At 41.6% G+C, this 230,686-nt stretch carries 194 protein-coding genes, 4 tRNA genes, 8 pseudogenes, 1 riboswitch and 1 other annotated feature; of the genes and pseudogenes, 104 read left to right on the top strand and 102 right to left on the bottom strand.

The window, feature by feature from the left end; all coding sequences use genetic code 11:
* Positions 1 to 35 precede the first annotated feature (35 nt).
* Positions 36 to 1,022, top strand: coding sequence for a choloylglycine hydrolase (gene bsh, locus AC1EKL_RS06215; RefSeq protein ID WP_480188914.1), 987 nt, complete (start codon positions 36 to 38; stop codon positions 1,020 to 1,022).
* 75 nt (positions 1,023 to 1,097) lie between these two features.
* Here the strand turns inward: bsh and cls (AC1EKL_RS06210) are convergent.
* From cls (AC1EKL_RS06210) to AC1EKL_RS06130, 17 genes and pseudogenes are all read right to left on the bottom strand, one after another.
* Positions 1,098 to 2,596 (bottom strand): annotated as a pseudogene (cls, locus tag AC1EKL_RS06210) (cardiolipin synthase).
* Between the two features lie 85 nt (positions 2,597 to 2,681).
* Positions 2,682 to 3,377 (bottom strand): 2,3-diphosphoglycerate-dependent phosphoglycerate mutase, encoded by a 696-nt coding sequence (locus tag AC1EKL_RS06205; protein ID WP_006917583.1) that lies wholly within the window; start codon positions 3,375 to 3,377, stop codon positions 2,682 to 2,684.
* Between the two features lie 126 nt (positions 3,378 to 3,503).
* A pseudogene (purD, locus tag AC1EKL_RS06200) lies at positions 3,504 to 4,759 on the bottom strand (phosphoribosylamine--glycine ligase).
* 22 nt (positions 4,760 to 4,781) lie between these two features.
* A complete protein-coding gene (purH, locus tag AC1EKL_RS06195; RefSeq protein WP_480190243.1) occupies positions 4,782 to 6,320 on the bottom strand; it encodes a bifunctional phosphoribosylaminoimidazolecarboxamide formyltransferase/IMP cyclohydrolase in 1,539 nt (512 codons plus the stop codon).
* 7 nt (positions 6,321 to 6,327) lie between these two features.
* Positions 6,328 to 6,906, bottom strand: a complete 579-nt coding sequence (gene purN / locus AC1EKL_RS06190; RefSeq protein WP_480188911.1) for a phosphoribosylglycinamide formyltransferase — start codon at positions 6,904 to 6,906, stop codon at positions 6,328 to 6,330.
* Positions 6,907 to 6,915: 9 nt separating this feature from the next.
* A complete protein-coding gene (gene purM, locus AC1EKL_RS06185) occupies positions 6,916 to 7,953 on the bottom strand; it encodes a phosphoribosylformylglycinamidine cyclo-ligase (RefSeq protein WP_480188910.1) in 1,038 nt (345 codons plus the stop codon).
* Positions 7,950 to 9,413: an amidophosphoribosyltransferase gene (gene purF / locus AC1EKL_RS06180; RefSeq protein ID WP_480188909.1), complete on the bottom strand. Its 1,464-nt coding sequence runs from the start codon at positions 9,411 to 9,413 to the stop codon at positions 7,950 to 7,952. Before purF ends, purM begins: the two co-directional genes overlap by 4 nt.
* Entirely contained in the window at positions 9,389 to 11,617 is a 2,229-nt protein-coding gene (purL, locus tag AC1EKL_RS06175; RefSeq protein ID WP_480188908.1) for a phosphoribosylformylglycinamidine synthase subunit PurL, read from the bottom strand. The genes purF and purL overlap by 25 nt, the downstream gene beginning before the upstream one ends.
* A 12-nt stretch (positions 11,618 to 11,629) precedes the next feature.
* Positions 11,630 to 12,304 carry a phosphoribosylformylglycinamidine synthase subunit PurQ gene (gene purQ, locus AC1EKL_RS06170; protein WP_480188907.1) on the bottom strand — a complete coding sequence of 225 codons (675 nt, stop codon included), beginning with the start codon at positions 12,302 to 12,304 and terminating at the stop codon, positions 11,630 to 11,632.
* Between the two features lie 2 nt (positions 12,305 to 12,306).
* Complete coding sequence (purS, locus tag AC1EKL_RS06165; RefSeq protein ID WP_480188929.1) at positions 12,307 to 12,552, bottom strand: phosphoribosylformylglycinamidine synthase subunit PurS; 246 nt, start codon at positions 12,550 to 12,552, stop codon at positions 12,307 to 12,309.
* The gene (gene purC, locus AC1EKL_RS06160) at positions 12,545 to 13,270 is read right to left on the bottom strand and encodes a phosphoribosylaminoimidazolesuccinocarboxamide synthase (RefSeq protein ID WP_480188906.1); all 726 of its coding nucleotides are present in this window, start codon (positions 13,268 to 13,270) and stop codon (positions 12,545 to 12,547) included. Before purC ends, purS begins: the two co-directional genes overlap by 8 nt.
* A 218-nt stretch (positions 13,271 to 13,488) precedes the next feature.
* Positions 13,489 to 14,883 (bottom strand): heavy metal translocating P-type ATPase, encoded by a 1,395-nt coding sequence (locus tag AC1EKL_RS06155; RefSeq protein ID WP_480188928.1) that lies wholly within the window; start codon positions 14,881 to 14,883, stop codon positions 13,489 to 13,491.
* Between the two features lie 115 nt (positions 14,884 to 14,998).
* Complete coding sequence (gene purB / locus AC1EKL_RS06150) at positions 14,999 to 16,294, bottom strand: adenylosuccinate lyase (protein ID WP_480188905.1); 1,296 nt, start codon at positions 16,292 to 16,294, stop codon at positions 14,999 to 15,001.
* A 65-nt stretch (positions 16,295 to 16,359) separates the two neighbouring features.
* Positions 16,360 to 17,514 (bottom strand): 5-(carboxyamino)imidazole ribonucleotide synthase, encoded by a 1,155-nt coding sequence (gene purK, locus AC1EKL_RS06145; RefSeq protein ID WP_480188904.1) that lies wholly within the window; start codon positions 17,512 to 17,514, stop codon positions 16,360 to 16,362.
* Positions 17,477 to 17,962, bottom strand: a complete 486-nt coding sequence (gene purE, locus AC1EKL_RS06140; RefSeq protein WP_480188903.1) for a 5-(carboxyamino)imidazole ribonucleotide mutase — start codon at positions 17,960 to 17,962, stop codon at positions 17,477 to 17,479. The genes purK and purE overlap by 38 nt, the downstream gene beginning before the upstream one ends.
* A gap of 159 nt (positions 17,963 to 18,121) precedes the next feature.
* A complete protein-coding gene (locus AC1EKL_RS06135; RefSeq protein ID WP_480188902.1) occupies positions 18,122 to 19,783 on the bottom strand; it encodes a formate--tetrahydrofolate ligase in 1,662 nt (553 codons plus the stop codon).
* A gap of 115 nt (positions 19,784 to 19,898) precedes the next feature.
* The gene (locus AC1EKL_RS06130; RefSeq protein ID WP_480188901.1) at positions 19,899 to 20,939 is read right to left on the bottom strand and encodes an AI-2E family transporter; all 1,041 of its coding nucleotides are present in this window, start codon (positions 20,937 to 20,939) and stop codon (positions 19,899 to 19,901) included.
* 127 nt (positions 20,940 to 21,066) lie between these two features.
* On the opposite strand from AC1EKL_RS06130, the pseudogene AC1EKL_RS06125 reads away from it, so the two are divergent.
* Both AC1EKL_RS06125 and AC1EKL_RS06120 read left to right on the top strand, forming a co-directional pair.
* Positions 21,067 to 22,168, top strand: a pseudogene (locus tag AC1EKL_RS06125) (AI-2E family transporter).
* Positions 22,169 to 22,246: 78 nt separating this feature from the next.
* The gene (locus tag AC1EKL_RS06120; protein WP_480188900.1) at positions 22,247 to 23,428 is read left to right on the top strand and encodes a class I SAM-dependent methyltransferase; all 1,182 of its coding nucleotides are present in this window, start codon (positions 22,247 to 22,249) and stop codon (positions 23,426 to 23,428) included.
* Positions 23,429 to 23,625: 197 nt separating this feature from the next.
* On the opposite strand, the gene AC1EKL_RS06115 is transcribed toward AC1EKL_RS06120, so the two are convergent.
* The 17 genes from AC1EKL_RS06115 to AC1EKL_RS06035 all read right to left on the bottom strand — a co-directional run bounded on the left by AC1EKL_RS06115 (position 23,626) and on the right by AC1EKL_RS06035 (position 39,713).
* On the bottom strand, positions 23,626 to 24,168 hold the full coding sequence (locus tag AC1EKL_RS06115; protein ID WP_480190242.1) for an RBBP9/YdeN family alpha/beta hydrolase: 543 nt from the start codon (positions 24,166 to 24,168) through the stop codon (positions 23,626 to 23,628).
* Between the two features lie 58 nt (positions 24,169 to 24,226).
* Positions 24,227 to 24,646 (bottom strand): AzlD domain-containing protein, encoded by a 420-nt coding sequence (locus tag AC1EKL_RS06110; protein ID WP_480188898.1) that lies wholly within the window; start codon positions 24,644 to 24,646, stop codon positions 24,227 to 24,229.
* Complete coding sequence (locus AC1EKL_RS06105; RefSeq protein ID WP_480190246.1) at positions 24,646 to 25,434, bottom strand: AzlC family ABC transporter permease; 789 nt, start codon at positions 25,432 to 25,434, stop codon at positions 24,646 to 24,648. The genes AC1EKL_RS06110 and AC1EKL_RS06105 overlap by 1 nt, the downstream gene beginning before the upstream one ends.
* A 215-nt stretch (positions 25,435 to 25,649) precedes the next feature.
* Positions 25,650 to 26,855, bottom strand: coding sequence for a D-alanyl-D-alanine carboxypeptidase family protein (locus AC1EKL_RS06100; RefSeq protein ID WP_480188897.1), 1,206 nt, complete (start codon positions 26,853 to 26,855; stop codon positions 25,650 to 25,652).
* Positions 26,839 to 27,993 (bottom strand): sensor histidine kinase, encoded by a 1,155-nt coding sequence (locus tag AC1EKL_RS06095; RefSeq protein ID WP_480188896.1) that lies wholly within the window; start codon positions 27,991 to 27,993, stop codon positions 26,839 to 26,841. The genes AC1EKL_RS06100 and AC1EKL_RS06095 overlap by 17 nt, the downstream gene beginning before the upstream one ends.
* Positions 27,994 to 28,091: 98 nt before the next feature.
* Complete coding sequence (gene croR, locus AC1EKL_RS06090) at positions 28,092 to 28,781, bottom strand: response regulator transcription factor CroR (RefSeq protein WP_040456265.1); 690 nt, start codon at positions 28,779 to 28,781, stop codon at positions 28,092 to 28,094.
* 157 nt (positions 28,782 to 28,938) lie between these two features.
* Complete coding sequence (gene guaB / locus AC1EKL_RS06085) at positions 28,939 to 30,081, bottom strand: IMP dehydrogenase (RefSeq protein ID WP_006917559.1); 1,143 nt, start codon at positions 30,079 to 30,081, stop codon at positions 28,939 to 28,941.
* An 88-nt stretch (positions 30,082 to 30,169) separates the two neighbouring features.
* On the bottom strand, positions 30,170 to 30,946 hold the full coding sequence (locus AC1EKL_RS06080) for a DUF1129 domain-containing protein (RefSeq protein ID WP_480190241.1): 777 nt from the start codon (positions 30,944 to 30,946) through the stop codon (positions 30,170 to 30,172).
* Positions 30,947 to 30,981: 35 nt separating this feature from the next.
* A complete protein-coding gene (ychF, locus tag AC1EKL_RS06075; RefSeq protein WP_480189981.1) occupies positions 30,982 to 32,079 on the bottom strand; it encodes a redox-regulated ATPase YchF in 1,098 nt (365 codons plus the stop codon).
* Positions 32,080 to 32,099: 20 nt separating this feature from the next.
* Complete coding sequence (locus AC1EKL_RS06070; protein ID WP_006917556.1) at positions 32,100 to 32,297, bottom strand: DUF951 domain-containing protein; 198 nt, start codon at positions 32,295 to 32,297, stop codon at positions 32,100 to 32,102.
* A gap of 16 nt (positions 32,298 to 32,313) precedes the next feature.
* A complete protein-coding gene (locus AC1EKL_RS06065) occupies positions 32,314 to 33,207 on the bottom strand; it encodes a ParB/RepB/Spo0J family partition protein (protein ID WP_480188892.1) in 894 nt (297 codons plus the stop codon).
* Complete coding sequence (locus AC1EKL_RS06060; protein WP_480188891.1) at positions 33,194 to 33,964, bottom strand: ParA family protein; 771 nt, start codon at positions 33,962 to 33,964, stop codon at positions 33,194 to 33,196. Before AC1EKL_RS06060 ends, AC1EKL_RS06065 begins: the two co-directional genes overlap by 14 nt.
* A 20-nt stretch (positions 33,965 to 33,984) precedes the next feature.
* A complete protein-coding gene (locus AC1EKL_RS06055) occupies positions 33,985 to 34,905 on the bottom strand; it encodes a nucleoid occlusion protein (RefSeq protein ID WP_480188890.1) in 921 nt (306 codons plus the stop codon).
* A 24-nt stretch (positions 34,906 to 34,929) separates the two neighbouring features.
* Positions 34,930 to 35,658: a 16S rRNA (guanine(527)-N(7))-methyltransferase RsmG gene (gene rsmG / locus AC1EKL_RS06050; RefSeq protein ID WP_480188889.1), complete on the bottom strand. Its 729-nt coding sequence runs from the start codon at positions 35,656 to 35,658 to the stop codon at positions 34,930 to 34,932.
* A 113-nt stretch (positions 35,659 to 35,771) separates the two neighbouring features.
* Positions 35,772 to 36,692: a ribonucleoside hydrolase RihC gene (rihC, locus tag AC1EKL_RS06045; RefSeq protein ID WP_480188888.1), complete on the bottom strand. Its 921-nt coding sequence runs from the start codon at positions 36,690 to 36,692 to the stop codon at positions 35,772 to 35,774.
* 74 nt (positions 36,693 to 36,766) lie between these two features.
* A complete protein-coding gene (locus AC1EKL_RS06040) occupies positions 36,767 to 37,966 on the bottom strand; it encodes a NupC/NupG family nucleoside CNT transporter (RefSeq protein WP_006917549.1) in 1,200 nt (399 codons plus the stop codon).
* A gap of 391 nt (positions 37,967 to 38,357) precedes the next feature.
* Entirely contained in the window at positions 38,358 to 39,713 is a 1,356-nt protein-coding gene (locus AC1EKL_RS06035) for an amino acid permease (protein ID WP_480188887.1), read from the bottom strand.
* A 576-nt stretch (positions 39,714 to 40,289) separates the two neighbouring features.
* On the opposite strand from AC1EKL_RS06035, the gene tyrS reads away from it, so the two are divergent.
* Both tyrS and trpS read left to right on the top strand, forming a co-directional pair.
* Positions 40,290 to 41,543, top strand: a complete 1,254-nt coding sequence (gene tyrS, locus AC1EKL_RS06030) for a tyrosine--tRNA ligase (RefSeq protein ID WP_480188886.1) — start codon at positions 40,290 to 40,292, stop codon at positions 41,541 to 41,543.
* Between the two features lie 268 nt (positions 41,544 to 41,811).
* Positions 41,812 to 42,828, top strand: coding sequence for a tryptophan--tRNA ligase (gene trpS / locus AC1EKL_RS06025; protein WP_480188885.1), 1,017 nt, complete (start codon positions 41,812 to 41,814; stop codon positions 42,826 to 42,828).
* A 125-nt stretch (positions 42,829 to 42,953) separates the two neighbouring features.
* On the opposite strand, the gene gltX is transcribed toward trpS, so the two are convergent.
* Together gltX and gad (AC1EKL_RS06015) are read right to left on the bottom strand one after the other, a co-directional pair.
* Positions 42,954 to 44,462 (bottom strand): glutamate--tRNA ligase, encoded by a 1,509-nt coding sequence (gene gltX / locus AC1EKL_RS06020; protein ID WP_480189980.1) that lies wholly within the window; start codon positions 44,460 to 44,462, stop codon positions 42,954 to 42,956.
* Between the two features lie 144 nt (positions 44,463 to 44,606).
* A complete protein-coding gene (gad, locus tag AC1EKL_RS06015) occupies positions 44,607 to 45,977 on the bottom strand; it encodes a glutamate decarboxylase (RefSeq protein ID WP_480188883.1) in 1,371 nt (456 codons plus the stop codon).
* A 286-nt stretch (positions 45,978 to 46,263) separates the two neighbouring features.
* On the opposite strand from gad (AC1EKL_RS06015), the pseudogene gadC reads away from it, so the two are divergent.
* Positions 46,264 to 47,719 (top strand): annotated as a pseudogene (gene gadC / locus AC1EKL_RS06010) (glutamate/gamma-aminobutyrate antiporter).
* A 145-nt stretch (positions 47,720 to 47,864) separates the two neighbouring features.
* Here the strand turns inward: gadC and AC1EKL_RS06005 are convergent.
* The 9 genes from AC1EKL_RS06005 to AC1EKL_RS05965 form a co-directional block, all read right to left on the bottom strand.
* Positions 47,865 to 48,272, bottom strand: a complete 408-nt coding sequence (locus tag AC1EKL_RS06005; RefSeq protein WP_480190240.1) for a Spx/MgsR family RNA polymerase-binding regulatory protein — start codon at positions 48,270 to 48,272, stop codon at positions 47,865 to 47,867.
* 292 nt (positions 48,273 to 48,564) lie between these two features.
* On the bottom strand, positions 48,565 to 49,941 hold the full coding sequence (gene gad, locus AC1EKL_RS06000) for a glutamate decarboxylase (RefSeq protein WP_006917538.1): 1,377 nt from the start codon (positions 49,939 to 49,941) through the stop codon (positions 48,565 to 48,567).
* A gap of 171 nt (positions 49,942 to 50,112) precedes the next feature.
* The gene (locus AC1EKL_RS05995) at positions 50,113 to 51,579 is read right to left on the bottom strand and encodes an amino acid permease (RefSeq protein ID WP_464465616.1); all 1,467 of its coding nucleotides are present in this window, start codon (positions 51,577 to 51,579) and stop codon (positions 50,113 to 50,115) included.
* 157 nt (positions 51,580 to 51,736) lie between these two features.
* The gene (locus tag AC1EKL_RS05990) at positions 51,737 to 52,264 is read right to left on the bottom strand and encodes a TetR-like C-terminal domain-containing protein (RefSeq protein WP_480188881.1); all 528 of its coding nucleotides are present in this window, start codon (positions 52,262 to 52,264) and stop codon (positions 51,737 to 51,739) included.
* An 86-nt stretch (positions 52,265 to 52,350) separates the two neighbouring features.
* Positions 52,351 to 52,423, bottom strand: a tRNA-Glu gene (locus AC1EKL_RS05985).
* 72 nt (positions 52,424 to 52,495) lie between these two features.
* The gene (locus AC1EKL_RS05980) at positions 52,496 to 53,650 is read right to left on the bottom strand and encodes an MDR family MFS transporter (protein WP_480188880.1); all 1,155 of its coding nucleotides are present in this window, start codon (positions 53,648 to 53,650) and stop codon (positions 52,496 to 52,498) included.
* Between the two features lie 112 nt (positions 53,651 to 53,762).
* On the bottom strand, positions 53,763 to 55,070 hold the full coding sequence (gene serS, locus AC1EKL_RS05975; protein WP_480172397.1) for a serine--tRNA ligase: 1,308 nt from the start codon (positions 55,068 to 55,070) through the stop codon (positions 53,763 to 53,765).
* Between the two features lie 270 nt (positions 55,071 to 55,340).
* A complete protein-coding gene (locus AC1EKL_RS05970) occupies positions 55,341 to 58,463 on the bottom strand; it encodes an AAA family ATPase (protein ID WP_480189979.1) in 3,123 nt (1,040 codons plus the stop codon).
* A gap of 1 nt (position 58,464) precedes the next feature.
* Positions 58,465 to 59,589, bottom strand: coding sequence for an exonuclease SbcCD subunit D (locus tag AC1EKL_RS05965; RefSeq protein WP_480188878.1), 1,125 nt, complete (start codon positions 59,587 to 59,589; stop codon positions 58,465 to 58,467).
* 274 nt (positions 59,590 to 59,863) lie between these two features.
* Between AC1EKL_RS05965 and AC1EKL_RS05960 the strand changes: the two genes are divergently transcribed.
* The 5 genes from AC1EKL_RS05960 to dltD are packed head-to-tail and all read left to right on the top strand — an operon-like array spanning position 59,864 to position 64,339.
* Entirely contained in the window at positions 59,864 to 60,004 is a 141-nt protein-coding gene (locus tag AC1EKL_RS05960; protein ID WP_006917531.1) for a teichoic acid D-Ala incorporation-associated protein DltX, read from the top strand.
* A gap of 14 nt (positions 60,005 to 60,018) precedes the next feature.
* Entirely contained in the window at positions 60,019 to 61,548 is a 1,530-nt protein-coding gene (gene dltA, locus AC1EKL_RS05955) for a D-alanine--poly(phosphoribitol) ligase subunit DltA (RefSeq protein ID WP_480188877.1), read from the top strand.
* A complete protein-coding gene (gene dltB / locus AC1EKL_RS05950; RefSeq protein ID WP_480188876.1) occupies positions 61,548 to 62,780 on the top strand; it encodes a D-alanyl-lipoteichoic acid biosynthesis protein DltB in 1,233 nt (410 codons plus the stop codon). The genes dltA and dltB overlap by 1 nt, the downstream gene beginning before the upstream one ends.
* Positions 62,781 to 62,811: 31 nt before the next feature.
* Positions 62,812 to 63,051, top strand: a complete 240-nt coding sequence (gene dltC, locus AC1EKL_RS05945; protein ID WP_464465620.1) for a D-alanine--poly(phosphoribitol) ligase subunit DltC — start codon at positions 62,812 to 62,814, stop codon at positions 63,049 to 63,051.
* Entirely contained in the window at positions 63,044 to 64,339 is a 1,296-nt protein-coding gene (gene dltD, locus AC1EKL_RS05940) for a D-alanyl-lipoteichoic acid biosynthesis protein DltD (RefSeq protein ID WP_480188875.1), read from the top strand. The genes dltC and dltD overlap by 8 nt, the downstream gene beginning before the upstream one ends.
* Before the next feature lie 58 nt (positions 64,340 to 64,397).
* Here dltD and AC1EKL_RS05935 read toward each other — a convergent pair whose 3' ends face one another.
* Positions 64,398 to 65,117 (bottom strand): winged helix-turn-helix domain-containing protein, encoded by a 720-nt coding sequence (locus AC1EKL_RS05935; protein ID WP_480188874.1) that lies wholly within the window; start codon positions 65,115 to 65,117, stop codon positions 64,398 to 64,400.
* Positions 65,118 to 65,251: 134 nt separating this feature from the next.
* Here AC1EKL_RS05935 and AC1EKL_RS05930 point away from each other — a divergent pair, with 134 nt between their 5' ends.
* Genes AC1EKL_RS05930 through phoU form a run of 5 tightly spaced genes read left to right on the top strand, consistent with a single transcriptional unit; the run spans position 65,252 to position 69,414 of the window.
* Complete coding sequence (locus AC1EKL_RS05930; protein ID WP_480190239.1) at positions 65,252 to 66,100, top strand: phosphate ABC transporter substrate-binding protein; 849 nt, start codon at positions 65,252 to 65,254, stop codon at positions 66,098 to 66,100.
* 27 nt (positions 66,101 to 66,127) lie between these two features.
* Positions 66,128 to 67,033: a phosphate ABC transporter permease subunit PstC gene (pstC, locus tag AC1EKL_RS05925; RefSeq protein ID WP_480188872.1), complete on the top strand. Its 906-nt coding sequence runs from the start codon at positions 66,128 to 66,130 to the stop codon at positions 67,031 to 67,033.
* Entirely contained in the window at positions 67,030 to 67,917 is an 888-nt protein-coding gene (pstA, locus tag AC1EKL_RS05920) for a phosphate ABC transporter permease PstA (protein ID WP_480188871.1), read from the top strand. The genes pstC and pstA overlap by 4 nt, the downstream gene beginning before the upstream one ends.
* Before the next feature lie 13 nt (positions 67,918 to 67,930).
* On the top strand, positions 67,931 to 68,692 hold the full coding sequence (gene pstB, locus AC1EKL_RS05915) for a phosphate ABC transporter ATP-binding protein PstB (protein ID WP_480188870.1): 762 nt from the start codon (positions 67,931 to 67,933) through the stop codon (positions 68,690 to 68,692).
* A gap of 11 nt (positions 68,693 to 68,703) precedes the next feature.
* Positions 68,704 to 69,414, top strand: coding sequence for a phosphate signaling complex protein PhoU (gene phoU / locus AC1EKL_RS05910; protein WP_480188869.1), 711 nt, complete (start codon positions 68,704 to 68,706; stop codon positions 69,412 to 69,414).
* A 76-nt stretch (positions 69,415 to 69,490) separates the two neighbouring features.
* On the opposite strand, the gene brnQ is transcribed toward phoU, so the two are convergent.
* Entirely contained in the window at positions 69,491 to 70,867 is a 1,377-nt protein-coding gene (gene brnQ / locus AC1EKL_RS05905) for a branched-chain amino acid transport system II carrier protein (RefSeq protein ID WP_480188868.1), read from the bottom strand.
* 475 nt (positions 70,868 to 71,342) lie between these two features.
* On the opposite strand from brnQ, the gene rlmD reads away from it, so the two are divergent.
* On the top strand, positions 71,343 to 72,740 hold the full coding sequence (rlmD, locus tag AC1EKL_RS05900) for a 23S rRNA (uracil(1939)-C(5))-methyltransferase RlmD (protein WP_480188867.1): 1,398 nt from the start codon (positions 71,343 to 71,345) through the stop codon (positions 72,738 to 72,740).
* 49 nt (positions 72,741 to 72,789) lie between these two features.
* On the opposite strand, the gene AC1EKL_RS05895 is transcribed toward rlmD, so the two are convergent.
* From AC1EKL_RS05895 to AC1EKL_RS05880, 4 genes are read right to left on the bottom strand one after another with little or no spacing between them, the layout of a single operon-like run.
* The gene (locus AC1EKL_RS05895) at positions 72,790 to 73,941 is read right to left on the bottom strand and encodes an ArgE/DapE family deacylase (protein ID WP_480188866.1); all 1,152 of its coding nucleotides are present in this window, start codon (positions 73,939 to 73,941) and stop codon (positions 72,790 to 72,792) included.
* Positions 73,942 to 73,958: 17 nt separating this feature from the next.
* Positions 73,959 to 74,660 carry a methionine ABC transporter permease gene (locus tag AC1EKL_RS05890; protein WP_480188865.1) on the bottom strand — a complete coding sequence of 234 codons (702 nt, stop codon included), beginning with the start codon at positions 74,658 to 74,660 and terminating at the stop codon, positions 73,959 to 73,961.
* The gene (locus AC1EKL_RS05885; protein ID WP_480188864.1) at positions 74,653 to 75,717 is read right to left on the bottom strand and encodes a methionine ABC transporter ATP-binding protein; all 1,065 of its coding nucleotides are present in this window, start codon (positions 75,715 to 75,717) and stop codon (positions 74,653 to 74,655) included. The genes AC1EKL_RS05890 and AC1EKL_RS05885 overlap by 8 nt, the downstream gene beginning before the upstream one ends.
* 20 nt (positions 75,718 to 75,737) lie before the next feature.
* Positions 75,738 to 76,592 carry a MetQ/NlpA family ABC transporter substrate-binding protein gene (locus AC1EKL_RS05880; protein ID WP_480188926.1) on the bottom strand — a complete coding sequence of 285 codons (855 nt, stop codon included), beginning with the start codon at positions 76,590 to 76,592 and terminating at the stop codon, positions 75,738 to 75,740.
* A gap of 90 nt (positions 76,593 to 76,682) precedes the next feature.
* Positions 76,683 to 76,927, bottom strand: a binding site (T-box leader).
* Positions 76,928 to 77,096: 169 nt separating this feature from the next.
* Here AC1EKL_RS05880 and AC1EKL_RS05875 point away from each other — a divergent pair.
* A complete protein-coding gene (locus AC1EKL_RS05875; protein WP_006917514.1) occupies positions 77,097 to 77,501 on the top strand; it encodes a hypothetical protein in 405 nt (134 codons plus the stop codon).
* Between the two features lie 107 nt (positions 77,502 to 77,608).
* On the opposite strand, the gene pyrE is transcribed toward AC1EKL_RS05875, so the two are convergent.
* The 3 genes from pyrE to pyrR all read right to left on the bottom strand — a co-directional run bounded on the left by pyrE (position 77,609) and on the right by pyrR (position 79,637).
* Entirely contained in the window at positions 77,609 to 78,253 is a 645-nt protein-coding gene (gene pyrE, locus AC1EKL_RS05870; RefSeq protein ID WP_480188863.1) for an orotate phosphoribosyltransferase, read from the bottom strand.
* A complete protein-coding gene (pyrF, locus tag AC1EKL_RS05865; protein ID WP_480188862.1) occupies positions 78,253 to 78,984 on the bottom strand; it encodes an orotidine-5'-phosphate decarboxylase in 732 nt (243 codons plus the stop codon). The genes pyrE and pyrF overlap by 1 nt, the downstream gene beginning before the upstream one ends.
* Positions 78,985 to 79,100: 116 nt before the next feature.
* Complete coding sequence (pyrR, locus tag AC1EKL_RS05860) at positions 79,101 to 79,637, bottom strand: bifunctional pyr operon transcriptional regulator/uracil phosphoribosyltransferase PyrR (protein WP_480188861.1); 537 nt, start codon at positions 79,635 to 79,637, stop codon at positions 79,101 to 79,103.
* 210 nt (positions 79,638 to 79,847) lie between these two features.
* On the opposite strand from pyrR, the gene AC1EKL_RS05855 reads away from it, so the two are divergent.
* The 3 genes from AC1EKL_RS05855 to AC1EKL_RS05845 all read left to right on the top strand — a co-directional run bounded on the left by AC1EKL_RS05855 (position 79,848) and on the right by AC1EKL_RS05845 (position 82,423).
* A complete protein-coding gene (locus AC1EKL_RS05855; protein WP_480188860.1) occupies positions 79,848 to 80,483 on the top strand; it encodes an HAD family hydrolase in 636 nt (211 codons plus the stop codon).
* Positions 80,484 to 80,627: 144 nt separating this feature from the next.
* Entirely contained in the window at positions 80,628 to 81,332 is a 705-nt protein-coding gene (locus tag AC1EKL_RS05850) for a B3/B4 domain-containing protein (protein WP_480188859.1), read from the top strand.
* Between the two features lie 227 nt (positions 81,333 to 81,559).
* The gene (locus AC1EKL_RS05845) at positions 81,560 to 82,423 is read left to right on the top strand and encodes a hypothetical protein (protein WP_480188858.1); all 864 of its coding nucleotides are present in this window, start codon (positions 81,560 to 81,562) and stop codon (positions 82,421 to 82,423) included.
* A 196-nt stretch (positions 82,424 to 82,619) separates the two neighbouring features.
* On the opposite strand, the gene recQ is transcribed toward AC1EKL_RS05845, so the two are convergent.
* The 3 genes from recQ to AC1EKL_RS05830 form a co-directional block, all read right to left on the bottom strand.
* Positions 82,620 to 84,395: a DNA helicase RecQ gene (recQ, locus tag AC1EKL_RS05840; RefSeq protein WP_480188857.1), complete on the bottom strand. Its 1,776-nt coding sequence runs from the start codon at positions 84,393 to 84,395 to the stop codon at positions 82,620 to 82,622.
* A 134-nt stretch (positions 84,396 to 84,529) separates the two neighbouring features.
* Positions 84,530 to 85,903, bottom strand: a complete 1,374-nt coding sequence (locus AC1EKL_RS05835; protein ID WP_480188856.1) for an NAD-dependent succinate-semialdehyde dehydrogenase — start codon at positions 85,901 to 85,903, stop codon at positions 84,530 to 84,532.
* Positions 85,904 to 86,119: 216 nt separating this feature from the next.
* Positions 86,120 to 87,409, bottom strand: a complete 1,290-nt coding sequence (locus tag AC1EKL_RS05830; RefSeq protein ID WP_480190238.1) for an adenylosuccinate synthase — start codon at positions 87,407 to 87,409, stop codon at positions 86,120 to 86,122.
* 216 nt (positions 87,410 to 87,625) lie between these two features.
* On the opposite strand from AC1EKL_RS05830, the gene AC1EKL_RS05825 reads away from it, so the two are divergent.
* The 3 genes from AC1EKL_RS05825 (at position 87,626) to AC1EKL_RS05815 (ending at position 89,989) form a co-directional block, all read left to right on the top strand.
* Positions 87,626 to 88,600 carry a GMP reductase gene (locus AC1EKL_RS05825; RefSeq protein ID WP_480188854.1) on the top strand — a complete coding sequence of 325 codons (975 nt, stop codon included), beginning with the start codon at positions 87,626 to 87,628 and terminating at the stop codon, positions 88,598 to 88,600.
* Positions 88,601 to 88,682: 82 nt separating this feature from the next.
* The gene (locus AC1EKL_RS05820) at positions 88,683 to 89,000 is read left to right on the top strand and encodes a SemiSWEET family transporter (RefSeq protein WP_480188853.1); all 318 of its coding nucleotides are present in this window, start codon (positions 88,683 to 88,685) and stop codon (positions 88,998 to 89,000) included.
* A 77-nt stretch (positions 89,001 to 89,077) separates the two neighbouring features.
* On the top strand, positions 89,078 to 89,989 hold the full coding sequence (locus AC1EKL_RS05815) for a DMT family transporter (RefSeq protein WP_480188852.1): 912 nt from the start codon (positions 89,078 to 89,080) through the stop codon (positions 89,987 to 89,989).
* 69 nt (positions 89,990 to 90,058) lie between these two features.
* On the opposite strand, the gene AC1EKL_RS05810 is transcribed toward AC1EKL_RS05815, so the two are convergent.
* The 4 genes from AC1EKL_RS05810 to AC1EKL_RS05795 are packed head-to-tail and all read right to left on the bottom strand — an operon-like array spanning position 90,059 to position 100,215.
* On the bottom strand, positions 90,059 to 91,735 hold the full coding sequence (locus AC1EKL_RS05810; protein WP_480189978.1) for a glycerophosphodiester phosphodiesterase family protein: 1,677 nt from the start codon (positions 91,733 to 91,735) through the stop codon (positions 90,059 to 90,061).
* Positions 91,735 to 92,598 (bottom strand): aldo/keto reductase, encoded by an 864-nt coding sequence (locus tag AC1EKL_RS05805; RefSeq protein ID WP_480188849.1) that lies wholly within the window; start codon positions 92,596 to 92,598, stop codon positions 91,735 to 91,737. Before AC1EKL_RS05805 ends, AC1EKL_RS05810 begins: the two co-directional genes overlap by 1 nt.
* Before the next feature lie 19 nt (positions 92,599 to 92,617).
* Positions 92,618 to 96,463 (bottom strand): helicase-exonuclease AddAB subunit AddA, encoded by a 3,846-nt coding sequence (gene addA / locus AC1EKL_RS05800; protein WP_480188848.1) that lies wholly within the window; start codon positions 96,461 to 96,463, stop codon positions 92,618 to 92,620.
* Entirely contained in the window at positions 96,460 to 100,215 is a 3,756-nt protein-coding gene (locus AC1EKL_RS05795) for a PD-(D/E)XK nuclease family protein (RefSeq protein ID WP_480188847.1), read from the bottom strand. The genes addA and AC1EKL_RS05795 overlap by 4 nt, the downstream gene beginning before the upstream one ends.
* 471 nt (positions 100,216 to 100,686) lie before the next feature.
* Here AC1EKL_RS05795 and AC1EKL_RS05790 point away from each other — a divergent pair, with 471 nt between their 5' ends.
* Entirely contained in the window at positions 100,687 to 101,829 is a 1,143-nt protein-coding gene (locus AC1EKL_RS05790; RefSeq protein WP_480188846.1) for a 5-methyltetrahydropteroyltriglutamate--homocysteine S-methyltransferase, read from the top strand.
* Between the two features lie 12 nt (positions 101,830 to 101,841).
* On the top strand, positions 101,842 to 102,606 hold the full coding sequence (locus AC1EKL_RS05785; protein WP_480188845.1) for a cyclase family protein: 765 nt from the start codon (positions 101,842 to 101,844) through the stop codon (positions 102,604 to 102,606).
* 78 nt (positions 102,607 to 102,684) lie between these two features.
* Here the strand turns inward: AC1EKL_RS05785 and lepB are convergent, their stop codons facing one another.
* From lepB to rpmH, 7 genes are all read right to left on the bottom strand, one after another.
* Positions 102,685 to 103,290, bottom strand: coding sequence for a signal peptidase I (gene lepB, locus AC1EKL_RS05780; protein ID WP_480188844.1), 606 nt, complete (start codon positions 103,288 to 103,290; stop codon positions 102,685 to 102,687).
* Positions 103,291 to 103,375: 85 nt separating this feature from the next.
* Positions 103,376 to 105,313, bottom strand: coding sequence for a tRNA uridine-5-carboxymethylaminomethyl(34) synthesis enzyme MnmG (gene mnmG / locus AC1EKL_RS05775; RefSeq protein WP_480188843.1), 1,938 nt, complete (start codon positions 105,311 to 105,313; stop codon positions 103,376 to 103,378).
* Positions 105,314 to 105,327: 14 nt separating this feature from the next.
* Positions 105,328 to 106,716 carry a tRNA uridine-5-carboxymethylaminomethyl(34) synthesis GTPase MnmE gene (gene mnmE / locus AC1EKL_RS05770; RefSeq protein ID WP_480188842.1) on the bottom strand — a complete coding sequence of 463 codons (1,389 nt, stop codon included), beginning with the start codon at positions 106,714 to 106,716 and terminating at the stop codon, positions 105,328 to 105,330.
* Between the two features lie 154 nt (positions 106,717 to 106,870).
* Positions 106,871 to 107,644 carry an RNA-binding cell elongation regulator Jag/EloR gene (jag, locus tag AC1EKL_RS05765; protein ID WP_480188841.1) on the bottom strand — a complete coding sequence of 258 codons (774 nt, stop codon included), beginning with the start codon at positions 107,642 to 107,644 and terminating at the stop codon, positions 106,871 to 106,873.
* A gap of 68 nt (positions 107,645 to 107,712) precedes the next feature.
* Entirely contained in the window at positions 107,713 to 108,546 is an 834-nt protein-coding gene (yidC, locus tag AC1EKL_RS05760) for a membrane protein insertase YidC (protein ID WP_006917490.1), read from the bottom strand.
* A 3-nt stretch (positions 108,547 to 108,549) separates the two neighbouring features.
* Complete coding sequence (rnpA, locus tag AC1EKL_RS05755) at positions 108,550 to 108,894, bottom strand: ribonuclease P protein component (RefSeq protein WP_040456218.1); 345 nt, start codon at positions 108,892 to 108,894, stop codon at positions 108,550 to 108,552.
* 121 nt (positions 108,895 to 109,015) lie between these two features.
* Entirely contained in the window at positions 109,016 to 109,150 is a 135-nt protein-coding gene (gene rpmH, locus AC1EKL_RS05750; RefSeq protein ID WP_006917488.1) for a 50S ribosomal protein L34, read from the bottom strand.
* 515 nt (positions 109,151 to 109,665) lie between these two features.
* On the opposite strand from rpmH, the gene dnaA reads away from it, so the two are divergent.
* The 13 genes from dnaA to AC1EKL_RS05685 all read left to right on the top strand — a co-directional run bounded on the left by dnaA (position 109,666) and on the right by AC1EKL_RS05685 (position 125,114).
* On the top strand, positions 109,666 to 110,985 hold the full coding sequence (gene dnaA, locus AC1EKL_RS05745) for a chromosomal replication initiator protein DnaA (protein ID WP_480188840.1): 1,320 nt from the start codon (positions 109,666 to 109,668) through the stop codon (positions 110,983 to 110,985).
* A 172-nt stretch (positions 110,986 to 111,157) separates the two neighbouring features.
* The gene (gene dnaN, locus AC1EKL_RS05740; RefSeq protein WP_480188839.1) at positions 111,158 to 112,294 is read left to right on the top strand and encodes a DNA polymerase III subunit beta; all 1,137 of its coding nucleotides are present in this window, start codon (positions 111,158 to 111,160) and stop codon (positions 112,292 to 112,294) included.
* Positions 112,295 to 112,530: 236 nt separating this feature from the next.
* The gene (yaaA, locus tag AC1EKL_RS05735; RefSeq protein WP_480188838.1) at positions 112,531 to 112,758 is read left to right on the top strand and encodes a S4 domain-containing protein YaaA; all 228 of its coding nucleotides are present in this window, start codon (positions 112,531 to 112,533) and stop codon (positions 112,756 to 112,758) included.
* Positions 112,759 to 112,764: 6 nt separating this feature from the next.
* Complete coding sequence (recF, locus tag AC1EKL_RS05730) at positions 112,765 to 113,889, top strand: DNA replication/repair protein RecF (protein WP_480188837.1); 1,125 nt, start codon at positions 112,765 to 112,767, stop codon at positions 113,887 to 113,889.
* The gene (gene gyrB / locus AC1EKL_RS05725; protein ID WP_480188836.1) at positions 113,886 to 115,856 is read left to right on the top strand and encodes a DNA topoisomerase (ATP-hydrolyzing) subunit B; all 1,971 of its coding nucleotides are present in this window, start codon (positions 113,886 to 113,888) and stop codon (positions 115,854 to 115,856) included. Before recF ends, gyrB begins: the two co-directional genes overlap by 4 nt.
* 20 nt (positions 115,857 to 115,876) lie before the next feature.
* Positions 115,877 to 118,390: a DNA gyrase subunit A gene (gene gyrA, locus AC1EKL_RS05720; RefSeq protein ID WP_480188835.1), complete on the top strand. Its 2,514-nt coding sequence runs from the start codon at positions 115,877 to 115,879 to the stop codon at positions 118,388 to 118,390.
* Positions 118,391 to 118,581: 191 nt separating this feature from the next.
* Positions 118,582 to 118,875, top strand: coding sequence for a 30S ribosomal protein S6 (gene rpsF / locus AC1EKL_RS05715; RefSeq protein WP_006917481.1), 294 nt, complete (start codon positions 118,582 to 118,584; stop codon positions 118,873 to 118,875).
* Positions 118,876 to 118,909: 34 nt separating this feature from the next.
* Complete coding sequence (gene ssb, locus AC1EKL_RS05710) at positions 118,910 to 119,578, top strand: single-stranded DNA-binding protein (protein WP_480188834.1); 669 nt, start codon at positions 118,910 to 118,912, stop codon at positions 119,576 to 119,578.
* Positions 119,579 to 119,602: 24 nt separating this feature from the next.
* The gene (gene rpsR / locus AC1EKL_RS05705) at positions 119,603 to 119,839 is read left to right on the top strand and encodes a 30S ribosomal protein S18 (RefSeq protein ID WP_003682305.1); all 237 of its coding nucleotides are present in this window, start codon (positions 119,603 to 119,605) and stop codon (positions 119,837 to 119,839) included.
* A gap of 110 nt (positions 119,840 to 119,949) precedes the next feature.
* Positions 119,950 to 121,968: a DHH family phosphoesterase gene (locus tag AC1EKL_RS05700; RefSeq protein WP_480188833.1), complete on the top strand. Its 2,019-nt coding sequence runs from the start codon at positions 119,950 to 119,952 to the stop codon at positions 121,966 to 121,968.
* A 6-nt stretch (positions 121,969 to 121,974) separates the two neighbouring features.
* A complete protein-coding gene (rplI, locus tag AC1EKL_RS05695; protein ID WP_006917478.1) occupies positions 121,975 to 122,427 on the top strand; it encodes a 50S ribosomal protein L9 in 453 nt (150 codons plus the stop codon).
* A gap of 34 nt (positions 122,428 to 122,461) precedes the next feature.
* Positions 122,462 to 123,862 (top strand): replicative DNA helicase, encoded by a 1,401-nt coding sequence (gene dnaB, locus AC1EKL_RS05690; protein WP_480188832.1) that lies wholly within the window; start codon positions 122,462 to 122,464, stop codon positions 123,860 to 123,862.
* Between the two features lie 52 nt (positions 123,863 to 123,914).
* Positions 123,915 to 125,114: an MDR family MFS transporter gene (locus AC1EKL_RS05685; RefSeq protein WP_480188831.1), complete on the top strand. Its 1,200-nt coding sequence runs from the start codon at positions 123,915 to 123,917 to the stop codon at positions 125,112 to 125,114.
* Positions 125,115 to 125,183: 69 nt separating this feature from the next.
* Here the strand turns inward: AC1EKL_RS05685 and AC1EKL_RS05680 are convergent.
* Both AC1EKL_RS05680 and AC1EKL_RS05675 read right to left on the bottom strand, forming a co-directional pair.
* Positions 125,184 to 125,256: transfer RNA gene (locus tag AC1EKL_RS05680), tRNA-Lys, on the bottom strand.
* Between the two features lie 138 nt (positions 125,257 to 125,394).
* Positions 125,395 to 125,467 (bottom strand) — tRNA-Lys (locus AC1EKL_RS05675).
* A 182-nt stretch (positions 125,468 to 125,649) separates the two neighbouring features.
* Between AC1EKL_RS05675 and yycF the strand changes: the two genes are divergently transcribed.
* From yycF to AC1EKL_RS05635, 8 genes are all read left to right on the top strand, one after another.
* Positions 125,650 to 126,357 carry a response regulator YycF gene (gene yycF, locus AC1EKL_RS05670; protein ID WP_480188830.1) on the top strand — a complete coding sequence of 236 codons (708 nt, stop codon included), beginning with the start codon at positions 125,650 to 125,652 and terminating at the stop codon, positions 126,355 to 126,357.
* A gap of 13 nt (positions 126,358 to 126,370) precedes the next feature.
* The gene (walK, locus tag AC1EKL_RS05665) at positions 126,371 to 128,233 is read left to right on the top strand and encodes a cell wall metabolism sensor histidine kinase WalK (protein WP_480188829.1); all 1,863 of its coding nucleotides are present in this window, start codon (positions 126,371 to 126,373) and stop codon (positions 128,231 to 128,233) included.
* A complete protein-coding gene (yycH, locus tag AC1EKL_RS05660; RefSeq protein ID WP_480188828.1) occupies positions 128,217 to 129,527 on the top strand; it encodes a two-component system activity regulator YycH in 1,311 nt (436 codons plus the stop codon). Before walK ends, yycH begins: the two co-directional genes overlap by 17 nt.
* An 11-nt stretch (positions 129,528 to 129,538) precedes the next feature.
* Positions 129,539 to 130,345: a two-component system regulatory protein YycI gene (locus tag AC1EKL_RS05655; RefSeq protein ID WP_480188827.1), complete on the top strand. Its 807-nt coding sequence runs from the start codon at positions 129,539 to 129,541 to the stop codon at positions 130,343 to 130,345.
* Between the two features lie 11 nt (positions 130,346 to 130,356).
* Positions 130,357 to 131,172: an MBL fold metallo-hydrolase gene (locus AC1EKL_RS05650; RefSeq protein WP_480188925.1), complete on the top strand. Its 816-nt coding sequence runs from the start codon at positions 130,357 to 130,359 to the stop codon at positions 131,170 to 131,172.
* A gap of 115 nt (positions 131,173 to 131,287) precedes the next feature.
* Complete coding sequence (locus AC1EKL_RS05645) at positions 131,288 to 132,547, top strand: S1C family serine protease (RefSeq protein ID WP_480189977.1); 1,260 nt, start codon at positions 131,288 to 131,290, stop codon at positions 132,545 to 132,547.
* 537 nt (positions 132,548 to 133,084) lie between these two features.
* Positions 133,085 to 133,564 (top strand): 23S rRNA (pseudouridine(1915)-N(3))-methyltransferase RlmH, encoded by a 480-nt coding sequence (gene rlmH, locus AC1EKL_RS05640; RefSeq protein WP_006917466.1) that lies wholly within the window; start codon positions 133,085 to 133,087, stop codon positions 133,562 to 133,564.
* A 151-nt stretch (positions 133,565 to 133,715) separates the two neighbouring features.
* On the top strand, positions 133,716 to 134,888 hold the full coding sequence (locus AC1EKL_RS05635; RefSeq protein ID WP_480188825.1) for an iron-containing alcohol dehydrogenase: 1,173 nt from the start codon (positions 133,716 to 133,718) through the stop codon (positions 134,886 to 134,888).
* Positions 134,889 to 134,960: 72 nt separating this feature from the next.
* Here AC1EKL_RS05635 and AC1EKL_RS05630 read toward each other — a convergent pair whose 3' ends face one another.
* From AC1EKL_RS05630 to AC1EKL_RS05620, 3 genes are read right to left on the bottom strand one after another with little or no spacing between them, the layout of a single operon-like run.
* Entirely contained in the window at positions 134,961 to 135,992 is a 1,032-nt protein-coding gene (locus AC1EKL_RS05630) for a PTS sugar transporter subunit IIC (protein ID WP_480188824.1), read from the bottom strand.
* A 20-nt stretch (positions 135,993 to 136,012) separates the two neighbouring features.
* Positions 136,013 to 137,008, bottom strand: coding sequence for a D-2-hydroxyacid dehydrogenase (locus tag AC1EKL_RS05625; RefSeq protein ID WP_480188823.1), 996 nt, complete (start codon positions 137,006 to 137,008; stop codon positions 136,013 to 136,015).
* 13 nt (positions 137,009 to 137,021) lie between these two features.
* Positions 137,022 to 138,203 carry an aminotransferase class I/II-fold pyridoxal phosphate-dependent enzyme gene (locus AC1EKL_RS05620; RefSeq protein ID WP_480188822.1) on the bottom strand — a complete coding sequence of 394 codons (1,182 nt, stop codon included), beginning with the start codon at positions 138,201 to 138,203 and terminating at the stop codon, positions 137,022 to 137,024.
* Positions 138,204 to 138,615: 412 nt separating this feature from the next.
* Here AC1EKL_RS05620 and AC1EKL_RS05615 point away from each other — a divergent pair, with 412 nt between their 5' ends.
* The 4 genes and pseudogenes from AC1EKL_RS05615 (at position 138,616) to AC1EKL_RS05600 (ending at position 142,668) form a co-directional block, all read left to right on the top strand.
* On the top strand, positions 138,616 to 138,843 hold the full coding sequence (locus AC1EKL_RS05615) for a hypothetical protein (RefSeq protein ID WP_006917460.1): 228 nt from the start codon (positions 138,616 to 138,618) through the stop codon (positions 138,841 to 138,843).
* Positions 138,844 to 138,919: 76 nt separating this feature from the next.
* Positions 138,920 to 141,102 (top strand): annotated as a pseudogene (locus AC1EKL_RS05610) (ATP-dependent Clp protease ATP-binding subunit).
* A 101-nt stretch (positions 141,103 to 141,203) separates the two neighbouring features.
* Positions 141,204 to 141,296: riboswitch (TPP riboswitch) on the top strand.
* Between the two features lie 83 nt (positions 141,297 to 141,379).
* Positions 141,380 to 141,958 carry an ECF transporter S component gene (locus AC1EKL_RS05605; RefSeq protein WP_480188821.1) on the top strand — a complete coding sequence of 193 codons (579 nt, stop codon included), beginning with the start codon at positions 141,380 to 141,382 and terminating at the stop codon, positions 141,956 to 141,958.
* A complete protein-coding gene (locus AC1EKL_RS05600; RefSeq protein ID WP_480188820.1) occupies positions 141,958 to 142,668 on the top strand; it encodes a TatD family hydrolase in 711 nt (236 codons plus the stop codon). The genes AC1EKL_RS05605 and AC1EKL_RS05600 overlap by 1 nt, the downstream gene beginning before the upstream one ends.
* A gap of 55 nt (positions 142,669 to 142,723) precedes the next feature.
* Here the strand turns inward: AC1EKL_RS05600 and AC1EKL_RS05595 are convergent, their stop codons facing one another.
* Positions 142,724 to 142,849 (bottom strand): hypothetical protein, encoded by a 126-nt coding sequence (locus AC1EKL_RS05595; protein ID WP_480188819.1) that lies wholly within the window; start codon positions 142,847 to 142,849, stop codon positions 142,724 to 142,726.
* A gap of 117 nt (positions 142,850 to 142,966) precedes the next feature.
* On the opposite strand from AC1EKL_RS05595, the gene cls (AC1EKL_RS05590) reads away from it, so the two are divergent.
* From cls (AC1EKL_RS05590) to AC1EKL_RS05565, 6 genes are all read left to right on the top strand, one after another.
* Positions 142,967 to 144,433 carry a cardiolipin synthase gene (gene cls / locus AC1EKL_RS05590; RefSeq protein ID WP_480189975.1) on the top strand — a complete coding sequence of 489 codons (1,467 nt, stop codon included), beginning with the start codon at positions 142,967 to 142,969 and terminating at the stop codon, positions 144,431 to 144,433.
* 44 nt (positions 144,434 to 144,477) lie between these two features.
* Positions 144,478 to 145,770, top strand: a complete 1,293-nt coding sequence (locus tag AC1EKL_RS05585) for a C1 family peptidase (protein WP_480188924.1) — start codon at positions 144,478 to 144,480, stop codon at positions 145,768 to 145,770.
* Positions 145,771 to 145,953: 183 nt separating this feature from the next.
* A complete protein-coding gene (locus AC1EKL_RS05580) occupies positions 145,954 to 147,957 on the top strand; it encodes a mucin-binding protein (protein ID WP_480188817.1) in 2,004 nt (667 codons plus the stop codon).
* A 293-nt stretch (positions 147,958 to 148,250) separates the two neighbouring features.
* Positions 148,251 to 149,852 (top strand): tagaturonate epimerase family protein, encoded by a 1,602-nt coding sequence (locus AC1EKL_RS05575; RefSeq protein ID WP_480188816.1) that lies wholly within the window; start codon positions 148,251 to 148,253, stop codon positions 149,850 to 149,852.
* Positions 149,853 to 149,875: 23 nt separating this feature from the next.
* Entirely contained in the window at positions 149,876 to 151,297 is a 1,422-nt protein-coding gene (gene uxaC, locus AC1EKL_RS05570) for a glucuronate isomerase (protein WP_480188815.1), read from the top strand.
* A 215-nt stretch (positions 151,298 to 151,512) separates the two neighbouring features.
* Positions 151,513 to 152,526 carry a LacI family DNA-binding transcriptional regulator gene (locus tag AC1EKL_RS05565; protein WP_480189974.1) on the top strand — a complete coding sequence of 338 codons (1,014 nt, stop codon included), beginning with the start codon at positions 151,513 to 151,515 and terminating at the stop codon, positions 152,524 to 152,526.
* Between the two features lie 138 nt (positions 152,527 to 152,664).
* Here the strand turns inward: AC1EKL_RS05565 and AC1EKL_RS05560 are convergent, their stop codons facing one another.
* The gene (locus AC1EKL_RS05560) at positions 152,665 to 153,531 is read right to left on the bottom strand and encodes a helix-turn-helix domain-containing protein (protein ID WP_480188813.1); all 867 of its coding nucleotides are present in this window, start codon (positions 153,529 to 153,531) and stop codon (positions 152,665 to 152,667) included.
* A gap of 227 nt (positions 153,532 to 153,758) precedes the next feature.
* Between AC1EKL_RS05560 and AC1EKL_RS05555 the strand changes: the two genes are divergently transcribed.
* The 12 genes and pseudogenes from AC1EKL_RS05555 (at position 153,759) to AC1EKL_RS05500 (ending at position 166,496) form a co-directional block, all read left to right on the top strand.
* Complete coding sequence (locus tag AC1EKL_RS05555) at positions 153,759 to 154,922, top strand: glycoside hydrolase family 28 protein (RefSeq protein WP_480188812.1); 1,164 nt, start codon at positions 153,759 to 153,761, stop codon at positions 154,920 to 154,922.
* Positions 154,912 to 157,227, top strand: a pseudogene (locus AC1EKL_RS05550) (family 78 glycoside hydrolase catalytic domain); the annotation flags it as partial. The gene AC1EKL_RS05555 and the pseudogene AC1EKL_RS05550, both read left to right, overlap by 11 nt.
* Positions 157,228 to 157,272: 45 nt before the next feature.
* Positions 157,273 to 157,587 carry an alpha-L-rhamnosidase C-terminal domain-containing protein gene (locus AC1EKL_RS05545; protein WP_480188923.1) on the top strand — a complete coding sequence of 105 codons (315 nt, stop codon included), beginning with the start codon at positions 157,273 to 157,275 and terminating at the stop codon, positions 157,585 to 157,587.
* 20 nt (positions 157,588 to 157,607) lie between these two features.
* Positions 157,608 to 159,191 (top strand): MFS transporter, encoded by a 1,584-nt coding sequence (locus AC1EKL_RS05540; RefSeq protein WP_480188811.1) that lies wholly within the window; start codon positions 157,608 to 157,610, stop codon positions 159,189 to 159,191.
* A gap of 1 nt (position 159,192) precedes the next feature.
* Positions 159,193 to 159,774, top strand: a complete 582-nt coding sequence (locus AC1EKL_RS05535) for a hypothetical protein (protein WP_480188810.1) — start codon at positions 159,193 to 159,195, stop codon at positions 159,772 to 159,774.
* Positions 159,775 to 159,792: 18 nt separating this feature from the next.
* Positions 159,793 to 161,538: an alpha-L-rhamnosidase-related protein gene (locus AC1EKL_RS05530; RefSeq protein WP_480188809.1), complete on the top strand. Its 1,746-nt coding sequence runs from the start codon at positions 159,793 to 159,795 to the stop codon at positions 161,536 to 161,538.
* An 11-nt stretch (positions 161,539 to 161,549) separates the two neighbouring features.
* Positions 161,550 to 162,533: a glycoside hydrolase family protein gene (locus tag AC1EKL_RS05525; RefSeq protein ID WP_480188808.1), complete on the top strand. Its 984-nt coding sequence runs from the start codon at positions 161,550 to 161,552 to the stop codon at positions 162,531 to 162,533.
* Positions 162,534 to 163,601, top strand: a complete 1,068-nt coding sequence (locus tag AC1EKL_RS05520) for a glycosyl hydrolase family 28 protein (RefSeq protein ID WP_480188922.1) — start codon at positions 162,534 to 162,536, stop codon at positions 163,599 to 163,601.
* Positions 163,594 to 163,893 carry a hypothetical protein gene (locus AC1EKL_RS05515; RefSeq protein WP_480188807.1) on the top strand — a complete coding sequence of 100 codons (300 nt, stop codon included), beginning with the start codon at positions 163,594 to 163,596 and terminating at the stop codon, positions 163,891 to 163,893. Before AC1EKL_RS05520 ends, AC1EKL_RS05515 begins: the two co-directional genes overlap by 8 nt.
* A 314-nt stretch (positions 163,894 to 164,207) precedes the next feature.
* On the top strand, positions 164,208 to 165,788 hold the full coding sequence (locus AC1EKL_RS05510; RefSeq protein WP_480188806.1) for an MFS transporter: 1,581 nt from the start codon (positions 164,208 to 164,210) through the stop codon (positions 165,786 to 165,788).
* Positions 165,789 to 165,828: 40 nt separating this feature from the next.
* Positions 165,829 to 166,152, top strand: a complete 324-nt coding sequence (locus AC1EKL_RS05505; protein ID WP_480188805.1) for a hypothetical protein — start codon at positions 165,829 to 165,831, stop codon at positions 166,150 to 166,152.
* Positions 166,128 to 166,496 carry a hypothetical protein gene (locus AC1EKL_RS05500; RefSeq protein WP_480188804.1) on the top strand — a complete coding sequence of 123 codons (369 nt, stop codon included), beginning with the start codon at positions 166,128 to 166,130 and terminating at the stop codon, positions 166,494 to 166,496. The genes AC1EKL_RS05505 and AC1EKL_RS05500 overlap by 25 nt, the downstream gene beginning before the upstream one ends.
* Positions 166,497 to 166,557: 61 nt before the next feature.
* Here the strand turns inward: AC1EKL_RS05500 and AC1EKL_RS05495 are convergent, their stop codons facing one another.
* The 4 genes from AC1EKL_RS05495 to AC1EKL_RS05480 are packed head-to-tail and all read right to left on the bottom strand — an operon-like array spanning position 166,558 to position 172,672.
* Entirely contained in the window at positions 166,558 to 168,510 is a 1,953-nt protein-coding gene (locus tag AC1EKL_RS05495) for an alpha-L-rhamnosidase-related protein (protein ID WP_480188803.1), read from the bottom strand.
* Positions 168,511 to 168,540: 30 nt separating this feature from the next.
* Positions 168,541 to 169,794, bottom strand: coding sequence for an MFS transporter (locus tag AC1EKL_RS05490; RefSeq protein ID WP_480190237.1), 1,254 nt, complete (start codon positions 169,792 to 169,794; stop codon positions 168,541 to 168,543).
* A 10-nt stretch (positions 169,795 to 169,804) separates the two neighbouring features.
* Complete coding sequence (locus tag AC1EKL_RS05485) at positions 169,805 to 171,379, bottom strand: alpha-L-rhamnosidase-related protein (RefSeq protein WP_480188801.1); 1,575 nt, start codon at positions 171,377 to 171,379, stop codon at positions 169,805 to 169,807.
* Between the two features lie 6 nt (positions 171,380 to 171,385).
* Positions 171,386 to 172,672 (bottom strand): MFS transporter, encoded by a 1,287-nt coding sequence (locus AC1EKL_RS05480; protein ID WP_480188800.1) that lies wholly within the window; start codon positions 172,670 to 172,672, stop codon positions 171,386 to 171,388.
* A gap of 363 nt (positions 172,673 to 173,035) precedes the next feature.
* Here AC1EKL_RS05480 and AC1EKL_RS05475 point away from each other — a divergent pair.
* Positions 173,036 to 173,170: pseudogene (locus AC1EKL_RS05475) on the top strand (AraC family ligand binding domain-containing protein); the annotation flags it as partial.
* Entirely contained in the window at positions 173,150 to 173,827 is a 678-nt protein-coding gene (locus tag AC1EKL_RS05470) for a helix-turn-helix domain-containing protein (protein WP_480190245.1), read from the top strand. The pseudogene AC1EKL_RS05475 and the gene AC1EKL_RS05470, both read left to right, overlap by 21 nt.
* A gap of 50 nt (positions 173,828 to 173,877) precedes the next feature.
* On the opposite strand, the gene AC1EKL_RS05465 is transcribed toward AC1EKL_RS05470, so the two are convergent.
* From AC1EKL_RS05465 to AC1EKL_RS05440, 6 genes are all read right to left on the bottom strand, one after another.
* A complete protein-coding gene (locus AC1EKL_RS05465) occupies positions 173,878 to 174,621 on the bottom strand; it encodes a hydrolase (RefSeq protein ID WP_480188798.1) in 744 nt (247 codons plus the stop codon).
* Positions 174,622 to 174,696: 75 nt separating this feature from the next.
* A tRNA-Ala gene (locus AC1EKL_RS05460) sits at positions 174,697 to 174,769 on the bottom strand.
* 93 nt (positions 174,770 to 174,862) lie between these two features.
* Entirely contained in the window at positions 174,863 to 175,537 is a 675-nt protein-coding gene (locus AC1EKL_RS05455; RefSeq protein ID WP_480188797.1) for a hypothetical protein, read from the bottom strand.
* Between the two features lies 1 nt (position 175,538).
* Positions 175,539 to 176,402, bottom strand: coding sequence for an ATP-binding cassette domain-containing protein (locus tag AC1EKL_RS05450; RefSeq protein ID WP_480188796.1), 864 nt, complete (start codon positions 176,400 to 176,402; stop codon positions 175,539 to 175,541).
* On the bottom strand, positions 176,383 to 176,766 hold the full coding sequence (locus AC1EKL_RS05445; RefSeq protein WP_480188795.1) for a GntR family transcriptional regulator: 384 nt from the start codon (positions 176,764 to 176,766) through the stop codon (positions 176,383 to 176,385). The genes AC1EKL_RS05450 and AC1EKL_RS05445 overlap by 20 nt, the downstream gene beginning before the upstream one ends.
* 118 nt (positions 176,767 to 176,884) lie before the next feature.
* The gene (locus AC1EKL_RS05440) at positions 176,885 to 178,306 is read right to left on the bottom strand and encodes a C69 family dipeptidase (protein WP_480188794.1); all 1,422 of its coding nucleotides are present in this window, start codon (positions 178,304 to 178,306) and stop codon (positions 176,885 to 176,887) included.
* Positions 178,307 to 178,412: 106 nt separating this feature from the next.
* Here AC1EKL_RS05440 and AC1EKL_RS05435 point away from each other — a divergent pair, with 106 nt between their 5' ends.
* Positions 178,413 to 179,024 carry a LysE/ArgO family amino acid transporter gene (locus tag AC1EKL_RS05435; protein ID WP_480188793.1) on the top strand — a complete coding sequence of 204 codons (612 nt, stop codon included), beginning with the start codon at positions 178,413 to 178,415 and terminating at the stop codon, positions 179,022 to 179,024.
* 70 nt (positions 179,025 to 179,094) lie between these two features.
* On the opposite strand, the gene thrS is transcribed toward AC1EKL_RS05435, so the two are convergent.
* The 4 genes from thrS to AC1EKL_RS05415 form a co-directional block, all read right to left on the bottom strand.
* A complete protein-coding gene (thrS, locus tag AC1EKL_RS05430; protein ID WP_480188792.1) occupies positions 179,095 to 180,900 on the bottom strand; it encodes a threonine--tRNA ligase in 1,806 nt (601 codons plus the stop codon).
* Between the two features lie 325 nt (positions 180,901 to 181,225).
* Positions 181,226 to 181,885: a hypothetical protein gene (locus AC1EKL_RS05425; RefSeq protein WP_480188791.1), complete on the bottom strand. Its 660-nt coding sequence runs from the start codon at positions 181,883 to 181,885 to the stop codon at positions 181,226 to 181,228.
* Positions 181,886 to 182,041: 156 nt separating this feature from the next.
* Positions 182,042 to 182,605, bottom strand: a complete 564-nt coding sequence (locus tag AC1EKL_RS05420; RefSeq protein ID WP_480188790.1) for a redoxin domain-containing protein — start codon at positions 182,603 to 182,605, stop codon at positions 182,042 to 182,044.
* A gap of 168 nt (positions 182,606 to 182,773) precedes the next feature.
* Positions 182,774 to 184,354 carry an Nramp family divalent metal transporter gene (locus tag AC1EKL_RS05415; RefSeq protein WP_480188789.1) on the bottom strand — a complete coding sequence of 527 codons (1,581 nt, stop codon included), beginning with the start codon at positions 184,352 to 184,354 and terminating at the stop codon, positions 182,774 to 182,776.
* Positions 184,355 to 184,653: 299 nt separating this feature from the next.
* On the opposite strand from AC1EKL_RS05415, the gene AC1EKL_RS05410 reads away from it, so the two are divergent.
* The 7 genes from AC1EKL_RS05410 (at position 184,654) to AC1EKL_RS05380 (ending at position 192,257) form a co-directional block, all read left to right on the top strand.
* Positions 184,654 to 185,664: a zinc-dependent alcohol dehydrogenase family protein gene (locus tag AC1EKL_RS05410; RefSeq protein ID WP_480188788.1), complete on the top strand. Its 1,011-nt coding sequence runs from the start codon at positions 184,654 to 184,656 to the stop codon at positions 185,662 to 185,664.
* Positions 185,665 to 185,817: 153 nt separating this feature from the next.
* A complete protein-coding gene (locus tag AC1EKL_RS05405) occupies positions 185,818 to 186,333 on the top strand; it encodes a TetR/AcrR family transcriptional regulator (RefSeq protein ID WP_480188787.1) in 516 nt (171 codons plus the stop codon).
* A 2-nt stretch (positions 186,334 to 186,335) separates the two neighbouring features.
* A complete protein-coding gene (locus tag AC1EKL_RS05400) occupies positions 186,336 to 187,397 on the top strand; it encodes an ABC transporter permease (protein ID WP_480188786.1) in 1,062 nt (353 codons plus the stop codon).
* A gap of 11 nt (positions 187,398 to 187,408) precedes the next feature.
* Positions 187,409 to 188,083 carry an ABC transporter ATP-binding protein gene (locus AC1EKL_RS05395; RefSeq protein WP_480188921.1) on the top strand — a complete coding sequence of 225 codons (675 nt, stop codon included), beginning with the start codon at positions 187,409 to 187,411 and terminating at the stop codon, positions 188,081 to 188,083.
* A gap of 27 nt (positions 188,084 to 188,110) precedes the next feature.
* Positions 188,111 to 190,096 (top strand): ABC transporter ATP-binding protein/permease, encoded by a 1,986-nt coding sequence (locus tag AC1EKL_RS05390; protein ID WP_480190236.1) that lies wholly within the window; start codon positions 188,111 to 188,113, stop codon positions 190,094 to 190,096.
* Between the two features lie 148 nt (positions 190,097 to 190,244).
* On the top strand, positions 190,245 to 191,678 hold the full coding sequence (locus AC1EKL_RS05385; protein ID WP_480188784.1) for an APC family permease: 1,434 nt from the start codon (positions 190,245 to 190,247) through the stop codon (positions 191,676 to 191,678).
* Positions 191,679 to 191,792: 114 nt separating this feature from the next.
* Entirely contained in the window at positions 191,793 to 192,257 is a 465-nt protein-coding gene (locus tag AC1EKL_RS05380; RefSeq protein WP_480188783.1) for an arginine repressor, read from the top strand.
* A gap of 4 nt (positions 192,258 to 192,261) precedes the next feature.
* Here AC1EKL_RS05380 and AC1EKL_RS05375 read toward each other — a convergent pair whose 3' ends face one another.
* A complete protein-coding gene (locus AC1EKL_RS05375) occupies positions 192,262 to 192,564 on the bottom strand; it encodes an ArsR/SmtB family transcription factor (RefSeq protein ID WP_480172485.1) in 303 nt (100 codons plus the stop codon).
* A gap of 148 nt (positions 192,565 to 192,712) precedes the next feature.
* Positions 192,713 to 194,635, bottom strand: coding sequence for a LysM peptidoglycan-binding domain-containing protein (locus AC1EKL_RS05370; protein ID WP_480188781.1), 1,923 nt, complete (start codon positions 194,633 to 194,635; stop codon positions 192,713 to 192,715).
* A gap of 358 nt (positions 194,636 to 194,993) precedes the next feature.
* Here AC1EKL_RS05370 and AC1EKL_RS05365 point away from each other — a divergent pair, with 358 nt between their 5' ends.
* The 3 genes from AC1EKL_RS05365 to AC1EKL_RS05355 all read left to right on the top strand — a co-directional run bounded on the left by AC1EKL_RS05365 (position 194,994) and on the right by AC1EKL_RS05355 (position 198,749).
* A complete protein-coding gene (locus AC1EKL_RS05365; protein WP_480188780.1) occupies positions 194,994 to 196,217 on the top strand; it encodes an MFS transporter in 1,224 nt (407 codons plus the stop codon).
* Positions 196,218 to 196,247: 30 nt separating this feature from the next.
* Positions 196,248 to 197,705 (top strand): sucrose phosphorylase, encoded by a 1,458-nt coding sequence (gene gtfA, locus AC1EKL_RS05360; protein ID WP_480188779.1) that lies wholly within the window; start codon positions 196,248 to 196,250, stop codon positions 197,703 to 197,705.
* Positions 197,706 to 197,804: 99 nt separating this feature from the next.
* Positions 197,805 to 198,749, top strand: coding sequence for a LacI family DNA-binding transcriptional regulator (locus AC1EKL_RS05355; RefSeq protein WP_480188778.1), 945 nt, complete (start codon positions 197,805 to 197,807; stop codon positions 198,747 to 198,749).
* A 43-nt stretch (positions 198,750 to 198,792) separates the two neighbouring features.
* Here AC1EKL_RS05355 and AC1EKL_RS05350 read toward each other — a convergent pair whose 3' ends face one another.
* Positions 198,793 to 198,981: an LBP_cg2779 family protein gene (locus tag AC1EKL_RS05350; protein WP_006917425.1), complete on the bottom strand. Its 189-nt coding sequence runs from the start codon at positions 198,979 to 198,981 to the stop codon at positions 198,793 to 198,795.
* A 159-nt stretch (positions 198,982 to 199,140) separates the two neighbouring features.
* Between AC1EKL_RS05350 and AC1EKL_RS05345 the strand changes: the two genes are divergently transcribed.
* Together AC1EKL_RS05345 and efp are read left to right on the top strand one after the other, a co-directional pair.
* Positions 199,141 to 199,761 carry an LVIS_2131 family protein gene (locus tag AC1EKL_RS05345; RefSeq protein ID WP_480188777.1) on the top strand — a complete coding sequence of 207 codons (621 nt, stop codon included), beginning with the start codon at positions 199,141 to 199,143 and terminating at the stop codon, positions 199,759 to 199,761.
* Between the two features lie 107 nt (positions 199,762 to 199,868).
* Positions 199,869 to 200,426, top strand: coding sequence for an elongation factor P (gene efp, locus AC1EKL_RS05340; protein ID WP_006917423.1), 558 nt, complete (start codon positions 199,869 to 199,871; stop codon positions 200,424 to 200,426).
* A 46-nt stretch (positions 200,427 to 200,472) separates the two neighbouring features.
* Here efp and AC1EKL_RS05335 read toward each other — a convergent pair whose 3' ends face one another.
* Positions 200,473 to 201,099: an NAD(P)H-hydrate epimerase gene (locus tag AC1EKL_RS05335; RefSeq protein WP_480188776.1), complete on the bottom strand. Its 627-nt coding sequence runs from the start codon at positions 201,097 to 201,099 to the stop codon at positions 200,473 to 200,475.
* 115 nt (positions 201,100 to 201,214) lie between these two features.
* Between AC1EKL_RS05335 and AC1EKL_RS05330 the strand changes: the two genes are divergently transcribed.
* Positions 201,215 to 201,589: a hypothetical protein gene (locus AC1EKL_RS05330; RefSeq protein ID WP_480188775.1), complete on the top strand. Its 375-nt coding sequence runs from the start codon at positions 201,215 to 201,217 to the stop codon at positions 201,587 to 201,589.
* Positions 201,586 to 201,918, top strand: a complete 333-nt coding sequence (locus AC1EKL_RS05325) for a DUF7671 family protein (protein ID WP_480188774.1) — start codon at positions 201,586 to 201,588, stop codon at positions 201,916 to 201,918. The genes AC1EKL_RS05330 and AC1EKL_RS05325 overlap by 4 nt, the downstream gene beginning before the upstream one ends.
* A gap of 58 nt (positions 201,919 to 201,976) precedes the next feature.
* On the opposite strand, the gene AC1EKL_RS05320 is transcribed toward AC1EKL_RS05325, so the two are convergent.
* Positions 201,977 to 202,336 carry a DUF488 domain-containing protein gene (locus AC1EKL_RS05320; RefSeq protein ID WP_480188773.1) on the bottom strand — a complete coding sequence of 120 codons (360 nt, stop codon included), beginning with the start codon at positions 202,334 to 202,336 and terminating at the stop codon, positions 201,977 to 201,979.
* Positions 202,337 to 202,390: 54 nt separating this feature from the next.
* On the opposite strand from AC1EKL_RS05320, the gene AC1EKL_RS05315 reads away from it, so the two are divergent.
* The 7 genes and pseudogenes from AC1EKL_RS05315 (at position 202,391) to AC1EKL_RS05285 (ending at position 208,953) form a co-directional block, all read left to right on the top strand.
* Positions 202,391 to 203,020 carry a DNA-3-methyladenine glycosylase gene (locus AC1EKL_RS05315; RefSeq protein WP_480190235.1) on the top strand — a complete coding sequence of 210 codons (630 nt, stop codon included), beginning with the start codon at positions 202,391 to 202,393 and terminating at the stop codon, positions 203,018 to 203,020.
* Positions 203,021 to 203,023: 3 nt separating this feature from the next.
* A pseudogene (locus AC1EKL_RS05310) lies at positions 203,024 to 204,181 on the top strand (ATP-binding protein).
* A gap of 1 nt (position 204,182) precedes the next feature.
* Complete coding sequence (locus AC1EKL_RS05305; RefSeq protein WP_480188771.1) at positions 204,183 to 205,376, top strand: vWA domain-containing protein; 1,194 nt, start codon at positions 204,183 to 204,185, stop codon at positions 205,374 to 205,376.
* On the top strand, positions 205,377 to 205,667 hold the full coding sequence (locus tag AC1EKL_RS05300; RefSeq protein ID WP_480188770.1) for a hypothetical protein: 291 nt from the start codon (positions 205,377 to 205,379) through the stop codon (positions 205,665 to 205,667). It abuts the gene before it with no gap.
* 41 nt (positions 205,668 to 205,708) lie between these two features.
* Positions 205,709 to 207,607: a M13 family metallopeptidase gene (locus AC1EKL_RS05295; RefSeq protein WP_480188769.1), complete on the top strand. Its 1,899-nt coding sequence runs from the start codon at positions 205,709 to 205,711 to the stop codon at positions 207,605 to 207,607.
* Positions 207,608 to 207,655: 48 nt separating this feature from the next.
* Positions 207,656 to 208,171 carry an O-acetyl-ADP-ribose deacetylase gene (locus AC1EKL_RS05290; protein ID WP_480188768.1) on the top strand — a complete coding sequence of 172 codons (516 nt, stop codon included), beginning with the start codon at positions 207,656 to 207,658 and terminating at the stop codon, positions 208,169 to 208,171.
* A gap of 143 nt (positions 208,172 to 208,314) precedes the next feature.
* Positions 208,315 to 208,953, top strand: a complete 639-nt coding sequence (locus AC1EKL_RS05285; protein ID WP_480188767.1) for a helix-turn-helix domain-containing protein — start codon at positions 208,315 to 208,317, stop codon at positions 208,951 to 208,953.
* Positions 208,954 to 209,015: 62 nt separating this feature from the next.
* Here the strand turns inward: AC1EKL_RS05285 and AC1EKL_RS05280 are convergent, their stop codons facing one another.
* The 3 genes from AC1EKL_RS05280 to AC1EKL_RS05270 form a co-directional block, all read right to left on the bottom strand.
* Positions 209,016 to 210,194, bottom strand: a complete 1,179-nt coding sequence (locus AC1EKL_RS05280; protein ID WP_480188920.1) for an L-lactate MFS transporter — start codon at positions 210,192 to 210,194, stop codon at positions 209,016 to 209,018.
* Positions 210,195 to 210,410: 216 nt separating this feature from the next.
* Positions 210,411 to 210,878, bottom strand: coding sequence for a transcription elongation factor GreA (gene greA, locus AC1EKL_RS05275; RefSeq protein ID WP_480188766.1), 468 nt, complete (start codon positions 210,876 to 210,878; stop codon positions 210,411 to 210,413).
* Between the two features lie 12 nt (positions 210,879 to 210,890).
* Positions 210,891 to 211,832 carry a phosphoglycerate dehydrogenase gene (locus AC1EKL_RS05270; RefSeq protein ID WP_480188765.1) on the bottom strand — a complete coding sequence of 314 codons (942 nt, stop codon included), beginning with the start codon at positions 211,830 to 211,832 and terminating at the stop codon, positions 210,891 to 210,893.
* 82 nt (positions 211,833 to 211,914) lie between these two features.
* Here AC1EKL_RS05270 and AC1EKL_RS05265 point away from each other — a divergent pair, with 82 nt between their 5' ends.
* From AC1EKL_RS05265 to AC1EKL_RS05250, 4 genes are all read left to right on the top strand, one after another.
* On the top strand, positions 211,915 to 212,244 hold the full coding sequence (locus tag AC1EKL_RS05265) for a hypothetical protein (RefSeq protein ID WP_480188764.1): 330 nt from the start codon (positions 211,915 to 211,917) through the stop codon (positions 212,242 to 212,244).
* Between the two features lie 91 nt (positions 212,245 to 212,335).
* Complete coding sequence (locus tag AC1EKL_RS05260) at positions 212,336 to 213,133, top strand: transporter substrate-binding domain-containing protein (protein ID WP_480188763.1); 798 nt, start codon at positions 212,336 to 212,338, stop codon at positions 213,131 to 213,133.
* 60 nt (positions 213,134 to 213,193) lie between these two features.
* Positions 213,194 to 213,889 carry an amino acid ABC transporter permease gene (locus AC1EKL_RS05255; protein ID WP_480188762.1) on the top strand — a complete coding sequence of 232 codons (696 nt, stop codon included), beginning with the start codon at positions 213,194 to 213,196 and terminating at the stop codon, positions 213,887 to 213,889.
* Positions 213,890 to 213,892: 3 nt separating this feature from the next.
* The gene (locus AC1EKL_RS05250) at positions 213,893 to 214,627 is read left to right on the top strand and encodes an amino acid ABC transporter ATP-binding protein (protein WP_480188761.1); all 735 of its coding nucleotides are present in this window, start codon (positions 213,893 to 213,895) and stop codon (positions 214,625 to 214,627) included.
* 86 nt (positions 214,628 to 214,713) lie between these two features.
* Here AC1EKL_RS05250 and AC1EKL_RS05245 read toward each other — a convergent pair whose 3' ends face one another.
* From AC1EKL_RS05245 to AC1EKL_RS05225, 5 genes are read right to left on the bottom strand one after another with little or no spacing between them, the layout of a single operon-like run.
* Positions 214,714 to 214,938 carry a hypothetical protein gene (locus AC1EKL_RS05245; RefSeq protein ID WP_480188760.1) on the bottom strand — a complete coding sequence of 75 codons (225 nt, stop codon included), beginning with the start codon at positions 214,936 to 214,938 and terminating at the stop codon, positions 214,714 to 214,716.
* Between the two features lie 16 nt (positions 214,939 to 214,954).
* Entirely contained in the window at positions 214,955 to 215,458 is a 504-nt protein-coding gene (locus tag AC1EKL_RS05240; RefSeq protein WP_480188759.1) for a YbhB/YbcL family Raf kinase inhibitor-like protein, read from the bottom strand.
* A 17-nt stretch (positions 215,459 to 215,475) separates the two neighbouring features.
* A complete protein-coding gene (locus AC1EKL_RS05235) occupies positions 215,476 to 216,177 on the bottom strand; it encodes a tyrosine-protein phosphatase (RefSeq protein ID WP_480190234.1) in 702 nt (233 codons plus the stop codon).
* On the bottom strand, positions 216,102 to 216,266 hold the full coding sequence (locus AC1EKL_RS05230; RefSeq protein WP_480190233.1) for a tyrosine-protein phosphatase: 165 nt from the start codon (positions 216,264 to 216,266) through the stop codon (positions 216,102 to 216,104). Before AC1EKL_RS05230 ends, AC1EKL_RS05235 begins: the two co-directional genes overlap by 76 nt.
* Positions 216,267 to 216,290: 24 nt before the next feature.
* Positions 216,291 to 217,232: an SGNH/GDSL hydrolase family protein gene (locus tag AC1EKL_RS05225; RefSeq protein WP_480188757.1), complete on the bottom strand. Its 942-nt coding sequence runs from the start codon at positions 217,230 to 217,232 to the stop codon at positions 216,291 to 216,293.
* 159 nt (positions 217,233 to 217,391) lie between these two features.
* Here AC1EKL_RS05225 and AC1EKL_RS05220 point away from each other — a divergent pair, with 159 nt between their 5' ends.
* The 7 genes from AC1EKL_RS05220 (at position 217,392) to AC1EKL_RS05190 (ending at position 230,507) form a co-directional block, all read left to right on the top strand.
* A complete protein-coding gene (locus tag AC1EKL_RS05220; RefSeq protein ID WP_464465758.1) occupies positions 217,392 to 218,561 on the top strand; it encodes a galactokinase in 1,170 nt (389 codons plus the stop codon).
* 15 nt (positions 218,562 to 218,576) lie between these two features.
* Positions 218,577 to 220,022: a UDP-glucose--hexose-1-phosphate uridylyltransferase gene (locus AC1EKL_RS05215; protein ID WP_480188756.1), complete on the top strand. Its 1,446-nt coding sequence runs from the start codon at positions 218,577 to 218,579 to the stop codon at positions 220,020 to 220,022.
* 18 nt (positions 220,023 to 220,040) lie between these two features.
* Positions 220,041 to 221,030, top strand: a complete 990-nt coding sequence (locus AC1EKL_RS05210) for a LacI family DNA-binding transcriptional regulator (RefSeq protein WP_480188755.1) — start codon at positions 220,041 to 220,043, stop codon at positions 221,028 to 221,030.
* Positions 221,031 to 221,099: 69 nt separating this feature from the next.
* Positions 221,100 to 222,983 (top strand): glycoside hydrolase family 2 protein, encoded by a 1,884-nt coding sequence (locus tag AC1EKL_RS05205; RefSeq protein WP_480190232.1) that lies wholly within the window; start codon positions 221,100 to 221,102, stop codon positions 222,981 to 222,983.
* Positions 222,967 to 223,929 carry a beta-galactosidase small subunit gene (locus AC1EKL_RS05200; RefSeq protein WP_480188753.1) on the top strand — a complete coding sequence of 321 codons (963 nt, stop codon included), beginning with the start codon at positions 222,967 to 222,969 and terminating at the stop codon, positions 223,927 to 223,929. The genes AC1EKL_RS05205 and AC1EKL_RS05200 overlap by 17 nt, the downstream gene beginning before the upstream one ends.
* Positions 223,930 to 224,438: 509 nt before the next feature.
* The gene (locus AC1EKL_RS05195; protein WP_480188752.1) at positions 224,439 to 226,514 is read left to right on the top strand and encodes a pectate lyase-like adhesive domain-containing protein; all 2,076 of its coding nucleotides are present in this window, start codon (positions 224,439 to 224,441) and stop codon (positions 226,512 to 226,514) included.
* Positions 226,515 to 226,535: 21 nt separating this feature from the next.
* Entirely contained in the window at positions 226,536 to 230,507 is a 3,972-nt protein-coding gene (locus AC1EKL_RS05190; protein WP_480190231.1) for a Rib/alpha-like domain-containing protein, read from the top strand.
* The last annotated feature ends 179 nt before the right edge of the window (positions 230,508 to 230,686 follow it).

Genomic DNA, 230,686 nt, shown 5'->3' with positions numbered 1-230,686 from the left:
TTTATAAGTACTCTATCAGGAAAGGATGTCTTATTATGTGTACTGCAATGAGTTTTACTGTGGCTAATCATCATTATTTTGGCCGCAATCTGGATTTAGAATTATCATACGGCCAACAGGTGGTGATTACACCACGTAACAAGCCGTTCAATTTTCACGAAGTTGATGATCTTAATCAACATTATGCCTTAATCGGGGTTGCTGCTGTGATGAATGACTATCCCTTATACTTCGACGCTGCCAATGAGCACGGACTAGCAATGGGTGGCCTTAATTATCCTGACAATGCTTTCTACGCTGACAGCAAAGCTGGGGCCAAAAATGTGGCCTCCTTTGAATTAATCCCATGGGTTTTAGGTCAATGTGCAACTGTTGATGAAGCTAAAAAATTATTAACGAATGTCAACGTTACTAACCGGCAATTCAGTCCTGACTTGCCGGCTTCTCCATTACACTGGTTAATTGCTGATCAAACATCCGCCATTGTCGTTGAAAGCGATCGCGATGGTGTCCATGTTTATGACGATCCCGTTGGTGTATTAACTAATAACCCTTCATTCCCCAAGCAACTCTTCAACCTCAATAATTACCGTACTTTATCAGCTAACACCCTTGCAAACACCTTTTCTGACCAAGTCAACTTAACTGATTACAGTCGTGGATTAGGTACTCGTAACCTCCCTGGTGGAATGGATGCTGAAAGTCGTTTTGTTCGGGCTACCTTTAATAAATACAATGCCAACTGGCCAGAGCATGATGAAATTGCCAACATTACTCAATTATTCCACGTAATGCATTCGGTCGAACAGCAAAGCGGTCTTGACCAAGTTGCAACTAACCCCGCTAAGTTTGAATACACAATTTACACGGTCGGCTATGATCTAGATGAGGGAAGCCTTTACTACACAACCTACACCAACAATCAAATCAACTGTGTGGATATGAATAAGGTCGACTTAGCTGGTGAGCAATTAACTTCTTACCCATTTATTAATCAACAAGCAATCAATCATGTGAACTAAAATCTAAAACACCTGATCCACAAATAGGGTTCCAACGCTCGGTAAGACCGAACTTCTGGAACCCTATTTTGTTTTTTATAAGATGGGCGACAATAACCGTGAGAAGTACTCTTTAAATTGGTGCCATCTGGTTTGTTGATCAAAGTATTCCGGCGTCAGTCGTGTGGATTGTTGTAAATCTTGTTCAAATGCGTCCCGCAAGCGTTCCGCTAACTCATGACTATAAGTAAAGGCATTCACTTCAAAATTCAAACTAAAGCTTCGATAATCCATATTGGCTGAACCGACCGATGCTAACGTGCCATCAGCCACCATGGTCTTGGCGTGAATAAAGCCATGATCATACTTATAAACTTTAACCCCGTTATTAACCAGGTACTTAGCATAATACTCCGTGGCCCGGTAAACAAATGGATGATCAGGTTTACATGGAATCATCACGCGCACGTCCACTCCACTGTGGGCCGCAATGATTAACGCTTCTAGAACTGCAGGTTCCGGGATTAAGTACGGCGTTTGAATATAAACATACTGCGTTGCTCGACTAATGAGGTTTTCATACCCTCGCCGAATCGCAAATCGTTGATTATCCGGCCCTGATGAAACAATCTGCATTGGAACAAATTCATGACGTTGCATGTCTTCACTCGTTGGGCGCTTAATTGTAAAACTTCCTAAAGTATGATCTAGATTCATTTTAGGGAGTCGAGAACGTCGGCAACTAGTATTCCAGTCCATTGCGAACCGCACTTCCATAATCTGAGCTGCCTGACCAGCTACCCGCAGATGAGTATCCCGCCAATACCCGAACTTGGGGGCCAGACCGAGGTATTGATCACCAATATTAAAACCACCAATATAACCGACTTGATGATCAATAATTACTAACTTACGGTGTAAATGATAGTTCATCCGCGGGGTCATAAACCAATGTGCTGGAGCTGAAACGAATGGTTGGGCATCACCGCCCAGTTCCCGTAAGTGTGCAAAAAAGCTTGGCTTGGTCCCACGCGAACCACTTGTATCATAGAGAACACGGACTTTAACCCCACGACTCGCAGCCTTTTCTAAAGCCTGTAAAACCCGGTTTCCTAAACCATCATCATAAAAAGTATAGTATTCCAGGCTAATCATGGATTGAGCATGATTAAGATCATCAATTAGGTGGGCAAACTTAACGTGCCCGTCAGTAAATAATTCCACTTGATTATCAAACGTAATTAAAGATTCACTATTATTTAATAGTGCCTGGACCATCATCCGGTCCTTAGTATGTTTGACGGCCGCTGGTAGGAGACGATGCTTATTAATTAACCGATGCTGTTTTTTTTAAAATGTTCTTGAACCTTTTGGTCTTCTGCACGCATCGTAAAAATATCGTCCTGGGAAAGCTGACGACCAAAGATCAAATAAATAATAAAGCCAACTACCGGAAAGACCGTCAATACTAGCAACCATGCCCAGGTGGAAGCAATATCCCGGCGACTACGGAAAACCGTCCAAATCGCAAACCCAATATTAATCAGCCATAATACTTCGATTACTCGTCTAATGACATCCCATGTCCAAACCATTTTTCTGCTCCCTTCGGCTCGATTGAACCATTTGCAAAATAAAAGGCTGAGTTAAGACCCAGCCTTTTATTATTACTCATCAACATTAGTCGATGTCGTACTTTTCCTTATCCAACACATTTAACTTGTCGTCGAAGGTGTAAACAACTGGTTGGCCAGTTGCCATTTCCAAGTTCATGATGTCTTCATCAGAGATTTGTTCAATGTACTTGGAGAGCGCACGTAATGAGTTACCGTGTGCTGCAATAATAACGTTCTTGTTATCCAAAAGCTTTGGCGCAATTTCATCTTGCCACAATGGAATAACCCGTTCCAAAGTAACCTTTAAGTTTTCACCACCCGGAATTGCCCGTGGGTCTAAGTTAGCGTAACGACGATCCTTAGCAGCAGAACCTTCGTCATCTGCCCCCAGTAATGGTGGTAAAACATCGTATGAACGACGCCAAATGTGGACTTGTTCGTCACCGTACTTTTCAGCAGCCTTCTTCTTATTGTGGCCTTGAAGTGCACCGTAGTGACGTTCGTTTAAACGCCACGTCTTAAATTCTGGGATCCAAAGTTGATCACATTCTTCAAGAGCGTAGTGCAGAGTCTTGATTGCCCGCTTCAAAACTGAAGTATAGGCGTAATCAAATTGCAAGCCATGTTCAGCAATCGCCTTACCAGCAGCCTTGGCTTGTTCAACACCCTTTTCACTTAAATCAACATCAACCCAACCAGTAAATTGGTTTGAAAGGTTCCATTCACTTTGACCGTGACGAATCAATACTAATTTAGCCATGTCCAATTGACCTCTTTCTTCTTAAATCTCGCAATAAAAATGCATTACCCCAATATTTTAATCCATTCGGAAATAAATTCCAATAGGTAGCAAGTGGTTGACCCAATTTTTATTTACACCTGCTTACTAGAGTCCAGCTTTAGTCCCAATATCATGGCGGTAATAACATTGTTGTAAATGGCGTTGGTCAAGGTACTGGTAGACCTGATCATGTGCCGCTTGCAAAGAGTCGGCCATCGAAAGAACCATCAATAGACGACCACCCGCACCTCGCAAATGATTAAGATCACCCTTCACATTAGCATAGTCAATTACTATCCCGTTCATAGCCGGTAATTTTGCTAGTGGTTGTCCATGAACAGGCTTTTGCGGATAGCCTTCCGCAGCAACTACAACCCCAAAGGTCGCTTGTTCACTAACCTGAATCTCAGGTAATGGCTCATCTTTTAATGCAGCATCAACTAATTCATATAAATCCGTTGTTAAGCGGGGTAAAATAACTTGGGTTTCCGGATCCCCTAATCGAACGTTATACTCAATGACTTTCGGCCCTGCAGCGGTCATGATTAAACCAATGTAAAGAATCCCATGGTAGTGATAGTCCCCAGCAACCAATCCCTGGACCGTGGGTTTTACTACTTCGTCAATCATCCGTTGATAATCAGCCTTTGCTAATTGGGGAAGCGGGCTATAAGCGCCCATTCCACCAGTATTTGGTCCCCGATCACCATCATAAGCTCGTTTATGATCTTGAGCCATTGGTAAAATCCGATAATGACCATTACTCAAGGCAAAAAAAGTGAGTATTCAGGTCCCACCAAACATTCTTCGAGTACCAGTCGTGATTGACCATTGGCAAACATTTCTTCAACCGTTCTCACTGCTTCTGCACGATCCCGAGCAATTACTACTCCTTTACCGCCTGCTAAACCATTTTCTTTGATGACTAATGGAAAGCCAAATTCATCTAGCCCCTTTAGTGCCGCTGTTTGGTCACGATAACTATGGTGTTTTGCCGTTGGAACCCCATAGTGATCCATAAAATTCAAGGCATAATCTTTCGATCCTTCTAACTGGGCAGCGCGTGCGGTGGGACCAAAAATCTTGAGACCAGCCGCATGAAATTCATCAACAATCCCTTCCACAAGACTATCCTCAGGTCCCACAAAGGTCCAAGCAATCTCATGGGTCTTAGCAAAGTCAATCAATTGAGGGAAATCATTTTCTGCAATGTCAACCCGTTGGACACCTACAGATTCCATCCCGACATTGCCTGGAGCACAGTAAACCTGTTGCACATGGGTACTCTCTTGCAATTTCTTGGCAATGGCAAATTCACGGCCACCTTCACCCACTACTAATACATTTTGTTGTTGCGTCATCCGGTTCTCCTTTTAACAAATCCTAGTGACGGAAATGGCGAACACCGGTTGTAACCATTGCGATGCCATACTTATTCGCCATATCAATTGATTCTTGATCCCGAATAGACCCACCAGGTTGAACAACCGCTTTAATCCCATGTTGACCAGCAAATTCAATACAATCTCCAAACGGGAAGAAGGCGTCCGAAGCCATCACCGTTCGGTCATCAATGGCATCTCCAGCATGTTTAACCGCAATCTTTAATGAATCAATTCGATTTGGCTGTCCCTCACCAACCCCTAACGTACGTTCGTCGTTAGCAACTACAATAGCGTTGGATTTAGCATGTTTAACCGCCTTCCAAGCAAACATCAACGATTGTAATTGGCTTTCCGTTGGTTTTGCCTCAGTTACGCATTGCCAATCATGTGCGTCTTCTTCTAAAACATCCTGATCCTGCATTAGTAAGCCACCCATGACAGACACGACTTCACGTTTAGTTGATTCATCTTTCTTAGTAAAATCAACCGTCAGCAGACGAATGTTTTTCTTTTTCGCTAATAATTGATAAGCATCATCGTCAAAACTTGGCGCAATCACGATTTCTAAGAAAATTTTATGCATGTGTTCCGCCGTTGCTAAATCAACTGGTCGGTTTAAGGCAATCACACCACCAAAAATTGATACTGAATCTGCTTGATAAGCACGCTGCCAAGCCTGTTCAATTGTCTGACCACGTCCAATTCCACATGGATTCATGTGTTTCATTGCAACAACGGTTGGTTGATCGAATTCGCGAATGCACCGTAACGCTTCATCTGCATCTTTGATGTTGTTATATGATAGCTTTTTTCCATGAAGTTGGTGGGCCGCCAAGACCGAGTAAGCCTTGGGCAGAACATCTTCATACAACCAGGCCTGTTGATGTGAATTTTCTCCGTAACGCATTGTTTCTTTAAGGCCGTACGTTAACGTCAGCTTTTCCGGATCTGCTAATTCTTCCCGTTTGGTCAGGTATTGGGCAATCAAGGAATCATAGGCTGCTGTAGTTCGAAAGGCCTTGGCCGCTAATTGTGCGCGGGTTGCTAAAGTAGTTTCCCCATTTTGCTTAATTTCTGCTAGCACCTGATCGTAATCATTAATATCGGTGACTACGGTAACGTCACGGTAGTTCTTAGCAGCTGACCGCACCATCGATGGACCGCCAATATCGATATTTTCGATTGCTTCCGCTAAACTGACCCCCGCTTTTTCAATTGTTTGTTTGAATGGGTACAGGTTTACACATACCAAATCACTTGGGGTAATATGGTGTTCTTTCAGTGTCGCCATATGGTCAGGAACTTCACGCCGGGCCAATAGGCCACCATGAACGTACGGATTCAGAGTCTTCACCCGACCATCCAAGATTTCAGGAAAATGGGTCACCTCTTCAATACTAATGGTTTTGATACCAGCATCGTCTAAAACTCGCTTGGTGCCGCCGGTCGAAACAATTTCAAAGCCATTCTCTGCTAATCCTTGAACAAATGGTACTAAATTTATCTTGTCAGAAACACTTACTAAGGCACGCTTCATTGGTAATCTACTCCTTTGTTGTTAATTGACTTACAACCTGCTTAACTGCTTGGGGATACAGACGATGTTCCACTTCGTGCACCCGTTTTTCGAGTTCGGCTAGTGAATCATCTGAATGGATTGGCACCCGCTCTTGCATGATAATCGGTCCCGTATCCAAGCCGCGGTCAATAAAGTGGACGGTCACGCCAGTTGCAGATACTTGATCGCGGTACGCCCGTTCAATCGAATGTAAGCCAGGATACTCCGGTAACCATGCGGGGTGTAAATTAATGATGCGTCCCTCATACTGATCCAAAATCGTCGCACCCACCATTCGCAAGTAACCAGCTAATAAAATTAAATCAATTTTTTGCGTCTGTAATAACTTTAAAAGCCGCTTTTCATAGGCTTCTTTTCCACCAGCTTCTTTAACCGTCCAACTAAATGCTGGGACATTCAAACGTTGTGCCCTTTTCATCACATAAGCGTCAGGATGATCACAAAATAGCAACACAACATTGCCGGCCAACTGGTGGTTTTGAAATTGTTTGGTTAATACTTCAAAATTAGTTCCGTTTCCGGAAGCAAAAATTGCCACTCTCATCGTCCAACCTCACTTAATCTCAATCTTGGTACTGCCTTGGGGCCGCTTTATCAAACGACCGATTTGATAACTGCGTTCGCCAGCTTCAGCAAGGCGGTTCTGAACTAATTCAACATTTTCAGGAGCAACCGCTAGTACCATCCCAATTCCCATATTGAAGGTCTTCCAGCAATCGTCATCCGCCAACTGCCCCAGTTGCTTTAAATAGTTAAAAATAGGTAATCGCGGCCAACATTGCGGATCAATCCGCGCTTGTAAAGCATCACCAATCATTCGTGGCACATTTTCGGGAAGACCGCCACCGGTAATATGGCTGATTCCACGAATTAAATGGTCTTTGAGTAATGGTAAAACTGCTTGAACATAGATTTTGGTTGGAGTCAGTAACGTCGTTCCCACCGTTTCACCACCCAGAATTTCTGGTTGATCATTCAATTGAACCTGATGGTCTTTAAAGAGAATCTGACGCACGAGTGAAAAACCGTTTGAATGAAGCCCGCTGGAAGGTAACCCAACCAAAATGTCGCCTGCTTCTGGATTGGCACTAGTTAGTAGGGCATCCTTTTCCACCACACCAGTAACCGTTCCTGCTAAATCATACTCATCTTCAGAATACATATCCGGCATTTCTGCAGTTTCCCCGCTAACCAATGCTGCGTTTGCTTGCTGACAACCGGTCGCTACTCCTTCAACAATTTGCGCCATTTTAGCAGGATCATTATGGCCAGTTGCAATGTAATCCAAAAAGTACAAGGGTTCAGCCCCCTGAGCCAAAACATCATTTACGCACATGGCAACTACGTCAATACCAATCGTATGATGTCGATTCATTTGCTGGGCAATCAGTAACTTAGTGCCGACCCCGTCGGTGCCAGAAATCAAAATCGGGTGGCGAAATTTTAGTTCACCTAAATCAAACATTCCGCCAAAACTTCCAATTCCAGTCATCATTCCCTGGCGATGGGTGCTATTAACCGTTTCTTTAATCCGGTTCACTAATTCGTAACCCGCTTCAATATTCACACCAGCTTCTTCGTAACGACTCACGCTTCTCTCTCCCTTCGTTCACGGCGTTCCTGCTTATTCAACGAAGCTAGGTATTTAGCTTCATAATCGTAAAGTGGCGTTGGATAGTCACCATTGAAATAGGCAACGGTCAGTCCGCCATAAGGTGCCGTCCCTGCATCTGGTACATTGATTGCTTGAATTAAATTGGGCACCGATAAGAAACTCAGTGAATCAGCACCAATTTGTCGACGCATTTCTTCGACACTAAAGTGGGCAGCGATTAATTCTGCCCGCGTGGAGACATCAATCCCGTAAAAGCACGGAAATTTAAATGGTGGGGAAGCAATCAGCATATGAACTTCCTTGGCACCAGCGGCTCGTAACATCTGCACAATTTGTCGCGATGTGGTTCCACGAACGATGGAATCGTCCACAACCGCAATGCGCCGTCCTTGGACCACGCCCCGTACCGCCGACAGTTTCATATGGACCCCGCGTTCCCGCAACGCCTGAGTGGGTTGGATAAAAGTGCGCGCAACATACTGACTTTTAATTAGTCCCATTTCATATGGAAGGCCAATCTCTTCAGCATAGCCACTCGCCGCAGAAAGGGATGAATTTGGCACCCCAATTACCATATCTGCTTTAACAGGATGTTCACGTGCCAACAACTTACCCATTCGTTTACGAGCGTTATGCACCGTCACCCCATGAATAATTGAGTCGGGACGCGCAAAGTAGATGTATTCCATTGAACAGATCGCTAATTGCGTGTTATCCGTATACCGGTCTTCGTGTAAACCATCACGATCAATAATCAATAGTTCACCCGGTTGAACATCCCGTACAAATTGGGCGTTTACGATATCCAGTGCACAAGATTCACTTGCCACCACGTAAGCACCGTTCGCGAGCTGGCCAATGCATAATGGACGAATCCCATTCGGATCTAAAGCAGCAATTAAGCGATCCTTTTGTAACAGCAAAAATGCAAAACCACCTTTGACTTCGTTCAAGCTTTGCTTCAGGGCCGGGATAAAACCATCCTTAATGTGCTTACGCACCAAGTGAATGAGAATTTCCGTATCCGAGTCTGATTGAAAAACAGCCCCTTCATCTTCGAGCTGGCGACGTAATGTGACTGCATTCGTTAAGTTACCATTATGGGCTAGCGCCACATCGCCATCATGAAAGCGAAAGAGAAATGGCTGAACATTTTGGATGGCATCGCGTCCGGCCGTTCCGTAACGCACATGACCAATTGCAGTATCGCCAAGCAATCCTTCCAGATCCGCTTGATTTTTAAAAACCTGGGCCAAAAGTCCGCGGTCACGATGCTGATACATTTCCTCATGATCAGTTGTCACAATGCCCGCACCTTCCTGTCCACGATGCTGCAAAGTATGTAGACCCAGGTAGGTTAGTTGATTCGCATGTGGTGCGCCAAAAACGCCAAAGACACCACACTCTTCATTTAATCCTTTAACTTCAGCTGGCACGGGAGCGCCTCCTTATATTCTCTCTTTAGTTCCACCAAGTCTTCGTTGAAATCCGCGTCCTGCAGGTGTCCTTCTAACCAATGGGTGTTAGTAACCGTTCCAACCCAACGGGCATCATTCCCCATTGCGTTTTCAAATTCCGTTTTAAAAGTTGATGGTACCGTCACTATCATTCGTCCCGCGGTTTCGCTGAACAATTGCGTAGCGGTGAGATCACGTAAATCTAAATTCATTCCGGTCTCATCAGCAAATAACATTTCAGCAAATGCGACGCCAAGACCACCTTCACTAACATCATGTGCAGCAGTTACGTGACCGGTCACCATTTCAGAATGCAGGCGCCCACAATATTCCTGGATTCTTTGTAAGTTGACTTTTGATAGTGTGCCGGATATTTGCCCCGTCATTAATTTTTGCAGTTCTGACCCAGCATAATCATTACCAGTTTGACCAATGAGGTAAACATCATCTCCGGCATGGGTAGCAAATGACGAAATCACGTGATCAAGATTTTTAATTAAACCCACCATGCCCACCATCGGGGTTGGATAAATTGCTCGACCATTGTTCTCGTTATAAAGAGAAACATTTCCTGAAATGACCGGAGTATCAAAAATGCGGCACGCAGTCGCCATCCCTTCAATCGAATGATGCAATTCCCAGAAGATCTCCGGATCATTAGGGTCACCATAATTAAGGCAGTCGGTAATTGCCAATGGTTCCGCACCACTCGCCACAATATTGAGATATGCCTCAGTAACTGCCATTTGTCCACCGATTTCAGGGTCCAAGTAAACAAAACGGCCATTCCCATCAGTCGTCATTGCTAAACCTTTATGGTAGCCACGAATCCGAATCACACCAGCATCACTACCCGGGCCAGCCACTGTTGACGTTCGAACCTGAGTATCATACTGTTGCGTTAAAGCTTCATCACTGGCAATCGTTGCTTGTTGCAGCAGTTGGCGAAGCACTCGTCCCGGTTCATTCACAATTGGCTGCCAAGCTGGTACTTCTCGAGCTGTTTGCAAACGTTGCGGTTCCCGTTCAGTACTTGGTTCTTCTAAAACATCATCCGTTAACGTTGATACCGGAATGTGACAAACCTCTTCACCGTCATGTTCGAGAATGTAATCGTGGCCTTCGATAATCCGTCCAATCGTGACCGCATCCAGATCATACCGGTGAAAAATTTCTCGAACATCTTTTTCATGGCCTTTCACTACACAAAGCAGCATCCGTTCTTGAGATTCGCTCAGCATAATTTCATACGCGGACATTCCCGTTTCTCGTTGTGGTACTAAATCCAGATTCAATTTCATACCACTTTGACCTTCACTTGCCATTTCAGCACTGGAGGAGACAATTCCGGCAGCTCCCATATCTTGGATTCCAACTAGCCAATCAGCATGCTTTTGAATTAATTCCAGACACGCCTCCATCAGCAGTTTTTCCATAAACGGATCACCGACTTGAACGGCGGAACGTTGCGTCGCGTTCTCATCAGAAAAGTCTGCAGAAGCAAAGGTGGCTCCGTGAATCCCATCACGTCCGGTTTTGGCACCAACATACATCACCGCGTTGCCAATTCCGGCGGCCTTCCCTTGCTGGAGATCTTTTTGATTCATCAAACCAACACTCATAGCGTTACATAAAATATTACCTTGATAGCATGGATCAAACGTTGTTTCACCGGCCACTGTGGGAATTCCCATACAATTTCCATAGTCACCAATGCCTTTAACTGTCTGTGCCACTTTCATCCGCATTTGAGGATCTGTTAATTCACCAAAATGTAGCGAATCCAGCGACGCGATTGGTCGAGCCCCCATGCTAAAAATATCCCGGAGAATTCCGCCCACCCCGGTTGCGGCACCCTGATAAGGTTCGACAGTCGTCGGGTGGTTATGGCTTTCCGCCTTAAAAACGACTGCCTGTCCATCATCAATATCGACTACTCCCGCACCTTCACCCGGGCCTTGCAAAACCCGTGCGTTTTTATTCGGCAGAAGTCGTAAAACCGGCTTTGATTTTTTATAAGAACAATGTTCACTCCACATCGCCGCAAACAATCCAGTTTCCGTATAGTTTGGTAAACGGCCTAATAGTCGATCGGCAATATAGTTATATTCCTTTTCCGTCAAACTCCAATCAAGGTAAGGCTTTTGCTTTTTAATTTCTTCTGGTGTCATTGCTTGCTTCATCGTTTTCCCTCACTATGCTTTTACGGTGCCATTTGTTAACAGTGATTCAAAGAGACGCCGCCCAGCTGTATTTCCTAGCAGGGCTTCCACCGCCCGTTCTGGATGTGGCATCATCCCTAAGACATTTCCTCGCTGATTTGTAATCCCAGCAATATTTCTCAAAGAGCCGTTCGGATTCTCAGCTGCGTACCGAAAGACCACTTGGTGATTTTGTTCTAACTGGTCGAGTGTATCCTTGCTGGCAACATAACATCCATCAGCATGGGCAATCGGTAACGCAATTCGTTCATGCGCCTGATATTCAGTGGTAAACAATGTCTGATTATTTACCACCTCTAACGGAACCGTTTTGCAAATAAATTGCTGACTATTGTTGTGTTTTAAAGCTCCTGGCAATAGTCCAGCTTCAGTTAAGATTTGAAATCCATTGCAAGTCCCAAAGACTGGTTTCCCTTCGTTGGCCATCTGAATAATTGCCGGCATAATGTTTGTAAACCGTGCTAGCGCTCCCGCCCGCAGGTAGTCACCATATGAAAAGCCCCCTGGCAGCATCACCGCATCAAAACCGGCCAGACTTTTTTCACGATGGGAAACGTATTGGACATCAGCGTGGCAAACGGTCGCCAGCGCTTCATAAATATCAACATCACAGTTAGAACCAGGAAAGACAATGACCGCAATCTTCATAACTAGCCCTCCAGCACTTGGTAAGTGTAAGTTTCCATATTGAAATTCACCAATAAGTTCGTCGCAATGTCTTTAATGACCGTTGCCACTTGGTCTGGGGTGGTTTTTAAGCTCAAGTCAAAAAACTTACCAACCTGAACATATTCAACTTCAGAATGACCAATGGCATGAACGGTCTTAGCAATCGTATCCCCTTGGGGATCAAAAACTGATTGTTTATAGGTGACGAAAACTCGAACTTTAATCATCATTTTCCTCCATGACTGCCTTTTGCAAACGTCCATATACTTCATCATAAGTTGTCGTAATATCTCCCAGATTCTTCCGGAAAACATCCTTATCCAGGTGGACATTCGTTTCACGATCCCACAGTCGACAATTATCTGGTGAAAATTCATCTGCGAGAACCAAAGTGCCGTCTGCCAACTTGCCAAACTCAAGCTTAAAATCAACTAATTTCATCCCTGCCTTTGCAAAAAGCGCAGTCAATAGCACATTACACCGCCGCGCTAACTCCCAACATTGTTGATATTCCTTCGCCGTGCATACTTGAATGGCAATCGCATCTGATTCGTTAGCAAAGGGATCATCTAGTTCATCACTCTTATAAAATGTTTCTTCAACTGGTTGGGCTAATGGCGTTCCTTCTTTTAACCCGAAACGTGAGGCAAAATGCCCTGCAACAATATTTCTGGTAACAAATTCTAATCGAATCATTTCACACTTTTTTACTAATTCTTCCGTTGGCGAAAGCCGTTTTACAAAGTGCGTTGGAATTCCTTTGCGGATCAGATATTCAAAAACTAGCGTTGAAATATCATTGGCAGCTGTACCTTTACCAACAAAATGGTCTTTTCGTTTGCCATTCAACATAGTTGCTTGGTCAAGGTAGACAACGCGTAATAAATTCGGATCCTCCGTCGTCCACATTTGTTTTGCTTTTCCAGAATATAACAGTTCACCCATGGATAAAATCGCTCCTTTTTGAATAAAACACGAACTTTATAAAACTAATAACTATCTAAGTTCGTTATTAAACATCATGAGCATATCAATTGATTGTAAATCTGTCAACAAATATCCAAACTTTTAATTTTATTTGTTTGTTATTGTTCGTTATTTACCAAAATGCCAAAATTAAAAACCAACTAGCCAATCATTGTTCAGCTAGTTGGTTATTTTATTTACATTAGATTTTTAAAATCATGACGTGCCCGAAGACCCCATAAGATGCAAACTGTATCAACAACTTCTTGCAAAAAGGCCCCAATAATCGTTGGTACCACCCCAGTGCTACAAATTAGCATCAGAATCACACACACCGCAATTCCAATCCAAACGGCATGTTTAGCAATCCGTAATGTGTCTTGAGCAATCACAACGGCATTCGCCACTTTGCGTAAATCATCCGCTAGAATCACCACGTCGGCTGATTCACTAGCAGCGGTCGAACCACGTGCACCCATGGCAACCCCAACATCAGCCACTTTCAATACTGGCGCATCATTCACACCATCACCAACCATCATGCTTGGCCGTTTCTGATCAGGAAGCTGTTGCAGATGCATGACCTTTTGTTCTGGCAATAATCCCGCAAAGACTTGCGTAATACCAATTTTGCTTGCAATACGTTGGGCGATTCGCTCTTGATCGCCAGTCAACATCATAATCGTTTGAACACCACAGTCCCGTAGTTTGCTAATTACCTGCGGTGTTTCATTGCGAAGCTGGTCTTGAAATTCAATATGACCCCAATAGTGGCCATCCACCATCACGTAAATAGCAGTTACTTCAGCGGCTGTAATTTGATTACCAGGATCGACAAAGGTCCTGCGTCCGACCTTGACTTTCTGCTGATTAATCGTTGCTTCAATTCCCTGAGCCGTAGTTTCGTGCATTATAGTTGGTTGTAATAAAGAAATTGATTGCTGACGAGCGGCTTGCACTACGGATTGCGCTAATACGTGGTTAGAATCTTGTTCCGCACTTGCGGTAATCTGGAGCAACTGCTGGGCAGAAGTTTCGCCATGCGGGACCACTGCACTGACCATTAAGTTCCCGTGCGTTAATGTACCGGTCTTATCAAAGGCAGCCGAACGAATCGTTGCCAATTTTTCGATCACGTCCCCTGTCTTCACTACAATCCCATTCGTGGAACTCCGACTCATTCCGGAAACAAAAGCCACCGGTGCCGCTAAAATTAACGGGCACGGTGATGCCACAACTAAAACTTGAGCAAATCGAATTGGATCTTTTGCCACCCACCATGCGATGCCCGCAATAAGATACGAAATAAGCGTAAAGGGGAGCGCATAACGATCAGCTAAACGCACAAAATGGGCCGGTTGTTGATCGGATTGTTCAATCAATGCAACTAATTGTTGATACTGACTATCGGCCGCGCGACGCTGAACCTTCATCACTAACCGACCATCACCATTCAATGAACCAGACAGCAATTCTTCGCCACAACGTTTATTAACCGGTAGGGATTCTCCAGTGAGCGTAGACTCATCAACTGAGCTAATTCCTTCCACTACGACCCCGTCAACCGGAACCTGCTCACCTGTCCTTTTAATAATTAAATTATTAAACAGATTATGAGAAGCTGCAAATTTTCATCACAAAAAAACCCTCGAAGTTGCTAGGTTACTCCTAACAGTTTCGAAGAGGTATTACAAAACACTACGTTTTTTAATCTAACCCAACCCGTTTGTAGATATCATCAACATGGCGTAGGTGCCAATGATAGTCAAATGCATCATCCAAGTCTTCCTTGGTTAATTGCTTTTGGATTGTTGGATCAGCTTCTAGCAATGGCCGGAACGGAATTTGTTCAGCCCAGCACTTAGCGGTGTATGGTTGAATCAAATCATATGCCGCTTCCCGGGTCATTCCTGAATTAACTAACTTTAACAAAACCCGTCCAGAATAAATCAAGCCGAGCGTCTTATCCATATTCTTCTTCATTGTTTCTGGAAAGACATCTAAATTCTTTAAAATCCGACCAAAGCGCTTCAGCATATAATCCAATAACGAGGTCGCATCGGGCAAAATCATTCGTTCAGCACTTGAGTGTGAAATATCTCGTTCGTGCCATAATGAAACGTCTTCATAGGCTGGCACCATGTATCCCCGCAGCATCCGTGCACAACCGCAAATATTTTCTGAGCCAATCGGGTTCCGCTTATGCGGCATTGCAGAAGAACCCTTTTGCCCCTTGGCAAAGTGTTCTTCAACTTCATGGATTTCCGTCCGTTGCAAAGAACGAATTTCGGTAGCCATCTCTTCCAGACTGGTCCCAACGAGCGCAATCGCGGCAACATAAGCAGCATGTAAATCCCGTGGTAAGACTTGGGTTGAAATTTCCTGCGGACGAATACCTAGTTTTTTGCAAACGTATTCTTCCACAAATGGATCAATTTCCGCAAAAGTGCCGACTGCTCCAGAAATTTTACCAGCTTCCACCCCTTTAGCAGCTTCATCAAACCGCTGTCGATTACGCTTCATTTCTGAATACCAACGGGCAGCCTTCAAACCGAACGTGGTTGGTTCAGCATGGACCCCGTGAGTTCGACCCATGCAGACCGTGTACTTATATTTTTTCGTCATCTCTTTTAAGACTTGCATAAAGTCTTCAATATCTTGGCGTAATAAATCATTCGCCTTTTTTAAACGGTAACCCTGCGCAGTATCAACAACGTCGGTACTCGTCATTCCATAATGAACCCATTTCCGTTCAGGTCCCAACGACTTAGAAACATCCCGCGTAAAGGCAATCACGTCGTGGTGAGTTACTGCTTCAATCTCGTTAATCCCCTCAACCGTAAACTTCGCATTTTGCTTAATTTTTTCTACATCTTCAGCTGGAATGTGGCCCAGTTTACTCCAGGCTTCATCTGCAGCAATTTCAACTTCCAACCAGCATTGGTATTTAGTCTGGTCACTCCAAATATGCTTCATTTCTGGACTAGTATAACGATCAATCATGGGTTTAAAATCCTTTCTTTTTCTCAATAGTTCTATTCTATAATGATTTGAATTAATTTGGAAAACTATTTCTGCCAAATTTCACTGGCATCCACTTCATGGAGGGTTTGTTCAACGTCATCTGTCAAAATCGTTACGTGACCCATTTTTCGGTTATGACGAATTTCTGCTTTTCCATAATCATGAAAATGCCAAGTAGGGTGTTGAGTGATTTGCTGACGGACTTTTGCAACGTGTTGTCCCAGTACATTCACCATTACTACAGGCTGCAAAAGTCTAATTTGTGGTAGCGGCCAATTGCAAATCGCTCGATTATGAATGGCAAACTGGGAGAAGTTACATGCCTCGATCGAATAGTGACCAGAATTATGCGGGCGTGGTGCTAATTCATTGATGTAAATCTGGTCGTCCTGCCCAACAAACATCTCCACTCCTAAAATTCCCCGTAAATTAATTGCCTTCGCAATTTGTTCTGACATCTGTTGCGCTTGTCTTTGCAATGCTGGTGAAATCCGAGCCGGAACGATACTGATGTGCAGAATTTCATTATGATGAATGTTTTCGGCTACCGGAAACGTGGTGATCTCTCCCAATTCATTACGAGCCACCATTACAGAACATTCCATTCTAAAAGGAACCCAGCCTTCTAAAATACAATTTTGGGTCTTTAAGATATCCGCACATTTTGTTATGTCGGCTGCTTGATGCAAAACTACTTGTCCATGACCATCATAACCGCCTTCACACGTTTTCAAGACACTTGGGTAACCAATGTTTGCCACTGCATTTTCCAGTTCTTGAGAATTATGAACAGACTGAAAAGGCGCCGTTTTCAACCCTGCTTGATGCAAAAAGGTCTTTTCCCGAATACGATCCTTAGTAATGGATAGCAAATTTGTTCCCTGTGGAACATACGAATGATTTGCCACATCTTCTAAGGCCTTTAAATCAACGTTTTCAAATTCATAGGTTAAAACATCCGCCCGTTGGGCAAGTTCTTGAATTGCTGCGACGTCTTCATAAGGGGCAATAATTTGTTCATCAGCGACTTGGCCAGCTGGACAGTGTGGCGTTGGGTCCAAAATAATGACTTTCATTCCTGTTTGTTTTGCATCTAAAGCCAGCATTTGGCCCAATTGACCACCGCCAATAACCCCAGTGGTTGATCCCGGTTGAATAAAGTTAGTCAAGATAATTCCCGCTTTCTTTTGCTTCATCATGCATCCGTTGCCCATACTGAACGATCTGTTGTTGAATCTTTGAATTAGTAATTCCTAAAATTTGGAGCGCTAATAAAGCTGCGTTCTTGGCTCCCGCATCTCCAATTGCCGTGGTCGCCACCGGAATTCCTGCCGGCATCTGGACAATCGAAAGTAGTGAGTCCACCCCGCCCAAAGCCTTTGTTTGGCCAGGAATGCCAATCACGGGCAATGGTGTATTAGCCGCAATCATCCCCGGAAGGTGAGCGGCCCCTCCTGCACAAGCAATAATAACCGCGGTGTCATTTTTTACTGCGTTTTGCGCAAAAGCGAACATTTCATTTGGCATCCGGTGTGCAGAAATCACTTGTTTGTCATAGTCAACCCCAAATTGATCTAAAATCAAGCAGGCTTTCTTAACCGTTGGCCAGTCAGATTTACTGCCCATCACAACACTAACTTTACTCATTAGTTATTCCCTCCTTAGATTTCCTTTAGGGTACCAAACTTATCGAAATAAAACAAGAACAATATAGTTAATTGTTAAATTATAGTTCGTATATAAATAAAAAGCATAGAATATCATTACGACATTCTATGCTTTTTTACAATTATCGAATTATTCACCTTAGAATAACCCAGTAATTGTCCCATTTTCATCAATTGTCATGTTGACGGCTGCTGGAGTCTTTGCTAGTCCCGGCATTGTCATCATGTTGCCGGATAAGGCCACAATGAACCCTGCTCCCAGTTTTGGAACCAGTTCTCGAATATGGAACGTAAAGTTCGTTGGTGCCCCCAATTGTGTTTGATCATCAGTAAATGAGTATTGCGTTTTCGCAATGCAGACAGGAAGCTTGTTCCAGCCCAAATCAGTAAATTGTTTGAGTTGCTTTTGAGCCTTCTTGCTGAACACGACGTTCTTAGCGCCATATACCTGCGTAGCAATCGTCCGAATCTTTTCTTCCGGAGTTTGATCTAAGTCATAAAGTTCATGGAACGTACTTGGTTGATCGGCCAGCTTAACCACTTCCTTAGCTAGGTCGAGGGCACCATCCCCGCCCTTAGCCCATGCATCAGTAACCACCACGTTCACACCAAGTTGCTTACAGTTGTCTTCAATCGCCTTAATTTCAGCATCTGTATCAGTTACAAAATGATTAATTGCGACTACCAGTGGAATCCCAAACCGTTGCATATTCTTGATATGCCGATTTAAGTTTGCCATTCCCTTCTTTAGTTCTGGAAGATTTTCATCCTTCAAACTAGCCAGTTGGGCACCACCATTATATTCCAGCGCCCGTACGGTAGCTACAATCACCATTGCATCTGGCGTCTTGCCTAAGACCCGCCGTTTAATATCAAGAAACTTTTCTGCACCAAGGTCGGCACCAAATCCTGATTCAGTAACTGTGTAGTCCGCTAGGTTCATTGCCGCTTGAGTAGCCAAAACTGAGTTGCATCCGTGTGCAATATTGGCAAACGGTCCTCCATGGATAATGGTTGGTGTATGAGCCAACGTTTGGACAAGGTTCGGCTTAATCGCATCCTTCAGCAAGATTGTAATTGCATCTTCAAAGCCCAGCTGACTGACGGTTACTGGTTCCTTATCCCGAGTATAACCAACCACGATTCGTCCAACCCGCCGTTTCAAATCCATCAAATCAGTCGACAGACACAAAATGGCCATTAATTCAGAAGCTGCAGTAATATCAAAGCCCGTTTCCCGGGGAATCCCTTGCATGACTCCGCCAAGGCCCGTTACCACGTTTCGTAAAGCACGGTCGTTAACGTCTTCAACTCGTTTCCAAATAATCCGCCGGGGGTCCAGATTCAATTCGTTATCCCGCATGATGTAGTTATCAACGAGGGCAGCTAAGGTATTGTTAGCACTCGTGAGTGCGTGCAAGTCACCTGTAAAGTGTAGGTTAATATCTTCCATTGGGACGACCTGGCTAAAACCGCCACCGGTGGCCCCGCCTTTAATACCGAAGACCGGTCCCATAGATGGTTCCCGCATTGCAATAATCGTTTGGTGGTTTAACTTATTCATTGCATCGCCCAGGCCGACCAACACTGTGGATTTACCTTCGCCGGCAGGAGTTGGATTAATAGAAGTCACGAGGACCAACCGATGTTTCTTATTAGCATCCTTTTTTAGCGGCAACTGCAATTTTGCTTTGTACTTACCATATTGTTCAATATCGTCTTCACTTAAACCAATTTTGGCAGCAATTTCCGTAATGGGTTCCATTTCAGCACGATCGGCAATTTCAATATCTGTTAACATTAATTGGTCCTCCTTAAAACAAACCCCTAAAAACAAGAACTATCAATTGCTTATAACCATCAATAGTTCATAAATATATAATTAGAATAGTTGATTCTAACGAAAATGTAAATACTTATTCTCGAATTGGCCGTGGGCCCCGATGTCGTTGAACCGATTTTACTTCGAAAACATCTAGTAAGAAGGTAAAGACTGGTACCCCAACAATCAGTCCCCAAGTGCCCCATAAATGTCCGGCTACCAATAGCACGACAAATGTATAGAAAATTGGCAATTCGGTCCGACTAGACATAAATTTCGGATTTAAAACGTACGCTTCCAGCGCATGAATAACCATGATCATAATAATAATGTAGATAACGTCCCGAATTCCGCCAGATTGGTAGCCAACTAAGCAGAGCGGAATTAATGAAATGATTACTCCAGCCACCGGAACCAGGCTCAGGATGAAAACCATCAAACCTAACGCAAAAATCTGGGGCATCTTCATAAATGATAGACAGATCATCGTTAACGCTGTGTTACAGATGGCAATGAAAAATTGGGCTTCCAAAACCACCCCAAAAGTATTCACAAACGTCTTACCAAAGTAATAAATATCGCCAAACAACCAGTTTAAATACTTGGTTTCTAAAAATTGATGTGAGAATTCATTCATTTGTTTCAGTTCGATCGTATAGAAGAAACTTAAAATTAACGACATAAAAAGTGAAATGGTCAGTGTTCCAATTCGCGTTAAGGTGTCAACCGCAAAACTCATTCCATGTTTTGCTTGTTCAATAATAGTGGCCGTGCTGACGTAACGATTAACATAGCGCATTAACCATTTCATATCGTCACCCTGATAAAATTTAATTAGTGAATCCACCATTTTGACCAGTTCATTAATAATCATGGGGAGATAATCCGTTACCACATAATAAATCCCCCATATCAGGAGAATATACGTTACTAATACAATAACTGTTACTGGTAATTTTGGAATCCACCGTTGGACCAGCCGGACCCAATGAACAATTAGATAAGTAAAAATGAACGTTAGTAAAATCGTGTTCATCATGCCCCGCGCAACGTACAGCACTGCAATCAGCATTAATAAAACCACCGTCCGGTGCAAATGAACGTTGCTGGTAAATTTTGCCCATGCATTTTCCATCTATCTATAACCTTCTTTTTATCAATTACCCCAATTTTAACAAAAATCAACTCATGAACGAAAGTTTTCCGTTCACTCCTGATAACGTGTAAAATAAAGTTATTGATTGAAACTGGAGGAACTAGTCGTGAACAAAGAGTTTTTTGACCGCCGCTATTTAAGAATATTTATAACCCTATTTGCTTTATACTTAGCCATTACTTATTGGCCAAGTGTCGCCAAATTTATTGGTAATGTCGGTCATGCAACAATTCCCTTAATTGCTGGTGCGGTACTTGCCTATATCATTAACATTTTGCTCAACCAGTGGGAGCACTTGTACGAAAAGATTTTCCCCACTCCCAGTGCCCGGAAATTGAAACGAGGAATCTGCATCACACTATCCTACATTTCAATTATTGTGATTCTTTCAGCAGTTTTATGGTTAGTAATTCCTGAAGTGATTGCTTGTATCAAGTTACTGTTGGCTCACCATAGTCGAATAATCGAAAAGTCCATTACCTATTTATCAAACCATTCATTTAAGTACCTTGATCCAAGTAAAATCAATTGGTCCGCTTTTTTTAAACAGGCTTCAGTTGGCGTGGGTGGAACCTTCAAAATAGTTCGCCATACCGCCACCAAAATCATTTCCTTTGGGACTACTACAATCATCGCTATCTTCTTCTCTGTCTACCTCTTGATTTTCAAAAAAATGTTACGACGGCAATTCTATAAATTAATGGATTTTTGGCTTCCTCGAGCTAAAAATCAGATTATGTACGTAATTCGCGTTTTCGATAATAGTTTTAGCAGCTACATTAGCGGTCAATGTAAAGATGCTGCGATCCTGGGAATCTGTTGCTTCATTGGTATGACAATTCTTCGGTTACCGTACGCGTATATGATGGGTGCAGTCACTACCGTTACTGCGCTGATCCCCATTATTGGCGCTATCTTAGGAGCTTCGGTCGGTGTTATTATCATCTTTGCTATTTCCCCAGTTAAGGCCCTCATTTTTCTAATTTTCATTATCATTCTGCAACAACTCGACAACCGTATTACCTATCCAATTGTGGTCGGTAAGGCCATTGACCTACCAAGTGTGTGGGTATTTGTTGCCGTAATGGTCGGGGGGTGGTGTTTCTGGAATCATTGGCATGATGTTTACCGTTCCCCTATTTGCCGCCCTTTATCGAATTATTCGCGATCAATCGCAACAGCGCACGACCAAAGCAAAACAATCATGACGAATTGATTAAACACGAACTGATTTTCAAAGTGTATAATAGTTACTTGTTTAATATAAGAAAGAAGGAAACCCACACATGTTAGAAAAGACGTTCTACAAACAACTCTTAAGTCGCTCATTCACGATTCCAGTTAAAATCGTCTTCTGGGATGGTAAGAGCGTTACCTATGGTGATGGTGAACCGGAAGTTACCATCACGTTTAAGGAAAAAATCCCAATTCGAGAAATTACGCGGAACGCCTCCATTGCTCTTGGTGAAGCTTATATGGATCACAAAATTGAGATCGATGGCAGCATTCAAAAATTAATTGAATCTGCTTACGAAAGTGCTGATAGCTTCATGCGGAGTTCAAAGTTCCGGAAATTCTTGCCTAAGCAAGGCCACAGCGAAAAGCAAAGCGAAGATGATGTTCAAAGCCATTATGACGTGGGAAATGATTTCTACCGTCTCTGGCTGGATGACACCTTAACTTACTCCTGTGCTTACTTCACCAATGGTAATCATGATGACCTCAAAGCAGCTCAAATTGCCAAGGTCCACCACATTTTGCAAAAATTAGATCCAAAACCAGGTAAAAACCTCCTGGATATTGGTTGTGGTTGGGGAACATTAATGCTTACGGCAGCCAAAGAATATGGTTTGAAGGTCACTGGGGTAACGTTGAGTGAAGAACAATATCAACTTGTCCAAAAGAAGATCAATGATGAAGGGCTTAGCAACGTCGCAGAAGTAAAGCTCATTGACTACCGTGAATTAGGTGATCGGCAATGGGATTACATCACTTCCGTTGGGATGTTTGAACACGTTGAAAAAGAAAATCTAGGCATTTGCTTTAAAGACGTGGCTAAGTACTTAGCTGATGACGGGGTCGCCTTAATTCACGGAATTACCCGTCAGCAAGGTGGTGCTTATAACGGTTGGATCAATAAGTACATTTTCCCAGGTGGCTATGTTCCTGGATTAGCAGAAATGGTTGATCATATTGAAGAAAACCATCTGCAAATTGCGGATATTGAAATGCTTCGTCGTCACTACCAACGCACACTAGAGATTTGGGATCAAAACTTCAATGCACATCGTGACCAAATCACCCAAATGATGGGCGACCGGTTCACGCGGATGTGGGACTTATACCTACAAGCCTGTGCCGCTTCATTTGAATCTGGCAACATTGATGTTATCCAATACCTGATTACGAAGGGTGCTTCTGGAAAGAACCTACCAATGACTCGTGACTACATGCTCAATGAAAAGTAATCACAATAATTAAAAAGGGGCTGTGACACAAACCCGATTACTTTAATAAAAAGCGAACAGCGCAGTACACAAATGGCCTCCAGTGCTCGGCAAAGCCGAACTCTGGAGGCCTATTTGTGCTTGCGGGGGCGTGAAAACGAAGTCATAAATGACTTCTGTCACGCTCCCTTTTTGTATATCGACCGATTTGAATTTCTTTATACCATCTTTTCTAGTTCTGTCTTCACTAACGGAAATTCACGAAAGCCATCCGCCGTTAAAAAGTGCCCACCAGTTGGCCGCAAAATTAACTTTGCTCCCAATTGATTAGCTACTGCTACGCTGTACTGGTATGGAGCAATTGGGTCGTTTTGTGCCGTAATAACCACCGCTTGACTAACTTTGTCCTGTAACTTTTTTAAATCAATCGCTGGTTTCATAAAATCGTCTAATTCTGGATAACTAGGTAGTGGCTGTGCGAACGCCCCCCCCACCAAAATTAACCGGACATTATGCAGTGACTGACGTTGTATAAAGCGCAGTGCAGCAATACATCCTAGGCTATGGGCAACAATCGTTAAATCATCGTCCTTGGTAATCTGATCATCAATTGCCCGATCCCACGCCTGAACATCTGGGTTAAAAGGTTCTGGTAACCACAACCGCTCTAATTGAATTGCTGGTGATACCGCCTGTTCTAACCACGGGAACCAGTCATCATCCCGAGTTGATGTTCCATGAATCAAATATACTTTTTTCATTTTCAAGCCATCCTCTCCATACGAAAAAAGCTGGAGTCATCCCCAGCTAAAAATCTTATTAAACGCCAATCGTGATCGACAATAACCATACTACTCCTAAACCTACAATTACCGACGAAAGCATGGAACGTGTAAAGTATGCTACCAAGCCAACACAAACTGCAGCGATTAAATAACTCGCGAGGCCATATACTATAATCGTATTGCCAAAGAGGTGAAGCTTGTCCACAATTAAATGGTATTTGGAATCAACAAAAATCCCTTTAACCACCAATGCCGTAAATAAACTGACGGGAACGTACTTCATCCATTCGTTAAACCATTCCGGAATTTTACGGTTAGTAAAGAACCGCATCGGAAAGTACCGAGGAATAAACGCCGCTAATGCCGAAAGGACAATGACGATCAGGTGGTATGTCAAATTGTGATGACTAGGTACTAGCGAAGCTAATACTAGACTATTGCTTAAACTAACCATTATTTATCTCCATCATGTAATTCGGAATTGAGTTGTTGTTCTTCATCGGGAGCATTGTCCCCTTCCATATCTTCCACCGTGGTTTTGGTAATCCGCGGTCGCTTAATTTTACCCAAAATCCACGTTTTGTCTGGGTGCTGAGCATACTTCCGGACCCGATTTTCAATTGCAAACCCAATTAATGAAGTGACCAGTGTTGAGAGAATGATTCCAATGGTATTGCGGGTAAGCAACAGGAAGAAAAATGACGTTACAACCGAGAGCAAACAGATCAAAAAGGTAATGTTGTTTTGAATTTGCATCACTATCATGTAAATAAACAATGCTGTCAAGGCAAAGTCAACAATTGTTAAATCAATTGAGACCGCACTTCCGATTAATCCACCAATCAAGTTTCCGCTTGCCCATGAGATCAATGAATAATGTTCAACCATTAATGCATCACGAGTGGACCAATTTTTATCGGTCGCAAATTTAAGGTAGTTAACGGCATAGTTTTCATCATTCATTGAAGCCGAAAATAATAATACCATCCGTTGTGACTCGTTACGGAAGTATTTCGACAAACTAGACCCTAACAGCGCATACCGCAATTCAAGGAAAAATAAAGTCATAAAAATACTTGAAACTGGTGCATCTAATACTAACAATGATGCCAAAATAAATTGCGCACCACCAGAAAAAACCATTATGGATACTAATAAAATTAGTAAAAAGTTCATCCCAGCAGCATGAATCAGAATCCCGCAGGCAACCCCAATTGGGAGGTAACTCAAACATAATGGCATTGCAATTCCAAGATTTTCCAGCCAAGGTTGTTTTTCTGGATTAATTTGATGGGCTTTTTGTTGCAATGAACAATCCTCCAAGATAATGAAGTCAAATTTTACATTGTGATTGACCATGCATGCCAAACACACACATTCCCTATTAGTTTATCATATTTAAATTTAACTTAATATCAATGCAACCACTTACATTAAATTAATTACTAAGGAAATCTTTAAAAGAGACTCGCAAACCAGCCAAATAAGCCTGCCCGCTTAACCTCATTTGTTGGGTATACCCCAAATTGCAGCGGTTGATTATTGATATTCGTCAATTTACGGTACCGTAATTTACCAACTCGGGTATTCTTTTTTAGAGGCGCCTTAATCTTCTGCCCATCCTTCACATGAGCATCTGCGATAAATCGGGCCTTTACCGGTTGATGTTGCGGCTGCCAAACCGTCACCGCATGTTTAGTTTCGACTTGAACATTTTTTCGTTGTCCATGACTAACACTCACGGTTTGTCGTTGCTTCTCCGTTACTGGTTGCCAATTGGCAAAGACTTCTTCATAAAGGGCTTTTGTTTGGCTGAAACGATTATTAGCATGCATTACAACAGTAATAATTCGGTGCCCCTGGTAAGTCCCGGTGGAAACTAGGCACTGACCAGCTTTATCAGAAGTTCCCGTTTTGAGGCCATCAACTTTAACCTTTTGTGGGGCAGCCGCATTACCAGGCAATAATTCATTACTATTCGGATAATCTTTGCCGTCCCAGTGTAACGTTCGTTGTTTAGTGATTTTCAGCACTGTTGAATAATTTTGAATTAAATACCGAGCAACCTTAGCAACATCCCGAGCAGTCATTTGATTTTCCGCGGTTTTTGCAGTCTTTGGTAACTTAAAACTGGCCATATCACCATTTTCTAAACCGACACCGTTATAAAGACGGTAGTTACTCAAGCCAATTCGTTTAGCCATTGCCCCCATTTGCTGGACAAATTGCTGCGTATTGCGCCCTTGGGCCCGTGTTAATGCAATGGTTGCTGCATCACCAGACTTAATCAAGGCCGCTTGTGTTAACTGTTTAACTGTGTATTGCTTGCCAGCTTTCAAAGGAACGTTCGAATAGCCACTGGCAGTTGACAGCTTAGCTTCTGCCGGCGTGATTTTAACCTTTGTTGACCACTTTAATTTTCCAGAACTAATTTCATTTTCAATTACGGCAACCGTTAGTAACTTACTCATTGATGCCACTGCTAATCGCTGATCGCCATTATGGTTATATAAAACCTGGCCAGTCTGCGCATCAACCGCAAAAGCCGCATGGGCATCCACCGTCGCCGCATGCGCAATTGGTAGTTGATTAAAACAGGCTCCACAAACGGTCACCAAGATGATCACGAAACTAACTAGCACTTGTTTAATGTGTTTCATCATTCGATGCTCCTGATTTTTCTTGTTTAGTTGGCAACGTCACAATAAACGCCGTCTGATTATCATTGGATTGAACTTCAACATTACCATGGTGCAGGTCAACCACACTTTTCACGATTGCCAGACCCAATCCAGTTCCTCCCGTTGCCTTCGAACGAGAAGCTTCCACCCGATAGAACCGTTCAAACAGGTGACTCAGGGAATCTGCGGGAATTCGCTCACCATCATTGGCGACCGTTACGGTGACTTGATCGCCGTGTTGAATGGCATCCAAACGGATATAACTAGCCCCATGACCATACTTAATTCCGTTGGCCACTAAATTACTAAAGACCCGTCCTAGTTTTTCGGGATCACCATCAATCACTAATGGTGTGGGAGTTGTTTGCGAACTGACTTCAATTCCGCGATTTTCCCCTTCTAATTCGAAGCTGGCACAAACTTGTTCCAGCAGTTGTCCCAAGTCAACTGGCATAAAATTAACCGGAGCCCCATGTTGCTGGACCTTTGTATATTCAAATAGGTCTTCCACCATATTCTTCATTTGCTTAGCTTTTTCATAGGCAATGTGCGAATACTTAAGAATATCCTCTTCAGAATGATATTGCTTGTCTTCAATTAAGCGTAAGTATCCAATGATGCTCGTTAATGGCGTTCGCAAATCATGACTAACGTTGGTAATTAGTTCATCTTTCGACTTTTCAATTTGCCGTTCATCATTCATGGATTGAACCGCACTATCTACAAGTGCATTTACACTGGTTACAACGTGTTGCGTTCGTCCCTTTAAGCGGAAAGGAATTCGATGATCTAAATGGCCCTGCGCAATGTAATGCAGTTCTTTAATAATATGGTTAATTTGATATTGATGATAACGCCGAAGTAATCGCCACCACACAACAAAAATATCAATTACAATAAAGAGCCCAATGACGATTCGTTGATACGACCAAATCTGCGCTTGAAATGGTCCGATCTTTAACGATTTTTTTATAATAAAAATTCCGCTGGCGACTCCTGGATTATCTTGAATCACATCTTGAATGATCACGATTAAGGCTAAATTAATTAAGATTAATAAAACCACCGTGATAATCCCCTCAAAAAAGAGGGCGCCTTTTTCCCGTGCCGTTAATTTCAAAGTATTTTCCCCGCTTTTTTAAATTCACGCTTTATTATAGCATTTTTCAATGGTTTACCAATTAAAAAGACTGGGGTTAACCCAGTCTTAAATTAATACTAATGTGCTTCAACTTTATAGCCAACACCCCAAACAGTTTCAATAACCTTTTCACCGCCCGTGGCCGCCTCAATTTTGTCGCGCAGGTGGCTAACGTGGACCATTACGGTCTTGGCAGAGACAACCGATTCTTGTTGCCAAACCCGTTCAAAAATATCGTCAGCTGAGAAAACCCGGTTGGGATGAGAAGCTAGTAAGTATAAAATCCCAAACTCTAACGCCGTTAATTGAATTAAATCACCATTAATGGTCTTTACTTCATGCGAATCCTTATTAATTTGGAGTGGACCAACATTGAGGATGTCTGGCTGATCATTGGTCATTTGACCCTCGCTCCGCCGTAGCAATGAGCGAACCCGCGCCATGACTTCAAGCGGGTTGAATGGTTTGGTGACATAATCATCCGCCCCAGTAATTAACCCCTGAATCTTGTCCATATCAGCGGTCTTAGCTGACAATACTAAAATTGGAATCGAAGAATCCTTCCGAATTCGTTTAATAACTTCCATGCCGTCCATTTCTGGCATCATTAAATCTAAAATAACCAATCCAATATCAGGAGTAGTATTTAATTTAGTTAAGGCGTCCTTACCGTTATAAGCTGAAACTGGTTCATAGCCTTCATTCCGTACGTAGATTTCTAGTAACTGAACGATTTCCTTATCATCGTCAACAACTAAAATTTTCATCGTCGCTCCTCCTTTTACGAGAATATAACTGAGATAATTATACACTGTTTAACCTAATAATTCTCAATTCTCCGATGGCCTTAAATATTTATTTAACTTCAAACTGAAAAACAGGATCCGCATTCTACGAATCCTGTTTTTCGATTATCCCATTTAATTATTTGTAGTTTGGTGCTGCCTTCGTAATTTGTACATCATGAGGATGTGATTCCCGTAAACCAGCATTGGTAATTTGAACAAATTGGGCATTGTCAATCAAAGTTTGGATGTCACCAGCACCACAGTAACCCATTCCAGAACGTAAACCACCGACCATTTGGAAAATAATGTCGGCGACATCACCCTTATATTCAACCCGGGCTTCAATTCCTTCTGGGACTAGTTTGTTAGCCTCATTCACGCCACCTTGGAAGTAACGATCGGATGAGCCATGGGACTGGGCCATTGCCCCAACAGAACCCATTCCCCGGTAAGCCTTATACTTCTTACCGTGATCTTCGAAAACTTCACCAGGTGCTTCAGTTGTCCCCGAGAACATGGAACCAAGCATAACAGCATTACCACCAGCAGCCAACGCTTTCACAATGTCCCCAGAATACTTAATTCCACCGTCCGCAATAATGGTCTTGCCATATTCACGAGCTACAGAAGCTGCATCATAAATTGCGGTAATTTGTGGAACTCCAACACCAGCAACTACCCGAGTCGTACAAATAGAACCAGGTCCAATTCCAACTTTCACAACATCGACCCCTGCATCAAAGAGGGCCTTAGTTCCTTCAGCAGTAGCTACATTCCCCGCAATTAACGTAACGTCTGGGAAGTGATCACGAATTTCTGCAATCTTACGTAAAACACCTGCGGAATGTCCGTGAGCAGTGTCAATCACAATGGCGTCAGCGCCCGCCTTCAGTAGGGCTTCCGCACGCTCAAAAGTATCGGAAGTGACCCCAACAGCAGCAGCAACCAGCAACCGGTTTTGATCATCCGTAGCAGCTTTTTCAAAATTACCAGCCAAAGAAACTCCTTTAACCGTGGCAACTTCACCCGCTTGGGCTTGAATGGACATGTTCTTATGAACAACTCCCATCCCACCTTGCAAGGCCATCGCAATTGCCATTGAGCTTTCCGTTACAGTATCCATTCCGGCACTAATGAACGGTACGTTTAACTTAATATTCTTGGCTAATTGAACGCTCAGGTCAACTTCGTTTGGTAAAACGTGACTCTCTGCTGGAATCAAGAGAACATCATCGAACGTTAACCCTTTTTTTGCGAACTTTGTATCCCAATTTGCCATCAATCGACACTCCCTTGTAAATTTTGTTAGTACTTAACCTACTAGGAAATTCATTTCAGGTCAAGGATAAATTTTTAGAATTTATAATTTACCGGCGATTTCGTGGCTGACCCGCAAAAACGTTATTCACGATGTGGAACCGCGTCCGTAAGTATAAGTCAGCCCCAAAGACAACAATCCCTAGAATAATGTATACCCACTTGTTAGTTTGCGGGTTAATGCTATTCGGCAGTAAAGCAGTCAACGTGTAAATACCAATCCAGATTGCAAAGGCCAAGACAATCATCCCGATCCGTGCCCACAGACTCCGTTGAACAACCTTGCCGGTCTTCTTATCCTTATATGGCGCCATAATATTTGCAATGTAACCGAAGAGCAAGCCTCCAGCAATTGCTACAATCAGAATTGCAGTTAATCCCGAACTTCCGTAATGACCATTCGGGCTGAGTGAGCCCGGATTCATGAATGCAATTAAACCAAACATAAAGGAGAAGATGGCAAAGAACATCATTCCATTATCTAACGCCAAGAGCCCAAAGTTGCTCGTTCCTTGAACCGTTGCTTCCTTATTTTTGGGATTCGTCAATTCCTCTGCATAAGCGGTTGGGGTGCCAAACATTGCTTTTGCAGTTTGCCCCTTCTTTTGTCCTGTCTGCAGCTTATTAATTGTGTCATCCAGGTATTCGCTCTTTTTATCAGCAGCAATTCCCTTTGCAGCTAATTGCTTATTAAGTTGGTAAACAAACTCTTCATTTTTACGGGTTAAACCATATTCGCTAAAGGTCTTGCCCGCTTCTTTATTATTTTCTTTAATATATTGCTTCTGCCGTTGACCAGCAGCGGCATTCCGTGGTTGTTCGCTCACAGTGTTACTCCTCTCTATGCTGTCGAATTCCTCAATTAAACGTTGAAACGGAATTCAACAATATCGCCATCCTGCATCACGTAATCTTTACCTTCAAGACGTAGTTTACCAGCTTCTTTAACCTTCGCTGCAGAACCAAGTTCGTCTAAATCACTAAAACTCATTACTTCAGCCCGAATAAAACCACGTTCGAAGTCTGAGTGGATAATTCCTGCCGCCTGTGGAGCTTTAGTTCCCTTCCGGTAAGTCCACGCACGGGTTTCTGGACCCCCGGCAGTAAAGAACGTTTCGAGGCCCAATAGCTTATAAGCCGCGCGAATCAACCGGTTTAAGCCAGGTTCTTTGACCCCTTCCATTTCCAGGAAGTCAGCCTTTTCGTCATCGTCCATTTCGGCAATTGATTCTTCAGCAGCGGCTGCGACACCGATGACTTCACCTTCACCAGCCACGTGTTCCTTGATGGCATCCATGTACTTGTTACTGTCTGGATCAGCCATATCTTCTTCCGCAATGTTGGCAACATAAAGTACTGGCTTGGTCGTTAGTAAGAATAGTCCCTTAACAATCTTTTGCTCATCATCAGAAAAATCAATTGTCCGTGCACTCTTGCCATCTTCGAGCACCGGCTTAATCTTATTCAAAACTGCTAATTCTGCCAGAGCATCCTTGTCACGACCCTTGGCTGCTCGTTGTACCTTACTGAGCCGATTATTGACAGACTCCAAGTCAGCCATAATTAATTCCAGATTGATGGTGTCAATATCTTCAATTGGGTCAACCTTACCCGTAACACTGGTAATGTCGTTATCATCAAATGCCCGAACAACGTGCACGATAGCATCAGTTTGGCGAATATTTTCCAAAAACTTGTTCCCAAGACCTTCCCCTTTGGAAGCCCCTTTAACAATTCCGGCGATATCCGTGAATTCAAAGGTGGTTGGGACGATCTTTTTAGCGGGAATCAATTCGTTAATTCGGTTCAAACGTGGATCCGGAACTTCGACCATCCCAACATTCGGATCAATCGTAGCAAATGGGTAGTTTGCCATTTCGGCACCAGCCTTCGTAATCGCGTTAAACAGTGTGGACTTCCCCACGTTTGGTAATCCAACAATCCCTGCAGTTAATGACATTTTCTTTTCACGTTCCTTTTTTAATTTTCTTGGTCTGCTTTTTCGAGAACTTTCTTCATTCGTTTGTCAAAGTTATAACGACTCATCATCACGATGTGCCCACAACCCGTACATTGAATTTTAATATCCGCACCAACACGAATAATTTGCCAGCGATTCGTACCACACGGGTGCTGTTTCTTCATCATTACAATGTCGTTTAGTGCGTAATCTTCCATTATGATCACTCCTGTCCTAATCAAACGAAATCCCGAGTAATTCCAAAATCCTAGTTAAATCATCAGCAGAAGTATACGGAATTTCAATCTTTCCAGTATTCTTTTTTGCTGATGGGGCCACCGCCACTTTGGTTCCGAACTTACTTTGCAGCTCATTTTCAGCTTCCCGCAAGTATGGTGACTTCCGATGCTGAACCTTCTTTTTGTGGTTCTTATGACCATGATCATTATTCATTGAAGCCACTAAATCTTCCAATTGACGAACCGTCATCCGGTTAGTAATGGCCTTCCTAGCGACCGCTGCCACCTTCTGCTTATCTTTAAGGCCCAGTAGTGTCCGTGCCTGACCCATAGAAAGTTCACCGGCTTGTAAGGACTGTTTGACACTTTCAGGAAGGCTCAACAAACGTAAATAATTGGCGATGTACGGCCGACTTTTACCAAGCCGCTTGGCAACTTCTGCCTGGGTAAGCATCAACTTATCCATTAATGTTTGGTAAGCTTGCGCCTCTTCTAGTGGGGTCAAATCTTCCCGTTGCAGATTTTCCAAGACCGCAACTTCCATCATCCGTTCATCATCAAAGTCCCGGACAATGGCAGGAATCGTTGTCTGCTTAGCTAATTTAGAAGCCCGATAACGCCGTTCACCAGCGATAATTTCGTACCGCTCGATTTGCGAATCTGGCTGGCGCACAATGATTGGCTGAAAAACTCCAGATTCACTAATCGATTTAGCTAATTCCTTTAACGCCTTTTGGTCAAAAATGCGGCGAGGCTGGTACGGATTAGGGCGAATTGCTGATAGTTTGAGATCCACAACATTCTCGCCCGTCTGCGCTTCTTCTAAATTGTTATCCTCAAACAGGGCTTCAATGCCCCGTCCCAGTCCCATCTTCTTATTTTTCGTCATGAGCAGCCAACACTTCCTTTGCTAATTGTTGGTAAACCTTGGCACCCGTTGACCGTTTATCGTAATCAATGATGGCCAGGCCATGACTGGGCGCCTCTGATAAACGAACATTCCGTGGAATAACAGTCTCATATACTTGGGAGCCAAAAAAATTTTTTACTTCCGCATTGACTTCTTGACCAAGGTTAGTGCGTTTATCAAACATCGTCAATAAAACTCCCTCTATCTTAAGGTCCTTATTGAAATGTTTCCGAACCAGCTGAATCGTATTGATTAATTGACTCAAGCCCTCCAAAGCATAATATTCACTCTGAACTGGAATCAAAATGGAATTGGCAGCTGTAAAGGCATTAATCGTTAGTAATCCCAGCGAAGGCGGGCAATCAATTAAAATATAATCATATTGATCCTGAACGTCAGCAAACCCATCCTTTAACCGGGTCTCCCGAGCCATCATAGAAGTTAACTCAACTTCTGCACCTGATAGTTCGATTGTCGTTGGTGCAATATCTAATCCCTGATGACTGCTTGGCTGAATGACCGCGCTCAATTCCACATCATTAATTAGTACATCATAGACACTCTGCTCAATCTTCTTTTTATCAATGCCCAGTCCACTGGTGGCGTTACCTTGTGGGTCTAAATCAATGAGCAAAACCCGCTTGCCAGCATCCGCCAAACAGGCCCCCAGGTTGACACTGGTGGTGGTTTTACCAACCCCACCTTTTTGATTAGCCAGTGCGATTACTGTTCCCATCGTGTCAGCTCCTTTCGTTATTACTTTTGCTTTGGAATTTTAATGGTTATCTTATAAGCATTTTTTAAGGTTTGCTCGGACAATTCAGCATCTAATCCGCTATCATTAATCATTTTCACGGATTCCTTAATGGTATTCATGGCAATTCGTGGATCACTGATCTTAATTTTAGGAGCTGGAGAGTCTTTTTTGGCAGTCTTATGCTTAACAGACCGTTTCTTTGGTTGCTTAACCTTGACATTTTCTTCGTTTGCAAGTCGTTCCTGCTCTTTTTGAGCTTCCACTTCAGACGGCAACGGCTTTCCTTGGAGGCGGGCCACTTCATCTTCCGTTTGCCGAACGTTCAATTTTTCGTTCACGATCCGCATCAACATCTTACGTTGCTGATCATCATTAAGATTTAAAAGTGCCCGACCATGACGCTCGGTAATTAACCCATCCAGAATGGCATTTTGAACTGGAACGATCAACTTCAGTAGCCGCAGCTTATTAGCCACTGCGGATTGACTCTTCCCGACGCCCTTAGCTAACTTCGCCTGCGTCAAATGATTCAAGTCCATCAACTTTTCATAGGCTTGCGCCTCTTCCACTGAACTTAATTCAGATCGTTGTAGATTTTCAATCAAGGCTAACGATGCAGTCTCGTGATCGTTCATCTTTTCCACAATTGCCGGCGCTTTTTCCCATTGCAATAACTTCATTGCCCGAAAGCGTCGTTCACCAGCGATAATTTCATATTTTGCTGGTTCATATTCACGAAGAATAATTGGCTGGAGTAAACCATGTGCATCAATCGTTGCCGCTAACTCCTGAATTCCTTCTTCATCAAAAACCTGCCGTGGTTGATAACGGTTGGGTTCAATTTGATCTAACGGAATCTCTACCACTTCATTTTTTGTATCGTGATGATTCTTACCAATGCCAAAAATTGAAAATGCCATACTTATTCTCCCTCATTTTAATAACTATAATGGTTTTTTCGCAGGTGTTCCCGCTCGTCGCGGATATTGCTGAGGCGTTGCGGTTAGTTTATCAATAATTAATAAATTTCGTTCCTCTGGCTCTGGTTTAGTTGGCAATTCTAATGAGTAAACATTCCGCTTTTGACCACCCAACTTAGTAATTGCTCGTGTCGCTGAGCTCAACTCATCCGCGGCTGCTTGGGCCTTATATGCAAGGAAAACTCCACCCACTTTGGCAGCGGGTAAGCACAACTCACTAAGTACGGATAAGCGCGCAACGGCACGTGCTGTCACCACATCAAAACTTTCCCGATGGGTGCTGCCCTTTTTACTAAAATCTTCCGCTCTTGAGTGAACTAACGTCACGTTATCCAGATTGAGACGAGCAACTAATTCTTGTAAAAAGTTAATCCGTTTGTTCAATGAATCAACAATCGTTACCTTTAATTTGGGGAACGCAATCTTCAATGGTAATGATGGGAAACCAGCTCCTGCTCCAATATCACATAAACTTAGGCTTTCAGTCCGTAATGCTGGCAGCGCAAAACTACCGGTAATGGAGTCATAAAAGTGTTTCAAGTAAACATCTTTTTCATCTGTAATGCGGGTTAAATTAACGACCTGATTGGTAGCTACTAAATCTTGATAATACTGAGCGAATTGATCCATTTGATGATCAGTCAATTGAATCCCTTGGTTAGCTAATGCTTGACGAAATTCTTCTGGAGTCATTCTACCGTCCTTTCCGTGAAACACGAAATTGTTTCACGTTACCTTTTTACTTTACCTTAAAAAAGCCCCCGTTTCAAGCATTCACGGGAGCTAATTCATTGTTTCAATTGGCTTTACTTCATTTTAGCAACTTGTGCTAAGAACCATTGGTTAAAGAAGTCGGCATCAATATCAACGCACGCCTTGGCGTTAGTTTTGCCATCATGGTATGCCCCACGAATGTCACCGACCGTTGCCCCTATTGCTGGGCCGCTAGTTTGGACGTCAATCCATAAATCCTTAGTAGTAAAGGCCTCAGGATGCAATAAGTAGAAAATCGTATTGACGTCATGCATTGGCCGTCCTTTGGCACCACCGCTGACATCATTATAGTGACTGATTAAACCATACAGCATCTTACCAGTTTCATTCATATCTTTAAGCTGATTGAGACTGTCATCTGTCAGTAATGCTTTCAATGTTACATCCAAACCAACCATCACAATTGGAATGCCAGAATTATACATAATCCGCGCCGCGTCCGGGTCGGTAAAGACATTAAATTCAGCCACACTCGTCATATTTCCACCAGAAAGGGAACCCCCCATTGCCACGATTTGCTTAATATGACTCTTTACTTCAGGGTATTCCTTGAAAAGCAACGCAATGTTAGTGTATGAACCAGTTGGTACTAAAGTAATCTCGTCTTCAGCCATGATTGTATCACGAAGCGCCTGTACTGCTGATTTAGCAATTGGTTGACCGTAATCATCACCAAAGTCGTACCCTTCCATTCCAGACTCACCGTGAATCCGGGCAGCGTCTTCAAATGGTTTGATTAATGGTTCAGCCGCACCAGCAGCCACGGGAATAGTATCATTCTTCCCAAAGAAATGCACAATCTTAAGTGCGTTCGCCGTTGTTTTATCAACTTTGACATTCCCGGCAACTGCAGTCACTAATTTTAAATCAATTTCTGGATTATTAATTGCCATCGTCAAAGCAGCTGCGTCATCAATTCCTGGATCTGTGTCCATAATAATTTTCGTAGTCATTTTCCGGCATCCTTTCTTATTAAGTAACAAAAGGAGACTGTCGTTCCCGCCAGCCTCCAATCAATCATTTTTAATTACCAAACGAATAAACCAACCATTGCGGCTGACAACAGAGAGACCAAAATTCCTGAAAGGACTAAGTAACCAATGTTGCGCGCAATATAGTTGTTCGTATCTTTATCAACTAATCCCTTAAAGGCACCAATGATCATTCCAAGCGTCCCGAAGTTAGCGAATGAAGTTACAAACGTTGTCAGGACCGCTTGGAAGTGCGGATCGAAATGAGCGATCTTATTCGTCATGCTTCCCATGACAACAAATTCGTTGGTAATCAACTTCATCCCCATATTTTGGGAAAGAATCCATGCATCGTGGACATTCAATCCCATTAACCAGGAGAATGGGAACATGATGACCCCTAAGATGCTTTCTAGTGAAAGTGGCTTCCAAAAGAGACCTAAAATCTTATCAATCAATGCGGCCAAAGCAACGAACGCAACCACGTTAGCAATGATAATTAAAATCAGCTTACCGGCGCCCAAAATTGAGTCACCCAAGAAACTAAAGAATGGTTCCTTTTTAGCATCCGTGTCGTTAACTGTCACAATCGTATCCTCAGCCGGATCAACCTTCACTGGGTTCATCAAACTAGTGGCAATTAGTGAGTTAATGATGTTAATCGGAATTGCCGTTAAAATGTAACGACCAGGCATCATTTCCACATATGAACCAACCATTGCTGCGGTAATACATGACATTGACATCATGGCAATCGTTAAGTTCCGTGCCTTGGACATCTTCCGCAATTGCAATTCGGAAACGGCCAATACTTCGGTGTTCCCTAAGAACATCATTTCAACTGCGAAGAATGATTCAAACTTAGGTTGACCGGTAATAAATGACAAGCCTCGGCCGATCCATTTAATTATCCATGGCAGAAAACCGATGTAGGTTAAAATATCGAACAATGGAACAACCATCAGGATTGGCATCAGCGCAGAACAAATAAAGTTCAAATTCTTGGCATTATACCAGGAACCAAGCGCAAAAGTGGTCCCCTTAGCTGAAGCGTCTACTAGCCAAACAAAGCCATCAGCAGCAGCTTGAACACCCCGCCGACCAACAGGCGAGCCAATCAAGAAGGCTGCCAGGATGATGTTGATGACCACCATCACTGCAATGGCTTTCCAATTAATGTTTTTCTTGTCCTTGGAGAAAAGGAACCCAATTAGCAAGAAAACTAATAGTCCAACGATATTAATCGCAAGATACATTATGTCAGCACCTTTCTGTATAGAAATCGAATAATTGCACAGCGAGTCTAATTACATAAATTTTGCAATCGACTTTGTAATAACTATACCTGACGTTTGACACCGTGTAAAGCGATTTCTGCCGTTGCGTACTTCATTGTTCCAATTTTAAAACTGTATTTCAATTAAGTAACTTAAATTAGTGTTCTAAGGGGGTCAAACGATCCCGAAATAATTCGACAACTAGTCTTTTGACCTTATTTAGTTGATGTGATGTGGGGGTAAGAGTGATTCCTGTTATTTACAGGTTGTTATCAGGCAACGGTACTGATCTTTCCACATCTTTATTATAATTCTCATGAATTAAAATAGCAATTAAATCCGCTCATTACGGTAATGAAAGCGCTATGACTTATTTATGTTGTCGTGACCGCTCCACAAACGTATATCCAATAAAGAGACAAATAAAGAACAGTACCGAAACAAATAATGCCGGGCGCGTTGCTGGAATAAAGAGCAAAATAATCAAGACCGCAACAAAGAAAATAATGGTTAACCAATCCGTTACTGGGAATCCCGGCATTGAGAACCCAGCTACTCCCTTTGGATGAGCTTGTCGGTACTTAATGTGGCACCACAGAATAAAGAGCCATACAAAAATGAAGTTAATGGTTGATACTCCGGAAATCAATTCGAAAATTCCCGCAGGCATCACATAGTTTAAAATCACCACCACAAATAGGATTAGTGAAGAGAATTGCAGCGCCTGGTTTGGTACTGCCTTAGCACTCAATTTTTGGAAACGAGCTGGCGCATTCCCACCAGCAGCCAGTGAGTACAACGAGCGACTAGTTGAGAAGATGGCACTATTAGTGGCTGACATTGCAGCAGTCAGTACCACAAAGTTTAAAATTGCGGCGGCACTTGTCACCCCAATTCCCGCAAAGACTTGAACAAACGGGCTTGAGCTTGTCTTAATATCTGTCCAAGGGTAGACCATAATTGCGAGCATTGAACCAATATAGAACAACCCAATCCGAACTGGCAGGGTATTAATTGCCTTTGGAATATCCGCCTCTGGGTTTTTTGTTTCCCCAGCGGTTAAACCAACCATTTCAATTCCAACAAAGGCAAAGACAACCATTTGAAACGACATCAAGAAACCAATCGGCCCCTTCGGGAAGAATCCACCATGGCTTACTAGGTTAACTAAACTAGCGTGTCCTGCCTTCGTTGGTGTCTGTAAAATCACCATCACTAAACCAACAACAATTAGTGCGACAATCGCTAAAACCTTAATCGTGGAAAACCAGGATTCAAGTTCACCAAATAACCCAACGTTTACCATGTTAACCAACATCAGCAAAATAATAATGACGAGTGGACCAATCCACTGCGGTAAATTAGGAAACCAGTACTTTAAGTAAATCCCGGTCGCGGTTAAATCCGCCATCGCAAGACTGAGCCAACACGACCAATACGTCCAACCAGCAATAAATTCCATCCGATCACCAAGATATTCCTTCACTGAATCGATAAAGGAATGTTTACTAGTATCGGCGAGCAAAAGCTCACCAAGGGCGCGCATCATAAAGAAACAGAAGATTCCGACAATCAAATATGTCAAAATAATTGACGGCCCGGCGGCTTTAATGGCACTCCCGGATCCCAAGAAGAGTCCGGTCCCAATCGCACCACCAATCGCAATCATCGTGATATGACGACTTTTTAGTGAACGTGATAATTTTTGTTCTTGTTGTTCATCCATCTTTCAATCTCCTTTCACAAAAAAACGTCCCTGGTACTACAAATACCAGGGACGTTTGTCAACGCGGTTCCACCCATCTTTATAAGTCATTTGGACTTACCTCTCGGTCAATAATGGAACCACCCATTTCACGCGTGAATTAATGCCATGAACGACGACTAACTTTCAGCTCAGATTAGTCTCTCTGTTGGTCGCTCTTATTAAAAGTTAATGATCATTATACTTAAATCTCATAGCCTGTCAACACGTTTCCGAACATTAAATCGGTTTCATTCGAAAAAATTCGATTTATCTACCTTGACTTTTAAGTTAATTCATTGTTTAATGCAATCAACGGTTGATTAACAGTCCTAGTAGGAATCTCTTCCCTGGCGCAGAGAATTAGCGGTGATGTGGAAGCTAATGCATAAGAGATTTACGAATTACAGCTGAACATCATTAATCACCAATCTTTTTAATAGTGTTAATTAAGGTACGTAACGTACGAAAATGGGTGGTACCACGGTTCACTTCGTCCCAAGACTTGAGTGTCTTGGGACGTTTTTTCGTTGTTACTAACAAATGGAGGGATTCTAGATGAACATTGTTGATGAACTAAAATGGCGCGGTGCCGTGAATCAAGTTACTGATGAAGACGGCCTCCGCGAATTAACGAATGAAAAACAAATCAGTTTGTACTGTGGGACGGACCCAACAGGCGATAGTCTCCATATTGGACACTTAATTCCATTCATGATGCTGAAACGATTCCAACTCGCTGGTCACCACCCGGTAATCATTATCGGTGGCGGTACTGGTGCGATTGGGGATCCTTCTGGACGAAAGACCGAACGAACCCTGCAAACCGAATCACAATTGGAACACAACAAAAAGGCCCTCACTGAACAAATGAAAAAATTATTTGGGACCGAAAACTTTACCATTGTGGATAATTACACGTGGCTTTCCAAGATTTCGATGATTGAGTTCCTCCGTGATTACGGTAAACTCTTCAATGTTAATACGATGTTGAATAAGGAAGTCGTTGCTAGTCGGCTGGATAACGGAATTTCCTTCACTGAATTTACCTACCAAATTCTTCAAGCGGTTGACTTCCTCCACCTTTACCGCAACAATGATGTCCAACTTCAAATCGGTGGTTCCGACCAATGGGGTAACATCACCTCAGGAATTGACTTAATTCATAAGGTGGAAGGACCAGAAACCAAGGTCTTCGGACTAACAATCCCACTGATGCTCAAGGCCGACGGTACAAAGTTCGGTAAGACTGCGGGTGGTGCAGTATGGCTAGATCCGAAGAAGACGTCACCGTACGAATTCTACCAATTCTGGCTGAACCAAGATGATCGCGACGTTGTGAAATACCTTAAGTACTTCACTTTCCTCGATCAAGATCAAATTAACGACTTGGCTGAAAAGGTTGAAAAGGAACCTTGGAAACGAGAAGCACAACGGACCTTGGCACGGGAAGTCACTACTTTTGTCCACGGCGAAGCTGCTACCAAGCACGCTGAAGAAATTTCTCAACTGTTATTCAAGGGTGATATTAAAGATTTGACTACCGAAGATATCGAGCAAGCCTTCAAGTCTGCCCCATCGGTCGACATCTCAGCAGATGTAGTTAACATTGTGGATTGGCTGGTCAATACCGAAATTGAGCCTTCCAAGCGGCAGGCCCGTGAAGATGTTAAGAACGGGGCAATTACCGTTAATGGTGAAAAAGTCACAGATATTGATGCTGAAATTAATCCGGCAGATCATTTTGATGGTAAGTACGTCGTTGTCCGCCGTGGTAAGAAGCACTACACTTTAGCCAAAGTTACAAAGTAAGGGTTGCAAGATTTTTTAAATCAGTTACAATTTAAGTAATTCAATGACGTGGTAATAGTAGCATGACCAAGCAACAGAGATGGCTGATACCTGATGAAAGAGGCCAACGGAAGTGCGAAGTGGAGCCGCCAGAAGCAGTTAAATATTGAACGAGTGATGTACAGGTCTGTACATAATTTAGGTGGCACCGCGGTTAATCGTCCTATTTTCCAAGTGGAAAATAGGGCGATTTTCTTTTACCCAGGTTTATTCGAAAGGATTGATTATTATGACAGAAAAAAAGGTAATTTTAACTGGTGACCGGCCAACTGGTCACCTCCACATTGGTCACTACGTTGGTTCACTGCGCGAACGGGTCAAAATGCAAAACAGTGGCAAGTATGATCCATATATCATGATTGCGGATCAACAAGCCCTGACCGATAACGCCCGCGACCCAGAAAAAATCCGTAATAGTCTCATCCAAGTTGCGCTAGATTACTTGGCAGTAGGATTAGATCCAGAAAAATCAACCATCTATGTTCAGTCACAAATTCCTGCGCTTTCTGAACTTAACATGTACTACCTGAACTTAGTTACTGTTTCCCGTTTGGAACGGAACCCAACTGTTAAGTCAGAAATTCAACAAAAGAACTTTAATCGTTCTATTCCCGCGGGCTTCCTAACTTATCCGGTTAGCCAAGCATGTGATATCACTGCATTTAAGGCCGAACTCGTCCCAGTTGGTGATGATCAAGAACCAATGCTAGAACAAGCGCGTGAAATTGTCCGGACATTTAATTCTATTTATGGTGATGTGCTCGTCGAACCTGAAGGGGTCTTCCCACCAAAGGGTCAAGGACGGATCCCAGGGCTCGATGGTAATGCCAAGATGAGTAAGTCACTCGGTAATTGTATCTACTTATCTGATGATGAAGATACGTTGCGTAAAAAAGTGATGTCGATGTACACCGATCCTAACCATATCCACGTTGAAGATCCCGGCCAAGTTGAAGGTAACATTGTCTTCACTTATCTAGACATCTTTGATGACGATAAAGAAAAGGTGCAAGAACTTAATGATCATTACCGGGCAGGTGGTCTTGGTGACGTTAAGATCAAGAAATACCTATTTGAGGTTTTGAACAAAGAATTAACCCCAATTCGTGAACGGCGTCTAGAATTTGCTAAGGATATCCCGGCCGTTTACGATATGTTAAAGCAAGGTTCTGAAAAAGCCAACCAAGTGGCAAACAAGACCCTACATGAAGTTAAGGAATCCATGGGCTTGAACTACTTTGAATAACAACAGCTAATAATATTTTAAAAAGTCCGAGACTAGATGTAATTTAAAATCTAGCCTCGTTTTTTTTAACCACAAAAAATAGGCGATCTCAAAATTGAGATCGCCTATTTCACTAACTTAAGCAATTAGTTCAATGAAGCAATTGCCTTATCAAGGAGCTTAACAGTAGTAGCTACTGGGTAAACTGCCATGATTTCATTGATTTGTGGAGCAGAACTCTTACCAGTGAAGGCAATGTTCAATGGGAAGTAAAGCTTTTGTCCCTTAACATTGACGTCCTTGCCAACCTTCTTAATCAGGTCGTTATAAGCATCTGGCGTCGTGTCATCAGACAAGTCCTTTACTGCATCCTTAATACCGTTCAATACAGCAAGCGTTTCGTCCTTATCGAAGTTTGCAAAGTCATCGTATGAAAGGTCTTGGTCTAAGATCGTTGCATAGAACCAAGCATAATCCATGATTTCGATTAACTTGTAAACATCACGTTGGTGAATGTGGATAACCTTCTTGAGCAATGTCCGAAGATCATCATCACTCATCTTCAAATCATTCAACTTGTTTGCTTCTTCAGAATCATTTTCATGAACTAAGGTCATGATCCGGTCAGCTAATTCGTCTACTGACATCTTCTTGATGTATTCGGCGTTCATCCAGTCAAGCTTGTGTTGATCGAAGTAAGCTGGTGAGTTAGACATCCGGTTAGGATCGTAAGCCTTAATTAATTCTTCCTTAGAATAAATTTCCTTTTCACCAACTGGTGACCAACCAAGGAAGGCAATGAAGTTAAAGATAGCTTCCTTGAGGTAACCATGACGGTGGTATTGGCTAATGAATTGCAGAGTATTCTTGTCACGCTTACTCAACTTCTTACCAGTTGCTGGGTTGAAGATCAGTGAAATGTGACAGAAGTGTGGGTGGTCAACACCAAGGGCTTCGTAAACCGCAATTTGCTTTGGTGTGTTGGCAATGTGGTCAGCACCACGAAGACAGTCGGTAATGTCCATCAGATAGTCATCAATAACAACGGCAAAGTTGTAAGTAGGCATTCCGTTGTTCTTTTCGATAACAAAGTCACCACCAAGGTTGTCAGAGTTGAATGAAATGTGACCTAATGCCCAGTCATCCCATTCAAGGGTGTGATCCTTTGGTAAGTGCAGACGAACAGAAGGCTTAATTCCCTTGGCCTTGGCAGCGTCAATTTCTTCTTGGCTAGCGTTGTACCAGTGACCATCGTAACGAGGAGTTTCTCCCTTAGCCTTTTGTTCTTCACGCATCTTTTGAAGTTCTTCTTCAGTGGTGTAGTCATAGTAGGCCTTGCCTTCGTCAATTAACTTTTGAACGTACTTGTGGTAAATACCTTCCTTATTACGTTCAGTTTGATGGTATGGGGCATACTTAGGATTTGGCTTATCTGGACCTTCATCCCAGTCAACACCCAACCAGTGCAAGTTCTCCATCTGCGACTCTTCACCGTGTGGCACATTCCGTGCAATATCAGTATCTTCAATCCGAAGAACCATTGTTCCATTAAAGTGACGAGCAAACAGATAGTTAAAAAGTGCAGATTGTGCATTACCGATATGCAAGAAGCCCGTTGGACTTGGAGCATAACGTACTCTAACCTTTTTATCCATAGTAATATCCTCTCTCCATCAGAAATTAATCTTACTAAAAAGATGGGTCTCCTAGCGAATCCCCATCCCTAAGACTTATGACTATTTTACCATTGTGTAAGAAAAATTAAAAGTCATAACGTCAAGTTTATCTTAAACTGTCCACTATTTATGATTTAAATAGTCAAGTGCATGCCCTAAGTCATCAATAAAATCATTGGCAATGGTCATGTCCATCGCCGGCCGAACAACGATCCGTTGAATAATTTCATCATCACGATTCTTTGGTAATGGATAGGCAGGAACTTGCCAGCCAAACATCTTTAATGCATCTTGAACATCATATAATGTCCAATTTACACTGGTATCTTTCTTAAACTCCCAAGTAATAATTGGTAATTCGGAACCATCTGTAATGACATTAAAGTATCCCGTGTCGTTAATTGCCTTACTCAACTTTTCAGAAACTTTCCGCACATTTTCCATACATGCGCGGTATCCAGCCTTACCAAAGCGAATTAAGTTATAGTATTGCCCCACAATGTTAGCTCCAGAGCATGAGAAGTTAATTGCAATCGAGTCAACCGTCTTACCTAAGTATTGAACGGAAAAACGTAATTCCTTTGGTAAGTAATCATAATTATTTTTACGCCAGACAATCCAGCCAATACCAGGATAAACCATTCCGTACTTGTGACTAGAAACGTTAATCGAGGCAACATTCTTCAGGCGAAAATCCCATGGCTTAAATCCAGAAACCCATGGCGCAAAGAATCCATTATATGCTGAGTCTACGTGAATTCGTAACGGCAAGTCAGGGTGAGACTGATTATATTCTGAAACACGTTGGTCGAGGGCTTGAACATCATCAATTGCTCCGGTATAGGTAATACCAAAAATTGCCACGATTCCAATCGTATTTTCGTCCACTAGTTTCATCGCTTCATCAATATTCAGGTTCAATTCATCGGACCCTTTCTTCAAAGGTACTTGCCGCATTTCTACGTTCCAATAAGTGCAGAACTTTTGCCAAACCACTTGGTAGCCGGACCCGATAATCAAGTTCGGCCGGTGATGATCTAGATCGTTAATATTTATCCCAGCGGCCTTAGCACGGTGTTTCCACGTAAACAGCATTCCTAAACCGCCGAGCATACATCCTTCTGATGAGCCCACAGTTGAAGTCCCGATATAATCCTTCGGGAACTTTTCATCTTCCGGAATCCCCCACATATGACCAATCATCGCCACACAACGATCACACATTGCCGCGGTCTTGGGATATTCTGTCTTATCGATCGCGTTAGTATTCATTGCTTCCTTCATCAATTCATCGGCTTTTGGTTCCATTTGGGTTGTACAGAAAGTCGTTAAGTTTTGATCTGCCTTAGCTTCATTTAAACGAAAGTGTTGAATCAATTGTTTGGCCACCGTCGGGTTCATCGCTTGTTCAGGAATATCTTGATCCGGCAAGTCTTCTCCTGATTCAGTGCTCCCTAACCAGTTCTGTTCTAATGCTTGATCTTTTTCTGTCATTGATCTGTTCGGAATTGGTAGCTGACTAATTCCTCAACCTCCTTTCAAACTTATCGCATTCAGGCATACCTAAAATCAAATCATGATTCATCCTGAATGTAACAACCCTAAATTTAGAAAGGCAAATAAAAAGTAATGTATTTTTGGTCGCGTCTGAGCCGGTTTTTGTTAATTAAAGATCATTAAATTTAAACAGTACGTTATTTTTGTAAAACATTAGCGGTCACCCTATGATGAAACTAGATCATTGCTAACCAATGATTAAATAATTGAAAGGAGAACTATTATGAGTGCTTTGCAAAATAAAAGAACCCTAACTATGTGGGGTTTCTTTTCCATCACTGCGGCGATGGTTCTAACAGTTTATGAATACCCAACTTTCGCCACCTCTAAGTTACATTTGGTATTCTTCCTAATTCTGGGTGGTATTTTTTGGTTCATTCCCGTCGCCCTCTGTGCTGCTGAAATGGCAACCGTAAAAGGTTGGAACGACAATGGCGGGGGGTGAGTTTAGCTGGGTTAGCCACACCCTTGGGCAACGTTTTGGTTTTGCTGCTATTTTCTTCCAATGGTTCCAAATTACCGTTAACTTCTGTACGATGATTTACTTTATTTTAGGGGCCCTATCATTCGTTGTCAGCTGGCCGGCATTAGCTAGCAACCCGTGGGTAAAGTTCTTTGGTGTGCTAATCGTCTTCTGGTTAGTAACATTCTCCCAATTGGGCGGAACTAAATATACCCAAAAGATTGCTAAATTTGGTTTTATGATTGGCATTCTTATTCCATCGGCCATTCTATTTATTCTAGCCATCTGGTATCTCTGCTCCGGTGGTAAATTATTAATTTCCTTTACTTCGCATGCATTCATTCCTGATTTTACTAAAGTTACGACGCTAGTTGTGTTCGTATCATTTATTTTAGCTTACATGGGCGGAGAAGCTTCTGCCTCGTACATTAATGAATTAAAGAATCCCAATCGAAATTATCCATTAGTTATGTTCATTCTGGTCATCTTGGCAATTTGCCTCGATACCTTAGGTGGTTTAACCGTTGCTGCGGTGATCCCACAAAAGCAACTATCATTAAGTGCGGGGGTTGTTCAAGCGTTCAATTACCTCTTTATTAACCTCAGTGGTGGTAAACTTGGCTGGTTAACCAGAATCGTTGGGTTAATGCTGGCTTGTGGTGTCATTGCCGAAATTAGTTCATGGGTTACTGGTCCTTCACGGGCAATCTATGACACTGCCAAAGTTGGGATTCTTCCTAAATACTTCCAAAAGACTAATCAACATAACATTCCGGTGCGTCTAATCATGGTCCAAGGACTGATTGTTTCCATCTGGGATGCTGTTCTCACCCTCGGTGGTGGTGGCGGTAATGTTTCATTCTTTGCCGCAATGGGCCTCACCGTTGTTATTTACTTAGTTGGTTACTTCCTATTCTTTATTGGCTACTTAGTTCTGGTCTTTAAGAAGCGTAACTTACCACGTACTTACAACGTTCCTGGCGGGACAGTTGGTAAGACCATTATCGCAGTTTGCGGATTCTTAGTAACCCTCTTTGCGTTCATTATTTCGTTCTTCCCAACAACTTCACTCCCCGCCTCTTCAGCAGGAACCTATATGACTATTTTAATTACCTGTTTTATTATCGTGGTCATCATTCCATTTGTCATTTATCATGCTACTCGGAAATATCATACCGGATTGTTGGATGAAAAAACCAATAACCATACTAACTAACTACTACCCTATCTTTCTATAGCTTAAAGCAGGGGCTCAATCAATTCAGGTTGAGCCCCTTTTTCTCGTTCCATCTCTTAACCCCTGATGACTAACTATTAAATAAAAGTATCCATAATTGATGGGAGCGGTTAACTAATATTTACTACTGAGCTAATACATTAGCTCCCCGTTCAGCTTGTAGTATCTCTGCTTGACGTTCGTCATGAGGAATAAAACTCCGAATTGCGTCCTGATTAAAACCAATTTGAATACCATAATGTGAAACAATAATCGGGGTTTTTAATAATTGAGGAATTCGACATATTAAGTCTAAGAAATCATCAAAAGTCAGACTATTGATTTGTAATCCAAGCTGCTTATATGCATTTGATCTGGTACACACAACATCATCAGTGCCATGTTCAGTTCGTTTCATAATTTGAGCTAACCGTTCATGAGTAATTCCCTCGAGGGAGATATTATGTTCGCTAACGTTTATCTGATGTTGCTTAAACCATAACCGCGCCTTTCGACATGAAGATGAGTTTACTGAAGTATATAGTATTATCATCAAGATCCCTCCTCACACTCCATTTATTGATCATCATATATATTATATGTTCATTATATCTACTAAACAAATAATTAGTATTGAATCTTTAAATTTTATCAGAACCGCAAAACGCCTTAATAGCAGTGTTTTTGCCATAAAAAACGGTCTATCGTACGATAGACCGTTACAAAGATTGTCTATTAATCTTAAACATTAAAACAGTAATGATTAAGTAATCTTTTTCTATAAATTCTATAAAAAAGTGCTTTTGAGCAATTACTCAAAAGCACTTTACTAACTAGCGGACTAATTAGTTAAACTTCTTGTTTAAGTCGTCAATGGCTTGGTTGAGGTCTTCAGCAAAGTCATCAGCAATTGTCATGCTCATTCCTGGACGAACAACGATCCGTTCAACAGTTTCGTCGTCACGATCCTTTGGAAGTGGGTATGCAGGAACTTGCCAACCGTATGAACGAAGAGCATCTTCCATGTCATAAAGGTTCCACTTAACATCAACATCATCACGAAGCTTCCAAGTGTTGATTGGAAGAAGTGAACCATCGGTGATCATTTCGAAGTAACCAGTGGCCTTCAAAACTTCACTAATGTGAGTTGATACCTTCCGTACGTTTTCCATAACTGCACGGAAGCCTTCCTTACCAAACCGGATTAAGTTGTAGTATTGACCTACAATGTGAGCACCGGAGTGGGAGAAGTTAATAGCGATGGAGTCAACTGAACCACCAAGGTATGGTACAGAGAACCGCATTTCCTTTGGAAGGTGTTCGTAGTCGTTCTTACGCCAAATAGTCCAACCTAAACCAGGGTAAACCATTCCGTACTTGTGACCAGAAACGTTGATTGAAGCAACGTTCTTCAGACGGAAGTCCCATGGCTTGAAGCCGTCAACCCAAGGAGCAAAGAATCCGTTGTAAGCTGCGTCAACGTGAATCTTAATTGGCATGTCCTTGTGAGCTTCGTTGTACTTAGTTACTTCAGCATCAAGAGCTTGAACGTCATCAATTTCACCAGTAAAGGTAATACCGAAGACAGCAACAATCCCAATCGTGTTTTCGTCAACTAATGACATTGCCTTTTCAATGTTCAAGCTTGATTCGTTGGTACCATGTTCCAACTTAACTTGACGCATTTCAACGTTCCAGTAAGTACAGAACTTTTCCCAAACAACTTGGTAACCAGAACCAATAATCATGTTTGGCTTGTGATTGTGTAAGTCATCGATGTCGATGCCGTTAGCCTTAGCACGGTGCTTCCATGAGAATAACATGGAAAGTCCACCTAACATACATGCTTCTGATGAACCAACAGTTGAAGTACCGATGAAGTCCTTCCGGAACTTTTCATCTTCTGGAATACCCCACATGTGACCGATCATGGCAGCACAACGGTCTTCCATGGCAGCCGTCTTTGGATATTCTGACTTGTCAATGGCGTTAGTGTTCATAGCACTTGCCATTAATTTGTCAGCTTGTGGTTCCATTTGAGTTGAACAGAAAGTTGCCAAGTTTTGGTTAGCCTTTGCTTCGTTCAAACGGAAGTGTTGAATTAATTGTTCAGCAACGTTTGGGTTCATTGCCTTTTCAGGCATTTCTTCTTCTGGTAAATGTTCGCCAGATTCAACGCTACCTAACCAGTTTTGCTCTAAAGCATCGTTAATATCAGCCATACTAGTTTTCGGAATTAGCAGCCAACTAATTCCTTCCCCTCCTTTGTGTTAAAAACCTATCGCTACAAAATATATGACTACTACTTTACTAAATCAGACAACTACTAACTTCGTTCTCCAATTCCCCCTTTCAGGGACCTTGACGATAGTCGATATGTTATTTTGTAATAATTAATCTTCGTCGTAAAGTCCTGCGTCCTTAACTTCCTTCGTCCACTTGTTGTGGTAACGAAGCATGATAAATGGAACGAAGAAGACAATTACGAATCCGACAATCAACAGCATTAGGTAAGTGTGTTGTTGTGCTACTGAGTATCCCTTTGGTGGGAAGAATGTAACAATCAAAGCAAATGCGGTCAAAACAAAACCAACAATTGCATACAAGTTCTTCAAGAACTTAGAACGTGAAGCAACCCATGTCCGGTGTAAATCATCATGCTTGTTGATCAAACGGAAGTAAGCAGCAAACATCATTAAGTACATTAACATGTAAATTGCAACCGTTAAGCTCATTGCAGTTTGGAAACTGATGTCGTTCTTTGAACCACCGGCACCGAAGGTCAACCATGCACCAACGATACATACGATAATTCCTTGGAGAACCATGACATTAGTACCAATACCGTTCTTGTTTGACTTAGCGAACCGTGCTGGAAGGTAACCCTTCTTAGCAGCTTCGTGCATCCCGGCGTTTGGACCAACAACCCAACTACTAATTTCGGCCAACACACCAAGTGCTAACAGAATACCAGTTAAGCGTTGAATAAATTCACCAGACATGTGGAACATTGAAGCTAATGAACCATAAGCAAACACAATTCCGTTACTCAATTGAATCTTGTCATTAGGAATTGTAGCAGCAATTGACATTGAACCAATGATATCTGAGCAGATCGCAGCGATACATAATGCCAACATAACCTTAGCGTAAGCATGTGGGTTCTTTAAGTTCTTAACGTGAGGAGCAGAACCTTCAGCACCACAGAATGCTAAGATAAATGGAACAAATCCAACCAGAACACTACCAGACCAAGTTTGTGGGAAGATTGTGTGCCAGTTGATTGTAATCAACATGTGGTGACCAGTTAACAAGTAAGCAGCAAAGAGGAACAGTAAGAAGAATACAGGAATAATAACACCGAGTGTGAATCCCCATTGGGCAATCTTACCAGTAAACTTTGTCCCACGTTGTTGAAGGGCAATTAATCCCCAAATAATAATCAAAATCAAAATGTAACGAACCCAAAGGTTGTCATACATTGCAGGTAAACTCAAACTAGCTGAGAAACATGCGATGATGAACATCATCATTGTGTTCATACCAACGGTAATGTGGACCCATTGATAGAACAATGCAGAGAACCCAGAGTTTTCACTGTACATCTTACCTACCCAGGTGAAGACACCACCCTTGGACCAGCCATCAACTGATGCCATTTCACCAGCTGCACGGGTAACAGGTAAGAACCATAAAATACCAGCTAAGAACAGGAAGAAGAACGCCGTAGCGCCTTGCTTAGCAAATGAAGCAAATCCATAGACCGTCATAACCATTGAAGTGGTCATGGAGAACAGTTGGAACCCAGTAATCTGGTTAACTGCCTTCAGGTCTTTGGCTTCTTGTTTATTTTCAGCCAAAATAATCCATCTCCTACTTTTTATTGACTACCATCACGTGAGCGCTATTTGTGATCGCAGGAATAATAAACTAATCAGGGATCCGTTCTGATTACATGTTCATTGTAAACGGTCTCTATTTGAGATGAAATATACATTTTATGGAATGTGTATAATTTTAAACTTCTGAAAATAATCGATCGACGCTTTCTGTCGATGATGGTAACGTTTTCGCTAATAAAGTTGACGGATCATCGTCCATTCCTTTTTTAATCCATTCAATAATAATTCCCCGAATACCGTATGCAAAGAACTGCGCACCCTTATCAAGTTGATCAGTGGCCTTTTTCCCTTCGCTTTGTAAAATAAATTGATTTAATGCGGTATCCAAAAAGGCACTTAGTAATGAATACCCTTGGTCACCATATGTAATATGAATAATTGCTTCTTTATGTTTACGAATTACATCCAATAAATTCAGTAAGTGTTGCTGGAGATTAGTAGAGCCATCCCGTTCCGCTAACAGGGTCCCCCATTGCTGAAGATAAAAACTGATACATTGGTATTTATCTGAAAAATAGTAATAAAAAGTCTGACGCTCGACTTGGGCGTGTGAGGCAATGTCTTTTACTGAAACGGACTCAAAATACTTTGTCTCGCTGAGGTCAAAGGCACTACGGCCTAGTAGATTTTTTGTCGATTTCATTGATATACTCCTATATTCTCCTAAAACTCACAAAATGATGAATTCGTAAAAAAAGGCTACTTGCAATAACAAGTAGCCTTTACTAATGACCCGTGCGAGATTTGAACTCACGTTACCAGCGTGAAAGGCTGGTGTCTTAACCAACTTGACCAACGGGTCAATTCCTCTTGACGTCTATAATAATATCATAGGTCAAAAAAAATACAACCCTTTTTGCCAAATTTTTTGACTTTATTTTGATCGTGTCAAAAAAACTACGTACGCTAAGGTGATCAACATCATCCCACTGACGGTAATAAATAATACTTCATAATTAAAATAATCGATAATTAATCCACCATATAATGGTCCAATTGCCCGACCAATCGACATTGCAATATTTGGGAGTCCTTGATAATATCCGGTATCACGTGGGTCAGTTAGCTGATCAACATACGCGGGAACTGCTGGAATTCCAGTCATCTCACCTACCGTTAAAATCAAAAAGTCAATCACAAACATAGTAAAGTTCCGGGCAAAAATTAGGATGATAAAAGAACTTGCAAAAATCGCAATTCCCCAAATAATCTGTGTACGCACTTTGATATAACCAGCTAATTGATTGACGATTGGCTGACCAACAATAATAACCCCACCATTGATCGTCCAAAGTAAACTATACGCAAAAAATGGAATATGCATATTGGTAATTCGCACTGACATTACCGTTTCCCATAACACATAGCTTAAATATACTGTCATCAAACACCCACAAAGTGCATATACAATGCGGACACCACGTCGATCACCAAGATGGCCTTGTCGATTAATTCTTCGTTGATGGGCCGCTTTTGGTAATGGCACGTTAAAGAATAGTACTGTAATTAATAGAAAAATGGCATAAAAGACTGCCGTAGTAATAAACACTTGCACCGGACTAATGGGTAGAAGCACCCCAACCAATAAAGTACCGACAACAACCCCAATATTCATTGCCATATAGAGCATATTAAAAACATACCGGGTTGATTTACCCTCGATCTTGGTCCCATATGAATTAATCACCGTAATACTGGACCCATCAGCAAAGCTGATTAAACATAACCAAATGGCAAAAAACGGCCACTGATGGAAAAAGATCAGTAGAAATGCCGCTCCAGTGGCAAAAATAACTGGAATCACAGCCGCCAAGTATGGATTCCACCGATCATACAGCACGCCACCTAAATAATTACCCATCATCATACACAGTGACATTACAAACATAACAACTCCGGCAATCGTCATTGATTCACCCAAATATTCATGCATATAGACAGTCGTTAGGGGCCATAGTAGAGCGGCTCCCGTATTGTTAAATAGGCTGGCTGCCACAACCCACCTTAATTGCAGCGACTTGGTTTGCATTTTCAATTGCTCCTTAACCTAAAAAACGACGCCCACCGGCGCCATTTTATTTATTCGTCCAATAATCAACCGATGATTCACCCTTAGTGTATCATACTAGTCTTTTTTGATCTTACTTATTCAACTTATTACGAAATGGGACTGCATTTTCTTTTGTAATCTTCTTAACCCCATGCATGTATGGTACCAGAACCTCTGGAATGGTAACGGAGCCGTCTGCATTTTGATAATTTTCCAAAATAGCGGCAACCGTCCGTCCAACGGCTAGTCCGGAACCATTCAGTGTATGAACATAATGCAGTTTACCATCCGCATCACGGTACTGCGTATGCATCCGCCGAGCCTGGAAGTCAAGACAGTTAGAACAGCTTGAAACTTCACGGTACTTGTTTTGCGCAGGCATCCAAAGTTCCAAATCATGCGTCATAGAAGCTGTGAAACTCATATCACTGCTGGTCAATGTAATTACGTGGTATGGCAATCCTAACTTTTTGAGAATATTTTCTGCATTTGCAGTCATCTTCTCTAATTCATCCCATGAATCTTCCGGCTTCGTGTACTTAACCATTTCCACCTTGTTGAATTGGTGCATCCGAATCAATCCCCGCGTATCACGACCCGCAGCCCCTGCTTCTGAACGGAAACATGGCGTTAATGCAGTAACGTAAACTGGTAATTCCTGTTCTGGAATTACATCACCACGATAATAATTAGTTAATGGCACTTCGGCAGTTGGAATCAACGTCATGTCTTCCCCATTAACTTGGTAAACCCCTTCTTTAAACTTCGGGAATTGACCGGTTCCGTACATGGATTTTGCATTCACAATATATGGTGGCAGCACTTCAGTGTAGCCATCCTTCATGTGTTCATCCAACATGAAGTTGTAAACGGCCCGCTCTAATTGCGCACCTAAACCAAGGTAGTAAACAAACCGTGCTCCGGAAACCTTCCGCGCCCGATCAAAGTCCAAGATTCCAAGGTTTTCACCAACATCCCAATGATGCTTTGGTTCAAAGTCAAAGTCCCGAACTTGACCAACTTTTCGTAATTCAACCGCACCATCTTCTGTTAAGCTGACCGGAACGTCATCATGTGGAACGTTTGGCAACCGTGACATTTTATCGTAGAAGACTTCATCATTAGCTTCTACTTTTTCATCGAGGTCCTTAATTTGGTCACCTAAGTCTCGCGTTTCCTTAATGGCTTCTTCAGCAGATTCACCATTGCGTTTTGCTTCACCAATCTTCTTAGAAGCTTCATTACGTTGTGCTTTCAGCGCTTCGACTTTTTGTAATAATTCACGCCGCTTTTGGTCCAGTTCAAGGACTTCATCAATTTCTGCTGCGTCAATTCCCCGGGTTGCCAACTTCTCTTTAAACCAGTCTGGTTGACGACGAATCTTCTTAATATCTAACATAACGTTTCCTCCAATCAAAAAGAGCCATTTCATCCTCATATTTTGGGACGAAATGGCTCTAGTTCCGCGGTACCACCCAAGTTTGACAATCTGTCACCCTCGAAATGGATAACGGCCATTAACCGTGCGGCATTACCCGCCCACATTTCATGCACCGGAGTTTCGATCAACAACTTTCACCACCCGTTGTCTCTCTAAAGATCTACTTTAAATGCACCTGTGTTTATTAATCATGCTAATCATATTACATTAAATTTAAATTAGCAATCCCTAATTTTCAAGACTGGAAATTTCTTGTCGATATTCAACATGACTCACACCATTGCGTGAAATCACCCGCAGTTGGTTGGGAATTTGATTTTCTAATTCAGTTACGTGACTGATAATGCCGATCATCTGATAGCCTTTAATGGACTGTAAAGCATTCATTGCCTGCTCCAAAGCTTCTTGGTCTAGTGATCCAAAGCCCTCATCAATAAATAGTGTTTCCACTTTAATACCGCCACTACGTTCTTGAATGACTTCGCCCAGTCCCAGAGCTAATGCCAATGACGCAATAAAACTTTCTCCGCCAGAAAGAGTCCGGACACTGCGTTCTTGGCCTGCATTATCATCATAAACGTTAATTTCAAGACCGCTCCACTTCGTTCCGTTGCCCCTTACGGCTTCATCGCTGAGTTTAAAAGCATAACGCCCATTCGTCAGTTTTGCTAGCCGTTCATTTGCTACCTGCAGCACCTCTGTCAGATAACTTTGCAGTACATACCGTTCTAAACTAAGTTTATTATCAGTGTTCCCGTTCATCACGTCGCTAACGGTCTGCAAATCTTGGACTCGCTTCAATTCCGAATTTTGTTGGCGATTAATTTTCACGACTTGATCGTGAATCTTTACAATGTTTTGTAATTCACTACTAAGTTGACCACTCCGTCGTTGCAATTCTGCTAATCGTCGCTGTTCTTCAGCTAACTCCTGACTAGTTTGTTCAACATCGGGCCTTGATTGTGTACCAATTTGCTTGTTCAGACGTTGAATAAGCGCTTGGAGGCGGGTTTGTTTCGTTTGATAATCCTGCAAACGACTTTGTAAAGTCGTCAACTCATTGAGATGCTCACCAGCCCAAGGCCAAAAACTATCATCCAATTCTGGAGAATAATCTACTAACTGCTGTTGTAGTTTTTTGTGACTCTCCGTTACCTGTTTTTGGAGCGTTTGAACTAATTGATTTAGTCTCGTTAGTTCTTGTTGATTATTCGTCACTCGTTCTGATAACATCGCTTGTTTACGTTGCACCTTTTGTTGGTGCTGTTGGAACTGATCAATTTGTGCTTGCCATTCGTCTACCTGGGTCTTCGCACTCTTGGCATCCGCATATTCAGTTTGTAAATCATCGGCGACGGCTTGATAGGTAGCTCGATCAGTCGTTAATTGCATCTGTAGTTCGTCTAACTCTTTTTGACCTTCTGTAAATTGTTGCTGTTCTTCCGTTTGGCGTTGCTTCAAATCAGACTGTGCTATTAGTAATTCTTGTGTTTGCCGTTTCTCATTTATTAAATCTTGCCGCAATTTATTAACAGTTTCCGAAAAGTCCCGGACTTTTTCCGTTGCCCCATCAATCGTCTTCAAATCAACATTCATTAATTTACTTAACTGTACTAATAATTCGTTGATAGTAGCCATTTCTTCATTAACTTGATGTTTTTGATCATCAAACTGCGATTTTTTAGCTGCCTGTTCCCTTTGTAATTGATTTAATCGTTGATTAGCAGCTTCAACTTCGTCATTTAACACCACGCGATCACCTTTCGGCAAAGGTGCAGGATGGGGATGATCAGTTGCCCCACAAACTGGGCATGGCGAGCCCGGTTTCAATTGATGAACCAGTCGTGCAATCTCCCCACGTGCATACGCATCTTTCAAATCATCGTAAGTCGTTTGTGCCTGGCCAATTAATTGTTGCTGCTGATCTAACCACTTCTGTAAAGACTGCTGCTGTTTAGATAATTCATTTGATTTACGCTGGTGGCTTTGAATATCCGCAACTATTTCCTGAAGTTTTTGCAGCTGATGTCGCTGCGTTTCAAAGTTTAATTCATGATCGTGGACGTCATTTAACTGGTCCAGTTCATCCGTAACCTTTTGCAAACGCTGCTGGGTTAACTCTAGCTTTGATTTCTGACTTGCCACTAATTGTCGTTGTTCATTGACCTGCTTATCTCCAGTTTGAACGGCCTGTTTAAGCTGATCGCGGCGCATATATTGTGGTAATTGGTTTTCTAAAACATTTTTTCGTTCCTGTAGCTTTTGAATTGTTTCGCTCCGCTGTTTCAGTTGCTCCACAACTGTATCAACCTTTTTTTGATCAATACATAGCTTTCTTATTTCAGCTTGTTTATCAGTTATCAGCTGCTGATTTTCTGCCAGCTTGGTACGTAAACTTTGATAGTTTAAGTATTCCGCTTGGTGTTCCTGATACCAAGTTAGCCGTTCAATGATTTGGCGCCACTGATTAATTTGTGGCGCCTGTTCTTGCAAATTCAGGAGATCCGCATCCGCTTCCTTTTTTTCATCCATTGCCTGTACTAAAGCATGCTGGTTGGTTAATTGTTGATTCAGTTGATTTGTCACTAATTGCTGCCTGGTTATTTCCTGGGAAATATTTTCAATATCACTTTGTCGATCTTTAATTTGCTCTTCCACCTGGCTTAACCACTCAGCCGTTGATTGATCACCATTAACATCTGCTAAGTTTGCCTTTGTAACTGACAGTTTATCTAATGTTTGCTTATAGGTCTGTTGCTGTTCAGTGAGTTGGTTTTTGAGCGTTGCTGCCCACTGTTCATAGAAGTGCGTATTAAAAAGATCACGTAATAATGTTTCTTTATCAGAACTGCTCGATTCTAGAAATTGGCGAAACTTTCCCTGCGGTAAAAGCACTATTTGCTTAAACTGATCTCGGGTTAAATTCAACAACTGTTCAATAAATTGATTAGCCGGACCAATTTTACTAATTTCATTTGGTTCCGGATTCTCCAACGGATAGATTAAACTAACCTTTGTTCCGTGTTCTACTAACTTATTACCACGCCCCATAATTGTTTGTTTAGGTTGGCGAGTAATTTGATAAGTTTGTCCTTTATGGATAAATGTAAAAGTAACGCGCGTTTCTTGATTATTTGGTGCAAAATCCGAGCGCAGTGCTGCCGCATCACGGTCTTGATCATTCGTAGTTTGCCCAAAAAGCGCGTAACACATTGCATCAAAAATTGTGGTTTTACCACTTCCGGTATTGCCGCTTACCAAAAAGACTGTTGTTCCCGTTAACTTTTGAAAATCAATTACTTCATCTTTATAAGGACCAAAATATTGAAGATGTAGTTTTAATGGTCGCATCCTAGTGATCCTCCTTTTGCATTTCCGCTAATGTAGTATCAACAATTTTTTCTTGTTCTGCATTTAGTTTGGTACCTACCGTTTTTTCAAAGAAATCAGCAAATAGTTGTTTAGGCGATTGACGTTGATTATGACGATGGTAATTTTCGTGAGGACCCGCAAAACCATACTTACGACCGAGACTTAAGATTTGCGGGTAATATTGCCGCAAACGATTCATAACGTCCGGAATAATTTGTCGGTCCGTAAGTTTAATTGCATAATAATCTTCTTTGGGATACTGCTTAGCAAATGCTGGATCAGTCAGCTGATCCATTGATGATTCGATCACGTGAATATCATGAATCGCAGGAAGCTCAACCCAGCGAATCTTAAACGGATCCGTATCTACGATCCAGACTCCTTTTTCCATATTAGCTTCGGAAACTGAAAATTTCATTGGCGAGCCGCTATATTTTATCCGTGCCTCCTGCAACGCGTTTTTATTATGTAAGTGGCCAAGGGCAACATAATCGAAATCAGTTAATAGGTTTGTATTGACGGCGCTCAATCCCCCTACTTCAATCATCGTTTCTGAATCGGCAGTCCGCTGACTACCGGCCGCAAAGAAGTGGGCAACTAATACATGCCGCTTATCATCCGCAAATTGCTTTTTCATTGCAGCGACAATCTTTTTCATTGCTGTATTGATATCCTTAATCTGATCATCCGCAAAATAATTACGGACTTCTTGTAAACCAAAAAAAGGCAACAAAAATAACTGGGTATCAGCAAATTCAATTGGTACAAACGCCTGACTAAATTTTGTATTTAAATAGAAATCGTTACTCGTAAACCATTGACTCCCCACACCAAGCCGGGTAGCTGAATCATGATTACCACTGATTGCAAAAATTGGTAATTGATCATGAATATTTAACTCTACTAGTTCACTAGTCAATTCTCGGGTAGCGGCCTCACTTGGAATTGTTCGATCATATAAATCACCAGCGATGACCATTGCATCTACTTGTTCTGCCTTAGCAATTTGGCGAATCTTTTCAAAAGTCGCATGTTGATCCGCCAATAAATTATAGCCAGCCAAGTTTTTTCCAATATGCCAGTCTCCAGTATGTAAAAATCGCATCGTCGTCCTCCAAACATTTGTTTGCGTTTCCTATCGATTATATCAAAGACGTTCATTAATAGGAAATAAAATTCATTAATTATAATTAACTAAACCTTCTTAACACCAATTCGTTTACACTGCCTTGTAAGATGTTGTATAATTTCGTTTGATATTTTTAAAATTAGGTAATTTCTAATTTCAAATTATTATTTAATTTGAAATGATGACTATACTAGGTCATGCCGATTATTTATGAAGGCTGTCTTCGCCACTCAGAAAGGATGGTAATTTAATGATCAAAGCGCTCAAAGATCATCCAACGTACACGTTTATCTTAAAGACGCTTTTTTATTTCGTCGTTCTAGTTGCCTTAATTTACCTTTATGGTTACTTTGGTGCTGGACAAGCCCCATTCATTTATAACGAATTTTAATGGAGGAAAGAGTTTTGGTTACAAATATTGTTCCTGAAATCGACCAAATCGCCAAGCAACACCTTGATAAGGTTTATTTCGATGAAATGGGGACGACCCATACTTATCAAGATTTAGTCAACGCATCCAATGCACTTGCGGCCTGGCTTGATCACAGTGACATCCCAGCTGGTAGTCCGATTATGTTTTATGGCGACCACCAATTTGAAATGGTTGCTGGATTTCTCGGCGGTTTAAAGTCTGGTCACGCATATATTCCAGTAGAAACTGGTTCGGCCCTTCCCCGAATGCAGTCAATCATTAACACTGCTGATCCTAAATTGGTGATTGCAGTTGATGACTTCCCAGACCAAGATCTGAACTACGATGGACGAATTTTAAACCGATTCGAATTGCGTAAAATCATGGACGAGCAAGTCTCCTATAATATGGACCATGAAGTTGCCGGAGATGATACTTTCTACATTCTCTTCACTTCTGGAACGACTGGTTCGCCAAAGGGGATCGAAATTAGCGCTAATAACATTACAACTTTCGCTAATTGGATGCTGGGCGATGATTTTGATCTCCCTCGGGAAGCGACCTTTCTTGGTCAACCACCATTTTCTTTTGATATTTCCCATTTCTACTGGTTAGTTGGAATGCTCTCGGGCGCTACTGTCAAAGCCATTCCTGTTAAGGTAGTCCAAAACTTCGGTCAGCTCTTTAAAGTCTTACCAGATCTCAAGATCAATGTCTTCTTTGGTACTCCTTCATTTGCAGAATTGCTACTACTCAGTCCTGATTTTAACGCTGAAAAGATGCCCGATTTACAAAAGTTTGTCTTTTGTGGTGAGGAATTATCAGTTTCAACCGTTAAACGGTTGTTCCAAAAGTTTCCAGATGCCCACATCTACAATACCTATGGTCCAACTGAAGCAACTGTAGCAGTTACCAGCTGTGAAATTACAAGAGATATGATCAAGGATGCCAAACGGCTTCCAATTGGTTATGATAAGCCTGGAGTTACCACTACGATTTGGGACGGCGATCAGCAAATCACTGAACCCGGAAAGCATGGTGAAATTATCATTTCCGGTGATAGTGTTGCCGCTGGTTACCTCAATAATCCAGAAAAGACTGCCAAAAACTTCTTTAAGTTCAATGGACAACAATCATACCGTACCGGGGATGCTGGTTACATCAGTGCGGATGGACTTCGTCATATCATCGGTCGGATGGACTTCCAAATCAAATTACATGGTTTCCGGGTAGAACTTGACGAAGTCCGCTCCAGCCTAGAGTTAAGTCAATACATTAAGCAAGCCGTAGCGGTACCAAAGTATGATAAAAATGGTAAAGCAACGCATTTAATTGCCTATGTGATTGCCGAACCAAACGATTTCGCCAGTGAGACCGAATTAACAAAGGCCATTCGGGAAAGTCTGAAAGATAAAATTATGGATTACATGATGCCAACCCAATTCATCTATGTTGATAGTTACCCAACATCAGCAAATGGTAAGATTGCGGTTAAGCAACTCATCGCGGAGGCTAATAAATAATGATTAATTGGTTTGCAAGCTTACCAAACTTCTCCGCCTATGGAACTCCTTCGTATTTTATTTACTTGTTAATTGCCCTAGTTCCGATGGGCATTGGCCTTTACTTTGGTAAACGTTTCGAATGGTATGAAGCACTCATTAGCTTTATCTTCATCTTCTTCATGTTTGATGGTCAAAGCTACAAACAGGCTGCTTCGTTGATTGTTTATATTATTTACCAAACTTGCTTAGTGATGTGGTACTTCCATTACCGGCAAAAGCAGAATAACAGTATGGTTTTTTATGTAACCGTATTTTTATCACTCTTGCCGATCATCATTGTTAAATTCACTCCCGCAATGGTTGGCCATAATTCACTTCTCGGTTTCTTAGGGATTTCTTACTTAACTTTCCGAGCTGCAGGAACAATCATTGAAACAAGAGATGGAGCCGTTAAGGACCTTAATTGGTGGAAGTTTGTCCGTTTCATGGCATTTATGCCAACCATTACTTCCGGGCCAATTGATCGGTACCGTCGTTTCTCAAAAGACTACCAAAAAGTTCCTAGTCGGGAAAAATACCTCAGTTTACTGCAAAAGGCAGTTCTGTACTTATTTATCGGGTTTGTATACAAGTTTATTGTGGATTATTTCTTTGCTCAACAATGGCTCCCCTATTTCCAACGTCAAGCAATGGCACATGCTCCTCACCTCTCATGGTGGGTCGTCGGTGTTGCTTATGTTTATACTGGTGACTTATACTTTGACTTTGCCGGATATTCATTATTTGCAGTTGCCATTAGTTACATCATGGGTGTCGAAACCCCAATGAACTTTAATAAGCCGTTTCTTTCTAAGAACATTAAGGAATTCTGGAACCGTTGGCATATGTCTCTATCATTCTGGTTCCGTGATTACATCTTCATGCGCTTTGTGTTCCTAGCTACCAAAAAACGTTGGTTTAAAAATCGGAATGTTTTATCATCCATTGCCTACATGTTAAACATGGTAGTCATGGGCTTCTGGCATGGAGTAACATGGTATTATATCCTATATGGATTCTTACATGGCTTAGCCTTAGTGATCAACGACTGGTGGCTTCGCTATAAGCGAAAACACTACAAAAATCTTAAATCAACTAAACTGACTAAGTTTATTGCCGGATTTATTACTTTTAATTTTGTCGTTTTCGGATTTTTAATCTTCTATGGCTTCTTGAACACATTATGGTTCAGTCCCGCAGCAATGAAATAACTTGATATAAAAAATACCTGGAGGAATTATCATGAAAGAACAAATTCAAGATTTATTAGCACAAGCAACTGGTCGTGACGCAAGCGACTTCTCTGATACCACTGCTGATTTATACGCCGATGGTCTGTTAGATTCCATGGCTACCGTTCAATTCTTACTATCTCTTCAAGATGAATTTGATATTCAAGTTCCTGTTTCAGAATTTGACCGGAGTGCTTGGAGTTCTGTTGATAAGATTGCGGATCGGGTAAAGGAATTACAAAATGACTAACAAGAAAAAGCTGTGGTCAATTTTTGGCCCAGTGATTGTTGCGGCATTATTGGCATTCATCTTCTTTTGTTTGCCATGGTCAGGTCACCACTCTGCTGCCACTGAACAACGGGCTGCGGTTTCCCTAAGTCCAACGGTTTTTAAAAATCGTTCATTAAAGGTTCAGGCCCTCAGTGGTCGTCACTCAAAATATGTTCCATTCTTTGGTTCTAGCGAATTTAATCGGATGGATCGCTACCACCCTGCGGTCATGGCTGAAAGGTATCATTCCTATCGTCCGTTTATGTTTGGTTCTCGGGGGACACAATCATTGCCCCAACTGTTTAACATGGCAATGATGCCTCAACAAATGCAAGGTAAAAAGGCTGTTTACGTTATTTCCCCACAATGGTTCGTCAAGCGTGGGGTAATGCCATCAGCTTTTAAGTACTACAATGGTGCCTATGCTAACTTAATGTGGTTGCGTCAAGCTAACCCACAATCGGCCTACGATCGTTATACTGCCAAACGTCTAATCCAATTGCTTGGTGATGACGGATCAATTAGTAGTTACGCTAATAAGATTAGTAAGGGACAATCCTTGAGCAAGTGGGATCGCTGGGTAATCAATTCAAAGATTACGCTCTTGCACCATGAAGATAATCTCTTCTCTGGATTCTTTATCAAGGATAACTACGGTCGGCGAATTAAGCCGAAAGCACGGCTCCTTCCTGAACAACTTAATTACGCTGATTTAACAGCGGCAGCAATTAAGCAACATGACCGGGCTTCTAGTAACAATAACTTCGGGGTTTTGAATTCATTCTATAACCGACGGATGCGTGGACATATCAAGAGCACCGCTAATTCCCAAAAGCATTTTGACTACACAAAGTCACCAGAATATGGGGATTTGGAAGTGGTATTAAATCAGTTCCATAAAACCAATACAAATGTGATCTTTATGATTACACCGGTGAATGCTAAATGGGAAAAACACACCGGGATTTCCATGCCAATGTATTACCGCACAGTACGCAAGATTAAAACGCAATTGCGCTCTCAAGGATTTAATAACATCGTCGATTACTCCCACAAAGGTAATCAAGATGGGTTCATGCAGGATACGATCCATATCGGATGGGCAGGTTGGGTTGACTTTGATCGCCAAACTGCACCATTCTTAGAACAATCGCAGCCGAAGCCTAAGTATCATATGAATGATGCATTTCTCTCTAAGGAATGGTTAAACCTGAATCCAACTAAGGAAAACCTAAAACAATTCAAGAGTAATCATCAAATTAAATAAGGCCTAATATTAAAGGCGGGTGGTAGAAGCCATAACGGTTTCTACCACCCGCCTCTTTTTATACGAGCTTATAACCAAACCCACGAACGGTTAACAAATGTACCGGATGTTGAGAATCATCCTCTAACTTATCACGTAAATGACTAATGTGAATGTCGACAATCCGCGAAGTCTCCAGTAAATCGTATCCCCAAACCCCATTCACTAACTGATCGCGACTTAATACTTGTCCGCGATTATTAACCAGATACGTCAATAACTGAAATTCTTTTGGTGTTAATTGAATCTGTTGACCGTGCTTGGTCACAAAATAGTTCTTTTCGTCAATCTGCCATTCACCCACTTGTTGATGATCTTCAACATGGAGTGACTGATCATGCTCCAATGCAACAGCCTTTGGCTGTGTTAGGCGACTATAAACCCACAGACGTTGTTTGGTTTGCGCAGTTAATGCTGCTCCGTGGAAAGGAAGTAATACCACATCGTCAACTCGTGCTTGATACAATTTCTGTGCTAAGCGATCGGTTAATTTTCGCGTCATTATCATAATAGGTCCCATTACCTGATCACGAATCAAAGTCACCGTAGCAATTGTCGTGTCGAGGTTAACATTGGTTAAATCCCACCAAACACCATGATATTGATCACCATCTAGCTTCACCACTAAACCCGTCGGCGTAGTGACCTGCTCAACTTGCCACTGCGCTTTTTGGACAATTAATTTTACTTGCTCAACCAATGTTGGTTGCTGAGTCATCAGTAGAAACTTCTTCACCATGGCTCCCTCTCATAATTTACATAACATTTACATTCGAACAACTAAATATTTACATCCGCTTGATATGCTTCTTTTGTACCATGAAATCCATGCAGTGACAATTACTTTCTGCATATTTTAAAGGAGTCACATTAATGAAAAAATGGCTAAGTGCTGGCGCAGCATTGATTATCGTCACCCTCATCATTGTTGGTTGGGCCACGAACCGTCACCAAAATAAACCACAAAAAATTAGTATCGTCGGCTCAACAGCCTTACAGCCCTTAACTGAGGCTGTTGCACACCAGTATCAGCAAAAACATTCTGGAATTCACATTACCATCCAAGGTGGCGGTTCAGGAACGGGACTCAGCCAAGTTCAAGCAGGCGCCGTCGATGTTGGTAATTCTGATGTCTTCGCTAGTCAACAAAATGGGATTAACGCTAAGCAGTTGCGCGGACATGTGGTGGCAGTAGCTGGAATTGTCCCGATTGTTAATCCGAATTTACCAGTGGATAATCTGTCTATGGAACAACTTCGGCAAATCTTTACTGGAAAGATTACTAATTGGCAACAGGTGGGTGGTCCGAATGAAAAAATCACCGTTATTAACCGTGCTCACGGTAGTGGTACCCGAGTAGCATTTGAACAAACCGTTTTTAAAAATAGCGATGAAGCAGTTACCAGCCAAGAACAAGATTCCAATGGCACGGTAAAAGAAATCGTCGCCAATACTCCCGGAGCAATTAGTTATATCACTCGCTCTTACGTTAATCAACGCGTCAAGCCACTCCAACTGAACCATTTTAAGGCAACTAAAGCCAATATTACTACCAACCGTTGGCCGTTGTGGTCATATGAGCATATGTACACCAAACTAAATCCCAACTCGGCAACCACACAGTTCATTCGCTACATGCAATCACCAGCTATCCAGCAGCGACTCGTTAACTCCACAAATTACATTAGCATTCATGATATGAAAGTTAAAAAAAACCGTTAATAACCAAATTATTGAGGAAAAATAGGTATGAAAAAATGGTCAAAACAGCTCACTAGTCCTTCCACAGAAAGTCATCAGGAAGTAACTGGTAAAATCATTAGCTTCTTATCCATCGCCATCATCGCAACTTTAGTAATTACTATCTTAGTCTTCTTAACTTACCAAGGAATTGCCCTTTTTACTCAAGATAACATAAAAATGATCGACTTCCTAACTGGTAAAATTTGGAAACCAGGACAAAATCTTTTCGGCGCCCTTCCAATGATCGTTACCTTGCTATTGGTTACTTTATTAGCTGGGATCATTGCACTCCCACTAGCACTGGCCGTAGCTATCGCAATGAGCCTAATCTTGCCGCGCCAAGTTTATAAAATCTGTCAACCAATTGTGGAACTCCTAGTTGGAATTCCGTCCGTCGTTTATGGTTACGTTGGGCTCACGGTTGTGATTCCATTTTTGCAAAAAATGTTTGGTGGGACGGGCTTCGGAATTTTGGCAGCAATTGTGGTGCTTTTCTTAATGGTGCTGCCCACAATGACTTCGATGACCATTGACAGTCTAAACGCTGTTCCTAAGTCATACCGAATGGCTTCAGCCGGTCTTGGAGCGACTCGGTGGCAAACTATTTCCCGAATTATCTTACCTAGCGCAAAGGGCGGCATTCTAACTGCGATGATTTTCGGAATGGCACGGGCATTCGGTGAGGCGCTGGCTGTGCAAATGGTAATTGGTAATACGACCGTGATTCCCCACGGATTAACCGAGCCGGCGGCAACATTGACCAGTGTACTCACCACTGGAATTGGTAACACTGTGATGGGAACTACCGCGAACAATGCTCTGTGGTCGCTAGCCCTCATTTTATTAGTTCTCTCCCTGGCTTTTAACCTCCTGATTCACTTAGTTAACCGGAAAGGAGCACAGCATCCATGAGCCCCATTAAAATTGATCGAATTGCAACCGTCATTATTCTTGGTATCTCTACCCTCATTGGAGTCTTAATCTTATCCCTCCTTGGCTACCTACTAATCACTGGCTTACCAAATATTTCATGGCATTTTATTACCAGCCAAGCAGAATCCTTTAACCGCGGCGGTGGCATCCGTGATCAGCTTTTTAATTCCGTTTACCTCCTCTTTTTAACAATGATCGTTTCCGTCCCGCTGGCCCTGTGTGCCGCAATTTATTTGAGTGCATACGCTCCACAAAACTTATTTACGAGCTTAATTCGTCTAGCCATGGAAGTGCTTAGCTCTCTCCCATCAGTAGTAGTCGGCCTTTTTGGCTACTTAGTCTTTGTAATCCAGTGGGGTCTGGATTTCTCACTACTTGCTGGTGCGATGGCACTAACAATCTTAAATCTCCCCCTACTAACCAGGAGTTGCGAAAACGCCTTGCAACAAGTTCCATCCTTACAACGACAAGCTGGTCTGGGACTAGGAATGTCTAAATGGCGAGTAACTACCAAAATTGTTCTTCCGGCAGCATTACCTGGAATTATGACGGGAACCATTCTTAGTGCCGGACGAATTTTCGGTGAAGCTGCTGCCTTAATCTACACTTCCGGTCAAAGTTCATCCGTAATTAGTTACTCTAATTGGAGCCCATTTAGTCCGACTAGCTTTCTGAATCCACTCCGCCCCGCAGAAACTCTCGCTGTCCACATTTGGAAAGTTAATAACGAAGGATTAGTTCCTGATGCTCGAGCAATTTCAAATGGGGCAGTCGTAATCCTGCTACTAACGATTCTATTTTTTAACTTATTAGCCCGCTTTATCGCTCATCGACTTAGTCAACGACAAGGATTAATCAAATAGAGGAGGATAATCAATGACTACCATTTCAAATTCCGCAATTTCTGTTGAGGCACTCGGCGTTGCTTATGGCAATCATTCGGTGATTGAAAATATCTCAATGAAATTCCCCAAAAATCAAATTACTGCTTTGATTGGTGCTTCTGGTTCTGGTAAATCTACGCTCCTCCGTAGCCTTAATCGGATGAACGATGGTCTAGCAACGGTTACCGGTAAAATCCACTTCCATGATGTCGATATTAATCACCCCAAAGTAAATATCTATCGGGTTCGACAACAAATTGGGATGGTCTTTCAGCAACCAACTCCCTTTCCCCTATCAATTTTCGATAATGTTGTGTATGGACTACGCTTAGCTGGGGCTAAAGATCGAAAATTATTAGCAGAACGTGCTGAAACAAGTCTGAAGCAGGCTGCCTTATGGGATGAAGTCAAAGATTCCCTCAAGAAAAGTGCTCTAGCCTTATCTGGTGGTCAGCAACAACGACTTTGTATTGCGCGCACTCTCGCCGTTGAACCGGAAATTATCCTCATGGATGAACCAACTAGTGCATTGGATCCCATCTCGACAACCCAAATTGAAGACACCCTTGTGCAACTTAAAGAGCGTTTCACCATTATTATGGTAACTCACAACATGCAGCAGGCATCGCGTTCTGCTGATTGGACCGCCTTCTTGCACCAAGGTGAATTAATTGAATATAATCAAACTGCAGATATTTTCATGAACCCTCAGAAAAAACAGACCGCTGATTATCTAAGCGGTAAATTTGGTTAGGAGGACTGCCCATGAGCGAGATTTTTAACGATGAATTAAAACGATTACGTAGCCATTTTATGGAAATGGGGATTGACGCAAGTGAACAAATCTACCAAGCTACACAAGCATTTACCAACCACGATCCAGAACTAGCTAAACAGGTTTTGTCTGGTGATTCGCACATTAACACTGATGAGGTTAATTTAGAAAAACAGGCTTTAAAACTAATGGCATTACAACAACCAGTTGCTGCAGACTTCCGTAAAATTATTAGTATTCTCAAAGCTAGTACTGACATCGAACGAATTGGTGATTATGCTTCGCACATTGCCCAATGTACTGTCCGGATGGCCGATCATTATCAAGATCAAGCAATTCAAGATAATATTCAACAAATGATGATGATCGTCCGTAAAATGCTTGAACAAATCATGGATGCCTACGTTTTTACTGACGAGAAAACAGCCTATAAAGTTGCGAACGAAGATTTAAAAGTCGACGTTCTCTACGTTGAACAGCAGCAACAGATCATTAGTGCTTTAAAAGCCAGCAATGACCACGTCACTTCATACGAAACCTACCTCAATGTGATTCGCTACTTAGAACGTGCGGGTGATCACATTGTGAACCTGGCCGAATGGATTATTTACAGCGGATCAGGAGAACTCGTCGAACTGAATCCTGGCAAAGCCGACCACCATCTTGTGGAACGTAAACTGCACAAACATCATACTAACTAAAAAATAGCTTCAGTGCTCGGCAATGCCGAACTCTGAAGCTATTTTTGGAGAGTATCAATATGGATATAGAAGAGTACTAATTTTCGTCTAATGCAGTCGCGTTTCCGCGAACCCGGAAGAAGTGGAATACTAATCCGAGAACCAAACCAACCAATGCTGGTACTAGCCACGAGAGACCTAAACTAGCAAGTGGCAAATGACTCCGCACTGCAGCAACTGCAGTCCCAAAAGCACTCGCGCTAACCACTTTCGGGAAAGATACTACCATGTCACCAAGCGCTGGAACAACGGTGAACAAAACAACAAATAAGTAAACAACCCCGTCGCGGTTAAACATTGGTGAAAATACTGACAAGAGGATTAATACCAAACATAGTGGGTAAAGGAACATCAACATTGGTGTTGACCAGGCGATGATTGTATCCAAACCAAAGTTAGCAGCTAAGAATGAAGCTAACGTGGTTAAAGCTAACCATGTGTGGTAAGAAACCTTTGGAAAGTGCTTATGGAAATCTTGTGCAAAAGCTGCTACTAATCCAACGGCAGTGGTCAAACAAGTTACGGTGATCAATACAGCCAGAACTGCTTGACCAAAGGCACCACCATAGTAGCTAACAACTTGGTTAAATGCGACTCCACCATCAGCAGAAAGTTTAAAGTGACCAAGGGACATTGCACCAACCACGATTAATAATACGTAGATAAAGGCCACCATACTCATAGAGACTAACCCTGCTTTACCAACAACCTTTGCCACATCTGATTCACGTTTTTGGCCCATTTGCCGAACCGCGTGCACAACGGTTACCCCAAAGGCAAGACCGGCAGGAGCATCCATCGTGTTGTATCCTTGCAAGAAGCCATTAACAAATGAAGAATGAAGGTAAGCTGATGTTGCGGGCGCTGACATTGGATTACCCATTGGCCGTAAAAAGGCAACTAAAAACATTAAGAATAATAATGCCAAGAACATTGGGTTTAAAACCTTCCCAACGTTAGAAAGGATATCATTTTCGCGGTATGAGAACGCAAATGCTAACGCGAAGAAAACGGCTGAAAAAACTAAAAGTGCGACTTGATGGTCAGCTTTAGGAACAAATGGGGCAACACCAACTGTAAAGGAAACTGACGCCGTCCGCGGTGTCCCAAAGAGTGGACCGATGGTTGCGTGAATCAAAACCATGAAAACTAGTGCAAAGCCAACCCCCAACGGGCGACCAACATCAAAAACCCCTTCAGCACGGGTGACTGCAATCGCCATAACTGATAGCAGTGGTAAAAGAACCCCGGTCAGTAAGAAACCAACCGTAGCCAAAACCCAGTGGCCACCGGCTAATTGTCCTAAATGAAGTGGAAAAATTAAGTTCCCTGCCCCAAAGAACAAACCAAATAGTAATGAACTAACGACCAGATATTCCTTTGTGGTTAGTTTACGTGACGCTAAATCATTCATAATTCTCCCTCCAATATCATTGCGAATGAGTTAACATCGAGCCCAATAAAAAAAGTCCCTTGACTGATCAATAACCAGTCAAGGGACGCCATGCGCGGTACCACCCTCGGTTTATACTAATATTGCTATTAGTACCTCAATACGTACAGCAAAACTGCGATACGCTGACGCTGTAATGGGTGTCATACCACTGTACCTTGGACAGTACAGACTCGAAAGTGATTTTCACGCTTTCTAGATTCGTTCCCCTCTCACCAAACAGGATTCGCTTTCGATTAGAAATCGCTACTCTTCTTTCTCATTGTGCTCGAATAATTAATTTATGAGTATATTCTAATTAAACTTCAATCTTTCGTCAAGGCTTTTTTCATAATTTTCTGGAATTAATTTGTCTTTCCATTTTTCATAAAGGATGGACACCAGAATTATGCTAGAATGATACACATTATAGACATCCAATAAAGGAGAATTAATCATGGTTGAACGAACCCATCATCATTATCAACATCCGGTCGATGTTAAAGTTGGTGATCGTTTCCCACTAACCATTAAAAAGCTGGGAGTGGAGGGTCAAGGAATTGGCTATTTTAAACACAAGGTTTGTTTTGTTCCTGGTGCACTGCCAAATGAAGTCGTGGTTGCCGAAGTCACAAAAGTTCACGAAAAGTATCTCGAAGCGGCTATCCATCGTCTGAAAAAAACTAGCTCAGACCGGGTCATTCCGCGGGATGACTATGCATTGGACGCTGGTGGCTTTGAATTTGAAAACTTAGCCTATCCGGCACAACTACAATTCAAACGGCAAATGGTAATTGAAAGTTTAGCTAAATTTAAGCCTCGTGGTTACCGTCACTACGAAGTTTGTCCAACCATTGGCTCTGAAAAACAATATGGTTACCGTAATAAGGCGCAGTTCCAAATTCGCCAGCAAAATGGGAAAGTCGTTGCTGGACTTTATCGTTCTGGATCCCATGAGGTTGTTGATATGCAAGAATGTGCTGTTCAAATGCCAGGGATCATGAAAGTAATGCGCGCCCTCGTTGATAAAATAGCGCAATTAGGAATCCCGTTGTATGACGAAAGCAATCATAGTGGAATTTTAAAAACCATTGCCGTTCGTGAATCTGCAACAACTCACCAAATTCAAGTAACCTTCATTACTAATAGTCCTAAATTACTTAAAAAACATCAACTACTGACTTTCATTGCGGAAAAATTACCGTCCGTAGCTTCTGTAATGCAAAATATAAATCCCGGGGATACCCCACTAGTTTGGGGAACTGAAACTATCCACCTCGCTGGTGATTCTTACATTACTGACAGTCTGATGGGATTAGACTTCCACCTTTCCGCACGTTCTTTTCTCCAACTCAATCCATACCAAACCGAAACCCTATACGAAGAAGCTGCTAAGGCGATGGAATTAACCAGCACAGATACCCTAATTGATGCATACGCAGGAATTGGAACGATCGGCTTGGCCCTTGCTAACCGTGTTAAAGAAGTCCGTGGAATGGAAATTATTCCGGAAGCTGTCACTGATGCAAATCAGAATGCCGCCTTAAACAACATCACTAACGCTAAGTACGAAACTGGATCTGCTGAAGAATTATTACCAAAATGGCGAGCTGAAGGTCTCCATTTTGATGCGTTAGTAGTTGATCCTCCTCGGACCGGTCTAGATAACAAATTAATCCAGCAAGTTTTGCAAGAAAAGCCAACGAAGTTTGCGTATATTTCCTGTAATATGGCATCACTTGCCCGAAACCTGGCCCGTTTGGTTCCTACCTACCGAGTTGATTACATCCAACCAATCGATATGATGCCCCAAACACCACGATGTGAAGCAGTTGTTAAATTAAGCTTAAACTAATAAAAAGGCGGGTTCCAAATGGAACTCGCCTTTTATTTCCCAGGAAATATTAATCAAAGTAATGTTTAATAATTTCCTGATACGCTTTAATCGTTGCTAAATAACTTGAAATTGTTGTGTACTCATTAATTTGGTGGGCAATGTTCCAATCATCTGCTCCTAACACGATTACTGGGAGATCTTGATTATGCTTAACAAAGACACTCGCATCTGTTGCACCATTAATCGTCTTTAATTCTGGTGTCCCGTGATTTGGCACTTCTTGATAAGCCCGTTGCGTTGCTTGAAGTGCACGTTGAACAAATTTACCTGACGGATCAGAAGCTACTGGACGGAAATTATGAATCAATTCTAATGATAACCGACCTTTTCCTTCTTGATTGACTTCACTAATTGCTTCGTGAAGCCGTTCAATTACTTGATCATTATTAAAAGCCTTAGTAGGTCGAATGTTTCCCTTAAGAGCTGCCGCATCCGGAATAGTATTGACCTGATCACCACCGTCAATCACCGTCACACTATGTTTGACAGTTCCTAAATATGGATCCACGGGAGTATCGTTAAACAAATCGCGTTCTTTTACGCAGAAATCAACTAATGCATCAATGGCGTTGACACCATTTTCCGGCTGACTAGAATGAACAGATTTACCAGTACTCGATACTCGATAGTTCATACTACCTGAGTGTGCGTACACAACGTTACCGCTTGTTGGCTCACCCACAAGTAAACCAACTAAATCGTTTGCAACCCCAGCAGCTTCTAAACGGTTAGCACCGGGAGTCCCGTATTCTTCACCCGCTGTCGCAATAAATCTAACGTGACCAGCTGGTAGTGCATCCGCATCATGCAATTCAATCAATGCGATCACTTCAGCAGCAAGCCCACTTTTCATATCAGCAGCACCGCGACCATACAAGCGATCCCCATCACGAACGGGAGTAAATGGACCGTGCTGCCATTTATTTTCATCACCAGTTGCTACAGTATCCATGTGACCAGTTACTCCAAAAACATCATCGCCAGAACCAAAGTCAGCAATTAAATTGGCACGATGGTCACCGAATAGATCAATTTTCGTTTTAATGCCATGGCGGTCAAAGAGCTGTTGTAAATACTTTGCAACCTCTTCTTCATTACCATTAACGGAATTAATTTTGATCAGATCTTCCAGTACTCGAACTTGTTCATCTTTCTCCATACCTATGCCTTCTTTACTTAGCGACTTTGGTGATTTAAGCGTTGTGCTAACCAATCACCAACTAATTGAATAATGACCACTAATAGTAAAACTAAAATCGTTGCGACAATGGTTACATCATTATTAAACCGGTTGTACCCGTATGCAATGGCAGTATTACCAAGCCCACCTGCACCAATTGCTCCAGCCATCGCAGTTAACCCAACCAAACTAATCAAAGTTACAGTTGAGACCCGAACTAACTCAGAACGCGCTTCACGAAGATAGACATCAAAGATTATATCGCGATTAGTTGCGCCAAGCGCTTCCGCCGCTTCAATCTTACCTTCATTCACACTTTCTAAAGCCACTTGAACCTGACGTGCATAGAAGGGGAAAACCCCAAGAGATAATGGCACAAGTGCTGCAGTTGTCCCAATTTGAGTTCCGACAATTAATTGGGTAAACGGTGCGATAAACGCTAATAAGATAATAAATGGTACAGCCCGGAAGAGTGAAACCACTTTATCACAAAAGCCAAACCAGAATCGATTTTCCAGAATACCGCCAGGTTTAGTAATCACCAAAACGACGCCAAAAATCAATCCAAGAATCCCACCAAAAATTGCTGGCCAAAAGGTCATGTAAATAGTTTGCCAGATGGAAGTTCTCCAACCGGTATCGCCACCCCAGCCAAGATTAGCAACATTCGGTAAATATTTTGCTAATAAACTAGTCATTCCAAATCCCCCGATCATCAATCTTTGTTACTTCAACATCTTTTCCTTTCAAGAGGTCAACCACACTGTCTAATTCTTTTTGATCACCCTTGACCAGAATAAACATTGTTCCAACTGGTTCATCTCCAAGTACTTCAATATTTCCGTACAGCATTGAGACATCAACCCCCAATTGCTTATACATGTCCAGAATGATTGATTTAGTAACGTTAGCCGCACTAAAGACAACTTGGAAGAGTTGTTCATTTGGTGCTAAATGACCAAGATCAAAGGCCCGAAGTGTTTCAATTGCGGCCAGTGAACCACCAACAAATTGACGGGTGAGTTCCTCCTTTGGACGCAGGTAAACATCACGTAAGTTTCCCTGTTCCACGATGATCCCATGTTGCATTACCGCAATCTTATTGGCAACTCGCTTCACTGCATCCATTTCATGAGTAATCAAAACCACTGTTAACCCCAACTTTTTATTGAGATCCTTTAGTAGATCAAGAATTTGGTTCGTGTTTCGTGGGTCTAGTGCCGAAGTGGCTTCGTCTGAAATTAAAATTTCTGGATCATTGGCTAATGCCCGGGCAATCGCCACCCGTTGCTGCTCCCCACCAGATAGCTGGACAGGATACGCGTTGGCCTTATCCTTTAAGCCTACTAAATCGAGTAGTTTTAGGACTTTTTCTTCAGCTTCATCATCAGAAATAGAGGAATGTTTTAAGGCAAACAACACGTTTTCGGCAACCGTTGTTTCATTCAATAAGTTAAAATGTTGGAAAATCATTCCAATATTACGGCGCTTTTCCTGAAGCTCTTTATTATCAACTTGTTGTTGACCATCTTTGAAAAGGACTGTACCAGCAACGGTAACTGAACCAGCCGTTGGCTTTTGTAAAAGGTTAATTGTCCGCACAAGGGTTGATTTACCAGCGCCAGAATAGCCGACTACTCCATAAATATCGCCCTTTTCAACTTTCAAATTAACGTTTTGTACTGCCTTAACATCCGTCCCCTTTTTTTGATGGAAGGTCACGCTGAGGTTGTCTAAATCAATGATGTTCGCCATATTCTACCTCTCCTTGCTAATTAGTTTAATTTCAAGTCCCATGCGGTCTTTTCAGTATCACCGTAGTACTTTTGGTAAAGCTTCTTAACTTGTGGAGTTTGGAAAGCCTTCACAACATCCTTGTAAGCTTGTTTATTTGCATCAGACTTCTTCGCTGCAATAATGTTAATCCATTGTTCAGAATCCTTGTTAAGTGGTTCAACGTAGATGGTTTCCTTCTTAGTTAAGCCAGCCGGTGCAGCATAAGTATTGTTAACAACCGCTGCATCCACATCGTTTAATGACCGCGCAGTTTGTTCAGCACCAAGTTCCTTAATCTTAAGGTTCTTCGTGTTTTTATCAATATCAGCAACCGTTGCTAATTTACCGGTTCCCTTCTTGAAGGTGATCAATCCAGCGTTCTTTAATACATACAATGCCCGACTTTCATTAGAAGCATCGTTTGGCACGGCGATTGTTGCACCATTTGGCAAATCCTTAATGCTGTTGTACTTCTTTGAGTAAAGACGAATTGGTGCAATAACCGTCCGTCCAATTGAAACCATTTGACCGTGATTAGCTTTATTCCAAGCGTTTAAGAACGCGGTATGTTGAAAGGCGTTTAAATCAATGTCGCCATTTTGGACCGCTTTGTTTGGCTGATTATAGTCAGAGAAATTCTTAACCTTAACCGTTACGCCATACTTTTTCTTGGCCGTCTTGTTAACTTCATCCCAAATCTTTTGTTGTTGGTTCGTTAAACCAACAACCCCAACCGTTACCGTCTTCGCTTGTTGCTGGCGATGGTGAGCAAAGCCGGCAATTCCACCAATTAAAACAATCGCAACAATAATAATGGTCCAAATTAATCCAGTGTGTTTTCTTCTCTTCATAATCAAAATCTCCCTCTCAATATAATTTCAAATTATTTAATCAATTAATCTAAAGCATGATGAACAAAAAAATCGTCCCTTATCTATTTCTAGATAAAGGACGATTCCTCGCGTTGCCACCTTTAGTTCGTTGAACCCTCACGAGTTCAACCTCAGCAGGTTACATGAAGGACGTCTCCCTCGTATAACCTTGCACTAATAACGTGTGCAACTCCGTCACCAGCTAACATCACTGATGCCATTCCAAGCCCATCTTCAGAACCTTCAAACACTTCTTTCCACCATCTAGAAGCTCTCTTCAGATCTCCAATTCCTACTCTGCTTTTCGATATGTTTATTTTCGATTAATTGATTATGAGTAATTATAATTTAATTCTCATTTTTGTCAACACATTTTCTAATATTTTTTGCAAACTTTTTCAGACGACTGCTGCCCATCGATGGATAATTAGTCAGACCCGTTCACTTATGATATGATATGTATCTAAGAATAAAGGAGGGTTCGCATTGCAAAATCCATTTGGAAACAATAACAATAACGATCCAAACAACATTTTTAATAATCTCCCAATTCCACCAAACTATGCGAAAATTAAAAATGACCAAGGTGATTTGCGAATTGCTAAGGTGGGAATCTCATGGACGACCTTTTGGTTTGGACCACTACCAGCACTCTTCCGTGGTGACTACTATAACTTCTTCTTGGAGTTAGTACTCGCTGCCGACTATGTCTTAGTAGCACTATTCTTTAAACTGGGTGCATTGCTGACATTCCCTTGGCCAGCACTAATCTTTGCTTTGTTCTATAATATGATGTACTTTCGTCACCTCTTTAACAAAGGTTATTATCCTGCAGATGCGCACTCGCGGGAGTTACTAATCAAGAGTAAATACCTAAAAGAGCAAAAATAAGGACTCACTTGTCACAAGTAAAATAGGGCTTCAGCGCTCGGTAATTCCGAACGTTGAAGCCCTTTAATATATTTTAATGCCACTTCATTTCTTGGAAAATGAACAAATTACTCTGCATGTTCTTTAGACCACTGTGCAGGATCTTTCCGCCAGGCATGGAGTGAAGCAAGTTGTTCGTCAGAGATCATTTGGTTTTGCTTTGCCGTCTCGATTAACGTTGTGTAGTTAGTAACTGAATAGTAGGGCAGTCCCGCTTCTTTAAAATTATCATCCAGTGCCTGTAATTGATAACTAAAGATGGAAACAACTCCAATCACATCTCCACCTGCGTCTTCAACCGCTTTAACAGCTTTCAATGCACTGCCACCAGTTGAAAGTAAATCATCAATCACTACTACTTTTTGACCTGCTTTTAAAACCCCTTCAATCTGGCGACCACGGCCATGATCCTTTGGCTTAGAGCGAACATAGACAAGTGGCTTTTGAAGACGCTCAGCTACATATGCTGCATGGGGAATTCCTGCAGTTGCCACTCCCGCAATGACATCTACATTATCAAGGTGATGCTTAATTAACTCAGTCATTCCCACTGCAATATTCCGACGAACAAACGGGTAGGAAATTGTTAACCGATTATCTGTATAGATTGGCGCGCGCATCCCACTTGCCCACGTAAATGGTTCGTCTGGTTTCAGAGCTACCGCATTAATATCTAATAAGTTTTTTGCCACAATTTCTAATTGTCCAACCATTATTCTTCACCTTCCATAAATGCTTGCCGAATTGCTTGATATGCCGCTACCGGATTATCACTTTGGGTAATTGGTCGGCCAACCACAATTCCATTACTACCTAATTGGCGTGCCTGAGCTGGTGTTACCACCCGTTTTTGATCATCATGCACTGATAAGTTCGGCCTGATTCCTGGTGTCACACATAAGAAGTCTGGCTTAGTAACCGTACGAATTGCTTTCACTTCTTGGGCAGAACAAATAACCCCATCTAGTCCAGCCCGTTCAGCAACCTGCGCATAATTTTTAACTACATCGATTAACGGTAAATCTACATGTTGTTCATTTTTGAGAATATTTTCATCAATTGACGTTAATTCTGTAATTGCCAGCAACTTTGGTTCAGGCAACCCAGCTTCGTGGGCACCTTCTACTAGCCCTTCTTTCGCCGCTTTCAGCATTTCAGTGCCACCGGCTGCGTGAGTGGTCGTGTACCGAACTCCTAACTTACCAATTACGCGCATTGCCCGATGCACCGTATTGGGAATATCGTAAGATTTTAAATCAAGGAAAACGGCTAAGCCGCGTTGTTTAGCCTGCTTAACAATCCCAGGACCAAAAGCATAGTAAAGTTCCATTCCAATTTTGACAATTGGAGTATGGTTAGTATCGCCAGCTAATTGATCAAAAAGTTTTAAGGCCGCTTCCTTCGTATCAACATCAATTGCGACCATTGGTTCAAAGCGTTCCATCTGTTATTCCTCCTATGAAAAAAGCAGTCCCCGCAAAGAGGACTGCTTTCGTGGATTATTATCCTAACCCGCTTTCGCCTTTTTGCCCTCTCTGGAGCGAATTAAATGGTGAAATTCTAATTATCTTCAATTGAAATGTCTTCGTGGCCGTCATATTCCTCAACTGCCACATGCACCGTTTCATTCAATGACGTTGGAATATTCTTACCAACAAAGTCTGGACGAATCGGCAATTCACGATGACCACGGTCAACCAAGACTGCTAATGAAATCCGCTTAGGGCGGCCAAGATCCATTAGGGCATCCAACGCTGCCCGGGCTGTCCGTCCCGTAAATAAAACATCATCCACTAAAATAACGTGCTTATCATTGATATCAACTTTAATATCGCTGCCATTCACTGTCGGTTGGGTTTTATGATCAGCAACATGACGGTCATCCCGATAAAGCGTAATGTCCAATGAGCCAACTGGAATTTGGACTCCTTCCAATTGTTCCATCCGCTTAGCTAAGCGTTGAGCTAAGTAAATCCCTCTGGTCTTAACCCCAACAAACACTAAGTTCTCGACACCTTTATTTTGTTCGATGATTTCGTAAGTAATACGTGTTAATGCACGTTGCATACTGGATCCATCAACAATCTCATGGGCCACAATCAACACTCCTTTTCTATAATAAAAACGCCCTTACGTACATCGGGGACATAAAGACGTGAATGTTATCTATCGATTCCCCTTTGGACCTCTCTGGGTCGAGTTAAAAAGGCTTTATTTAGAAATAGTCTACCCGTCTCATGGTTGTGTGTCAACCATTTAACAGCGTATAATGGTGAGCATAATTAATTTTGAAAGGACTGGTTCCGCGTGAATAATTTTATGTTTGATTTCGATGGTACCCTCGCCGATTCAGGGGCCGTGGTCACCGTTGCTACCCAAAAAGCATTCATTAAAAACAACTTGCCAGCACCCACTAAACAACAAGTACTTGATTACATGGGATTACCAATTGAGACATTCTTCCCCATGTTGGCACCACTAGCCCCGCAAAAAGTTCTTAATCAACTCTATGATGACTTCCGAACTTTTTGTGCGCAAAATGAAGATGCCGGTACTAAATTTTTCGATGGTGTAATCCCTACTCTCAAACAACTTCACGATAGTGGTAAAGACCTTTTTATTCTTTCTAGTAATTCATCTGCAACAATTTATCATCATCTGAAACGTTTCAAAATTGACCAACTCTTTACCGAGGTGGTTGGTTCCGACATGGTTAAAAACTTTAAACCCAATCCAGAAAGTGTTAACCGTGTGGTTCACGACTTCAATCTTAATCGGCAACAAAGTGTTATGATCGGTGATGCCCGTTATGACCTCCAAATGGGTAAGAATGCCGCGGTCAAAACTTGTGGTGCAACGTGGGGTGCCTTTAATATCGACTCCCTTAAGCAGGAACAACCCACTTATTTAATTCATCAACCTCAGCAATTGCTAAAGTTCTAAATTAGTTATTGCGATCTAAATTATTGTTTGTTAAAATCGGAGAAAATAATAAGTAATACATCAGAGGGTTTGTAACCTACAAGCTGGATAAGATGCTGCTGCGGCAGAAATTCTTATCCAGCTTTTTTTCAAGGAGGATTTATCATGAAATTTGTTATTACTTCAGATATTTTCGAACAAGTTCCTGACATGTACGTTGGCGTTGTTGTCGCCCATGGAATTGATAATTCACGGAACTACCCAATTATTGATGAAATGCTAAATAAGTATATGCAATTCGCTCAGAAAAAATTTGCGGATACAAACGTTAAGCAACGACCGGAAATTATCCCATACCGGGAAGCCTTTCGGAAAATTGGTATCAATCCAAACCGGTTCCCTTGCTCAGCTGAAGCACTATTTAAGCGTCTTTCTAAAGGAAAAGATCTGCCGCATATTAACCCCCTTGTGGATTTAAATAACGCGATTTCGCTTAAATACACAGTTCCAATGGGTACCCATACGTTAGATAACGTCACAGAGGATATCATGATGCGGTCCGCTAAAGCTGGTGATCAATTCGTTCCGCTGGGAAAGGATACTGTTGAAACTCCCGATGATGGAGAAGTTGTTTACGCAGTTGGTAACGAAGTCCGGACACGGCGTTGGACCTGGCGACAAAGTGAGTACGGTAAAATTACCGCAGATACTAAGGACGTGTTCTTCCCCATTGACGGATTCATTGATATTAATAAGGAAACGGTGGATCAAGCAAAGGAAGACTTAGTCAACCAACTTCATGAAATTTTTGGTGTTGAAACCCAATCAGGAATTGTGGACCGAACACATCCATCCTTTGAATGGAATTAGCATTTGTCCCACTATGCTGTTCGTTGTATATTAAAAAGGTAATAATATTGGGTGGAGGCCTTTGAAATGATAAAAAACGGATTGCGGCGTTAACGGTTACTGGTTTAGCATTCGCACTAGCTGGTTGTACTCAGCAGAGCTCACCAACCAACAGTGCCAGTTCATCAAGTTTATTAGCAAGTAGTTCCAGCACAAAGATTAGTGAAAACAATTTAACCCCGCAGCAAATGGTAAGTGTTGTTACCACGTATGCCGGAAATAAATTTGGTAATGACTGGGCAACGACCGCTAAGCAAGCTAAAAAGTCAGGATTACAAGTCGATTTATATCCAGCAAGTAACTATCAATTAGCGGATCGCGGTCAAGGAGTAGCTTATAATGTTAAAGCTGATGGGAAGAGTTCTAACCTCGTTTATACGGTTAAGGATAATGATGTCATCATTTATCAAAACGCTAGTAAAAAACACAGTGGTAAAAAGTTAGCCACCGTTAGCCGTTCAGAAATGGTGAAGTACATTAATGATAAGGGACAAGGTGACTTCGTAAATCGACTCGCGCAAAGTGCGCAAGTCAACGATAAGCGCGATTCTACTAGTAACACTACCAGTTCATCATCTTCAAACGATACTGGCAAATATGGTAACGAAGGTCCTGTAACAGTCCCTGCTGACATGCGCGGTACGTGGTATACAGAGGACGGCGATGCATCATCCGTGACCTTCGGTAAGAATACTATTACAATTGACGGTTCAACTACTAAATTATTCAAGCAGGATAGTAGTTTCTTAAGTGACGATAGCCAGACAACAAATCAAGCAACACAAAATGCAACACAACATTGGGGAAGTGGTGCTTTCGTAACAGTTGACGGCCTTCATTATCTAAACATCCGTGGATGGACCCAAACCGCTGGTGATGGTGAATCATTCGCGCTAACCACCGAAAATATTAACGGTAGAAATGTTCAGGTGCTGGTTTCAGCACATGGCGCTGGATTCTGGGCGGACGCTGTTTACTATCGCACTAAAGACTTAGCTCATCAACAAGCAAACCATAAGTACGACGATCTCCGTTATCAGGAAGACGATTAAAATTCAACACTTAATTCTTGACCACTTTCCTATTATTGAAAAGGAAGTGCTCTTTTCTAAGGATCTCATTGGGCATTCGGCGTCACCCTCTTGATGGTTGTTATTCTAATGATTGTTCTTGAGCGATACCTGACCATTAAAATACAAAATTAAAACTAAGCCCCAAATCAAAAATGCTTTGGGGATTTACTTATCCTTAGTTAATCACAGCTAACATAGCTGCACCATACTGATCCAATTTTCGTTGACCAACCCCCGCAACGTCTAACATTTCCGCTGATGATTGTGGTCGTTTTCTGGCCATCTCATGGAGAGTACGATCAGAAAAAATCATAAATGCCGGTACTCCTTGTTCCTGAGCTAACTCCCACCGTTTAACCCGTAATTTAGCAAATAGTTCCCGATCTTCTGGTAATTCATCCGCAATTTGGGTTGCTTTCTGATCCGGTTTCGTTTCTTGACGTCGCTGAACATTTTCGTTGCCATTTAAAACATTCCAGCCACGTTTAGTCACGCCAACTACCGGATACTGACTGCCACGCAGTTCTAAATACCCGGTAGCACACAGGTAGTCAATTAAACTCACTGCTTGTTGTTTAGACAAATCATCCAAAGAATCGTAACTTGATAATTCATTTGCCTGAAGCTGACGCATCCGTTCACTTTGTGAACCAGTCACTACCTGTGCAATCACACCCTTCCCAAAGCGATTATGTAATTCATTGACTGCGGTAATAATCAATTTTGTTTCACGTGTAACATCGATTAGTTTGCGTTGATCTAAACAGTTACTGCAATGGCCACAGGGGTCACAATGTTGACCAAAATATTCGACAATTTCTTGTTGTAAGCACCGTGGTGTGTTCGCATAATCAATCACCGCTTGCAATTTTTGGTATTGAACATCACGATACTCTTCATCGGCTTCTGACATCTCAATAAAGCGCCGATACTGTTGCATATCACCAGCATGAAATAACATTACCGCTTCACTCGGTAAGCCATCTCGCCCTGCACGACCAGCTTCTTGATAATAAGATTCTAGATTTTGCGCACTGGTTGCATGAACCACAAATCGAACATTACTTTTATCAATTCCCATTCCAAAAGCATTGGTTGCGATAATCACCGGAATGCGATCGAATTGGAAGTCATCTTGAATTCGGGCACGAGTTTGATTATCCATTCCTGCATGATATGGTTCAACATTAAACCCACGGGCATTTAAATATTCCGCTAACGCTTCTACTCCCTTGCGCGTATTAGCATAAATAATCCCTGCTTCATCCTGATGATTCTTGAGATATTCTGCAATATACCGTTTGGTGTCAGATTGTGGTTGGACAACCTTAAAACTAATGTTGGGCCGAGTAAAATTCGTCACAATAAAATTATTCGGATCAATTGCTAGCTGTTGACCAATATCCTGTTGAACCCGTGGTGTCGCTGTCGCAGTAAGCGCCAAAGTTACCGGACGCGATTTCAGTCCCGCAATCGCAGTCCGCAGTTGACGATACGCCGGTCGAAAATCATGACCCCATTGCGAAATACAGTGGGCTTCATCAACCGCTACTAAGTTAATATTGAGATAATTAAGTTGGTAACGGAAGTAGTCCATATTTAACCGTTCAGGAGTCACATAGATCAGTTTTAGTTTTCCTTCATATGCTTGACGCAGAATTGGATTAACCTCATTGCGAGGCGTAGTACTATTAATGGCAGCTGCTTCAATCCCATTTTGATGCAGTGCATCAACCTGATCTTTCATTAGCGAAATCAATGGTGAAACGACTATCGTTACCCCTGGATTAAGCAAGGCTGGGATTTGGTAGCACAATGATTTACCACCACCGGTTGGCATCACGGCCAAAGTATTGCGTCCACTCAGAACCGCACTAATCACTTCCCGTTGTCCCGGTCGAAATTCATCGAATCCAAAGACCGTTTTTAAAACTGACTGTGCATTGTTCATGGTGCTGCTCGCTCCTTTAATCATATCCATCATTAGTCATCATCTGAATTATAACCGAGTACTTATGATCGAGCTATCTTCTTCCACAAAAAAAGCTGCCCACCTCTCAGTGGACGGCTTTTCTACGTTAAATTTTATGCCTCTGGTTCATAAACCAAGTGGTCATTAACAAATGACTTAAAGCCTTGTTCGGCCAGTTCACGCCCATAGCCGGAATGCTTAACTCCACCAAATGGTAGTTCAGGCAGCGAAGCCCAACCAGAATTAATCCAACTCATTCCAGTATCAATCTGGGCAGCTACTTTCCGGGCTTCTGAAACGTTCTTGCCAAAGACCGTATTTCCTAAGCCGTAGCTAGAATCATTGGCTAAATCAATTGCTTCTTGAACATCATGGTACTTGTAAACGGACATGACTGGACCAAACATTTCTTGGTCAAAGATCGGATTATCTCGACTAATATCCGTCAAAATCGTTGGCATGAAGAACTGACCAGCTAGGTCAACCGGTTGATTTCCGTAAACCACCTTTGCACCGTTTTCTACTGCCAAATCAACTTGTTTCTGCAGCTTATTCTTCGCCTTTTCTGAATTCATTGGTGCCAAAGTCGTTGCTGGATCCATTGGGTCACCCATCTTGACATTACTAAAGATTTCCGTCGCCCGTTTCAAGAATTCATCATACAGGTTATCAGGAACGATAAACCGCTTGGATGAAGTACATACTTGACCAGCATTGTATAAACGGGCAGCTGGAATAATGGCTGCTAACTTATCCATATCGGCATCTGGAAGAACGATAAAGGCATCATTACCACCTAATTCCATCGTACTCTTCTTTAAATTCTTCGCCGCTTCCGTTGCAACTGCTTGGCCGCCCCGTTCTGAACCGGTTAAGCAAACCCCTTGTACTCGCTTATCAGCAATGATCGCACCAACTTGGTCGTAGTCAATAAACATATTCGTTAAACTACCTTCTGGTGCTCCTGCTTCTTTAACCAAATCTGCAAATGCTTGAGCTGAAGTTGGGCAATTAGAAGCGTCTTTCAAAATCATTGGATTCCCTGCCAAGAAATTCGGAATGAATACCCGCGCAATTTGGTAGAATGGGAAGTTCCATGGCTCTACCGCCATCAAAACCCCGGTTGCCTGATGTAACACATACGCATTCCCTGATTCTGTATAAATCGGGGTTGGAGCCAAAAATTGATCTGCTCGTTCAACGTAATAATCACAGAACGATGCACAAAGTTCCACTTCTCCTTCGGCTTCACCGATTAACTTACCCATATCCCGGGTCATAATTTCGGCCATTTCATGCTTCTTACTGCGCAATAGTTCACCCAAACGAGTGATGATCCGTTTCCGTTCTGCTAATTCGCCACCATCGCGCCACTTTAAGTAAAGCGCATGTGCAGCCACTAATGTCTTTTCAATTTCATCATTTGTTGCTTGGGAGTATTCGTGCTCCACTTCATTAGTATATGGATTGATTGTTTTATAAGCCATTTTAAAAATCACCTTTCCTTGTTGTCCTTATTTCACATTGTAAACGTTTTTGATAATTTCACAAGCAAAAGTTTTAATAGCTCATAAATTCACACATATCATTCTTTACTGGCAGTAAGATACTTTGTGAAAAATAAATTTGCTATTGGATATTTTCACAAAGTAAAAAGCCACGCTGGATTTTAGATAATCCACCGTAGCTTCTTCATCAATTAACTATTCTTTCCATGGGTCATGCAAAATCATCGTTTGTTCACGATCTGGACCCACTGAAACGGTTGCTAGTGGCGTTGCCGTCAATTCTTCAATCCGCTTCAAATAATTCTTAGCATTTTCTGGTAAATCTTCAAACTTGGTAACGTGGGTAATATCTTCATCCCACCCTGGCAATTCATCATAAATTGGCTTGCACCGGTCTAATTCTGCCAAACTAGCTGGGTAGTAATTAATTTCTTGACCGTCTAATCCATAGGCCCGTGCAATCTTGATGGTCTTCAATCCTGAAAGAACATCCAACAGGTTCAAACTCAAGTAGTCAAGACCATCTACCCGGTGGGCGTGACGCAATGCAACTGCATCAAACCAACCAACCCGACGCGGACGACCAGTAACAACCCCATACTCATGACCAGTTTCACGAATGTGATCACCAATTTCATCGGTTAACTCAGTTGGGAAGGGTCCTTCACCAACTCGGGTCGTATATGCTTTACAAATTCCCACGACACGGTCAATCCGGTTGGGGCCAACTCCGGCACCAGTAGCAGCACCACCAGCTGCGGGATTAGATGAAGTGACGTATGGGTATGTTCCGTCATCAATATCTAGCATTGTCCCTTGGGCTCCTTCAAAGAGCACCTTTTTGTTAGCATCCATTTCATAATTGATCAACAGGGAAGTGTCAGTAACGTACTTCTTTAGTTCCTGACCATATTGATAGTATTCATCAAAAATGTCTTCAAATTTCAGCGGTTCAACACCGTAAATTTTGGTAAACATTTCATTCTTAATTTTGAGGTTTTCGCGTAACTTCTTTTCAAAAGTATCCTTTTCTAATAAGTCACACATCCGAATCCCAATCCGGGCCACCTTATCCATGTACGTTGGTCCAATTCCCTTTTGGGTCGTCCCAACTTTCTGGTCACCCTTCGCCTTCTCTTCACACTTATCTAATAAGATGTGGTAAGGCATCGTGACGTGCGCCCGATTAGAAATCCGCAAGCCAGAAACATCAATGTCATTTTCTTCAAGATAATGCAATTCTTCTAGCAATGCTTTCGGGTTCACAACCACCCCATTCCCAATTACGGAAAGCTTCTTAGCACCGAAAATTCCCGAAGGAACTAACCGCAACGCAAATTTTTTGCCATCAAAGACGATGGAGTGCCCGGCATTATTACCACCTTGGGAACGGACAACCACGTCCGCTTCTTGACTCAGGTAATCGGTCATTTTTCCTTTTCCTTCGTCTCCCCATTGACTACCAACAATTACTACTGATGCCATTAAGTATTCACCTCATTATTCATTTCTTATAACTTATAAGCACACAGTTACTTAATCATACTACATAATCCCTCCGTAAAATTCAAGAGGATTAGCGAACTATTTTCGGAACATTTTTTAGAAATGTCCGTAAATTATATTGACTATTTTTCAAGTTCTGATATATTAGCAGATGGTTCAAGACCGATTTGGATTTACGAAAGGTGGTTTTCCTAAGTGGAAAATTTTGATTATGATGACATCCAATTGATTCCTAATAAGTGTATTATTAAGAGTCGTAAAGAGGCCGATACAAGCGTGCAGTTTGGACCACGAAAGTTCAAAATCCCCGTGGTTCCAGCTAATATGGCGAGTGTGATTGATGAGGACTTAGCAGTTTGGTTAGCACAAAATGATTATTACTACGTTATGCACCGTTTTGCTCCAGAAACCCGGGCAGATTTCGTTCGCCGCATGCATGATCGTGGACTATTTGCTTCAATTTCCGTGGGGATTAAGGATAGTGAGTATGATTTTATTGATCAGCTAAAATCCGAACATTTAATTCCAGAATACATCACGATTGATGTTGCTCACGGACATTCTGATTTTGTTATCAAAATGATCCAATACATCAAAAAGCAACTCCCTGAATCATTCGTCACGGCGGGGAATGTGGCCACTCCTGAAGCGGTTCGTGACTTAGAAAACGCTGGTGCTGATGCTACTAAAGTCGGCGTTGGTCCTGGTAAGGCTTGCATCACTAAGCTTAAGACTGGCTTTGGGACCGGTGGTTGGCAATTAGCTGCCCTCCGTCTCTGCAGTAAAGCTGCCCGGAAGCCCTTAATCGCTGACGGTGGGATTCGTCACAATGGTGACATCGCTAAGTCAGTCCGCTTTGGGGCCTCGATGGTAATGATTGGTTCCATGCTGGCAGGTCACATCGAGTCACCTGGTCACATCATCACGATTGATGGTAAACAATATAAACAATACTGGGGTTCAGCATCCGAAGTACAAAAGGGTGCTTACCGCAACGTTGAAGGTAAGCAGATGTTGGTTCCATTCCGTGGCTCCATCAAAGATACTCTTCAAGAAATGAAAGAAGACCTCCAATCGTCAATTTCATACGCGGGTGGTCGTGACCTCGAATCAATTACGAAAGTTGATTACGTCATCGTTAAAAATTCAATTCTCAATGGTGATTATTAATTTCAATAAATATCTTTACAACTCTTAAAAAACGGACTATCTTATCAACAGAAAAAATTTACAATGAAAGTGAGGTAGTTCCATGGACGCCCAAAAGAATAAGTTAGAAGATGTACGTAAAGAAATGCTGAGTGGCGAAAAGCATTCGGCGATCATGATTGGCCGTATCGCCTCCATCTTTACCATTATGATGTATGTATCGTATATCCCACAGATTATTGCTAATCTGAATGGGCATCCAGTGAACATCCTTCAGCCAACGGTAGCCGCTTTTAATGGTTTCCTCTGGTGTGCTTACGCATTAAATAAGCGGCATCGTGACTGGGCAGTTTTTATTGGTAATTTCCCTGGAATTATTTTTGGAATTATCACTGTGATAACTGCATTACTCGCTCATTAAAACTAGTTCATGTTAGGATATATTTAGAGTTTGAGGATGGGAATTTCCCCCAGCCGCTTTTTATTGGGAGTGATTTTTTGAAAAAAGAACGTTTGTGGACCCTATTAGCCATTGCGGCCTGTATGATGTGGGGGATTTCATCGCTATTTGCAACCGCCCTTTTTAGGCTCAGTCCGCATATCAATGCGCTTTGGCTCTCGCAAATTCGCCAACTGACTGCCGGACCCATTTTACTAATTATTTCTGGGCTGGTTGGCGGCCACCCGATCAAAATTTTTAAAGAAAATCGTCACAATATTGTGACCCTAATCTGTTATGGCTTGTTCGGTATGTTACCCGTTCAATTTTGTTACTTCATGGCCGTTCAAGAAGGAAACGCTTCGATTGCAACTGTTCTCCAGTTCATTGGTCCCTTCTTCATCATTGCCTATGTCGCCATTTTTCGTCATCAACGACCACTGCGGATTCAAATTATCGCGGCCTTAATTGCCTTTATTGGCGTGGTCCTCCTGGCAACTAATGGTCACTTAACAAGGCTGGCAATCACCCCGACCGTCCTCTTTTGGGGACTCCTTTCAGCAATTGGCGTTGCTACAAATACACTCATTCCGCAAAATTTGATTAAACAAGGTTACTCTTCATTAACCATTACCGGCTGGGGGATTTTTGTTTCCGGAATTGCCCTCTTTTGTTTTCATCCTGCTCAACCAAGTTTACCGCATACCCAGCTTGTTTGGTGGTGCGTTGCCGGAGTAGTAATAATTGGGACATTGATTCCTTTTCAGCTAGCTACTAATTCATTGAAATTCATCAGTGCGACTAATTTTAGTTTGACGGACGCTTTCGAACCAATTACCGCTACAATCGGTTCTGTTGTCTTCTTCAATTTGCACATGACCAGTATGGATTGGTTAGGCTCCATCCTCATCGTTGGTGCTGTATTGGCTTTAAATATACCCTTACCCAAATATTTACAGAAAGAACTATAATCAAAAAACTCGGTAGAGTACGTGATAGAAACCACTCATAGTTTCATCTTCATACTCTACCGAGTTTTTTTATGGCAAATTGGCAATTGGATTCAAATAACTCCAATATCGTTCAGCATCCGTTTGGCTCCCCAACGTTCGCCGAATTGTTCGTTGGAGAGTTGAAATATCATCCGTGACAATTCCGTCCACATGCTGGTTAATTAATTGATTCATTGCCCCTGGATTATTAACTGTCCAGGCATAAACCGGTTTCCCTTGTCGGTGTGCCGCATTAATAAACCGTTCGTTCAGAGACGAATACTCGTTATTAAATCCCTTGATCTGTGATTGCGGATTAGTCAAATTATACGCTTGTAAGTACAGGATCTTCATCCGCGGATTAAGCCGTTGTAAATGTCTGACTAGTCCATAATCCAGTGAATGGACAAGATAGTGACGATGGACAATCAACTGTCCATACTGGCGATTAAACCGCACTAAAACATCTGGTGAGTCATGTGAGGTTGTCTTTAACTCAATAATGAGCTTTTGATGCAATTGATTGGCTACTCGTAAATAGTGATCTAAACTCACAACTTTCGCTGTCTGGCCATTTTCATGCATTGTTAAATGTGTTAACTGGCCAAGCGTCAATTGATTAGGGCGACAATTTACGGTGGTTAATTTTCGGAGGTTCTCATCATGCATTACCACAAACTGATGATCCTTCGTTTCGTGAACGTCCATTTCAACATAATCGGGGTGATAATCCTTATTTGTCCGTCTTAATGCCGTAGCACTGTTCTGTACGCCATTATGGTTAGCTACGCCACGATGCGAAATCGTGACTGGGGCAGTTAACCGTGATGGTTGAAAATAGCTGTTACTACTAAGACTTGTTTCGCAAACGACCAGAGCTAACATTATGAAGCTCCACCCGCTCCACCACCTATTCGGTCGTGAAGTCGCAATCCTGCCACCAGCGGTCAATTCGCACCACCGCATCAGTAGCCAACTACACATCAAGAGTGCAACTGTTTGTGCAAGTGCTAAACAGACAATACTCAATTCACGGTTATTACTACCGCTAGCTTTTTGGATTAATAGCAAACCACCATTAATTAACCAACTTAGGATTCCCGTTATTATCAATATTCGAAAGAAGTGCAATGCTGTTTGATGATCATGAATCAAATGTGCATCCGAAGTAATTGCCGCTTTCGTTAATGTTCCACCATCATGAAAGGTGATCCCAAAGCTAATTAGATATATTAAACTAGTCAGTCCCAACAACAAATTATTCCGTGTTCCATAATCCAAAATCACTTCTGGAATTCGTAAATTAATTAGTAACGGCGTGCGAAACGCAATACTCAGTAACGGAGCTACTGCTACAAACTCAACCAAAAATAATGGCACCATCCACCACTTAAAATCTTTAATGAGTTGCATTTCACGATGAATAAAGCGATGCCAACTAAGGACTCCACGATTACTTTCCCCAATTGCAGCCATGATCGTCATGAAGAAAATTAAAGAAAAGACGCAGATAACTATTAATTCACTAATGACTGCAATAAATATCCATGGATGGTGGGTTAAAATTCGTCCGACATTCGTTACCGAAACGAAGGGTACTTCCGCCTGAGGAAGGAGCCACGTATTAATTAACCGCAGGAGTGGTAAGACTCCATTTTGAATGAATACCTCTGCAGTTAGAACAATTCCGCAAATTTGCCACCATTTCCAAAACCGCTTTGCCATTAGTAATCAACTTCATCAGGATCCGCGCATTGAACACCCAGATCCCGTAGTGCGCTGATTTGCTTCATTTCATCTGGGGTGAGTTCAAAATCAAAGAAATCAGTATTTTGCTGCATTCGTGAAACGTGAACAGACTTTGGCAATGGCAGAACCCCTTGTTGGAGAACCCAGCGTAAGCAAACCTGTGCAACCGACTTATGATGCCGTGCGGCAATTTGTTGCAAAGTTTCATTCTTCAAGACCGTTGAACCTTGACCACCCAGTGGTGCCCACGCTTCTACCAAAAGGTCCATTGATTGTAACTTTTTAATTTCTTCAGTATGCGGCCAACCTGGATGAACTTCAATTTGATCCACCATTGGCTTAATTTCGGCTGTCTCCATTAGCTCTGCAACATGGTGAGGCATAAAGTTACTTAACCCAATGGCGCGAATTTTACCTTCATGGTACATCTCTTCCATCGCCCGCCATGTTTCTGCATTTAAGCGTTTGGCATCCGTGCCAAATTGTTTTTCATTTGCTGGACAATGAATTAGGTACAAGTCTAAGTAGTCAAGACCAAGCCGGTCTAAGCTATCTTGCAAAGCCTTTTTTGTGGATTCATAGCCACGTTCTGTATTCCATAGTTTACTGGTGACAAAAAGTTCTTTGCGATTAATTCCTGCATCCTTAATTCCCCGACCAACGGCTTCTTCATTCCCATAAACCGCTGCCGTATCAATATGCCGATAGCCAACTTCAATGGCATCAGCGACTGCTCGTTCTGCAACATCTTCTGGTGTTCGAAACGTTCCGTAACCAACACATGGGATTTTAACCCCATTATTAAGTTTCCGCATTGTATTAATATTCTTGAATTCCATTTGAGAAAATCCCCTTTCATCATAGTTCATATAAAGTGCCAGTTTTTACTAAGTATAAGTACCGGTGACTAACGGGCAGCCCAGTCATCTGTCGTAAGGCACCCGCATACAAATTGACCTGTCCTTGATAACGGTCCACAATTTCAGCTAGTCGCTGGTCATCATGGGGTAACAAATAGTCCGTCTTGTAGTCAAACAGCTCAATTCCCTGATTACCCTTGAGGTAGCCATCAATAATCCCGTGGATCAGAATCTGACCATCATCATGGTCTAAATTCTTAAATAACTGATCCCCTTCCAATAACATCGAAAACGGTTGTTCACGAACGACTGCGGCGGGTTGCTGTAAAATTCGCTGCCCCAATGTCGTTTGATAAAATTCTACGATTCCAGCGACGTCAATTTGAGCAGCAATTCGGCGGTTCGCAATTAGTCGTTCCCGAACTAGTTGATCAATCGTATGTTGGACTTGTTCTTCCGTCACTTCGCCAGTTGTCAAATTTAACATCTGGAAAACCAAGTGCGTAGCCGTTCCCACTTCAGTTGGTGCTGGTGCTGAATCACCGGTCTGCATAAATCGCGGTTGATTAAAGTTGCTTTGCAAATACTGCCCTTCATCTTTAACTTCCGTCTTATTGAAAGTTAGCCGTCCCATCTGTGCGTCATCCGGATCTTGATTAGTAAAAACGTCCCGAATCGCTGATACAGATTGGTAAGCAGTCGTCTTAGTTGCGGCTGGATACGGGTACTTCATCGTTAAAACCCGATGGATAAATTGTCGCTCATCAGCAGTTAATGGCTGACTTCCTGCGTCGTCAACAATTGTTTCCCGATGTGCAGTCCGCAGTTTAGCAAGTTCCTTCTCAACCCCATTCGCTGTCCACAACTGCATAGAATAATCAGCTTGTGGTAAACCAAGCCGAAGGGGCGTCCCGCCCGTATCCATTTTCATTACCTGAGGATCAAACTGAGGAGTTCGAACAAGGGTCAGCCCAATCCAGTCAAGCATCGATCGACTATCAAGCCGTAACTGTGGACCCAAGACCGTTTGAAATCCTTGAAGCCCCTTCGACCACTGTTTACCTAATGCCATTAAGTTATTTTTTGAATTCTTTTCATTCACCGATCCCGTTAAAATCAACCGTTGTTCAGCCCGGGTTAAAGCAACGTACAGTAATCGCATTTCTTCCGCCCGGTTAGCGCGGGTAATTGCATCGGCAACTACTGTTCGCTGTGGTAAATCATAAGTTACCTTAATGTTTTCTGCAGTTAACGATTGGTCATCACCCTTCATTGGAGCATCTCCCAAATAGCGAATTCCAATTCCCAAATGCGGCTCAATTACTAAGTTTCCCGCAACATCTCGAGAGTTAAAATGGTGATTCATATCGATAACGAAAACGATTGGAAATTGTAAACCTTTACTACCGTGAATGGTCATTACGTTAACGGCATCGTTTGCCAGCTCAACTGGAGCTTCTCCTAAGTCTTCATCCCGCTTTTGCATCCGCTCAATAAAATGGATAAATTGATACAAACCTTTAAAACTGGATTGTTCATAAGTATGTGCTCGTTCATACAACGCGTGCAAATTGGCTTGTCGTTGGGTACCACCGGGCATTCCACCAACATAGTCCAGATAACCGGTTGTTTGATAAATCTGCCAAATGAGCTCTACTAACGATTCCTGTTGAGCCGTAACCTTAAATTTGGTTAACCGATCCAAGAATTGCGAAAGTTTCACGTGTAACTTTTCTAAATCCACATCCGTTGTTGCTGACCATTGTTTAGGATCCTGCTGAACAAAAAATTGAACAGCTTCGTAAAAATTACCATAACGATGATTAATCCGCAGGTAAGCCATTTCTGGTTCCGTCAACCCAACAATTGGCGACCGCAATACCGCAACTAACGGAATGTCTTGATAAGGATTATCAATCACTTTCAATAACGAAATCATCGTTCGCACTTCAGTCGCTTTGAAATAGTTTTGTACGTCTTGAACCACCACCGGGATATTTAATTGACCAAATTGTTCCACAATTCGGTTATTCGGACTTTTGGTTCGCTCAAGAATGACAATGTCCGCCGGCTGAATCGGGCGTTCATGTCCTAATTCTGGATCATAAATACGCTCTTGATTATCTAACATTTGGCGAATCCGCATCGCGACCATCCAAACATCACCGGCGTACTTATCCGATCCCTCCGGTAGTTTAATATACCTTTGCTGATTTTCTTCCTTATCTACGATCGTTTCATTATCAGCATTTGCATCATAAACCATCAGTTCAGTCGGCACCGGAGTAACTTGATTTGGGTCATACCACTTTGCCGCAAACTTCAATTGAGCTTGATCATCATATGGCATTTCCCCAACTGTCCGATCCATTAATTGCGTAAAGACCAGATTAGTAAACTCTGTCACATTATTCATAGACCGGAAGTTTTCAGCCAGTATGATAGTTTCATCATTTTTAGATGATGATTGATAACGTTCATACTTATCTAAAAATAACGATGGATCAGCTTGGCGAAAACGATAAATTGACTGTTTAACGTCCCCCACCATAAAAAGGTGGTTGAGCTGCGGATCATGCAGTTGATTCAATAAATCATCCTGAAGACGGTTGGTGTCTTGGTACTCATCAACAAGTATTTCGCGATAGTGATGGCGTAATTCATTCAAAACTTGCTTCCCTGCATCACTCTGATTAGTTAGGATCTGGTAAGCATAATGTTCTAAGTCGCTAAAGTCGAGCATATGACGAGCAAGTTTAACCTCCTGATAAGCCTGCCGAAACTCCTTGGTAACACTGACAAGTTCTTCCACCATCACCCGGGCTGCCGCCGTTTTGGCGCGCAATTGCTGTTCATCATACTGAAAATATTTATCTTGTAAGGTTTTTAAACGCTTTTTGAGTTCGTTACGCCCAACTTTTAATTCATCGTACTGCGCCTTACCATCTGGATCATCTTTAAAACGTTGCGTTTTTAGTCTACTAAATTTGATTCCGGATATTTGAGCTTGCAACTCATCCCAAGTTGCAGTTGTTAATGATTTTTGTAAATCTTTAACCAGAATTAAATCACCCGCGAGCGTCTCAGCAAGATTATCAAAACCACTGGTGGATGCTTCAGTTGCCAACTCATTCCAATCAGCAACCAATTGGTCAAAGAATTGCTGCAAAATGGGAAGTAACGTTTGTTGATAAAAGGCAGTTTGGATAATTGGTTCATCGCCAAATTGGTAGTTTCTTACGGTTTGTGATAACCATTGATCCGGATCAGGTTGGGCATTAGCTTCTTGATAAAGCTTTTCAACCACTTCTTGCAGGCCCTCACCAACATTTGATTTTGCATCCGCAAAGTTTTCCGCCAACTGGCTAAAATGCCATTCACTTGGATCAGCCTTCGCATAGTCTTCTTTAAACCGCTTTTCCTGTAGATCATTCCAAACCTGTTCTTTTAAAAGCGCCTGTTCCGTGGCATCCGTAACTAACCGGTACTGTGGATCAAGTCCAATCACATAGTAATAACGTTTAATTACCTGTTCACAAAAGGAGTGAATCGTACTGATATTAGCTAGTGCTAACCGATTAATCTGGGCTTTCATATGTTGATCATTACTATCAGTAACCAGACGCTTACGAATCCGCTCCCGCATATTTTTAGCAGCTTCCTTCGTAAAAGTTACCAATAGCATCTCGTCAATATTTAGATGACGATTTTCTTTTAAGAGCTTAACCACCCGATCAACTAAGACCGCCGTTTTACCAGAACCAGCGGAAGCTGAAACTAGAATATCCCGATCCCGATCATTAATCGCCCGCGTTTGTTCTGGGGTTGGTTTAAAACTACTCATTGTTTGCCCCCCTCATCTTTCAGTTTCTTCATCACATAATCATCGGTCAGGATGATTTCACGATACTTATCTTGATCGAGTAAATTATCGAAATGGTAAATATCAAGATAATCACTGTAATCTAATCCTGTCCGCTGGTCGCGACGGAATGGTTTAAGTTCCACATTTCCGCTAAAAATTTGTTGCGCTGCTGCAATAATCAACTGCTTATTTCGTGCCAGCAGTTGCTTCATTTGTTCTTGATCAACTAATAGCGAACCTTTTTTAGCCTTAATAAGATCCTTAGATTTGGTATAGCTAACCCCAAGGACAAGTGGATTTGGTTTTGCCGCTGCTAGTCCTTCGTCAATTTGACGCAAGACAGCATCATCATTCAACAAAATTCCTTTGAATTCATGATTTTGAAGTTCTGTAATTTCAGGATTCTTTTTAATAATGTTCTTATATTGATAATGCGGATCAAACAGGTGGAGGTATAATGCACCCGCAATTGCGCTTTGTCGATCTGGATTAGCAATATCTAAATTCGCCTGCAAATTATTAAGATACGTTAGCATCTGTAGGTCTAACCCTTCGTAGGCATCAACTAAGTCAAATTCCTTGTTAGCAGACTTATAGTCGACAACTGTTAGGTAATCCTGCTGATCACCACGAACCGCGTCAACCCGATCAATTCGTCCCCGAAGGTAAACTTTGCGTTTTAAGTCCGGTTGAGATGATTTTTGATTACGAATTTTAGTTTCATAAATTAAGGCCCGATAGCTGGGCTGCGAATCATGGCGATCATCTAGTAACCCCACATGACCAAATTTTTGTTCCGTCGTTACTGGGTGAGATGCTGAATATTGAGCTTGATTCCGTAATACTCGGGCCATCGTTAAAACCGTCTGTTCAAGATGATGCTTTTGATAAGCAATTCGCTCATAATTTTCCGCAAGTTCCACCACACTTGGTTGACGACTAAATGCCCAATCCATCGCCTTAGCAACGTAAAATGCTAATTGATCATCAGCAAGTTCGGCTAACTTAACCTGATTCTGTTTCAATAACCTTACAAAGGCTTCTAACGAATCATGATAGAAGGTTCCTGAATTCGCATTGGTAATTTCCAATTCTTCCCGTTTTTGCAAATCTAGGCCAAACTTCAAAAAGTATTCGTATGGATTGCGGTAAAACGTCTGTAACTGTGAAATGGAGGTTGCTAAAGTATTATGCCGTTGATCATCACTAACGGTCGTCCAATCAAAATTATCACCCGCTGCCGTCGCTTGCTTCAAGACATCCGGATCCAAATGACCATAGAGCTTTGCTGCCATCTCCGGTGATAGTTTGGTAGTTTGATTTTGGTAATTTAAACTCGATTTTAGCCAACCCAGATGTTCATGATTCATTTCCCGGGAAATATTTCGCCAACCCGCACTAACGGTTTGCCCAGCATTCTTTGCATGCCGTTCTACTTGGACGTAATTTGTTAATGTTGCCGCTGGTGCACTAACAAATGGCTTTATTTTAGAAAAATCAGCGCGCGGTGCTGGTGCAAATGGCAAGTCATTTCGTAACTGATTATTATCCGCATTCCACTGACCGAAATAGGTTGCTAAACCTACCAAATATGGGGACATTGTGACCCGCTCCTCATTACTACCCATCGCAGGAGCAGACAAGTATAGCTGTTCACGCGCATTAAGCATCCCCAAATAGTTCAGCATTGCTTCATTATCAATTCGTTGCATTCCAGAAACCGGTAAAAATTGTCCATCCGCTAGCCCCTGACTGAGGAGTTGTTTGTCTGGATCACTTAACAATCCTTCGCTAATTTTAATTTCTGGCATGACGTCATCGGTTGCGCCAATCATAAAAACAACCTTACGTTGGTTAGTTTGTACAATTCCCGTTTCGGAAACCAAGACTTGATCCATCGTCGAAGGAATCTGTGAATACGTTGCCGTTTGAAAACCAACCTGAATAATTTCCGCAAATTCAGTTAAATCAAATGTCCCTTCATTACCCAACACCGTTACGTATTCATCCAGTAGGTTAACCATGGTGTTCCAAACTTGTTGCGGTTGTTGAGCAAGATCCATCTGACCGCGCTTAGTTGCTGCTTTTGTCCACTGCTCAAGTTGTTCTCGAACTCCCAAATTGATTAATCCTTGATATAAAATGTGGGCCGCTGTCTGTCCATCAGAAGCTCCCTGTAATTGTTTAATGAACGGTGCTATTTGATCACGAACGACACTCTTTACCCAATTAATGTGGTTAGTTTGTTGCTGTTCACGATTTTTTAATTGTTCATTATTTGCCAGGATTTGAGGATCAACGTGCGGAGTAAATTCCCACTCCTTTTGTTCTAACCATGCATTACCAGTTTTTCCATACTTTAAACACCAGTTTTCCGTTGTATACACGGCTGACATAAATCGTTGACTTGGATAATAGCTCTGCCCTTTTTCATCACGTTCTTGAGGTACCACTAGTCCCGTTTTTAGAAGCTGCAATATATCTGGCAATTGAAAGTGGCGGTCAGCAATTTTAAAAATGGCTTCCAGTAATGTTACTAACGGGTGATTAGCCATTGAACGATCATTATCGTTAAAAATCGGCACTTCATTTACATCAAACACCGGTTTCAACATTGTCGTATAACCATCTAAGTGCCGCGTTAAAATCAAAAAATCACGGTAACGGTACTGACCACTAGCCACTAATTGACGGATTTTAGCGGCAACTCGCTGCAGTTCAGCAACCCGCGTTGGTGCAGTAAAAAAATGTACTCCTTGATCAGTTCGGGGTTGTTGTTCTGGAACCGTAAATTGTGCCTGGGCTTTCATCCACTCTTCAACTTCAGCTAGTCCATCACTGACGCGGTTAACTGTAACCACTTGATCATCCACCAGTATTACATCCGGCTGTTGTTCTGCGAACTCTGCTAACCGATGATATTGCATCCCTGATTGATAAAAAAGATTATTCGGATCCGGTAGCGTTGCCCCTCGATATGGTCTGTCCAAAACCAGGCCAATCGTGGTCGAGGCTGCTTTTTTGATCATTGTTTCTACGATTTGCTCTTCCATCGCGGAAAACTGACCATTATAACGGTTTAAGATAAAATGTGTATGAGAAAAATCATCTTTGGCAAGACGTTTAATCAGTAATTGGTAAACCGCACTTGAATTTAGTCGTCCTGTCAATCCCTGTTCAAATGCGGCATAAACTTTAAAGAGCACCGTCATTTTATCCAAAAATGCCGATGAAACCCGTTCTTGATGTTCATCTGCCCACTTTTGAACCCGCTCAATAATTGCATCATGATCTTGCGGATCAACATTGGCATTTTGCAGTTCAATCAGTTGTGCAGTTAGATCCTGCACAAAACCATACCGATGTGCCTCCTTCGCGAACATTTTTAAATCGTCTTCTGGCAATTCACGAATAATTTTGGCGACTAACATCGTTAGACCTACATCAGAAATCCGGGGTGTCTGATAATGAGGATCATTACGCAATAAAAACCACGCTAATCGGGTAAAAGAAAGAACCTGAACCCGCGACTGAGCGTATACATCCGTCGAACCACCTAAGCTCTTCAATTGATTAAGAACATCTATTTCGGTTGAAAACTTGATATGGTTTGGTACAAGAAAAAAGAACTGGTCGTTAGGGTTGGCAACCAGTTGTTGATGTAGTTCTTGAACTAGTGCATGCTGATGATCCTTTGAAGCCGGACCAAGAATAAACTTTAAAGTACTCATCACAATTCCTCCGTTTATCTATTGTCCTTATTTTATCATTGATCTGTTGTGACAAAGGGTTCTTCCCCGACTTTCTAAAAATTCCAAAATTATGGTTGACAAAATTAAAATTTAATTATAATATTCTAAGCAAGATTTAAATAACCGTGATGAAGAGATGAGTAGTTAATGATCCCTTCTCCAGAGAACTGCGTTAGATGGGAAGCAGCGTTGGGAAAGTTAATGAAGATGGTCTCGGAGCGATGGAAGTTGTGAGCACTCGCAAGCAGCTTACGGAGTGGTACCCGTTATCGTACCTGGGTCTTCCACATTTTAGTGGAGTACCTACTGAGAGTGCAGTCGTGAGACTGGACTAAATTAGGGTGGTAACACGCTATTAATTATTGATTAACCAGCGTCCCTAGAATCAACACCAGTAATGGTCACTGATTCTAGGGACTTTTTTTGTATCGTAGAAAGGAAGTTTTATTTATGACTGAATTTACAACTCGCACTAAATCACCATTCCGCTATGACATTGTTGGTAGTTTTTTACGTCCAGAAAAATTAAAAAATGCTCGCGAAAAATTTAATAATGGCGAAATTAGCCATGATGAATTAACTGAAGTCGAAAATCACGCCATTATTGATTTAATTAAGCAAGAAGAAGCCGTGGGACTCAAAGCCGTTACCGATGGCGAATTTCGCCGTAGCTATTGGCATCTTGATTTCTTTTGGGGGTTACAGGGCGTAAAGCATGTCAATCTTGAACATGGTTATTTCTTCCATGATGAAGAAACCCGCAATGATTCTGCTCAGGTTGTTGGTAAAATTTCCGGTGAAAATCATCCCTTTGTCGAACATTTTAAATTCGTGCGAGATCATGTTACCGCTGGAATCCAAGTTAAACAAACAATTCCCGCACCAGCTCAATTTCTTGAAGAATTAATTCGGCCCGAAAACCAAGCGAGTGTCAAGAATGTTTACACCTCACTTGATGAACTTGACCATGACGTTGCCGCTGCCTATCATCAAGTAATCGAAGATTTGTATGCAGCTGGTTGTCGGACTTTACAACTTGACGACTGTACCTGGGGTATCGCTGTCAATAATTTTGCCAATCTGAAAAAGAAAGATCCAAATGCAGACACATCACAACTTAAGGAACTTCAAGAACGGTTCTTGAAAGTTAATAATGCTGCGATTGAGAACCTACCAGATGACTTAACCATTAATACCCATGTCTGCCGAGGTAACTACCATTCAACATGGGCTGCTGCTGGGGGATATGGACCAGTTGCTGATACTCTCCTTGCTCAAGAAAACGTTCAAGCCTTCTACCTCGAATATGATTCTGATCGGGCAGGTGGTTTTGAGCCACTGGCTAAGGTTCCTGAAGATAAGTACGTGGTCCTTGGCCTCGTAACCTCTAAATCCGGTGAGCTAGAAGATCGCGAAACCATTATCAAACGAATTCACGAAGCAGCTAAATTCCATCCATTAGATAAACTGTGTCTCAGTCCCCAATGTGGGTTTGCCTCAACTGAAGAGGGAAACATTTTAACTGTGGAGCAACAATGGAATAAGATCAAATTCGTTAAAGAAATTGCCGCTGATGTTTGGAATGCTGAATAAGGAGGAAACGTAATGAGTAACAACGTTCAAGCACTATTTAACCAACTTAAAAGTAAGGAATGGGTTGACTTAACGCACACCTTTGGTCCTGATAGCCCGCGCTTTCCCCAATTTCATCCTGCAGAATTCAAAACTATTTTTACTCATTCTGACGGCTTTTTCGTCAAAGAATACACATTTCCTGGTCAATATGGTACCCATATCGATCCGCCAGTTCATTTTTATAAGGACGATGATCGATATGTTGAAGACCTTCCCCTCAAAGATCTAGTCTTACCACTGGTGGTCATTGATTTCAGTCAGCAGGCTGCCAAAAGTCCGGATGCTAGTCTGTCCGTCAATGACATCAAAGCATGGGAAAAGACCCACGGTAACATTCCAGAAGGTGCTTTCGTTGCTTTACGAACCGATTGGAGTAAACGCTGGCCATCTCAAGAAAAATTTGCTAATTCGGACTCTACTGGCCAAAATCATTATCCAGCCTGGTCCTTAGAAGCGCTTAAATATATCTATGAAGTTCGCCATGCGGCAGCTAATGGTCACGAAACCTTTGATACGGATACTGCAACTCAGCAACAAGACGGCCTCGTTGGTGAATACTATGTCCTTTCTCACGGCCACTACCAGGTAGAACTCCTTGATAACCTTGATCGAGTACCTGCAACTGGAGCAGAAATTTTAATTTCCGTTCCCAAAGCTGAAAAAGCGCCTGGCTTCCCAGTGCGTGCTTTCGCTATTTTCGATTTACCAGCCACAAATCAAAAATCAGCCAATTAAATTGATGTAAGTTTTCCCTCTCCTGAAAATATTAGCTATTATAAAACGCCTTGACTTTTTACAGTCAAGACGTTTATTTTAGTTGGCAAAATAATGCTTCCAGAATTGGTTAACGTTGGATTTACGAGTCTTATTCTTAGACCAAAAACCAACCTTTACTACTCCATCAACCTTATTCTTGGGTACAAAACCCCAGTAACGACTATCATTAGAAACTGTCCGGTTATCTCCTAACACGAAATATTCGCCCTTCGGAACCTTAGTTGCGCCAGCATTCCGGACCCAATTATTCTGTTTAGAAATACTCTTGAGGGTCCAATTACCAGTCCCCGCTTTGCGTTGGTCCATCTTGATATAGCTCTGGTTCGCTTTCTTGCCGTTAACATACAAGTTCCCATTTTGCGATTTAACGGTATCACCGGGAACTGCAATTACCCGCTTAACGTAATCAGTCTTAGTAGAAACTTGAGGATCCACGCCATCCGCATTAAAGACGACTACACTCCCCCGGTGAATTTTGGATTGTTTAAAACTAAACACCCGTTCATTATTTACCAAATTGGGCAGCATTGACGGACCATCAACTCGGACATTTTGAAATAAAAATTGCCGAATTAGTAAAGCTAAGATTAGACCAATGACTACCGGAATGACCCAACTAAAAATTTGCCGTAATGTTTTCATTCTTCCATCCCCGAATTACATAAATATTCAGGTTAATGATAGTACATTTTAAATTAAAATATCTACTATCTTGTCTGAACTTTTATTATTTTTCAGAATTTTCTTCAGGATTGATCTTGGCAATCCGCCCTTGTTGAATATAGACACTCAAAATCGCCAAGTCAGCTGGGTTGACTCCACTAATTCGTGATGCTTGGGCGAGTGTTTCTGGGCGAATCTTTTCGAGCTTTTGACGCCCTTCAGTAGCTAATCCATCAATGGCTTCATAGTCGATATTGGCCGGAATCTTTTTCGCTTCCATCCGCTTCAGGCGGTTAACCTTGACTTCCTCTTTTTTAATATAGCCAGCATACTTAATCTGAATTTCAACTTGTTCAGCTTCCTGACGATCCAGGGTAGTAGTTGGTGCCGGAATAAACTCTAATAGTTTTTGATAAGTTACATATGGTCGCCGTAGCAATGCCGCCGCCGTTAAAGAATCCTTCAAAGGATTATCACCATTGGCTTGAATAAATTCATCAGCCGCCGTCTTTGGCTTAATTCGTAAGCTTTCCAAACGTTTAATTTCATCCGCAACATGCTGCTTCTTCGTTTCCATCTTGGCTAGTCGTTCATCACTGACAAGACCGATTGCATGACCCTTTTCCATTAAACGAAAGTCTGCATTATCGTGCCGTAAAATCAAACGGTATTCAGCCCGACTAGTTAAGAGTCGATAGGGTTCCTTGGTACCCTTGGTAACCAAGTCATCAATCATGACCCCAATGTAGGCATCGGAGCGTTTCAACACAAACGGACTCTTTCCTAGGGCACGGCGTCCAGCATTAATTCCGGCAATTAGACCTTGCCCAGCGGCTTCTTCATAACCGGATGTCCCATTAGTTTGTCCCGCAGTGTACAGGTTCTTAATCTTCTTTGTTTCCAATGTCGGGTGTAATTGGTATGGTGCCACCACATCATACTCGATCGCATAACCAGGCCGCATTAGTTGCGCATCTTCCAGTCCCTTTACAGAATGCAGCATTTTTTGCTGAATTTCTTCTGGCATGGAAGTTGAGAGACCATCAACGTAATATTCGTCAGTATCTCGTCCTTCTGGTTCCAAGAATAATTGGTGACGATCCTTGTCAGCAAACCGGACAATCTTATCCTCAATTGATGGGCAATAACGCGGTCCAACCCCCTTGATTACTCCTGAAAACATTGGTGCACGATCCAAGTTAGCACGAATGAGGTCATGAGTATGAAGGTTAGTATATGTTAACCAGCAAGAAATTTGATCTGATAACGCTAAATACTGACTGTCTGGGGTATCAAAACTGAAGTGGTTTGGTTCTTCATCACCAGGTTGCTCTTCAGTTTCATCATAATGGATTGTGTTTCCGTTAATTCGTGGTGGGGTCCCGGTTTTGAAACGTTCTAGATCAAAGCCTAAACGCTCCAAGCATTCAGACAACTTAGTAGCACTCTTGGAGTTATTAGGACCAGATTCATACTGGAGTTCACCAATGATGATTTTGCCCCGCGCAGCTGTCCCAACAGTTAACACAACCGCTTTTGCTCCATAGCGAGCACCAGTATTGGTAATGACTCCTTTACATACCCCATCTTCAACAATCAAATCGTCAACCGTTCCTTGACGTAACGTCAAATTGGGTTCTTTTTCAATCGTTAGTTTCATCTGCCGATGATACGCATGCTTATCCGCTTGAGCCCGTAGTGCTCGCACTGCAGGACCCTTACCAGTATTAAGCATCCGCATTTGGATGTAAGTCTTATCAATGTTGTGGCCCATTTCACCGCCAAGGGCATCAATTTCACGGACAACAATTCCCTTTGCTGGTCCCCCTAGTGATGGGTTACAAGGCATGAACGCCACCATTTCCAAACTAATTGTAATTAATAATGTTTTATTCCCCATCCGGGCCGCCGCTAACGCCGCTTCTGATCCCGCATGGCCAGCACCAACCACGATTACATCATAATTGCCACCGTCATATTGAACTGCTTCTCCTGTTTTCATTGCTAATCTCCTTGCTACTTTCCTAAACAGAATTGACTAAACAATTGATCTAATAGTTCATCTTGGTAACTGTCACCAGTAATTTCACCAAGTAAATCCCAGGCCCGCGTCATATCAATCTGAACTAAATCAACTGGCATTCCATCATCCAGTCCCTTTAATACATCGCCCAAGGCTTCATCTGCTTGACGAAGTAATCCAATATGCCGCGCATTCGTAACCATGACATTATTTTGGTTACTTTCAATCCCTTCATTAAAGAAGAGATGACTAATTGCAGCACTTAATTCATTAATTCCCTCATGCTTAGTCATCGAGGCCGTGATTACCTTATCGCCATCAACAAGCGTTTGTAGTTTAGCTTGATCAACCTTCGTTGGCAAATCACTCTTATTAAAGATAATAATTCGTGGCTTATTTGCAGTTTGTTCGATTAATTGCCGATCTTCTTCCGTAAGCGGTTGAGAACTATCAATCAGTAACAAAATTAGGTCTGCCGTATCGATTGCCTGACGACTTCTTTCTACCCCAATCTTCTCGACTGTATCGTCAGTGTGCCGAATTCCTGCAGTATCAATTAATTTGAGTGGTACATCATTAACGTTGACATATTCTTCAATCACGTCCCGTGTGGTTCCGGCCACATTGGTTACAATCGCCTTATCTTCATGTAACAATGAATTCAATAAACTTGATTTTCCAACATTAGGGCGACCAATAATCGCGGTTGCTAAACCGTCACGTAAAACTTTCCCTTGTTTAGCAGTTTTAAGGAGCTCCTCGATTCTTTGGCGAATTTCAATTGCCTTTTCCCGTAAAAGCTTGCTGGTCATTTCTTCAACCGCATCATATTCTGGATAATCAATGTTAACTTCCACTTGCGCTAGCACATCTAAAATGTCCTTACGCAGATGTTTGATTAAGTGTGATAAATTCCCATCAAGTTGGTTTAACGCCACTTTCATTGACTTATCGGTCTTAGCACGGATTAAATCCATCACTGCCTCTGCCTGTGAAAGGTCCAGTCGCCCATTCAAAAAGGCGCGTTTAGTAAATTCTCCTGGTTCTGCCATCCGTGCCCCAGCACCAATCGTTAACTGTAAAATTCGGTTAGTCGCTAGTAAGCCACCATGACAATTAATCTCGACAACGTCTTCCTTTGTATAAGTTTTAGGTGCCCGCATTATGGAAACCATGACTTCATCCACTTCTTGATTAGTCTGGGGATCAATAATATGTCCATAGTTGATGGTGTGACTAGCCACTTTTGCTAAGTCCTTTCCCTTAAAAAGCTTTTTCACCACCGGAATCGCTTCTTCACCACTAACCCGAATAATTGAGATTCCACCTTCCCCAACCGGGGTTGAGATTGCAGTGATGGTATCAAATTCTGAATTCGCCACTGTCTTCCTTCCTTTCTGACTTAATAAAAAAAGTGCCCTTCCAGCAACAACGATTTCCCGTTGGTGATGGTCAAAGCACTTTCACTACTCTAACAAGCTCGATTTAATTAACACCGTTATTTTAAATTTACCGGTTCCGATTGTCAATACTTACCTAATTTTGTGGTGCAATCACGATACTCCGGAATGGTTCCCGACCATGCGAATACGTCCGTACTTCCGCATGTTGCTCCGCTAGTTTATGCAAATATTTACGTTCGCGTGCTGGCATCGGATCCAAAAAGACCGCTTGCCCTGTGGCAATGACTTGAGTTACGCTCCGCGCCATTAGTTTATCCAACGTTGCCCGACGTTTTTCACGATAATCGCCTGTATTAAGAATTAATTCCACTTCACGAACGCCATGGTAGTTTAAAAAAGCTACGCCAAGTTGCTCAATGGCATTTATTCGCCGACCATGGTAGCCAACTACTTGTCCCGGATGCTCGGTCTCCAAATTGACTTCACAATGATGAACTTTTACTTCTTGAATCCGAGGCTCAACGGTAATACCCAATTGTTGATAAATCTTAATTAGATAGTCTGTTAATCCCGCCATAGCATCCTTCAATTTAGCTAAATTATGTTGATGATTTTCTGCCATTTGTTTTTGCAGCTTCTCTGCTGGCGTCATCGTTTTCTCTGAAGTTGTTTTCTCAGGTTGTACGTTTTCTTTACGCTGCTTACCACCGTTCACCACTGATTTTGATGGATCATCGTTTTTTCTGCGCAGTGTAACTTCAACCTTGGCGGGACGACGGCCAATCCCTAAAAATCCATGGTGAGCAGTTTGCAAAACCTTTATTACTAATTGATCCTTAGTAACCGCTAATTGCTTGACTGCTTTTTCGATTGCTACCGTTTCATCTTTTCCCGTAAAAATTGTCATTATTTCACCTCAACAAAAAAAGCCACCAGCCGGAACCAACTAGTGGTTGCCAGGCTAGTGGCATTGCTTTACTTCCGTTTACTCTTCATTGCATTTCGTTTAGCATGGGCAATCTTATTTTTCCGTTGGCGTTCTGCCCGTTGCTTCGCTTCCCGTTCACGTCTAATTTTGAATGGATTTTGCAATAGCAACGTTTGAACAACTTGAAAGGCATTTGTTACCACCCAGTAAAGGGTAATCGCAGATGAAAATCCTAATGCCATAAAGAAGATCATAATTGGCATAAACCATGTCATTGCAGTTGACATTGAGTTCTTTTCCGGCATTGATGCCATTGATAACCAAGAACTAATGAATGTAAACAACGCCGCTAAGATTGGAAGAACATAGTACGGATCAGGCCGTCCCAGTTGCAGCCATAAAAATGTCCCATGACGTAATGTACTTGTTCGCCAAATTGCTTGGTATAAAGCCCACATAACTGGCAATTGGACAATTAATGGCAGCATGGACGCAAATGGATTAACTCCAGCTTCTTTATAAAGCTTTTGTTGTTCCACTTGCAGTTTCTGCATCGTTTCGCGATCCCGTGAAGAATACTTCTTTTGTAATTTCTTCAATTCAGGCGCCAATTCTTGCATCCGCATCATTGACTTTGTCTGGTAATACATCAACGGTAAAATAATAATCCGAATGATGATGGTGAAGATAATAATCCCCATCCCATAACCACCAAAGTGATTAGAGAGCCAGATAATAAACCGGGAACAGTTATAGATAATGTAGTGATCCCATATTCCTGTACTATGACTAGTAATTGGTTTATTGGAACAAGCCGCTAAGAATAGCGTTAAACTTAAAATACCTAATAAACTCACAAGTTTTTTTGAACGTTTTTTCATTTTTTAATCCTCAATTAATAGGTTGGCACGCTTTAAAGCATGCACCAAATTTTTCTTGGTTTCTGCCATGGTCATCCCATCAGCAGCAGGACGAGCAATCACTAAGAAATCAACCTCAGACTTTAATTGTGGTTTAACTTCTAGCAACGTTTGCCGAATACGCCGCTTCAGCCAATTACGATGAACAGCATTCCCAATCTTCTTACCAACAGAGATCCCCACTCGAAAATGTGGTTGACCAGGCTTTTCCATTTGGTAAATCACAAACTTATGATTAGCAACGGAATTATGGGTTTCAAAGACCCGTTGAAATTCGTTCTCTTTTTTTACTCGAAATGATTTTCTCATTATTAATCTCCTCAGTAACTAAAAAAGGGAGAAGGAACATAACAACACCACAATATTAAAATTGCAGCAAAGTGTATGGCCCTGCTCCCTACTGAGAAAAAAGCCGCCTTGACGGACTTTTTTATGCAGATAATACTTTACGACCCTTTTGACGACGACGGGCCAATACCTTGCGACCGTTACTAGTGCTCATCCGAGCGCGGAAGCCGTGAACACGAGCGCGGTGACGCTTCTTTGGTTGAAATGTGCGCTTCATAAGCTTTTGCACCTCCTCGGCATTGTAATAAATTGTTCGGTTTAACGTCCAAAATGGACAAACTCTTCAAACATACTGTTAAAGTATATCATACTTTTTTTCTGCAATAAAGGGCGATTTCGCCGAAAAAACTTTTTAGTTTTCCACAAGAAGAATTAAATAATCCACAGCGTTATTTTTTGACGATCAGATTTTAGAACCAATTCACAGGGTTTTTAACTAAAAATAACTAACTCACAGGGTTGTCAACGAGGTTATCCACAGCCTTGTGGAAAATCCTGTTAATTACTATCTTTTCACCATTTAGGCTTGTTGATATCCACAAAAAATTGTGGATATCTTTTATTTTCTGTGGATATTTCCACATTTCCACACCCCTGTGAGTATTTTCCACACAGCGTTGTGTAATTTGTGGATCAAATTTTTTACTGCCTGTGGAAAACTAGAAAAACTAATGATAAAATTATTCTTGGTTTTTATTTATCCACATTATTTTATTCTGAGGAGGAATTATTTTGACTGAGCTCGATTCTCTCTGGGAAACGGTCCAAAACGAGTTTAAGCAGTCGATCACTCCACCGACTTACGAAAACGTCGTTGCTCCGGCAAAAGCATACTCTCTTCAAAATCATCAACTAACGGTTGTCTTACCAACCGACTATCATCTTGATTGGTGGAAGAAGAGTTTAAATATTCAACTAAAGCATATTTTGCACGAAAAGACTGGTGAAGAAATTGAACCAATCTATGTTCTTACTAAGGATCTAATGAAAAAAGCGGATCCCGCACCAGATCAACCAACTTATAAAACTCAAACACCACTCAATCCTGAATATACATTCGATAATTTTGTTGAAGGACGCACCAATCAGTTTGCGTATGCATCCGCATTTGCTGCTTCTGAACAACCAGGTGGTTTGTACAATCCCCTCCTTATCTATGGGGATGTTGGTCTTGGTAAAACACACTTAATGCAAGCCATCGCCAATAACATGCTCGTTCATAAGCCCGATGCAAAGATTAAATACGTGACGAGCGAAAATTTCATGAACGACTACATCAACTCCATTAAAACGGGGACACAAGAGCAGTTCAGACAGGAATATCGGGATTTAGATGCACTCCTGGTGGATGATGTGCAATTCTTTAGTGAAAAAAATGGGACACAATTAGAATTTTTCAATACCTTCAATAGTCTTCATGACAACAACAAACAAATCGTTTTAACTGCCGATCAAAATCCAAAGGAAATTCCTAACTTGACTGATCGACTGGTTTCACGATTCGTTTGGGGATTAACTGTTGAAATTACTGCACCAGACTTAGAAACACGAATTGCAATTCTGAACCGCAAAGCCGAAGAGGAAAACCTCCAAGGTATTCCAAATGAAGTTTTCAATTTTATTGCTTCTAAAATTAATACGAATGTCCGGGAGCTTGAAGGTGCTCTCATGCGCGTACGGGTTTTTGCTGATTTACACAAAACTTCAATCAACGAAGCGGTTGCACGAGAAGCGCTACAGGGAATTGGCAACGATGCCCCAGCAACTCTCTCAATTGATTTAATTCAAAAAAAGGTGGCTGCTCACTTTAATATCAACCAAAGTGACATTACTGGTAAAAAACGTGTCAAAAACATTGTGATCCCACGTCAAATTGCAATGTATCTATCACGGGAATTAACAGATAACTCTTTACCACGAATTGGTAAGGAATTTGGTGGTAAAGACCATACAACAGTCCTGCACGCAATCGACAAAATTGAAAAGCAAATGACTTCCGATGCCAATTTACAAAAAGAAATTAATTCATTAAAGAAAGATTTACGTCCTTAATAGTTGTGGATAATTTAAAAGTTATCCCAAAGTTTTCAACAAGTTATCCACATGTGGAAAAGTCAAGAATGTCAATTATTCCAATTATTTTTCCACAATTTCCACAAGCCCTATTACTACTACTAGTTATAATATTAATTAAATATATATATATATTAAGGAGCAGCTCAAAATGAAATTTATGATTAATCGATCTGTTTTTGCAAACCAATTAAATAATGTTTTACGAGCAATTTCTTCTAAAACAACAATCCCAATTTTAACTGGGGTCAAAATTGTTGTTGAAGATCAACAAGTTATCTTAACAGGAAGCAACGCTGACATTACGATCCAAACAACACTTTCAGTGGAAAATGGTAAAAACGCTTTAACTGTTGAAGAACCTGGTGCCATTGTGTTACCTGCAAGATTCTTCAGTGAAATCATTAAAAAATTACCTGATCAAGATGTAACAATTGAAGTTCATGATGGATTTCAGGCTAAAATTTCTTCGGGGACTGCAGAATTTCAAATCAACGGTCAAGATGCTAATAACTATCCTCACTTACCAGAAATTCAAAGTGCATCAACGATTGCAGTAGCCGCTGACTTACTTCGGGACGTTGTTGAGCAAACACGAATCGCTGTTTCTAAGCAAGAAAGTCGGCCAATCTTAACTGGGATTCATATGCGGCTTGCTGATGATCAATTAGTAGCAGTTGCTACCGATAGTCACCGATTGGCACAACGGAAAGTTACTGTTCCAACCAATGGTCAGAGTTATGATGTTGTCATTCCTGGTAATAGCATGACTGAATTAGCGCGTATGATCGCTGATGTCAAAGGTGAGATCCAAATTCAAATTGCTGAAAATCAAGTTTTATTCCAATTCGATAACGCATTGTTTTATTCACGGTTACTGGAAGGGATGTACCCAGAAACTAGCCGGTTAATTCCTGACACAGCAGATACAACGATTGAATTGGAAGCAGGTAATTTCCTAGCAGCAATTGATCGGGCCTCACTGCTATCCCACCAAGGGCACAACAATGTTGTTAACTTGTCATTAGATCCTGATACAAATACTGCCAAGATCAGTGGTGATTCTGCAGATGTGGGTAACGTTGAGGAAGACGTTAACTTTGAAAAACTAACCGGGGATAAGTTGGAAATCTCATTCAATCCTGACTATATGAGTGACGCTCTGAAGTCATTTGGTCAAGCCAGCGTTTTGTTGTCATTTACTTCACCATTACGACCATTTACGTTAGTACCGACCGAAGATCAAGAAAATTTTGTTCAATTAATTACACCAGTTCGAACGTTTTAGTCGTGATTGCTAAAGCGAGAGCGTGCAAAGGAGTCAATAATGACTTCTTTACACGTTCTTTTTTATTGATCAAAAGGCTCAAAGATAAATAAAGCGATTCTCAACGAATTTAGGCCAATTTTGATTAAAAACATTCGTGGATACTAAATTCGCTAAAATCGCCTGAGAAGATGTTTAAGTTTGTTTTTGGAGTGATAAAAGACTATAATAAATTATTAGTAAAGCAGGTGAATAAGGTGAGTAATAGTAAAGTTTTCCAAATTGATCGTGACTTTATTACCCTTGGTCAACTTCTCAAAGAAGAAGGGATTATTCCAACTGGTGGAGCCGCTAAATGGTTTTTGAAGGAACATCAGGTCAAAATTAACGGTGAACTCGATGACCGACGAGGTAAGAAACTCTATCCAAACGATCAAGTTGAAATTGTGGGCATCGAATCTGTCAAAATTGAAAGTAAGCAGTGATGTTTGATGATTCTGCAGGAAATGCATTTAAAACATTTTCGCAATTATGATGATTTAAAGGTGGTATTTTCACCCGGAATTAATATTTTGATTGGTGAGAATGCCCAAGGAAAAACGAATCTCCTGGAAGCAATTCATGTTTTAGCATTAACGAAAAGCCACCGCACTTCTAAGGATCGGGAGCTGATCCAATGGAAGCATAAGCAGGCTTTTTTGTCTGGTAAGGTTCAAAAACAGGTTGAACGGGTTCCATTAGAAATTCAGCTTGCTCAGGGCGGTAAGCGGGTCAAAGTTAATCATTTATATCAGAGTCGGCTATCAGCGTACGTTGGTAATTTAAATGTTGTTCTCTTTGCACCTGAAGATTTAGCTCTGGTTAAGGGCGCACCCCAAGTTAGGCGGCAATTTATGAATATGGAATTTGGTCAGATGAGTAGTGCTTATTTGCACAACGTTAGTCATTACCATTCATTGCTTCATCAACGTAATCAGTACCTAAAACAATTACGTTCTGGTGAGCAGACAGATCGAGTTTTGCTCGGGGTCATTTCTGACCAATTATCACAGGATGGTGCAGCGATTGTGTTGGCTCGTTTCAGATTATTGAAGCAATTAGAAAAGTGGGCCCAGCAACTGCATGAACATATTTCTTTGCAAAAGGAGCAGCTACGGCTCAAGTATGTAACGCAACTCACAATTGATGAGCAAACGACAAGAGAGAACCTTGAAACGCAGTTAAGAAAACTTTTTGATGATAATCTGGAACGCGAGATTACGCTTGGAACGACATTAGCGGGACCGCAGCGGGATGATATTCATTTTATTGTGAATGGCCAAAATGTTCAGCATTTTGGATCGCAAGGGCAACAGCGAACGACTGCCTTGGCAGTTAAACTCGCGGAAATCGATTTGATGAAGGAGCAGACAGGTGAATACCCATTGCTGTTATTGGATGATGTCCTTTCAGAACTAGATGATGATCGCCAGACGCATCTATTAACAGCAATTCAAGATAAGGTTCAGACGTTTTTAACAACTACTAGTTTGAGTGGGGTTGCACGACAACTAATCAAGCAACCAACAATTTTTAAAATTGATGGTGGGACATTGACGAAGGAGGAAACAACGTGAGCGATAAAGAACGCGAACTACAGGAAGAAAAGGCTGAAAAGAAAGCTGAGCTCGGCAGTAAGTATGATGCTAGCCAAATCCAAGTTTTAAAGGGATTAGAAGCAGTTCGTAAGCGGCCTGGGATGTACATTGGTTCGACTACTGTTCAGGGATTACACCACTTAGTATGGGAAATCGTTGATAATGGGATCGATGAAGCGTTAGCTGGGTTCGCAGATGAAATTAACGTTGTTGTTGAACCGGATAACAGTATTACCGTTACTGATAATGGACGGGGAATTCCGGTTGATATTCAAAAAGAAACTGGTAAGCCAGCTCTTGAAACAGTCTTTACGGTTCTCCACGCTGGGGGAAAGTTTGGCAACGGTGGTTATAAAGTTTCCGGTGGATTGCACGGGGTTGGTGCTTCCGTTGTTAATGCCCTTTCTACGGAGTTGGATGTTCGAGTTGCTCGGCAAGGTAAAGAGTATTACATGGACTTTCAAGGTGGCCATGTTAAGACGCCAATGAAGGTGATTAAAGAAGGACTTCCAGAGACCCAGCATGGGACAATTGTTCACTTTAAACCAGATCCAGATATTTTCCGTGAAACGACGGTTTATAACATTAAGACGTTAACTGATCGTATACGTGAACTGGCCTTTTTGAACAAGGGATTGAAGATCACGATTGAAGATAAGCGGAATGATGAAGATAACCGTCAAGAATTTCATTATGAAGGCGGAATTCGTCATTACGTTGAATTCCTGAATCGGGGTCACGAATTACTTTTCGATCCGCCGATTTATGTTGAAGGTGAATATAACGGTATTACGGTGGAAGTTTCTTTACAATACACCAGTGGCTACCGTTGCAACCTATTAACGTTTACTAACAATATTCACACCTACGAAGGTGGGAGTCACGAAACTGGATTTAAGACTGCTTTAACACGGGTAATTAATGATTATGGACGAAAGAGTGGCCAGCTGAAGGGAAACAACAGTACGTTGTCTGGTGATGACGTCCGTGAAGGGCTGACTGCTGTTGTATCAATTAAGCACCCTAATCCGCAGTTTGAAGGCCAGACGAAGACTAAGTTAAGTAACTCTGATGCACGAACGGCGACCGATCACATTTTTAGTGAAACAATGAACCGCTTTATGATGGAGCATCCGGATACGGCGAAGAAGATTGTCGAAAAAGGGATGTTAGCATCCAAGGCGCGGGTAGCCGCTAAACGGGCGCGTGAAGTTACTCGTAAGAAGAGCGGACTTGAAATTAGCAACCTTCCCGGGAAGCTTGCTGATAATACCAGTAAGGATCCAAGGATTTCGGAATTATTTATCGTCGAAGGGGACTCTGCTGGTGGATCTGCTAAGCAAGGGCGTTCGCGGTTAACTCAAGCAATTTTGCCAATTCGGGGTAAAATTTTGAACGTTGAAAAGGCCAGCCTGAATCGGGTCCTCGCGAATGATGAAATTCGATCATTATTCACTGCACTTGGGACTGGATTTGGTGAAGACTTTGACGTTTCAAAGGCTAATTACCATAAGCTGATTATCATGACGGATGCCGATGTCGATGGTGCGCACATTCGGACGTTACTATTAACTCTTTTCTATCGGTTTATGCGGCCAATGATTGAAAAGGGCTATGTCTATATTGCTCAGCCACCGTTGTACCAAGTTCGACAAGGAAAATTCGTTAAATACATTGAAACGGATGAAGAATTAGAGCAAGTTGTCAATTCACTTCAGCCGAGTCCCAAACCAGTTATCCAACGTTACAAGGGGCTTGGTGAAATGGACGCGGAACAATTGTGGGAAACCACGATGGATCCTGAAAATCGTCACTTGTTGCGGGTTGATCTGGATGATGCTGCGGCAGCAGATGAAATCTTCCCAATGCTGATGGGAACTAAGGTCGGACCACGGCGTGACTTTATCGAAAAGAATGCAACATTTGTTAAGAACTTAGACCTTTAATTTGAGGAGGAACAAGACGAGTGGCTGAAGAAGAAATGTCAAACCGCATTACTGATGTCAAACTGACCAGTCAGATGCGGAACTCGTTTTTGGACTATGCGATGAGTGTCATCGTTTCACGGGCGTTACCAGACGTTCGTGATGGTTTAAAGCCAGTTCAAAGACGGATTTTATACGGAATGAATGAATTAGGAGTTACTCCTGATAAGCCTTATAAGAAGTCTGCCAGAATTGTCGGGGACGTTATGGGGAAGTTCCACCCCCATGGTGATTCTTCAATTTATGAAGGTTTAGTCCGGATGGCGCAGGACTTTAGTTACCGCTATATGTTAGTTGATGGTCACGGTAACTTTGGTTCCGTCGATGGAGATGGTGCGGCCGCAATGCGGTATACCGAAGCACGGATGAGTAAAATCGCCGTTGAAATGTTGCGTGATATTAACAAGAATACGGTTGATTTCCAAGATAACTATGATGGGACTGAAAAGGAACCAACAGTGTTGCCTGCCCGTTTTCCAAACTTGCTTGTTAATGGTGCTTCAGGAATTGCCGTCGGGATGGCAACTAATATTCCGACGCATAATCTGGGGGAAGTAATTAGTGCAATTCATGTGTTGATGGATAATCCTGATGCAACGACTGAAGATCTGATGAAGGTGTTGCCAGGACCAGACTTCCCAACTGGTGGGGTCGTACTTGGTAAATCAGGCATTCGGAAGGCTTATGAAACCGGTAAAGGAACCATTATCGTTCGCGCAAAAGTTGATATTGAAGAAACTAAGACGGGACGACAACAAATAATTGTTCACGAGATTCCATACATGGTTAACAAAGCAAAGTTGATCGAACGGATCGCTGAATTGGCACGTGAAAAGGAAATTGATGGTATTACTGATGTCAATGATGAAACTGACCGTGAAGGAATGCGGATTGTAATTGATGTCCGGCGGGATGCTAGTGCGGAAGTCATTTTGAATAATCTGTACAAGATGACGATGATGCAAACGACCTTCAATTTCAACATGTTGGCAATCGTCAAGGGTGCACCAAAGATTTTAAGTTTGAAAGAAATCTTGACCTACTACCTTGAACACCAAGAAGAAGTGGTTCGGCGGCGGACAGAATTCGAACTTAAAAAGGCGGAAAGCCGGGCCCACATTGTAGAAGGGTTGCGGATTGCCCTTGACCATATTGACGAAATCATTAAGATCATTCGTCAATCGCAAACTAGTGAAGTAGCCAAGAGCGAATTGATGAGCAAGTACGGATTGTCAGATCGTCAAGCCCAAGCAATTCTTGATATGCGGCTAGTTCGGTTAACCGGTCTGGAACGGGAAAAGATCGAAGCTGAATATAAGAAATTGATGGAAGCAATTGCGGATTATAAGGATATCCTTGCCCATCGTGAACGGATTCAACAAATTATCTATGATGAATTGAAAGAAATTCAACGTCGATTTGGTGATGCCCGGCGGACTGAACTTCAAGTTGGCGATATTACGAACCTTGAAGATGAAGATTTGATTGAACAACAGGATATTGTGGTCACCTTAACCCATAACGGCTACATTAAACGGCTTCCGGTGGATGAATTTAAATCACAAAACCGTGGTGGTCGTGGAGTTAAAGGAATGGGCGTACACAGTGACGACTTTATTGAGCACTTAATTTCAAGTTCTACTCATGACATGCTGCTGTTCTTTACTAATTCAGGTAAGGTCTTCTCGATGAAGGGGTATGAAATTCCTGAATACGGACGGTCAGCACAAGGAATTCCGATTATTAATTTGCTCGGAATTGATGCAAAAGAAAAGATTAACGCTGTGATTAATGTTTCTAATACAGCGGAAGAAGATGCAGACCGTGATCTCTTCTTTGTAACTAAACAAGGGGTTGTTAAGCGAACTGCGGTTGAAGAGTTCAAGAATATTCGAAGCAACGGACTGAAGGCAATCAACCTTCACGATGGCGATGAATTGATTGCGGTAGAAATCATTGACCATGATCAAAATATGATTATTGGGACGCATGAAGGATACGCAGTTAGTTTCAGTGCGAGTGCCGTCCGTTCGATGGGTCGTGCTGCTGCCGGAGTCCGTGGTGTTCGTCTTCGTGAGGGTGACTTTGTAATCGGCGCTGGTCAATTGAATCCGGATAGTCGGGTGCTTGTCATCAGTGAAAAAGGGTTTGGTAAACAAACTCCGGCTGCTGAATACCCGATTAAGGGACGTGGCGGTAAAGGAATTAAGACCGTCAATGTTACTGAAAAGAACGGTCCGTTAGCTGGATTAACAACGGTTGATGGTGATGAAGACATCATGCTAGTGACAACAGAAGGGGTCATTATCAGGTTTGGTGTTGAAACCGTTTCTGAAACCGGACGGGCCACAATTGGGGTTCACCTAATTAAGTTGACCAATGGTTCAAAAGTAGCAACAATGACTCGGGTTGCTAAGGAAGAAGCAGCGGATGATGATGAACAACCAGAATCTAGTACTGAAGATGCTCACTCCACACCAGAAACTGAAAATTAAATAATACAAAAGATCTGAAATTACGTCTTTAAATAATAGACCGCAATTTCAGATCTTTTTGCTTAATCCTTGTTATTTAGGAGTAATTATGCTATTATTCTAGTCTGTGAGTATACGTTAGAGAACGTCTACTCTCCTTGTTCTTTCTCATGAGGAGAAGGGGCCAGAGTCCATAAGGAGGTGTAACATTCATGGAAACACGCAAATATGAAATTACTTACATCATTCGTCCTGATATTGATGAATCAGCAAAGAGTGCTTTAGTAGAACGCTTTGACAAGGTTCTTTCAGACAATGGTGCAACTGTTGTTGACTCAAAGGATTGGTCAACTCGTCGTTTCGCGTACCCAATTGATAAGTACACAGAAGGTACTTACCACGTTATTAACGTAACGACTGATAACGACCAACCATTAAACGAATTTGATCGTTTATCTAAGTTCAGCGACGACATTTTACGTCACATGATCGTTAAGCGCGGTTAGTCTTAACGAAATATTTTGAGAGGAGTGATGTCCGATGTTAAATCGTGTAGTATTGACTGGACGGTTAACAAGAGATCCGGAATTGCGGTATACCGGTAGCGGAACAGCAGTCTGCAGTTTTTCAGTTGCTGTCGATCGTCAGTTCAGAAATCAGAATGGTGATCGGGATGCTGACTTTATTAACTGTGTCATTTGGCGAAAGTCTGCTGAAAACTTCGCTAATTTCACTCATAAGGGTTCGTTAGTCGGCATTGATGGACGACTATCAACGCGGAATTACGAAAATAATCAAGGTCAACGTGTTTACGTAACTGAAGTAACCGTTGAAAACTTTGCATTATTGGAACCACGGTCAAGCAATCAGGGTTCTAACAACCAGGGTGGCTACAACCAAGGTAATAATGGAGGTTTTAATAACAACAACCAAAACTTTAGCAAAAATAATGCATTTAATAATAATGGTGGTAATTTCAGCAACAATAACCCTGCTCAACCAGCCGCGAATAATCAACCGGTCTTTAATCAAGATAATCAGGTTGATTTGAGTACACTGCCGTTTAATAATGATGATTCAAATGATTCATCTAACGGTAATGGTATCAATATTGATGATAATAGTGCAATGAGCACTAATAAAGACAACAACAGTTCATCAGATAACGATGATGGTGATCAACCATCAATCGATGATGTACCGTTCTAAATAATTAACGGGGAGGGAAATTTCATGGCACAACAACGTCGTGGTGGCCGTCGTCGCCGTAAGGTTGACTTTATCGCCGCAAACCACATTGAATACATTGACTACAAAGACACTGATTTATTACGCCGGTTCATCTCTGAACGTGGTAAGATTTTGCCACGCCGGGTTACTGGAACAAGCGCTAAGAACCAACGTCGTTTGACGATTGCGATTAAGCGTGCGCGGATTATGGGTCTTCTACCATTTGTTGCGGAAGATTAATCTGCAATTAGGATATGAGTTAAACTCATATCCTATTTTTTTACCCAAAATTACTAAAGTGTTTGTGATAAGATAAGAATGTTAAACTATTCTACTGGGAGGTGAGGGAGATGCGATTTTGGTTTGGACAAAATACAATTGCAAAAGTGTTTAAAAATCGGCGGTTGCGACTAAATACACTCTTTTTACTCGCTACGACAACGATTGCGATTGTGATGGCCTTTCTCTATAACTGGGTTGCGGGAATAATCTTATTATTATTAGGAATTATTGGCTTAATATTGAGCCTCACGCAACTCCAACATCTTGCAGGAGAAACTGAGCAGTACCTTAGCGATCTAACTTATGAAGTTCAAAATAGCCAGCAAGAAGCTCTTCTTGAAATGCCCCTTGGTATTATCATTATGAATGAACGGGGAGTTGTTCGTTGGGCCAATCCGTACATGGTGAAGTATTTTGGTAACCAAATTGTTGTCGGCGAAAAACTGGAAAACAGTATCCCAGAATTAGCAGAAATTGTTTCCCAACACCAGGATGATCACGCTCCAACGATCGTTAGCTGGAATGATCACCAATTTGAATTCTTTTACCAAAAGCGGTTTAACAACCTCTATTTGATGGATATTACGAAGTATGAACGAATCAATAAGCGGTATTTAAATGAACGGCTCTTCCTTGGGAATATTTATTTAGATAACTATGTTGAACTAACACAGGGAATGAGTGATTCGGATGTTTCCAACTTACATAATTACGTTACCTCTGAATTAAGTAAGTGGGCGGATAAGTTTAACTTATTGTTGAAAGTCATTGATGATGATAACTATCTTCTGATGGGACACGAAATCGATCTGCATAAGCTCGAGGAACGGAAGTTTAAAATTCTGGATACGATTCGCGAAAATACCTCTAAAATGAATTCACCAGTTACGCTGAGTGTCGGGATTTCGTATGGGCAAACTGACTTTATTAAGTTAGCAGATACCGCCCAACGAAATTTGGACTTAGCACTTGGTCGTGGTGGTGACCAAGTAGTTGTCCGGGCAGAAGATGAACAGGCTCGTTTCTTTGGTGGGAAAACTAACCCAATGGAAAAACGGACCAGAGTTCGAGCACGGGTAATTAGTCAGGCATTCCAAGAATTAATGAACCAAGCTGATCAGATTTTTGTTGTTGGGCATAATAATCCTGATATGGACTCAATGGGGGCCTGTTTAGGAATTCGGCGAATTGCTGAAATGAATGGTCAAAAATGTTGGATTGTTCTTGATCAAGAACGTCTGCACTCTGATATCGCGCGGCTGATTTTTCAATTCAAGGACTATCAAAGTATTGAGGATTGTGTGGTAACGCCTGAACAATCCTTAGATCAGGCTACGGATAAGAGTTTGTTAGTAATGGTTGATCATTCAAAGGTTAGTCTATCAATGGCGCCAAAACTTTATTCGCGACTAGAAAATCGGACGGTAATTTTTGACCACCACCGACGAGGAGAAGAATTCCCAGAAAATCCATTATTGGTATATATTGAACCATATGCTTCCTCGACCTGTGAACTAATTACAGAAATGTTTGAATACCAACCACGAGAAGGGAAAGCCTTAAATAAACTTGAAGCTACGGCAATGCTGACAGGGATTGAAGTGGATACTAAAAACTTTACCCAAAATGCCGGGACAAGAACGTTTGATGCCGCTAGTTATCTCCGTTCGGCAGGTGCTGATGGTTTAATGATCCAGTACTTTATGAAAGAAAATGTGGACGATTTTATGGAACGTAATCATTTAATCTCCAACACTGAATTTTTAAATGATAAAATAGCATTGTGCGTTGGTGCAGATGATAAGTTATATGATCCCGTAACGGCTGCCCAAGCCGCAGATATGCTGCTTCAGGTTGAAGGGGTCGATGCATCATTTGTCATCACGAGACGTTCTAGTGATGTAGTTGGAATCTCTGCTCGGTCAATGGGTGATTACAATGTTCAACTAATTATGGAAAAAATGGGTGGCGGTGGTCATTTAGCAAACGCTGCGACCCAAATTAAGGATCAGCCAATTGACGATGTAAAGCAACAATTAATGGAAATCATTAATTCAAGTGATGATCCAGAAACAGCTGAGGAGTGATTTAGAATGAAAGTTATTTTTATTGAAGATGTTAAAGGACGCGGTAAGCGCGGTGAAGTAAAGAATGTACCAGACGGTTATGCTCAAAACTTTTTAATTCCTCGTGGTAAGGCTAAGTTAGCCACGAAGGCAGCATTAAGTGAGGTTCAAGGCCAAGAACGTTCTAAAGAAAAGCAAGAAGCCGAAGAATTAGCTGAGGCAAAGAAATTAAAGCAAACCTTAGAAAGCGATGATATGGTTCTTGAAATGAAGGGCAAGGCCGGTACTGATGGTCGAATGTTTGGTTCAATTTCAAGCAAACAAATTGCTAAGGCGCTTCAAGATCAATACAATATTAAGTTAGACAAACGAAAGTTAGAATTAGCAGCGCCAATTAAGGCTTTGGGTTATGTAACGGTTAAGGTTAAGTTACACCATGATGTTGAAGCTAAGATGCGCGTTCATATTGCTGAAAAATAAAGATTAACATATTCCATAAAAAGGAGGGCAATCCATGGATAACGCGCCAGAAATTAATCGAACACCACCGCGGAATCTAGAAGCAGAACAAGCAGTTCTGGGGGCGGCCTTCTTGGCTAAAGATGCGATTGTTGAAGCCATGGAGTATGTCCAGCCAGAAGATTTCTATACGCGGGCTCACCAGATTTTATTTTCAACAATGATCAAACTAAACGATCGTGATGTGCCGATTGATGTTGTTTCATTGAAGAATGAATTAGATCGGGAAAATCAAACTGAAAATGTTGGTGGCGTAGAATATTTGGCTAAACTGGCTGGTGCAGTGCCCACGGCAGCTGATGTGGTTTACTATGCTAAGATCGTCAAAGAAAAGGCAACTTCCCGTCGGTTAATTGATACAGCGACCAAGATCGTCAGCAAGACCTATGACGATACAGAAGACCTGACCGACTTACTTGATGATGCAGAACGCTCAATTTTAGGAGTAGCGGAAAGCAATAATAATACTGATCTGCAAAAGATTGGTGACCTATTAAATTCATCAGTTAATAAGATTTTTGAATTATCTCGCCAAGAATCGGATGTTACCGGGATTGCAACAGGGTATCCGCAACTTGATAAGATGACGACCGGACTCCACCCTGACGAACTTGTGATTTTAGCGGCGCGGCCGGCGATGGGGAAGACCGCATTTGCGTTAAACATCGCTCAGAATGTGGCCATTAAAAATAACACTTCTGTAGCTATTTTTAGTCTAGAAATGGGTGCTGAATCGTTAGTGAACCGGATGCTGTGTGCTGAAGGCAGTATCAATGCTAATCACTTACGGACTGGTGAGTTAACCCAGGATGAATGGCGTAGTTTATGGGTAGCAGCAAGTACCCTGGATGCCGCTGATATTTATATTGATGATACACCGGGAATCCGAGTACCGGAGATTCGGGCCAAGTGTCGGCGATTAGCTAAACGAACTGGTAATCTGGGATTGATTGTCATTGATTATCTTCAATTAATTGAAGGCGGAAATTCAGAAAACCGGCAGCAAGAAGTTTCTGAAATTTCTCGGCAACTGAAGAAGCTGGCGAAGGAACTTCAATGCCCGGTGATTGCCCTTTCTCAACTTTCCCGGGGAGTAGAGCAACGGCAGGATAAGCGGCCGGTATTGTCTGATATTCGTGAATCAGGGTCCATTGAACAAGATGCGGACATTGTTAGTTTCCTGTACCGTGATGATTATTATCAACGTGAAGAGGGTAATGATGATCAAGGGAATAATCAGCAGGCTAACCAACAGGATGCGGATGTACCAAGTCTAAGTGAAGTTGAAGTCATTATTGATAAAAACCGGAGTGGTCCGCGTGGAACCGTTAAATTATTGTTTAATAAAACATATAACAAATTTGCTTCAATTGATTATCAGCATGATGATCAATAAGGAAAGGCTGGGTTTATCCCAGCCTCTTTAGTTAAAAGGAGAGAGACAGACGATGAATAAGGGGATAAAACTCCATTGGCTGCTGATCGGAGTATTTTTAGTTAACTTCGGGAATAGCTTTGTTTGGCCATTAACAACCGTATATATTCATGATCAACTACACCAATCACTAACCATTGCTGGATTGGTGATCCTTTGTTATTCGGGAGCAAATGTTGTTGGTAGTTATATTGCCGGAATTCTCTTTGATCGATATAATCCACGGACTTTGATGATTGAAGGCTTGATCGGGGCAGTCATCACAATGTTTGTCTTGGTTTGGAAAAGTAATTGGCCAATTTATCCTGTGATGTTAACCTTGGTCGGTTTCTTCAATGGTTGGCTAGTTACCTTGCATAATTCATATGGGACCATGGTAAAGGGACATGACGGCCGATTTGTATTTAATATGATCTATTTCTCCAATAACCTTGGAATGGTTTTTGCGACGAGTGTTGTTGGCCCCCTTTATCAACTTGTGCGTAATCATGTTGGGCCATTGTTCCTTTTGACGGGGATCTTATACTTATTCTTTATCCTAATTGTCGCGAAGTTTTATCGAGTTCAGGTTAGTCGTCAACGAATAGCTGCCGTTGATGAAAAGGAGATTATCAAGAATAAAACGACGAAATTACCAGTGCCAAACCTTATTACGATCTGGACGATGTTTATTGCCATGGTGATTATTTGGATTGCTTATTCTCAGTGGTCTAGTAATATGTCAGTATATGTTACTAATCACGGGATCTCGATGACCTTATACAGCCTTCTCTGGACGATTAATGGGTTAATGGTGGTCCTTTTACAGCCGTTGATGAATATTGTTAATCAATATGTGAAGAACGATTATTTAAAGATTTACGTGGGAATTTGTGGCATTATGATGTCGTTTGTTGTATTAGTGTTCGCTAAGCAGTATTGGTGGTTTGTGCTTGGGATGGTAGTCCTTACCCTGGGTGAAATTACGGTTTTCCCAACGGTGCCTGCCGTGGTTGATCAACTATCGCCGACAGACGAAAAGGGACGCTATCAAGGCTTATTAAATGCTCTAATTTCTTTTGGTAAAGCGGTTGGCCCCGCTATTGGTGGAATGATAATTGAAGGATTATCATATCAACCATTGTTTATTGCCTGTGCTGGGGCATTGATTGTAGTTGTTGTAGTGGCAAGCATCATCTTGGAGCGAACGAAAAAACTAGTTACTGAATATTAATTATTCCCTGGGAAATAATGGGAAAATAAAAAGGACGATCACTTCTTTAGTGATCGTCCTTTATTATTATGGGCAGTCAGGGGATCGAACCCTGGACCCACGGATTAAGAGTCCGTTGCTCTGCCAGCTGAGCTAACTGCCCATGTCATATTGACAACACAAATAATAATATCAATTCTTGTTTGATTTTGCAAGAGAAAATTTAGAATGACCAGCCAAATAGGTTATGACAATAAAAAAAGAGATTGAAGAAAAAGCTTCAATCTCTGTAAACCTCTGATGGGCAGTCAGGGGATCGAACCCTGGACCCACGGATTAAGAGTCCGTTGCTCTGCCAGCTGAGCTAACTGCCCATAAATATCAGAACAATAAGTATAATATCAGTTATTGGAAACTTTGACAAGGCTTTTTTGATATTTTTTTAAATTAACCGAGAAGTGGTATAATATGAAAGTAATTAAAACGGATAAATTAGGAATTAAAGGCACTGCTAGCGGTGACTTAATTAGTTCCATTATCAATTGGAGGAATTCACATGGCCAATAAAGTTTTGGTAGTTGATGATGAAAAACCAATTTCAGACATCATCAAATTCAACTTAGAGAAAGAGGGCTACGAAGTCGTAACCTCTTTTGATGGTGAAGAAGGCCTGGAAAAGGTTGAAAGTGACCAGCCTGATTTGATTATTCTTGACCTGATGTTGCCGAAAATTGATGGCCTCGAAGTAGCCAAACGGGTGCGGGCTAAGCATAATACACCAATTATTATGGTTACTGCCAAGGATTCAGAACTTGATAAAGTTTTAGGGCTTGAATTAGGGGCAGATGACTACGTTACTAAACCATTTTCCAATCGTGAATTAGTAGCACGGGTGAAGGCTAATCTACGGCGTCAGGATGCTGCAAACACACCTAATGCAGAAACGGAAAATAATGATATTAAAATTGGTGATTTAACCATCCATCCCGATGCATACACTGTCACTAAACGCGGAGATAATATTAACTTAACTCATCGTGAATTTGAATTGTTGCATTATTTGGCCCAACACATTGGCCAAGTAATCAAGCGTGAACAACTCTTACAAACGGTTTGGGGATATGACTATTTCGGTGATGTCCGGACAGTTGATGTGACGGTCCGTCGTCTACGTGAAAAAATTGAAGATAATCCAAGTCACCCACAATGGCTAGTAACTCGGCGTGGGGTTGGCTATTACTTAGCAAATCCTAATCAAGAGTAGGAGTAAATAAGTTGTGAATAGCAAACTAAAATTTTATCAATCTATTCATTTTAAAATCGCCCTAGTATTTGCGTTAATGTTAATGTTGACGTTGGAAATTGTTGGGGCGGTTTTTGTGCGTCAATTGGAACGGCAGAACCTTTCTAATTTTCGCCAGCAAATTGAACTACCATCATATATTGATAACTCATTAGCAACACAACTTGGGCGAAAAAATACGAAAAAGGCTAATCGCCAAATTCGTGAAATCCTGACAGAAGTAAATAATAACAACATTTCTGAAATTCGGGTTATTGATAATAAGGGAATTATTCGTGGGAGCAGTAATCCTAGTAACCGCAATATGGTTGGTCAGCGAACAACGGATAGTACGGTTAAAAATGTTTTAGCTACTAACCGTTCGCATAATAAAAATGTTTATGATAATGATAACCATAATCGCTATTATGTAAATGTTGTCCCGCTATTAAGCAATAACAATGCCAATAACGTTGTTGGAGCCGTTTATATGCGGGCTAGCCTAGAGGGCGTTTACTCAACGATCAATAATATTTCCTTAATCTATGTATTTGCTGCATTAGTAACAATTATTATTGGTTTGGGAATTACGATTATTATTTCCCGGGAAATAACCCGGCCAATTGAGGAAATGCGTAAGCAAACACTCCGAATTGCCCGTGGTGACTATTCTGGTCGAGTTGCGGTAATGGGTAATGATGAATTGGGACAACTGGCTGGTGCAATTAATAACTTGTCTGTTCGGGTGGAAGAAAGTCAGGAAGTTTCCGAAGCGGAACAACGGCGCTTGAATAGCGTACTTTCTCACATGTCAGATGGTGTTCTGGCAACTGATCGTCGAGGAAATATTACGATTATTAATGAGACTGCTCAACAACTGTTGGATGTCAATGAGGATGATAACGTAATTGGTAAATCGTTATTAGATATTTTGGGAATCAGAAAAGATTACACAATGCGAGAACTGGTTGATGATGACGTTCAACAAATTCTAATTGATAATAGTGATACAAGTGGCATGATTCTTTCGGCTTACTTTTCAGTTGTGCAGCGTGAATCCGGGTTTGTCAGTGGGTTCGTTTGTGTTTTGCATGATGTTACTAGTCAACAGAAGGAAGATCAGGAACGTAAACAATTTGTTTCAAACGTTTCGCATGAATTACGGACACCATTAACGAGTGTTAAAAGTTACGTTGAGGCATTGAGTGATGGTGCTTGGAAGGATGCAGAGATTGCTCCCCAATTTTTAAAGGTAGTTCAAGATGAAACCGACCGAATGATCAGAATGATTAATGATTTACTGAGTCTATCTAGAATGGATTCCGGGACAGTAAAATTAAATCTTGAATACGTTAATATCAACGAACTTTTTAATTATATTCTGGACCGTTTTGATATGATTTTGAAAAAAGAAACGGATCCACAGCAAAAGAAGTATACGATTCAGCGCAAGATTACTCAGAAGGATCTCTGGGTTGAAATTGATACTGATAAGTTCACCCAAGTGATTGATAATATTATGAATAATGCTGTCAAATACTCACCTGATGGTGGTGTAATCACTGCTCGTCTGATGGAGACTAAGAATCACGTCATTATGAGTATTGCCGATCAAGGGCTGGGGATTCCACGGAAGGATATCGGCCATATTTTCGATCGGTTCTTCCGAGTTGATAAGGCGCGTTCCCGGAAACAAGGTGGAACCGGGTTAGGATTAGCGATTTCAAAAGAAGTGGTAAACCTCTTAGGCGGTCAAATCTGGGTTGATAGTATCGAAGGTAAAGGATCAACTTTCTACATTTCCCTACCATATGTACCATACGATGAAGGAGATGAATGGGATGCTAGCGAAGATTAAAGATAACTGGTTAGCCATTGTTTTAACCATTGTGGTGGTTATTAGTCTCATTCTCTCTGGAATTGTGTGGGTAAACCCATACCGGTCGGATCATCGCTTTTTTGGTGATTCTGGAACAAGTACAGGACGACAAGTCACAACTCAGTCGATGCGAGACATTTATTTGCCAACGCAGGTCATCAAAACGAATGATGATCAAGGACAAAAACTCCTTTATGGTCAAGCTAAAAATCCTGTGTTAACTGCTCGTCAAAGCATTGAACGTTGGCGAATGCACCGGTTAACGAGGATTGAGTCTGGTCGGCAAAATAATTATCTGAATTATCTGCGTTTAAATAATTCGGTAATGTTGTCGTACCCATCTAGTGTGCCGATGACAATCTTTAACGATAGTTTCAATCAAAATCTCAATTATAATAACCTTAGTCGAATTGATCATATTGTGATTCCGTTGAATAAAAGTAATCGGATTAACCGGATTTATTTGTTGAGTAATAATAATTATCGGGTTTTTCGGGTGAAGGTTGATAACGCTAATACTAAGGCGATTAAAGAATCTTTAAAGGGTGGCTCATCAATTAGCGTTGACCATAAGATTTATGGTGGTCATCCGATGGTTACCTATCCACATGGGGTAAAATTACCGAACTTTGGTTATCAAATTAGTAAGATTAATCCAGATAGCGTTAGCCAAACGTTAATGAATAACTCATCGAAGCAGTCGACGGTCACGTCACAACAAGAAAATAACCATATTGTTTATCAGTCAGGGACTAGTAAACGGTTGGTATATGATCCAGCAAAGGGCGCGCTTGACTATGAAAATTATGTCGGACGGTCCGATACCTTTAACTACCAACAAATCTTTGGTCATATCTATAACCAGTTAGCTAGTACGAGTATTCCATTAGATTCACTCCGCTATGACTCCTACAATGGAAAAAGCGAATCAATCACTTACCGCAGCTTCGTAGAAGGGTTCCCCATTTTTAATGATGATGGTTATGGAACTGTTCAGATCCAGAATAATCATGATGGTGCAGAGCGCTATCATTTTTCTACCTACAGTCTTCAGGTGCCGGTACCAGTAAGCAATAAAAAAACCGTTCTACCATCGTCAGCGGTGGTCTTTAATGGCTTACGATCAGTTAATAAGTTAAAGGAAGTTACGGGAATCCGGATTGGTTACCAGTGGAAGACAGATCAAAATGCTAAAACGGTAACGTTAACACCGACTTATTACATTCGCTATCGGAATAGTTGGGAAAATTATAAGAGTTTAATCAATAATTAGGGGGGACCGGAATGAATTTTAAACGAATCCAGTGGATTTTTATCATTGCCTTTGTCCTTCTTGATATTGGACTCTGTGTTTCGTTATTAATGGGGACGCAATTTCATAATAGTGGTCGGCAACAAAGTCAGTCACAGGTTACGATGAAAGAAATGAAAAATGACATGATTAGTTTTGGGTCGCTCTCCAATCATCGGCAAGATGGTTATTACATTGCGGCTCAAGACAATAATCAGTGGACTAGTAATTCACGGGTGACGGCACTAAAAAATCAGAGTTCTCATTTGAACAACGGGACAATCACTAGTACATTTCAAAAACCGATTAAAATTCATAATCAAGTTAACCAACAGCAACAACTGGATAAGATCGTGCATTCCAAACGAATTCTTCATGGTCAGGAATATACCTATTGTGCGCAGTTATCAAATAAACGGCAGGTTGTCTATACTCAAACCGTTCATGGTCAGCCGATCTTAGATAATGCAGGACAACTGCGGTTACATATCAATGATAGTAATGAAGTCACGGGATATACGCAGAATTATCTAAGTCATTTTACGACTTTGCGACCGCGTTCCCTAACGGTTTCACAGCAACAGGCGGTAACTTGGCTTTATCGGCATAACCAGATTGCTAATAATTCGCGAATCCGTTATGTTCTGTTTGGTTATGATAAGATTAAAAAGAATGGTAATCAGCTCGTATATGTTCCAATTTGGAATGTGAATGTGAAAAGCAAAACCGGTGATAATACCCAAAACTTACGGGTGAATGCCTTTAGTGGAACGCTTTTTAAAATGAATGGTGATAATTAGTAGAGAAAGGGATAGTTGTGGCAACAGCGGATAATTTACACTACAGTATTTTAGCCAGTGGTAGTAAGGGTAATTCTACATATGTTGAAACTGCCCACCACCGAATCTTAATTGATGCAGGATTAAGTGGTAAACAAATTGAAGCACGGATGGCAGCGATTAACCGCTCGTTGAAGGATGTTGAGGCCATTTTCGTTACGCACGAGCATAGTGACCATAGTCATGGTGTGGGAGTGTTAGCGCGTCGATATGGACTGGATATTTATGCTAATCGCGGTACTTGGCAAGCAATGGATAATAAAATTGGTAAAATTCCTTTGGACCAAAAGCATCTGATTGCACCAGGGACGATTAAGGACTTTGGTGATCTCCAGGTTGAAAGTTTTGCAGTTTCCCATGATGCAGCAGAACCACAGTTTTATCAGGTCCATCACGATAATAAAGCATTTTGCATTTTAACTGATACGGGGCATATTTCCGAACGAGTAGCTGGGACAATCCGTGATGCGGATGCTTATTTAATGGAATGCAACCATGATACGGAGATGCTAATAAACGGGACTAAGTACTCATGGCCGCTCAAACAACGAATTTTGGGTGATGAAGGTCACCTCTCGAATGAGGATGGTGCAGAAGCACTCACGAGCGTGATTGGCCGTCATACGAAAGAAGTTATTATTGGCCATCGCAGTTACGAAAATAACACTCGATCATTAGCACACTTAACAGTTGCCACGTTGTTAGAGCAACGCGATTTTGGGGTTGATCATGATTTTCAGCTCGACGATGCCGAACAAGATCACGCAAGTAAACTAATGACGTTATAATGAAAAATATTATAAAAATTTCAAAAATAATTCATATTTGGTTTCTATAATGAAAACTGAATAGGAGGACGTATCATGCAACAAAAAAAATAATAAATTTTGGATAAAAGTTGCTGTGGTTGGTTTAATTGCTGGTTTGATAGGTGGGGGATTATCATTAGGAATCGGTAATGTGGTTAGTGGTATTCGTGAGCGAATTGCCATGCGGACTCCCGCTGGGTCGAATAAAGCTGGTGGGACATCGGTTGCAAAAAATAAGGCGAACTTAAATAATGAATCGACGAAGGCATATAAGTCAGTTAAAGATTCAGTAGTGTCGGTAATTAATTTACAAAATCGGCAAAGCTCAAGTAGTATTTATAGTTTGTTTGGACAAAGTAGTGGTCAGAGCAGCTCTGGGAAACTGCAAACGGTTAGTGAAGGTTCTGGGGTCATCTACAAAAAGAGTGGTGGCTCAGCCTATATTGTGACTAACAACCATGTGGTATCCGGCTCAAATGCGCTCAAAGTGATCATGAGTAATGGTAAAGAAGTTTCTGCTAAGATTGTTGGGACAGATTCCACCACTGACTTAGCAGTTTTACGGATTAGTGCAGCGAATGTGAAAACTGTTGCTTCCTTTGGCAATTCTAATGACATTGCAGCAGGACAAGACGTGCTAGCAATTGGTTCCCCAATGGGCAGTGAATATGCAAATACGGTTACCAAAGGGATTATTTATGCAAAGAATCGGACAATTCGAGCGAAGTCTGGTGCTGCAGCAACTAGTGTTATTCAAACTGATGCAGCTATTAATTCAGGTAATTCTGGTGGTCCCCTTATCAATATGGCTGGCCAAGTGATCGGGATTAATTCCATGAAGTTAGCTTCTGATACTAACGGAAGCAACGTTGAAGGGATGGGCTTCTCCATTCCAAGTAACGAAGTTGTACGGATTATCAATCAACTAGTTAAAAACGGTAAAATCACTCGTCCTTCACTAGGCGTAGGATTGATTGACCTAAGTAGCGTTTCGCAAGATCAACAATCTTCAGTCTTAAAATTACCTTCTAGCGTTACTAAAGGGGCGGTCGTGATGACCATCACGGATAGTGGTGCCGCTAAAAACGCTGGTATTAAAAAATATGATGTCATTACGAAGATTGGGAATAAGTCAGTAACGGATGTTAGTTCATTACGAACCGCATTGTATAAGTATAAGGTCGGTCAATCAGCCAAAATCACATATTATCGAAATGGGAAGGCCCACACAGTTACTGTTAAGTTAACTGAAAACGATAGTTCAGCTAATAGTAGTAGTTCAGAATCGGATTCTTCCCAACAGGAAAGCGATCAAGATCAGCAAAGTCAAGATAATGATGATGCTGGATTCTAGAAAAACTGGTGCTTAGTAAGCACCAGTTTTTTTATCCTGTCAAGGACAGAACCTTGACGGTTAAGCAAAGAGAGATAGTTCGTTAATGATAGAATATTTGACATAAAAGTTTACTGGAATCATAGAATATGAATGAAAAACGAATGATTCGTCTAAAGATTGGTGATTAATAACAAACCGTGGAAAAGTTATCCACATAATTATCCACAGGCTGTTGATAGTTGTTATTTCAACGATTTTTCTTGTGTAAAAAGTTATCCACAGATTTTATCCACACTTGTTGATAAGTGGATTAAATTTAATCAAAATCGTCATAAACGTTGCTATATCAGGCACTAAGATTAAGGTGAGCGAACGATTGTTTTTGTTGCTAATGTGGATAACTTAAGTTATTAATTCGGGGTAGACCAAAGATAGAAGAACGAACTTCCCGAGTTATCCACGATCTTCTGTGGATAACTTGTGGAAAAATTGTTGAAAAGTTCTAGTTATTAACATGATGGTAAAATAGCAAGAAAAAAGTAAGGAATGAAGAATTTGAATATTAAAATTATTGGTGTGGGAAAAGTCAAAGAAAAGTATTTTAAAGATGGAATTGCTGAATATCAAAAACGCCTTGGGCGGTTTTGTAAATTTAAGATTGTTGAGGTTGCCGATGAACCGGCTCCTGAATCACTTAGCCAAAATGAAATGGTTGAGGTCATGGCGAAGGAGGGGGAGCGGATCCTCAGTAAGATTAAAGATCGGGAATACGTATTCGCGTTGGCGATTAAGGGAAAGGAACGTTCTTCAGAAGAATTTGCTAAGGAGATTAATCAGTTAACCACCTATGGGCATAGTGACCTTACTTTTGTGATTGGTGGGTCACTAGGTTTAAGTCCAGCCGTTTTGAAACGGGCAAATACGGAGATCTCATTTGGTCGGTTTACACTTCCCCATAAATTGATGCGGCTGGTGCTCACGGAACAAATCTATCGGGCATTTACGATTATTAACGGCTTACCATATCATAAATAATGTGATTGATTTTACAATCCTTCATGAATCGATAATCCATGGTTTTAATGAAACAGATTAATAAAAATGTTTAGTTTCTTGTAAATTGTGTTGATTTTCACAAACTTGGTATTACAATCAATACTGTAATTAACTTATTGGAGGCAATATCATGGAACGACAATTTGATTTCTTAATGCCAAGCGTAAACTTCTTTGGCCCTGGAGTAATCGCCAAGATTGGTGATCGGGCTAAGATGCTTGGTATGCATAAGGTCCTCGTAGTTACTGGTGGTCACATCGGTAAAATTGAAAATGGACCAGTTGATCAAACTGTTAACTCATTGAAGAAGGCGGGCGTTGAATACGGCATCTTCGATGGTGCAGAAGAAAATCCAAAGATTCGTGATATCAAGAAGGGGAAGCAAATCTATCTGGATGAAGGTTGTGACAGCATTATCACCGTTGGTGGTGGTTCTGCTCATGACTGTGGTAAGGGAATTGGAATTATTCTCACCAATGGTGACGATATTACTAAACTAGCCGGAATTGAAACGCTAGATAAGCCATTGCCACCATTGATGGCGGTAAACACGACTGCTGGTACCGGTTCTGAATTGACCCGGCACGCAGTAATTACCAATGAAGATACTCACCTAAAGTTTGTAGTTGTTTCATGGCGGAACATTCCATTGGTTTCATTTAATGACCCAATGCTCATGCTGGACATTCCACAAGCCACAACTGCCGCAACTGGTTTGGATGCCTACGTTCAAGCGGTTGAACCATTCGTTTCAGTTGACCACAATGATATTACTGATAGCCAATGTGAAAAGGCCATTCAAATTATTCAACAATACTTACCTGAAGCGGTTGCGAATGGTCACAATGTTGAAGCTCGGACCAAGATGGTCGAAGGGGAAATGCTTGCCGGAATGGCCTTCAATAACGCTAACTTGGGATATGTTCATGCAATGGCGCACCAATTGGGTGGCCAATATGATGCCCCTCATGGTGTCTGCTGTGCTTTGATGCTGCCAGTAGTTGAAGAATGGAACATCATTGCTTGTCCAGACCGGTTTGCTAAATTAGCCCAAATTATGGGTTATGACACAACTGGTATGACGACTATGGAAGCTGCCCACAAGTCAATTGATGGGATGCGTGAATTAGCTAAGTCAATTGGTATTCCTGATTCAATTAAGGCTATTGGCGCTAAGCCAGAAGACTTTGAATTAATGGCCAAGAATGCATTAAAGGATGGTAATGCATTCTCCAACCCACGGAAGGGAACTGTTGAAGAAGTTGTTAAGCTATTCCAAAAGGCTTACGACGGCATTTACTAAAATTAAAATACTTGATAACACACAAAAAGGTGATCGATTTTTCGATCACCTTTTTGTGTTTCACATGAAACATTATAGATTCAGTTTAAGATCAGTTGGCTGAACAAAAGTAGTGCGTTTAACAAAGATGAAATTCATGAGCCAAGCACAGATTACCGGAACGATTACAAACACCAGGATTACCCGTAGCAGGAGGAATGAACCGGTAGAATGCTGGTAGGCGGTCAGTGGACCGATTAATCCTGAAAAACCAAATCCAGCGGAGAATGGCGTACCGTTCATTTGGAAAATTGCTGCGAATAAACCAGAAATACCTGAAGCAATAATTACCGGGATGAATAGTTTTGGTTTTTCGAGCATGTTGGCCATTTGAATCTTGGGTGAACCTAAGAAGTGCGCCAGGGTTCCACCAATCGGGTTCACAGTTGCTCCCATCCATGCCAAAGTAAAGGAACAGGCAACGATTCCAGCATTTGCGGCCCCAGAGCCAATACCGGAAAGCGAGATTGCCATTGCGATGGCAACGGAGGAAATCGGGGAGACAATCAGAACCCCAAATAACATTCCGAGGACAATCCCCATTAATAGTGGTGACATATTAGTGGCGGCTTGGACCACCTGCCCAATTGCGTTTTGAATTGCAACCATTATGGGCATGGTCAGCAGACTAATTCCACCAGCAATCAGTAACACTAATAGTGACTCTAAAATCATTTTGAACTGACCAAGAAATTGATCTAAAAGGATTACCACAATGGAGGCAATAAAGGTTGTTAACATAATATTCAAAATAATTCCAGAACCGCTAATGATAAAAGCGGTCTTGTGGGGAACCGCGTTACCGGCAGCCACGAAGGTTGCCAGTGCCATCGAACCGACTTGTAAAGTGGTGAATTTTAAGATCATTCCTACCGCAAAGGCGGCAATGAAGGGAAAGGCGGCTTGCGCGAGATTAATCATATGGGTAATCCCGGTGGTAACCGAGTTCACTGGACAAAATTGTAGTAATTGAGAGAGCAATGCACTCGGAATTAGCGCAATGACGATGGCGATGGCATTTCCGTTAAGCGTGGCCATCGTTAATTCTTTGAGCTTGGCTTTCATAATTGTAATTTCTCCTTATCTTAATTGAATTCGTGAGGTGATGATTGACCATCAAGGATGGTTAAGACATCCGTTAAGGCAATTTCAACCATATTTTGTACTGCAATGTTGGTGAAAAAGGCAATGTGTGGGGTCAGAATAACATTGTCCATCGCGTGGAGTTCTTTGACTAATGGGACAGCATCTAAACCGTCCTCACGATGATCTTGATTAAAAATGTGTTCTTCGCCTTCGACCGTATCGAGAGCGGCTGCAGCAATCTCGTGATCTTTAAGCGCGGTGACGAGGTCCTTGGTGACGACAACAGGTCCACGGCTAGCGTTGACTAGTCCGGCAGTGGGTTTCATTAACTTGAAATCATCAAGCGTTAGCAGACCCTTGGAAGTATCGTTTAAGTCGACGTGCAATGAGACAACGTCAGATTGCTGCAGAAGTTCCTCTTTTGAAACGTATTCGACAATCCCATCCATTTCTTTTCGTGGCTTGACATCATAGCCGAGCACTCGTGCATCTAATGCCTTCAGTAATTTAGCTAGGGTGCCACCAATTCGACCAACTCCAATGATCCCAATGGTTGCGGAATGAATCTCAGTGGCTTGCAGGCCAGCCCACCGGTAATCATTTTGAGCAACCCGGTGGTCAAATGCGTATGATTTACGCAAAAGACGGAAGCTTTGCATTAAAGCATGCTCTGCAACACTACGTGGTGAATATGCTGGGACGTTAGTTACCTTTAGACCGTTTTCATGTGCTAATGGAACGTTGATGGTATCAACACCGGCCGTTCGGGTACTAATTTGTTTAAGGCCGTTAGCTTTTAAAGCAGCATAGGCATTGTCAGGAACTTTGGCGTGTTGTTGGATGACTAACCCATCCATTCCCTTAGTCATCGCGATTGCTTCATCGTCGATAAATGGCTTAGGGGTAGTTACAACATCGATCTGGTGTTGTTCCGCAAACTCGTTGATCGCTTTTTGTTCATCAGGGCGGACACTAGTCATTAAAATTTTTGTCATAATTGAATTCCTCCTAGTTATTTAACATAGTTTTGATCCGGTCGACAGCTAATTTCAGGTTGTCCATGCTGGTAGCGTAGCTCATTCTTAAGTAACCTTCACCGCCATCACCGAAATATGATCCAGGAATAACGGCAACTTTACCTTCTTGAGCTAATTTAGTAGCAAAGGCTTCATCGTCAGTACCATATTTGGTCGGTAATTTAGCGAAAACGTAGAAGGCACCATTTGGAGTTGCAACACCGAAGCCAAGATCCTGCAATGCGGCTACTAAGAAGTCGCGCCGTTTTTCGTAGGCTGCTTTCATATCAAGGGTTGCTTGATGCCCTGCTTCGCTATCGAAGATTGGAACGGCAGCGGCCATTGCTGGATCAGAAGGGGAGGTAATCATGATTGAGTGAACCATCCCTAATCGTTTCATCAATTCTGCTGGGGCTGCCATGAAACCAATCCGGTAACCAGTCATGGCTCCAGACTTAGAGGCACCATTGAGGACGATGGTTTGTCCAGGAAGAAATTTTGCAATGGAGGTGTGTTGACCACCATAAATTAGTTCAGAGTAGATTTCATCAGCAATCACAACCAGGTTCGTATCTGCTAAGACGTCTGCAAGAGCTTTTAGTTGGTCGGCTGAATAAGTAACTCCGGTTGGGTTTGATGGGTAGTTTAAAACAATTGCTTTAACATTTTCGTGCTGGTCTAAGGTGGTTTGTAATGCTTCCGGTGATAGTACGAAGTTGTTATTGCTGGTGTCAAGATTAATTGCTTCACCACCAAGAAGGTTAACGACAGCTTCGTACAGTGGGAAGGTTGGTGTTGGAATTAAGACTTGATCACCAGGTTTGATAATGGCAAAAAGTGCGGCGTAGATAGCTTCGGTTGCGCCAATCGTGACTGCAATTTCAGTTGTGGCATCATAATCGAGATCATAATGTTTCTTTAGATAGTTTGCAATTGCTTCACGTAAAGCCGGGGTTCCTGAACCTGCTGAATAGTGCGAGTCATTATCTTTGATACTCTTAATTGCAGCCTGTTTAGCAACTTCTGGAACATTGAAGTCCGGTTCACCAAGGGTTAATTTCACGATCCCGGGAATTTGACTGGCTTGATTATCAAACACTCGGATGGGCGTTGGTTGAACTCTAGAGAGGTTGGGATTGAATTGTTGACTAAGACTAGCTTTCATTTTTGGCATTGAAAAGTTCCTCCTTTAAATAAAAAACCCGGGAATTGCAATTTCTGCAACACCCGGGAGCGCTCGTTTCTTAAATGGTAGTATGCCAAATTAAGGTTGGTCGGCTTCCGGATGTATGAATCCTAGAAGCCATCACAAAAGGTTACTGACTCTAGGAGATGGAGTTCCAGAACCAGTAGCTAAACGCATTATTCAATTGAGAATAATTTAATGCAGTCATTTGTGTTACCTCATTTAATTTGATTAAGTACATTCTAATTGAAATCTAATGAATGTCAACATAAAATTTAAAATTCACAGGAAAGTATCATAAAAAAATATAAATTTATTCCACTTTTTTGTCATATTACACTTGTGGTATATCACAAATATGGTATAATAAAAACATAAAGTGTGAAGGAAGTGAGCAGTAATGCGGATTGATATTAAGAGCTATCTTAATGAAAATCACCTGACGATTTATCAGGTTGCAAAGACTTCCGGATACGGCTACACAACCTTACATAAGTCGTTTAACAAACAGCAGTCAAAAGCCACGTCATTGAACTTACGAGATCTGGATGCAATTGCGCGTGCGCAACATCGGCAGATGTGGCAAGTTTTACGCGATTTAGAAGAACACTATTTATTGGACGACTAATTCGGGTTAGCTGTATGATGAAGTTGATTCGGATGTAATTTAAAAAAGCAATTAAACAAATAGGGAGGAAAGTATTATGGCACAAAACCCAAGAGACCCATTTGACAACGACATGAATGACATTTTTAACCAATTAATGGGAGGGATGAACGGCTTTAATTCAGATAACCGTCGTTACTTGATTAACGGCCGTGAAGTTACTCCTGAAGAATTTGCTCAATATCGCCAAACTGGCCAATTGCCTGGTGGAGCTCCACAACAACCAGGACCACAGCCAAATGAAGGCAAGGACAGTATGCTCCACAAGCTTGGCCGGATTTGACGGAAGAAGCACGCCAAGGCGAATTGGACCCAGTAATTGGGCGGAATAAAGAAATTCAAGAAACTGACGAGATTTTAAGTCGGCGGACGAAGAATAACCCTGTACTTGTTGGTGATGCCGGGGTTGGTAAGACTGCAGTTGTTGAAGGCTTAGCCCAAGCAATTGTTGCTGGCGATATCCCAGCACCAATTAAGGACAAGGAAATTATCAGTATTGATATTTCCGGACTAGAAGCCGGTACGCAATACCGGGGCAGCTTTGAAGAGAATATGCAAAAGCTGATTGACGAAGTTAAGAAGGCTGGCAATGTTATCCTCTTCTTTGATGAAATTCACCAAATCATCGGTGCTGGTTCGACTGGTTCTGACAGTGGTTCTAAAGGAATGGCTGATATTATTAAGCCAGCATTGTCACTTGGTGAAATCACGGTAATCGGGGCAACGACCCAAGATGAATACCGGAACACTATTATGAAGGATGCTGCTTTGGCGCGGCGGTTTAACCCAGTAACTGTCAACGCACCAAGCAAGGCGGACACACTCGCCATCCTGAAGGGAATTCGGGACTTGTATGAACGTCACCACAACGTTAAGTTGCCAGATGACGTTCTTCAAGCAGCGGTTGACTATTCTGTTCAATACATTCCACAACGGTCACTTCCTGACAAGGCAATTGACCTGATTGATATGACGGCTGCTCACCTGGCTGCTAAGCACCCGGTAAAGGACGTCAAGGAAATCGAAAAGGAAATTGAAAAAGAAGAAAAGAAGCAAAAGGACGCTGCTAAGAAGGAAGACTACAAGGCTGCTCAAGAAGCTAAAGACAAGATCGCTGATTTGAAGAAGCAAATCAAGGATCACTCCAAGCAAGAATAAGTCACTGCTACACCGGAAGATGTTGCAGCGGCAGTTGAACAAATGACAGGTATTCCGGTTTCTAAGATCGGGGCAAGTGACGTTCAACGCTTGAAGGAAATGGACAAGCGGCTTGAAGGCAAAGTCATTGGCCAAGACGAAGCTGTTGAAGCAGTAGCACGGGCCATTCGGCGGAACCGGGCTGGCTTTGACGAAGGCAATCGGCCAATTGGGAGCTTCCTCTTCGTTGGTCCAACTGGGGTTGGTAAGACTGAACTTGCTAAGCAACTAGCCCTTGATATGTTTGGCTCTAAGAATGATATTATCCGGTTGGATATGTCAGAATACTCTGATCGGACCGCGGTTTCTAAGTTGATTGGGACGACCGCTGGTTACGTAGGTTACGATGATAACTCCAACACCTTGACTGAAAAGGTTCGTCGTCACCCATACTCCATCATTCTATTGGATGAAATTGAAAAGGCAAATCCACAAGTTATTACTTTGCTTCTCCAAGTCTTAGATGATGGTCGGTTAACAGATGGCCAAGGGAACACAGTTGACTTTAAGAATACGGTAATCATTGCGACATCCAATGCCGGTTACTCCAACGATGCTCCAGTTAAACTCGGTGACGAAAAGGATGAAGAAGACTTGATCAAGAAGTTGACCACTTACTTCCGTCCAGAATTCTTGAACCGGTTTAACGCGATTGTTGAATTCCACAGTTTGACTAAGGACGATCTGCAAAAGATTGTTGACTTAATGATTGCGGATGTAAACAAGACGTTGGCTAAGAAGGACATGGACGTTAAGGTTACACCAACGGCGAAGAAGTTCCTGATTGACGAAGGTTACGACGAAGCCATGGGTGCACGTCCACTGCGGCGGGTCATCGAACAACAAATTCGTGACAAGGTTACGGATTACTACCTTGACCACCTTGATGCAAAGCACTTAGTTGCTGAAATGAAGGATGGCAAGCTGGAAATCGTTGATGCCAAGGATGCTGCTGATGACGACAGTGACCAATACAAGGCCGACGAAAAGAAAGATGATCAAAAGGCTGACGACCAAGACTAGTCGTTAATGACAAGGAGTGGGAAGATGAACTAGACAAGCTAGTTCTTTTCCCCTCCTTTTTTTCGGCTCCGTAATGTGGTATGATCGTCCCTGTAAAAAAGTGAACCTGTCTGGGGTGCTATTTAGTTAGCTGAGAAATACCCATAGAACCTGATCTAGTTAATACTAGCGGAGGGAGACAGCAATTATTTGATGTGTAAAATATCCAATAATGGCTTCTCCGTGATGGGGGAGCCTTTTTAAGTATTAACGTTATTAGTATGCAAAGGAGATTTTTATGTTTAAACGTTATACACATTGGAATTTAGCATCGGTTATTCGAGTAGCATTGGTAGGGATCCTTTTTGGAGTTATCTATATGCTGTTAATTAATACAGTTTATAACTCCGTTAAGTTGCTCCTAACACCATTAGGCATTGGCCCGTTAGTTGATACGGTACTTTCGGGATTGTGGTATATGGCTGGACCAATTGCAATCTATTTAGTGCCAACAATTGGTTCTGCAGTGGTTGGTGAGACAATTGCTTCTATGGTGGAAATGTTTCTTGGTGGCCAATGGGGAGCATTGACGATTATGGAAGGCTTGATTCAAGGAGCCGGGAATGAATTGGGATTCTTTCCGAAAAAGTCCCGTTATGAACGGTGCAGTTGGGGGAGTGTCCTGTTGGGGTCATTCGGTGCCCACTTGGGTGGCTTTATCCCTTCATACTTTATTTATGGATGGAACCACTTCAGTGTAAGTTTACAAATTGCGATGTTTATTACGGGAGCACTGTCATCATTAGTCTTTGATGGGGTGCTTGTAAAGTTGATTATGAACTTACTGGATCGGGCATTGTCCCCTGAGGTTCGTTAATGTTAATTGATATTCATTGTCATAACGATGAGCATCAGAAGATTATTCAGGTGCAGCAGCAACACCAAATGCAAAGTACGATTAGTTCGACAAGTGACGCAGAGTATGAAAGAAATCGCCAAATTGCGAATGCTCAACAAAAATTAAGTTATGGCATTCATCCATGGCAAGCAAGGCAGGAAAAGGTTGACACGGGTTTATTAGCACGGGTTTCGGTGATTGGTGAAATTGGACTGGATACGACCTGGACAGATGTGCCGCTAGATATCCAACGCCCAGTCTTTCAAAAACAATTGGAATTAGCAGCTACTGATCATAAACCGGTTGTTTTGCATGTTAAGGGCTGTGAGCGGGGATTTTTGGAGCAGATTCAGAAGTTTCCAGCCGTGCATAAATTGGTTCACTGGTATTCAGCAAAACATTACTTACAACAGTATCTAGCGGTGCCTAATACTTGGTTTTCAGTGGGGCCGGATGTCTTTAATGATTCGGCAGTTCAAAATGTTGCTCAACAGGTTCCTGCAGAGCGAATTTTTATTGAGAGTGATGGCCTAGAAGGAATTTCCTGGGCGCAGAACAAACCGCTTGATGAAATTGATTATTGGCAGACGATGCAACACCTATATGCAGAAGTTGCTCATTTGAGAAAGATGACAGCAATCAAATTAGAACAACAAATTGAACAAAATTGGCAGCGGTTTTTTGCTTAACAAAAGGGATCATCATCGAAGTCGTAAACGTGACTTTCGGTGATGATCCCTTTGATTAACGATTCTTAAAGTAGTAGGCTAAGGCAATTAAAGCGACCAGCACAATGATGGCCAGTACTGGGTTTTGGTTAAACAGCATGTGAAAAGCGCGGATTTGACCGACGGCAAATTCTGGAAACATAAATAACCACCTCGTTTGATTTTGAACTATTATACATGAATTAGTGGTTTGGTTCAGCGTGGGGAATGCGTTAAAATTATTATAAGTGATTTTATCGGGTAAAGGAGGACAGCAAGCATGGTATTGACGTGGAATATTATTCGTGTTGTCCTCATTATCATTGTGCTGGTGAATGAAGTGGCGGCGCTTTTGACCGTCTTTCGGAAAAAAAGAGATATTGCGGCAACCTGGGCATGGCTCCTTGTTTTGACGCTCATTCCAGTAATTGGATTTATTGCGTACGCCTTTCTCGGGCGAAAGCCGACCCGTCACCGGATGGAAAGAATTCAAAGTGCCACCCAGTTAGAGCTGACGGAGGCCATTGAAGAACAAAAAAAGCAGTTCGCTAATATGATGAAGCCGAAAAAGCAAACCCGGCGGACCTACTGGCGAACGGTGATGCTGTTTCAAAACCTCGATGATGCCTTTTTTACCCGACATAATAATGTTGAGATCTTTAATGACGGGCACAAGCTATTTCGCCAAATGTTTAAAGATATTGAAGCGGCCAAAAAGAGTATCAATATCGAATTTTATACCATTTATAATGACCAAATCGGTAATCAATTGCGGACGATTCTGGAACAAAAGGCTGCGGAAGGGGTCGAAGTACGGGTTCTCTATGATTCTTGGGGTTCCCGGGGCGTTAAGCCGAGTTTTTATAACCACCTCCGCGAAAACGGTGGCGAAGCTGCACAATTCTTAATGACACGGAGTAACCTATTTGACTTCCGGATTAATTACCGTGACCACCGTAAAATTGTCACGATTGATGGCCGCATTGGTTATGTTGGTGGCTTTAACGTTGGTGATCAATACTTGAGCCGGGTAGCAAAGTTTGGCTACTGGCGGGATACTCACCTCCGACTGATTGGGGGTACGGTCTATTCGCTTCAACAACGATTTATTCGTGACTGGAACGCCACAATGCAGGGAACTGATAAGCAGATCCTGCACTATCGGCGATTTTTCCCACCGATTAAGGTTGAAAATGGGACCACGCCAATGCAGATTGTTTCCAGTGGGCCTGATACTCAGTTGGAAACGATTAAGCTTGGCTATTTGCGGCTCATTAATGCGGCCCAGGACCATATTTGGATTCAAACACCATACCTAATTCCGGATGATAGCATGATTGATGCACTAAAGGTCGCTGCCCATTCAGGAATTGATGTCCGGATTATGATTCCGTGCAAGCCTGATCACCCGTTTGTTTACCGCGCGACGCAATACTATGCACGGATGCTCGCCAATGAAGGGGTTACGATTTACTATTATGATAATGGCTTTATGCATGCTAAAACCGTCATGATTGACGGGAAGATGGCTTCAGTTGGCTCTGCTAACCTTGATTACCGGAGTTTTAAGTTAAACTTTGAAATCAACAGTTTTATTTATGATTCGCGGACTGCTGATCAGCTTGAACAAATTTTTATGGAAGATGTTCGGCATAGTCATGTAGTCACACCAGCAATGTTTGCCCAACAACCACGGTGGTTACGTTTTAAGCAGACGGCTTCGCGGTTGTTATCGCCAATTTTATAAAGGAGATATCACTAATGAATAAGGATACAGTCGTCACGAAGGAAATGATTACTAAGTTTCATGATAATTATGTTTCACGTGGAACAGCCAAAGTGTTGGAACGGGCAATCCGTAAGAATGGCATTAAAGCCACCAGTGAAGATCCAGCAGTGAGCCAGCGTTTACACCGGGTGTTTTCACATGAGGTTAAAACGGGCAAAGTTAGTAACCAAAAGCACAGTGGACGGTGTTGGTCCTTTGCAACACTCAACACTTTACGTCACCAGTTTGCTTTGACTCACAAGGTGAAAGATTTTGAACTATCCCAAAATTATCTATTTTTCTGGGATCGAATCGAACGAGCCAATAAGTTTTTTGATAACATTTTAGCAACGGCTGATCGCGATCTGCATGATCGGCTAGTTGATTATTATTTAAAATCTGCAGAAAGTGATGGCGGTCAATGGGCGAACGCGGCTTCCATTATTGAAAAGTATGGAGTGATTCCGCACTATGTCATGCCAGACACCTTTAATACTGAAGATACGACCGATATTGCTGAAGTTCTAACTTATCTGATGAAGAAGGATGCATTAGTACTTCGTCGCCTAGTCCATGAAGAAGCCGGTAATGAGGAAATTCAGGAAACCCGACAACGGATGATGAGCGATGTCTATCGGGCTTGTGCCTATGCCTTTGGTGAACCACCGGCAAAGTTTGATCTAGAGTATCGTGATGATGACCATCAATATCATCGTCAGGCTAACTTAACTCCCCTTGAATTCTACCATCAGTATTTTAAGACTGACCTGCATGACTATGTAGTTGTTACTAATGCACCAGACCATGAATATGGAAAATTGTATTCATTACCATCGCAGGACAATGTCAATGGTGGGATTCCAATTCAGTTTGCAAACGTGCCATTCAAGAAGCTCCAAGAAGTGGTGATTAACCAACTAAACCATGATGAAACAATCTGGGTTGGTAATGATATTCTCCAACAAATGGATCGGAAACGCGGCTTGATGGATGCTAAACTGTATCATCGCGAAGAACTACTGGGCATTGATTTTACGATGAGTAAAAAAGAACGTTTAGAAACGCACCAAGCGGAAGTGACCCATGCCATGACTCTGACTGGCTATAACTTGGTTGATGGCCAACCGGACCGGTGGAAGATTGAAAATAGTTGGGGTGAGAAAAATGGTGACCAAGGTTACTTTGTGATGAGTCAGGACTGGTTTGAACAATATACGTACGAAGCCGTCATTAATAAAAAGTATTTGACGAATGAAATTAAACAGATTGCGAACCAAACGCCAATTAAATTGGCTGCTTGGGATTCGCTTCAATAAATGGAAAATCCCGAACCAACTGGCTCGGGATTTATTAATTATTTAAAAAATTTAACACGAATTGAACATTAAGCCTTTAAATATATATCATTATATAAATTAGTACGCCTTTCATCTTTAAGTGTAGTATAATTAATGTTGTAATAATTATGGTACTAAGGGAACTTAATTGGGAGGAAAAATATGTTATCAAGACATAATCAAAAAGTGATGTTGCAAAAAAATGCGACAACCAAGCAACGATTTGCATTGCGGAAGCTAACTGTTGGGGTGGCTTCTGTTTTAGTTGGTCTGACATTTGCGGGCTATCACACATCAGCAAGTGCCAATGCCCAAAATGAAAATGGGGATACTATTGCACCGGCTAGTGATCAGAATAGTGAGACGAATAACTTAAATACCAAAACTTTAGAGCTGAAATCACCTTCTAATCCTGAACAACTAACGTCTTCCGAAGCGGAAATAAAGCCATTTGATCCAGTGAAACCAAGCACTGAATGGACTCCGGTATCGGGTGGAAATAAGGATCCAGAACAACCAAGCAATCCAAAAATGGAGCCGATTGTGACTTACCACTACGCCACTGTGAACATTACTGAACCCGATGGGCAAAAATTAGAACCTAATGAACAGTCAGTTCCTACTTACTCTTTCTCAGGAGACGGTAAGGGACCAGCTTACTGGGATAAAGAAGGTACTAAACTGATAGGAACTAGTGGTTACCTCTTTAAAGATGTTGAATTACCAACTTTTAAAGGAATGAAACTCGTCGTTACAGATATCCAAGGAATGGGTTATGACCTATATACTAAGGATGGTAAAACCTATCTAAAATTACCAAAATTAGAGAATATTTCTGGAAAACTTGCCGACATTGAATACGATGTAGATTACGAACCAGAAACACAAACTGGAACAATTCATTATGTTGATGCTAATGATCATTCACATAATGTTGATAATCAAACTATTAGTGGTCTAACTAATAGTACTGTAACGATTACCCCACAAATTCCACAAGGTTGGGCTCTTCAAACCGGCGAACAGGTACCAGCTAGTGTAACCTTTACATCAGATACGGTTGATCATCCCTTTGAAAAAACGGTCTATGTGGTACATCATCAAACACCAGTTGATCACACTGATCCAGTTGCCAAGGATGGTAAGACTTCCACTGGTAAGATCATTCAAGGGGCTCATGAATCAGACCTTAATCAGACTTTGACGCGGACGATTACGATTACTGATCAACATGGTAAGAAGAATACAATTAAACAAACGGCAACGATTTACCGTGATGCCAAGGTTGATGATGTTACTGGTGAAGTTACCTATGGTGATTGGTCCGAAGATGATACCAGCTGGCGTAAGGTGGATGTTCCTGAAATTTCTGGGTACACGCCTTCGCAAACTTCAATCGATGCGGTTAAGGTGACAAACGGGACCAAGGATCAAAGTATTGATGTTACTTACACGGCTAATAATCAAATCACTCATGTTAACTATGTTGACGAAAATGGTAAAATCGTTCATACTGATACGATCAGTGGTCAGACGGATCAAACGTTCCCTCTTCATATTCAGGTGCCAGATGGTTATCACCTAGCCGATGGGGCCGAGCTGCCAACAAGTGTTACTTTTGGTGCCAATGGTCATGATGACTTTACGGTGGCGGTCGTAAAGAATGTTTCATCAACGGGTGCTCCAACGACTTCCGACAATGATATTTTGAATGTCATTAAGTTCACTACGCCGGACGGTAAGACCATTGCCGAAGTGCCAGTCAATGGTAAGAATGGTGATAAGACCACAGTTAAGGTGCCGGACGGCTACCACACAAAGGACCAAGGTCGGAGTGTTGATATTACCATTGATGAGAAGACACCAGTACAGGTAGTAGAAGTGATAGCTGATACGCCAGTAACTAATGATCCAAAGCCGACGAAACCGATTGAACAACCTAGTGGACTTGATGATGAACAGAAATCTGTAGCCGGGGAAGTTGCCGTGTCAACCTCACCAAAGGATTCAAAGAATTCATCAGTAGTAACCATTAAGCCTGATAATCAGAGTAAGCAATTGCCACAGACTGGCGATCAAAGCAACGTTGCTTTAGTTGGGCTCGGAGCAGCTAGTTTACTTGGGATGTTTGGCCTTGCCGGATGGGCAAGAAAGCGTAATGAATAATTGCGGCCTACCTTTAATGGATTAAGCGAAAATGGACAGAGAATGCATAATAACATTCTCTGTCCGTTTTATTTTTATGGTTTAGATATTTGGATAGAAATGTAGCCTTATTTAATAATATTCGTTAATATGCTTCACGTGTGCAAAAATATGTGCTACTATGAAAGTGCAATCAAGTTGTGACGTTACAGCTAAGTGTCTTTTTTGCTATAACACCAGCAACTTAATTTTTTCGCCATAAATGTTCACGTGAACATTTATGGAATCATGAGAGAAAATTTGGAGGCAAAAAAATGAATTTAAAGAAACTATTAGATAATGTCCAAGAAATCTTCGACGATGTTGATGCAAACCATAATTTTGATAATTTGAGTAATAATGAAATTTATGTTCCATCGATTCAAGTTAGCCAACGAAATGTTTATTTTGATGTACACCATGTCAATGAACAAGGTTATACGGAAAAAACGTTAGTTGTATATGAAGACAAGCGCACAATTGATGATTTTGAAGCTCAAGACCGCCTAGATCATGGTAATCGGTCATTAATCATCGCTGAACAAAATGAACATAATTACAAGGCACTAGCTAAAAGGTTACCATGGGTAAAGCCAACATCACGACGGGATTATAAATACACTTTCGGACTGGGTGACAGATTAGGAAATGCTTCTAATGCGCACTTGCGGTTCTTAAAGGGTAAGCATATTTTTCCAGTTTTAGCGCAACAATCAATTCGGGAATTAATTTTGATGCACCGAACTAATACTGACGTTTTCCAAGCTGCTGCTTGGGCCGTATTTGATGAAGGATTTACTTATGGCTGGGGTGCCGAAGGCGATCACGTTAAGACTGAATATGAAGTAGATTATGCGGTTAAAGTTGGTTGTACAACCATTGTTTTAGATTGTACTGAAGTCATTAATAATAAGGCCGTTAAACTTTCTGATGAAGAGCTTGATAAACAATTTGATCAACTTGATGATGACCAAAAAAAGTACTTCAATGACACGTATTTAAATAAGACATTTAAAGTTGGTGATGCTGAAGTTCACTTTACAAAGCGCGATGTTGAAGAATCTGTTCTAACCTTTTATGGAGCAATTTTATTTGCTGCTAAGATCTATCATAAGTTTGTGGTTCCATATAATTTGGATTTTGAAATCTCAATGGATGAAACACCATACCAAACTACTAATCCAAATCACTACTTCTTTGCTAATGAATTGCATCGACGGGGAATTACGCCAACAACATTAGCACCACGCTTCTATGGTGAATTCCAAAAGGCGATTGATTACATTGGTGATTTAGACCGCTTCAAACGTGAATTTATTGTTCATGAAAAGATTGCGGAACACTTTGGCTATAAGCTATCGATCCACTCTGGTTCTGATAAGTTATCTGTTTACCCAATCATTGGTGAAGTTGCTAAGGAACATGGTTGGCATGTTAAAACAGCCGGAACTCACTGGTTAGAGGCTTGTCGGGTAATTGCTCATAAAGATCCACAGCTATTTGTTGATATGTATCACTATGCTTATGATCATCTGGATGATGTTGCATCATTCTATGTTTTCAATGCGCATACTGATGGTAATGCGCCAAAACCAGCTGATGTGACGGTTGATCACTGTCTATTTGTTCTTGATGATGACGATGGTCGTCAAGTTATGCACACTATGTATGGTTCTCTAATGAATTTACAACATAACTATCACTATGTATTTCGTGATCAATTCTGGGACATTTTAAAGAAGAACCAAGCACTTTATGATCGCTACTTAAATATTCATCTGGCAGAACATATTGATTTGTTGACTGGCAAGTACGCCAATAAAGAAGAAGCATTAGCAGCTTTGGAACCAAAGTCAGATATTTCTAAAGAATACTAAGTGAGTGGAGGTTAACATTAATAATGACCTTATTAAATCAAGATTTTTTGTTAGAAAATGATGTTGCAAAAACGTTATTTCATGAATATGCGGAAAAAATGCCAATTATTGACTTTCACTGTCACCTTAATCCAAAGGAAATTTATGAAAATAAAAATTATCCTAATTTAACACGAATCTGGATTAATGAAGACCACTATGGGGACCATTATAAATGGCGTCTCATGCGGGCCAATGGCGTGGATGAAAAATATATTACCGGTGATGGTGATGAATACCAGAAGTTCATTGAATGGACCAAAACAATTCAAAATGCTTATGGAAACCCGCTTTATGAATGGACACATTTGGAATTACGACGATTTTTTAACATTAACAACGAATTAAATTTAGACAATGCTCCCATGATCTGGGAAAAGGCTAATCGGATGTTACAGACGGACGCATTTAAACCGCGGAATCTAATAAAAAACATGAATGTTAAGGTTGTTTGTACGACAGATGATCCAGCATCAGATTTAAAATATCATCAACTTTTGAAAAAGGATGAGAAACAAAATGGTTTTAAAGTGCTGCCGGCAATGCGCCCTGATAAGTTGATTGCCATTCAAGATCATGGATTTGGCGATTATCTAAAACAGTTGAGTCAAATTTCAGGTGTAGAAATTAATAATTTTGCGGATGTAATTAAAGCCCTCCATCAACGGTTTGAATTCTTTAATCAAATGGGCGGTCGGCTTTCTGATCACTCGCTGTTGACCTATCATTACGTGCCAGCTTCTAAAGAAGAAGTTAATGAAATTCTGAATAAGGGAATTGATAATGCTAAGTTGAGTCAAGAAGAAGTCGATAAGTACTTAACAGCGCTTCTTGAGCAATTAATGAAATTAAATACGGAATTTAATTGGACGATGCAGTTCCATATTAATTCCATTCGTAATATGAACCGACCAATGTTTAAGAAGCTGGGCGCTGATACTGGCTATGATTCGGTTGGAACGCAGCCGGATATTGTGGACAGCATTGCCAAATTATATCGCCACATGCAAGATACTAATGATATTCCACGTACGATTTTCTACTCGTTGAATAGTAATGATTGGATGCAATTAGCAACATTGATGGGTTCTTACCAAGGTGATGGTGGAGTTGAACGTCTACAATTGGGTGCTGGTTGGTGGTTTAACGATACTGCCGAAGGGATGGATCGCCAATTAAGAATTTTCGCTCAACAAAGTTTGCTACCACACTTTGTAGGAATGTTGACAGATTCACGAAGCTTTTTATCATATCCTCGTCACGAATATTTCCGTCGGGTTCTTTGTAATTTTTACGGGAAATTGGTGGAACAGGGACGAGTACCAGAAAATATTGATAAGTTGGGGAAAATTGTACAAGATATTTCCTATTACAATGCTAAGAACTATTTTGGCTTCTTAAATTAAGTATACGAAGATCAAAAGGGGGGTGATAGAAAATAATAAGTGATCAACATAATGATTATCTATATTTAGCCCTCAATTACCTCTAAAAAGAAATAGACTGAAAACAGGAGAAACCAAACGGCCATTTGGTATGCACGTGAAGTTAATCCTGTTTTTGTTTGCAATCATTTTCAAATAATAAGTTATAATTAATTGAAATAGAGGTGAACTAGTAATTGAATAATGATAACTCGGTAACAATTCAAACAATTGCGAAAAAAGCGCATGTCTCACACACGACGGTATCAAGGGCTTTAAATGGAAGTGATTTAGTTAAACCAGAGACACGACGGCTTATTAACCAAATTGCTGATGAATTAGGATACGTTCCCAATTACAATGCACGAAGCCTGGTAACCAAACATTCAAATATGGTCGGCATTTTCTTCACTAATTTAGAAACAGGAACTTCCGCCAGTTTTTTGACGGAAGTAATTACACAGGTACAAGAAAAGCTTCCTTCACAATATGCGGTTGCTATAAATAGTATTTCTGCTGCCGAAGCTGGGCCGCAGATTTCGTTACAAAATTATGATGGGGTTATTATCATAAGCCAGTCCGATTCTGATAAAAATTTTATTCAATCAATTACTAAAAAGAAGATCCCTGCGGTTGTGTTAAATCGTAATATTCAATCAGATCAGATTAATAATTATTCGATTAATGATTTTCTTGGCAGCAAGATTGCTACTCAATATGCAATTCGAATGGGTCATCGACGATTTGCTTTAATTGAAGGTGTAAAGGAATTTACTTCGTCACAAGAACGTTCGCGCGGCTTTAAAGAAGCGTTAAAAGAGGCCGGAATTCCTGTCGAAACGGCAATTATCCAGCGAGGTGATTATCGTCCACAAAGTGGTAATGAGATAATGCGCAAAATTTTGTCTAGTGGACAAAATCCAACTTGCGTAATTTGCGAAAACGATGATATGGCCACTGGAGCTATTAGTGCATGTGCCGAATTAAGTTATAAAGTTCCAGAAGATATCTCAATTATTGGCTTTGATGATATGCCTTATTCTCAATATTTAACACCACCATTAACGACTGTTCGGAAGCCGACAGATGAGATTATTGAATCAGGAGTAAATCGTCTCATCGAGTTAATGAAAGGCAATCATGGTAATATTGAAAAGCAGGTATATAATCCAGAAATAATAGTTCGTTCATCTGTAAAACGATTAAATTAACAGAGCAGGGTATAAAAAAGTCCCAAATGATATTCAGATTACTAAATTAAGTGCTGAATATCATTTTTTGCATATTATAAATTCAAAAAACGCAATAAAGTTAGCGACACTTCACAGTCGCAGAACTTTATTGCGTTTTTATTTTTTACTAATCTGAAATAACTTTTTAAATTGACCAGGAGCTACACCAACGTGATTTTTAAAGGTTCGAATAAAACTACTGTAATTATTAAAGCCGGATCCGGAACACGTTTCAGACACTGAACAACCACTCATTAATAACTCTTTTGCTTTTTCAATTCTTTTTTCAATTACGAATGAGTGTAATGTCATTCCAATATAACTTTTGAAGAATCGTCCAATATATGCGGCGTCTAAATAGAAGTGATCCGCAAATGCTTGTTGCGAAAGATCTCCATCAATATTTGTTTCAATAAAATTAAAAATATTTGTAATAAGTGAAGGATTTTGATCAGGGAGATCGCCCTGTAATGGCGAAACTGAATTGGCAATAAGGAGGATTTTCTCAAGGAGGATACGTCTTTTAATATCTGCTGCATAATCTTGACTATAAATAATGGGAATTAGTTGATGACAACAATCCACATATTGGCTAACTTGCTCGTCATTTAATTTAACAATGTTAATTTCACTGCCAGTAAAAAAAGCCTTACTTAAGTCGGTAAGCGGAGTAGAAATGCTTTTTAGAATTTCTGGTTTGATGTTGATAACCACACGTTCATAAGGCACTAAAGTATCATGCGATAGTGTTCGATGCCAAGTTTCTGGAGGAATTAAGGTCAGATAATTTTTTTGCATTTTATAAGTTGCTTGATCAGTAATCAAGTTGATATGACCGGATAGATAAAGCTCAAGTTCATATCCGGTATGCTTATGAAACGGCATCTTATAAAAAGAATTTGTTTTTTTATGTAAGCATACAATGTCATATTTAATAGTTCCATCTAATGGTAGGTCAAGATGATTCATCGTATTTGACAACATCTGAAAAAACTTCCTTTCAGTGATGTCATTTTTTGCAAGAAACCACGCAAAAAATGTAAAGAAATCGCTTTCATTAGAGATTATAATGCAAAGTATAGATATCTATCAAGGCACAAATTGAACAATATGCCTATCGAACGTTCATTATTAACTGTACCTGGAAGAGGGCGAAAAAAATTACTGAAGACGCGTTCGTAATTACTGGGGCGCTGAACTTAAAGTCGGATATGACATTAGAAGTAAATGGGACTTTAAAGGGAAGCGAAGATCCACGTCAATATACGGTAAATTATCATAATTCGCTTAACGAGCAAAATTTAGTAATGAGCCGATATGAAGGTATGGAATTACTATGCTTTAGGAGCCTGATAAATGTTGGTTGCTTAGACTCAGATGATCGAAAACGCGTTACTTGTCATAATGTCAAAATTACTGGTAATGGGTCAATTATCGGTGGTGGACAAGCATTAGGTGACCAAATGGAATTACCGTTTGCTGACAGTACAAAATATCCAGAATATTTGTCGGATGGAATTCCAGGGCGTCGGGTTAGAGGACGTTTAATTAGCGTTATTCAAACAAAAAGCTTTTCAATTTCGGGAGTCACTTTAAAGCAACCTTCAAGTTGGACAGTTCATATTTTGTACTCAAGGAATGTGACAATTCATAATATTCGGATTGATTCGCGTGGAGTTGATCCAGATTCTAGTCAAAATATCTACATTTTTGATGTCAATTTTCAAACATCAGATGATTGTATTGCAATTAAATCGGGTAAAAATCCGGAAGGAAACCTTATTAACATTCCAACTACCAACGTCAATATTTTTAATCTAGAAATGACGTGTGGGCACGGTTTTGCGATTGGTAGTGAGCAGTCTGGAGGAGTAAATCAAATCCATATTAGTGAATGTTTAATTGCTGATACTGACAATGGAATTGAACTGAAAGCTAGTAATGCCCGGGGTGGATATATAAGCAATGTCTATATTGACCACTGTCAGATCGATAGCTTATTTATGCATTCTGTGAATTATAACAGTGATGGAGAACGAGCCGACCAGTTACCTGTCTTTAAAAACATTTTTGTGAGAGATTGTGAAATTTTAGGTAACACTCATGATGTTGATAATTTAGGTAATTCACTAACTTCTAAAGGGAAATCTGTAGAGATTATTGGTTTTAAAGATCAACGGCGTATTAGTAAGATTCAAAATATTTATTTAAAAAATATAATTCTGAAAGCTCCTACAGATCTATTTTACCTGGAGATGTGTGATCGAGTTATTTTGGAAAATGTACAAGGCAAGAATAATGATTGCCAATTAAAAATAGGTGCTCATGTTCAACATTTAGAAATTAATAATGAAAGGATAAGTAATGATGAATAATAATTTTATTCCTTGCCGCTTAATGGTTAATAATTCTATTTCACCTTTAAATGTCGAAGGAATACCACAGTTTAGTTGGTGGTGTCGTAGTGATGCCAGTGAGCAGGTACAAACAGCTTATCAAATTCAGGTTAAGGATTCTGAAGAAGCACTAGTTTGGGATAGCGATAAAGTTCTGGACAGTGATCAACTTCATATTCCATACAATGGCAAAAAATTGGCAGAAGGGAATACCTATTTCTGGCGGGTTAAAGTTTGGAATAATGATGATTTAGCGTCTGCATGGTCTAACTGGAATCGGTTTGACACAGGAATTGGTAATAATAGTTGGAGCGGAGCTAAGTGGTTAGATCGACAACTTACACCAGATGAAATTGAAGGTGATCGTTGGACGATTGCCCGCAAAGAAGTTCAATTACAATCTACACCAATTGCGAGTGTCCATAGTTATGTTGCTGCCAATCATGATTATGTTCTCTATATTAATGGTCAACGAGCTGACCGAGGGTTATCTTATGCCTATCCTGGCGAAGGTTATTACCAAGCTACCGATATCACTAATTTGTGTAACCAAAAGTCACTAACTGTTGGTCTTTTAAACCACTGGTATGGAAATGGACAGGGTCGGCCGGCAGGAATCCCTGGATTTCTGGTAAAAATCGATGTGAAATATGCAGACGGCAGTCATCAAATGATTGTTACTGATGAAAGTTGGCGTGTAAAGCGTGGCCCTTATGAACCTGCCAGTTTACGAAATGGTGAAGGAGATCATATTGAACACTTTAATGCCATCATGGCTGAACAAGATGATGGGTGGAAGTCTTCAGGATTTGATGATCAAAATTGGGATCAGCCTACAGTAATTGGGACGCATCCAACCAAGCCGTTTACAAAGGTAACGGGTTTGATGACGCGGATGACAGAAGAAAAGATTTATCCACAACGTATTTTGCAAGCGGCAGATGGTACCCAAGTGGCAGATTTTGGTAAAGTTTATCCAATTCGACCACAGGTTCACTTTAAATACGGTCAAGCAGGGAAGGTAGTACACATTCTTTCTGGTTATGAATTGACAGCGGATGGACGAGTTGCTACTGACCATGTAACGGCGCAAGGAACAGATATGTCATATTACTACACTGAAAAAGATGGTGAACAAACTTTTAAGGCTTTTACCCATCTGGCGTGTCGGTATGTTGAAGTTCCTGATGATGAAGATTTTTCTTTAGGTGATATTTGCGGAATAGTTGTTCATCGTCGAATGCCTGAATATATGTATGCCAAGTTTACTAGTTCTAATCGAATGTTGAATGATGTATGGGATTTAATGCAACGGTCATTGCTGCTAGGAGTTCAACAACAATTTGTTGATACACCAACTCGTGAAAAAGGACAATTTCTAGTTGATGCGGCGAATGAATCATATGGGACGATGGCGGTACTTGGTGATCGAATGGGTACCAAGCAAGCTTTGAATGAATTTCTGGAATCACAAGATCGGTATTGGAATTCCGGTAGTGATCAAGGCCGTTACAATTCGGTTTATCCAAATGGTGATGGTAAACGTGATATTCCAGACTATACGGAGCTATTCCCTGATTGGGTTTGGCGATACTATGAAGTTTCTGGTGACCTTGATTTCATGAAACGTGCTTATCCATATTTATTACGGACAGCAGATTATATTATTCGCAATATAGCAACTGATGGTCCTCAAAAGGGCTTAGTGAGTCGTCTTGACGGTGGAAGTGGTCCTTAGCTAAACGGAATTATTGATTGGCCAGCTCATAGTCGATTTGGCTATGATATGGCAACTACCGCGCGGACAACTGTTAATATTCTGGGAGTTAGTGTTCTCCGGAGCGTTGTTGAGGTTGGATCGGTGATTAAAGCGGATAAGAAGCAACTTGAAAAATTAACTTCAATTTATCAGAACTTAATTGATCAAATTAATAGTAAACTTCGTTTGGATAACGGCTTATACACTGATGGAATGTTTGATGATGGAAGGTTATCTGACCATATCAGTCAGCTTGCTAATTCATATGCGGTCGCTTTCGATGTCGCACCAGTTACTTCGAGGAAGTTAATTGCGGATTGGATTGGTCAGCAGGGAATGAAACAAGGACCAATGACAGTTCACTGGCTTTTGAAAGCGCTTACTGATAATGGCAACAACGTTGCGGCATTAAAATTGCTGACTAACCCTAATGACTTTGGTTGGGCCCAGCAGGTTAAATTAGGAAGAACTTTTACACCAGAAGCTTGGAAACTTTCGGGTGATGCAAATAGTCAGTCTCATGCGTGGTCAGCGCAAGCAATTGTTGCAGTTATTAATGGAATTTTAGGGATGAAATTTGATGGAATTGCTAATAAACATGTTTTAGTTAAGCTACCAGACCTGCCATTGAATTATGTTAGTGGAACGATTTATGGCAATTATGGTCCCGTTAGTCTTTCATGGAAAAAGAATGACCAAGGACAAGTTCATGACCTCTACTTAAAGATTCCATTTAATACGGAAGCGACAGTTGTTTTACCACATGATTTCCATTTAACGAAGGCTGCTGGTGATGGTCGAAACTTAAGTGAAGATCCTAAGGGTAACTTTAATAATTACCAAGTTGGTTCAGGCGACTGGCACTTTGAAATAGTTAAAGATTAATACGATAAGGAGTAGTTAAGATGAACAAGACAACAAACGAAGGCTCAGCTGGGCACGTCAAATTATGGAACAAAATTGGCTTTGGGATGTTTGAAGTAGCTTCAATTAATAATTGGTTCGTTAATGTCTGGCTATTATTTTATTTAACAACATTCGTTGGTCTATCTGTTGGTGCGGCTACCACAATGTTTGCAGCTGGGAAAATTATTTCAGCTTTTTGTACACCAATTTTCGGTTATATTTCTGATCACCTTTACCAAACGCGTTTTGGCCGTAAGTTTGGTCGGCGTAAAGGAATGCTTTTATTAGGCCTTCCTTTGGAAGCGATTGCATATATTTGGCTGTGGGTCCCGAATGAACCACATTTTATTTACTATGTTTCATACTTTGTTTTTATTGTTTTGCAACCACTAATGGGTTCGACACGGCTAACCTTTATGTCAGAAATGACAGAAAATTCTGTTCAACGGGCGGCATTAGCTGGTGCTAATCAGTATGGATCTGCTGTGGGAACCATTTTAGGATCGTCATTGGCTACGTATATGTTTGCTAAAATGGGCCAACACAACGAAATGACGTTCCTGTGGGTTTCAATTGTATTTAATGTTCTTTACATTATTGGGATGTTTATTTTTTATAAGAGCGTCTATGAACGTAAGTATGACGAATCAACCGACGTTAAAACTGCAGCTGGTGTAAATGGAACGAAAGTTAGAAGTTTTAAGACAACGATGACTGAAATGAAAGAAATTGTATGGAACTTCCTATCGGTCTTTCGTCTTAAATCATTTAACCTTTACATGGCAATGTACATTACAGAAAGTATGTTCCGAGCACTTTGGGGTGATATTAATACTTACTTTATCGTCTTTGTTTTGCTTCTTCAACCAAATACCGTTAATGTTTCGACATTGGTAGGCTTTGCGTTTGGTTTATTCTGTACGATCTTCTTCCTCTGGTATACAGCTAAAACTGATGGTCCGAAGTCATATCGGTTTGGTGCTTTATGGACAATCGGCAATACTTTAGCAATCTTAGCCATTGCAATTTGGCGTCCTGCGCATTTAGTGATCTGGTTTATTACTTTACAAACAATTCTTAACTTTGGTAAAGCTGGGGTTACTAACGCTTGTCAATTCGTGTTCACATTTATGCCGGATGTCGATGAAATTGTTACTGGGAAGCGACGTGAAGGTCAATATTCTGGTGTGCAAGTCTTCATTGATACATTATTTGGTAGTATTATTCTGATTCTCGTTGGTTGGATTTTAGACGCTACTGGGTTCCAGGAAAAGGCAATGACTCAACCGGAAGGAACTCGGCTCGCTATTTTGATCATGTACACTGCTGTACCAATTATCTTAGCTATCTTAGGAATTATTTCCTCATACTTTTTGAAGTTGGATGTTCCTAACCACAAGATTTTATTGAAAGAAGTTAAGCGATTACGTAACGGTGGATCAATGGAGGATGTTGATCCAAAGACAAAGGCAGTGGTAGAAAAATTAACTGGCTTTAAGTATGAAGAATGTTGGGGTCACAATAACGTGATGAATAGTAGTTTGGATAAAAAAGCCTCGGTGAATACAAGTGGAGAAAAGTAGCATGACATATGCGGAAAATATAATTGATAATCGATCCAAGTATCAATTTAAAGGAAAATGGATCACACCATCTTTCCAGGTTAATAGTGGTGATTGGCTCTGCTTTAGGCGCCAATTTACAGTGAACCAGCAACCATCAAAAGCGGTCTTGAAAATGACTGTTGAATCGAAATACTGGTTATGGATAAATGGCGAATTAGTAGTTTTTGAAGGTCAGGTAAAAAATGGCCCAGCACCTCAAATGGCTTATTACGATCAAATTGATATTACTAAGTATTTAATCAATGGAATCAATCAGATTGCCATACTAACGGTTTACTTCGGGAAAAATGGCTATGGGTTCTTTGATGGTGGATTACCCGGCTTGATTGCTGATTTAACTATTGACTGTAAAGTTAGTTTAGTTAGTGATGAGAAGTGGTCAGTTATTAAGAATCCTGCCTATCATCCGGCTGAAAAACAGCAGGATCGTTCTTATCGCTTAGCAGAACCGGATATTAATTACTATGCAACGGATAGTTTAGGCAATTGGTCCGCAATCGATTTTGATGATCATGAATGGTCATCTGCAGCGACTGCATAGTCGCATTTTAAAGGGTATGTGAAACGGCCAATTCCATTTTTGAAGGTTGAATCAATCAAGCGATTTAATCACTGGGATGTTAAGGATGATCCAGATCACCCAGGAATAAAAATTTACAGCATCAAAAATCGAACTAACTTACAAGGTACTCCTTATTTAAAGGTGATCTCGGATGCTAATCAGAAAATTGAGATTTATACAGATACATGGAAAGAAGCAGCCGGCCATGGTGACTCAGTGCGCCATGTTTATCACACTCGTCAAGGTCTACAAGAATTTGAAGCGCTTGGTTGGATAAACGGTTATCAAATTAACTTTCTGATTCCCCAAAATGTGCAAGTACTATCCCTTGGCTTTCGGCCATCTGGGTATCAAATCCAGAAAATGGGGAGTTATGACAGTGATAGTCCATTTATGAATAAGCTATATCAGAAGGCGTTAGATACACTGTACGTAACGGTAAGAGATTCATTTATGGATTGTCCCGATCGAGAACGAGCACAATGGATTGGTGATGCTGTTATTGAAATGGAAATGGGTGCGTACTCACTAGATCAAAATATCTATGCACTGTTCAACAAAGCTATCAATCAAGCTTTGAATTTCCAACACATTTCGGGAGCAATTCCCACCACGGCGCCAAATGGCATTGATTCACCAAATTTAGATGAACATGGTAATTTATTACAATCCATTATTGATAGTGGACAAGGCGGTGGTAATTTCGAACTGCCAATGCAATCATTGGCGTTTGTAGCTAATCTTTGGCCGTACTATATGTATTCTGGCGATCAACAACCATTTCAAAAGGGATTAGAAAAACTAATTAACTACCTGAATCTTTGGTCTGTTGACGATAATGGGCTAGTAAGCCATCGGGCTGGAACCTGGGATTGGATGGATTGGGGGAGCAATGCTGATCAAGCTGTGATTGAAGAATGCTGGTATTATGCTGCCTTGAATTCAGTAATCCAAATTGCTCAAACAATTCAGCCAACTTGTGAACAATTACCTGCCTTGCAGGAACGAGCTAAACAGATTTCGGAACATTTTGAAGAGAATTTCTGGAATCAAGAAAAGAATGCTTATTATCATCAAACTGATAATAAAAATCCAGATGATCGAGCGAATGCGCTTGTTGTATATAGTGGATTAATGCAAAGCAATCATCGGCAAGCTCTGATACAGGTCTTAAAAAAAGTTTTTAACGCTAGTCCCTATATGGAAAAGATTGTTTTAGAAGCACTTTATCGGTTGAACGCTCCCAGTGTTGCATTGTGGAGAATTTATCAGCGGTACGGTGAAATGGCGTCTGATGAATTTCCAACTTTATGGGAATTTTGGAGTAAGAAGATGGGAACCCGCAACCATGCATGGAGTGGCGGACCACTAATTATGATGATGAAATACCAATTGGGTATTCTACCACTTGCGCCTGGATTCAAAAAATTACTGATTCATCCGCATCTAACGCCCTTTAATCATCTAGAAGGGACGATTCAACCGCAAATGGGGCCAATTACAGTTCGATTTAACCGTTACCCAACCCAAAGTGTTTTAACGATTGAATATCCCCAAACAGTTAACGAAGTTAGAGTTGACCTTCCTAAGACACTATTGAAAGATAAGATCTTGATTGATGGACAACTGGTTTATCAAAATGGTAAGCCCCAAAACAAAAATTTGATTAAAGAGAATACAGAAGATTATTTACAGTTCGAACTTGGTCATGACAGCTGTAAACATACAATTATTTTAAGTTAAGGTGAGAAGTAATGGAAAATAAAATAAATGAACATGATATTTATTGGGATGATCAGCGCTATTATCAAATTGAAAAAACAGTGAGAAATACGGTTCCCAACTTTGATGCAGCTAAAATTTTTAAAATTACTGATAGTAAGTATGCGCCTTTAATTGAACAACGAGATGAAGTTTATGCCGAAGGAAATGAAGCAGGGGATCCTAGTAAAACTGATTCGCCACTAGTTTATAAAAAACGCAAAGTATGGTACTACGGAGAAGCAATTGCGGCGGCAGTTGCCGATGCTAAAGAAAATGGTGGTACTGTCTTGATCCCAGCTGGTGAATCTAAAAATAGCGATGGTGCTTACTATACGGGAGCGATTCGCTTATATAGCTTAGTTAATTTGCATATTGCTAAAGGGGCTACCCTACGCTTCATGCGTAATCGAACAAATGAATATTATCCGGTTGTACAAACTAGCTACGAAGGCTCAGATATTTTTAACTACTCACCATTAATTTTTGCCTTAAAACAACATGACCTTGCAATTACAGGTGAAGGAACTTTAGATGGTGGAGAAGATATGTGGAACTGGCGACCTTGGAAAAAAGGGTACTGGGGTGAACGCCATGTTGAAAATCATGCCTTGGATAACCGTGAATATGCAGAGAATGGCATTTTGAGTCATGATAATTTAACGAATGTACCATTAAACGAACGGAGTTTCACTGATGATGGTCATCGACCAACGACTGTTTATGGTTTAAAAGACGGGCAGGCAGTCAACATTCCGGTTAAAAAAACTGATAAGGTGATGATGAGTTCATTCCGTCCACACTTTATTGAACCCAGTTACTGTGAAAATGTTTTAATTCAAGGAGTGAAGCTGGTTAATGCACCATTTTGGCAAGTTCATCCAGCGAACTCCAATAATATCTTAATAGATGGGATTACCATTCATAGTAATAAGACCAAGGGTTATGAACCATATGGTTGGAATAATGATGATTGAATTGATCCAGATGCATGTAATAATGTCATTATTCAAAACGTTAATGTTACTGTTTATGATGATGGCATTGATCTAAAAGCATTTCGTGGGAATGATGGGATGCTACATCATAATCCTTGTCAGAATGTGATTATTCGTAATAGCGAATTTCATAATGAGCGAGGAAACTCAGCAGCCATTTCTGCCGGTAGTGAAATGTCTGGTGGAGTTAAGAATATCTTTATTGAAAATGTCAAATTTGGTGGCCCTGGGCTAGTCCACGCATTGAAGTTAAAGACGAATGCTTATCGGGGTGGCTATATTAAAAATATTTACTTTAGAAATTCTGAAATGGATCAGGTTACATGGGGATTAATTCAATTTGATAGCGATTATAATCAAACTCTTTCGGTACCCGAATTAGATGTTCATGATCCAGTCATTAAAAATATTTTCATTAAGAATGTGAAGACAAATCCTAACATTAAGCATTGCAGCCCATGCAAGAGTATTATCGATTTTCAAAGTGCAGCTTCACGCTCACCAGTAAGTAATATTTATTTGAAAGATTGTACTTTCTATACTCGGCACTCTGTTGAGTCAGCTTTCAGAAAGAATAAATTTATTGCCAATTTAAACTTAGACAATGTTGTTCTAGTAAACCCAAAGACAGGGATTAGTACCACCTATAATATTCATCCAATTAAATTGGCAGAATCACCAGTCGCAATGCTGCATAATCAAACGGCGATTGCACTATTGGATAGCTCTTCTGATACTGAACACCCATTGGTTAATGAATTACCAGCTGGCCGCTTTAAAGTTTTAGGAAAACTTAACTTAACTAACGATCCGCATTTTGTAACCGATGGTGGAGAAATTAAAATTTATGTGGATCGAAGTAAGCGTCCTTATCAGGTAAATATAAATGCGGATGGTTCCTTTGAAACGAAGCATGAATTAAAAATTCCAGCAGAAAAGTACTGGTACCGTGGTCACCACTACTTGGCTATTAATATCATTCATAATGATAATATTAATACAATTGTCTATTTATTTAAGCAGGGAATGGATACTAACAATGAATAATCGGTTTAATATTGGTAATGAACGAATAGTTCTAAAACTTCTCCATTTTGTTAGTATTGCGGCAACGGTTGTTTCTGTACTGATGTACGTGTCCTATATTCCTCAAATTTATGATAACTTGCACGGTCAACCAGGGAATCCCATTCAGCCATTAGTGGCAGCGATCAATTGTATTTTTTGGGTGATCCATGGTCTATTTGGACTAGATGGACACTCTCGTGATTTAGCGATTGTTTATGCTAATGTCCCAGGAATTGCATTCGGACTTTTAGCATTTTTGACCGCACTTTAAACTAACTTAGCAGATTAAGCATCATCATTTTTGCTTAATCTGCTTTTTTAGTTAATTAGATGTTGATTCGGAGCAAGATTGGAAAAGCATTATTAGTTCATTTTTTGAAATGTCACTTTTTGCAATAAACCACGCAGAAAATGTAAAGAAATCGCTTTCATTTAAAGCTATAATGCAGTGTGTAGATAGCTATCGGTATATAAAACTGAACAACAATACAAGTATAATCTTCCAAACTATCGCCGAGTTACTTATTGGTAATACGGAGTTTAAGAATAGTTGAGGATATTAGTATAGAAGGGTAGTTTTAAAGAATGAATAGTACGACAAAAGGTAGCCCGACTGGGCATGTGAAATTATGGAATAAGATTGGTTTTGGAATGTATGAAGCAGCATCCATTAATAACTGGTTTGTAAATATTTGGTTACTGTTCTATTTGACGACTTTTGTAGGTTTATCTGTCGGAGCAGCAACAACAATGTTTGCAACTGGCAAAGTTGTATCAGCATTTTGTACACCAATTTTTGGCTATATTTCTGATCACCTTTACCAAACGCGTTTTGGTCGTAAATTTGGTCGACGGAAGGGAATGCTATTACTAGGACTTCCCTTAGAGGCGTTTGCATATATTTGGCTGTGGGTTCCGCAAGAACCACATTTCGTTTACTATCTGGCTTACTTTATTTTTATTATTTTGCAACCATTGATGGGATCCACGCGGTTAACATTTATGTCGGAAATGACAGAAAATTCTGTTCAACGGGCGGAACTAGCTGGTGCTAATCAATATGGATCAGCAATTGGGACGATTTTTGGTTCTTCACTAGCCACTTACATGTTTGCCAAGATGGGTCAACACAACGAAATGACGTTCCTATGGGTTTCGATTGTGTTTAATATTCTGTACATTATCGGTATGTTTATTTTTTACAAGAGTGTTTATGAACGTAAATATGATGAGTCAACTGATGTTAAGACGGCAGCAGGACTAAAGGGCACACAAGTTAAGAGCTTTAAAGCAACATTGACCGAAATGAAAGAAATTATCTGGAATTTCTTATCTGTTTTTCGACTCAAATCATTTAATTTATACATGATTATGTACATTACAGAAAGTATGTTTCGGGCGCTTTGGGGTGATATTCGGACATATTTTATTGTCTTTGTATTATTACTTGAACCAAATGCCGTTAATGTTTCAACGTTAATTGGTTTTGCCTTTGGTCTTTTCTGTACGACCTTTTTCCTCTGGTATACAGCAAAAACGGATGGCCCGAAGTCATACCGGTTTGGTGCATTGTGGACAATTGGTAATTCTTTAGCAATTATGGCGATCGCTATTTTCCGTCCTGCTCATTTACTAATTTGGTACATTGTATTACAAACAACGGTTAACTTTGGTGGAGCTGGTGTTACGAATGCTTGCCAATTCCTCTTTACATTCATGCCAGATGTCGATGAAATTGTTACTGGAAAGCGTCGTGAAGGTCAATATTCCGGTGTTCAAGTGTTCATCGATACGTTATTTGGGAGCATTATTTTAATTTTAGTTGGCTGGATTTTGGACGCCACTGGTTTCCAGGCCAAAGCCATGACGCAACCATCAGACACCCGTATGGCCATTTTAATTATGTATACCGTGGTACCAATTGTTTTAGCTATTTTGGGAATTATTTCATCATACTTCTTAAAGCTAAACGTTCCTACTCATAAGATTTTATTGAAAGAAGTCAAACGGCTACGTAATGGTGGTTCAATGGATGATGTTGATCCAAAGACTAAGACAATTGTTGAGACGCTGACTGGATTTAAATACCGCGAATGTTGGGGCCACAACAACGTGATGAATAGTAGTCTTCAAAAAGGAACTTTGAGTGCAGAACAAAAGAAGTAAATTTGTAAGAAGAACAATTATTGGATTGAAGGAGAAAAAGATGAATCAATTAAATGGCAAGCTTTTGTATGCGTTTGGCACAAGCATTGTGAATGGTCATTTAGCGAATAAGAGTTTTGTGGAGGATATTTGTAAAAGCAATCAAATGCAATATAAAAAGTTTTGCGTAAATGGGGCAACATCAAGGACTACTGATCCGAATAACATTATTGTACAAATTGAAAATGCTCCTCAAAAGGTGCCAGATTTGATTCAATTGCCAATGATGCATATGCCAAGGTTACTGATGATCCGGATGTATTTGGAAAAGTTACATATGGTTATCATGATAACTTTGATTTGGAAACTTATTGTGGTGCCTTAGAAAAAATTTGTTATCTTTTGGAAACGAAGTATCAAGGTGCCAAGATTCTGTATATTGCTACCCATAAAACGCCGGCTCGTGACCTCCGTGTGCAAAAAATTATGCATGATGTTTCGGTTAAAATAGTTCATAAATGGTCTATCAAAGTGGCCGATATTTTTAAAGGTGAAAATATGAATTGTTTTATTCCTCAATATCAGCACGATTATTCCTATGATGATGTTGATGCAAATGGTGGGAACCATTCAGTTGGCGGTTCGGGAACACATCCGAATGATGCTGGTTACCGTCTATTTTATGATCCCATTATTACTCAACAGTTAATGTCATTAGCTAGTGACTAAAATATTTATATAATACTAATCCCCCGAATCGTACTTTAACGATTCGGGGGATTAAACTTATTTAGTTATTAGCAATTGTAACGGTTTGTTGTGGCTGTAACTCAATCCTCCCTGAGTCGGTAATTACGGTCCCACCAGAGCGATCAGTTCGTAGATCAATTTTGCCATCATGAACATGATAGTAAACGGAACCGTTTTTAACTGGCAAAGAGCATTGTAATTCGTTAAACATCGATAGGTGAGGATGAATTGTAAATGTTGCATATCCAGGGGCAGTGGGCTGAAGACCCATGAAGTACCGTCCTAGTAGATAAACTGGACTTCCACCCCAGGCATGACAAAGACTTTTACCAAAGGGATCACCATACATGGCGTAATGTTCTTTTCCAGAAACGGTGGGATCATATTCTTCCCAAATTGTTGTTGCACCTAGTTTAATCATCGCACCCCAGTAATCTTGGATCGTTTGGTACACCTGGGATAATTGACCTAACTTACACAATGCATCTTGTTCAAAAAACTTGAAATAAGGGGTCGTCAATTGGGTGATTTGATCATTCAAAAGCACGTTTTTCAAAATCGATTGTTGTTTTTCTTCATCAACAATGTCGAATAGGACCGCCAAAATATTAGCATGGCGAGTAACGTGGCGCTTTCCAGATTCATAGCTATCAATGAAGGCTCCTTTTTCATCATCCCAGAAATATTTCAGGGTATTTGCTTTTAATGATTTAAATAATTTTTGATACTTTGTAGCCGTTTGACCCAGGACTTTTTTCGCGGTCATGATGGATTTTAATGACTGAAGAAGAAACATTTGCTCAGCAGCGACCGTACCATCTTTGTCCATTTCTGACCAATCCACGAAAATCCAGTCACCATCACGACCGTAGATAAATCCTAGGTCGTTGGTTTGCGCTAATAGATAGTCCATCATTTGTTCCATGCGGGGCATAATTATTTGTAAAAATTCTTTATCTGCTGTCATTTGATAATGGTTATAAATGCTGATGACCCAGAGCATGGAGTAATCAACGATGGTATTAATATGCTGGTGAATTTCATCGTGGCCACGCAGGGCGAGAATGGTTCGTTTGTCAACATCTTCATTGAAGTATGAATATTGATTAATGAAATTATCTTGATAAGCATCGCCGCCCCAAATCCACCGATCACGTTTAATACCATCAATATAGAATAAATCGCTGCACAATTTGAATGTCCGAATTGAAGCATCCCAAATTTTATTCACCAATTCATTGTCGGAAGAAAAGGATGAATGGTTTGTCATTGGTAGAAAGATACAATCAGCAGTTACGTCGATTGATGGCTCTGTAAAGTCGGGTATGAACAGGTACCGAAAGGCGCGTTTAGGAATCTTGGTATGTTCAGTGATACCAGATTGCTGATAGTAGCACATCTTGATGTCTAACGCTTCAGTTTGGGACTCTTCGTAACAAACCGTAATGGCTTTTTTTAAGTTATTAAATTTAAGTGAAGCATTGATTTCTTTGCCAAAATCGACCAACAATCCACCATTTTGTGAGTGGGAATTTACTGGCGCAATTTCTTTATGTGCATAAGGGATATGGGATGGGTTATCAGTTTGCTTGGTAAACAAATCACTATAACCGACAGGACGTTGAATCACGTAGTTATCTGCTAGCCAACTAGGGTCAGAGTGAATTAATTTACCTTCGATCCAGACAGTTGGTAGTTCATCGGCACTAAAGATATATATAACAATGTTTTGATGACCAGGCTTTAAAGTGATTGGTTCATTTACCCGATATTTAGTGTCATTGATTGTGATGTAACCCTGCTGATGGGTATGCACAGTGAAGGTCGTTGGGGTATGAAGATCATAGGAATGTTCAAATTTAACGTTTTTATAGCAATCATCAATGTACCAATAAGCTGGCCACCGCATTCCGCGTTCTTCCCTGGTGAAATTTTGAAGCATCCCTTCATGAATTTCAAAATCTCCGGGGAACCAAATCCAATAGTTTTTCATGATAATTTCTCCTTTTGATAAGCAGTAATGTTATTCCAGGCCACGAGTATGCAGCATTCTAACAATTAAGATTGCAAATGCCCCAGAAATTAAGGCACAGGCGAAGATAATCCACAGGAAGTTCTGAACTGACCAGGCCATTAGGGTTGGCGTGAATAACGAGAAAATGGCGGTAAAGAACCGAACGAAGCCGTATGAGAACCCAGTGATGGAAGCACGGACATCGACGGGGTAGAAGGTTTGCGTCCAAATCTTATAAATGGGTTCCCCACAAAGGGTGTTAGTTGCTGAATAAAGGACATAGGCAACTGAGAATGCCCACCAGATGGAACTCCAAATCCCAGCACAGAGGAATGCTAAGGACCCAATAATAATGGCCCCGTACATTACGGGATAACGGTATTTAGTATCAGAAACTTTTACGTAGATCGAGTTAGAAGCTAGGTTAAAGAGGTTAGCAATCAAAGCGATTAAGGTAGCATACGCCTGTGTTCGGTGAGAAACGGTCACAAGGAAGTAGTTAACAAAGGATCCCCATGTGTTAGCAGGTAAGTTCCAGAAGAGATAAAACAGGGTTAGAGCAACGAGGACGCTTAAATATTGCTTGGTTTTTAGAATATCGCTTAACTTAACCTTTTGTTGTTCTTGCTGATCCTCGGTATTGTCAGCTTCTGCCTTTTGGAGGGATGCTTCAACATTCTTAAATTTATTAGAGAATGCTCGAACACACCAGTTAGTAAAGGCAACCAAAGCAATGACCCCGAAAATCCACCGAACAGAGCCGACGGTCATTCCTGAAGTTAGAAAGCCAATAAATTGGGATAGGAGGATCCCGACTGTCCAGAAAATCTGCGTAATTGTGATGCACCGACCGTACATTTTATCGGAAGTTCGTTCTGAAATGACGGCTAAAGAGGTTGGCAGGTCAGCACCAGATGCTAAACCAGCAATAATCGTCCCAATTAGTAAAATCGTTAAATTTGGGGCAAATGCGATTACTAATGCCCCAATAGCAACAAAAAGAATATCTAAGTTAAAGACCCGGACCCGGCCAAAACGGTCAGAGAGCCAACCACCAGTTACAGAGCCTAATGCCACCATTAATGTTAAAAGGGTCGAAATAAAACCGGTAATCAGCGGTGTGAGGTGCATTAGTTTGGTCCAAATTGGGAGGGCTACCCCAAGACTAACTAGCAAACTAGAGTCAAGATATGATGCAGTCCCAGCAACGACGACTAGTGAAAATGTCTTTTTATCCATTTTTGGTTTATTTGCAGTATCCATAATGAGCTCCTTAATTAACTAAATACTTTTTAATCAAATAAGCGGGAGTACATCCCCAAGCGTGACAATAACTAGAAACGATCGGACTGCCATATGGTGAATAATCAGGATCTTCAGGTTCAAAGGCTTCCCAATAAGTATCAGCACCTAATTTGATCATTTTGCCCCAGTAGTTTTTTAATAATTCAGTACCATCATCCTTTAATCCAGCGCAGAAGAAAGCTTCTGTGATGTGATGATACATATAGGGAGTAGCAATCCCGGTAATTGGGAATAGCTTTTGCTTAGCAGTCTTCATGACAGTGGCGGCTTGGGATCCAGTAACTACTTGGGCCAGGACCATCCAGACTTGGCTGGCGATGTTAACCTCTTTATGAGGCCCAGAAACGAAGAGTTTTTGTTGAGGATCAAATAGGTCATGCATTGCGGAGTCAGATAATTGCTTGATGACTGCACTGATTTTCATGACATCTGCAGTTTCATTTAAACGTTGTGCTAGACTAACAAACTGTTTAAACGTATAAATGAGAATGGCTTGACCTGCCGTTGTTTTGTCAAAGTCATTAGACCAATCAACAAATACGGGGTAGTTATCGTCAAATTGATAATGACCATCTTTGATCGACTGGATAGCGACGAGAATTTGCTTTTTAGCAACGGGATAGAGATCTTGTAGTATTGATATATCGTTGGTTGCGGCCACATAATCATTGAGTGTTGAAGTGAAGAAGAGCCCATAATCAAGTAAAAATGTATCGTCCGGTTGCGGCTCGCCATTAGTAAAGACGTTGGCAGGAATTCGACCATCTTTGGCCGTCATTCCCGCAAATAAGTACAAGCAGCGTTTTACCAGATCATCATTGTGAAAGGTAGCGTAATTAGCTAATGCTTGAAGCCGCAGGTCACCTAGCCATAGCCTTTGATCGCGTTTCGGGCCATCTTCAAAGACGGCTTGCATACAATCTTGGAGGGTCTTAACACTAACGTTATAGATTGACTGTAATTCTGGATCTGCTAACTTCGGCAACTGAGGTGTCGTGACGGAACTAACCGCCGTTACTTCAGCATTATCAAAGGATGCGGACCACTTTGGCGAAGTATCAATGACTTTCAGGTCAACGTAGCGAAACGCATAACGCCGGGGTAATTTAAGTTCTACTGGCAAATGGTCAATGTGAATGACTTCTTCTTGGATCCATGATTTACTTAGCCAGCCGTCATAGTTCGCAGAATCGTAAACTAATTCAGCAGGAACCTCAGCGAATTTAAGCTTGAGGGTTAATGGCGCGTCTTGTGGGGAACCAACGTGTTGAATGTTAATTTTGAAATAGCCCACATAATGATTGCCAAAGTCGAGCGTGACATGATCATCCCGTTTCATTAAATGCTTTGGTAGGTTTTCGACGGCATCAATTTTTTTAATTCCAATTGAATTTAGTTTGTGATCATCCTTAACGGTTTCAACCAGAGCTACCGGATCGACCTTGGTACGCTTAATTGTGGGTGTTAACTGTTGGGCCTTTTTTAGGAAGGCTTGGTTATGGTTAAACTCAACATCATTATTAATTTGAAATGTAAAAGCCATTGATAACTAATCTTCTTTCTTATTGTTTTGAATAATGCCATACTTTTTCTCCAACGCGATTACGCAAAGTCCCGCGATAAAACCAATGATGATTAGGGCAGTAAACCCAAACATGGTGTAACGGATGACATTTGGCATTACGAGGGCCGGGGTCACAAAGGCAAATAAACCACAGGCAAAACGAGAGAACCCATTCATAAATCCTTGAATCGAAGCCCGAGTTTCAACAGGAAATGATTCTTGTGTCCAAACCTTATAGATTGCTTCGCCGGCAATATTGTTACCGATGTTGTAGCAACCGATGGCAATAACAATTGGCCACAATGCATGACTGGAAATTGCTAGTCCAAACATGGCGGCTGCTTGGATAATCATTCCAATTACAAAGAATGTATTTCGTTTAGGACTTGATGCAACGGATGAGAAAGCTGTGACAGCTGCTAAACCGACAAAGTTCAGAACAATTCCGGCACCAGTCGCAAATGTTTGTGAAGCGTGTGCTTGGACAAGGGTAAAGGTCTGGAATTGACCAAAGGTGTTTGCTAATAGGTTCCAGAAAATATAGAAGATGAAGATTCCGCAAAATAAACCAAGGTAGCGATGTTTATTATTGTTTGCAAAGAGTGTCTTCAAAGCTGAAGAACTACTCATTTTTGTATCGGATGTTGATTCCTCGTCAGTACGGAGCTGATCACCAGCGGTGTGAAATTCTTTGAACTTTTTGGAACTAGTTCTCCATAGCCAAGTAATTGCGGCAATAACAGTTAAAATACCAAATACTACCCGTGCTCCACTAGCACCCGCCATTTTAGAAACGATGAATGAACAAATGTATGAAATAAAAATCCCAATTTGCCAATAAATTTGGGTAGATGAAACGAGACTTGATGATACCTTTTCGTTTGGGGCATCATGCGAGATGACAGTCAAACTAAGGGGTAAATCAATTCCAGAAGCTAATCCGGTAATAATGACCCCTAGTAATAGGACTAAGTAATTAGGGGTGAAAACACAAATTAATGTTCCCAGGGCGTAGAAGAAATTGGTCCAGTTAAAAGAACGAATTAAACCAAATGATTTACTAACAGCACCAGATAAAAATCCCCCGATGGCAATTGCAAAAGTTAAGGCAGCAGAGATAATTCCCACCTGACTGTTCGACAGGGCTAACCCTTTTTGCCAAACGGTAATGGTTGCTGACAAGCCAACAATAATCCCGGAACCCAGGATTGAACCGATTCCGGCGGCCGCAGCGAGCGGTCGATATTCTGATACAAGTTGTTTATTATCCAATATAATTGCCTCTCAATCTAAAATACTTAAAAGATAATTCCAGTATTTACTTTATGATTTATTGTTAGCGCTTACAATATCAAAAACTGAGTGGTTTAGTTGCAAGATCACAGGATCACAAATTATAATTACTGATATAACAGTGATTTGAATGTTTAACAATTAAAAAGTTGGAATTGGTATGGAAAAATTACGATTATTACTTCTTCAGGAAGATCAAATTGAAATTCAGCAGCGAATCAATCGGGGTAAAAACGTTAATTATATGGGGCTTGGCTATGGTCCGGGGATTATTCCAAAGATACCGCGGAGTGATTTTTTAAGAATTCGTGGGTCAGTGTTACGAAACAGCATCGCTATTCCTATATGCCAGCGCATACGCACAGTTTTATAGAATTTAATTATCAGTTTTCCGGACGATCAATTCAGCAGTTAAATGGTCGTGAATATACGCTGAGACCTGGTGAATTACTGGTAATGGATCGTTCCCTGATCCAACGGTATGGTTACATGGGGACCAATGATTTGCTAGTAAATGTATTATTGGATATTGATAATTTACCTACTGGATTTATTAGCGACATTAAACCAGCCAATGGTGGTTTAATTCGTTTTATGTATAATGCATTAACTCAACGAGCCAATCATGATAATTATTTAATTTATGATTTAAGTAAAACTCCAGAAGGAATTACGATTTGGGAAGAGTTAATGTATTACGTTTTAGCTGATGTTCGACCGTATGAAACGAGTCAGTTATTAATGAAGGCAGCGTTAAGCTGTTTGCCCGAGCCGCAAGTCATGCATATGAATGTCTTGAATACGCCCGACAGGACCATTAATGATGTTATGGAGTACATTAATCAGCACTTTGGTGATGTTTCCCTAGATGAAGTAAGTCAGAAATTTAATTACAATAAAAATTACCTGGGAAATAAGCTTAAACAAAGTACCGGAATGTCATTTGGTGAATTGTTAGATCGGAAACGGCTATTGACGGCCGAAAGCTTATTGTTAGATACGAACTGGACAACTGACAAAATTGCCGAGCATTTAGGGTATCAAAATACATCATCCCTATTTCGCCTATTCAAAAATCGATTAGGAATAACACCGACTACTTTTCGGAAAAATCACCATGGAGAGTTGAATTAGTGTAATTAAAATCCCCCGAATCGTTAAAGTACGCTTCGGGGGATTGGTAGTTATTTATGTAAATGTTTTTTGAGATTATTTTGAATACGGCGGGGAATTGATATACCGAGCTTTTGCTTAACCGCTGGCTCGCGATAGGTATCCATCATGGATGAGAAGAGTTCAGCGCTGGTTGGCGGGGTGTAGGTAATCGCATTTGCTCCAGCTTTGATAGTTTCCTGAATGCTTTCTTCGGTCTTGCCACCACTGGCGATAATTGGCAGGTCAGGATGGGTTTGCCGAATTTTCGCAACAATGGCTGCAGTATTTTTGCCACCGGCAACGTTAATCATCACCGCACCGTTACGAATTCGTGCGTCAATGTCCGTATCGGGACTAACGACGGTAATCACCGTTGGAATATCAATGTTTTGGGTGACAGTCCGCAAGTTGAGATTGGTAATGGGTGCATTTAAAACGACTGCTAAGGCGCCTTGACTTTCAACATCCTTTGCCAGTGAAACGGTACGGACACCCTTGGTGGTACCGCCACCACAACCACAGAAAACAGGTACATCAGCAGCCTCGATGATGGCTCTACTAATAGCTTGTTGCGGCGTAAATGGGTAAACGGCAAAAACAGCGTCAGCATCACAATTTTTAATGATGGCCAGGTCAGTTGAAAAGATGAGACTCCGAATAACCCGTCCGTAGATTGAAATACCTGTTGCTTCTTTAACGGCAGCGGGCATGCGTAAAATTTGGTGGCGCAGTTTGGAACCCACTTGGGGCGTTGTTAATTTTTCTTCAGTCATTAGTAATCAACTCCTTAGTATAGAAACTAAAAGCCAACGTATCTACCAAAATAGAAACGTTGACCTTACTCCCAATGGACCATGCGAGATTCGAACTCGCGACCTCCTGCATGCGAAGCAGACATTCTCCCAACTGAACTAATGGCCCGATTCAGTGTCTATTCTAGCAGATAATAATCATTATGAAAAAAACTCGCCATTAAGTGACGAGTTTAAGAAATTGTATTAATTGACGCACGGGCTAGTCCCGCCGTAATTGTTGGTGCATCGTGAACAGGTAGCTGATACCGAGCATGATTGCTAACCAGAGCAGGCCAAATAGCGCCCATGAACCTTGCCAGTTGAAAATATTGGCTAAAGTGTTCAGGGTTGCCTCGCTTGGATGCCACAGGTTGATCATCAAACGAATGATTTGGATCAAGACCAAGATGAAAATGGTTGGTAGGGCAATTGCCACAATGATTTTCCATTTACGTGGTAGCAGGCCAAAGCCACTACCGATTGCATAGGAAAAAGTAATCCCGTCGAGCATTAATAACAACATACCGGTAATGGTTAGCCAATCTTGGTGCTGGAATCCGACACTGATTAACCAGATAATAAAAGTGATTAGAGTAATCGTAACAATTCCCAGCAGGTCACTCAGCCAAATCTGCCAACGGGTTTGACCATTTTGAATGCCGAGTTTGAATTCACGATAGGGGACCATTAAGTAGAAGAGCCCATAGATTCCAAAGGCAATGGCGATAAATTGTCCACTGAAAGCATCGATGAAATCATTAATATTGAGGTCGATATGGCTTCCTGCAAAAATTAGGCTCAATAGTTGCAAGCCAAAAACTGTGGCGAGGGCGATTCCGAAAACGATGAAGTAAGAGCGCATTGATTGTCGATAGACCATTGGTAATTTTTTCATTTTAATTCTCCTCCCCATTTGTTAAAGCCATAAAGGCTTTTTGTAAATCAATGTGTTCAATTTTAACCCGATCAGGGATCACTTTTGTTTCATCAAGTGGTTGAACAACGTAGACGGTTTTAATATTGCCGATCGTTTGGTGATCGAGGACCTTTAGTTCCGTTGTGTATTCATCGACTAACTCTGCTGGTCCACTGATGGCGTATGCATTCGCTAGTAAGTCATCGACGTTCTCGTTACAGATGAACTGATGATCATCAAGAATCCAGACGTGCTCAACCAGTGGCTGAACTTCGCTAATGAGGTGGGTTGATAAGACAAATGTCCGTGGCCGTTCTTCGTAGGTCTTCAATAATTCACGATAGAATAGTTCCCGGTGTCCGGCATCTAACCCGAGCGTCGGCTCATCCAGAAAAATGAAATCTGCGTTGACACAGAGCGCGGTAATTAACTTAGCGATTGTAGTCAACCCAGTTGAAAGATTACTAAGGTGTGCTTTTTCTTGGACTCCAAACGCTTTCGTAAGGCGATGCGCTAGTGCAAAGTTGAATTGACCATAACCATCATCAGCAAGGCGGAACATATCGCTAACCCGGGTGCGTTTTGGGTACATGTTTGTTTCACTCATTAAGTAAAGTTGTTGAAGCGCAACCGAATTATTGTTAATCGAAGCATTATCAAGCAAGACTTCACCATCGGTAGGGAAGTTGCGGTTATTAATGATGTTGAGTAAGGTACTTTTTCCCGCACCGTTACGGCCAAGTAATCCATAGATTTTGTTCGCTTCGATTGTAAAATCCAGATTATCCAGGATGGTGTGTCTCCCAAAGCGTTTCGTAAGTTGATTAATTTTGAGTGTTGCCATTTTGATACCCCCGTTGAATAAGTGTTAGTAGGTGATCTTCGGTAATCCCTAGCTTGGTCACTTCTTGAATCAGACTTGCAATATAGTTTTGATAAAAGCCTTCTTTACGTTTTTCCATGATTTTCTCCTGTGCACCAGTGGTCACGAACATGCCGCGACCACGACGCTTTTCTAATAACTGCTGATCAACTAGCGTGTTCATTCCTTTCAGCACGGTTGCTGGATTGATATGTAACTCTTGTGATAACTGCGTGGTGGAAGGAACTTGGTCGCCTTCTGGAAAGAGTCCAGAGAAGATCATTTCTTCCATCTGGTCAGCTAATTGCTGATAGATTGGCGAAGACTGGTCAAATTCAAAGTGCATTTCAGATCATCCCTCCTTAGTTGGTTAGTTACTTTTGTAATTAACTATATAACCAAACAACAAAAATAGCAAGAAAAAATGCCCCACTATTTCGAGTGAGGCACTAAAACTTGTTATTCTAAAGATTCGGGTCCATCTTAAAGGTTAATTTTGATAATTCAGTCCCCTTTGTGATTAACTTGAAGATTAGTTCACGGGTTTTCTGGTTGCAATATTGGGCGATTTCATGGTTTTGTTGGGTGAGGAAGTTTGTTAATTCATCTGCGGACTTTTGAGTACTTGCGAGATCGACCTCATGAATCTTTTGCCGTGTCCAAGAGTGCATTTCCTTAATGAAAGCAAAGTCGTCTTCCGCAAATTCTGTCAGGTGGGCTTCGACGATTTCTGCTAGTGCTTCATCCAACCAGAAGGCGTGGTCAAAGTCCATGGTTTGCGGAACGTTCTTGTAACTTTCATCCGTATCATTAGCATTCGCAAAGAATGGCACATACGCTGAGAAGGTTGGAATACCAAAAGCAATCCATTGAATAGCTTGGGTACCAGTAGCATGGGGCCGAACTTGAAGGATATGTGACTGAGCAGTCCGAGATAGTGAAATGGATCGGTAACGACGTCGATCGACCGGATCGCCTTCCCCAATTGGATCGTACTTGGTTTCATTAAAGTGTGATCCTAAGACATGTTGAATATCTTCAACCGCGATCTTTCGTTCTGCTTTCCGGATGAATGGCATGTCCATATCTTCAGGTTGTTGATGGGCAGCGGCCTGGGGACTGAGGTAACGTTGAGCATACCAAAGTCGAGGCGTATTATAATGCCGATCTTTACGGGTGCGTGTCCCAAAAATGTGTCGGAAATTCCATTCATCATGATCAGGATTAAGGTTATGTTCAGTCACAAATTCACGAATGCCACTGGCCCACATATAGTTATCTGGGTCATTAAAATCAATTTGTTCAATCATGACCTGGTTTGGAGCGACTGCATAACAATCATCAGGAATCCGTACCGCTACCCATTGGTGACCGGTAACGATTTCCATATACCAGACTTCGTTTTGGTCGATAAATTGAACCCCATTCCCTTCGGCAGAACCATAGGTTGCGACCAATTTACCGAGGTATTCAACTCCTTCACGGGCGGAGTGAATGTAGGGAAGGACTAACGTAGTCATGGAATCTTCGGCGAGTCCATTTTTAATATATGGATCATAAGCCAGAACGCGACCATTAGCGTAGACACTTTCGGTGGCACTTTCACCAACGTTATCTTCATTAAAACCATCTTCCTCGTTCGGACCCATACTTTGATCTAGATGAGGAGTCGCACTGTACCGCATTGCATTTTGAGGGAGGGGCACAGTCAATTTGTTATAAGGGGAAACGTAGGTCTCATGACGCCCGGATACAGCAGGGCGAATGAGAAATTGTTTGGGTTCAACCGCTTTGACCCGATCTTCGTTTCGAGCAATAAATGTGGAACCATCAATGGAAGCCTTCTTGCCAACCATGATGGACGTACATGCTGAGTTTCGCATCATATCAACCTCCTTAATGACAGTATATCCCGTTTAGTGGAATTGATGTTGTGGTTTTGAGAAATAAATGCTTAAATATACTAAAATGAAAGGGGAAAGGAGCGATCCAATGGCCTATTTTCAAGGATTATTAATTGGCTTAGCGTTTGTGGCACCAATTGGGATGCAAAATATTTATGTGTTCAATAATGGGCTATCGTATCGATTATCACGGGCACTATTGTATACGTTTTTTGTCTGGCTATTTGATGCATTATTCTGTTTTGCGGCCTTTTATGGAATTGGTGCTTTGATTAGTCATAACCAATTGATCAAAGTGGGTGTAATGCTGTTGGGTGGCGCATTGACGGTCTATATTGGCTATAATATCATTCGTTCCGCTAACCAACGGGCACTAACGAGTGATGATCATCAGATTACCTTGCGGCAAGCAATTATGACGGCCGTTGTGGTTAGTTGGGCGAACCCACAAGCATTAATTGATGGAACAATGATGTTGGGTGCTAGTCGGGGGACGTTAACGACCGCGGAGAGTATTTTCTTTATTATTGGGGTTATTACATCGTCATTCGTTTGGGATCTTGGGATGACGAGTGCGTTTAATCTCTTACGTCATCGGATGCCGGCTAAGCTCTTGGTTGGCATTAATTTAGTGAGTGGCATCATCGTTTTTGGCTATGGTGGTTTTTTAATCATAAATGGTCTTGGACAAATCTTATAAAGTTTCACGTGAAACACAAAAACCGGTCTCATCACGAGACCGGTTTTGTTGTTATCAAGTAAAGCGAATATTATTTAGCGCGGGAGTAAGAAGCAATGTCAGCAAGTAATTCATCCATAAAGTCTTGCTTGCTCATGCTATTTTGTTCCTTTTCACCGTATTTCCGAACAGAAACGGAACCGTTAGCCATTTCATCGTCACCAACAACCAAGGTGTACGGAACCTTTTGCGTTTGGGCTTCCCGAATCTTGTAGCCCATCTTTTCGTTCCGGTGGTCAACGTTAACCCGAATCTTAGCAGCGCGTAATTCAGCACCAAGTTGGTCGGCGTAATCACCATGCTTGTCGTCTGAAACTGGGATAATGTGGACTTGTTCAGGAGCTAACCAAGTAGGGAAGGCACCCTTGTAGATTTCAGTCAGGTAGGCAACGAACCGTTCCATAGTTCCAACTACCCCACGGTGAATCATAACTGGCATGTGTTCTTGACCATCTTTACCGACATAAGTCAGGCCAAACCGTTCTGGGAGCATGAAGTCCAATTGGATTGTGGACATCGTTTCGTCGTTACCAAGGGCCGTCTTAGTTTGGATATCCAGCTTTGGACCGTAGAATGCAGCTTCACCTTCGGCTTCGTAGTAGTCGAGGTTTAAGTCATCCATGGCTTGCTTCAGCATGGATTGGGACTTTTCCCACATCTCATCGTTAGCATAATACTTCTTGACGTTCTTTGGATCACGTAATGAAAGTCGGAAGCTGTAATCAGTAATGTCAAAGTCTTTGTAAACACTCATGATTAGCTTCAAGATCTTGGCGAATTCTGAACGAATTTGATCAAGAGCGACGAAGGTGTGACCGTCATTCAACGTCATTTCCCGTACCCGTTGTAAACCAGAAAGGGCACCAGACTTTTCGTAACGGTGCATCATTCCTAATTCGGCAATCCGCAATGGTAAGTCACGGTATGAACGAAGGTGATGCTTGTAAACTTGGATGTGACTTGGGCAGTTCATCGGCCGTAATTCAAGCATTTCACCGTCACCCATGTCCATTGGTGGGAACATGTCATCACGGTAGTGTTCCCAGTGACCAGAAGTTTTGTAGGCATCCAGGTTCATTAATACTGGGGTGTAAACATGTTCGTAACCGTCCGCAACTTCACGATCGATGATGTAACGTTCGATTGTCCGCCGAATTGCAGCACCTTTTGGCATCCAGTATGGCAAACCAGCACCAACTTTTGGATCAACGAAGAAGAGATCCAATTGATTACCAATTACTCGGTGGTCACGTTCCTTAGCTTCTTGACGCTTCTTGAGATCTTCGGCCAGGTCATCCTTCTTATAGAAAGCCGTCCCGTAAATTCGTTGAAGCATTGGGTTAGATGACATGCCCTTCCAGTATGCACCAGCAACGGAAAGCAACTTGAAGTTTTTAACCACGTCACCGTAAACCAGAATCGGTGCTTCGGCAACAGCGTAGGCGTTGCCAAGCTTGTACATTGCGACCTTACCATCTTTAGCATGGTCGTTGATTAGTTCGGTTGAGAACTTGTCATCCTTAACGTCAGCAAGGGCGTCGTTGACGTCACGTTCAACGAATTCCACCTTAGCGTCATTCTTAGCCAGCTTCTTAATGTCAGCTTCTAAGCCTTCGAGTTCATCTGCGGAAACTTGTTGGTCGTCCTTGTCAGAGTCAACCCAAAATTGATCATCTTCAGCCACGGCATCACCTAAACGAATGCCGTTATATTTATCAGCCAACACTGCCTTTAACATCAAAGCAGCCATTTGACGAAGGGCTGCAGCACTTTCTGCTGAGTCCTTATCAATTTTATTAACTTCACCGTTTGGTGACATTACTGCAACTTGTGCCATCTAAATCTCTCCTTTGTGAAAAAAACGTCCCTAGGACCGAATTAACGATCCTAGGGACGTTGGTTAACATAATCAGCGTGGTTCCACCCATCTTCAGAATATTTAATAATATTCTCTCAAAGGTGTGGTAACGGACACGACCCGCTCCTCCTTATTTCGGAGGGAAATTATAAAGGTGGTACCGTCATTACCACCACTAATGATTCTTCCACTAACGAATCACTCTCTGGATAGGGAGGCAATAAGGCTTGTCCTTTAATTACTGCTGATTATATGCGGGTCAAAATTTAGTGTCAAGACTAAAATGAAAATTTTCTAATATTTATTATTGGTTTTGGGTAGTAGTTTGCTGGCCACTGTTTTGTTGAGTACTAGATTGTTGCCCATTACTTTGGTTACCACTAGTTTGCTGACTATTTTGTTGTTGATTTGTATTTGATTGCTGGTTGTCATTCGTGTTTTGCGAAGCACTATTTTGGTTTGTCTGGTTATTGCCACCGGTTGTCGTGGTGGTATTTGAGCGTGGCGTTTGAATCTCATAAGTGGCTTGGTTATCGTCATCGTCAACCGATGAAGTGCGGTGCCGACGGTGATGCCGCTTGTGGTAAGAACTCGATGAACTTGATGATGAAACCGTGGTATCGGTGTCGTTGTTAACCGGGTTTTGCTGCCGGATCGCAAAGATGATAATCATAATTGCCAAAATTCCTAATAGAATGCCAAGGACAATCTTGTAAATTCGTCCGTTCTTTTTACCACGTGGCTTTTTGGGCCGTTTTGGTTGACCAGCTTTTTTTAGGCTAGACCGGCTAGTCCGATTAGCGTTACCTTCAGTCTGAGTGCTACTGATTGGACCAGTAGCGGCAGTTTGCTTCCCTTTGCGGCTAAATAAACTCCGTTTTGGTTTTTTCCGACTTTTCGGGGTGTCGTATAATTCAACGCGACTTAAATGTTTTTCTTGGTCGTGATTGTTATTATTATCCAATTCTCTCACCTCAATTTGGTTCGGCGAATGCCGTTACCAAGAATTCTTTCTGACATTATACCATTTAACCGCGTGACGATAACCAACTCCGACAGATTGTTAATAAAATGATAAAAACGATAACGAAAATGAATCGTTACCGTTTCTCCCATAATTTTAAAGCTTACCCACTAAATCCAAACCGGGTTTCAAAGTCTCATCACCAGGATGCCAGTTGACTGGACATACCTGGTCACCGTGCTGACGAACAAATTGTGCCGCTTGGAGAGTCCGTAAAATTTCATCGGCACTCCGACCGATTCCAATATTGTTAATCGTAGCAGATTGGACTTTACCATCAGGATCAACAATAAAGACACCTCGGTAAGCCTGGCCGCTTTCTTCGTCAAGGACGTCAAACATGCGGGCAAGCTTTCCAGCAGGATCTGCCAACATGTGATATTTGATTTGGGCAATTTTTGGTGAGGCATCTGCCCACGCTTTATGGACAAACTCGGTATCTTCAGAAATTGAATAGATTTCAGCATTAGCATTCTTAAAGTCGTCATAATGAGCTTGTAAAGCCTCTAATTCGGTTGGACAAACAAAGGAGAAGTCGGCAGGGTAGAAGAAGAAAATACTCCATTTACCTAAAACATCATCCTTTGCTACGGTGGTTAATTCACCATTGTAATAAGCATTAACTTTAAAATCATCAATTTCTTGGTTGACTAAATTCATTGATACCCGCTCCTTAAATTAGAATAGTTCTTATCTACATCTTTATTATAATCATTCTAAACCAATAATCAACTCTAATTCAGAATTGAAGTAATTTACTGATATTATTGACCAGAATAGAAATTTTCTAAAATAAAAAAGTCATGGCAAAAACCATGACTTTTTTAATTAATTTTCTTCTGCTGGCTTAGTTTCCCAAGTGTGCTTCTTATGTTCTGCAGCAAAGCGTCGGTCACCAATGACCATTTCAACACAAGTCCAAATCAGCAGGGCAAGGATAATAACAATCGTAATCCATGCCAATGTATCTGAGGTCGCTTTGTTCCAAATTCCAAAACCTTCATAAGTTTGTGGAAGGTTGTAAAGGTTTAAGAATGTTAATGCTAAGACAGAAATCCATCCCAAGATCCGAGTAATTACATGGTTTCGGAATTCACCCATTTCTGTTTCACTATTGGTCATTAATAATAGTGGCAGCATTGAGAATGGTAGGGCAAATGCCAAAAAGACTTGTGAGTTTTCCATCAGCAGGTTTAAGGCCGTGTGTTGTTGATTTTCTGATTCCCGAGCGGTTAAGGCGACACAGACCAAGACCGGGATAACGGAAATCAAACGGGTAATTAACCGTCGTGCCCATAATGGCATCTTCATGTGGACGAATCCTTCCATAATAACTTGACCAGTTAAGGTCCCAGTAATGGTGGAGTTTTGACCAGAAGCTAATAGGGCGACCGCAAATAGAGTTGAAAGAATTCCAGATTTGGCAACACCAATTAAAATTGGGTTACTTAACATGGAAGTATTGTTCAGAGCATCGTATAGGCCAAAGAATGAACTGTCTTCAACAGCACCACTCTTGAATACCGCAACCCCCATGATCAATAGCAAGGCATTAACAACAAAAGCCAAGCTTAATTGAATGTTGGAATCCCACATTGAGAACCGGACCGTTTGACGAATGTCATCAACATTTGTGTGGTCCAGCTTTCGAGTTTGTGAAATTGCGGAGTGAAGATATAGGTTATGTGGCATAACCGTAGCCCCAATAATCCCAAGCGAACCAGTTAATGGTGAAATCCCACCAACAATTGGTCCCTTGGCAATCGCCTTTTCAGAAGGAATCAATCCCATGAAGACGCTGCCCCAAACTGGTTTAGAAAGGGCCACTTCATAGGCGAAGACAAAGAGAATTACCAAAATTAAACAAGCAACAATCGCTTCGATTTTTCGGAAGCCGATCTTGGTTAACAGTAACAGGACTAAAACGTCAAGAACCGTAATGAAGACCGCTGGGACTAATGGAATGTGGAATAACAAGTTCAATGCAATTGCCGCCCCAATAACTTCCGCAATATCAGTTGCCATAATGGCAAACTCAGTCATGATCCAGAGGATAACTCCTAAGGCCTTCCCTGTACGAGCCCGAATGGCCTGCGCGAGGTCCATTTGACTTACGATACCAAGTTTAGCCGCCATGTTTTGCAGTAACATCGCAATCAAACTTGAAATCAGGATGGTCGTCATTAATGTATATTGGAAGCTTTGACCACCGGTAATAGATGTTGACCAGTTACCAGGATCCATATAACCAACGGCAACTAGTGCGCCGGGTCCTGAGTAGGCGAATAAGGTCCGCCAAAAGCCTTTGCCATGAGGAACTTCAACGGTACCATTGATTTCCTCAAGAGATTTACCGTTCGCATATTCAATCAGTTTATGTTTACGGTGTTGATTTTTTGTGTTTGCCACGCCAAATCCTCCCTTTCTTTCGTATGCTAATAAGGTATGTCCACATTAAATATTAATATATTTGAACACCTTTGTTAGGTTAGCATAAAAAATAAAGTAACGCAATGGGAAATGCCGATTTTTAGGCAATATCACCGGGCTTTTTCAGAATTTTTGCTGCCACTTACCAAGCTTAATTCGGAATCATAGTTTTTGATTGGAATTATTTAGGAGAAGTTATGATAATCGTTTGACAATTGAGACCGTTTTTTCGTATACTGACGGAGTAAATTAAACTATTCACAAGAGAGGTATTACTAATGAAGGCATTAGTTTTAGAAGGTAAGAAAGAACTTAAGGTTGAAGACTACGAAGTTCCTGAAATTAAGCCAGATGAAGTGTTGGTTCACACTGCCTATGCAGGTATTTGTGGGACTGATAAGGCCCTTTATGCTGGATTACCTGGTTCAGCATCAGCTGTTCCACCAATCGTTTTAGGTCATGAAAACTCAGGGGTGGTTACTAAGGTTGGTGCAGCCGTTACGAACGTTAAACCAGGTGACCGGGTAACTGTTGACCCTAACATTTACTGTGGTCAATGTGAATACTGCCGGGCCCAACGTCCAGAATTATGTGAACACTTGGATGCAGTTGGGGTTACTCGTGATGGTGGTTTTGAAGAATACTTCACTGCTCCAGCCAAGGTTGTTTACCCAATTCCTGATGATGTTTCATTAAAGGCTGCAGCCGTTGTTGAACCAATTTCTTGTGCAATGCACGGGGTTGACTTATTGGAAACTCACCCATACCAAAAGGCATTGGTATTAGGTGATGGCTTTGAAGGTCAATTGTTTGCCCAAATTTTGAAGGCGCGTGGTATTCACGAAGTTACTTTAGCTGGTCGTTCTGATGACAAATTAGCTAACAACCGTGAACACTTTGGTGTAAAGACCATCAATACTACTAAGGAAGAAATTCCTGCAGACAGCTTTGACATTGTTGTTGAAGCAGTTGGTTTACCAGCTACTCAAGAACAAGCATTAGACGCCGCAGCCAAGGGTGCACAAGTTCTGATGTTTGGTGTTGGAAACCCAGATGATAAGTTCTCAGTAAACACTTACGACGTCTTCAAGAAGCAATTGACTATTCAAGGGGCATTTATTAACCCATACACTTTTGAAGACTCAATTGCCTTATTGGCATCTGGAACGGTTGATCCACTGCCACTCTTCTCTCACGAATTAGATTTAAATGGTGTGGAAGACTTTGTTAGTGGTAAGCTGGGTAAGGTTTCTAAGGCCATCGTTAAGGTTGGCGGCGAAGAAGCCTAACTTCCATTTAGATTCCATTAGTAGAAAAATAAGACCGGGTGTGAAGCTCGGCCTTATTTTTTTACCCAAATTGACACGGTGTCACTAGGCTGGTATGATTAATCTAAATTAAATGGTGACACAGTGTCACTAATTTTGCTTGAGGAGAAACTTATGCCAACAGAAACTTTTCAGCATCTTTCTAGCCAGAAAAAACAGAACATCAAAGCGGCTTTATTAAAGGAGCTTAGTGCTCATCCATTAGCAACCGCACAAGTAGCTCGTATTGTAAAAACGGCTGGCGTTGCTCGGGGGACCTTTTATAAGTACTTTACGGATTTAGTTGATGCTCATCAGTGGTTATTAATGACCGTAATTAAGGATTTAGATTTGCATCCGGAAAGGTTGGTTCAGCAAATTGGGGATGCGCATGATTACCAAACTACGATCGAAACACTAATGAAGCAGATCCAGCAGAGTGACTATGCGGCGTTTTTAAAGAATTATTATGAATCAAACGAGGGTTTTTTAGCAGCTCAGGGTGTTAAATATCGACAGCTGAATGCGCAACAGTGGGCAATCATGGTGCTATGTCACCAAACGATTCAGGAATGTTTGATGAATCCAGGGGATCAGCTTGCAATTATCCAACGGCTCGGAGCAGCGTTGGTGGGGATCATAGGAGGATAGCGATGTTTTTAGCAATTCGTGAAATTAAGCATAATAAACTCCACTACGGTTTGATTATTGGAATGGTAGCGTTAATTGGCTATCTCATGTTTATGTTAACGGGATTAATGCTCGGACTAGCTAATCAAAATACGGCGGCGATCCGTGCCTGGGACACTAAGACGGTTTATTTAAATAAGGATGCTAATGATAATCTCAGTCAATCAATACTTACTAAACAGCAAACCAGAAAATTAAGTGACCATGAAGCGTTGGTTGGCACGGTGCCAGTTGTCTTAAAAAAGGCTACTACGCACCATCAAGATAAACAATCAATTCAATTTATGGGAATTTCTAAGGAACAGTACCTGTATCGCCATAAGTTACAATTGACGACTGGTCATAAGCCGACTAAGGAAAACGAAATTGTTCTTGATACCTCGCTGCGTGATAAAGGATACCGAGTTGGTAATCAAGTTAAACTGGCTGACCAGTCTCGTTCCTATCGGATAGTTGGTTTTGTAAAAAATGCTAAATTAAATATTGCACCATTAGCCATTGGTTCATTGTCAACTTGGCAAGAATTAAAGGGAATGGGAAATCAGTTTGTGGCAAGCGGAATCTTTGCTGATCGAGCATTAACGGTCCACCATCATTCACAGCTGAAAAAATATACGGCCAATCAGTTTATTCAAAAATTGCCAGGTTATGCAGCTCAAAACACTACATTCCTATTTATGATTGGTTTTTTGATGGTGATTTCATTAATTGTGATTGCTGTCTTCCTTTATATTTTGACCATGCAGAAGTTACCAGAATATGCTGTTTTAAGAGCCCAAGGGATTCCGGTTTCGACGCTCATTCGGGCGACCTTTGCTGAAGCGACGTTACTGATGATCGCTGGTGTCTTAATTGGTTTATTTCTGACCTCGGGGACCGCATTAGTTATCCCATCAGCAGTGCCACTACTCATTAATTGGCCATTAACCTTGCTGATTGGTTTGAGCTTAATTGTTTTAGGAACGATTGGTGCACTATTACCAGTGCGCATTATCACCAAGATCGATCCATTAGATGCAATTTAGGAGGATAGATGATGGCAACAATTGAACTAAAAAATGTTAATCGGACTTTTGACACGGGAATTGGGCAAGTCCAAGCGTTATCTGCCATTAATTTTCAAGCCAAAGCTGGCGAACTAACCCTGATCTTAGGTCCGTCTGGTTCGGGAAAGAGTACCTTCCTGACAATTGCTGGTGGATTGATAAAACCTAGTTCAGGGCAAGTGTTAATTGATGGTCAAGATATTCAGAATATGAATAATCGCGAACTTGAACGCCTGCGCTTAAATAAAATTGGCTTTATTCTGCAGTCCTATAATCTGCTCCCTTATCTAACGGTTGCGGAACAATTTCAGTTAGTTGATCGGGTCAAGCCAAATGGTAATCTCAATCAAGAAGAATTAGATCAGCTAATGCGTGAGCTCGATATTTTCCAGTTAAAGAATCAATATCCGGATCAACTATCGGGTGGCCAGAATCAACGGGTAGCGATAGCGAGATCATTGTATACTAATCCGTCGCTAGTGTTGGCGGATGAACCAACCGCAGCCTTAGATAGTGAACGTGGTGCGGCGGTTGGTCAAGAATTTCAACGGCTCGCCAGGCAGAAAAATAAAACGGTGATCGTGGTCACTCATGACCTACGCTTACGTAAATATGCCGATCGCATTTTTGAAATTAATGATGGTAAAATAAAGCAAACCAAGTAGGGACGACATGAAAGGTGAGGTGCGTACATGGCGTTTTTAGAATTAAACGACATTTTTAAATCATATTTCCTGGGAAATAATGAATTTCCCGTGCTCAAAGGAATCAGTCTTTCCTTTGAAAAGGGCGAGTTTGTGTCTATTTTAGGAGAGTCTGGTGGTGGAAAATCAACTTTAATGAACATTGTTGGTGGCCTTGATCGTGAATTTAAGGGTCAAGTAAAAGTGAATGGTGAGTTGCTTGATCATCGTAACGAAAAGCAGTTAGATGAGTATCGACGCTCAACAATTGGACATATTTATCAATCATATAATTTGATCCCTCATTTAACGGTTTTGGATAATGTGTTAGTTTCATTAGATATGACCACTCTTTCGTCAGCTGAGAAAAAGCAACGGGCAGAAGAGTTGCTAACTAAGGTTGGGCTAACTGATCAAATCCATAAATATCCCAAGCATCTTTCCGGGGGCCAAAAGCAGCGGGTCGCCATTGCCCGGGCGTTAGCTAGTGACCCCCAGATCATTATTGCCGATGAACCAACCGGGGCATTAGATTCTAAGAACACTCAGGAAGTACTAGCGCTAATGGATGAGATTGCTAAGGATGGCAAACTAGTAATTGCAGTAACGCACTCATCTGAAGTGGCTAATCATGGGACGCGGATTGTTCATATGGCGGATGGTAAAATTGACCAGGATGAGCGATTAAAGTCTGCTTACCAGATTCCGGATGATCCGACCCATATTCAAACGCAGAAACTGCCTGCTCATGCTAGTTATGAGTTTTCGTTTAAGCATTTAATGTATAATTTTTGGCGTAACTCCCTCATTATGGTTGGGGTAGCCATTGGTTTATTTGCGGTTATGATTTTCAGTGGTCTTGGTAACGGGGTTAATCGGTATATCCAACAACAAATTAACTCAGTGGCCAATCCGCGGGTTATTCAAGTGTTGAAAAATACAACTGGCCGGAAAATGAATCAGCAGGAACTAATGGGAACCTTCCAAAATATGGCCGGTGATCCCCAGGCAGGGATGATTGACGAAGGTCAGATTAAGCGGCTGAATAAGTTATCTGGTGTCCAAAAGGTTGAAAAGGGATATACGTTACCGACGTACCGTTTGGAAGTGGCGAAAACTGGCAAGGTGCAAAGTGGAACAGCGCTGAGCACCTGGAATGCTAATGATAAGGCTGATTCAATTAAGCATGGTCATGAACCACACCGGGGCGAAATGGTCATTGGTAAGCAGGAAGCTGCCCAAATGATGGGCGCAAAACGCTATCGGAAAATTGTTGGTAAAAAATTGAATTTAACATTTAATTGGATTAACCAGCAGGGACAACCGGTCGCGGTGCAAGTGCCGGTAAAGGTCGTGGGGTTGGTAGATAGTGCTACTGCAGGTGGCTCCGCGATTAATTACGAAACGGTTTATCAAGCATTGAAGGACAAAAATGCCGATACACGGCCTAACTTCCTGGCGGTCAAAGTAGCTAGCCTAGATCAAGTCCAGACAGTTGCTGATCGGATTGATGCACTCCGTTCACAAAAACGCCGTGTTTTTGGTACCATTACTGTCGGTTCAATGTTGAAACGGATTAATAGCTACGTTAAGTTAGCTTCCAGTATTTTGGCAGGCGTTGCTGCAATTTCACTATTAGTCTCTGCATTGATGATTATCGTGACGATGTACATGTCGGTATCAGAGCGGACTAAGGAAATCGGCATTTTACGTGCCCTTGGGGAACGAAAGGTTGATATTCGCAGCCTATTTACTTCCGAATCTATCTTAATTGGTCTTTTTGCAGCAGTGCTCGCTCTCGTGATTACTTTGTTAGTAACGTGGGGAATTAATAGTGCCTTTTATGGATTGATTAAGTTCAATATCGTTCAACTAACGTTTGGAAACGTGATTTTCGCATTTCTTGCGGCGTTAATCATTTCTTTCCTCGCAGCACTATTGCCTGCTCGGCGAGCGGCCAAATTGAATCCAATTGAAGCGCTCGCTGCTGAATAAGAAAAAGCCTTGAATTAAAAAATTCAAGGCTTTTTAAATTGCGGATGATAGTAAATAATGGTAGAATTATTAGAATTAAATAAGATTTCTATCACAAATCACGTTTGGAAGCCGATGCTTCCGTGAAATATACAGGGGAGAGATGTGTATGAGTATTTGGAAGAGAATGACGATGAAGGAAGATCCGAGTACCTATGAAATTAAGGATGCTCACCTTGCCCGAACACTGCGGGTTCGCGATTTTCTAGGACTTGGAGTGGGAACAATTGTATCTGCTTCGATTTTTACACTACCAGGCGAAGTGGCGGCCCAACATGCAGGACCAGCGGTGATTATCTCATTTATTCTGGCTGCGGTGGTGGCTGGTTTGGTGGCCTTTGCATATGCTGAAATGTCAGCGGCCATGCCATTTGCTGGTTCCGCCTATTCATGGATTAACGTTATCTTTGGTGAATTTTTTGGTTGGATCGCCGGCTGGGCACTACTAGCTGAATACTTTATTGCGTTGGCCTTCGTTGGTTCTGGACTTTCCGCCAACTTCCGGGCTCTGATTGCCCAATTTGGTGTGAAACTACCAAATAGCTTATCAAACACCTTTGGTAATAATGGCGGGATTGTCGACTTAGTTTCGGTCATTGTTATTATCGCGGTTGCTCTCTTGATTGCGCAGGGGGTATCAGGAGCAGCGCGAGTTGAAAATCTGCTGGTTATTCTCAAGGTGTTTGCCATTCTGCTGTTCGTAGTTGTTGGGGCGTTTGCAGTGCAAAAAGCTAACTTTGTTCCATTTGTTCCTAAATATCGTATGACGACCAATGGAGCATTTGGTGGTTGGCAAGGAATCTATGCTGGGGTTTCGATGATTTTCCTGTCATATATTGGATTTGATTCGATTGCTGCTAACTCAGCTGAAGCAGTTAACCCTCAAAAAACGATGCCACGGGGAATTCTTGGTTCGCTGTTGATTGCTGTGGTGCTCTTTGTAGCGGTTAGTGTCGTTCTGATTGGTGTAATGCCATATGCTAAGTACGCAAATTCAGCTGAACCAGTTGGTATGGCCCTGCGTGCGATTAATCATCCAATGGTTGCAGTCGTTGTTCAAACCATTGCTGTGGTAGGGATGTTTACGGCTTTAATTGGGATGACACTTGCTGGGTCACGACTGATTTATTCCTTTGGTCGAGACGGGATGTTACCAAAATGGCTTGGTAAATTAGATGCCAAGAATCGTCCTAACCATGCTTTACTTGTCTTAACTTGTGGTGCGGTTTTGATTGGTGCTTTCTTACCATTTGCTTTCCTTTCACAACTGATTTCCGCCGGGACTTTGATTTCCTTCATGTTTGTTTGCTTGGGAATTTACGCTTTGCGGCAACGGGAAGGAAAAGACATTAAAGATCCTGATTTTAAGATGCCATTTTATCCTGTGATGCCATTTCTTGGATTCTTGGCAGCATTGATGGTCTTTCTCGGACTAAGTGGCGATGCCAAACTTTATGCAGGTTTCTGGTTCTTAGCGGGATTGGTAATTTACTTTGTTTATGGAATTAACCATTCCACTTTGAGTAAGCAAAAGCAAAAATAACTAATTTAATCAAAAAGAAGAGGTTCGTTTTAAATAACGGCCTCTTCTTTTTTTGGATAAAATGAGTTAATATAAAAATAAGCTGAATGATTATACAAAAGGAGAATGAATATCATGAATCACCGTGACCGTCGCAAATTGCTTCTAGAAATTATTAATACGCACCATGTAAATACTCAGGAACAATTATTAAAACTTTTAGAAGCGAATGGGGTTACTGCAACTCAGGCAACCGTTTCACGGGATATTCATGCATTGAATATTGTTAAAGTTAGTGATCAGCACGGCAAAACTTATTATGCACAATTACATGTCGATAATGAAGATAAGCATCAACGGTTGTATGACGCAATTCACGATAGTGTTGAATCATGTACGACAGTCCAATTTATGAACGTGATTAAGACGACCCCTAACTCTAGTTATGCAACTGTATTAGCAGGGATGTTAGACGATAGTGATTTAACAGAGATTGTTGGAACGTTAGCAGGGAATGATACGTTCATTACCATTAGTAAAACAAACGAAAGTGCGTTAGCAATTAGCCGGCTGGTGCATGAACACATGGTAGAGCACTAGAAAACTAGAAATCGTTGATGCCACCGACCGCGTCCGCAATCAGCGTCATGACGGTCGGGTTATCCAATTTATAGATAATTTGTTTACCATGACGTTCATAACTCACACAATTGTGTCGTTTCAGTAACTGCAGTTGATGAGAGACGGCTGATTGTTCCCAATTCAAGGCAGTACTGATTTGTGAAACGGTCATTGAGTGCTGAATTAACAAGTAGAGTAATTGAAGTCGCTTGGGGTGACCTAAAATTTTGAAAAGTGAACTGACTTGATTTAAGTCATCTAAATTAGAAAGTTGATAATTAATCATGTGTTGCCAACCTCTTTACTAAGTCCCAAAACAAATCGTCTATAAATAAATTATAATTCTCTTTTTATATAATTCCAAAAGAAATCGCAAAAAATGTAGAAAACGGTCGAAAAAATTTACTTTCTCGACCGTTTTGACTATTAACTAATTATAAGGAAATCCGTTGACCAACATAGATGGTATATGGTGCACGGATACCATTTTTATTAGCAAGGCTTGTCCAGCTTGTTCCATGAGCAGCAGCAATTCCAGAGAGCGTGTCGCCACTCTTAACGGTGTAAGTACCTTGAGAGTTAGTTGATTGGTAACTACGGTTGCTGTTAGTTGAGCCAGAAATCTGGATTACTTGACCAACGTAGATGGTGTTTGGGTTGGCGATGTTGTTACGTTGAGCCAATGCTTCATAACTCGTGCCAAACTTAGCAGCAATTCCAGAAAGCGTGTCGCCACTCTTCACAGTGTAAGAACTAGTGTTGTTAGTGGTGGTTGTTGACTGCGTTGGTGTAGAAACATTCGTGTTACCAGAAATCCGCAGTACCTGACCAACGTAAATCCGGTTTGGATTAGTAATGTTATTTAGCCGTGCTAAGTTTTCGTAGTTAGTACCAAATTGACTGGCAATCTTAGAAAGGTTGTCGCCGCTTTGAACGGTGTAAGTTTCAGCGTGGCTAGTTTGCTGATTAGAAGTTGTGGTAGTGTGATTTGCTGCTGAGTTAGCTGACAAACGAAGCACTTGACCAACGTAAATCCGGTTTGGATTAGAAAGGTTGTTGAGTTGCGCAAGGGTCTGCCAGTTGGTGCCAAACTTAGCAGCAATTTCTGATAAGTTTTCCCCACTTTGGACAGTATAGCTAGATGCGACCGTGCTACCAGTATTAGTTGATGGGGTATTGGTGGTAGTTGAAGATGATGGTTGCTTAACCAGCAGTCGTTGACCAACATAAATCCGGTTTGGATTCGAGATATCGTTTAATTGAGCGATATTTTGAACCGTCGTTGCAAATTGATTAGCAATTCCAGAAAGGGTATCACCGCTTTGTACGGTGTAGTAACCAGAAGCGGATGAGTTATTGTTACCGTTGTTGCCCTTGTTAGTAATAACTGGTTGCGCACCTGAAAAGGCAATTGTGTCTAGACGGTTTAAGCCGTATGTTTGCACCATGTTAATAATTGCATTAGCGTAGTTTGGATCAGTGGCATAACCATCAGCGCGAAGTTTGCGAGCAACACTGGCGTAATCCCGATCACCTAATAAGTTACGATAACGACTGTTGGAGTAAAGGAAGTTACCATGGTCTTCGACTGAAGCTGAATTATTTGGATAGGCACGGAAGTTAGCGTTAACGTAAACGCTGCGACCACCGTAAACTTCTCGAGTCCGCATAACTACGGATTGCCCATTGTATGACCCTTTAATTCCAAAGAGGTTGTGGGCTTCGGTAGATAATCCAGAACGTCCCCAACCACTTTCGATAATTGCTTGGGCGACGGTGACGGATGGTAAGACTCCGTATTTCCGCCATCCTTCAATGGCTCCTGGAGCAACGCTTTCGATAAATTGTTGGGAGTGAGCGTTGCTACTAAAGTGAATCGCACTGATGTCCGCTTGATTATTTGCAGCAGGCGTTTGGACTAAGCTGACCACTGCCTGTTGTGCAGAAATTGGTGCAACATTCTTTTGCACATTAAAGGTTTGGGTAGTGTTGGTAGTTGCGTCCGCATTATTTTGTGAGTTGTTAGCAGTATTGTCTTGAGTACTCTTAAAGTTAACGTTAGCGGCGACAGTCGCAGCTTGGTTATCTGTCTGTTGATCATTTTTGGTTGTTGACTGGTCTTGATTATCACCAGTGCTCCCGTTGATGGCTACTTGGTTGCTTTGTTGTTGAGTATTAGCTGCGGTATTTTCGTTTGGATTTTGATTATTAGTGTCATTAGACTGGCTGTCAGCGTGAGCAGTTGTAGCACCAGCTGTCAGCACTGTTAATGCAGCAACACTTGCAAACATCCAATTACGACCGCTTTGGTATATCTTATTGTAGTGTGGTTGATCCGCACTGTTCCGATTGGTCATAATAAAATCTCCTTTGAATAATGATGTGATTAATAATTAAGAAATTTAATAATCTTAATAAATTCGTAAGATTATAAACAACTAAAATTTAGCATTATCTTAAGAAAGGGTCAAAGAATTTTATCAATTTTTGTTTAAAAATTTATGACCACAAAATAACCACGAATTGAACACGTAAACTGTCTAAAAGCGACAGAAAGTGATGATTATATTTATCAAATGAATAAAGAACTGGATTGAAAATAAATCTTTAAAAATATGTTTGATAAACGTTTGACATTTTGTGTGAAGATTGCTATATTCTTATGTGAATTAATGAGCTTTTCCATTAATAATCAAGGAGTTATGAGGTTTTAACATGCAGAATAAGAATTCGGTGATGACGAAATTGGCGTTTTTGTCAGTTTCGTTCATGTTAACGAGTGCCTATGCTGTTCAAAGTGCGCTTCCGCAGTTGAAGGCATCTTTGAATGTTACGCAGACCCAGTCTGAGTATTTAGCAACGACACCATCGTTTGCCGTAATGATTTTTGTTGTCTTATCACCATTGCTACAACAATGGTTCAAGATTTCAGACAAGAAAATGATTATGATTGGGGTTACGATCGTTGGGGTAATGGGATTGGTTCCGTTCTTTAATATTCATAGTTACCCAATCATCTTAGGCTCTCGTTTATTGCTTGGGGCTGGTTATGGTTTGTATAACTCACAAGCCATTTCAATGATTTCGGTTTGGTACGAAGATGAAACGCGTGCTCAAATGCTTGGTTGGCGGGCAGCGGCTGAACAAATTGGTCAAGCCTTTACGCTGTTCCTAGCGGGGCTCTTGTTAACCATGAGTGGCTGGCATGCGTCATTCCTGATTTATGCTTTAGCCTTTGTTGTTTTGATCTTCTTTGGTTTACGCGTTCCCGATGATGCCAAAGCTGAAAAGGTCGAAGAACAGGTTAAAGAAGAAGTCGAGGAAACCGTCGACGATTTCGATACGGATGACATTAAAAAGACGAGCCCTACTGTTTACCTGTTAGTATTGTTTGCTTTCTTGTTAGTTGTCGACTATGTGGGAATGGAAAATCGTTTCCCAGGACTGGCCGTTAACATTAAAGGGGCTCAATACACTGGGGCATCGAACTTCCTATCATTAATGCTGATTGGTGCGACGTTAGGTGGCTTGTTCTACGGATCAATTCAAAAGCGTCTCGGCTTTGGAACGGTTTATTTAGGCCTGGACTTAATGGCCGTATCTAATTTCTTGTTCTACTTTGCAGGCTCTAATTTTGTTGTCCTGGTGATTGGGCTTCTTCTGATTGGGTTCCCACTGCAATTAGTTTCACCATTGATCTTTAATTTGTTGCCAAATCTGGCACCAGCAAAGCGTCAGCCGCTGGTTACATCAATGGTGTTAATCGGGTTCAACTTTGGGGCGTTCTTCTCCCCATCAATTGCCGAATGGACTAACCATTTGATGGGCCAACCAACAAGCGGTTATGGACTTGCTGCCCCATTCCTAGTTTATGGAATTGGCCTCTTGGTCATTGCCGCCATCATCTTTTTTGCTACTCGTCGCCAAGCTGCTAAATAGTTATAGATAAACTTTATGGAGGAATAAAAAATGCCAATTCAAAATAAAGCAATGTTGATTACTTACTCTGACTCAATGGGTAAAAACATCAAGGAAACACATGAAGTCTTAAACAAGTATATCGGTGATGCCATTGGCGGTGTTCACTTATTACCATTTTTCCCATCCACTGGTGACCGTGGTTTCGCCCCTTATCGTTATGATGTGGTTGACAGTGCTTTTGGTGACTGGAGTGACGTTGAATCATTAGGTGAAGATTACTACCTGATGTTTGACTTCATGATCAACCACATTTCTAAGAAGTCTGAAATGTACCAAGACTTTAAGAAGAAGCATGATGATTCCAAGTACAATGATTTCTTCATTCGTTGGGAAAAGTTCTGGGAAAAGGCTGGTAAGAACCGTCCAACCCAAGAAGATATCGACTTAATTTACAAACGTAAGGATAAGGCGCCTGAACAAGAAATCGAATTTGACGATGGTACTAAGGAACACCTTTGGAACACGTTTGGTGAAGAACAAATCGACATCAACGTTAAGAGCAAGGTTGCTAATGAATTCTTTAAGGAAACGCTGATCGATATGGTTAAGCACGGAGCCGACATGATTCGTCTGGACGCCTTTGCTTACGCTGTTAAGAAGGTCGGCACCAATGACTTCTTCGTTGAACCAGAAATTTGGGACCTCTTAAATGAAGTTCAAGATATTTTGGCTCCTTACAAAGCAATTATCTTGCCAGAAATCCATGAACACTACACGATTCCACAAAAGATTTCTGCTCACAATTTCTTCATTTACGACTTTACTTTACCAATGACCACGCTTTACACACTTTACTCTGGTAAGACGAACCGTCTTGCTAAGTGGTTGAAGATGTCACCAATGAAGCAATTTACTACTCTGGACACTCACGATGGAATCGGGGTAGTGGATGCCAAGGATATTTTAACGGATGATGAAATTGACTACGCATCCAACGAATTGTACAAGGTTGGTGCTAACGTTAAGCGGAAGTACTCCAGTGCAGAATACAATAACTTGGACATTTACCAAATCAATTCTACTTATTACTCTGCTTTGGGTGACGATGACAAAGCTTACCTGCTTTCTCGTGCATTCCAAATCTTTGCGCCTGGTATTCCAATGGTTTACTACGCTGGTTTGCTGGCCGGTTCCAACGACCTTGACTTGCTCGAAAAAACTAAAGAAGGTCGTAACATCAACCGTCACTACTACACAAAGGAAGAAGTTGCTCAAGAAGTTCAACGTCCAGTCGTTAAGAACCTCTTAGACTTGCTTTCTTGGCGGAACAAGTTTGCTGCCTTTGATCTGGAAGGCTCAATTGATGTTGAAACACCAACTGAAACAACCATCAAGATCACTCGTAAGGATAAGGATGGTAAGAATGTTGCGGTTCTGGATGCAGATGCTGCCAACAAGACCTTTACCATCACTGCAAATGATGAAGTTGTAATGGAACAAAAGTAACCAACTTGTTAAAGGGACTAAGATTATTTGACTTAGTCCCTTTTCTCTTGCTCAAAATTTAGGTTATAATAAAATAACTAATGTCGGGGAGAATAAAAAATGGTTGCAAAATTAAAAGATGTTGCAGACCTTGCTGGCGTCTCAGTAACGACTGTTTCACGGGTCATTAATAACTATGGATCATTAAGCAAAAAAACGATTGCTAAAGTTCACGCTGCCATGCGGGAGCTAAATTACCAGCCGAATGCCTTGGCGCGAGCGATGCAAGGAAAACCGTCCAAGTTTATTGGACTGATTTTTCCTAATATCACTAATCCATTCTTTGCGGAATTGATTAATGATTTAGAGTACCGACTGTTTGGTTTAGGGTATAAAACAATCATCGCTTCGTCAGCGGAGAATGAGCAAATTGAGCATGACTATTTAGGGATGCTCATGGCTAACCAAGTGGATGGGATTATTTCCAGTTCCCACAACTTGGGAATTCGTGAATACCAGCAGATTACATCGACGGTCGTGTCCTTCGATCGTTACTTGGCGGGTAATATTCCAATTGTTGCTTGTGATAATTACCATGGTGGTGAATTGTCGGCACAGTATTTGATTGAACATGGGGCCAAGCGCATTGCCGTGATGATTGATGAAGATACGTCAGTTTCACCAACACTAAACCGGGTTCAAGGAACGGTTGATTATTTGACGAAACATCACGCTAATTACACACCACTGGATTTAAAGCGGACTAACTTTGTCGAGACATTTCCCGGGAAATACGATGGGGTCATTGCCACGAATGATTTGCAAGCACTTGAAATTCGCAATGTTGCTATTCAGGCAGGCAAGAAAATTAATGATGACTTTATTGTCACGGGCTATGATGGCTCAAAGATGATCCGGACAATTGAACCATCATTACCGACGGTTGTGCAGCCAACAGAACAAATTGCGGACGAATTAATTGATACACTAATGAAAAAAATTAAAGATCCGCAAACAGAAGTTGAACCTCAACAATTACCAGTTAGTTTTCATGAACCAGCGTAATAAAAAGGCGGGAAATCATTATGATTTCCTGCCTTTTATACTTTTATTGGTGTGAATCCATGAAGCGACGTAACAGTCCTTCCTCTTCAGGAGTTGCATCGCTAGCTTGGGATTTAATGTCATGAACCCGTTCAACTGAAAGTTGGCTACCGAAGGCCATTTCATTATCAGTTAAATCATGATCTTTTTCGTAATTAATAATGTCCATTGAAAGGTTGTTTCCTTCATCCATTATTGGTTAATCCTCCTTCATATCACACGGCGTGGTGCATTAATATTACTATTATACCCGTTATTGTGAAAAAAGGCGAAGAAGAAATCGGTTGTGGTACAATTAATGCTATACAAAACATCATTGCTTAGTAGATAAAGCAAGAAATGGAGAGAATCAATGACTTGGAATTGGTTGGGGTGGCTACTGTGGATTGGCGCAGTAGTGTTCCTATGTTACGTAATCCACTATATTCGGGTACATCAATTAATGTTAATCGCAAAGACTGGTCAACGCTATACCGGGAATTTGGTTATTCGGTATGTGGTGTTACTGGTAATTACCATTGCTTGGCTATGGGGCATGAGTTACCTGTCATTCTTTCGGACAGTCAACTATCGTGATGCACAAGAAGTTGTGACAAGCACGAAGTATCAAACGTTGCAATTGGGACAAGTTAAGGATGACTATTACTATGTCAAGGCTAACCGGAGTCAAGGTGGTAAACATCCAGTGGTTTCTTATACCTATTGGACAACTGGCAGTAAGAATCTGACGAACTCACGTTATGGTTCTATTGCGGATAGTGATCACTATTTGAGCACTGAAGCAGCAGCTTATCCATGGAACCGTAAAAGGTTGGCGAAGGAAGATGCGCGGACAAACCATGCAGTTGCAGCGGTCATGACCATCCACTACCGAAATAATTTACTAAATGGTTTAGGATGCCGGGCCGGCCATGTTGCCGAACAATACACGTTAATTCGAGTTCCAGCCTCAAATTTGATTTATCAAAAGTAGTTAGCAGGCAGGCACTTAAAAACTGTCATTAAACTATGGTATAATGATTTTGTATGTTGTAATCAGTGAGTTGGTTACAGAAATTTCGTAGTGAAGGAGCACTTATAATGATTCAAACAATTGATTTGAAAAAGGGAATGGTTTTCAAGCGTGGCGATAAGCTACTGCGGGTCTTAACTATTAACCACCACAAGCCAGGTAAGGGTAACACTTTAATGCAGATGGACATTCAGGATGTTCGTTCTGGATCAATCGTGCACACCACGATGCGTCCTTCTGAGAAGGTTGAACAAGTTAACGTTGACAAGCGGAATACTCAATACCTTTACGAAGAAGGGGACAATTCCGTATTCATGGATTTGGAAAACTATGAACAATACGAAGTTCCAAACTCCAACATTACCGAAGAAAAGAAGTACTTACAAGAAAACATGGAAGTACAAATGGACTTCGTTAATGGTGAAATCGTTGGGGTCGAATTACCAGCTACGGTTACGTTGGAAGTTACTGATACTCAACCAGAAATTAAGGGAGCAACCATCGATGGTGGTGGTAAGCCAGCTACGTTGAACACTGGTTTAGTTGTCACAGTTCCTGCATTCATTAAGAACGGTGACAAGATTATTGTTAACACCGCTGATGGTGCTTACAAGTCACGTGCTTAGGATTTAATAATAAAAAGGGTTGGTTTTTGACCAACCCTTTTTATTATTAATAAGTTCCCATATCATTAGCGATCACTAAGCGTCCAGCATACTGCTGACCAGCGCCTTTGGTGAGACCCACTTTATTATAAGCAAAGGTTACGGTAGTGGTAGCTCGAACGGCACTCCCCATGACAGCACCAGTATCAGTATTAATTCCTGATGGCATATCAACTGCAACGACGGGTGCTTTAGAATCATTAATGGCTTTAATGATCTCAACATAGTGCCCTTTCACGTCCCGGTCAATTCCGATGCCAAAAATGGCATCAACGATCAGGGTAGCGTCTTTCAAGACACTTAAGTCAGTTGTTTCAGCGATTTGATAGTATTGACAGATCTTTTCTTGGGTTTGGTGTTCTTCAGATGCATGGTGGAGGTTACCGGCGTTGACAATGGTGACATGACTTCCAGCGATGGTTAGTAGGCGGGCGACTGCCAGACCGTCACCACCATTATTACCACTACCAGCAACCACTACCACATTCGCTTGATTTAGTGGAAATGCGGTTAGAATTTCATCCCGCACTGCTAATGCCGCTCGTTCCATCAATACTAGGGAAGGAATCCCAATTTCATTGATAGTGTGGGAATCTAATTGTTTCATTTGACTTGCAGTAACTAATTTTCCCATTCGACTAACCTTCTTTATATCAATCCTAAGTTGATCATAACACGATCTTCCGATAATCGAGATTATTTATACAAATTGATCTAGACCAGCTATAATAGTGGTGAAGGTGATAAGGATGAATTATGCAGAATATCTAACCTACTTTCGCCAAATGATTGATGGACATATTAAATGGCAAGACGTTGATCAAGTGCGTCAACCAATTTATGATCAGACAATGCGGTCATTTGCGGATGAATTTCGGCGATCTTTGGATTATGATGCACAATATCGTCAAACATTACGGGCAGCTGAGATTACTCCACAAATTAACCATGAAACGGTTGGCGACGTGATGCTGACTAATCAGGACAGATTAGTCAAGGCCATGTTATCGATGATTATTGATGGCGAAAATCAACGTAAAGGAACATGGGCGCAGGCCTTAACGGAAGGGTATTTCTTCCAATTAGTGAGTGCACTATGCCCAGCAACGGTAATTACAGAATGAGTAAGAAAAATCAATACGAAGTGCAGAAATTTTATGGTTTACCAGTAGAAAATGACGGGTCTGGGGGTTACCAGTTAAAGACTGGTGCTGACGGACAGGCGAAAATCCATACGTGGCGGACTGGTAAACATACCAAGGGCAAATATCATCACCCAGGACAATTATTGCTAACGGAAAATAATCTAATGGTAATGATTGTGGCTGCGGAGCCAATGGCGTTTAAGGATCGTCATAGTGAAGTTCCCTGCCAACGGTTTTTATCCGTTGAAGCATCAGCAGATCTGCTGACAACGGGACAAGAGATTTTTAAGCAGCAAGTCACTAGTTAGTAACTGAGTTGAATATTAAAATAGGACTCTTCATCGGTGAGGAGTCCTATTTGTATTCTTATAAATCTTGTTCCAATTTTTCTTGGAGAATAACAGCCTGATTATGTTCCGTATCTTTAGCACCAAAGAGGAGAATTACGTTCTGCTCTTTGAGTTGTTCACGAACGGTCGCCAGCAATTGATCATACGCTGGATTATCCTGTAGTTCAGCTAAATAGCGGGTCTTGAATTCAGCAAACTTTGTAACGTCATGATTAAACCACTTTCGTAGGTCGGTACTTGGACCAACTTCTTTAATCCATTCGTCAAGGTGAGCGTTTACTTTAGAAATTCCTCGTGGCCATAGACGATCAACCAAGATTCGGTAACCAGCTAAGTCAACTGGCTTGGTATAAATCCGTTCGATTTTAATTTCCATGTTTAATCACCTCGAGATCAATGATAGGATACATACAAGAAGGAGTAAAGAGCTATGAATGACTATCAACGATTTTTTACTGGCCGGCCAACGACTGTGATTGCGCAAGATTTATTGGGACGTGAAGTAATTTATAATGGTCCTCAAGGGCAATTAGGCGGCCTAATTGTAGAAACCGAGGCTTACTTAGGGGAAAGTGACTCAGCTTCTCATGCATATGGTGGTTGCCGGACAAACTACACGGAGTCGCTTTATGGCAATCCAGGTGATATCTATATTTATCAAATTCGTTCTCACTATTGCTTTGATGTGGTGGTTCAAGATGCTGAAGAACCACAAGGAATCCTGATTCGAGCATTGGAGCCAACGATCAATGCTGAAGAAATGAATCGAAATCGCGGAATGGAAGGGACGAATATCACTAACGGCCCAGGTAAATTAGTTCAAGCTCTGGGAATTCACGATCGTAAATTAGATGGTCAGTCAATGGCTAATGCGCCATTAACAATCCGGATTGATGAGAAACGTGAACCATTAGCGGTTATCAGTAGTCCGCGGGTGGGGATTAATCCTAAAGGAGCGAACGCCCATGAAGATTTACGTTTTTATGTAGCACACAATCCACATGTTTCTAAAATGCGGAAGCGAGATTCAGATAAGATAAATCATGGTTGGAGGAAATGATTCGTGGCATTAAGTTATCAGGCAATGAAAGAAGCAGTCAAAGTAGTTTTAGCGGCGGATAACGTTCCTAATATCGTTGGAGAAGCAGGAATTGGTAAGTCAGCTCTCGTCAATGAAGTTGCCACAGAACTAAATGCCAAGTTATTCACGACGGTGGTTAGTTTGAGTGAAAAAGGTGATTTAGCCATTCCGGTGCCGCCACTGCGCGATGAAGCATTCATCCAAACCACTAGTTATGGGACGCTTGCTAACGTTCAGTATGGATATTCAGAAACGCTTATTCAAATTATTCAACAGGCTGAACACAATTCAGCTCAGCCCATTATTTGGTTTTTGGATGAATTTAACCGGGGAACTGCAGCGGTGCAAGCTGAGCTGATGAACTTGGTCTTGCAACGTCAGATCAATAGCCTGAAGTTACCCCAGCAAGTACGGATTGTGATTGCGGAAAATCCAGATGCCACGATGACTAATTTTTTCCATACTGATTATGCAGTAACTCCTGCGGATGATGCGATCAAAGACCGAACAGTCCGGTTAGAGATGGCGGCTTCATTGACTGATTGGCAGCAGTGGGCTAACGAATTGAATCAGCAGGGAGAACCACGGATCCAGCCGATTGTTCAACGGTATTTACAAGATCACCCAACGTATTTTAATGGTCCATGAAATGGTGATCTTTACCCAACCCCGCGTTCATGGGAACGAGTTTCCATGAACTTTACCCAATTATTAAAATTAGATCAGCAAAGTCGTGCCACATTGATGGCTGATATTTTCAGTGGGGATCTTGGAGTTGAAGTTGGAACGGCGTTTGCTGATTATGTTTTACACCAAGGGAATCGGTTGACGGTTGAAAATCTGGTTTCAACAGATGAAACTGAAGCATTCAAGAAGATTAGTGATGCTGATAAGGTGCAGCTGTTAATTAAGATGATAAAAAAGGATCATGATCAGTTGCTGGATAGTCAATATTTAAAAAGACTGACTCAATACTTATCATTGGTCAGTGCGGATGGCCAATATGCCATTGCCCAACAATTTGCTCAAATAACGCACAACGCGCCAGAACTCTTGACGCAAATCTATCAACAAGCGGTGGCTGGTCAAAACGAATTTAAAGACTTTTATCAATTATTGCAAAAAATCGCGGTGAAGTAGGATGAAACAAATAGATGCAAACCAGCGGCTTTCGCAAGCGATGATTGAGTTACTCCATCAGGACCCGTTAATGGGGGACATTTTGATAAATATTTCCCGGGAAATGATTGAGGATGGTGATCAGGCCATCTCATTAGTTTGGCATCATGATCGGCTTGTTTTACAGGGGGCAGTAGCGCAAATTAAACATTTGAGGATGGATGAGTTGACCCAGCTACTGAAACACCAAGCTCTGCATATTGCTTGGCAACATCCAGTACGCTATGCGGCTAGTGATGACCAGGAGCGAGTTAGTTTGGCATGTGACATTGCTGTTAACCAATATCTTGATAATGCACCAACGGGCACCGCGACCCTAGAGGAGATGAGCCAGATCCTACACCTTCCCTTAAAGTCACACCAAGATTCGAGCTATTATTTACAAGTTCTCCGGAAATTAAACGCTAAGCAACAACGGCGTTTGCAAGGTGCAATCAGGCATGGTCGTTTTAAAAATTCGCGTGGTATGCATCTGGGATGGTTTCAGCCTGGTAACCAATTAATTCGTGCGGGGCGAATACAACGCTTAGTTCAACAAAGCCAGGCACGGTTAACGTCCCAACAACGGGGATTATTACCGCAGTCCTTAAGAGCGACTTTGACTGATACAAATCAGCAGTACGAGTTGCCTGCCATAAAAGCATTTTGGCGTTTGATTGAACAAATTCCGCATGGTAATCGGGTGACAAGGGCACGGTTTAATCGGCGACAACCCCAACGGTTAGAATTGCCGGGACACATCACGCGGTTAGTAACCAGATTAATGGTTTTTATTGACCAGTCCGGATCAATGAGTAACGAAACGGTGAGTCGAAGCATTGAACTGGTGAACCGGTTGGCCAAGCGTGCTGGGTTAGAACTAATGGTTGGTGTGTTTGATGCAAAAGTACAACGAGAACCAGAATTAGTTAGTCGAAGTCATCCCATGGAGCCGCTTCGTTATGGTGGTGGCGGAACCAGCTATCAGGCGGTCTTCGACTATTTAGATCAACAACGGGTTAATAGGCAAATACCAATTATTATAATTACTGACGGCTGGGGTGAATCAACCATTAATAATCATGTCTATCAAAGGGTTATGTGGTTATTAACGAGCACGACACCATTATCTGTCACAAATATTCCAACGTTGGTCAGTCGATTGGAGGAACACTAAATGACACTATTGGCGCCACGTTATCTACAAATGGTAATGGAAAATGATATTGAGTATCGACAAGCTAAAAAATTATTATGGTTAGATTGGGATGAAGAACCAAACCAGTTATATCAAAATCCGGTGACTACATCGGTGGTTCAGATGGCGCGGGCACTTCAACAAAGCGATCTTATTCAAGGCCGTATTAAGTTAGATAATTACCAAGCAGTCAGCCAACTAGTCGGCATGCATGATCGTTGGTTTTCGGCGGCCGCAAAACGGGAATTGTTGCGACCATTTGAGGGATGATTCGGTATAATTAAAAGAAGAAAGTCAAAGGAGCGAAGACAATGGATGCGATTAATCAATCAGAAATCAAAAATGATTTATATGAGGCGGTGAATGGTGAGTGGTTAAAAACTGCTAAAATCCCTGAAGATAAACCAGCTACGGGGGGATTTAATGATTTAGTTGACGCCATTGACCGGCAATTAATGGATGATTTTGATCAATTTACGCAAACGATGCCACAGGACAGTCGACTACAAGAAGCGGTGAAGTTGTATCAGCTGGCCAAGGATTTTGCCCGGCGTGATCAGGAAGGGGTGGCGCCACTCCAGAAACGACTAGAACAATTTACCAAGCTTTCTAGTTATGCGGATTACCAAAAACATTGGGCACAATTCATCTTGGAAGGTTCCGCCTCACCGGTCTCCTTTGACATTGATGCGGATATGAAAAATGCCACGGTCTATGCACTGTTTGCGGCTGCGCCAGGTTTAATTCTCCCAGAAAAGAATTATTATGATAAAGATAATCCCCAGGGACCAGTTTTACTGAAGCAGTGGTCGATTATGACGAAGAAGCTTCTGCAAAAAGTGGGGTATGACGAGGAACAAGCGGATAATTTAATTGATGAAACAATTCAATTTGATTCGTTACTGGTTCCGAATGTCAAAAGTGCGGAAGAGAGTGCCGATTATAGTAAAATGTATAATCCACAGAGTTTGGCGGAATTTGCGGCGCACACTAATCAACTTGATCTGGCAAAAGTCATTAGTGAGTTAATCGGTACCCAACCAGAGAAGGTAATTGTGACTGAGCCAAAATATATGGTAGCGTTAGATCAAATTTTAAAAGATCACTTTGCAATTTTTAAGAGCTGGTTGATTGTTAACGAAGTTCTGGGACAGGCAGGTTTGCTCACGGATGAGTTGCGTACCATTAGTGGCGAATATAGTCGGGCACTATCCGGCAGTAAAAAACCAGTTAACCACCGAAAATTCGCTTTTTATCTGACCCGGGGAATTTTTAGCCAAGTAGTTGGTGATTACTACGGTCGTAAATACTTTGGCGAGACCGCTAAAGCAGATGTTACCCATATGGTTAAGCAAATGGTTGACGTTTATAAGCAGCGTCTAGCGCATAATGAATGGCTTGGTGAAACGACTAAGCAAAAAGCTATTACTAAATTAAATCATTTAGGGATTCAGGTTGGCTATCCAGACCAAATTCCGGACTTATACAATCATTTGACGGTTGATCCGCGTGAAAGCCTCCTTGAGAATGTCAACCAATTGGGGGTAGTTGCCAACCGGGAGCTCTTCAGTCGGTGGAACCAACCAGTAGATCGACTCCGGTGGGAAATGAGTGCGGCAACCGTGAACGCTTACTACCATCCATTTAAAAATATCATTGTATTTCCAGCAGCAATTCTTCAGGCACCGTTCTATAGCTTAAAGCAGACCAGTAGTGAAAATTATGGTGGGATCGGTGCGGTAATTGCGCATGAAATTTCCCATGCTTTTGATAATAATGGGGCCCTGTTTGATGAATATGGGAACCTCAATAATTGGTGGACCAACGAAGACACGGAACACTTCCAAAAGCTGGCACAGAAGATGATTGATGAATTTAATGGTTTGCCGTTTGCTGGTCAAAAAGTGAATGGTAAATTAACGGTTTCTGAAAATATTGCGGATGGTGGTGGATTAAGTTGTGCGCTCGCTGCCGCTCAAGAAGAATCAGACTATTCAGGACAAGAATTCTTTATTAACTGGGCACGGATTTGGCGGATGAAGGCCACCACGCAGTATATGCAATTATTACTATCAATTGATGTGCACGTGCCAAACAAATTACGGGCCAACGTTCAAGCGCAAAATCAAGATGAATTCTTTAATGTCTTTGATATTCATGAAGGTGATCCAATGTGGAAACCAGCAGAAGAACGGGTTAATATTTGGTAAATTATTTCCCAGGTAATAATCGATTAGTCACTGATGAGGATGAGCTACATGAAACAATTGAAAGTTATTCAGGGAGATATTACCCAATTTCAGGGTGATGCGATTGTGAATGCTGCTAATACGACACTAATGGGTGGTGGCGGTGTTGATGGTGCAATCCACCGGGCAGCTGGCCCCGCTCTGTATGCTGCTTGTGAGAAATTTCATGGGTGTCCAACAGGTGAGGTCCGGATTACCAGTGGCTTTAACCTGCCTGCTAGATATATTATTCATACGCCCGGGCCGATCTGGCGCGGTGGCTATTCTGGAGAACCACAGCTACTCGCTAATTCGTATCAAAACAGTTTGCGCTTAGCTGATCGGTACGGCTGTCAGACGGTGGCTTTTACTTCGATTAGTACCGGGGTATATGCTTATCCACTTGAACAGGCGGCGGCAATCGCGGTACAGACAATTCAAAAGTTTATGGATAAAGCACAAAATATTCGTGAAGTGACGATGGTTTGTTTTGACTCGAAGACTTTTCAGATATATCAAGACCAGGTTGAGCACCGACTGCCATAATTCAATATATTGCATTCAGTATTAATTACTGGATGCTTTTTTATACCTGCAAACTCTGTCAGACTACCGATGCAAACAAAGCTTGCTAGCCTCCCAGGGCTTCTTCAGTTATACTTTCTTCAAAAGCCAAAGGGAGAAGCAAAATGAAATTTAGCACGCAGATCAAAATGCAACGTAAGAAGCTCGGTTTGACCCAATCCGTAGTTGCAAAAAATCTATATGTGACTCGCCAAACGATCTCTAATTGGGAACAGGGGAAAAGCTACCCAGACTTAAATACACTCGTCAAAATTAGTGATTTCTATCAAATCTCCATTGATTCATTGCTTAGAGAAGATCAAGATCTTCAAGAATTTTTAGAGCAAGGCAAATCTTATAATGCTTTTAGCATCTTTCGGGGATTATTTTTCATAATGTATGGAATCTTCTTTTTGATGTTCGAGTATATTAATGATTCCTCCTCAATAATCGATGTTTGTGCCATTCTATTTGCAATCGTCTTTGGAGTTGCGATTTTGTATGGTGAACATGTTAAACCGTTCTTTTTAGGAATTAGTAAAGAACATTATCACCGTGAGAAAATAATTCAGTGCTACCGGAAGAGTTCTTTCATCGGGAAGACATTATTATTTCTGGAAATCGTTATTATGATTGGAATGGTGATCTCGAATGATACGGATGTTGCTACATACTTAGAAACGGCGTTGTTCGTTTTAATTGGAATAATGAATATCTTCCACCGGTATATGTGGAAACCACCAAATTTGGATGCAGATGAATAACAAAAGCAGGGTTCAATGCAGTCAGAAGACAACATTGAACCCTGCTTTCATATTAGTAAGAATTAGTTTACAGATTCGACTGATTGGTTAGTAACAAAATCTTTTTGAATCCGGATGGAAATAATCATGGCGATTAAGTCAATGATGATGAATGCAATTAAGGTCACGTAGTAATTATGCAAAATTTGATGAGTCCACGACAGCAGGACAGGGCCTACCATTCCTGCTGCGGCCCAAGCAGTGAGCACGTAACCGTGAATCGCACCCAACTCTTTGGTACTAAAGACATCGCTAAGGTAGGCGGGAATAACGGAGAAGCCGGCACCATAGCATGACATTAGCAAACATAAAGCAACAGCGAAGATGAACGGTTGTTTAAAGAAAATCAAAATCGCCAGCATAATAATATCTAGAATAAAGATCAGGCTGTATGTGAGAGGTCGACCGATATAATCGGAAAGGGTTGCCCATGCCAGCCGGCCAAAACCATTGAATAAGCCGATGATGCCGACCATCACTGCCGCCGTTGCAGCGTTCATGGAGGTCATACTTTGGGCCATTGGTGAGGCCGCGGAAACTAAACCAATCCCGGTTGTGATATTGATGAAAAACATGAACCAAAGGCAAGTAAACCAACGAGTACGAACGGCTTCATTGGCGGTCATAGACTGGTTAGTAAGACTTACCCGGGAAGCGTTATTGGCAATTACCGCAGGTAGTTCATGTGGGTGGGGTTTACGAATGAATTGTGCGGTAATAATCATTACAACAAAATAGAACAGTCCTAAAACATAGAAAGCGTTCGCAAGGCCGATAGTCATGATCAAGCGCAGTGCCAGCGGACCAGTCAATAGTGCAGCAAACCCAAATCCCATGATGGCCAGGCCGGTTGCTAAGCCACGCTTGTCAGGAAACCACCGCACAATCGTGGAAACGGGCGTGACGTAACCAGAGCCAAGGCCGAGTCCACCAATGACACCGTAAGCTAAGTAAAGTAACCACAGCTGATGGACTTGGATGGCGACCCCAGTGAGGGCAATTCCCGAACTATAAAAGATACTTGAGATGGTCCCGACGGTGGCGGGACCAAATTTTTCGACGAGGCGTCCCATAAAGGCCGCCGACATTCCTAAGAAAAAGATGGCGAGACTAAAAGCAAAGGAAACGCTCGCTTCTTGCCAACCAGTTTGTTGAGCAATTGGTTTAGTAAAAACACTCCAGGCATATACGCCGCCGATCATTAAGTGGAAAACAACTCCGGCAATGGCGATTCCGTAACGTTTAAATGAATGCAAGATTAATTCTCCTTTTAAACACGAACAATATACAACTAACTCGAATTATAATTCGTGGCTTAAAACTAACATACCGATCTGTAAAGTGCAATGAGAATTTTGAAATAAAAAAACGAACGTGACTATTTTTTAACAAAAGTCACGTTCGTTCTGCAATGAAAATTATTTCACGGTGATAATTTTGACTTGATAGGTGAAATCTGGCGCCATAACATTTACCACCAGATTAGCAGTTTTGCCCATCATGGCTTGACCCAGCGGCGAGTCAAAGGCCAGTTTGTGGTTTGCAAGGTCGGCTTCGTGAGTTCCGACAATCTGATAAGTAATCTGAGAGTGATCATCCAAGAATTCAATTGTGACGGTACTACCTAAATCAATGGGTCCGCCAGCCTGATGCTGGATGACCTTAGCGTAGGTTAATTGTTTGTTTAGGTAGCGAAGACGACTTTCGAGATGCCGCAAATCGCGTTTGGCGGTGCTATATTCAGTGTTTTCGGAAAGGTCACCGAGCGCTCGGGCAGCTTTAAGACGCGCAATCTTAGTTGGGCGCTCTTTCTTGAGTTCCTCAATTTGTAACTCAATTTCGTGATAGCCCTCAGGGGTCATTTTTTGAAAATAAATTTCTGTCATCGTCCCAGGTCCTTATAGTTGATTTACTGGCCACTGTGGTTTTTGACCTTGTAGGACGCGCACAACCTCACTCGCAGCATCATGGCAACCACGGTCCATCGCATCAATTGTGCCACCACCGATATGGGGAGTCAGGAACACGTTATCCAGTTTGGTAAGTTCATCGTTTACCGGGAGTGGTTCTTGCTGGAAGGCATCGAGCACGGCACTATGAATCTCGTGATCCTTCAATGCGGCAATTAAATCATCATGGTTGACTAATTGGCCACGCCCAAAGTTAATCAACGTTGCTGACGGCTTCATTTGTTTGAAAGCCTGCTTATTCATCATTGCGGTTGTTTCCTTAGTTACGGGAGCACTTAATGAAACGTAGTCCGCAGTCGCCAAGAGTTCGTCTAATGAAACTTCAGTACCGACCTCGAGCTTTTTATGGTGGGCACCATTATTAATCACAACGTTCATTCCGAGAGCGGCTGCTTTTTGGGCTAATGCATGACCAATCCGGCCATACCCAACAATTCCTAAAGTTTGACCACTAATATCGTGACCAGCAGTAGCGTGACCTTGATCCCATTTTCCGGCGAGCAATAATTGTTGACGTTGGTAAGTATCGCGCGCAGCCATTAAGATTGCTCCTAAAATGGCTTCGGCAACTGAATTGTAATTGGCGTGCGGAGTAATCGTGACCCAGACCCCATTGGCTGCTGCACCAGCGGGATCAATATTATTATAACCAACGCCAACTCGGGATAAGACCTTTAATTGTGGCGTCTGAGCATAGGTGTCATTGCTGATTTGATCGAGCATTACCACTGCACCTTGGACTTGGTCACCATACTTGATTAATGCTTCATTATCTACATTTTTAACGGCAATCATTTCGATGTTCGCATCTTCAAAAACTTGCCGTCCTGCGTCACGAAAGTCAGCAGGGATTAATACAGCTTTTTTCATCGTTCACTTCTCCTCGTTCGTTTGTTATTACTATTATGATATGATAAACCTAAGATTTCAATTTTAGGAAAGGTGAGTAAAGATGAGTTTGGATGTTCCAGAAAACATGGAAGAAGTCGCAATGAAGATTGCGCAGGCAAAGGTCCGTGGTCATGAGCTAACAAAGGAAGAAGTGATTACGACTGCGGTCCGGGATATTTTACAAGGTTACCTGGATGAAGCATTGGAAGGCCACTATGATGATGTCAAAATGCTGGATGATGGGACGCTTGAGGTGACTGATGTGATGGGTGAAAAAGTCGGCAAAGTCGAACCAAGTGGCGATAATTGGATTAGTGACTTTGAACGGAATGCGGATGAACTTGATGAACGGTTTGCGGATGAAGCGCAAAAAATTGTGGGTCACCGTTAAAAAGATAATTAATAATGTTGACAATCGTCAACAGAGTCTGTACACTTTTACTTATTGAAAGTAAGCATGATGGCAAGGAGGAAATACGGTAATGAAAAAATGGCTCAAAAGAATCAGTGTGATCGGTGCTAGTTTACTTGCAATGGTGGCACTGGCAGCCTGTGGCCGCTCTTCTTCAAGTAATAGTCCCCAATTAGTTAAGAAAGGGACATTAACGGTCGGGTTGGAAGGAACCTATGCACCATATTCGTACCGTGAAAACGGTAAGTTAACGGGATTTGAAGTTGATATGGCGCGTGTGTTAGCTAAGAAGATGGGCTACAAGGTTAAGTTTGTGCCAACCAAGTGGGATTCATTAATCGCGGGGGTTGGTTCCCATAAATTTGATATGGCAATCAATAACATCGCGATGACTCCAGAACGTCAAAAGGCATACTTGTTCTCAACTCCATATATTTACTCCAAGACGTCCTTAATCATGAAGAAGGACAATAACGACATTAAGAACGTTAACGATATTAAGGGGAAAAAGATTGCTGCTGCAACCGGGACTGCGAATGCCGATAACGTTAAGAAGTTCGGCGGTGACAATGTTTCATCACCAGACTTTGCGACTGCAATGTCATTAATGCGGCAGGGGCGGGTCCAAGCCGCAATGAACTCGAAGGAAGCATTCCTTTATTATCAACGGACGAATAATGCGGATGACTTAAAGGAAATGACGGTCCCAACGAGCAAGATTCCAAGTCAAAAGATTGGGATTTTGATGGCGAAGAATAATAAAGGTTTGAAGAAGAAGACGGATAAGGCATTGAATGAACTCCGTAAGGATGGTACATTGAAGCGGTTATCTGATAAATACTTCCAAGAAAACATTACTGAAAAATAAATTAGTAAGGCCAAGATCGCAATTATAACGAGCTTGGCCTTTTACAAAAGGGGAATTAAAATGTGGGATATTATCAAATCAACAACGCCAGAAATTTTATGGGCCGGCATTAAATACACGATTCCGATTGCGGTAATCTCGTTTATTATTGGATTGGTGATTGCGGTGATAACCGCCCTGATTAAAACTTCTCAGCCACGGGGAAATACAGTGGTCAAAGGTCTTTGGCAGGTTCTCAAGGCCATTTTCTCGTTTTATGTCTGGCTCTTTCGTTCCACACCACTAATTGTTCAATTGTTTATTGTTTTTTACGGGCTCCCCAACGTCGGCTTGCAATTAAATGCGTGGACGGCTGGTATTTGGACTTTTTCCCTTAATACCGGGGCGTACGCCTCAGAAACGATTCGGGCGGCCATTAGTTCCATCCCCCGCAGTCAGTGGGAGGCAGCATATTCTATCGGGATGACTTACCAGCAAGTGTTATTCAAGATTATCTTTCCCCAAGCTTTCCGGGTGGCAATTCCACCGCTGTCGAATTCCTTTATTGGACTAGTCAAAGATACTTCGTTAGCAAGTACGATTACGATTGCGGACATGTTTTTAGTGAGTCAGCAAATTGCTTCGCATAACTATCAACCGTTATTGATGTACTCAATTGTCGCAGCGGTTTATGCCGTTTTCTGCTCGTTACTGACGATTTTGCAATACTACATGGAAAAACGGTTATCACGCTACATTACCGCGGAGGGGGAATAGTCAATGATTAAATTAAGTCATGTTGATAAACAATATCAAAATCATCACGCCTTGAATGACGTCAGCGTTGAATTCCCTGATCATCAAACAACAGTTATTCTGGGACCATCAGGTGCCGGAAAATCAACGTTACTCCGGGCAATTAACTTGCTTGAACGACCACAGTCCGGAACGTTAGAGATTGGCGATTTAAAGCTGGATTATGCACAAGATTTATCCAATAAAGAAATTTTGCAAATGCTTCGCCAAACGGCCATGGTTTTCCAGAGTTGGAACCTGTTTCCAAATCTAACGATTCTGGAGAACATTACGGAAGGACCGATCTACGTGAAGGGCATTAGTCGAGCGGCTGCTGAGGAAAAGGCACACCAACTGCTCCAACAAGTCGGCTTAGACGACGTTGCTAACCGTTATCCAAACCAACTTTCCGGTGGCCAGCAACAGCGGGTTTCCATTTGTCGGGCATTAGCTCTCGATACTTCATTTATCCTCTTTGATGAGCCCACGAGTGCGCTCGATCCTGAACTAGAGGCCCAGATTTTACGGGTGCTGCAAGATTTAGCTAAGCAGGGCCATTCTATGATTGTGGTGACCCACAATATGGACTTTGCACGCAAGGTTGCTGACCAAATCGTCTTTGTTGAAGATGGTCAGATTGAATTTGCGGGTGCTAGTGAACAGTTCTTTAATCAACCAACAGAACGCATTCAAGAATTTTTAGCTGCGATGAAATTTTAGAGATTATATCGCTGCGCTGCGAACAGAAAAATGCCGCCAGGTTCGGATGGTCCGAATTCTGGCGGCATTTTTGCGGTATTAACTAACTAAACGTGTTTTTTAATTTCGTATTCCTTAGTAGAATCATGTGGTTCTTGCTTAGCATCACGGGCGTAAAAGATGGCGTATTCTTCATTATCCTTATCTTTAGCAATTACCAGGTCGTCAACTTTACGTTCCTTTTTAAAAATTTGTCCCTTCCGGATGGCTTCGTTGTAATCGTGAATGTTGGCAATTGAATCACCCGGGTTAAAGAAAATTCTAGTTTCCATAATCTCACTTCCTTTATTAATTTGCACGTGATGGTAACTGAATAGTGGCTTCATCAACAATGTGACCTTTTGCAGCTTGAAGAAATTCATTTAACCAATAACCATTTTTTAACGGCAAAATTTGATCGAGGGCATAAACGGTTAATTGGTAATTATGCGTCTGATCAGGTGGCGTCGGACCGGTATATCCGGTTTGTGGTTGCCCATTAACGAACCGACTGGCATTACTATTTTTTCCTTGAATGAACCGGTCTTTGAGTGCCAAACTGGCATTTTCTGGAATTTCTTGCCAATCACCAGGAATATTGGTGGCAATCCAGTGAATCCAGGTAAATCCACAAACTGGAATGGAATCATAATCGACCATTACGATTGCGTATGCCTTAGTTGTGGCCGGCGCATCACTGATTTTAATCGGGAATGATGTTACTGGCTGACCGGCTAACTGATTGGCAGCTGGAGCAAACTTCCCGTAACGGTCTGGGAGAAGACCATTTTCAAGTGGAACATCAATTTTCATTTTTTCGACCTCCTTAATTAATTTAGATACAGTTTTCGTAAATCTACACGGTCATCTTTGGTGAGACCAACCGCGGAACGGAGATAGTTTTCGACACTCCCATACTGTTCTTTAATCACCTGGCGAGCCGCTTCGAGGTAGCTCGGATCAGCGGTCCATAATGCAGTGTAGTTATCAATGAGTGTTGATGGCCGTTGTGCTGCGCGTAACATTGCTTGGCGGCCGTTCAGAAAATTCTTCAAGGCCGTATTAGTTAACAAGTAATCTTTTTTGGCAATTTCAGCACTAACACCTAGTGCTCGAAGAATTAGGTAGGCGCTCATTCCCGTCCGATCCTTACCCGCGGTGCAATGAAACAGAATACTTTGGTTTTCATTGACGGTTAGCAATTGTTCAAAGACAGTGTGAAAGGCATGGGCAGCGTGTTGACTAGTCATCATATCATGGTAGACCGTTTGCATGTGCTGACGGCCGGCAAGCGGATTGCTCCGTAACTCGTTACTGAGTCCGTCGACGCTCTTCGATGAATCGGTCACATCCCGCTGGAAAACTGGATTCGATAAGTATTCAATGTGGTCAGGAAGTTGATCTGGAGCAGCGGTGATTTCTTCCTTGGAGCGCAGGTCGATGTCTGTTTGGATGGCTAGTGTAGTGAGTTGCTGCTGATCTTGGTCAGAAAGTTGACTAAGTTTATCAGAGCGAAAAATCTTCCCCCCCATTTGACGATTTGACCATTAACGGTCGGGTAACCACCGAGGTCACGAAAATTATGGGTGTTCAATAATGGGATAATTCGTTCGTGAGCCAATCGATCACTTCCTTTCTGTTTCCCTTATTGTACCAGTTGCGAAAGGGCCTGTGCAAAATGTTGTCCAGCCGTTAGCGATCCGCGTTGGCTAGGGTGCAAACCATCAACTGTTTCTAAACACCAGTCAACAGTTGGTATTACTGGAATATTCATTTCTTTACCAATCGTTGTGATCTCCTGGGCAAAACTTTGTAAGAAGGGCACCATTAATGCAACTGAACATTGATAACGTTTTTGAACTGCTTTGACGTACTTGCGGTATGCCAGACGAAATTCATTGGTGGAGAAGCGCCAGTCGTTAACCCCTAAAGCAATAATTACTAAATTAAAATGTTTCACCGGTGCTTTGGTTTGAGCATTTAATTGGTTGAGCCACCCGTGTGCTGGTGGAACATTTCCAGTTCCCGGGCGTAACACCCCAGCGGCCGAATAAGCCACCCGGTGAATTTCAATTTGAGGAAGGCAGTCTCGGGCAACCGCCAAATAGTTACTTTCCGGACGATAGTCGACACTAGCATGTTTGCCAGCAACCCAACACCCTGCCGTTATGGAATCACCAAGAACGAGGACGCGGGTGGACTTAGCAAGGGGCTGAATAATGGCCGAATCATCAACTTCCATTCTAGTGATCGTGAAGACTTCATTTTTGTTCCAAACATCATCAAGGTCACAGTTGCCACCTGTCATAATACAAATTTGGTGGCAAGCTGGCGAAAGGGATAACGTCATACTTCCATCTGAAGCAGGCCAGCGCTGCCAAACACCATCATCAATGCGGCAGGTAAAGAACTGACTAGGAGAAAGGGGGTTAGCATGATTTACTGTTTTGATGGTCAAAGTGGCACTATGACGAATCGTGAAATTTAATGTGGCCCCTAATAGCGGTGACATTAATGACTGATCGTGGAGAAACCACCGCCCGGTGAGGTGGGTTTGTTCCATAATTTTGTTTGCGGAAAGCTCCATTGTTTAAACTCCTTACTTTTTTAACCTATTGTAGCGCACCCATGGATTGTGTTTCACGTGAAACAATAAATGACGTTGACCAATTTTTCAAAAAGGTTTACCATGAGTTTAGTAAAATTTTACTAACGAACTTTACTAAACGAAAAACGGAGGCTGCTCATGGAAAAGCAAGCGTTACTGGATGGATTCCAAAAAGTATTTCACCGCCCAGGAAAGGATATTTTCTTCTCTCCGGGACGAATTAACTTGATTGGTGAACACACCGATTACAATGATGGTTTGTCAATGCCTTGTGCAATTAGTTTGGGGACTTACGGGGTCTTTGCACCACGTGATGACGATAAAGTAGAACTGTATTCCGAAAATATTAAGGGTGAGATTGTTTCATTCCCCGTGACGGACCGTTATCCAATTGTGAAGGATTCGGAACAATGGGCCAATTATCCAAAGGGAATGCTCGCTTATTTACGGCATGAAGGCTACCTCATCGATAAAGGATTTAGCCTCTATATCTATGGTAATCTGCCATATGGTTCGGGACTATCATCATCGGCGTCGATCGAGATGCTGATGGGGGAAGTCTTAAAGGATGAATTCAATCTGCCAGTCAGCAATATTGAGCTCGCAAAGCTGGGGCAGCGGACAGAAAATGACTTTTTAGGTTTACGTTCCGGAATCATGGATCAGTTTGCTGTTCGGATGGGTAAGAAGGATCAAGCCGTTTTACTGAACAGCGCCACGTTGAGCTATCAGTATAAGTCAATGGATGATCCAAACTACACATTGGTAATTATGAGCACCAATAAAAAGCACTCATTAGCAAACTCGGCTTACAATGAGCGAGTCAAGCAAAGCCAGGAAGCATTGCATCTTTTGCAACAAAAGTTGGGGATTACCTCCCTTAGTGATCTCGACTTCAAGACCTTTGAAGCATATGACTACTTAATTAATGATGCGGTTTTGATTCGGCGGGTACGGCATGTTGTCACGGAAAATGAACGGACACGTGAGGCTACTAAGGCGATGCAGGTGAATGACATGGAACGTCTTGGGCGGCTGATTAATGCCTCCCACGTTTCATTAGCGTACGACTATGAAGTATCCAGTTTTGAGCTTGATACACTAGTAAACACTGCTTGGCAACTTCCGGGAGTAGCCGGTGCCCGGATGATCGGTGGTGGCTTTGCAGGAAGCGCCATTGCGCTAGTCAAGAAGGACCAAGTTGAAAACTTGAAACAGCAGGTTGGCGAAGAATACCGCAATAAAGTTGGTTATGATGCTAGTTTCTTTGACGTTGAAATTGTTGATGGACCACGGCAATTAAACTAAGGAGCGCGAATTAGAATGTTATTTGAAAAGTTTGCTAAACAAGCCGTTGCCAGTGGCCGGTTTGCACCGTTGGACCAGACTTATGTAATGAATAAGGTGCGAGCATTAGTTGGTGACGCGGACGTGGATGATGATCAACGGCCAGTGGTAGATCAATTAGTTAATCTAGCTGTTCAACGCAAGAAAATTGACAATGGACCAACCGCACGTGAAATTTTGAGTGATCAGTTATATGATTTGCTGACGCCGACGCCAGCAGTGGTGAACGCAACGTTTTGGAACAAGTATGTGGAATCACCACAGACAGCGACGAATTGGTTTTACCAACTGTGTACCACCAATAATTACGTCAAAGCTTCCGCAATTAAGCGCAATATTGAATTTACTAAGCGGGTGCAAGATGGCAATCAACTAGAAATCACCATCAATTTATCTAAGCCGGAAAAGGATCCAAAGGCAATTGCGGCGGCTGCCCATGCAAAGGGTAAGAAATATCCGCAGTGTGCATTATGTATGGAAAATGAAGGCTACTTAGGCCGCCTGGACCATGCTGCTCGGAGTAATCACCGGATTATTCGGATGATGATTGGCGGTAAGCGGTGGGGCTTCCAATACTCACCATATGCGTACTTTAATGAGCATTGTATCTTTTTGGATGCCAAACACGAACCGATGAAGATTAACCAGCAAACGCTGATTAATTTAGTAGAAATTGAAAAACAGTTGCCTCATTATTTCGTTGGTAGCAACGCAGATTTGCCAATCGTTGGTGGTTCGATGCTGGCCCACGAACATTATCAAGGCGGTAAACACGTCTTTCCAATGATGAAGGCTAAGCTTCGGCAATCAATTTCCTTTGCCGACTATCCAGATGTGACGGCGGGAATAGTTGACTGGCCGATGAGTGATTTGCGCTTAATTAGTAGCAATGAATTAGCGTTAATTAACTTAGGGACCCACATCATTAATAGTTGGGATCATTATAGTGATGAACAGCTACAGATTAAGGCATATGATGGTACTACTCGCCACCATACTGTGACGCCAATCATGCACCGTGACGGTGATCAGTTTGTGTTAGATTTGGTTTTACGGGATAATAATACTAGTGATCAATACCCACTCGGAATTTTCCATCCACATGAAGAGTTGTGGCACATTAAGAAGGAAAATATTGGCCTGATCGAAGTGATGGGACGGGCTATTTTACCAGCCCGGCTGAAGGATGAATTAGCAGAAGTCAAAAAATTCTGGCTTGGTCAGGATAACCAAATTGCAGCTAGCCACCTATCATGGGCGAAAGCTGTTCAGGCACGGCGGGAAATTACCGCTGCTAATGTTGATGAGGTACTTCAGGAAGAAGTGGCTCAAGTATTTTCTGACGTGCTAGCGGATGCTGGAGTCTTTAAGAATGATGACGCGGGTCGCGCAGGCTGGCAACGATTTATTGATCAACTATAACGGATCAGGAGGCTTTTTGTGGCAGTAACATTAAAGGATATTGCAGATCAAGCGGGGGTTTCTTTAGCGACGGTTTCACGGGTTCTCAACCATGATCCTAAACTATCGGTCAGCGAAACCACCAGGCGCAAGATTTTAACGATTGCGGAAAAGCTCTCGTACACTAAAAAACGTCACCAGCCCGCCAACCAACAGTCGACCGAGATTGGCATTGTTGAGTGGTACCCACAGGAAACGGAATTGCGGGATTTATACTATCTTAGTACCCGGATTAATGTAGAACGTGCTGCTCAGGAAGCGGGGCTCAAAACCGTGACCGTGTTTGCTGACCACTTGGACCAAATTCCCGCATCTTTGGCCGGAATTATTGCCATTGGTAAGTTTAGTCAACGCCAGCTTCAACAGTTACGGACGATTACGCATAATGTAGTTGTTCTCGACCATGATGAACTGGCCCACGGTTATGACTCAGTAATTCCGGATTTTCATGGCGGCGTCCGGCAGGCAGCTGAATTCTTAACCGCTCGATACGATCAGATTGCGATGATTGCGGGACAGGAAAAGACCCGGGACGGCGAAATTGTCTTTGATGATCGGCAGCAAGTGTTTGAAAGTGCGTTGCGTCAGCATGACCAATACAATAACAAGTTGTTTGTGACGGGCGATTACTCTGAACAAAGTGGCTATGATTTGATGAAGCAACTATTAGCAGGTTCACCACGACCAGATGCGGTTTTTGTGGCGAATGATGCAATGGCAGTTGGGGCATTGCGGTACTTACATGAAGCTAAAGTATCGGTACCGGAAGAAGTGGCGATAATGAGCTTCGGCGACACGACGTTAACCCACTATACGTATCCACCATTAACCGCCATTCGGGTTTCAATTGATGAAATGGCGGAGATGGCTGTCCAACAAGTCAAAATGCGGCGGGGGAGCGAAAGCTTTACCACCACGAGAGTTGTAGTGGGCACTAAGTTAGTCAAACGGGCATCAACAAAAAAATAGGCTGAGGATTTCCCCAGCCCTTTATTTAACAAATTAATGTAAGCGATAACATTACGAGGAGGGATTCAGATGCATGCACAGTTAGAATGGTTAGATGATCCGCGGGTCTTTCGGGTCAACCAAATGGCGGCCCATAGTGACCACGATTGGTACCAAGATTATCGACAGTTAGCCAATCAAAAAAGTGGTTTTTACCAATCATTAAATGGTCAGTGGCGGTTTGCCTTTGCTCAGACGCCACAGGATCAACCGCAAGATTTTATGCAGCCAGACTTTGATGACCATGATTGGGATTGGATTCAGGTTCCTAGCATGATCGAGTTGGTTGGTTATGCTCAAAACCAATACATTAATACTCTCTATTCTTGGGAAGGGCACCATTTCCGGCGCCCATCATTTACGAATGATCAGGGGATTGTTTCCGGGCAATTTTCGACAGCTGATGATAATTCGGTAGGTTGCTACCGCACTCACTTCGATTTACAACCAGGATTACGGGGCCATCACGTTCGGGTACAATTTGCTGGTGTTGAACGAGCCATGTATGTATGGCTAAACGGTGAATTTGTTGGTTATGCCGAGGATAGCTTTACCCCTAGTGAATTTGATTTAACACCATTTTTACGGGAAGAAAACAATGTGCTAGCGGTGGCCGTCTTTAAACACAGTACGGCGTCCTACCTGGAAGATCAGGATATGTTCCGCTTTTCAGGGATTTTTCGCAATGTAACCTTGCAGGCTATTCCCGATACTCATGTTGAGGATTTGCTGATTAAGCCAACCGTAAATGATGATTACACGTCCGGACAGTTATTGGTAAATCTCAAAATGACGGGATCCATGGCGGGGACGGTATCAATTACCGCCCAAGATCAGTCCGGACGGACAATCTTACGTACTGATCAAAGTGTGGCAGAAACCTTAACGATTGAATCGGGGACCATTTCAGAGGTTCATTTATGGGATAATCAGGATCCGTATCTTTATCGTCTGGAAATTGCGGTGTATGATCAAGCTGGCCAGTTATTAGAAGTCATTCCGTATCAGTTTGGGTTCCGCCGCGTCGAAATTGATCCAGACCATGTGCTCAAGCTGAATGGTCACCGTCTGATTATTAATGGCGTTAACCGTCATGAATGGAATTGTCGAACGGGCCGCTGCATTACGTTAGCAGATATGAAACAAGACATCGCAACGTTCCGAGAAAATAATATTAATGCGGTGCGAACTTGTCACTATTCTGATCAAATTCCGTGGTACTACCTTTGTGATCAAAATGGCATTTATATGATGGCAGAAAACAATCTGGAATCGCATGGGACTTGGCAAAAGATGGGTGCGGTAGAACCTTCATACAATGTTCCAGGATCAGTTCCAGAGTGGCGCGATGTTGTCTTAGACCGGGCACGGACAAACTATGAAACTTTTAAAAATCATCCAAGTATTCTTTTCTGGTCACTGGGAAATGAATCATACGCTGGAGACAATATTGCGGCGATGGAGCAATTTTATAAGCAACATGATGATACCCGACTGGTTCATTATGAAGGTGCTTGCCAAAATCCTGAATACCGGGATCGAATTTCTGATTTTGAAAGTCGGATGTACTTGCCACCAAAAGATGTGGAAGAATATTTGAAAAATAACCCTGATAAGCCGTTTATGGAATGTGAATATATGCACTCCATGGGCAATTCGGTTGGTGGAATGCAGGCTTATGTTGATTTGATCAAGAAATATCCAGTTTACTGCGGTGGCTTCATTTGGGACTTCATCGACCAAGCCATCCAAGTTACGGATCCGGTAACGGGACAGTTAGTAATGCGGTATGGCGGTGATTTTGATGATCGGCATACAGATGCCGACTTTTCCGGAGATGGTTTAATGTTTGCAAATCGGGTTCCTAAACCCGCAATGCAGGAGGTGAAATACTACTATGGCCAACTCAAATAAAATGCACGTAGTTTATGGTGATGGGGTACTCGGTTTACACGGGAATGGGTTTGAATACCTCTTTAGTTATGAACGGGGAAGCCTGGAATCATTGAAGATTAACAATCGCGAATGGCTGTATCGGCCAATTTACCCAACTTACTGGCGGGCAAGTACTAGTAATGATCTTGGTAATGGCTTTTCATACCATAGTGCGCAATGGCTCGGTGCAGATATGTTTCCTAAGTGCACGGCAATTGAACTGACGGTAGACGATCATTACTTCACTGAATTGCCAATTGCACCATTAAATAATCGTTTTACAGGGAATGAAACAGCAGAAAAGGTAATGGTCAAATTTACCTATTCAACCGCTACAACACCAGTTGCCCAAACAACTGTGACTTACGTTGTTTCAAGTAGTGGACGAATTCAAGTTAATGCCCATTATTACGGGGAAAAGGAACTTCCTGAACTCCCAACTTTCGGTGTGCGGATGATCATGCCAACGATGGCGACTGGCTTTACCTACAGCGGGCTATCGGGTGAGACCTATCCAGATCGGCTGGCTGGTGGTCAAGAGGGGACGTATCACATCGATGGCTTACCATTAACTCCATACCTGGTTCCACAGGAAATGGGGATGCACATGCGGACGAGTGCATTAAAAGTTACACGTGAAACAACGCAAAACAATACTGATCTACACCCACAACCATTTACGCTTAATTTTGTACAAACTAACCAGCCATTTAATTTCAGTTTATTGCCATATACGGCAGAAGAATTAGAATCCGCAACTCACATTGAAGAATTACCAGTTCCTCGTCGGACGGTCCTGGTGGTTGCTGGAGCCGTCCGTGGTGTCGGCGGGATTGATAGTTGGGGAGCTGACGTCGAAAAGGATGCTACCTTGCCAGCTGATACTGACTATGAGTTTAGTTTTGCAATTACACCATTCGATTAACTAAGGAATTTATTTTAAAACGGGAATGTCCAATTGCTGGACATTCCCGTTTTTATGTTGATAAATAAAACAATCAGTGGGTGAAGAATAATTAAGAATGATTTATAAATCTAGACGGTTTAATTTAGTGGGTGATTTTTGAGAAAGTAACATTAACCGGAAATAAGTGATTGATTTTGTAATTAATATTTTGCAACGATTTGTCCAGAAATCGAAAAAATGGTGATTTTTTATCGAATCATTGATAAATAGAACGCTGCAAATGGGTCATTTGTTATTATTCGATAAAAGCGGAAGAAAACGGCTACAATGGTTGTTGTCAAAGGGATACGGTTACTTATCAAAGAATTATTGATATAAAAAATCACATATTAATAATTTCCTTTGTGGCCCGGAAGGCCCTAGCCAATAGGGAATTAAAAGAATTATGAAATTTTTATGTTTGAAACTTGAACTATTAAACAATACCATAATGACTGTAAAGTAAATTACTAAATGGAGGTCATAAAATGTTATCAAGTAATAATCGAAATGAATATCTTCGTAAACAAGAACCGAAGAAACAACGTTTCGCAATTAAGAAGTTAACTGTTGGAGTTGCTTCTGTTTTAATCGGATTCACTTTTATGGGATTAAGTGCATCTGCTGATTCTACTACTAGTACCGCAACCACTTCAGTAGCACAACAAACTACTGTACCCAGTGATAAAAACAGTGCCATTTCTGATACAGACCAAGAGCAACCTGTAGGTCAACTAACGACTAACAATGATCAACAGAACGCAAATAAGGGTCAAGAAACAACTGATTCTGCTACCCCAAAGAAAGATGCTAATAATCAGCAAGTTACCCCACAACCAGCAACTAATCCGGTAACACCATCACAAGTTGATGCAAATAAGACCGCAACTATACAAAACTCACAGGATGTTTCTAGCTGGTCAGGTTTTGTGAATGCGTTGAATGATGCAAATGTTAAACAAATTAATTTAACTGGTGACATCACCGTTACAGGAAAGGTTGACGGTATTTCAACACCAAAGCCTGTTGCCGATAAGGGTTACCTTAACCTTAATCATAAGGGAATTGCTCGGAAAGTTGTCATCGAAGGTAATAGTCATTCATTAGATTTTGGTAAGTATTCACTCAAGTTCACCAACAATAACCAAACTAAGGAAAATCCAAATTGGGACATCACCTTTGATAACCTTAATATCAAGGCCGCTACTTTTGATGGTCACCAATACAGCCCGATTTACTTTGGGGCTGCTTGGGCTGGTGCTGGCGATAATGCTGCTGTAACTAAAGAAAACCAAAAGAATATTAAGGTTACTTTCAATAATGTAAATGCGGATGTAACTGATCGACCAATTATTAGCGGCTTTATGACCAACTGGATGGGAGCAGCTGATATTAGCGGTGAAGCTTACACCTTAGTTCTCAAAGGTAACAATAATTTAACCAGTAACGGATATACCGGTGGCACTACCCCTGGTGATGCCGGAGATGCTATTACAGCCGGAAATGTCATCGTTGAAAATGGGACGACGACCGTTAACATGATCAGAACATCATCATACAACTTGCAATATGGTGGCGCGGCAATTCGGACTTCCCAACCAGATGCAGCCGATTCTTATTCCTTAGACGTTAAGCAAGGGGCTACCTTAAATGTTAATGGTGGTAAGGATGTTAAGGGGATTGTTACTGCTAACGCCACAACTGGTACTGTAAATATTGATGGTACGGTTAATATGAATATGGGTACTGGTCACTCCATCGCCGTGCTTGCTGGTAACCTAAACGTTGGCAAGACCGGTGATCTGGAAGTTCAAACCCAGCAACTTCAAAATACTGATAAATCGATTGCCAACTTTAATAGTGGTCAGTACGGTGTCCTTTCTATCGGTGTTGGTTACCCAGCTAACTTAACTAACCAAGATGCTAATACAATTAATGATAATGGTATTATCAAGATTGTTCGGACTGCTACCGGTGAAACAGTGAGTCCAATTATTTCAATGGGTTCTGGTTCTGCTGGACTATTAAAGGGTGACTTTACCGTTAACGTTAACCAAGGAGCAACCTTAGACTTACAAGATTCAGCTAGTCAGACCGGTTTAGGAATGATTGCTGTTTGTGGTTCGAGTGTTAAATCATTTGTTAACTTTACCAACCCTGGTTACGTAAACTTGCAAAGATTGAACGCTTTACCAAAGAATGGTGGAGACTTAATTTATCTTGAAGGTCAACCTAATGGGGTTGCAATTGTTCAATCACCAATTGCTCAATGGGACGAAGCTAACATGACCAATTCACCAAGCTTTACCTGGATTGTTAATAATGTTAGTTCAATGAACAACTGGGGAACAAATGCAAGTTCAGGCTTTGCAGCTGCTGAACAAACTGCTCCAGAAAACAAAAAGGGTCAACTTAAGTTCTTGCACTCAAATGGTACCGTATCAATGGCACCTTCACAATCAGGCTTGAACTCATACCAATATAATGGTGGCCAAAAGGTAAATAAAGATTCTGATCAGGGAATTATTGTTCAAGGGACAGCTCCTGATGGTTCTAACTATTAAGAACCATACTTAGTTCAATTCTTGAATAACTTTAACTACTGGACTCCTCAACGGCTAGCAATGGGTACTAAGTTACTTAATACTCCTGACGTTACTGTTAAGGATAGTGACAAGTATCAACCTGAAACCCAAACTATTAATGGTAAAACCAATCAAACATTAGCTGACTTGAATGCTGCTGATGGTATTAAAGATTACATCGAAAGTGACGGTTCAACTAGCAAGGTCGTTCCTGATCTTAAGACAACTGTAACTTGGTATGATCCTTCTACCGATGCAACTGAATGGGCTAACTTAATGGGAGATGAACCTGCTCCAACTAACCCAACTGGGAACTTGAAGACTACTGATGAGTCAGCTTGGGCTAAGGTAACCTATGAAGATGGCAGCGTTGATTTTGTAAACATTCCATTAAAGATTACGCAAGCAACGCAGGCAACTGATGCTGATACTTACCAACCTGCTTACGATCCAATGAACGTCAAGCAAGGTGAATCTAAGACTGAGGATCCTACTTACACTACTAAGCAGGATGGTACCATTACGATCAACCCAGATAGTAAGGCTCCAGAAGGTACCAAGTACTCAATTGCTGATCCAAGTCAAGTTCCATTTGCCACTGTTGATCCATCTACAGGTAAGTTAACGATTTCGCCAACTAAGGATAACAGTAAGACTGGTTTAACTACTGTTCCAGTTACTGTAACTTACCCAGATAAGTCAACTGACACGGTTAACGTTCCAGTTTACATTGGGGATGCTACTCATACCGGTACAATCACTACTGAACCAGTAGATCCTTCAGATCCGAATGGCCCAAAGAAAGCAACTGGTGCTTATGAAGTTGTAACTGATCCCGCAGCAGTAAAGGCTCATGAGACCTCAGTTAACAGCATGGACCCAGCTAAGATGGCTAATAATGCAGTTTCAGCAATTAACCATTACACTATTAATTCAGATGGTACTGTTTCAAGCAAGGTTGATTCAATTAGTAAGTCAACCGCTAAGATTGCTTGGAAGGGCACAGCTCCTACTACGGTGGTCAATACTCCAACTGCAAGTGAAAACTTAACTGGTACTGTTTCAGTAACTGTTGACGGTACAACTGTTGATAGCAATGAAATGACGATTGATGCTCCAGGGGCAACTGCCAAGGACGTCACTACTCCAGTTAGCGTAGCTGAAGGTAAAGAATTAACTCCAGCTCAAGCTAAAGAATTGGTTGATACGACTAACTTAGACAAGGCTGGCATTAAGTACACTGCAACTTGGGCAACTGCTCCTAAGGCTGGAGATACGAGTGCAACTATTAGACTGACATTTACTGATAAGGATGCACAAGGCAACCTCACTTACTTAGATGTTCCAACTAAGGACGGTTCAATTGAAGTTGTTCCTGAAGGTGAATACGCCCCAAGTTATAAGCCAGTTTCTGTTGAACCAGGTAAAACTGCAACTGATCCAGTTGTTTCTGACACCAAGACTCCAGAAGGGACGACCTTTACTAAGGGTGCCGGTGACAATGTTCCAACTTGGGCAACTGTAGATCCTTCAACTGGTACAATCACCTTGAAGCCAGGCACTGATGTTACTCCGGGTCACTATGAAGTCCCAGTAACAGTTACAGTTCCTGGTGAATCAGCTCAAACCATTACAGCACCAGTTACTGTTACTGGAATGGATCATGAGCATAATACCTGGTATGGGAACCAATCATCAATTAGCTTTACCACACCAACTGTTTCAGTTCACCGGACTACCGATGGTTATGAAATTCCAGTGGAAGAAGCTCGCTACACTACTATCGAATACCAATATGATTGGCTAGGTGGTAATAATTATGGCCACAAGGTAACCTACACTCTTCAGGGTGGCAAGTACGTTGGTGACAATGGTAAGAGCTTCGATGCAAGTTCTATCCAAATTAGTTGGGTTCCAGCGGGTAATGGTGTCTTAACGCCAAACACTAACTGGAAGGTAACTACTGATGACACTGGTTCGATCTTATACGATCAAGCACAAGCACCCGATTCACCAGAACAAACTACTGATGGAGAAAGCTTACCAGGAAACTCACACTGGCGCATGAATTATAAGCTAGGTGACTTACGTCAATACATTGGTCTCGGTAATAGCAGTAGCTGGTCAAACGTCTACTTTAACTTCTACGGTGCAACTACTGGCAAGACCTTAACCTTCAAGCAGGGTCAAGACATTTCGAACTTAACGCAAGATCAATATCGTGACTTAATTAACGTAACTGATCTTGGGAAGAATGGTTGGAATGGTCAAAACATCAATCCAAATGCACCGCAAGTTTTAGCCTATACACCAGGTACTGATAGCGCAAAGACGTTTACGATGATTTGGACACCAAATGGCCAACCTTCGACTAAGAATATTGCAAATGGTGTTGGCGGTACTGTAAGAATCAGCTTTAACGATGGTACTTACCTTGATGTCAAGGCTAATATTAATGTTGTTAAGGATTCTGACTCTGGTAAGACTGATCAAGATAAGACCGAATTTAGTCAAAAGATTGTTTACACTTACAACGGTAAGGAAGTAGCCACTACAAGCATTGATAATATCAAGAAGGGGTCAGATGTTTCAGCAGGAACGCTAAAGAATGCAATTGATACTAACGTTCCATCTGATTACACCATTCAAACTGGCTACAAGTATCCAGCAGGTTTGACTAATGTAACTGCTACTCCAGCAACGATTGAAGTTCCATTGACTTTGAAGTCGGGTGAAACCTTTGCATTAACTGGCAAGATTGTTTACCAAACTGCTGATGGTAAGACAGTTGCTGATGGTTCACAAATTAAGACCCATAAAGGTGACACGTTAACTGCCGCATTGCTTCATGACTTAGCTGATCAAAATCTTCCTAAGAACTACGAAATTGTAACTTACCCAGGCTCATTCAAAGCAAGTGAAAATAATTTCACGATTCCTGTTATTGTTAAGCAGAGTTCAACCCAGGTTAAATACGATCCAACTAACAATGACATGAACAAGGATGTCGTTCGGACGATTACCATTTACAAGACTGATGGTAAAACTCAAACAATCACCCAAGACGTTCACTTTGTACGTGGCGGTGAAGGTCAAGTTGCCGAAACGATTAGTCCTGACAGCAAGAATGTTACTTGGACCCCATGGACAGTTGCTACTAAGGACGGTAACACTTGGAAGTCCAATGGTGCTAAGGCAACCACTGGTGCTTGGGAGGAATACGATGTTGAACAAGTAGATGGCTACACTTCAACTGTTGACGGCAAGGGTGCTACTAAGGTTGCGGCTAATAACAACATCACAGCTGACACTCCTAATGCCAATGTCACAGTTGCTTACACCAAGACCAACCCTGATGACCACAACATTGACCCAACCAACCCAGGTGAAAATAGCGACATGTTCACTCACCCAACTCGGACGATCAATGTAACTGATCCAACCACTGGTGCAATTAACACTACTAAGCAAACGGTTTGGTTCGGTCGTGAAAAGACGGTTTCAACGAATCCTAATGCTTATGGTCAAGGTAAAAATACTAAGTACGGTGACTGGCAATTAGGTAAGGTTGTCGATGGTCACTTTGTAATCGACGTCGACGCTAATAGTGCTTGGCCTGAATTTGATGCGCCAACCTTTGATGGCTACACTCCTAGCCAAGCTAAGGTTGATACTCAAACAGTTGAAGCTACTACTGGCGACACTGAAGTAAACATTACCTACACCAAGACCGATAATGGTAACCATGATAATGGCGGCAACACCACGCTAACACCAACACCAACTCCAGGTGATAATGGTGACCACAACAACGGCAACGGAAATGGCATTGCTAACAACAACGCTAATAATAACAAGCATGCATTACCACAAACTGGTAATGACCAATCCGCAGCAGTTGCTGGATTAGGACTTGCTGGATTGACAACCATGCTTAGCCTTGCTGGTCTGAAGAAACGTAAAAACGATTAACAAATTGCTTGATAACTACTCCCAATATTTAATTTTCTGACTGGCAAAGGAAAACAAGACTGGGGAAAAACTTCCAGTCAAGTTAAAAAGCCGGACGATGAAGGCACTAGGTCCCGTCAAGTATACAGGTTAAATAGATAAAATTTTAGGCGGCTTGATTGCGGAATTGTTCCGCGGTC

The sequence above is a fragment of the Limosilactobacillus sp. C0001E2 genome, assembly GCF_056590915.1.
The sequence above is the reverse complement of the archived record's forward strand: the minus strand, read 5'-3'. Positions and strand labels throughout refer to the sequence as shown.

What these genes read in the sequence shown, in the direction of transcription:
- bsh (WP_480188914.1), top strand. Translation starts at nt 36, where the DNA reads ATGTGTACTGCAATGAGTTTTACTGTGGCTAATCATCATTATTTTGGC.
- AC1EKL_RS06205 (WP_006917583.1), bottom strand. Translation starts at nt 3,377, where the DNA reads ATGGCTAAATTAGTATTGATTCGTCACGGTCAAAGTGAATGGAACCTT.
- purH (WP_480190243.1), bottom strand. Translation starts at nt 6,320, where the DNA reads ATGAAGCGTGCCTTAGTAAGTGTTTCTGACAAGATAAATTTAGTACCA.
- purN (WP_480188911.1), bottom strand. Translation starts at nt 6,906, where the DNA reads ATGAGAGTGGCAATTTTTGCTTCCGGAAACGGAACTAATTTTGAAGTA.
- purL (WP_480188908.1), bottom strand. Translation starts at nt 11,617, where the DNA reads ATGAAGCAAGCAATGACACCAGAAGAAATTAAAAAGCAAAAGCCTTAC.
- purQ (WP_480188907.1), bottom strand. Translation starts at nt 12,304, where the DNA reads ATGAAGATTGCGGTCATTGTCTTTCCTGGTTCTAACTGTGATGTTGAT.
- purS (WP_480188929.1), bottom strand. Translation starts at nt 12,552, where the DNA reads ATGATTAAAGTTCGAGTTTTCGTCACCTATAAACAATCAGTTTTTGAT.
- purC (WP_480188906.1), bottom strand. Translation starts at nt 13,270, where the DNA reads ATGGGTGAACTGTTATATTCTGGAAAAGCAAAACAAATGTGGACGACG.
- purB (WP_480188905.1), bottom strand. Translation starts at nt 16,294, where the DNA reads ATGATTGATCGTTATACTAGTCCAGAAATGAAGCATATTTGGAGTGAC.
- purK (WP_480188904.1), bottom strand. Translation starts at nt 17,514, where the DNA reads ATGATGAAGCAAAAGAAAGCGGGAATTATCTTGACTAACTTTATTCAA.
- purE (WP_480188903.1), bottom strand. Translation starts at nt 17,962, where the DNA reads ATGAGTAAAGTTAGTGTTGTGATGGGCAGTAAATCTGACTGGCCAACG.
- AC1EKL_RS06135 (WP_480188902.1), bottom strand. Translation starts at nt 19,783, where the DNA reads ATGTTAACAGATATTGAAATTGCCGATCGTGCTGAAATGGAACCCATT.
- AC1EKL_RS06130 (WP_480188901.1), bottom strand. Translation starts at nt 20,939, where the DNA reads ATGGAAAATGCATGGGCAAAATTTACCAGCAACGTTCATTTGCACCGG.
- AC1EKL_RS06120 (WP_480188900.1), top strand. Translation starts at nt 22,247, where the DNA reads ATGTTAGAAAAGACGTTCTACAAACAACTCTTAAGTCGCTCATTCACG.
- AC1EKL_RS06115 (WP_480190242.1), bottom strand. Translation starts at nt 24,168, where the DNA reads ATGAAAAAAGTATATTTGATTCATGGAACATCAACTCGGGATGATGAC.
- AC1EKL_RS06110 (WP_480188898.1), bottom strand. Translation starts at nt 24,646, where the DNA reads ATGGTTAGTTTAAGCAATAGTCTAGTATTAGCTTCGCTAGTACCTAGT.
- AC1EKL_RS06105 (WP_480190246.1), bottom strand. Translation starts at nt 25,434, where the DNA reads ATGCCATTATGTTTGAGTTACCTCCCAATTGGGGTTGCCTGCGGGATT.
- AC1EKL_RS06100 (WP_480188897.1), bottom strand. Translation starts at nt 26,855, where the DNA reads ATGATGAAACACATTAAACAAGTGCTAGTTAGTTTCGTGATCATCTTG.
- croR (WP_040456265.1), bottom strand. Translation starts at nt 28,781, where the DNA reads ATGAAAATTTTAGTTGTTGACGATGATAAGGAAATCGTTCAGTTACTA.
- guaB (WP_006917559.1), bottom strand. Translation starts at nt 30,081, where the DNA reads ATGGCAAATTGGGATACAAAGTTCGCAAAAAAAGGGTTAACGTTCGAT.
- ychF (WP_480189981.1), bottom strand. Translation starts at nt 32,079, where the DNA reads ATGTCATTAACTGCAGGGATTGTTGGATTACCAAACGTGGGGAAGTCC.
- AC1EKL_RS06070 (WP_006917556.1), bottom strand. Translation starts at nt 32,297, where the DNA reads ATGGAAGATTACGCACTAAACGACATTGTAATGATGAAGAAACAGCAC.
- AC1EKL_RS06065 (WP_480188892.1), bottom strand. Translation starts at nt 33,207, where the DNA reads ATGACGAAAAATAAGAAGATGGGACTGGGACGGGGCATTGAAGCCCTG.
- AC1EKL_RS06060 (WP_480188891.1), bottom strand. Translation starts at nt 33,964, where the DNA reads ATGGGAACAGTAATCGCACTGGCTAATCAAAAAGGTGGGGTTGGTAAA.
- AC1EKL_RS06055 (WP_480188890.1), bottom strand. Translation starts at nt 34,905, where the DNA reads ATGGCATTTTCAATTTTTGGCATTGGTAAGAATCATCACGATACAAAA.
- rsmG (WP_480188889.1), bottom strand. Translation starts at nt 35,658, where the DNA reads ATGACTCCAGAAGAATTTCGTCAAGCATTAGCTAACCAAGGGATTCAA.
- rihC (WP_480188888.1), bottom strand. Translation starts at nt 36,692, where the DNA reads ATGACTACGAAAATTATTATGGACACAGATCCAGGAATTGATGACGCA.
- AC1EKL_RS06040 (WP_006917549.1), bottom strand. Translation starts at nt 37,966, where the DNA reads ATGTATCTTGCGATTAATATCGTTGGACTATTAGTTTTCTTGCTAATT.
- AC1EKL_RS06035 (WP_480188887.1), bottom strand. Translation starts at nt 39,713, where the DNA reads ATGGATGAACAACAAGAACAAAAATTATCACGTTCACTAAAAAGTCGT.
- tyrS (WP_480188886.1), top strand. Translation starts at nt 40,290, where the DNA reads ATGAACATTGTTGATGAACTAAAATGGCGCGGTGCCGTGAATCAAGTT.
- trpS (WP_480188885.1), top strand. Translation starts at nt 41,812, where the DNA reads ATGACAGAAAAAAAGGTAATTTTAACTGGTGACCGGCCAACTGGTCAC.
- gltX (WP_480189980.1), bottom strand. Translation starts at nt 44,462, where the DNA reads ATGGATAAAAAGGTTAGAGTACGTTATGCTCCAAGTCCAACGGGCTTC.
- gad (WP_480188883.1), bottom strand. Translation starts at nt 45,977, where the DNA reads ATGACAGAAAAAGATCAAGCATTAGAACAGAACTGGTTAGGGAGCACT.
- AC1EKL_RS06005 (WP_480190240.1), bottom strand. Translation starts at nt 48,272, where the DNA reads ATGATAATACTATATACTTCAGTAAACTCATCTTCATGTCGAAAGGCG.
- gad (WP_006917538.1), bottom strand. Translation starts at nt 49,941, where the DNA reads ATGGCTGATATTAACGATGCTTTAGAGCAAAACTGGTTAGGTAGCGTT.
- AC1EKL_RS05990 (WP_480188881.1), bottom strand. Translation starts at nt 52,264, where the DNA reads ATGAAATCGACAAAAAATCTACTAGGCCGTAGTGCCTTTGACCTCAGC.
- AC1EKL_RS05980 (WP_480188880.1), bottom strand. Translation starts at nt 53,650, where the DNA reads ATGCAAACCAAGTCGCTGCAATTAAGGTGGGTTGTGGCAGCCAGCCTA.
- serS (WP_480172397.1), bottom strand. Translation starts at nt 55,070, where the DNA reads ATGTTAGATATTAAGAAGATTCGTCGTCAACCAGACTGGTTTAAAGAG.
- AC1EKL_RS05970 (WP_480189979.1), bottom strand. Translation starts at nt 58,463, where the DNA reads ATGCGACCATTAAAACTACATCTTCAATATTTTGGTCCTTATAAAGAT.
- AC1EKL_RS05965 (WP_480188878.1), bottom strand. Translation starts at nt 59,589, where the DNA reads ATGCGATTTTTACATACTGGAGACTGGCATATTGGAAAAAACTTGGCT.
- AC1EKL_RS05960 (WP_006917531.1), top strand. Translation starts at nt 59,864, where the DNA reads ATGATCAAAGCGCTCAAAGATCATCCAACGTACACGTTTATCTTAAAG.
- dltB (WP_480188876.1), top strand. Translation starts at nt 61,548, where the DNA reads ATGATTAATTGGTTTGCAAGCTTACCAAACTTCTCCGCCTATGGAACT.
- dltC (WP_464465620.1), top strand. Translation starts at nt 62,812, where the DNA reads ATGAAAGAACAAATTCAAGATTTATTAGCACAAGCAACTGGTCGTGAC.
- dltD (WP_480188875.1), top strand. Translation starts at nt 63,044, where the DNA reads ATGACTAACAAGAAAAAGCTGTGGTCAATTTTTGGCCCAGTGATTGTT.
- AC1EKL_RS05935 (WP_480188874.1), bottom strand. Translation starts at nt 65,117, where the DNA reads ATGGTGAAGAAGTTTCTACTGATGACTCAGCAACCAACATTGGTTGAG.
- AC1EKL_RS05930 (WP_480190239.1), top strand. Translation starts at nt 65,252, where the DNA reads ATGAAAAAATGGCTAAGTGCTGGCGCAGCATTGATTATCGTCACCCTC.
- pstC (WP_480188872.1), top strand. Translation starts at nt 66,128, where the DNA reads ATGAAAAAATGGTCAAAACAGCTCACTAGTCCTTCCACAGAAAGTCAT.
- pstA (WP_480188871.1), top strand. Translation starts at nt 67,030, where the DNA reads ATGAGCCCCATTAAAATTGATCGAATTGCAACCGTCATTATTCTTGGT.
- pstB (WP_480188870.1), top strand. Translation starts at nt 67,931, where the DNA reads ATGACTACCATTTCAAATTCCGCAATTTCTGTTGAGGCACTCGGCGTT.
- phoU (WP_480188869.1), top strand. Translation starts at nt 68,704, where the DNA reads ATGAGCGAGATTTTTAACGATGAATTAAAACGATTACGTAGCCATTTT.
- brnQ (WP_480188868.1), bottom strand. Translation starts at nt 70,867, where the DNA reads ATGAATGATTTAGCGTCACGTAAACTAACCACAAAGGAATATCTGGTC.
- rlmD (WP_480188867.1), top strand. Translation starts at nt 71,343, where the DNA reads ATGGTTGAACGAACCCATCATCATTATCAACATCCGGTCGATGTTAAA.
- AC1EKL_RS05895 (WP_480188866.1), bottom strand. Translation starts at nt 73,941, where the DNA reads ATGGAGAAAGATGAACAAGTTCGAGTACTGGAAGATCTGATCAAAATT.
- AC1EKL_RS05890 (WP_480188865.1), bottom strand. Translation starts at nt 74,660, where the DNA reads ATGACTAGTTTATTAGCAAAATATTTACCGAATGTTGCTAATCTTGGC.
- AC1EKL_RS05885 (WP_480188864.1), bottom strand. Translation starts at nt 75,717, where the DNA reads ATGGCGAACATCATTGATTTAGACAACCTCAGCGTGACCTTCCATCAA.
- pyrE (WP_480188863.1), bottom strand. Translation starts at nt 78,253, where the DNA reads ATGGTTGGACAATTAGAAATTGTGGCAAAAAACTTATTAGATATTAAT.
- pyrF (WP_480188862.1), bottom strand. Translation starts at nt 78,984, where the DNA reads ATGGAACGCTTTGAACCAATGGTCGCAATTGATGTTGATACGAAGGAA.
- AC1EKL_RS05850 (WP_480188859.1), top strand. Translation starts at nt 80,628, where the DNA reads ATGAAATTTGTTATTACTTCAGATATTTTCGAACAAGTTCCTGACATG.
- AC1EKL_RS05845 (WP_480188858.1), top strand. Translation starts at nt 81,560, where the DNA reads ATGGTAAGTGTTGTTACCACGTATGCCGGAAATAAATTTGGTAATGAC.
- recQ (WP_480188857.1), bottom strand. Translation starts at nt 84,395, where the DNA reads ATGAACAATGCACAGTCAGTTTTAAAAACGGTCTTTGGATTCGATGAA.
- AC1EKL_RS05835 (WP_480188856.1), bottom strand. Translation starts at nt 85,903, where the DNA reads ATGGCTTATAAAACAATCAATCCATATACTAATGAAGTGGAGCACGAA.
- AC1EKL_RS05830 (WP_480190238.1), bottom strand. Translation starts at nt 87,409, where the DNA reads ATGGCATCAGTAGTAATTGTTGGTAGTCAATGGGGAGACGAAGGAAAA.
- AC1EKL_RS05820 (WP_480188853.1), top strand. Translation starts at nt 88,683, where the DNA reads ATGGACGCCCAAAAGAATAAGTTAGAAGATGTACGTAAAGAAATGCTG.
- AC1EKL_RS05810 (WP_480189978.1), bottom strand. Translation starts at nt 91,735, where the DNA reads ATGGCAAAGCGGTTTTGGAAATGGTGGCAAATTTGCGGAATTGTTCTA.
- AC1EKL_RS05805 (WP_480188849.1), bottom strand. Translation starts at nt 92,598, where the DNA reads ATGGAATTCAAGAATATTAATACAATGCGGAAACTTAATAATGGGGTT.
- addA (WP_480188848.1), bottom strand. Translation starts at nt 96,463, where the DNA reads ATGAGTAGTTTTAAACCAACCCCAGAACAAACGCGGGCGATTAATGAT.
- AC1EKL_RS05795 (WP_480188847.1), bottom strand. Translation starts at nt 100,215, where the DNA reads ATGAGTACTTTAAAGTTTATTCTTGGTCCGGCTTCAAAGGATCATCAG.
- AC1EKL_RS05790 (WP_480188846.1), top strand. Translation starts at nt 100,687, where the DNA reads ATGACTGAATTTACAACTCGCACTAAATCACCATTCCGCTATGACATT.
- AC1EKL_RS05785 (WP_480188845.1), top strand. Translation starts at nt 101,842, where the DNA reads ATGAGTAACAACGTTCAAGCACTATTTAACCAACTTAAAAGTAAGGAA.
- lepB (WP_480188844.1), bottom strand. Translation starts at nt 103,290, where the DNA reads ATGAAAACATTACGGCAAATTTTTAGTTGGGTCATTCCGGTAGTCATT.
- mnmG (WP_480188843.1), bottom strand. Translation starts at nt 105,313, where the DNA reads ATGAAAACAGGAGAAGCAGTTCAATATGACGGTGGCAATTATGATGTA.
- jag (WP_480188841.1), bottom strand. Translation starts at nt 107,644, where the DNA reads ATGACAATTTTTACGGGAAAAGATGAAACGGTAGCAATCGAAAAAGCA.
- yidC (WP_006917490.1), bottom strand. Translation starts at nt 108,546, where the DNA reads ATGAAAAAACGTTCAAAAAAACTTGTGAGTTTATTAGGTATTTTAAGT.
- rnpA (WP_040456218.1), bottom strand. Translation starts at nt 108,894, where the DNA reads ATGAGAAAATCATTTCGAGTAAAAAAAGAGAACGAATTTCAACGGGTC.
- rpmH (WP_006917488.1), bottom strand. Translation starts at nt 109,150, where the DNA reads ATGAAGCGCACATTTCAACCAAAGAAGCGTCACCGCGCTCGTGTTCAC.
- dnaN (WP_480188839.1), top strand. Translation starts at nt 111,158, where the DNA reads ATGAAATTTATGATTAATCGATCTGTTTTTGCAAACCAATTAAATAAT.
- recF (WP_480188837.1), top strand. Translation starts at nt 112,765, where the DNA reads ATGATTCTGCAGGAAATGCATTTAAAACATTTTCGCAATTATGATGAT.
- rpsF (WP_006917481.1), top strand. Translation starts at nt 118,582, where the DNA reads ATGGAAACACGCAAATATGAAATTACTTACATCATTCGTCCTGATATT.
- ssb (WP_480188834.1), top strand. Translation starts at nt 118,910, where the DNA reads ATGTTAAATCGTGTAGTATTGACTGGACGGTTAACAAGAGATCCGGAA.
- rpsR (WP_003682305.1), top strand. Translation starts at nt 119,603, where the DNA reads ATGGCACAACAACGTCGTGGTGGCCGTCGTCGCCGTAAGGTTGACTTT.
- AC1EKL_RS05700 (WP_480188833.1), top strand. Translation starts at nt 119,950, where the DNA reads ATGCGATTTTGGTTTGGACAAAATACAATTGCAAAAGTGTTTAAAAAT.
- rplI (WP_006917478.1), top strand. Translation starts at nt 121,975, where the DNA reads ATGAAAGTTATTTTTATTGAAGATGTTAAAGGACGCGGTAAGCGCGGT.
- dnaB (WP_480188832.1), top strand. Translation starts at nt 122,462, where the DNA reads ATGGATAACGCGCCAGAAATTAATCGAACACCACCGCGGAATCTAGAA.
- AC1EKL_RS05685 (WP_480188831.1), top strand. Translation starts at nt 123,915, where the DNA reads ATGAATAAGGGGATAAAACTCCATTGGCTGCTGATCGGAGTATTTTTA.
- yycF (WP_480188830.1), top strand. Translation starts at nt 125,650, where the DNA reads ATGGCCAATAAAGTTTTGGTAGTTGATGATGAAAAACCAATTTCAGAC.
- yycH (WP_480188828.1), top strand. Translation starts at nt 128,217, where the DNA reads ATGCTAGCGAAGATTAAAGATAACTGGTTAGCCATTGTTTTAACCATT.
- AC1EKL_RS05655 (WP_480188827.1), top strand. Translation starts at nt 129,539, where the DNA reads ATGAATTTTAAACGAATCCAGTGGATTTTTATCATTGCCTTTGTCCTT.
- AC1EKL_RS05635 (WP_480188825.1), top strand. Translation starts at nt 133,716, where the DNA reads ATGGAACGACAATTTGATTTCTTAATGCCAAGCGTAAACTTCTTTGGC.
- AC1EKL_RS05630 (WP_480188824.1), bottom strand. Translation starts at nt 135,992, where the DNA reads ATGAAAGCCAAGCTCAAAGAATTAACGATGGCCACGCTTAACGGAAAT.
- AC1EKL_RS05625 (WP_480188823.1), bottom strand. Translation starts at nt 137,008, where the DNA reads ATGACAAAAATTTTAATGACTAGTGTCCGCCCTGATGAACAAAAAGCG.
- AC1EKL_RS05620 (WP_480188822.1), bottom strand. Translation starts at nt 138,203, where the DNA reads ATGCCAAAAATGAAAGCTAGTCTTAGTCAACAATTCAATCCCAACCTC.
- AC1EKL_RS05615 (WP_006917460.1), top strand. Translation starts at nt 138,616, where the DNA reads ATGCGGATTGATATTAAGAGCTATCTTAATGAAAATCACCTGACGATT.
- AC1EKL_RS05605 (WP_480188821.1), top strand. Translation starts at nt 141,380, where the DNA reads ATGTTTAAACGTTATACACATTGGAATTTAGCATCGGTTATTCGAGTA.
- AC1EKL_RS05600 (WP_480188820.1), top strand. Translation starts at nt 141,958, where the DNA reads ATGTTAATTGATATTCATTGTCATAACGATGAGCATCAGAAGATTATT.
- AC1EKL_RS05595 (WP_480188819.1), bottom strand. Translation starts at nt 142,849, where the DNA reads ATGTTTCCAGAATTTGCCGTCGGTCAAATCCGCGCTTTTCACATGCTG.
- cls (WP_480189975.1), top strand. Translation starts at nt 142,967, where the DNA reads ATGGTATTGACGTGGAATATTATTCGTGTTGTCCTCATTATCATTGTG.
- AC1EKL_RS05585 (WP_480188924.1), top strand. Translation starts at nt 144,478, where the DNA reads ATGATTACTAAGTTTCATGATAATTATGTTTCACGTGGAACAGCCAAA.
- AC1EKL_RS05580 (WP_480188817.1), top strand. Translation starts at nt 145,954, where the DNA reads ATGTTATCAAGACATAATCAAAAAGTGATGTTGCAAAAAAATGCGACA.
- AC1EKL_RS05575 (WP_480188816.1), top strand. Translation starts at nt 148,251, where the DNA reads ATGAATTTAAAGAAACTATTAGATAATGTCCAAGAAATCTTCGACGAT.
- uxaC (WP_480188815.1), top strand. Translation starts at nt 149,876, where the DNA reads ATGACCTTATTAAATCAAGATTTTTTGTTAGAAAATGATGTTGCAAAA.
- AC1EKL_RS05560 (WP_480188813.1), bottom strand. Translation starts at nt 153,531, where the DNA reads ATGTTGTCAAATACGATGAATCATCTTGACCTACCATTAGATGGAACT.
- AC1EKL_RS05555 (WP_480188812.1), top strand. Translation starts at nt 153,759, where the DNA reads ATGACATTAGAAGTAAATGGGACTTTAAAGGGAAGCGAAGATCCACGT.
- AC1EKL_RS05545 (WP_480188923.1), top strand. Translation starts at nt 157,273, where the DNA reads ATGAAATTTGATGGAATTGCTAATAAACATGTTTTAGTTAAGCTACCA.
- AC1EKL_RS05540 (WP_480188811.1), top strand. Translation starts at nt 157,608, where the DNA reads ATGAACAAGACAACAAACGAAGGCTCAGCTGGGCACGTCAAATTATGG.
- AC1EKL_RS05535 (WP_480188810.1), top strand. Translation starts at nt 159,193, where the DNA reads ATGACATATGCGGAAAATATAATTGATAATCGATCCAAGTATCAATTT.
- AC1EKL_RS05525 (WP_480188808.1), top strand. Translation starts at nt 161,550, where the DNA reads ATGGAAAATAAAATAAATGAACATGATATTTATTGGGATGATCAGCGC.
- AC1EKL_RS05515 (WP_480188807.1), top strand. Translation starts at nt 163,594, where the DNA reads ATGAATAATCGGTTTAATATTGGTAATGAACGAATAGTTCTAAAACTT.
- AC1EKL_RS05510 (WP_480188806.1), top strand. Translation starts at nt 164,208, where the DNA reads ATGAATAGTACGACAAAAGGTAGCCCGACTGGGCATGTGAAATTATGG.
- AC1EKL_RS05505 (WP_480188805.1), top strand. Translation starts at nt 165,829, where the DNA reads ATGAATCAATTAAATGGCAAGCTTTTGTATGCGTTTGGCACAAGCATT.
- AC1EKL_RS05495 (WP_480188803.1), bottom strand. Translation starts at nt 168,510, where the DNA reads ATGAAAAACTATTGGATTTGGTTCCCCGGAGATTTTGAAATTCATGAA.
- AC1EKL_RS05490 (WP_480190237.1), bottom strand. Translation starts at nt 169,794, where the DNA reads ATGGATACTGCAAATAAACCAAAAATGGATAAAAAGACATTTTCACTA.
- AC1EKL_RS05485 (WP_480188801.1), bottom strand. Translation starts at nt 171,379, where the DNA reads ATGGCTTTTACATTTCAAATTAATAATGATGTTGAGTTTAACCATAAC.
- AC1EKL_RS05470 (WP_480190245.1), top strand. Translation starts at nt 173,150, where the DNA reads ATGGATCGTTCCCTGATCCAACGGTATGGTTACATGGGGACCAATGAT.
- AC1EKL_RS05465 (WP_480188798.1), bottom strand. Translation starts at nt 174,621, where the DNA reads ATGACTGAAGAAAAATTAACAACGCCCCAAGTGGGTTCCAAACTGCGC.
- AC1EKL_RS05455 (WP_480188797.1), bottom strand. Translation starts at nt 175,537, where the DNA reads ATGAAAAAATTACCAATGGTCTATCGACAATCAATGCGCTCTTACTTC.
- AC1EKL_RS05450 (WP_480188796.1), bottom strand. Translation starts at nt 176,402, where the DNA reads ATGGCAACACTCAAAATTAATCAACTTACGAAACGCTTTGGGAGACAC.
- AC1EKL_RS05445 (WP_480188795.1), bottom strand. Translation starts at nt 176,766, where the DNA reads ATGCACTTTGAATTTGACCAGTCTTCGCCAATCTATCAGCAATTAGCT.
- AC1EKL_RS05440 (WP_480188794.1), bottom strand. Translation starts at nt 178,306, where the DNA reads ATGATGCGAAACTCAGCATGTACGTCCATCATGGTTGGCAAGAAGGCT.
- AC1EKL_RS05435 (WP_480188793.1), top strand. Translation starts at nt 178,413, where the DNA reads ATGGCCTATTTTCAAGGATTATTAATTGGCTTAGCGTTTGTGGCACCA.
- thrS (WP_480188792.1), bottom strand. Translation starts at nt 180,900, where the DNA reads ATGGCACAAGTTGCAGTAATGTCACCAAACGGTGAAGTTAATAAAATT.
- AC1EKL_RS05420 (WP_480188790.1), bottom strand. Translation starts at nt 182,605, where the DNA reads ATGAATTTAGTCAACCAAGAAATTGATGATTTTAAAGTTAATGCTTAT.
- AC1EKL_RS05410 (WP_480188788.1), top strand. Translation starts at nt 184,654, where the DNA reads ATGAAGGCATTAGTTTTAGAAGGTAAGAAAGAACTTAAGGTTGAAGAC.
- AC1EKL_RS05405 (WP_480188787.1), top strand. Translation starts at nt 185,818, where the DNA reads ATGCCAACAGAAACTTTTCAGCATCTTTCTAGCCAGAAAAAACAGAAC.
- AC1EKL_RS05400 (WP_480188786.1), top strand. Translation starts at nt 186,336, where the DNA reads ATGTTTTTAGCAATTCGTGAAATTAAGCATAATAAACTCCACTACGGT.
- AC1EKL_RS05395 (WP_480188921.1), top strand. Translation starts at nt 187,409, where the DNA reads ATGGCAACAATTGAACTAAAAAATGTTAATCGGACTTTTGACACGGGA.
- AC1EKL_RS05390 (WP_480190236.1), top strand. Translation starts at nt 188,111, where the DNA reads ATGGCGTTTTTAGAATTAAACGACATTTTTAAATCATATTTCCTGGGA.
- AC1EKL_RS05385 (WP_480188784.1), top strand. Translation starts at nt 190,245, where the DNA reads ATGAGTATTTGGAAGAGAATGACGATGAAGGAAGATCCGAGTACCTAT.
- AC1EKL_RS05380 (WP_480188783.1), top strand. Translation starts at nt 191,793, where the DNA reads ATGAATCACCGTGACCGTCGCAAATTGCTTCTAGAAATTATTAATACG.
- AC1EKL_RS05375 (WP_480172485.1), bottom strand. Translation starts at nt 192,564, where the DNA reads ATGATTAATTATCAACTTTCTAATTTAGATGACTTAAATCAAGTCAGT.
- AC1EKL_RS05370 (WP_480188781.1), bottom strand. Translation starts at nt 194,635, where the DNA reads ATGACCAATCGGAACAGTGCGGATCAACCACACTACAATAAGATATAC.
- AC1EKL_RS05365 (WP_480188780.1), top strand. Translation starts at nt 194,994, where the DNA reads ATGCAGAATAAGAATTCGGTGATGACGAAATTGGCGTTTTTGTCAGTT.
- gtfA (WP_480188779.1), top strand. Translation starts at nt 196,248, where the DNA reads ATGCCAATTCAAAATAAAGCAATGTTGATTACTTACTCTGACTCAATG.
- AC1EKL_RS05355 (WP_480188778.1), top strand. Translation starts at nt 197,805, where the DNA reads ATGGTTGCAAAATTAAAAGATGTTGCAGACCTTGCTGGCGTCTCAGTA.
- AC1EKL_RS05350 (WP_006917425.1), bottom strand. Translation starts at nt 198,981, where the DNA reads ATGGATGAAGGAAACAACCTTTCAATGGACATTATTAATTACGAAAAA.
- AC1EKL_RS05345 (WP_480188777.1), top strand. Translation starts at nt 199,141, where the DNA reads ATGACTTGGAATTGGTTGGGGTGGCTACTGTGGATTGGCGCAGTAGTG.
- efp (WP_006917423.1), top strand. Translation starts at nt 199,869, where the DNA reads ATGATTCAAACAATTGATTTGAAAAAGGGAATGGTTTTCAAGCGTGGC.
- AC1EKL_RS05335 (WP_480188776.1), bottom strand. Translation starts at nt 201,099, where the DNA reads ATGGGAAAATTAGTTACTGCAAGTCAAATGAAACAATTAGATTCCCAC.
- AC1EKL_RS05330 (WP_480188775.1), top strand. Translation starts at nt 201,215, where the DNA reads ATGAATTATGCAGAATATCTAACCTACTTTCGCCAAATGATTGATGGA.
- AC1EKL_RS05325 (WP_480188774.1), top strand. Translation starts at nt 201,586, where the DNA reads ATGAGTAAGAAAAATCAATACGAAGTGCAGAAATTTTATGGTTTACCA.
- AC1EKL_RS05320 (WP_480188773.1), bottom strand. Translation starts at nt 202,336, where the DNA reads ATGGAAATTAAAATCGAACGGATTTATACCAAGCCAGTTGACTTAGCT.
- AC1EKL_RS05315 (WP_480190235.1), top strand. Translation starts at nt 202,391, where the DNA reads ATGAATGACTATCAACGATTTTTTACTGGCCGGCCAACGACTGTGATT.
- AC1EKL_RS05305 (WP_480188771.1), top strand. Translation starts at nt 204,183, where the DNA reads ATGAAACAAATAGATGCAAACCAGCGGCTTTCGCAAGCGATGATTGAG.
- AC1EKL_RS05300 (WP_480188770.1), top strand. Translation starts at nt 205,377, where the DNA reads ATGACACTATTGGCGCCACGTTATCTACAAATGGTAATGGAAAATGAT.
- AC1EKL_RS05295 (WP_480188769.1), top strand. Translation starts at nt 205,709, where the DNA reads ATGGATGCGATTAATCAATCAGAAATCAAAAATGATTTATATGAGGCG.
- AC1EKL_RS05290 (WP_480188768.1), top strand. Translation starts at nt 207,656, where the DNA reads ATGAAACAATTGAAAGTTATTCAGGGAGATATTACCCAATTTCAGGGT.
- AC1EKL_RS05285 (WP_480188767.1), top strand. Translation starts at nt 208,315, where the DNA reads ATGAAATTTAGCACGCAGATCAAAATGCAACGTAAGAAGCTCGGTTTG.
- AC1EKL_RS05280 (WP_480188920.1), bottom strand. Translation starts at nt 210,194, where the DNA reads ATGATCGGCGGCGTATATGCCTGGAGTGTTTTTACTAAACCAATTGCT.
- greA (WP_480188766.1), bottom strand. Translation starts at nt 210,878, where the DNA reads ATGACAGAAATTTATTTTCAAAAAATGACCCCTGAGGGCTATCACGAA.
- AC1EKL_RS05270 (WP_480188765.1), bottom strand. Translation starts at nt 211,832, where the DNA reads ATGAAAAAAGCTGTATTAATCCCTGCTGACTTTCGTGACGCAGGACGG.
- AC1EKL_RS05265 (WP_480188764.1), top strand. Translation starts at nt 211,915, where the DNA reads ATGAGTTTGGATGTTCCAGAAAACATGGAAGAAGTCGCAATGAAGATT.
- AC1EKL_RS05260 (WP_480188763.1), top strand. Translation starts at nt 212,336, where the DNA reads ATGAAAAAATGGCTCAAAAGAATCAGTGTGATCGGTGCTAGTTTACTT.
- AC1EKL_RS05255 (WP_480188762.1), top strand. Translation starts at nt 213,194, where the DNA reads ATGTGGGATATTATCAAATCAACAACGCCAGAAATTTTATGGGCCGGC.
- AC1EKL_RS05250 (WP_480188761.1), top strand. Translation starts at nt 213,893, where the DNA reads ATGATTAAATTAAGTCATGTTGATAAACAATATCAAAATCATCACGCC.
- AC1EKL_RS05245 (WP_480188760.1), bottom strand. Translation starts at nt 214,938, where the DNA reads ATGGAAACTAGAATTTTCTTTAACCCGGGTGATTCAATTGCCAACATT.
- AC1EKL_RS05240 (WP_480188759.1), bottom strand. Translation starts at nt 215,458, where the DNA reads ATGAAAATTGATGTTCCACTTGAAAATGGTCTTCTCCCAGACCGTTAC.
- AC1EKL_RS05235 (WP_480190234.1), bottom strand. Translation starts at nt 216,177, where the DNA reads ATGGGGGGGAAGATTTTTCGCTCTGATAAACTTAGTCAACTTTCTGAC.
- AC1EKL_RS05225 (WP_480188757.1), bottom strand. Translation starts at nt 217,232, where the DNA reads ATGGAGCTTTCCGCAAACAAAATTATGGAACAAACCCACCTCACCGGG.
- AC1EKL_RS05220 (WP_464465758.1), top strand. Translation starts at nt 217,392, where the DNA reads ATGGAAAAGCAAGCGTTACTGGATGGATTCCAAAAAGTATTTCACCGC.
- AC1EKL_RS05215 (WP_480188756.1), top strand. Translation starts at nt 218,577, where the DNA reads ATGTTATTTGAAAAGTTTGCTAAACAAGCCGTTGCCAGTGGCCGGTTT.
- AC1EKL_RS05205 (WP_480190232.1), top strand. Translation starts at nt 221,100, where the DNA reads ATGCATGCACAGTTAGAATGGTTAGATGATCCGCGGGTCTTTCGGGTC.
- AC1EKL_RS05200 (WP_480188753.1), top strand. Translation starts at nt 222,967, where the DNA reads ATGGCCAACTCAAATAAAATGCACGTAGTTTATGGTGATGGGGTACTC.
- AC1EKL_RS05195 (WP_480188752.1), top strand. Translation starts at nt 224,439, where the DNA reads ATGTTATCAAGTAATAATCGAAATGAATATCTTCGTAAACAAGAACCG.